217 protein-coding genes, 7 tRNA genes and 1 other RNA gene (2 of these 225 only partly in view) are annotated in these 228,247 nt (G+C 65.3%); 159 read left to right on the top strand and 66 right to left on the bottom strand.

The window, feature by feature from the left end:
- A protein-coding gene (locus ACWA1Q_RS08140; RefSeq protein ID WP_463756533.1) for an NADPH:quinone reductase crosses the window boundary here: on the bottom strand, positions 1-780 show its 5' portion. The gene continues 243 nt to the left of window position 1, outside the view; 780 of the gene's 1,023 nt are visible here — the first part of the coding sequence; it begins with the start codon at positions 778-780; its stop codon lies beyond the left edge, outside the window.
- 161 nt (positions 781-941) lie between these two features.
- Here ACWA1Q_RS08140 and ACWA1Q_RS08135 point away from each other — a divergent pair, with 161 nt between their 5' ends.
- Complete coding sequence (locus ACWA1Q_RS08135) at positions 942-1,337, top strand: YchJ family protein (protein ID WP_463756532.1); 396 nt, start codon at positions 942-944, stop codon at positions 1,335-1,337.
- Between the two features lie 5 nt (positions 1,338-1,342).
- Here ACWA1Q_RS08135 and ACWA1Q_RS08130 read toward each other — a convergent pair whose 3' ends face one another.
- Together ACWA1Q_RS08130 and ACWA1Q_RS08125 are read right to left on the bottom strand one after the other, a co-directional pair.
- Positions 1,343-1,933 carry an NADPH-dependent FMN reductase gene (locus ACWA1Q_RS08130; protein WP_463756530.1) on the bottom strand — a complete coding sequence of 197 codons (591 nt, stop codon included), beginning with the start codon at positions 1,931-1,933 and terminating at the stop codon, positions 1,343-1,345.
- 116 nt (positions 1,934-2,049) lie between these two features.
- Positions 2,050-2,772, bottom strand: a complete 723-nt coding sequence (locus ACWA1Q_RS08125) for a trimeric intracellular cation channel family protein (RefSeq protein WP_463756528.1) — start codon at positions 2,770-2,772, stop codon at positions 2,050-2,052.
- Positions 2,773-2,871: 99 nt separating this feature from the next.
- Between ACWA1Q_RS08125 and ACWA1Q_RS08120 the strand changes: the two genes are divergently transcribed.
- The 3 genes from ACWA1Q_RS08120 (at position 2,872) to ACWA1Q_RS08110 (ending at position 5,610) form a co-directional block, all read left to right on the top strand.
- Complete coding sequence (locus ACWA1Q_RS08120; protein WP_463756527.1) at positions 2,872-3,912, top strand: alcohol dehydrogenase catalytic domain-containing protein; 1,041 nt, start codon at positions 2,872-2,874, stop codon at positions 3,910-3,912.
- An 89-nt stretch (positions 3,913-4,001) separates the two neighbouring features.
- Complete coding sequence (locus ACWA1Q_RS08115; RefSeq protein ID WP_463756524.1) at positions 4,002-5,009, top strand: glycoside hydrolase family 3 N-terminal domain-containing protein; 1,008 nt, start codon at positions 4,002-4,004, stop codon at positions 5,007-5,009.
- A 40-nt stretch (positions 5,010-5,049) separates the two neighbouring features.
- Positions 5,050-5,610: a YceI family protein gene (locus ACWA1Q_RS08110; RefSeq protein WP_463756522.1), complete on the top strand. Its 561-nt coding sequence runs from the start codon at positions 5,050-5,052 to the stop codon at positions 5,608-5,610.
- Positions 5,611-5,619: 9 nt separating this feature from the next.
- On the opposite strand, the gene ACWA1Q_RS08105 is transcribed toward ACWA1Q_RS08110, so the two are convergent.
- The gene (locus tag ACWA1Q_RS08105) at positions 5,620-6,678 is read right to left on the bottom strand and encodes an FUSC family protein (RefSeq protein WP_463760814.1); all 1,059 of its coding nucleotides are present in this window, start codon (positions 6,676-6,678) and stop codon (positions 5,620-5,622) included.
- A gap of 6 nt (positions 6,679-6,684) precedes the next feature.
- Positions 6,685-7,809, bottom strand: a complete 1,125-nt coding sequence (locus tag ACWA1Q_RS08100; RefSeq protein WP_463756520.1) for a winged helix DNA-binding domain-containing protein — start codon at positions 7,807-7,809, stop codon at positions 6,685-6,687.
- A gap of 87 nt (positions 7,810-7,896) precedes the next feature.
- Between ACWA1Q_RS08100 and ACWA1Q_RS08095 the strand changes: the two genes are divergently transcribed.
- Positions 7,897-8,625: an SOS response-associated peptidase gene (locus ACWA1Q_RS08095; protein WP_463756518.1), complete on the top strand. Its 729-nt coding sequence runs from the start codon at positions 7,897-7,899 to the stop codon at positions 8,623-8,625.
- Here ACWA1Q_RS08095 and ACWA1Q_RS08090 read toward each other — a convergent pair.
- The 4 genes from ACWA1Q_RS08090 to ACWA1Q_RS08075 are packed head-to-tail and all read right to left on the bottom strand — an operon-like array spanning position 8,622 to position 11,748.
- Positions 8,622-9,668: an App1 family protein gene (locus ACWA1Q_RS08090; protein WP_463756516.1), complete on the bottom strand. Its 1,047-nt coding sequence runs from the start codon at positions 9,666-9,668 to the stop codon at positions 8,622-8,624. The genes ACWA1Q_RS08095 and ACWA1Q_RS08090 overlap by 4 nt on opposite strands.
- A 38-nt stretch (positions 9,669-9,706) precedes the next feature.
- Positions 9,707-10,381, bottom strand: a complete 675-nt coding sequence (locus tag ACWA1Q_RS08085; protein WP_463756514.1) for a DedA family protein — start codon at positions 10,379-10,381, stop codon at positions 9,707-9,709.
- A 19-nt stretch (positions 10,382-10,400) separates the two neighbouring features.
- Positions 10,401-11,339: a M56 family metallopeptidase gene (locus ACWA1Q_RS08080; protein ID WP_463760812.1), complete on the bottom strand. Its 939-nt coding sequence runs from the start codon at positions 11,337-11,339 to the stop codon at positions 10,401-10,403.
- A gap of 28 nt (positions 11,340-11,367) precedes the next feature.
- Positions 11,368-11,748 (bottom strand): BlaI/MecI/CopY family transcriptional regulator, encoded by a 381-nt coding sequence (locus tag ACWA1Q_RS08075; protein WP_463756513.1) that lies wholly within the window; start codon positions 11,746-11,748, stop codon positions 11,368-11,370.
- Between the two features lie 130 nt (positions 11,749-11,878).
- Here ACWA1Q_RS08075 and ACWA1Q_RS08070 point away from each other — a divergent pair, with 130 nt between their 5' ends.
- Genes ACWA1Q_RS08070 through cydC form a run of 4 tightly spaced genes read left to right on the top strand, consistent with a single transcriptional unit; the run spans position 11,879 to position 17,719 of the window.
- Positions 11,879-13,291 carry a cytochrome ubiquinol oxidase subunit I gene (locus ACWA1Q_RS08070; protein WP_463756511.1) on the top strand — a complete coding sequence of 471 codons (1,413 nt, stop codon included), beginning with the start codon at positions 11,879-11,881 and terminating at the stop codon, positions 13,289-13,291.
- A gap of 9 nt (positions 13,292-13,300) precedes the next feature.
- Positions 13,301-14,338: a cytochrome d ubiquinol oxidase subunit II gene (cydB, locus tag ACWA1Q_RS08065; RefSeq protein WP_463756509.1), complete on the top strand. Its 1,038-nt coding sequence runs from the start codon at positions 13,301-13,303 to the stop codon at positions 14,336-14,338.
- Between the two features lie 10 nt (positions 14,339-14,348).
- Positions 14,349-15,998, top strand: coding sequence for a thiol reductant ABC exporter subunit CydD (gene cydD / locus ACWA1Q_RS08060; protein ID WP_463756507.1), 1,650 nt, complete (start codon positions 14,349-14,351; stop codon positions 15,996-15,998).
- Positions 15,995-17,719 carry a thiol reductant ABC exporter subunit CydC gene (gene cydC / locus ACWA1Q_RS08055; protein WP_463756505.1) on the top strand — a complete coding sequence of 575 codons (1,725 nt, stop codon included), beginning with the start codon at positions 15,995-15,997 and terminating at the stop codon, positions 17,717-17,719. Before cydD ends, cydC begins: the two co-directional genes overlap by 4 nt.
- A 12-nt stretch (positions 17,720-17,731) precedes the next feature.
- On the opposite strand, the gene ACWA1Q_RS08050 is transcribed toward cydC, so the two are convergent.
- Positions 17,732-18,190 (bottom strand): nitroreductase/quinone reductase family protein, encoded by a 459-nt coding sequence (locus ACWA1Q_RS08050; RefSeq protein WP_463756503.1) that lies wholly within the window; start codon positions 18,188-18,190, stop codon positions 17,732-17,734.
- 181 nt (positions 18,191-18,371) lie between these two features.
- On the opposite strand from ACWA1Q_RS08050, the gene pabB reads away from it, so the two are divergent.
- From pabB to holA, 5 genes are all read left to right on the top strand, one after another.
- Positions 18,372-19,742 (top strand): aminodeoxychorismate synthase component I, encoded by a 1,371-nt coding sequence (gene pabB / locus ACWA1Q_RS08045; protein ID WP_463756502.1) that lies wholly within the window; start codon positions 18,372-18,374, stop codon positions 19,740-19,742.
- 69 nt (positions 19,743-19,811) lie between these two features.
- Positions 19,812-22,364, top strand: coding sequence for a leucine--tRNA ligase (gene leuS / locus ACWA1Q_RS08040; protein WP_463756500.1), 2,553 nt, complete (start codon positions 19,812-19,814; stop codon positions 22,362-22,364).
- A 101-nt stretch (positions 22,365-22,465) separates the two neighbouring features.
- Positions 22,466-23,116 carry a helix-hairpin-helix domain-containing protein gene (locus tag ACWA1Q_RS08035; RefSeq protein WP_463756498.1) on the top strand — a complete coding sequence of 217 codons (651 nt, stop codon included), beginning with the start codon at positions 22,466-22,468 and terminating at the stop codon, positions 23,114-23,116.
- Positions 23,113-25,518, top strand: a complete 2,406-nt coding sequence (locus tag ACWA1Q_RS08030; protein WP_463756496.1) for a ComEC/Rec2 family competence protein — start codon at positions 23,113-23,115, stop codon at positions 25,516-25,518. The genes ACWA1Q_RS08035 and ACWA1Q_RS08030 overlap by 4 nt, the downstream gene beginning before the upstream one ends.
- Positions 25,519-25,572: 54 nt before the next feature.
- The gene (gene holA / locus ACWA1Q_RS08025; RefSeq protein WP_463756494.1) at positions 25,573-26,601 is read left to right on the top strand and encodes a DNA polymerase III subunit delta; all 1,029 of its coding nucleotides are present in this window, start codon (positions 25,573-25,575) and stop codon (positions 26,599-26,601) included.
- Positions 26,602-26,754: 153 nt separating this feature from the next.
- On the opposite strand, the gene rpsT is transcribed toward holA, so the two are convergent.
- A complete protein-coding gene (gene rpsT / locus ACWA1Q_RS08020) occupies positions 26,755-27,015 on the bottom strand; it encodes a 30S ribosomal protein S20 (protein ID WP_121672740.1) in 261 nt (86 codons plus the stop codon).
- A 229-nt stretch (positions 27,016-27,244) separates the two neighbouring features.
- Here rpsT and lepA point away from each other — a divergent pair, with 229 nt between their 5' ends.
- Genes lepA through hemW form a run of 3 tightly spaced genes read left to right on the top strand, consistent with a single transcriptional unit; the run spans position 27,245 to position 31,007 of the window.
- The gene (gene lepA / locus ACWA1Q_RS08015; protein WP_463756492.1) at positions 27,245-29,095 is read left to right on the top strand and encodes a translation elongation factor 4; all 1,851 of its coding nucleotides are present in this window, start codon (positions 27,245-27,247) and stop codon (positions 29,093-29,095) included.
- Between the two features lie 3 nt (positions 29,096-29,098).
- The gene (locus tag ACWA1Q_RS08010; RefSeq protein ID WP_463756490.1) at positions 29,099-29,752 is read left to right on the top strand and encodes a DUF1990 family protein; all 654 of its coding nucleotides are present in this window, start codon (positions 29,099-29,101) and stop codon (positions 29,750-29,752) included.
- Positions 29,753-29,783: 31 nt separating this feature from the next.
- Complete coding sequence (hemW, locus tag ACWA1Q_RS08005; protein ID WP_463756488.1) at positions 29,784-31,007, top strand: radical SAM family heme chaperone HemW; 1,224 nt, start codon at positions 29,784-29,786, stop codon at positions 31,005-31,007.
- A gap of 29 nt (positions 31,008-31,036) precedes the next feature.
- On the opposite strand, the gene ACWA1Q_RS08000 is transcribed toward hemW, so the two are convergent.
- Complete coding sequence (locus tag ACWA1Q_RS08000; RefSeq protein ID WP_463756487.1) at positions 31,037-31,711, bottom strand: DUF4870 domain-containing protein; 675 nt, start codon at positions 31,709-31,711, stop codon at positions 31,037-31,039.
- A gap of 196 nt (positions 31,712-31,907) precedes the next feature.
- Here ACWA1Q_RS08000 and hrcA point away from each other — a divergent pair, with 196 nt between their 5' ends.
- From hrcA to ACWA1Q_RS07920, 16 genes are all read left to right on the top strand, one after another.
- The gene (gene hrcA / locus ACWA1Q_RS07995; RefSeq protein ID WP_463756486.1) at positions 31,908-32,930 is read left to right on the top strand and encodes a heat-inducible transcriptional repressor HrcA; all 1,023 of its coding nucleotides are present in this window, start codon (positions 31,908-31,910) and stop codon (positions 32,928-32,930) included.
- Between the two features lie 85 nt (positions 32,931-33,015).
- Positions 33,016-34,110, top strand: coding sequence for a molecular chaperone DnaJ (gene dnaJ / locus ACWA1Q_RS07990; protein ID WP_121672746.1), 1,095 nt, complete (start codon positions 33,016-33,018; stop codon positions 34,108-34,110).
- 1 nt (position 34,111) lies between these two features.
- Complete coding sequence (locus ACWA1Q_RS07985) at positions 34,112-34,843, top strand: 16S rRNA (uracil(1498)-N(3))-methyltransferase (RefSeq protein WP_463756484.1); 732 nt, start codon at positions 34,112-34,114, stop codon at positions 34,841-34,843.
- Between the two features lie 47 nt (positions 34,844-34,890).
- Positions 34,891-35,247 (top strand): HIT domain-containing protein, encoded by a 357-nt coding sequence (locus ACWA1Q_RS07980; RefSeq protein WP_463756483.1) that lies wholly within the window; start codon positions 34,891-34,893, stop codon positions 35,245-35,247.
- 73 nt (positions 35,248-35,320) lie between these two features.
- Positions 35,321-36,337: a PhoH family protein gene (locus tag ACWA1Q_RS07975; RefSeq protein WP_463760811.1), complete on the top strand. Its 1,017-nt coding sequence runs from the start codon at positions 35,321-35,323 to the stop codon at positions 36,335-36,337.
- The gene (ybeY, locus tag ACWA1Q_RS07970) at positions 36,334-36,798 is read left to right on the top strand and encodes an rRNA maturation RNase YbeY (protein WP_463756481.1); all 465 of its coding nucleotides are present in this window, start codon (positions 36,334-36,336) and stop codon (positions 36,796-36,798) included. The genes ACWA1Q_RS07975 and ybeY overlap by 4 nt, the downstream gene beginning before the upstream one ends.
- Positions 36,798-38,102 carry a hemolysin family protein gene (locus ACWA1Q_RS07965; RefSeq protein WP_463756480.1) on the top strand — a complete coding sequence of 435 codons (1,305 nt, stop codon included), beginning with the start codon at positions 36,798-36,800 and terminating at the stop codon, positions 38,100-38,102. Before ybeY ends, ACWA1Q_RS07965 begins: the two co-directional genes overlap by 1 nt.
- Positions 38,103-38,104: 2 nt before the next feature.
- Positions 38,105-39,121 (top strand): GTPase Era, encoded by a 1,017-nt coding sequence (gene era / locus ACWA1Q_RS07960; protein WP_463756479.1) that lies wholly within the window; start codon positions 38,105-38,107, stop codon positions 39,119-39,121.
- A 79-nt stretch (positions 39,122-39,200) separates the two neighbouring features.
- Positions 39,201-40,403, top strand: coding sequence for a sensor histidine kinase (locus tag ACWA1Q_RS07955; protein WP_463756477.1), 1,203 nt, complete (start codon positions 39,201-39,203; stop codon positions 40,401-40,403).
- Positions 40,400-41,089, top strand: coding sequence for a response regulator (locus tag ACWA1Q_RS07950; protein ID WP_463756476.1), 690 nt, complete (start codon positions 40,400-40,402; stop codon positions 41,087-41,089). The genes ACWA1Q_RS07955 and ACWA1Q_RS07950 overlap by 4 nt, the downstream gene beginning before the upstream one ends.
- Before the next feature lie 58 nt (positions 41,090-41,147).
- Positions 41,148-41,909: an ABC transporter ATP-binding protein gene (locus tag ACWA1Q_RS07945; RefSeq protein ID WP_463756475.1), complete on the top strand. Its 762-nt coding sequence runs from the start codon at positions 41,148-41,150 to the stop codon at positions 41,907-41,909.
- Positions 41,906-43,297 carry an ABC transporter permease gene (locus ACWA1Q_RS07940; RefSeq protein ID WP_463756473.1) on the top strand — a complete coding sequence of 464 codons (1,392 nt, stop codon included), beginning with the start codon at positions 41,906-41,908 and terminating at the stop codon, positions 43,295-43,297. The genes ACWA1Q_RS07945 and ACWA1Q_RS07940 overlap by 4 nt, the downstream gene beginning before the upstream one ends.
- 202 nt (positions 43,298-43,499) lie before the next feature.
- Positions 43,500-45,260 (top strand): 2-isopropylmalate synthase, encoded by a 1,761-nt coding sequence (gene leuA / locus ACWA1Q_RS07935; protein ID WP_463756472.1) that lies wholly within the window; start codon positions 43,500-43,502, stop codon positions 45,258-45,260.
- Between the two features lie 44 nt (positions 45,261-45,304).
- The gene (recO, locus tag ACWA1Q_RS07930) at positions 45,305-46,042 is read left to right on the top strand and encodes a DNA repair protein RecO (RefSeq protein ID WP_463756470.1); all 738 of its coding nucleotides are present in this window, start codon (positions 45,305-45,307) and stop codon (positions 46,040-46,042) included.
- Positions 46,039-46,845, top strand: a complete 807-nt coding sequence (locus ACWA1Q_RS07925; RefSeq protein ID WP_463756469.1) for an isoprenyl transferase — start codon at positions 46,039-46,041, stop codon at positions 46,843-46,845. Before recO ends, ACWA1Q_RS07925 begins: the two co-directional genes overlap by 4 nt.
- Positions 46,846-47,134: 289 nt before the next feature.
- Positions 47,135-47,812, top strand: a complete 678-nt coding sequence (locus ACWA1Q_RS07920) for a DsbA family oxidoreductase (protein WP_463756467.1) — start codon at positions 47,135-47,137, stop codon at positions 47,810-47,812.
- Between the two features lie 111 nt (positions 47,813-47,923).
- On the opposite strand, the gene ACWA1Q_RS07915 is transcribed toward ACWA1Q_RS07920, so the two are convergent.
- Complete coding sequence (locus ACWA1Q_RS07915; RefSeq protein WP_463756465.1) at positions 47,924-48,409, bottom strand: aminoacyl-tRNA deacylase; 486 nt, start codon at positions 48,407-48,409, stop codon at positions 47,924-47,926.
- A gap of 33 nt (positions 48,410-48,442) precedes the next feature.
- On the opposite strand from ACWA1Q_RS07915, the gene dusB reads away from it, so the two are divergent.
- The 5 genes from dusB (at position 48,443) to ACWA1Q_RS07890 (ending at position 53,779) form a co-directional block, all read left to right on the top strand.
- Complete coding sequence (gene dusB, locus ACWA1Q_RS07910; protein ID WP_463756464.1) at positions 48,443-49,603, top strand: tRNA dihydrouridine synthase DusB; 1,161 nt, start codon at positions 48,443-48,445, stop codon at positions 49,601-49,603.
- Positions 49,593-50,846: a deoxyguanosinetriphosphate triphosphohydrolase gene (locus ACWA1Q_RS07905; protein WP_463756462.1), complete on the top strand. Its 1,254-nt coding sequence runs from the start codon at positions 49,593-49,595 to the stop codon at positions 50,844-50,846. The genes dusB and ACWA1Q_RS07905 overlap by 11 nt, the downstream gene beginning before the upstream one ends.
- 57 nt (positions 50,847-50,903) lie before the next feature.
- The gene (dnaG, locus tag ACWA1Q_RS07900; RefSeq protein WP_463756460.1) at positions 50,904-52,757 is read left to right on the top strand and encodes a DNA primase; all 1,854 of its coding nucleotides are present in this window, start codon (positions 50,904-50,906) and stop codon (positions 52,755-52,757) included.
- Between the two features lie 49 nt (positions 52,758-52,806).
- Complete coding sequence (locus ACWA1Q_RS07895) at positions 52,807-53,643, top strand: ATP-binding cassette domain-containing protein (RefSeq protein WP_463756459.1); 837 nt, start codon at positions 52,807-52,809, stop codon at positions 53,641-53,643.
- A gap of 63 nt (positions 53,644-53,706) precedes the next feature.
- Positions 53,707-53,779, top strand: a tRNA-Asn gene (locus ACWA1Q_RS07890).
- A 73-nt stretch (positions 53,780-53,852) separates the two neighbouring features.
- Here the strand turns inward: ACWA1Q_RS07890 and def are convergent.
- A complete protein-coding gene (def, locus tag ACWA1Q_RS07885; protein WP_463756457.1) occupies positions 53,853-54,419 on the bottom strand; it encodes a peptide deformylase in 567 nt (188 codons plus the stop codon).
- A gap of 45 nt (positions 54,420-54,464) precedes the next feature.
- Between def and ACWA1Q_RS07880 the strand changes: the two genes are divergently transcribed.
- Positions 54,465-55,406: a DMT family transporter gene (locus tag ACWA1Q_RS07880; RefSeq protein WP_463760809.1), complete on the top strand. Its 942-nt coding sequence runs from the start codon at positions 54,465-54,467 to the stop codon at positions 55,404-55,406.
- A gap of 13 nt (positions 55,407-55,419) precedes the next feature.
- Here the strand turns inward: ACWA1Q_RS07880 and ACWA1Q_RS07875 are convergent, their stop codons facing one another.
- Together ACWA1Q_RS07875 and ACWA1Q_RS07870 are read right to left on the bottom strand one after the other, a co-directional pair.
- Positions 55,420-56,664 (bottom strand): RNA polymerase sigma factor, encoded by a 1,245-nt coding sequence (locus ACWA1Q_RS07875; protein ID WP_463756456.1) that lies wholly within the window; start codon positions 56,662-56,664, stop codon positions 55,420-55,422.
- On the bottom strand, positions 56,646-57,023 hold the full coding sequence (locus tag ACWA1Q_RS07870; RefSeq protein ID WP_463756454.1) for a YciI family protein: 378 nt from the start codon (positions 57,021-57,023) through the stop codon (positions 56,646-56,648). The genes ACWA1Q_RS07875 and ACWA1Q_RS07870 overlap by 19 nt, the downstream gene beginning before the upstream one ends.
- A 266-nt stretch (positions 57,024-57,289) precedes the next feature.
- Here ACWA1Q_RS07870 and ACWA1Q_RS07865 point away from each other — a divergent pair, with 266 nt between their 5' ends.
- The 5 genes from ACWA1Q_RS07865 to ACWA1Q_RS07845 all read left to right on the top strand — a co-directional run bounded on the left by ACWA1Q_RS07865 (position 57,290) and on the right by ACWA1Q_RS07845 (position 60,830).
- Positions 57,290-58,552, top strand: coding sequence for a glycosyltransferase (locus ACWA1Q_RS07865; protein ID WP_463756452.1), 1,263 nt, complete (start codon positions 57,290-57,292; stop codon positions 58,550-58,552).
- Between the two features lie 9 nt (positions 58,553-58,561).
- Positions 58,562-58,635 (top strand) — tRNA-Ile (locus ACWA1Q_RS07860).
- A 542-nt stretch (positions 58,636-59,177) separates the two neighbouring features.
- A complete protein-coding gene (locus ACWA1Q_RS07855; protein WP_463756450.1) occupies positions 59,178-59,549 on the top strand; it encodes a hypothetical protein in 372 nt (123 codons plus the stop codon).
- A gap of 659 nt (positions 59,550-60,208) precedes the next feature.
- Positions 60,209-60,499, top strand: a complete 291-nt coding sequence (locus ACWA1Q_RS07850; RefSeq protein WP_463756448.1) for a hypothetical protein — start codon at positions 60,209-60,211, stop codon at positions 60,497-60,499.
- A gap of 103 nt (positions 60,500-60,602) precedes the next feature.
- Positions 60,603-60,830 carry a DUF2283 domain-containing protein gene (locus ACWA1Q_RS07845; protein ID WP_463756445.1) on the top strand — a complete coding sequence of 76 codons (228 nt, stop codon included), beginning with the start codon at positions 60,603-60,605 and terminating at the stop codon, positions 60,828-60,830.
- Positions 60,831-61,041: 211 nt separating this feature from the next.
- Here ACWA1Q_RS07845 and ACWA1Q_RS07840 read toward each other — a convergent pair whose 3' ends face one another.
- Positions 61,042-61,740: a helix-turn-helix transcriptional regulator gene (locus ACWA1Q_RS07840; RefSeq protein ID WP_463756442.1), complete on the bottom strand. Its 699-nt coding sequence runs from the start codon at positions 61,738-61,740 to the stop codon at positions 61,042-61,044.
- Positions 61,741-61,813: 73 nt separating this feature from the next.
- Here ACWA1Q_RS07840 and ACWA1Q_RS07835 point away from each other — a divergent pair, with 73 nt between their 5' ends.
- The 9 genes from ACWA1Q_RS07835 (at position 61,814) to ACWA1Q_RS07795 (ending at position 68,523) form a co-directional block, all read left to right on the top strand.
- Positions 61,814-62,554: an alpha/beta fold hydrolase gene (locus tag ACWA1Q_RS07835; protein WP_463756441.1), complete on the top strand. Its 741-nt coding sequence runs from the start codon at positions 61,814-61,816 to the stop codon at positions 62,552-62,554.
- A 171-nt stretch (positions 62,555-62,725) separates the two neighbouring features.
- Positions 62,726-63,079, top strand: coding sequence for a PadR family transcriptional regulator (locus ACWA1Q_RS07830; RefSeq protein WP_463756440.1), 354 nt, complete (start codon positions 62,726-62,728; stop codon positions 63,077-63,079).
- 2 nt (positions 63,080-63,081) lie between these two features.
- Entirely contained in the window at positions 63,082-63,447 is a 366-nt protein-coding gene (locus tag ACWA1Q_RS07825; RefSeq protein WP_463756438.1) for a DUF1048 domain-containing protein, read from the top strand.
- Positions 63,447-64,256 carry an ABC transporter ATP-binding protein gene (locus ACWA1Q_RS07820; protein WP_463756437.1) on the top strand — a complete coding sequence of 270 codons (810 nt, stop codon included), beginning with the start codon at positions 63,447-63,449 and terminating at the stop codon, positions 64,254-64,256. The genes ACWA1Q_RS07825 and ACWA1Q_RS07820 overlap by 1 nt, the downstream gene beginning before the upstream one ends.
- The gene (locus tag ACWA1Q_RS07815; protein WP_463756435.1) at positions 64,253-65,017 is read left to right on the top strand and encodes an ABC transporter permease; all 765 of its coding nucleotides are present in this window, start codon (positions 64,253-64,255) and stop codon (positions 65,015-65,017) included. The genes ACWA1Q_RS07820 and ACWA1Q_RS07815 overlap by 4 nt, the downstream gene beginning before the upstream one ends.
- Before the next feature lie 158 nt (positions 65,018-65,175).
- A complete protein-coding gene (locus ACWA1Q_RS07810; RefSeq protein ID WP_463756433.1) occupies positions 65,176-65,757 on the top strand; it encodes a dihydrofolate reductase family protein in 582 nt (193 codons plus the stop codon).
- A gap of 190 nt (positions 65,758-65,947) precedes the next feature.
- Positions 65,948-66,271: a hypothetical protein gene (locus tag ACWA1Q_RS07805; protein WP_463756432.1), complete on the top strand. Its 324-nt coding sequence runs from the start codon at positions 65,948-65,950 to the stop codon at positions 66,269-66,271.
- A gap of 160 nt (positions 66,272-66,431) precedes the next feature.
- Positions 66,432-67,454 carry a DUF808 domain-containing protein gene (locus ACWA1Q_RS07800; protein ID WP_463756431.1) on the top strand — a complete coding sequence of 341 codons (1,023 nt, stop codon included), beginning with the start codon at positions 66,432-66,434 and terminating at the stop codon, positions 67,452-67,454.
- Between the two features lie 106 nt (positions 67,455-67,560).
- Positions 67,561-68,523 (top strand): alpha/beta fold hydrolase, encoded by a 963-nt coding sequence (locus ACWA1Q_RS07795; protein ID WP_463756429.1) that lies wholly within the window; start codon positions 67,561-67,563, stop codon positions 68,521-68,523.
- A gap of 450 nt (positions 68,524-68,973) precedes the next feature.
- Here ACWA1Q_RS07795 and ACWA1Q_RS07790 read toward each other — a convergent pair whose 3' ends face one another.
- The gene (locus ACWA1Q_RS07790; RefSeq protein ID WP_463756427.1) at positions 68,974-69,360 is read right to left on the bottom strand and encodes a VOC family protein; all 387 of its coding nucleotides are present in this window, start codon (positions 69,358-69,360) and stop codon (positions 68,974-68,976) included.
- Between the two features lie 120 nt (positions 69,361-69,480).
- On the opposite strand from ACWA1Q_RS07790, the gene ACWA1Q_RS07785 reads away from it, so the two are divergent.
- The 6 genes from ACWA1Q_RS07785 to ACWA1Q_RS07760 all read left to right on the top strand — a co-directional run bounded on the left by ACWA1Q_RS07785 (position 69,481) and on the right by ACWA1Q_RS07760 (position 73,274).
- Positions 69,481-69,681 (top strand): hypothetical protein, encoded by a 201-nt coding sequence (locus ACWA1Q_RS07785; RefSeq protein ID WP_463756426.1) that lies wholly within the window; start codon positions 69,481-69,483, stop codon positions 69,679-69,681.
- A gap of 95 nt (positions 69,682-69,776) precedes the next feature.
- Positions 69,777-70,163, top strand: coding sequence for a hypothetical protein (locus tag ACWA1Q_RS07780; RefSeq protein WP_463756424.1), 387 nt, complete (start codon positions 69,777-69,779; stop codon positions 70,161-70,163).
- 264 nt (positions 70,164-70,427) lie between these two features.
- Complete coding sequence (locus tag ACWA1Q_RS07775; RefSeq protein ID WP_463756422.1) at positions 70,428-70,895, top strand: hypothetical protein; 468 nt, start codon at positions 70,428-70,430, stop codon at positions 70,893-70,895.
- A gap of 64 nt (positions 70,896-70,959) precedes the next feature.
- On the top strand, positions 70,960-71,193 hold the full coding sequence (locus tag ACWA1Q_RS07770; RefSeq protein ID WP_463756421.1) for a transcriptional regulator: 234 nt from the start codon (positions 70,960-70,962) through the stop codon (positions 71,191-71,193).
- Between the two features lie 59 nt (positions 71,194-71,252).
- A complete protein-coding gene (locus tag ACWA1Q_RS07765; RefSeq protein ID WP_463756419.1) occupies positions 71,253-72,653 on the top strand; it encodes an APC family permease in 1,401 nt (466 codons plus the stop codon).
- Positions 72,654-72,911: 258 nt separating this feature from the next.
- Positions 72,912-73,274 carry a hypothetical protein gene (locus tag ACWA1Q_RS07760; protein ID WP_463756417.1) on the top strand — a complete coding sequence of 121 codons (363 nt, stop codon included), beginning with the start codon at positions 72,912-72,914 and terminating at the stop codon, positions 73,272-73,274.
- 115 nt (positions 73,275-73,389) lie between these two features.
- Here the strand turns inward: ACWA1Q_RS07760 and ACWA1Q_RS07755 are convergent, their stop codons facing one another.
- The 5 genes from ACWA1Q_RS07755 to ACWA1Q_RS07735 form a co-directional block, all read right to left on the bottom strand.
- Positions 73,390-73,845 (bottom strand): VOC family protein, encoded by a 456-nt coding sequence (locus ACWA1Q_RS07755; protein ID WP_463756415.1) that lies wholly within the window; start codon positions 73,843-73,845, stop codon positions 73,390-73,392.
- A 100-nt stretch (positions 73,846-73,945) separates the two neighbouring features.
- Positions 73,946-74,341 carry an SRPBCC family protein gene (locus ACWA1Q_RS07750; RefSeq protein ID WP_463756413.1) on the bottom strand — a complete coding sequence of 132 codons (396 nt, stop codon included), beginning with the start codon at positions 74,339-74,341 and terminating at the stop codon, positions 73,946-73,948.
- 4 nt (positions 74,342-74,345) lie between these two features.
- Entirely contained in the window at positions 74,346-74,516 is a 171-nt protein-coding gene (locus ACWA1Q_RS07745) for a hypothetical protein (RefSeq protein WP_463756411.1), read from the bottom strand.
- Positions 74,517-74,581: 65 nt separating this feature from the next.
- Positions 74,582-74,959, bottom strand: a complete 378-nt coding sequence (locus ACWA1Q_RS07740) for an alpha/beta fold hydrolase (RefSeq protein ID WP_463756409.1) — start codon at positions 74,957-74,959, stop codon at positions 74,582-74,584.
- Between the two features lie 96 nt (positions 74,960-75,055).
- The gene (locus ACWA1Q_RS07735) at positions 75,056-75,484 is read right to left on the bottom strand and encodes an alpha/beta fold hydrolase (RefSeq protein WP_463756407.1); all 429 of its coding nucleotides are present in this window, start codon (positions 75,482-75,484) and stop codon (positions 75,056-75,058) included.
- Between the two features lie 256 nt (positions 75,485-75,740).
- Between ACWA1Q_RS07735 and ACWA1Q_RS07730 the strand changes: the two genes are divergently transcribed.
- The gene (locus tag ACWA1Q_RS07730; RefSeq protein ID WP_463756406.1) at positions 75,741-76,505 is read left to right on the top strand and encodes an SRPBCC family protein; all 765 of its coding nucleotides are present in this window, start codon (positions 75,741-75,743) and stop codon (positions 76,503-76,505) included.
- Positions 76,506-76,582: 77 nt separating this feature from the next.
- Here the strand turns inward: ACWA1Q_RS07730 and ACWA1Q_RS07725 are convergent, their stop codons facing one another.
- Positions 76,583-77,614 (bottom strand): AAA family ATPase, encoded by a 1,032-nt coding sequence (locus tag ACWA1Q_RS07725; RefSeq protein ID WP_463756404.1) that lies wholly within the window; start codon positions 77,612-77,614, stop codon positions 76,583-76,585.
- A gap of 156 nt (positions 77,615-77,770) precedes the next feature.
- Here ACWA1Q_RS07725 and ACWA1Q_RS07720 point away from each other — a divergent pair, with 156 nt between their 5' ends.
- A complete protein-coding gene (locus tag ACWA1Q_RS07720; protein ID WP_463756403.1) occupies positions 77,771-78,793 on the top strand; it encodes a hypothetical protein in 1,023 nt (340 codons plus the stop codon).
- 42 nt (positions 78,794-78,835) lie between these two features.
- On the opposite strand, the gene ACWA1Q_RS07715 is transcribed toward ACWA1Q_RS07720, so the two are convergent.
- The gene (locus ACWA1Q_RS07715; protein WP_463756402.1) at positions 78,836-79,867 is read right to left on the bottom strand and encodes a LacI family DNA-binding transcriptional regulator; all 1,032 of its coding nucleotides are present in this window, start codon (positions 79,865-79,867) and stop codon (positions 78,836-78,838) included.
- A gap of 227 nt (positions 79,868-80,094) precedes the next feature.
- Between ACWA1Q_RS07715 and ACWA1Q_RS07710 the strand changes: the two genes are divergently transcribed.
- Entirely contained in the window at positions 80,095-80,793 is a 699-nt protein-coding gene (locus ACWA1Q_RS07710) for a ThuA domain-containing protein (protein ID WP_463756400.1), read from the top strand.
- Positions 80,778-81,884, top strand: a complete 1,107-nt coding sequence (locus ACWA1Q_RS07705; RefSeq protein WP_463756399.1) for a Gfo/Idh/MocA family protein — start codon at positions 80,778-80,780, stop codon at positions 81,882-81,884. The genes ACWA1Q_RS07710 and ACWA1Q_RS07705 overlap by 16 nt, the downstream gene beginning before the upstream one ends.
- Here the strand turns inward: ACWA1Q_RS07705 and ACWA1Q_RS07700 are convergent.
- From ACWA1Q_RS07700 to ACWA1Q_RS07690, 3 genes are read right to left on the bottom strand one after another with little or no spacing between them, the layout of a single operon-like run.
- Positions 81,881-82,447 carry a GIY-YIG nuclease family protein gene (locus tag ACWA1Q_RS07700; RefSeq protein WP_463756397.1) on the bottom strand — a complete coding sequence of 189 codons (567 nt, stop codon included), beginning with the start codon at positions 82,445-82,447 and terminating at the stop codon, positions 81,881-81,883. The genes ACWA1Q_RS07705 and ACWA1Q_RS07700 overlap by 4 nt on opposite strands.
- A 30-nt stretch (positions 82,448-82,477) precedes the next feature.
- A complete protein-coding gene (locus tag ACWA1Q_RS07695; RefSeq protein WP_463756395.1) occupies positions 82,478-83,323 on the bottom strand; it encodes a DNA/RNA non-specific endonuclease in 846 nt (281 codons plus the stop codon).
- 55 nt (positions 83,324-83,378) lie between these two features.
- Positions 83,379-83,963: a DUF1990 family protein gene (locus ACWA1Q_RS07690; RefSeq protein ID WP_463756393.1), complete on the bottom strand. Its 585-nt coding sequence runs from the start codon at positions 83,961-83,963 to the stop codon at positions 83,379-83,381.
- A gap of 122 nt (positions 83,964-84,085) precedes the next feature.
- Here ACWA1Q_RS07690 and ACWA1Q_RS07685 point away from each other — a divergent pair, with 122 nt between their 5' ends.
- The gene (locus ACWA1Q_RS07685) at positions 84,086-84,490 is read left to right on the top strand and encodes a four-helix bundle copper-binding protein (RefSeq protein WP_463756391.1); all 405 of its coding nucleotides are present in this window, start codon (positions 84,086-84,088) and stop codon (positions 84,488-84,490) included.
- A 5-nt stretch (positions 84,491-84,495) separates the two neighbouring features.
- Here the strand turns inward: ACWA1Q_RS07685 and ACWA1Q_RS07680 are convergent, their stop codons facing one another.
- Genes ACWA1Q_RS07680 through ACWA1Q_RS07670 form a run of 3 tightly spaced genes read right to left on the bottom strand, consistent with a single transcriptional unit; the run spans position 84,496 to position 88,102 of the window.
- Entirely contained in the window at positions 84,496-86,976 is a 2,481-nt protein-coding gene (locus ACWA1Q_RS07680) for an ATP-dependent DNA ligase (protein WP_463756389.1), read from the bottom strand.
- A 2-nt stretch (positions 86,977-86,978) separates the two neighbouring features.
- Complete coding sequence (locus ACWA1Q_RS07675) at positions 86,979-87,509, bottom strand: DUF488 domain-containing protein (RefSeq protein ID WP_463756387.1); 531 nt, start codon at positions 87,507-87,509, stop codon at positions 86,979-86,981.
- Between the two features lie 32 nt (positions 87,510-87,541).
- Positions 87,542-88,102, bottom strand: a complete 561-nt coding sequence (locus ACWA1Q_RS07670) for a PadR family transcriptional regulator (RefSeq protein WP_463756386.1) — start codon at positions 88,100-88,102, stop codon at positions 87,542-87,544.
- Positions 88,103-88,326: 224 nt separating this feature from the next.
- Here ACWA1Q_RS07670 and ACWA1Q_RS07665 point away from each other — a divergent pair, with 224 nt between their 5' ends.
- Positions 88,327-88,830, top strand: a complete 504-nt coding sequence (locus ACWA1Q_RS07665; RefSeq protein ID WP_463756384.1) for a DUF3145 domain-containing protein — start codon at positions 88,327-88,329, stop codon at positions 88,828-88,830.
- 165 nt (positions 88,831-88,995) lie between these two features.
- Here ACWA1Q_RS07665 and ACWA1Q_RS07660 read toward each other — a convergent pair whose 3' ends face one another.
- From ACWA1Q_RS07660 to aceE, 6 genes are all read right to left on the bottom strand, one after another.
- A complete protein-coding gene (locus ACWA1Q_RS07660) occupies positions 88,996-90,231 on the bottom strand; it encodes a beta-ketoacyl-[acyl-carrier-protein] synthase family protein (protein ID WP_463756382.1) in 1,236 nt (411 codons plus the stop codon).
- Positions 90,232-90,344: 113 nt separating this feature from the next.
- Positions 90,345-90,593: an acyl carrier protein gene (locus ACWA1Q_RS07655; protein WP_090711896.1), complete on the bottom strand. Its 249-nt coding sequence runs from the start codon at positions 90,591-90,593 to the stop codon at positions 90,345-90,347.
- A gap of 83 nt (positions 90,594-90,676) precedes the next feature.
- Positions 90,677-91,681 carry a beta-ketoacyl-ACP synthase III gene (locus ACWA1Q_RS07650; protein WP_463756380.1) on the bottom strand — a complete coding sequence of 335 codons (1,005 nt, stop codon included), beginning with the start codon at positions 91,679-91,681 and terminating at the stop codon, positions 90,677-90,679.
- 42 nt (positions 91,682-91,723) lie between these two features.
- Entirely contained in the window at positions 91,724-92,629 is a 906-nt protein-coding gene (locus ACWA1Q_RS07645) for an ACP S-malonyltransferase (RefSeq protein WP_463756378.1), read from the bottom strand.
- A 103-nt stretch (positions 92,630-92,732) separates the two neighbouring features.
- Positions 92,733-93,932 carry a PucR family transcriptional regulator gene (locus tag ACWA1Q_RS07640; protein WP_463756376.1) on the bottom strand — a complete coding sequence of 400 codons (1,200 nt, stop codon included), beginning with the start codon at positions 93,930-93,932 and terminating at the stop codon, positions 92,733-92,735.
- Between the two features lie 18 nt (positions 93,933-93,950).
- Positions 93,951-96,677 (bottom strand): pyruvate dehydrogenase (acetyl-transferring), homodimeric type, encoded by a 2,727-nt coding sequence (aceE, locus tag ACWA1Q_RS07635; protein WP_463756374.1) that lies wholly within the window; start codon positions 96,675-96,677, stop codon positions 93,951-93,953.
- 234 nt (positions 96,678-96,911) lie between these two features.
- Between aceE and ACWA1Q_RS07630 the strand changes: the two genes are divergently transcribed.
- Both ACWA1Q_RS07630 and ACWA1Q_RS07625 read left to right on the top strand, forming a co-directional pair.
- A complete protein-coding gene (locus tag ACWA1Q_RS07630; protein WP_463756372.1) occupies positions 96,912-97,394 on the top strand; it encodes a peroxiredoxin in 483 nt (160 codons plus the stop codon).
- Positions 97,395-97,420: 26 nt separating this feature from the next.
- Positions 97,421-97,493 (top strand) — tRNA-Val (locus ACWA1Q_RS07625).
- A 340-nt stretch (positions 97,494-97,833) separates the two neighbouring features.
- Here the strand turns inward: ACWA1Q_RS07625 and ACWA1Q_RS07620 are convergent.
- Positions 97,834-99,204, bottom strand: a complete 1,371-nt coding sequence (locus ACWA1Q_RS07620; RefSeq protein ID WP_463760807.1) for a threonine/serine exporter family protein — start codon at positions 99,202-99,204, stop codon at positions 97,834-97,836.
- A gap of 239 nt (positions 99,205-99,443) precedes the next feature.
- Between ACWA1Q_RS07620 and ACWA1Q_RS07615 the strand changes: the two genes are divergently transcribed.
- The 6 genes from ACWA1Q_RS07615 (at position 99,444) to kynU (ending at position 104,697) form a co-directional block, all read left to right on the top strand.
- Positions 99,444-100,007, top strand: a complete 564-nt coding sequence (locus tag ACWA1Q_RS07615; protein WP_463760805.1) for a hypothetical protein — start codon at positions 99,444-99,446, stop codon at positions 100,005-100,007.
- A 310-nt stretch (positions 100,008-100,317) separates the two neighbouring features.
- Positions 100,318-101,106, top strand: a complete 789-nt coding sequence (locus ACWA1Q_RS07610; RefSeq protein ID WP_463756371.1) for an aggregation-promoting factor C-terminal-like domain-containing protein — start codon at positions 100,318-100,320, stop codon at positions 101,104-101,106.
- Between the two features lie 79 nt (positions 101,107-101,185).
- Entirely contained in the window at positions 101,186-102,004 is an 819-nt protein-coding gene (locus ACWA1Q_RS07605) for a Nif3-like dinuclear metal center hexameric protein (protein WP_463756370.1), read from the top strand.
- A 39-nt stretch (positions 102,005-102,043) separates the two neighbouring features.
- Positions 102,044-102,784 (top strand): zinc ribbon domain-containing protein, encoded by a 741-nt coding sequence (locus tag ACWA1Q_RS07600; RefSeq protein ID WP_463756368.1) that lies wholly within the window; start codon positions 102,044-102,046, stop codon positions 102,782-102,784.
- A 277-nt stretch (positions 102,785-103,061) separates the two neighbouring features.
- An RNA gene (gene rnpB / locus ACWA1Q_RS07595) (RNase P RNA component class A) lies at positions 103,062-103,425 on the top strand.
- Positions 103,426-103,449: 24 nt separating this feature from the next.
- The gene (gene kynU / locus ACWA1Q_RS07590) at positions 103,450-104,697 is read left to right on the top strand and encodes a kynureninase (protein ID WP_463756367.1); all 1,248 of its coding nucleotides are present in this window, start codon (positions 103,450-103,452) and stop codon (positions 104,695-104,697) included.
- 34 nt (positions 104,698-104,731) lie between these two features.
- Here kynU and ppgK read toward each other — a convergent pair whose 3' ends face one another.
- Both ppgK and map read right to left on the bottom strand, forming a co-directional pair.
- Complete coding sequence (gene ppgK / locus ACWA1Q_RS07585) at positions 104,732-105,496, bottom strand: polyphosphate--glucose phosphotransferase (protein ID WP_463756365.1); 765 nt, start codon at positions 105,494-105,496, stop codon at positions 104,732-104,734.
- Positions 105,493-106,374: a type I methionyl aminopeptidase gene (gene map / locus ACWA1Q_RS07580; protein WP_463756363.1), complete on the bottom strand. Its 882-nt coding sequence runs from the start codon at positions 106,372-106,374 to the stop codon at positions 105,493-105,495. The genes ppgK and map overlap by 4 nt, the downstream gene beginning before the upstream one ends.
- Positions 106,375-106,410: 36 nt before the next feature.
- Here map and ACWA1Q_RS07575 point away from each other — a divergent pair, with 36 nt between their 5' ends.
- Positions 106,411-106,599: an SPOR domain-containing protein gene (locus ACWA1Q_RS07575; RefSeq protein ID WP_463756361.1), complete on the top strand. Its 189-nt coding sequence runs from the start codon at positions 106,411-106,413 to the stop codon at positions 106,597-106,599.
- On the opposite strand, the gene panB is transcribed toward ACWA1Q_RS07575, so the two are convergent.
- The gene (gene panB / locus ACWA1Q_RS07570; RefSeq protein WP_463756359.1) at positions 106,596-107,441 is read right to left on the bottom strand and encodes a 3-methyl-2-oxobutanoate hydroxymethyltransferase; all 846 of its coding nucleotides are present in this window, start codon (positions 107,439-107,441) and stop codon (positions 106,596-106,598) included. The two genes, ACWA1Q_RS07575 and panB, sit on opposite strands and share 4 nt — an antisense overlap.
- Positions 107,442-107,551: 110 nt before the next feature.
- Here panB and ACWA1Q_RS07565 point away from each other — a divergent pair, with 110 nt between their 5' ends.
- Positions 107,552-108,907 (top strand): glutamine synthetase family protein, encoded by a 1,356-nt coding sequence (locus ACWA1Q_RS07565; protein ID WP_463756357.1) that lies wholly within the window; start codon positions 107,552-107,554, stop codon positions 108,905-108,907.
- Positions 108,908-108,919: 12 nt separating this feature from the next.
- Positions 108,920-111,937, top strand: coding sequence for a bifunctional [glutamine synthetase] adenylyltransferase/[glutamine synthetase]-adenylyl-L-tyrosine phosphorylase (locus ACWA1Q_RS07560; protein ID WP_463756355.1), 3,018 nt, complete (start codon positions 108,920-108,922; stop codon positions 111,935-111,937).
- 76 nt (positions 111,938-112,013) lie between these two features.
- On the opposite strand, the gene glnA is transcribed toward ACWA1Q_RS07560, so the two are convergent.
- Positions 112,014-113,450: a type I glutamate--ammonia ligase gene (gene glnA / locus ACWA1Q_RS07555; RefSeq protein WP_463756353.1), complete on the bottom strand. Its 1,437-nt coding sequence runs from the start codon at positions 113,448-113,450 to the stop codon at positions 112,014-112,016.
- Positions 113,451-113,592: 142 nt separating this feature from the next.
- Here glnA and ACWA1Q_RS07550 point away from each other — a divergent pair, with 142 nt between their 5' ends.
- The gene (locus ACWA1Q_RS07550) at positions 113,593-114,036 is read left to right on the top strand and encodes an RDD family protein (RefSeq protein ID WP_463756351.1); all 444 of its coding nucleotides are present in this window, start codon (positions 113,593-113,595) and stop codon (positions 114,034-114,036) included.
- Between the two features lie 86 nt (positions 114,037-114,122).
- Here ACWA1Q_RS07550 and ACWA1Q_RS07545 read toward each other — a convergent pair whose 3' ends face one another.
- Positions 114,123-114,833, bottom strand: a complete 711-nt coding sequence (locus ACWA1Q_RS07545) for a DUF4191 domain-containing protein (protein ID WP_463756350.1) — start codon at positions 114,831-114,833, stop codon at positions 114,123-114,125.
- A gap of 152 nt (positions 114,834-114,985) precedes the next feature.
- Between ACWA1Q_RS07545 and ACWA1Q_RS07540 the strand changes: the two genes are divergently transcribed.
- Entirely contained in the window at positions 114,986-116,365 is a 1,380-nt protein-coding gene (locus ACWA1Q_RS07540) for a protein kinase family protein (protein ID WP_463756348.1), read from the top strand.
- On the opposite strand, the gene sucB is transcribed toward ACWA1Q_RS07540, so the two are convergent.
- The 3 genes from sucB to ACWA1Q_RS07525 all read right to left on the bottom strand — a co-directional run bounded on the left by sucB (position 116,362) and on the right by ACWA1Q_RS07525 (position 120,912).
- On the bottom strand, positions 116,362-117,867 hold the full coding sequence (gene sucB, locus ACWA1Q_RS07535) for a 2-oxoglutarate dehydrogenase, E2 component, dihydrolipoamide succinyltransferase (protein WP_463756347.1): 1,506 nt from the start codon (positions 117,865-117,867) through the stop codon (positions 116,362-116,364). The genes ACWA1Q_RS07540 and sucB overlap by 4 nt on opposite strands.
- Before the next feature lie 70 nt (positions 117,868-117,937).
- Positions 117,938-119,311 (bottom strand): dihydrolipoyl dehydrogenase, encoded by a 1,374-nt coding sequence (lpdA, locus tag ACWA1Q_RS07530; protein WP_463756345.1) that lies wholly within the window; start codon positions 119,309-119,311, stop codon positions 117,938-117,940.
- 95 nt (positions 119,312-119,406) lie between these two features.
- On the bottom strand, positions 119,407-120,912 hold the full coding sequence (locus ACWA1Q_RS07525; RefSeq protein WP_463756344.1) for a leucyl aminopeptidase: 1,506 nt from the start codon (positions 120,910-120,912) through the stop codon (positions 119,407-119,409).
- A 102-nt stretch (positions 120,913-121,014) separates the two neighbouring features.
- Here ACWA1Q_RS07525 and ACWA1Q_RS07520 point away from each other — a divergent pair, with 102 nt between their 5' ends.
- From ACWA1Q_RS07520 to ACWA1Q_RS07500, 5 genes are all read left to right on the top strand, one after another.
- Positions 121,015-121,953 (top strand): proteasome assembly chaperone family protein, encoded by a 939-nt coding sequence (locus ACWA1Q_RS07520; protein ID WP_463756343.1) that lies wholly within the window; start codon positions 121,015-121,017, stop codon positions 121,951-121,953.
- Positions 121,954-121,973: 20 nt separating this feature from the next.
- The gene (locus ACWA1Q_RS07515) at positions 121,974-123,293 is read left to right on the top strand and encodes an MFS transporter (protein WP_463756341.1); all 1,320 of its coding nucleotides are present in this window, start codon (positions 121,974-121,976) and stop codon (positions 123,291-123,293) included.
- 203 nt (positions 123,294-123,496) lie between these two features.
- Positions 123,497-124,825 carry an RNA polymerase sigma factor gene (locus tag ACWA1Q_RS07510; protein ID WP_463756339.1) on the top strand — a complete coding sequence of 443 codons (1,329 nt, stop codon included), beginning with the start codon at positions 123,497-123,499 and terminating at the stop codon, positions 124,823-124,825.
- Entirely contained in the window at positions 124,818-126,113 is a 1,296-nt protein-coding gene (locus tag ACWA1Q_RS07505; RefSeq protein ID WP_463756338.1) for a Mur ligase family protein, read from the top strand. Before ACWA1Q_RS07510 ends, ACWA1Q_RS07505 begins: the two co-directional genes overlap by 8 nt.
- Entirely contained in the window at positions 126,110-126,829 is a 720-nt protein-coding gene (locus ACWA1Q_RS07500; RefSeq protein WP_463756336.1) for a type 1 glutamine amidotransferase, read from the top strand. The genes ACWA1Q_RS07505 and ACWA1Q_RS07500 overlap by 4 nt, the downstream gene beginning before the upstream one ends.
- 67 nt (positions 126,830-126,896) lie before the next feature.
- Here ACWA1Q_RS07500 and ACWA1Q_RS07495 read toward each other — a convergent pair whose 3' ends face one another.
- Together ACWA1Q_RS07495 and ACWA1Q_RS07490 are read right to left on the bottom strand one after the other, a co-directional pair.
- Positions 126,897-127,976, bottom strand: a complete 1,080-nt coding sequence (locus ACWA1Q_RS07495; RefSeq protein ID WP_463756334.1) for a DNA polymerase IV — start codon at positions 127,974-127,976, stop codon at positions 126,897-126,899.
- Positions 127,977-128,093: 117 nt separating this feature from the next.
- On the bottom strand, positions 128,094-128,336 hold the full coding sequence (locus ACWA1Q_RS07490; RefSeq protein ID WP_463756333.1) for a DUF7455 domain-containing protein: 243 nt from the start codon (positions 128,334-128,336) through the stop codon (positions 128,094-128,096).
- Positions 128,337-128,503: 167 nt separating this feature from the next.
- Between ACWA1Q_RS07490 and ACWA1Q_RS07485 the strand changes: the two genes are divergently transcribed.
- Positions 128,504-130,591: a DNA gyrase/topoisomerase IV subunit B gene (locus ACWA1Q_RS07485; RefSeq protein ID WP_463756331.1), complete on the top strand. Its 2,088-nt coding sequence runs from the start codon at positions 128,504-128,506 to the stop codon at positions 130,589-130,591.
- A gap of 238 nt (positions 130,592-130,829) precedes the next feature.
- Here ACWA1Q_RS07485 and ACWA1Q_RS07480 read toward each other — a convergent pair whose 3' ends face one another.
- Positions 130,830-133,310 (bottom strand): DNA gyrase/topoisomerase IV subunit A, encoded by a 2,481-nt coding sequence (locus ACWA1Q_RS07480; protein ID WP_463756330.1) that lies wholly within the window; start codon positions 133,308-133,310, stop codon positions 130,830-130,832.
- 73 nt (positions 133,311-133,383) lie between these two features.
- Between ACWA1Q_RS07480 and ACWA1Q_RS07475 the strand changes: the two genes are divergently transcribed.
- On the top strand, positions 133,384-134,523 hold the full coding sequence (locus ACWA1Q_RS07475; protein ID WP_463756327.1) for an alkaline phosphatase family protein: 1,140 nt from the start codon (positions 133,384-133,386) through the stop codon (positions 134,521-134,523).
- A 116-nt stretch (positions 134,524-134,639) separates the two neighbouring features.
- Here the strand turns inward: ACWA1Q_RS07475 and sepH are convergent, their stop codons facing one another.
- Complete coding sequence (sepH, locus tag ACWA1Q_RS07470; protein WP_463756326.1) at positions 134,640-135,662, bottom strand: septation protein SepH; 1,023 nt, start codon at positions 135,660-135,662, stop codon at positions 134,640-134,642.
- 201 nt (positions 135,663-135,863) lie between these two features.
- On the opposite strand from sepH, the gene ACWA1Q_RS07465 reads away from it, so the two are divergent.
- Entirely contained in the window at positions 135,864-136,157 is a 294-nt protein-coding gene (locus ACWA1Q_RS07465; RefSeq protein WP_183084923.1) for a DUF4193 domain-containing protein, read from the top strand.
- On the opposite strand, the gene ACWA1Q_RS07460 is transcribed toward ACWA1Q_RS07465, so the two are convergent.
- A complete protein-coding gene (locus tag ACWA1Q_RS07460; RefSeq protein ID WP_463756324.1) occupies positions 136,154-136,618 on the bottom strand; it encodes a DUF3093 domain-containing protein in 465 nt (154 codons plus the stop codon). The two genes, ACWA1Q_RS07465 and ACWA1Q_RS07460, sit on opposite strands and share 4 nt — an antisense overlap.
- A 39-nt stretch (positions 136,619-136,657) precedes the next feature.
- Between ACWA1Q_RS07460 and dut the strand changes: the two genes are divergently transcribed.
- The 6 genes from dut (at position 136,658) to ACWA1Q_RS07430 (ending at position 144,805) form a co-directional block, all read left to right on the top strand.
- On the top strand, positions 136,658-137,116 hold the full coding sequence (gene dut / locus ACWA1Q_RS07455; protein WP_463756322.1) for a dUTP diphosphatase: 459 nt from the start codon (positions 136,658-136,660) through the stop codon (positions 137,114-137,116).
- Positions 137,113-137,820, top strand: a complete 708-nt coding sequence (locus ACWA1Q_RS07450) for a DUF3710 domain-containing protein (RefSeq protein ID WP_463756320.1) — start codon at positions 137,113-137,115, stop codon at positions 137,818-137,820. The genes dut and ACWA1Q_RS07450 overlap by 4 nt, the downstream gene beginning before the upstream one ends.
- Positions 137,821-137,827: 7 nt before the next feature.
- The gene (locus tag ACWA1Q_RS07445) at positions 137,828-138,571 is read left to right on the top strand and encodes a DUF3159 domain-containing protein (RefSeq protein ID WP_463756319.1); all 744 of its coding nucleotides are present in this window, start codon (positions 137,828-137,830) and stop codon (positions 138,569-138,571) included.
- Between the two features lie 156 nt (positions 138,572-138,727).
- On the top strand, positions 138,728-141,538 hold the full coding sequence (gene acnA / locus ACWA1Q_RS07440; RefSeq protein ID WP_463756318.1) for an aconitate hydratase AcnA: 2,811 nt from the start codon (positions 138,728-138,730) through the stop codon (positions 141,536-141,538).
- Between the two features lie 117 nt (positions 141,539-141,655).
- Positions 141,656-143,587: a 1-deoxy-D-xylulose-5-phosphate synthase gene (gene dxs, locus ACWA1Q_RS07435; protein ID WP_463756317.1), complete on the top strand. Its 1,932-nt coding sequence runs from the start codon at positions 141,656-141,658 to the stop codon at positions 143,585-143,587.
- A 48-nt stretch (positions 143,588-143,635) separates the two neighbouring features.
- A complete protein-coding gene (locus ACWA1Q_RS07430; RefSeq protein ID WP_463760744.1) occupies positions 143,636-144,805 on the top strand; it encodes a N(5)-(carboxyethyl)ornithine synthase in 1,170 nt (389 codons plus the stop codon).
- 64 nt (positions 144,806-144,869) lie between these two features.
- Here the strand turns inward: ACWA1Q_RS07430 and ACWA1Q_RS07425 are convergent, their stop codons facing one another.
- From ACWA1Q_RS07425 to ACWA1Q_RS07410, 4 genes are all read right to left on the bottom strand, one after another.
- Positions 144,870-147,008 (bottom strand): 3-hydroxyacyl-CoA dehydrogenase NAD-binding domain-containing protein, encoded by a 2,139-nt coding sequence (locus ACWA1Q_RS07425; protein WP_463760742.1) that lies wholly within the window; start codon positions 147,006-147,008, stop codon positions 144,870-144,872.
- A gap of 5 nt (positions 147,009-147,013) precedes the next feature.
- Positions 147,014-148,210, bottom strand: a complete 1,197-nt coding sequence (locus ACWA1Q_RS07420) for a thiolase family protein (RefSeq protein ID WP_463760741.1) — start codon at positions 148,208-148,210, stop codon at positions 147,014-147,016.
- Positions 148,211-148,284: 74 nt separating this feature from the next.
- Positions 148,285-149,484 (bottom strand): HRDC domain-containing protein, encoded by a 1,200-nt coding sequence (locus tag ACWA1Q_RS07415; RefSeq protein WP_463760740.1) that lies wholly within the window; start codon positions 149,482-149,484, stop codon positions 148,285-148,287.
- Complete coding sequence (locus ACWA1Q_RS07410) at positions 149,477-150,073, bottom strand: DUF3000 domain-containing protein (protein ID WP_463760738.1); 597 nt, start codon at positions 150,071-150,073, stop codon at positions 149,477-149,479. The genes ACWA1Q_RS07415 and ACWA1Q_RS07410 overlap by 8 nt, the downstream gene beginning before the upstream one ends.
- Before the next feature lie 25 nt (positions 150,074-150,098).
- On the opposite strand from ACWA1Q_RS07410, the gene ACWA1Q_RS07405 reads away from it, so the two are divergent.
- Complete coding sequence (locus ACWA1Q_RS07405; protein WP_463760737.1) at positions 150,099-151,286, top strand: alpha/beta hydrolase; 1,188 nt, start codon at positions 150,099-150,101, stop codon at positions 151,284-151,286.
- Positions 151,287-151,302: 16 nt separating this feature from the next.
- Here ACWA1Q_RS07405 and ACWA1Q_RS07400 read toward each other — a convergent pair whose 3' ends face one another.
- Together ACWA1Q_RS07400 and ACWA1Q_RS07395 are read right to left on the bottom strand one after the other, a co-directional pair.
- The gene (locus tag ACWA1Q_RS07400; protein WP_463760736.1) at positions 151,303-151,737 is read right to left on the bottom strand and encodes a SufE family protein; all 435 of its coding nucleotides are present in this window, start codon (positions 151,735-151,737) and stop codon (positions 151,303-151,305) included.
- Between the two features lie 41 nt (positions 151,738-151,778).
- Positions 151,779-152,675: a sulfurtransferase gene (locus ACWA1Q_RS07395; RefSeq protein ID WP_463760734.1), complete on the bottom strand. Its 897-nt coding sequence runs from the start codon at positions 152,673-152,675 to the stop codon at positions 151,779-151,781.
- A 145-nt stretch (positions 152,676-152,820) separates the two neighbouring features.
- On the opposite strand from ACWA1Q_RS07395, the gene zapE reads away from it, so the two are divergent.
- The 5 genes from zapE (at position 152,821) to ACWA1Q_RS07370 (ending at position 158,023) form a co-directional block, all read left to right on the top strand.
- Positions 152,821-153,858 carry a cell division protein ZapE gene (zapE, locus tag ACWA1Q_RS07390; RefSeq protein WP_463760733.1) on the top strand — a complete coding sequence of 346 codons (1,038 nt, stop codon included), beginning with the start codon at positions 152,821-152,823 and terminating at the stop codon, positions 153,856-153,858.
- Positions 153,859-154,023: 165 nt separating this feature from the next.
- Positions 154,024-155,256: an ammonium transporter gene (locus tag ACWA1Q_RS07385; protein ID WP_463760731.1), complete on the top strand. Its 1,233-nt coding sequence runs from the start codon at positions 154,024-154,026 to the stop codon at positions 155,254-155,256.
- A 327-nt stretch (positions 155,257-155,583) separates the two neighbouring features.
- On the top strand, positions 155,584-155,943 hold the full coding sequence (locus ACWA1Q_RS07380; RefSeq protein ID WP_463760729.1) for a type II toxin-antitoxin system PemK/MazF family toxin: 360 nt from the start codon (positions 155,584-155,586) through the stop codon (positions 155,941-155,943).
- A 61-nt stretch (positions 155,944-156,004) separates the two neighbouring features.
- A complete protein-coding gene (locus ACWA1Q_RS07375) occupies positions 156,005-156,676 on the top strand; it encodes an endonuclease/exonuclease/phosphatase family protein (protein WP_463760803.1) in 672 nt (223 codons plus the stop codon).
- A gap of 183 nt (positions 156,677-156,859) precedes the next feature.
- Positions 156,860-158,023, top strand: coding sequence for a ScyD/ScyE family protein (locus tag ACWA1Q_RS07370; protein ID WP_463760727.1), 1,164 nt, complete (start codon positions 156,860-156,862; stop codon positions 158,021-158,023).
- A 28-nt stretch (positions 158,024-158,051) separates the two neighbouring features.
- Here ACWA1Q_RS07370 and ACWA1Q_RS07365 read toward each other — a convergent pair whose 3' ends face one another.
- Both ACWA1Q_RS07365 and ACWA1Q_RS07360 read right to left on the bottom strand, forming a co-directional pair.
- Entirely contained in the window at positions 158,052-158,933 is an 882-nt protein-coding gene (locus ACWA1Q_RS07365) for an aminoglycoside phosphotransferase family protein (RefSeq protein WP_463760726.1), read from the bottom strand.
- 333 nt (positions 158,934-159,266) lie between these two features.
- Positions 159,267-159,342: transfer RNA gene (locus ACWA1Q_RS07360), tRNA-Val, on the bottom strand.
- Positions 159,343-159,525: 183 nt separating this feature from the next.
- On the opposite strand from ACWA1Q_RS07360, the gene ACWA1Q_RS07355 reads away from it, so the two are divergent.
- From ACWA1Q_RS07355 to ACWA1Q_RS07345, 3 genes are all read left to right on the top strand, one after another.
- Positions 159,526-159,597, top strand: a tRNA-Gly gene (locus ACWA1Q_RS07355).
- A 53-nt stretch (positions 159,598-159,650) separates the two neighbouring features.
- Positions 159,651-159,721: transfer RNA gene (locus ACWA1Q_RS07350), tRNA-Cys, on the top strand.
- 35 nt (positions 159,722-159,756) lie between these two features.
- Positions 159,757-159,828 (top strand) — tRNA-Val (locus tag ACWA1Q_RS07345).
- Between the two features lie 135 nt (positions 159,829-159,963).
- Here ACWA1Q_RS07345 and ACWA1Q_RS07340 read toward each other — a convergent pair.
- The gene (locus ACWA1Q_RS07340; protein WP_463760724.1) at positions 159,964-161,139 is read right to left on the bottom strand and encodes a zinc-dependent alcohol dehydrogenase; all 1,176 of its coding nucleotides are present in this window, start codon (positions 161,137-161,139) and stop codon (positions 159,964-159,966) included.
- Between the two features lie 129 nt (positions 161,140-161,268).
- Between ACWA1Q_RS07340 and ACWA1Q_RS07335 the strand changes: the two genes are divergently transcribed.
- A complete protein-coding gene (locus ACWA1Q_RS07335; RefSeq protein ID WP_463760723.1) occupies positions 161,269-162,447 on the top strand; it encodes an AI-2E family transporter in 1,179 nt (392 codons plus the stop codon).
- Here ACWA1Q_RS07335 and ACWA1Q_RS07330 read toward each other — a convergent pair.
- Both ACWA1Q_RS07330 and ACWA1Q_RS07325 read right to left on the bottom strand, forming a co-directional pair.
- Positions 162,401-163,225: an alpha/beta fold hydrolase gene (locus tag ACWA1Q_RS07330; RefSeq protein ID WP_463760721.1), complete on the bottom strand. Its 825-nt coding sequence runs from the start codon at positions 163,223-163,225 to the stop codon at positions 162,401-162,403. The two genes, ACWA1Q_RS07335 and ACWA1Q_RS07330, sit on opposite strands and share 47 nt — an antisense overlap.
- Positions 163,222-163,917, bottom strand: coding sequence for a lysoplasmalogenase (locus ACWA1Q_RS07325; protein ID WP_463760719.1), 696 nt, complete (start codon positions 163,915-163,917; stop codon positions 163,222-163,224). The genes ACWA1Q_RS07330 and ACWA1Q_RS07325 overlap by 4 nt, the downstream gene beginning before the upstream one ends.
- A 175-nt stretch (positions 163,918-164,092) precedes the next feature.
- Between ACWA1Q_RS07325 and thrS the strand changes: the two genes are divergently transcribed.
- From thrS to ACWA1Q_RS07265, 12 genes are all read left to right on the top strand, one after another.
- Positions 164,093-166,015, top strand: a complete 1,923-nt coding sequence (thrS, locus tag ACWA1Q_RS07320; RefSeq protein WP_463760802.1) for a threonine--tRNA ligase — start codon at positions 164,093-164,095, stop codon at positions 166,013-166,015.
- 35 nt (positions 166,016-166,050) lie between these two features.
- A complete protein-coding gene (locus tag ACWA1Q_RS07315) occupies positions 166,051-166,596 on the top strand; it encodes an HIT family protein (protein ID WP_463760801.1) in 546 nt (181 codons plus the stop codon).
- A 52-nt stretch (positions 166,597-166,648) separates the two neighbouring features.
- Positions 166,649-167,551: a pyridoxal 5'-phosphate synthase lyase subunit PdxS gene (gene pdxS / locus ACWA1Q_RS07310; RefSeq protein WP_463760717.1), complete on the top strand. Its 903-nt coding sequence runs from the start codon at positions 166,649-166,651 to the stop codon at positions 167,549-167,551.
- On the top strand, positions 167,541-168,146 hold the full coding sequence (pdxT, locus tag ACWA1Q_RS07305) for a pyridoxal 5'-phosphate synthase glutaminase subunit PdxT (RefSeq protein ID WP_463760716.1): 606 nt from the start codon (positions 167,541-167,543) through the stop codon (positions 168,144-168,146). Before pdxS ends, pdxT begins: the two co-directional genes overlap by 11 nt.
- Positions 168,147-168,208: 62 nt before the next feature.
- Positions 168,209-168,970, top strand: coding sequence for a YebC/PmpR family DNA-binding transcriptional regulator (locus ACWA1Q_RS07300; protein ID WP_463760714.1), 762 nt, complete (start codon positions 168,209-168,211; stop codon positions 168,968-168,970).
- Between the two features lie 3 nt (positions 168,971-168,973).
- Positions 168,974-169,540, top strand: a complete 567-nt coding sequence (ruvC, locus tag ACWA1Q_RS07295; protein ID WP_463760712.1) for a crossover junction endodeoxyribonuclease RuvC — start codon at positions 168,974-168,976, stop codon at positions 169,538-169,540.
- A 66-nt stretch (positions 169,541-169,606) separates the two neighbouring features.
- Positions 169,607-170,233: a Holliday junction branch migration protein RuvA gene (ruvA, locus tag ACWA1Q_RS07290; RefSeq protein ID WP_463760711.1), complete on the top strand. Its 627-nt coding sequence runs from the start codon at positions 169,607-169,609 to the stop codon at positions 170,231-170,233.
- Positions 170,230-171,255, top strand: coding sequence for a Holliday junction branch migration DNA helicase RuvB (ruvB, locus tag ACWA1Q_RS07285; protein ID WP_463760709.1), 1,026 nt, complete (start codon positions 170,230-170,232; stop codon positions 171,253-171,255). Before ruvA ends, ruvB begins: the two co-directional genes overlap by 4 nt.
- Positions 171,256-171,325: 70 nt before the next feature.
- Positions 171,326-171,742 carry a preprotein translocase subunit YajC gene (yajC, locus tag ACWA1Q_RS07280; protein ID WP_463760707.1) on the top strand — a complete coding sequence of 139 codons (417 nt, stop codon included), beginning with the start codon at positions 171,326-171,328 and terminating at the stop codon, positions 171,740-171,742.
- A gap of 127 nt (positions 171,743-171,869) precedes the next feature.
- Complete coding sequence (secD, locus tag ACWA1Q_RS07275) at positions 171,870-173,573, top strand: protein translocase subunit SecD (RefSeq protein ID WP_463760705.1); 1,704 nt, start codon at positions 171,870-171,872, stop codon at positions 173,571-173,573.
- Positions 173,573-174,583, top strand: a complete 1,011-nt coding sequence (secF, locus tag ACWA1Q_RS07270; RefSeq protein ID WP_463760704.1) for a protein translocase subunit SecF — start codon at positions 173,573-173,575, stop codon at positions 174,581-174,583. The genes secD and secF overlap by 1 nt, the downstream gene beginning before the upstream one ends.
- 44 nt (positions 174,584-174,627) lie before the next feature.
- Complete coding sequence (locus ACWA1Q_RS07265; protein WP_463760702.1) at positions 174,628-176,874, top strand: RelA/SpoT family protein; 2,247 nt, start codon at positions 174,628-174,630, stop codon at positions 176,872-176,874.
- Here the strand turns inward: ACWA1Q_RS07265 and ACWA1Q_RS07260 are convergent.
- The 3 genes from ACWA1Q_RS07260 to ACWA1Q_RS07250 form a co-directional block, all read right to left on the bottom strand.
- Entirely contained in the window at positions 176,853-177,416 is a 564-nt protein-coding gene (locus tag ACWA1Q_RS07260; RefSeq protein WP_463760701.1) for a type IV toxin-antitoxin system AbiEi family antitoxin, read from the bottom strand. The two genes, ACWA1Q_RS07265 and ACWA1Q_RS07260, sit on opposite strands and share 22 nt — an antisense overlap.
- A gap of 98 nt (positions 177,417-177,514) precedes the next feature.
- A complete protein-coding gene (locus ACWA1Q_RS07255; protein WP_463760700.1) occupies positions 177,515-178,744 on the bottom strand; it encodes a DUF349 domain-containing protein in 1,230 nt (409 codons plus the stop codon).
- An 87-nt stretch (positions 178,745-178,831) separates the two neighbouring features.
- Positions 178,832-179,638 carry a peptidylprolyl isomerase gene (locus ACWA1Q_RS07250; protein ID WP_463760698.1) on the bottom strand — a complete coding sequence of 269 codons (807 nt, stop codon included), beginning with the start codon at positions 179,636-179,638 and terminating at the stop codon, positions 178,832-178,834.
- Positions 179,639-179,780: 142 nt separating this feature from the next.
- Between ACWA1Q_RS07250 and ACWA1Q_RS07245 the strand changes: the two genes are divergently transcribed.
- From ACWA1Q_RS07245 to nusB, 18 genes are all read left to right on the top strand, one after another.
- Entirely contained in the window at positions 179,781-180,734 is a 954-nt protein-coding gene (locus ACWA1Q_RS07245; RefSeq protein WP_463760697.1) for a siderophore-interacting protein, read from the top strand.
- Positions 180,734-181,780, top strand: a complete 1,047-nt coding sequence (locus ACWA1Q_RS07240; RefSeq protein WP_463760695.1) for a FecCD family ABC transporter permease — start codon at positions 180,734-180,736, stop codon at positions 181,778-181,780. The genes ACWA1Q_RS07245 and ACWA1Q_RS07240 overlap by 1 nt, the downstream gene beginning before the upstream one ends.
- Complete coding sequence (locus ACWA1Q_RS07235; protein WP_463760694.1) at positions 181,777-182,832, top strand: FecCD family ABC transporter permease; 1,056 nt, start codon at positions 181,777-181,779, stop codon at positions 182,830-182,832. The genes ACWA1Q_RS07240 and ACWA1Q_RS07235 overlap by 4 nt, the downstream gene beginning before the upstream one ends.
- Complete coding sequence (locus ACWA1Q_RS07230) at positions 182,829-183,668, top strand: ABC transporter ATP-binding protein (RefSeq protein WP_463760692.1); 840 nt, start codon at positions 182,829-182,831, stop codon at positions 183,666-183,668. The genes ACWA1Q_RS07235 and ACWA1Q_RS07230 overlap by 4 nt, the downstream gene beginning before the upstream one ends.
- Positions 183,669-183,714: 46 nt before the next feature.
- Positions 183,715-184,737: an iron-siderophore ABC transporter substrate-binding protein gene (locus ACWA1Q_RS07225; protein ID WP_463760691.1), complete on the top strand. Its 1,023-nt coding sequence runs from the start codon at positions 183,715-183,717 to the stop codon at positions 184,735-184,737.
- 54 nt (positions 184,738-184,791) lie between these two features.
- The gene (locus tag ACWA1Q_RS07220; RefSeq protein ID WP_463760689.1) at positions 184,792-186,258 is read left to right on the top strand and encodes a replication-associated recombination protein A; all 1,467 of its coding nucleotides are present in this window, start codon (positions 184,792-184,794) and stop codon (positions 186,256-186,258) included.
- Positions 186,259-186,434: 176 nt separating this feature from the next.
- Positions 186,435-187,064, top strand: a complete 630-nt coding sequence (gene rpsD / locus ACWA1Q_RS07215) for a 30S ribosomal protein S4 (RefSeq protein ID WP_463760688.1) — start codon at positions 186,435-186,437, stop codon at positions 187,062-187,064.
- A gap of 135 nt (positions 187,065-187,199) precedes the next feature.
- Entirely contained in the window at positions 187,200-187,436 is a 237-nt protein-coding gene (locus tag ACWA1Q_RS07210; protein ID WP_463760686.1) for a hypothetical protein, read from the top strand.
- Positions 187,437-187,476: 40 nt separating this feature from the next.
- A complete protein-coding gene (gene alaS, locus ACWA1Q_RS07205) occupies positions 187,477-190,140 on the top strand; it encodes an alanine--tRNA ligase (protein WP_463760684.1) in 2,664 nt (887 codons plus the stop codon).
- A 5-nt stretch (positions 190,141-190,145) separates the two neighbouring features.
- Complete coding sequence (gene ruvX / locus ACWA1Q_RS07200; protein WP_463760683.1) at positions 190,146-190,616, top strand: Holliday junction resolvase RuvX; 471 nt, start codon at positions 190,146-190,148, stop codon at positions 190,614-190,616.
- 3 nt (positions 190,617-190,619) lie between these two features.
- Entirely contained in the window at positions 190,620-191,972 is a 1,353-nt protein-coding gene (gene mltG, locus ACWA1Q_RS07195; RefSeq protein WP_463760681.1) for an endolytic transglycosylase MltG, read from the top strand.
- Positions 191,972-192,835, top strand: coding sequence for a shikimate dehydrogenase (locus ACWA1Q_RS07190; protein WP_463760679.1), 864 nt, complete (start codon positions 191,972-191,974; stop codon positions 192,833-192,835). Before mltG ends, ACWA1Q_RS07190 begins: the two co-directional genes overlap by 1 nt.
- Positions 192,836-192,887: 52 nt before the next feature.
- Entirely contained in the window at positions 192,888-194,099 is a 1,212-nt protein-coding gene (aroC, locus tag ACWA1Q_RS07185) for a chorismate synthase (RefSeq protein ID WP_463760677.1), read from the top strand.
- Entirely contained in the window at positions 194,096-194,608 is a 513-nt protein-coding gene (locus ACWA1Q_RS07180; protein WP_463760676.1) for a shikimate kinase, read from the top strand. The genes aroC and ACWA1Q_RS07180 overlap by 4 nt, the downstream gene beginning before the upstream one ends.
- Entirely contained in the window at positions 194,605-195,681 is a 1,077-nt protein-coding gene (aroB, locus tag ACWA1Q_RS07175; RefSeq protein WP_463760674.1) for a 3-dehydroquinate synthase, read from the top strand. The genes ACWA1Q_RS07180 and aroB overlap by 4 nt, the downstream gene beginning before the upstream one ends.
- A 2-nt stretch (positions 195,682-195,683) precedes the next feature.
- Positions 195,684-196,121, top strand: a complete 438-nt coding sequence (locus tag ACWA1Q_RS07170) for a type II 3-dehydroquinate dehydratase (protein WP_463760672.1) — start codon at positions 195,684-195,686, stop codon at positions 196,119-196,121.
- A 106-nt stretch (positions 196,122-196,227) separates the two neighbouring features.
- A complete protein-coding gene (gene efp / locus ACWA1Q_RS07165; protein ID WP_463760671.1) occupies positions 196,228-196,791 on the top strand; it encodes an elongation factor P in 564 nt (187 codons plus the stop codon).
- Entirely contained in the window at positions 196,791-197,204 is a 414-nt protein-coding gene (gene nusB, locus ACWA1Q_RS07160; protein WP_463760670.1) for a transcription antitermination factor NusB, read from the top strand. The genes efp and nusB overlap by 1 nt, the downstream gene beginning before the upstream one ends.
- A gap of 63 nt (positions 197,205-197,267) precedes the next feature.
- On the opposite strand, the gene ACWA1Q_RS07155 is transcribed toward nusB, so the two are convergent.
- Positions 197,268-198,383, bottom strand: a complete 1,116-nt coding sequence (locus ACWA1Q_RS07155) for an FAD-dependent oxidoreductase (protein ID WP_463760668.1) — start codon at positions 198,381-198,383, stop codon at positions 197,268-197,270.
- Between the two features lie 211 nt (positions 198,384-198,594).
- Between ACWA1Q_RS07155 and pyrR the strand changes: the two genes are divergently transcribed.
- The 27 genes from pyrR to gltB all read left to right on the top strand — a co-directional run.
- Complete coding sequence (gene pyrR, locus ACWA1Q_RS07150; RefSeq protein WP_463760667.1) at positions 198,595-199,134, top strand: bifunctional pyr operon transcriptional regulator/uracil phosphoribosyltransferase PyrR; 540 nt, start codon at positions 198,595-198,597, stop codon at positions 199,132-199,134.
- Complete coding sequence (locus ACWA1Q_RS07145; protein WP_463760665.1) at positions 199,134-200,081, top strand: aspartate carbamoyltransferase catalytic subunit; 948 nt, start codon at positions 199,134-199,136, stop codon at positions 200,079-200,081. Before pyrR ends, ACWA1Q_RS07145 begins: the two co-directional genes overlap by 1 nt.
- 3 nt (positions 200,082-200,084) lie before the next feature.
- Entirely contained in the window at positions 200,085-201,422 is a 1,338-nt protein-coding gene (locus tag ACWA1Q_RS07140; protein ID WP_463760664.1) for a dihydroorotase, read from the top strand.
- Entirely contained in the window at positions 201,415-201,951 is a 537-nt protein-coding gene (locus ACWA1Q_RS07135; RefSeq protein ID WP_463760663.1) for a PH-like domain-containing protein, read from the top strand. Before ACWA1Q_RS07140 ends, ACWA1Q_RS07135 begins: the two co-directional genes overlap by 8 nt.
- Positions 201,951-203,120: a glutamine-hydrolyzing carbamoyl-phosphate synthase small subunit gene (carA, locus tag ACWA1Q_RS07130; protein WP_463760661.1), complete on the top strand. Its 1,170-nt coding sequence runs from the start codon at positions 201,951-201,953 to the stop codon at positions 203,118-203,120. The genes ACWA1Q_RS07135 and carA overlap by 1 nt, the downstream gene beginning before the upstream one ends.
- Positions 203,120-206,413 carry a carbamoyl-phosphate synthase large subunit gene (carB, locus tag ACWA1Q_RS07125; RefSeq protein ID WP_463760659.1) on the top strand — a complete coding sequence of 1,098 codons (3,294 nt, stop codon included), beginning with the start codon at positions 203,120-203,122 and terminating at the stop codon, positions 206,411-206,413. The genes carA and carB overlap by 1 nt, the downstream gene beginning before the upstream one ends.
- The gene (pyrF, locus tag ACWA1Q_RS07120) at positions 206,410-207,252 is read left to right on the top strand and encodes an orotidine-5'-phosphate decarboxylase (protein WP_463760657.1); all 843 of its coding nucleotides are present in this window, start codon (positions 206,410-206,412) and stop codon (positions 207,250-207,252) included. The genes carB and pyrF overlap by 4 nt, the downstream gene beginning before the upstream one ends.
- A complete protein-coding gene (gmk, locus tag ACWA1Q_RS07115) occupies positions 207,245-208,174 on the top strand; it encodes a guanylate kinase (protein ID WP_463760655.1) in 930 nt (309 codons plus the stop codon). The genes pyrF and gmk overlap by 8 nt, the downstream gene beginning before the upstream one ends.
- A 62-nt stretch (positions 208,175-208,236) precedes the next feature.
- Positions 208,237-208,494 carry a DNA-directed RNA polymerase subunit omega gene (gene rpoZ, locus ACWA1Q_RS07110; protein ID WP_090712805.1) on the top strand — a complete coding sequence of 86 codons (258 nt, stop codon included), beginning with the start codon at positions 208,237-208,239 and terminating at the stop codon, positions 208,492-208,494.
- A gap of 15 nt (positions 208,495-208,509) precedes the next feature.
- A complete protein-coding gene (gene coaBC, locus ACWA1Q_RS07105; RefSeq protein WP_463760653.1) occupies positions 208,510-209,730 on the top strand; it encodes a bifunctional phosphopantothenoylcysteine decarboxylase/phosphopantothenate--cysteine ligase CoaBC in 1,221 nt (406 codons plus the stop codon).
- Positions 209,731-209,873: 143 nt separating this feature from the next.
- Positions 209,874-211,067, top strand: a complete 1,194-nt coding sequence (gene metK / locus ACWA1Q_RS07100; RefSeq protein ID WP_463760651.1) for a methionine adenosyltransferase — start codon at positions 209,874-209,876, stop codon at positions 211,065-211,067.
- Positions 211,068-211,084: 17 nt separating this feature from the next.
- Complete coding sequence (locus tag ACWA1Q_RS07095; protein ID WP_463760650.1) at positions 211,085-213,097, top strand: primosomal protein N' family DNA-binding protein; 2,013 nt, start codon at positions 211,085-211,087, stop codon at positions 213,095-213,097.
- A 28-nt stretch (positions 213,098-213,125) separates the two neighbouring features.
- A complete protein-coding gene (gene fmt / locus ACWA1Q_RS07090) occupies positions 213,126-214,043 on the top strand; it encodes a methionyl-tRNA formyltransferase (RefSeq protein WP_463760648.1) in 918 nt (305 codons plus the stop codon).
- A 7-nt stretch (positions 214,044-214,050) separates the two neighbouring features.
- A complete protein-coding gene (locus ACWA1Q_RS07085; RefSeq protein WP_463760647.1) occupies positions 214,051-215,472 on the top strand; it encodes an RsmB/NOP family class I SAM-dependent RNA methyltransferase in 1,422 nt (473 codons plus the stop codon).
- 9 nt (positions 215,473-215,481) lie between these two features.
- Positions 215,482-216,165, top strand: coding sequence for a ribulose-phosphate 3-epimerase (rpe, locus tag ACWA1Q_RS07080; protein WP_463760646.1), 684 nt, complete (start codon positions 215,482-215,484; stop codon positions 216,163-216,165).
- A gap of 13 nt (positions 216,166-216,178) precedes the next feature.
- The gene (locus ACWA1Q_RS07075; protein WP_463760644.1) at positions 216,179-216,442 is read left to right on the top strand and encodes a phosphoribosyl-ATP diphosphatase; all 264 of its coding nucleotides are present in this window, start codon (positions 216,179-216,181) and stop codon (positions 216,440-216,442) included.
- Between the two features lie 54 nt (positions 216,443-216,496).
- Complete coding sequence (gene hisG, locus ACWA1Q_RS07070; RefSeq protein ID WP_463760643.1) at positions 216,497-217,336, top strand: ATP phosphoribosyltransferase; 840 nt, start codon at positions 216,497-216,499, stop codon at positions 217,334-217,336.
- Positions 217,337-217,353: 17 nt separating this feature from the next.
- Entirely contained in the window at positions 217,354-218,115 is a 762-nt protein-coding gene (gene hisF, locus ACWA1Q_RS07065) for an imidazole glycerol phosphate synthase subunit HisF (protein ID WP_463760641.1), read from the top strand.
- A complete protein-coding gene (gene hisI / locus ACWA1Q_RS07060) occupies positions 218,115-218,492 on the top strand; it encodes a phosphoribosyl-AMP cyclohydrolase (RefSeq protein WP_463760639.1) in 378 nt (125 codons plus the stop codon). The genes hisF and hisI overlap by 1 nt, the downstream gene beginning before the upstream one ends.
- Positions 218,479-220,014, top strand: coding sequence for an anthranilate synthase component I (locus ACWA1Q_RS07055; RefSeq protein ID WP_463760638.1), 1,536 nt, complete (start codon positions 218,479-218,481; stop codon positions 220,012-220,014). The genes hisI and ACWA1Q_RS07055 overlap by 14 nt, the downstream gene beginning before the upstream one ends.
- Positions 220,011-220,613, top strand: a complete 603-nt coding sequence (locus ACWA1Q_RS07050; RefSeq protein ID WP_463760637.1) for a Trp biosynthesis-associated membrane protein — start codon at positions 220,011-220,013, stop codon at positions 220,611-220,613. The genes ACWA1Q_RS07055 and ACWA1Q_RS07050 overlap by 4 nt, the downstream gene beginning before the upstream one ends.
- A gap of 82 nt (positions 220,614-220,695) precedes the next feature.
- A complete protein-coding gene (locus ACWA1Q_RS07045) occupies positions 220,696-220,926 on the top strand; it encodes a DUF6704 family protein (protein WP_463760635.1) in 231 nt (76 codons plus the stop codon).
- Between the two features lie 4 nt (positions 220,927-220,930).
- On the top strand, positions 220,931-221,701 hold the full coding sequence (gene trpC / locus ACWA1Q_RS07040) for an indole-3-glycerol phosphate synthase TrpC (RefSeq protein WP_463760633.1): 771 nt from the start codon (positions 220,931-220,933) through the stop codon (positions 221,699-221,701).
- Positions 221,702-221,705: 4 nt separating this feature from the next.
- Positions 221,706-222,917 carry a tryptophan synthase subunit beta gene (trpB, locus tag ACWA1Q_RS07035; protein WP_463760632.1) on the top strand — a complete coding sequence of 404 codons (1,212 nt, stop codon included), beginning with the start codon at positions 221,706-221,708 and terminating at the stop codon, positions 222,915-222,917.
- Positions 222,911-223,702 carry a tryptophan synthase subunit alpha gene (trpA, locus tag ACWA1Q_RS07030; protein WP_463760799.1) on the top strand — a complete coding sequence of 264 codons (792 nt, stop codon included), beginning with the start codon at positions 222,911-222,913 and terminating at the stop codon, positions 223,700-223,702. The genes trpB and trpA overlap by 7 nt, the downstream gene beginning before the upstream one ends.
- A gap of 47 nt (positions 223,703-223,749) precedes the next feature.
- Positions 223,750-224,721, top strand: coding sequence for a prolipoprotein diacylglyceryl transferase (gene lgt, locus ACWA1Q_RS07025; RefSeq protein ID WP_463760631.1), 972 nt, complete (start codon positions 223,750-223,752; stop codon positions 224,719-224,721).
- Positions 224,722-224,868: 147 nt separating this feature from the next.
- Positions 224,869-228,247: the 5' portion of a glutamate synthase large subunit gene (gltB, locus tag ACWA1Q_RS07020; protein WP_463760629.1), read on the top strand. 1,199 nt of this gene lie beyond the right edge of the window; only the first 3,379 of its 4,578 coding nucleotides appear in the window; its start codon is at positions 224,869-224,871; its stop codon lies off the right edge, out of view.

Here is a 228,247-nt window from a genome sequence, read left to right as displayed (position 1 = left end):
CATGATCGGAGCGGTGAACTCGTCGCCGTTGTTGTTCGCGTAGTACGCGATGCTCCCGTGGTTGGCGAGCACCTCTACATCGAGCGCAGCGTTCTGAGCGGGGGCAACTTCGACAATGTGGTCGACGCCGCCGGGAGCGACGGCATACACCTTGGCCGAGAGCTCGCCATCCGGGTACTGAAAAACGTGATGCGCGCCCGCTGCGCGGGCGAGTGCTGCCTTATCCTCGTTACTGACCGTGGCAATCACGGTCGCACCCGCCCATACCGCCAGTTGGATCGCGGCGTGCCCGACGGCACCTGCTCCGCCCTGCACCAGCACCACACGATCGTCGAGTGTGCCGGGTGCGAGACGCGCCGGACCGAACTCGTGGACCGTAAGGGCACGGTGGGCAGTCATCGCGGGAACGCCCAGGCTGGCGGCGACGTCGAACCCGATGCTTTGGGGCAGACGGACGACGCGGCTTGCCGGTACGACCGTGTACTCCTGCGCTGTCCCCGTCGGACGCTGGTGGGCGGCGAGGAAGAGCCATACGCGGTCGCCGATCCTCAGATCTTCGACGTCAGAGCCGACGGCATCGACTATGCCGGCGCCATCCTGGTTGGGGACAACCTCTCCGAACTCGACGGGCTTGCCCGCGCGGGACTTCCAATCCGTCGGGTTGACGCCCGACACGGCGACACGGACTCGTACCTCATCGGGGCCGGGCGCGGCGGGCTCGCGGTCGGTAAGTTCGAGGACAGACGAGGGCCCGGACCGGGAGTAGATAATGGCTCGCATGATGTGTGGAAGGTGGGAGCGGCGGCGAATATTCCCCTAACGCTTCCGCAGACAACAACGACTCAAGACAGTGCGTTCGATGCATTCCTTTTGGCAGGACGCACGAGCCCCAGACGTGGGCAGTAACCGGATCGTTCGTGCCTGCACGGAATAATGGCACCATGCCATTCGCCGAGCTCACCGATACCGATCGCTGCCCCTGTCTCAGCGGTGAGAACTATGGGCTCTGTTGCGGCGGGCTCCACCGCGGTGACGCTCAGGCACCCACCGCTGAGCGGCTCATGCGGTCGCGGTACTCGGCGTTCGTGACCGGCGACACGCGCTACCTCCTTGCGTCGTGGCATCCGCGAATCCGCCCCACGACGCTCGATCTGGACCCCGACCTGCGGTGGTATCGCCTCGACATTCTGGCCACGACCGGGGGAGGCCCGCTCGACACCGAGGGCATCGTCGAGTTCCGCGCCTTCTACCGATCTCCGGGAGGGCGCGGCGACCAGCACGAGGTCAGCACGTTCGAGCGTGATGGCCGCGCCTGGAGATACGTCGACGCGCTCTGACAGCGTCAGCGCTGGGGAACGACGGTCAGCACCCGCGTGATGAAGGTCAGGAGATCTCCCATCCAGTCCCGCAGGAACGTCTCGGTTCCCTCGTTGGTGATCTTTCCGTCCTCGGCGATGAGCCCCGGCGTGATCTGAATGTAGGCCTCCGGCGCGTTCATCTGGGGCGAGTTACAGAAGCTGAGAACGCTGCGGAGATGCTGCTGGGCAACCGCGGTACCGATCGCCCCAACCGAGCCGCCGATGACGGCAGACGGCTTGCCAGTGAAGGCGTTCTCACCGTACGGCCGGCTCGCCCAGTCGATCGCGTTCTTCAGCGCACCTGGAATGGACCGGTTGTACTCGGGCGTGACGAAGAGAACGGCGTCGACATCAGCGATCGCCTGCTTGAACGACCGCGCCACCTCCGGATAGTCATCGTCATAGTCATAGCTGTACAGCGGCAGGTCCCGGATGGGGATCTCCCTCATTTCGAGTTCGGCAGGAGCGAGCCTGATGAGCGCTCCGGCGAGCTGCCGGTTGATCGACGCCGTCGCGAGACTGCCGACGAAGTACCCAACCGAGTACGGCGGTTCGTGTTCGTGGATGGTGGGCATGGGAGTCCTTCCTTTCGGGTCACGCACCGGAAGGCCTCGAGCGGACACCCCGTCGTGACGCTCCCACGCTACGACTCACCGCGCGCAGTGTCCACGACACGAGCGGATGCTACCGGTCACGCGGGCGGCGCCTCTCCCGACTCCGCCGCATCCGTTTTGCGTCGCCGCCGCGCTTTGCGGCGGATGTCAGCGAGGAGACGTGGCCGGGGGATTCGCACTTCGGTGGGAAGGGTCCAACCGTACCGCCGGGCGAGTAACGACAGCAGGGCGCCGCTGCCCATGGCGACGGCGGATCCGAGCGTCGGCATGCCGAGCTTGCTGAGCACGACCATCTCGACGCTCGACACCAGCGCGCTTGTCGCATAGAGCGTGTTCCCGCCGAAGATGCGGGGGATGCGCAGCAGCATCACATCGCGGACGGCGCCACCACCGACGGCGGTCACGATTCCCATCGCGACCGCTGTCAGCCAGCCGAGGTCCGCGTCGAGGGCCTTTTGTGCGCCGACGGCCGCCCAGGATCCGATCGCGAGGGCATCGAGCAGCACAAGCGATCGCTGGGACCATCGACCACGGAACGGCACGAAGAACGCGATGACGGCACCGGTGATCGCGAGCGCGAGGTACGCCGGGTCGGTGAGGGCGACCGGAGGACCCTGCTGCAGCAGCGTGTCACGGATGAGACCACCACCGAGCCCGCTGAGCACGGCGAGAATGACGAAACCGACGATATCGAGCCGCGCAGAACGGGCGGCGATCCCACCGAGGATGGCATTCGCGAGCACGCCAGCCAGATCCACGAAACGGAGGATCTGGTTGAAGGTGTCTACTGTCGGGTCCATTGTCGAACCCTTCGGTTCTCGGCGGGTGCGAGACTCCGGCTCTCGCGCTTCCCAGAGTAACGGAGCGCGGCATCGCGCGGGCTGCGGGATACTGGGCTGATGCGCGCAGTCCTGTACGAGTCCTTCGGGGGAGTACCCCGGATTGTCGATGTCGAAAAGCCCGCGGCCGGGCCGGACGCCGTTGTCATCCAGGTGCTGGCCACCGGCCTGTGCCGGAGTGACGTGCACGCGTGGGCAGGACACGATCCCGGGATCACCCTTCCGCACGTCCCCGGCCACGAACTCGTCGGACGAATCAGTGAACTCGGTGCCGGCGTCTCTACCCTCCGGGTCGGCCAGCGCGTCACCGTGCCGTTCGTCTGCGCGTGCGGCAACTGCCCCGAGTGCGAGAGCGGCAACGGGCAGGTGTGCCGCAACCAGACCCAGCCCGGGTTCACGCACTGGGGCTCTTTCGCCGAGTACGTCGCGATCGAGTCGGCCGAGGTGAACGTGATCCCGATCCCGGACTCTCTCGACCCCGGTGCGGCCGCAATCCTCGGATGCCGGTTCGCAACGGCGTTCCGCGGTCTCGTCGGCCAGGCGCGGGTGCAGCCGGACGAATGGGTCGTCGTTGTCGGCTGCGGAGGCGTCGGGCTGAGCGCGGTGATGATCGCCGCAGCGGTCGGGGCCAGGGTGATCGGCGTCGATATCGCGACGGACGCGCTCGAGCTGGCCACGGCATCCGGAGCAGAGGCGGTGATCGACTCGAGTGGTCTCTCGGACGACGAGCTCGTTGCGAAGGTCCGCGAACTCACCGGTGGCGGTGCCGCCGTGTCGGTCGAGGCCCTCGGCCGGGAGAGCACGACAGCGATCGCTATCCGCTCCCTGGCCCGGCGCGGCCGTCACGTGCAGATCGGACTGTATGCCGGTGACCCCCGCATCCCGATGGGCGACGTGATCGCGGGTGAACTCACCCTGCTGGGCAGCCACGGGATGGCGGCCCGCCACTATCCGGCGATGCTCGAGATCATCGCTTCAGGAAAGCTCCGCCCCGAAGATCTCATCACCCGCCGGATCAGCCTCGACGAGGTGCCTGCCGCGATGATCGATCTCGCGAATGCGAGGAACACCGCCGGCGTGACCCTCATCGTTCCCAGCTGACCTCGACCTGTTACCCGTCGACACCGAAGGAGATCAGTATTTCCACACGAAGCCCGGCCGACACCGCCGTCGAGGCGAAGCTCGCAGGTATGACGCGCGTAGACAAGATCGCGAGTCTTCTGATGCTTCACCTGCCGGGAACGGATGCCTCAGCGCTTGCGTCGTTCATGGAGACATACCAGCCCGGCGGAATGATCCTCATGGGCGACAACGTCGCCGGAACGATCGAGGACACCGCCGCGCTGACGCGGGCGGCCACGATCGATGCCGCGTTCCCGCCGCTGATCGCCATCGACCAGGAGGGCGGTGACGTCAGGCGACTCGGTGGGGACGACTGGGCGTCTTCACTGACGCTCAAGGACGCGCCCGCGATCGAGACCGAGCAGGCCTTCAGTGCCCGCGCCGAGCTCCTCGCTCACGCGGGCGTCAACGTGAACTTCGGCATCGTCGCCGATCTCACCGCTGACCCAGGGTCCTTCATCTTCCGACGCGCGCTCGGAACGGCTCCCGAAGCAGCCGCTGAACGGGTTGCAGCCGCGGTGACCGGCGAGAAAGCATCCGTGCTCTCCACCCTCAAGCATTTCCCCGGGCACGGCGCTGCTCCCGGCGACTCACACACGAGCGTGCCAAGCACCGGTAAAACGCTCATGGAGTGGAGCGCGACGGATGCCGTGCCGTTCCGGAGCGGAATTGACGCGGGCGCCCCTCTCGTCATGTTCGGGCACCTCCAATACGACGCGGTGGACCCTGTTCCGGCGTCGCTCTCTCGGGTGTGGCAGTCCATCCTCCGCGACCGGCTGGGTTTCGACGGCATCACGATCACTGACGACATGCTGATGCTGCGGGACACAGGGCTCGCCGAGTACCAGAACACCTCGGAGAACGCGATCCGTTCTCTCGCAGCGGGTATGACGATGCTGCTGTACGTTCTCAAGGCCACGCCCGCCGATGACGGCGCTGACCCGGCGGTCCTCGTCTCCGACATTTCGGCAGCGGTGGACGCGGGGCGGATCTCCGAGCAGCAAATCGATAACGCGGCCCGGTTGCTCCTATCCAGCCGGTTCGATCTCAGTCTTGAGGTCGACCCACTACGCTGACTCCGGTGCGCGGCAGGGTTGCCGCCCGAAGGAGCGATGAATGACGACCGATACCGTGCAGATTCCCGGCTACCGAGTGGGGAGCTGGGTCATCGACCCCGCCCACACGTCGATTGGTTTCAGTGTGCGCCACATCATGATCAGCAACGTGACCGGAACCTTCGACCGGTTCTCGGCCACGTTCGAGACGGGCGAGAATCCGCTCGATTCGCGAGTGACAGCATCCGCCGAGGTTGCGTCCGTGAACACGAACGAGCCCAACCGCGACGAGCACCTGAGAACCGGGGATTTTTTCGACGCCCCGAAGTACCCCACGATCGACTTCGTCTCGACCGGCGTGCGTGCCGTCGGAACCGCGTTCGAGGTTGACGGCGATCTCAGCATCCGTGGCATCACGCGACCGGTCACCTTCGACTTCACTTTCGGCGGCTTCGGCGAAGACACAGAGGGGAACTACAAGGGCGGCGCGGTCGCTCGCACCGTGATCGACCGTGAAGACTTCGGGCTTCGCTACAACGCGATCCTCGCGAACGGTGGCGTTCTTCTCGGCGAGAAAGTCACCATCACGCTCCAGTTCCAGGCTCGGTACATCGGCGCTTAGAGGTACGCATCACTCGCCGACGATCTCCTCATGAATGCGGCGCAGATCCTCCATCAGGGACCCGATGAGGAGCCAGTGCTCCGGGTGCGGGCGGGCGATCGTGAGTTGCGACGTCAGAACCGGCAGCTCTGCCGTTGTTGGCGCCTCGGTTTCTGCCGACTGCTCGACACGGGGTGCAAGCAGGAGCAGGTCGTGGGCCGCGCGCCGCAGCTCGGTCGCGATGGAATGCATCGACGGCTCCTCAACGAGCGAATCGTCGTAGTGATCGTGAAGTGCCCGAGTCATGCCGATCACCCGGGTGACGATCGGGGTGAGCCTGTTCAGGAGTTGTGAGGTCTCCTCCAGCCGGGTGCGATGCGCGCTTTTGCGGGGGTTGAGTGTCAGCGACTCCTCGCCCAGCCGGATGGACGATGCGGCAGATTCCCTCATCGGCCGAAGGAGTCGAGCCTCGATCATCAGGCGGTCGAGTGACTGCTGGGTCTGGGGAGTGGTGAGGGCAACCGCCAGCCGCTCCAGACTCGCGGCAAGTTCGGATGTCAGCAGGCCGGTATCGCGCTCTGCCGGCGCCAGCGCGACCGGCGGCACGATGAGGACGTTCACGATCACGCCGAGTGCTGCACCGATGAGCGTCTCCAGGATCCGGTCGAGGGCATATCCGGGAGTGGTGGCACCGAGGGCGAGAACGAGCATCGCGCTGATGGGAATCTGGTTCGCCGATCCCGGCGCGAGACGGAACGCCCAGCCGAAGAAGATCGAGACGACGATCGCGAGAAGAATCACCCACGCGTGAGTGCTGAAGAACAGACCGATCAGGGTCGCGATGACGACACCGGCGATCACCCCGACGCTGCGCTCGACCGCCTTGCCGAACGATTGGTTGACGCTGGGTTGAACCACGAGGAGGGCGGCGATCGCGGCGAAGATCGGAAGCTCGGAGGGGAGCAGGAGAACGGCCAGCAGCCAGGCGAGCACGGTTGCGACGGATGTCTTGACGACCTGGAGCAGGGGAACGCGGCTGGGCGCGCGGAGGAACGTCGGCAGTCGCAGCGCGGGCAGGCGTTTCACAATTCCACGCTACCGCGCGGCAGGGGATGCTTCGGCCGTGATGGTCACCGATACCGGCTTCTCCTTGAAGCGGCTATATTCCTCAGCCGCACGCTCGACCGCGCGCACGTGCTCCTCGTCCAGAGCGCAGAACGGCATCACCGCCACGTCGATGCCCCGAGCCTTCTCGCGGCGGGACCAGATGCCTGAGATCCGGCCGCCGATCACCAGCGTCGGCTTGAACACACCGTTTCTGCCGGGGACGATGAGCTCGGAGTGTTCCGGAGCGAGTGCTGCGGAGCGGTCCGTGTAGCCGAGCAGTTGCTCGTCGAACCCGGGCATCAGGTGCACGTCGGTCGCACCCTCCCCGGGCCCGGCGGCGTCGAGAACGTCGCCGGCTCCGTAGTACGTTTTTCCATCGATCGCTCTGGATGCCATGCGGTCACCGATGGCGGCGATCGCTGCGCGAACATCGGTGAGGGTGAGGTTGGCCCACCAGGCGAAATCGGCTTCGGTGGCCGGGCCGTGGCTGAGAAAATACCGTAACGCGACCGTGGTGATTGCCTCGCCCCGGTCGGGGACTGCTCCCGTGGCTGGTGCCCAGTCGTCGAGAAGCACGAACGCCTGCTCGGTGCCGATGAACGGTCCCTGACAGATCAGCCCGGCGTGCGCCAGCGCGGAGATGAGATGGTAGCCGCGTTGCCCGGTCGTCGGCTGGTCGGCCGCCTCGAACACGTCGAGCAGCTGTTTGCGAGTGAGCGGGCCGTTTTCGAGCGCGCGCGTGCCGGCATCCGTCGCTGCGATCACGTCGTCTGGAGTGATGCCGAGCTCCCGGTGACGGCTTGCGACGGCGGTCTGCAGCCTGTGCCGGGACAGGGGAAGGATCAACCGGAGGTCGTCGGGAGTCATTGCATGAAGGGTGCCGCGCATGGGCCAGCTGCGCACCAGCTCGCGGCGGTCGAACGCCGCGCGCACGTCGGACTCCGTCGCACCCGGCGTGCGGAGCCCGATCGACCACAGGACGCCCGGCAGGTCCTGTCCCTGCATCGCCGTGAGATGTGTCACGGTCTCGCTCGGCGTCGTCGGCTGCGGCCGGTGCACCCTCTGGGAGATCAGACGCAGACGAGCGAGCTGTGCGGGTGGGAGTGAGTCCATCGGCCCAGTCTGCCGTTCGCGGGGCGGGGAGTGAACTCCTGGCCGAAAGGAGGTGCCAGTGTCGGCGGTCTCGGGCAGGATGAGAACATGTGCGGACGATTTGCGATGGACAAGGAAACCGACGACCTCATCCGGGAGTTCATGGCCGAGACCGGCAAGTCGGCGCCGGAATGGACACCGTCCTGGAACGTCGCGCCGACCGACTCGGTGCCGGTGATCCGGGAACACCACGGAACCCGCCAGCTCGAATCGGTGCGCTGGGGCATGGTGTCGCCGAACTCGCCGACCTTCGGTGGGGGTAAACCCGTCATCAACGCCCGGATCGAGACGGTCGCGACCAACGGCTTGTTCAAGGGCGCGTTCGCGTCGTCGCGATGCATCGTGAGTGCGGCCGGGTACTACGAGTGGCAGCTCACCGAGAACGGCAAGCAGCCGTTCTTCATTCACCATCCCAGCCACGACGTCGCCATGGCAGGCATCGTGAAGGCCTGGCCTGACCGGTCGAAAGCCGACGACGATCCAGGCCGCTGGCGGCTGTCGATGGCGATCATCACGCGAGACGCCCATGTCGCACCGGGCGAAGTACACGACCGGATGCCCGCCTGCCTCACTCCGGAGAGCTACGACGACTGGCTCGGCGGCGACCTGTCGCCGGACGACGCCCTGAAGCTGCTCGACACGACCTCATTCGAGGTGGCGCACGACTTCCACTACTTTCCGGTGTCCAAAGCGGTGAACAGCGTCAAGAACGACGGCCGCCACCTCGTCGACCCGATCGAATTGCCCGATCAGCCTGAGACCCTCCCGGGACTCTAAACCAGGCCGAGTTCCTCGAGCTGCTCGAGGAGCCCCGCGCCGTCGGGGGCGAAAATCCATGGTGCCGCCGTCGTGTCGCGTTCCTCGGCCTTCGACCGGCCTCCGGCGAGGACCGCCTCACCGGGAGACAGCTGGCGGATGGCGATCGCGGCGACGCGCTCCGGATACTCTTCGGCGAATTCGCCGTAGATCTCTTCATCGTGCTGCCCGTCATCGCCGACCAGGAGCCAGCGGATGTCGGGGAACTCGGCGGCGAGACGACGGAGGTTGTCGGCCTTGTGCTGGCGTCCACTCCGGAACAGCCGGTCGTGGGTCGGCCCCCAGTCGGTGAGCAGGAGAGCGCCAGACGGATACAGGTGCCGGGAGAGGAACCGCGAGAGGGTGGGGGCGACGTTCCATGCTCCCGTCGACAGGTAGATCATCGGCGCCCCGGTGTGTTTGCGCACGAGGCGCTCGAGCATCACCGCCATACCGGGAACCGGGGTCCGCGCGTGTTCGTCAAGCACGAACGTGTTCCAGGCGGCGAGGAGAGGCCGGGGGAGCAACGTGACCATGACGGTGTCGTCGATGTCGGAGATGACGCCGAGACGCACCTCCGGATTCGAGATGAAGACGTTCGAGACGACAGGCCTGGAGTCCTCGCTTCGCAGGGTGATCTGCTGCCACCCGGGTTCGAGGTCGACGGGGATCTCGGCGTCGATGACGCCGCCGCGGTCAGCCTGCACGGTGTGGGATTCGTCACCGACGTCGATCGTCACTGTCGCCGAGACGACCGGGATGCTCGTGAAACTGCGCCAACCGCGCACACGCTGGGAGGGAGCGGCCGCCGGTGTGGCATCCGGTTTGGTGAGAAGCACCCGGGCGAGAACACGCAACAGTGTCGGCGAGCCGTAGCCGGTGTACGGGATGACCGTCGCGGTGAGGCCACGTTTGCGCCCGCGCCGTGCCCGCCAGTCGAGCCACGCGTCATCGATACGGGCTGCACGGTGCAGGGTCAGGGCTGCCTTGGACGCGCCGGGGCCGGGCTGCTCGCGGTTTCGCATGCTGACAGTCTGGCATGCCGGTATTCCTCCAGCGGGATCTACGGCTTCTCGATCGTGTTGGCGTCACCGTCGCCGGCGCGGTTCATGTGGCGTTCCTGCGTCTTGTTGAGCACCTTCTTGACGATGAAGACGAGCAGCAGGAATCCGGCGATGATTCCGACGAAGATGTAGCCGGCGTAGTGCAGCCGGTCCGCGAGTTCGCGGTAGGTGCCCGCCGCTGCCGACCCGACGGAGACGTAGGCGATCGACCAGAGAATGCACGCTGGCACTGTCCACGACATGAATCGGCGGTAGGTCATCGTGCTCATGCCGACGGTGAGCGGGATGAGGGAGTGGAGCACGGGAAGGAACCGTGAGATGAAAACGGCGATTCCGCCGCGCCGGTCGAGGTAGTTCTCGGCGCGCTCCCATTGCCGCGCACCGATCTTTCGTCCGAGCCGGCTCTCGCGAATGCGCGGACCGAAGTAGCGGCCGAGGGCGAAGCCGATGCTCTCGCCGGCCAACGCTCCGAGAATGACGACGACGACGAGTGACACGAACTGCCACGGCCCGTCGACTGCTGTGCTCGCAACGATGACGACGGTGTCGCCGGGCACGATAAGGCCAATAAGAACGGATGTCTCGAGCAGGATCGCGATGCCGGCCAGGGCGGTGCGGAGGACCGGGTCGACACCCTGAACGAGGTCAAGGATCCAGCTGAGAAACTCGTTCACCCGATTGAGCCTAGGGGAATCAAACGATGACGAGAAGCAGGGGAGGAACCACGAGAAGCGCTCCGGACACGACGAGAACGAGCGTGCGTGCTCCCGTGGACAATGGGGGCTGTGGGTGCATCAAACGTTGCACCCGGCTCCCGGCTACTCCTGGTGCGCTATCGCCCGCGTGCAGGTGCTCGAGCGTCGATCCGTCCGGGCGAGATGCCCCCTCCGAAGCGACGAGGGCGATCGCCGTTGCGAGCGTGGTGTCGTCGACGACACGGCGCGCCTGGTCGTCTGCGAGCATCTCCACGAGAAGCCCGACGGCGTTCTCGGCCCGATTGGCGATGGGGAACCAGGGCAACGCGCTGTGCCAGGACTTGAAGGCGACGAGGACGAGGTGGTGCTGTTGGCGGAGGTGTGCCCGCTCATGCGCGATGACGGCCTTCAACTGGTCTGGATCCAGAAGGGTCACGATGCCCTCGGACAGCACGGTGACTGACCGGGTCACCCCGGGCAGGCAGTAGGCAACGGGCGCGGGATGATCGAGGACCCGGGTACCCGGCCGGTCCGGCATCGGCGCGCTCAGCAGGTTCACGAGGGACAGGTGGCGGTTCCGTTGGCGTTCCGTGCGGACGGCGGTGAGGATGAGGTTGAGAAGCAGATGCCCGGCCAGCAGGACGGCGAGGCAGAGGGCGAAGATGTGACCGAGGTTCGCGGCCGGCGGGAGAGTGCCGTCGAAGAAGTGGCGCTGGAGCGCCGCGAGACCGGGCAGGAGGCTCGGTCCGAACGGGATCAGCCCGTAGGTGACGAAGGCGCCGATCATCGAGAGGCCACCGGCGAGGGCGATGGCCTGCCACAGAGCGAGCACGGTGCCGGGCGCACGGGACGGCCACTGTGCCCGAGCGAGAAGGAGGGGGACCGGCCAGGCCAGCAGGACGGCCAGGCAGGCGAGCACCACGGAGGTGAAGAACATCACGCTCGGAGTTTAGTGTTCGCTGCTGCTAGTTGGACTGGCGGGAGGGAGCACCGAGCAGTTGCCGCAACGTTTCAGCCTCGGCGGGCGAGACGGAACCGATGAAACGCGCTAGCGCTGCTTCTCGGTCCGGGGCTGCTCCGAGCACCTCGTGCATGAGACCGGCGGTGTGTTCTGCCCGGCTGGTCACCGAGCGGTACAGGTGAGGTCGCATCGAGCGGTCACGCGAGACGAAGTTCTTGGCTTCGAGCCGGGAGAGCACGGTCAGAACGGTCGTGACAGCAACGTCCTTCGCACCGGCTCGCTCACTGGCGTGCAGGCGGTCGCGAAGATCGTTTGCGCTCAGTGCGTCCTCTGCGTTCCAGAGCACATCCATAACCGCTCGTTCGAGATCTCCCAGTGTTGCCATGCCTCTACGATACCGGCTCCGCCGAAAGTTTTCTACAAACAGTAGAAGTAGTTCTACGGCGCGTAGAAATGTGTTCTACACTCGGGGGAGAACGTTTCTACACGGTGTAGAAATTCGCCGTGGAGGTGAAGTGAACGAGCTACTGGACCCACTGCTGCTGTCACGCTGGCAGTTCGGGCTGACGACGATCTACCACTTTTTGTTCGTGCCACTCACCATCGGAATGGCGCTGACCGTCGCGATCTTCCAGACCGCGTGGGTGCGAACGGGCAAGGCCCACTACCTCCAGCTCACTCACTTCTTCGGCAAGATCTTCCTCATCAACTTCGCCATGGGCGTCGTGACGGGCATCGTGCAGGAGTTCCAGTTCGGCATGAACTGGTCGGACTACTCCCGCTTTGTCGGCGACGTGTTCGGCGCCCCCCTCGCATTCGAGGGGCTGCTCGCCTTCTTCCTCGAGGCGACCTTCATCGGCTTGTGGATCTTCGGCTGGGACAAGCTGCCCGAAAAACTGCACCTCGCGACCATCTGGGTGGTCTCGATCGCCAGCATCCTCTCGGCCTACTTCATCATCGCCGCGAACGCCTTCATGCAGAACCCCGTCGCGTTCCGGATCAACGAGGAGAAGGGCAGGGCCGAGCTCACCAGCATCTGGGAGCTGCTCACCAACCCCGTCGCGCTTGCCGCATTCCCGCACACGATCTTCGCCTGCTTCATGGTCTCTGCGGGTCTCATCATCACGGTCGCCGCGTGGCACCTCTCCAGGTACCAGCACCTCGAGACGATGCGCCCCGCGCTCAAGTTCGGCCTGTGGTCCATGGTGGTCTCCGGTGCGCTCACCACCCTCGCCGGCGACCAGCTCAGCCTCGCCATGGTGGCAACGCAGCCGATGAAGATGGCCGCGGCCGAGGCACTGTACGTGACGTCTACCGGCGCGGACGCCTCCTTCTCGATCTTCACCCTGGGCACTCCGGACGGCGTGCACGAGCTCTTCTCGATCCGGATCCCCTACCTGTTGTCGTTCCTCTCGACGCACACCTTCGACGGAACCGTCGAGGGCATCAACAACCTGCAGGAGCAGTACCAGACCCTCTATGGTCCCGGCGACTACGTGCCGATCGTCTGGGTCACGTACTGGTCGTTCCGCTGGATGATCGGCATGGGCCTCCTGCACATCTTCGTCGCGATGGTCGGCCTCTGGCTCACCCGCAAGGGGCGGATGCCGTCGAACACGTGGGTGTGGAAGGCTGCGGTCTGGTCGTTCCCGCTCTCGCTCGGTGCGATGATCGTCGGCTGGGTCTTCACCGAGATGGGCAGGCAACCCTGGCTCGTCTTCGGGCTCCTCGAAACAGCGGACGGCGTCTCTCCCGGCGTCACCGGACTCGAGGTCCTGCTCTCGCTGACAGCGTTCACCGTGGTCTACGGATCCCTCGCCGTCGTCGAGTTCCGCCTCATCAAGAAGGCGGCACAACAGGGGCCGGCGGATACACCGGAACCGGACGCTGAAACCGGCAAACCCCTCGTCACCACGACGGTCTACTAGGAGGACATCATGGATCTCGGAGTTCTCTGGTTCTTCATCATCGCGTTCTTCTTCGTCGGCTACTTTGTGCTCGACGGGTTCGACTTCGGAGTGGGGATGAGCCTCCCGTTCGTGTCGAAGGATGACACCGACCGGCGCGTCGTCATCAACACCATCGGCCCGGTCTGGGATCTCAACGAAACGTGGCTGATCGTGGCGGGCGCGTCACTGTTCGCGGCGTTCCCCGAGTGGTACGCGACACTGTTCAGCGGGTTCTACCTGCCATTGCTGATCATCCTCATCGCCCTCATCCTGCGGGGCGTCTCGTTCGAGTACCGCCACCAGCGACCCGAGCTCGCCTGGAAGCGGCGCTTCGACAACATGATCGTGTGGGGCTCGGCGATCCCAGCCCTGCTGTGGGGTGTCGCGTTCGCCAACATCGTCCAGGGTGTTCCCCTCGACGCCGGGCACAACTACACGGGTACCGTCTTCGACCTGCTCAACCCGTACGCCCTTCTCGGTGGCGTCACGACGCTTCTCCTCTTCTTCACGCACGGGGCGCTCTTCCTCGCCCTCAAGACCGACGGTGACATCCGGGACCGTTCGCGCGCGCTCGCGACGCGTGCCGGCATCCTGACAATCGTGGTCGCCGCAGCCTTCCTCACCTGGACGGTGCTGGCGCACGGAACACTCCCTGCGTTCTTCGCCGCGGCCGCGGCCGCGGTCACCCTCATCGCTTCCGTGCTCGCGAACGCCCGCAAGCGCGAAGGCCTCGCCTTCGGCCTCATGGCGCTCACGATCGGCCTCGCGGTGATGACCCTCTTTGCGTCGCTGTTCCCGGCGGTCATGCCCGCGAGTAACGACCCGGCCAACAGCCTCACCATCGCGAACGCATCATCCAGCCCGTACACGCTGCAGGTGATGAGCTGGACGGCGCTGTTCGCGCTGCCGTTGATCCTCGCCTACCAGGGCTGGACCTACTGGGTGTTCCGCAAGCGGGTCACCCGCACCCACATCGACGGCGGGGCGGATGCCGGCGCGCAGCCGGTTCCCGACGTGGCGCACTAACCTGATCTCCGTGCGCCCCCTCGATCCCCGGCTTCTTCGTTACGCGGTCAGCGCGAGATGGTTCCTCGTGAGCGGCGCGGCCATCGGCGTCGCCACCGCGGCGTGCATCGTCGCCTTCGCCTGGCTGGTCACCGTGTGCGTCACCGGCGCGATCGACGGCCGGTCCCTCGAGGATCTGCTGCCCGAGATCGTCGCTCTGGTGGGCGTCGCCCTGGCACGTGCTGGTCTCGTCTACGCCCAGGACCTCGTTGCCGCCCGCGGCGCTGCACGGGTGAAGAGCGAGCTCCGGCTCGGCGTGCTCGACGCTGTTCGCCGCCTCGGCCCGGCCTGGCTCGCCCTGCACAGTGGCGGGCGAATCGCGACGCTGCTGGGCCGCGGCATGGACGCGCTCGACGACTATTTCTCGAAGTACCTGCCGCAGCTCATCCTCACCGTGATCGTCACCCCGGTCATGGTGGGCGTCATCTTCCTTCAGGACTGGGTTTCGGCGATCTTCATTCTCGTGACCCTGCCGTTGATTCCGCTGTTCATGGTGCTCATCGGCTGGGCGACCCAGGCCGTGCAGCGGCGGCAGTGGAGAGTGCTCGGTGACTTGTCCACGAGTTTCGTCGACACCCTGGGCGGCCTTGCCACGCTGAAGATCTTCGGCCGGGAACGCCGGCTGGTCGACCGGATGCGCACGATCACCCGGGACTACCGCGTGCAGACCATGCGCGTGCTCCGTGTCTCGTTCCTCTCGAGCTTCGCGCTCGAGCTCGCGGCGAGCCTTTCGGTCGCCCTCGTAGCCGTGTCGATCGGCCTGCGGCTGGTAGACGGATCGCTGGCACTCTCCGTCGGACTGTTCGTTCTGCTGCTCGCCCCCGAAGCGTTCCTTCCGCTCCGGCAGGTCGGCACCAACTTCCACGCCGCCGCCGAAGGTGTGGCCGCCGCCGAGGACGCGTTCGCCATCCTCGACGATGCGGCGAAGCTCCCGACGGATGCCGCGGCTTCCGTCGACAGCGCGGTCGACGCATCCGGGTCGCTCGCCCTCCACGGTGTCTCGGTCGATTATGGCAACGGACCTGTGCTCGATCCGGTGACCGCAGAATTCCCGCGGCGATCGATTACCGTGATCGCCGGGCCGAGCGGCGCGGGCAAGTCGAGCCTGTTCGCGGCGATCCTCGGCTTTGCTCGGTCGAGCGGCACCATCACCCTCGATGGGAACCGCGTCGCTGCTGGTGGTGGCGAGCGGCCGTGGCTCGCCTGGGCCGGGCAACGGCCCGCTCTCGTGGCGGGAACCGTCGCCGAGAACGTCGCCCTCGGTTCGCCCGCCGTGGACCACGAGCTTGCCCGGCACTCGCTCGGCCTCGCTGCCGCCGCCGACATCGATCTGGGCACTACCGTCGGTGTCGCCGGGTCCGGTCTTTCCGGTGGACAAGCCCAGCGCGTCGGTATCGCCCGCGCCATCTACCGCAGCCTTGAGCGGAACTGCTCCGTCGTGCTGCTCGACGAACCGAGCTCCGCCCTCGATTCAGCGACGGAGGCGGCGCTGCTCGACGGTCTCCGGACGCTCGCCGACGGCGGCCCGGCCGTGGTCGTCATCAGTCACCGTCGCGCGGTGATCGACCGTGCCGATGCCGTCATCCCGATCGAGTCCACTCTTCTGGCGGGTGTCCGATGAGCGCCGCGACGACGACGGGACGGATCTCGCCCGAGGTGCGGGCGGTGCTCTCCACCGCACAGCCACGAACCGCCGGCTGGGTGTGGGGCGTCGTGTTCGGCATCCTCGCGGCGTTCTCCACTGTCGCGCTGCTCGCGACGAGCGCGTACCTCATCACGCGCGCCGCCGAGCAGCCACCGATCCTGTACCTGTCGATGGCTGTCGTCGGGGTGCGCGCATTCGCGCTCGGACGCGCCTTCTTCCGCTACCTGGAGCGGCTCGCCAGCCACGACGCGGCCTTCCGGCAGCTCGAAACCGTACGCGTCGACCTCCTGCGCCGGCTGATCCCGCTCGCTCCTGACGGCCTCGGCCGCACCGGCCGTGGCTCGCTGCTGTCGTCGCTCGTCTCCGACGTCGACGAACTGCAGAACCTGCCCCTGCGCGTCGTCCAGCCGCTTCTCACCTCGCTCGGCGTCGCGGGGATCGCCGTCTGGGTCGTCGCGCTGCTGTCTCCGGCCGCCGCGGTTGGGCTCGCGCTCTCCCTGGTCGTCGCCTTCGCGATCGGGATCCTCGTCGCCGGCCGCGTCGCGGCATCCGCTGAACGCAGCATCGCGCCGAAGAGAGCCGCGCTCGTCGACGCTCTGCTCGACTACCTCGGGAGCCTCGACGTTCTGCTCGCGTACGGTGCTGAGGAGGGCAGCCGGCGCACGGTCGCGACAGCGGATGCCGCCCTCACGCGCGCGCTCACCGCGCGATCGCTCGGGACCGGTATCGCCGCGGCAGCGATGTCGCTGTTCTCGGGGCTCGCCGTCGCACTCGCGCTCATCGCCGGCATCCCGTCTCTGGCGCAGACCGGCACGGGCACCCTGACCGGTCCAGGACTCGCCGTGATCGTTCTCGTGCCGCTCGCGGTCTTCGAGGTCGTGGCATCCGTTCCCCTCGCGGTGAGCGCGTGGCGGCAGGTGCGCTCGAGTGCGGGGCGGATCGCGGATGTCGCGCCGACGGTCGTGCCCGCCGAGATCCCCGTTGCTGGCGGCGTCCACGACTGGGCGCCGGATCCGGCGGCACCGATTCTCGCCCTGAGCGACGCATCGGCTCGCTGGCCAGGAGCGGGTACACCGGCGATCCGGATTCCATCGTTCACGCTCCGGCGCGGCGAACGAGTTCTGATCGAGGGTGCCAGCGGCGCCGGCAAGACGACGCTCGCGCACCTGCTCGTGCGGTTCCTCGACCATGACGGGGACTACCGCCTGGCCGGCCAGGACGTTCGCGATCTTCCGCTTGAAGCGGTGCGGGATGTCGTGGGGCTGTGCGAGCAGATCCCGTACCTCTTCGACGAGAGCCTGCGCCAGAATCTCCTGTTCGCCAGAGATGAGGCGACCGACGCCGAGCTCCTCGAGGTGCTCGACCGGGTCGGCCTCGACGACTGGGCGGCGGCGCGCGGTGGACTGGACGCGCCGATGGGCGAACGCGGTTCGCTGGTCTCCGGCGGGCAGGCCCAGCGGATCGCGCTCGCCCGGGCTCTGCTCCGGGACTTCCCGGTGATCGTGTTCGACGAACCGACCGCGAACGTCGAAGCGGATCTCGCCGCTGAACTTCTCCGGGACCTGCTCACCGCTGGGGCAGCCGAGGAGCGCAGCGTCGTGCTGATCTCACACGGCGACGTGCCGTCGGACCTGCTCGACCGGCGTTTCATCGTCGCGGGCGGTGTGCTTCAAGAGCCCGTCACTGCCGCGGAGTGAGCGCCGTTTCGTTCAGGGTCGGATGTCGCCGCTCACCTGTTCGCAGATGACCACGGGAATCTCCCGGTCGGTGCGACGCTGATAGCCGGCGTACCCGGAGTATGACTTCACGATCTCGGGCCACATCCGTCGCCTCTCGTCGCCGGTCGCGGTGCGAGCGATGAACGTGCTCGTCGTTCCGTCGACGGTGAGCTCGACTTCGGGATTCGCGGTGAGGTTCGTGTACCACTGTGGGTTCCTGTCGTCACCACCCTTCGACGCGACGAGGACGTAGGTGCCGTTACCGAAGATCGGAGCGGTGAGCATCGTCGAGCGTCTCTTGCCCGACTTGCGGCCGACAGTGTGCAGCTCGACGACGATCATCCGGCCGAACGTGCGCCCGAGTTTTCCGCCAGACACCGCCAGCAGGATCCGGTGCACCCCGTTCATCGCGCGCATGCCGAAGTCGGTCAGGGAGGTCCGGAGTGTCATCCAGGCAGTGTACGGCGCGCGCCTTCGACGGCGCTCACGGTTGCGCCGCTCGATTCTCCACGATCTGTCCCTCCATCCTGCCGCGAGTGTCAGAGTGTGGATACTCGACCGCGGCAACGGCAAAGTGCGGTGAATCGACCACCGGATCGCCGGGTTTCGCCGGACACCTAAGGTTGACGATGTGAAAAGCAGTTCGAGATTCCGGCGCCTCGCGGCCTGGATCGACCCCGACGTCGCCTTCCGCACACTGTTCGCCGAGTCACCCCGCGCGTTCTGGCTCGACAGCGGCATCGATGCGAGCGCGGGCTTCAGTTATCTCGGAGACGGAACAGACCTTCTCACCGCGTCCGTCGCCGACGCATCCGTCACCTCCTGGGCCGGAACCAACGCGACGGTCACCCCGGATGCCACGATCTTCGGCGCGCTGAGGACCAGCCTCACGGACGCACCGGATGTGCCTCGGGCGGGGGAGTTCGCACCCGGCTGGGTGGGCTGGTTCGGCTACGAAGCCGGGGCGCCCACGACCGGCACCCCGTCGCATCCGTCCCGCTACCCGGATGCCGCCTTCGTGCGGCCCGCGCGGATGCTTGTCTTCGACCACGGCGCCGGCACCATCATCGCGGTGGAGTACGGCCACCACGAGACCGCGTTCGACTGGCTGTCGGCGCTGGATGCTCCGGCCGCGGCCACCCCGGTCTCGCCAGCGGAGCCCGCGACCGCGACCTGGCGGCACGACCCTCCGGCGTACGGCGCGCTCATCGAGCGAGCGCAGGAGGAGATCCGTGCGGGCAACGCGTACCAGTTGTGCCTCACCAACGAGGTGCGGGTGCCCGGTGCCTTCGACCCGGTCGAGGTCTACCGCCGACTGCGGCGGGCGAGCCCGAGCCACCACGGCGGCCTGATCCGCGTCGACGGCACGGCCCTCGTCAGCGCATCTCCGGAGCAGTTTCTGCGGATCACGCCGGACGGCACGGTCACAACGAAACCGATCAAGGGGACGAGGCCGCGGGGGGTTACGCCCGAGCGCGACGATGCGCTCCGGGCCGAGCTGCTCGCGAGCGACAAGGAACGCGCCGAGAACCTCATGATCGTCGACCTCATGCGGAACGACCTCGGCCGGGTCGCGGCTCGCGGCAGCGTCGCGGTTCCCAGCCTGCTCGCCGTCGAGAGCTACGCCCAGGTGCACCAGCTCGTCAGCACCGTCACCGCGACGCTCGCCCCGGGGGTGAGCGCGGTGGATGCCGTCCAGTCCGCATTCCCGGCCGGGTCGATGACAGGCGCACCCAAGGTCAGCGCGATGACGATCCTCGACCGGCTCGAGTCCGGTCCACGTGGCGTCTACTCCGGCGCCTTCGGCTTTCTCGGTGCTGACGGTGCCGTGGACCTGGCCATGGTGATCCGGAGCATCGTGATCGACGCTGGCGGAGCATCCGTCGGCACGGGGGGAGGGATCACCGCGCTCTCCGTCATCGAGGAAGAAATCGAGGAAACGCGCGTGAAAGCAGCGGCTCCGCTCGCTGCCCTCGGGGTGCGACAGGAACAACTAGGCTAGATCGGTGGATCGCGCGGGAGCCGGAGAGCACCCGCGCGGGTCCGTTCCCCGGAGATGAATGAGAGTCACGTGTCGAACGACGAGCAGAACCAGGCCGGACAGAAGTACGACTTTGCCGCGATCCAGGAGAAGTGGCTCCCGGTCTGGGACCGGTTGAAGCCCTTCGCGACCGACGCCGAGGGTGACAAGCGCCCGCGCAAGTACGTTCTCGACATGTTCCCCTACCCGTCAGGCGACCTGCACATGGGCCACGCTGAAGCGTTCGGCCTCGGCGATGTCGTCGCCCGTTACTGGCGTCAGCAGGGCTTCAACGTGATGCACCCGATCGGCTGGGACTCTTTCGGCCTGCCCGCCGAGAACGCCGCCATCAAGCGCGGCGTCGACCCGCGCGGCTGGACCTACGACAACATCGCGCAGCAGAAGAAGAGCTTCCAGATCTACGCGCCGTCGTTCGACTGGGACCGCGAAATCCACACCTCAGACCCTGAGTACTACCGCTGGACCCAGTGGCTGTTCCTCCAGCTGTTCGAGAAGGGCCTCGCGTACCGTAAGGCCAGCGCCGTGAACTGGTGCCCGTTCGACCAGACGGTGCTCGCGAACGAGCAGGTCGTCGACGGCCACTGTGAGCGCTGCGGCAACGCCGTGACGAAGAAGAAGCTCACGCAGTGGTACTTCCGCATCACCGACTACGCCGACCGCCTCGTCGACGACCTCAAGCAGCTCGAGGGCGCCTGGCCGTCGAAGGTCCTCAGCATGCAGCGCAACTGGGTCGGCCGCTCGACCGGTGCCGACGTCAACTTCGTCATCGAGGGCAAGGCCGATCCCGTCGCCGTTTACACGACGCGACCGGACACCCTCTACGGCGTGACTTTCATGGTTGTTGCCGCTGATTCCGACCTCGCTGCTGAGCTCGTCGCAGACGCTCCCGCGGAGACCAAGGCGGCGTTCGAGGAGTACGTCGACCGGGTCAAGGGTGAGAGCGACATCGAGCGACTGAGCACCGAGCGTGAGAAGACCGGTGTGTTCCTCGAGCGGTACGCGATCAATCCGCTCAACGGGGAACGCCTGCCGATCTGGGCATCCGACTACGTGCTCGCCGACTACGGTCACGGCGCGATCATGGCCGTTCCGGCGCACGACCAGCGCGACCTCGACTTCGCCCGGGCGTTCGACCTGCCCGTTCGTGTCGTGGTCGACACCAACCAGCCCGTCACCGGCGCCATCCCCGTGCTCGTCGACGGAGTGCTTCCGGACGACCTGCCGCTCACCGACCCGAAGTCGACGGGTGAAGCACTCGTCGGCCCCGGCCGTCTGATCAACTCCGGTCCGTTCGACGGCCTGAGCAAGAACGCGGCGATCGCGAAGATCACCGACGCCCTCGCGGCATCCGGTCTGGGAAAGACGGCGAAGAACTACCGTCTCCGCGACTGGCTGATCTCGCGCCAGCGTTACTGGGGTGCGCCGATTCCGATCATCCATTGCGAAGCGTGTGGCGAAGTTCCCGTGCCCGAGGACCAGCTTCCGGTTGAACTGCCGCCGGCAGAGGGTCTCGACCTGCAGCCGAAGGGCACCAGCCCGCTCGGAGCGGCCGAGGACTGGATCAACGTTCCGTGCCCGCGGTGTGGCGCGCCGGCGAAGCGTGACTCAGACACGATGGACACGTTCGTCGACAGCTCCTGGTACTACCTGCGCTACCTCAACCCGCAGTCGGACACCATGGCGTTCGACCCGAAGCTCGCCGACAAGTGGGCTCCCGTCGACCAGTACGTCGGCGGTGTCGAGCACGCGATTCTCCACCTGCTGTACTCGCGGTTCATGACGAAAGTGCTCTACGACCAGGGCATCCTCACGTTCACCGAACCGTTCTCGTCGCTGCTCAACCAGGGCATGGTGCTCATGGACGGCGCAAAGATGTCGAAGAGCCGCGGTAACCTCGTCGAGTTCGCAAGTGAGCTCGCGACGTACGGTGCAGACGCGCTGCGCGTCACGCTCATCTTCGCCGGCCCTCCCGAGGACGACATCGACTGGGCGGATGTCTCGCCCGCCGGATCCGCGAAGTTCCTTGCCCGCGCGTGGCGGGTCGCGCATGACGTGTCGAGCGCGCCGGACGTGGTCTGGAAGACCGGAGACATCGCGCTCCGGCGGATCACCCACCGGTTCCTCGCCGACGCTCCGAGCCTCGTCGAGCAGTTCAAGTTCAACGTCGTCGTCGCCCGGCTGATGGAACTCGTCAACGCGACGAGGAAAGTCATCGATTCCGGTGCGGGGCCAGCGGATCCCGCGGTGCGCGAGGCTGCGGAAGTCACCGCTGTAGCGCTCAATCTTTTCGCCCCGTACACCGCCGAAGACATGTGGGAGCAGCTCGGTTACGAGCCCGCCGTCGCGACGGTGCAGTGGCGGAAGGCTGACCCGACGCTTCTCGTCGCCGAGTCTGTGACGTGTGTCGTGCAGGTCGACGGCAAGGTGCGTGACCGGCTCGAGGTGTCGCCGAAGATCGGTACCGACGAGCTCGAGAAGCTGGCGCGTGCGTCTGCCGCCGTGCAGCGCGCCATCGGCGACCGGACGATCGTGAACGTCGTGGTGCGGGCTCCGAAGATCGTGAGCCTCGCGACCAAGCCGTAACCCGGTTGCCCGTCCCTGCACAGGGGCGGGCAACCCAGGTTTTGTCCACGGCCGCTGCTGCGCTGGGCGGACGAGCGGATTCGCGGTCTTGACTGGATCGTATGGCCAGGCACGCTTTCGCGCGGTCGCCGCGCGCGGTATCCGCCCCGCCAGGACAGCTGGCGACCCGTCGGTCGACCGGCGCGAGGATCGGTGCCGGGGCGCTCGTCGTACTCCTGCTCGGCGGTCTCGTCACCGCGGTGATCGTATCGCTGCTCGGGGCGACCGGTCAGGCTCGGACTCTGCCAGCGCCGTCGCCGACGGCGGTCGTGAACAATGGTGGTGGCGCGGCGTTCTACGTCCACGTTCTCGGTGAGGTGACGACGCCGGGCGTCTATCAATTGCGCGACGGCGACCGGGTCGTTGATGCCATCGCTGCGGCGGGCGGATTCACGCCCGAGGCTGACCAGAACACGGTGAATCTCGCCCGGTTCCTCAGCGACGGCGAGCAGATCCTGGTCCTGGCGGCGGGAGCGGCGCCGCCGCCGGGGCCCGTGGCAGGGGTGCCGGGCGCACCGGGCGGGGTCGTCAATCTCAACACCGCGACGACCGTTGAACTCGAGACCCTCCCGAGGGTCGGCCCCGCCCTGGCGCAGCGCATCCTGGCGTGGAGGGACGCCAACGGGCGCTTCGGCGCCGTCGAGGACCTGCTCAACGTTCCCGGCATTGGCGACAAGACGTTCGAAGCGCTTCGGGATCTGGTGTCGGTGTGACGAGCGCCACCCGGCTGGTGCCGCCCGCCGTCGCCGCGTGGGTATCAGCGGGCGTCCTCGTCAGTGTTCCGTCGGCGGCCGTGCCTGTCGCTCTTGTAGCCCTCTTTGCCGCCTGCGGGGCGACCGGTGTTGCGGTGGCCCGCACACGGCATCCATCGTCGACCGCGCGCTCGGTGTCACCGTGGTGGGCGTGGGCGGCGCTGGCCTTGCTCGCCGTCTTTCTCGCAGCGACCGCTGTCGCCGTCCGGGCTCCGTCACGCACGCCGGATGTTCTCACCTCAGCTGCTGACACGGGTCGGCTGACGACGCTCCGTCTCGTCGTGACAGAGAAGTCCGTTCTCGATGACGAGCGGGCCTCGCCGTGGGAGCGGCAGGAGGATGCTCCGGGGAGTGCCAGCGGGGAATCCGCCGACGAGAGCGCCCAGCGGATCCGAGGTGCGGTTATTGAGGTTGACCGAGGAGACGCGCTCGTCGCCCTCTCGGCACCGGTGGTGTTGTTCGCGACGGTGGATTCGCGGCATCCGGTGTCACTCGGAGCGGTGGTCGAAGCGGATGTCACGGTGCGCGAAACCGCCCCTGGCGATTCCGCCGCGTTCCTGCTGTTCGCCCGTCAGCCAGCAACGGTCGTCGAAGGCCCGCCCTGGTATCTCGGCTGGGCCGCCGATCTCCGGACCGGCCTGGTGAACCGGGCGGCCGAACTGCCGGGGAGGGGAGGCGAGCTCCTTCCGGGGCTCTCGGTCGGCGACACCACCGCGGTGAGCGATGAGCTGGACGCGGCGATGAAGACGAGCGCGCTCAGCCACCTCACGGCGGTGTCCGGGGCGAACTGCGCGGTCATCGTCGCCGTGCTCACTCTTCTTCTCGCGGCCCTCAGCGCCCCGCGCTGGCTCCGGATCTGTGGCGCGCTGGTGGGGCTCGGGCTGTTCGTCGTGCTCGTGACGCCGGAGCCGAGTGTCATCCGGGCCGGTCTGATGGCTCTGGCGGTGCTCCTCGCGCTGGGTGTCGGGCGACCGACGGCTGGGCTTCCCGTTCTCGCCCTCGTCGTTCTCGTGATCGTGGTCAGCGACCCCTGGCTCGCCCGGAGTTTCGGCTTCGTGCTCTCGGCTCTGGCGACGGGTGGGTTGCTCCTGCTCACGCGTCCGCTGACGCGCTGGCTCTCAACGTGGCTGCCGAGGCCGCTCGCCGTTGCATTCGCCATCCCGCTCGCTGCGCAGATCGCCTGCCAGCCGGTGCTCCTCCTGCTCAACCCGACCGTTCCGCTCCTCGGGGTGCCGGCCAACCTTCTGGCAGCACCCGCGGCGCCGGTGGCGACCCTGCTCGGGCTCGCCGCCTGTCTCCTCGTGCCGGTGCTCCCCGTGCTCGCGACCGTTGCCCTGTGGCTGGGCTGGCTGCCGGCCACGTGGATCGCGGCAATCGCGGCGACGGTGGATCGGCTCCCGGTCGCGAACCTCCCGTGGCTGCCGGGGCCAGCGGGTGCCGTGGTGCTCGCTGCTCTCACCGCGGTCTCGATCGCGGGCGTCCTCGCCGCCCGGTCCGGGCGAAAAACCGTGGCGGCGCTCTGTACCGGCGTGCTCCTGATCGCCGGGGGAGCGTGGGCAGGGACGCTCGCCGGCGAACGCCTCGCCCCTGCGCTGTCCTTGCCGCGGGACTGGAGCGTCGCCGCCTGCGACGTCGGTCAGGGCGACGCGATCCTGATTCGGTCGGCCGGTGCCGTCGCCCTGATCGACACCGGTGTCGAACCGGAGCCCCTCGCTGTCTGCCTCGACACCCTCGCCATCGGTCGGCTCGACCTCGTCATCCTCACCCACTTCGACCTGGACCACGTCGGAGGTGTCGATGCCATTCGAGGCAGGACCGGCCTCGTTCTGACCGGTGCTCCTGAGAACGCGTCGGATCAACGGCTTCTCGAGGATCTGGCCGCCGGTGGAGCGACGGTGCGGCGAGCGGATGCCGGGATGTCCGGCACGCTGGGGACCGCGCACTGGCGCGTGCTCTGGCCGCCGCCGCGGGCGGGCCCACTCTGGGAGGGCAACGCCGCAAGCGTGACCGTTGTGGTGGAGCCGGCCGAGCCGGACGGCATCCGTTCGCTGTTCCTCGGCGACCTCGATGAGCGCGCGCAGGAGCGGATCCTCGCCGGGCACGGGCTGCGTGGACCGGTCGACCTGGTCAAGGTTGCTCATCACGGCTCGGCTGATCAGAGCGCGCGCCTGTACGGGGAGGCTGCTGCCAGGATCGGGCTCGTCCCGGTGGGTGCCGACAACGACTACGGGCATCCGGCGCCCGCGCTCCTCGGCATCCTCGCCGCGGTGGGAACGACGCCGTTGAGAACCGATCTGTGCGGGCTGATCGCGGTGGGCGGCACGGCGTCGGCGCCGGTGGTGTGGACGCAGAGACCCTGCTGACCGCCGCCGCTGTCCGTGGTCGCCGGTAGGCTTGCGGTGGAAGGACGGTGGACAGTGGCAGCTCCACGCAGCGGTACCGCAGCGAAGTCGGCGGCGAAGGTCGCGATCCCGCAACTCGGCTGGAACGCCGTGCGCCCCGCGCCGATCGTTCTCGTCTCCGGCACCCAGAGGTTCCTCGCGGATCGGGCCATCCGCACCCTCCGTGATTACCTCCGGGTCGAGGACCCGAGCCTCGAAGTGAACGACATCGAAGCCGACAGCTACGCACCCGGCGAGCTGCTCACACTCGCGAGCCCTTCGCTGTTCGGTGAGCCGCGGCTCATCCGCGTGACCAACGTGGAGAAGTGCTCAGACGCATTTCTCGCCGACGCCCTCGACTACCTGGGCTCACCGGCGGAGGGCGCGTACGTCGTGCTTCGTCACGCCGGGGGAGTGCGGGGCAAGAAACTTCTCGATGCCGTGCGCGCGAGCAAGGCGTTCGCGATCGAGGTCGTCTGCGCCGAACTGAAGAAAGACAGCGAGAAGCACGACTTCGCCGCCGCTGAGTTCAAGGCGGCGGGTAAGGCCATCCGCCCTGCGGCACTTCGCGCGGTTGTCGCCGCGTTCTCCGATGACCTTGCCGAACTCGCAGGCGCCTGTGCCCAGCTCATTTCCGACAGCACCGCCGAGATCACCGAAGCGACGGTGACGCAGTACTACGGCGGGCGGGTTGAAACCAATGCGTTCGCCGTCGCTGACGCGGCGATCGCCGGTCGCTACGCCGAAGCACTCGTCGGACTTCGGCACGCCCTCGACTCCGGCGCTGACCCCGTGCCGATCGTCGCCGCGTTCGCCAGCAAGCTCCGGACCATGGCGAAGGTGCAGGGCGGACGCGGGTCCTCCGCCGACCTCGCCCGGCAGTTCGGGCTCGCGCCGTGGCAGGTCGACCGGGCACGACGCGATCTCGCCGGCTGGACCGACCGCGGGCTCGGTCGCTGCATCCAGGTGCTCGCCGACACCGACGCGAGCGTGAAGGGCGCCGGGCGCGACCCGGTCTACGCCCTCGAGCGCATGGTGCACACGGTCGCGGGTCGCGGCCGCTGACCCTCCGCTGGTCACCGCCCGGCTTATCGGTCCCAAATGGCGCGTTTGAGTCGCGAAAGTGAGCATTCAGGACCAACGAAGCCGCGGGCATACGCTGCGTTAACCACCACAGGCCCCGCCGAAGCGGAGCCTGTGGTGAAAAGAGGGTGTCGCTTAGAGCGAAGCAACCTTCTTGGCGAGAGCCGACTTGCGGTTCGCAGCCTGGTTCTGGTGGATGACGCCCTTGCTCACGGCCTTGTCGAGCTTCTTCGAGGCGACCTTGAGGGAGGACTCAGCCTTCGCCTTGTCACCGGCGAGGATAGCCTCACGGGTCTGGCGGACGAGCGTCCGGAGCTGGCTCTTGACGGCCTTGTTGCGCTCGGTCGCCTTCTTGTTGGTGCCGATTCGCTTGATCTGCGACTTAATGTTTGCCACGTTTATACGCTTCCGTTGTATTTCGAATGGGATGTGCCACTGGGCGAGAGAGGGCGCTTCGCGGCTAAAATCGTGCGGGGCGACCCACACGCAAGTCAGGGAGCAACGATACCAGTTCAGGTGCCGTTACCGGTAATTCGGAGCCAATCGCGTCGAACGCAGCCCGGCACCGTTCATGGGACAATGGGGAGTTAGTCCCTTCCCGCCCATCAAGATTCCTGAGGAACGCGTGAGCCCCAAAGCTGTAAAGGCACTCGAGCCTGCCGCTACCGACCCGTCGTTCATCCGCAACTTCTGCATTATTGCGCACATCGACCACGGCAAATCGACTCTCGCCGACCGCATGCTCGGTGTCACCGGCGCCGTCGCCGATCGCGACATGCGCGCCCAGTACCTCGACCGCATGGACATCGAGCGCGAACGCGGCATCACCATCAAGAGCCAGGCGGTACGGATGCCATGGGCGCTCGACGGCCAGACCTATGCGCTCAACATGATCGACACCCCTGGGCACGTCGACTTCACCTACGAGGTTTCCCGCTCGCTCGCGGCGTGTGAAGGTGCCATCCTGCTCGTCGACGCAGCGCAGGGCATCGAAGCCCAGACGCTCGCGAACCTCTATCTCGCGATGGAGAACGACCTCGAGATCATCCCGGTCCTCAACAAGATCGACCTCCCCGCCGCCGACCCCGACAAGTATGCGAAGGAGATCGCCAACCTCATCGGCGGTTCACCCGACGACGTGCTCAAGGTATCGGGCAAGACCGGCGTCGGAGTCGAGGAACTCCTCGACCGTGTCGTCGAGCGCATTCCCCACCCGGTCGGCAACCCGGATGCTCCGGCGCGCGCCATGATCTTCGACTCCGTTTACGACACGTACCGCGGCGTCATCACCTACGTCCGGATGATCGACGGCCACCTCAGCCCGCGCGAACGCATCCAGATGATGTCGACGCGAGCCGTGCACGAACTCCTCGAGATCGGCGTCAGCTCACCGGAGCCGTCTCCGACGCAGGGACTCGGTGTCGGCGAGGTCGGCTACCTCATCACCGGCGTGAAGGACGTGCGCCAGTCCAAGGTCGGTGACACCGTCACCACGGCGCTCAAGCCATCCATCGAAGCGCTTCCCGGCTACACCGACCCGAAGCCCATGGTCTTCTCGGGCCTGTACCCGATCGACGGCAGCGACTACCCGGTTCTCCGCGACGCTCTCGACAAGCTCAAGCTCTCCGACGCCTCGCTCAACTACGAGCCGGAGACATCCGTCGCCCTCGGCTTCGGATTCCGCTGCGGCTTCCTCGGACTGCTGCACCTCGAGATCGTCACCGAACGCCTCGAGCGCGAGTTCAACCTCGACCTCATTGCGACGGCACCGAGCGTGACATACGAAGTGACGACCGACGACAAGAAGGTCGTCACCGTCACCAACCCGAGCGAGTTCCCCGGTGGCAAGATCGCCACCGTCGAGGAGCCGATGGTCAAGGTCGGTATCCTCGCCCCCAAGGACTACGTCGGAACCATCATGGAACTCTGCCAGGGCCGCCGCGGCACGCTGCTCGGCATGGAGTACTTCGGTGAAGACCGGGTCGAACTGCGCTACACGATGCCGCTCGGCGAGATCGTCTTCGACTTCTTCGACCACCTCAAGAGCCGCACCCAGGGCTACGCCTCGCTCGACTACGAACCCTCCGGATCGCAGACCGCTGACCTGGTCAAGGTCGACATCCTGCTCCAGGGCGAACAGGTCGACGCGTTCAGCGCGATCGTTCACCGCGAGAAGGCATACGCCTACGGCCTCCTGATGACGGAGCGACTCAAGAAACTCATTCCGCGCCAGCAGTTCGAAGTCCCGATCCAGGCCGCCATCGGTGCCAGGATCATCGCCCGCGAGTCCGTCCGCGCCATGCGCAAGGACGTCCTCGCCAAGTGCTACGGCGGCGACATCAGCCGTAAGCGCAAGCTGCTCGAGAAGCAGAAAGAGGGCAAGAAGCGCATGAAGATGGTCGGGCGGGTCGAAGTTCCGCAGGAAGCCTTCATTGCCGCGTTGTCCGGAGAGACCGAGACGAAAGAAAAGAAGTAGCGGATGCGCCGGAGCAACTTCGAGGACCAGCCGGTCGACTACGCGGCCGTCGGCGCTACCCAGGCGCACGACCTGCTGCAGTATCCACCGCGCGGTTTCACGCCGTTCGAGGAATCGATCCGGCTGGGAAGCGGGCAGGAACGCTTCGAAGCGGCATCCGTTTCGCTGTTCAGCTGGGACGTCCAGCGGCTGTCAGGCATCGACGTTCTCGAGGTGAAGGCTGACTCGAGTGACCGGTACGGCGGAATCCGTTACGACGAGGACGGCACGGCGCTCGAACCGATCGCCGTATCCACGGAGCAGAGGTTCGCCGCGGACGGAACGCCCTACGTCGCATCCGGTTCCACGGCACGACTCCGTGGCAAGGTCGGCGGCTTCCACATCGATGAGCGGTTCCGTGTCGTCTTCGTGATCGAGGAACCGACGCTGACCGCATTCGCCGTCGGAACCATCGGCGCCCACCGGGTCAGTGGTGAAGAGCAGTTCCGGGTCGAACGCCGAGACGACGACTCGGTCTGGTTCACGGTCCGCTCGTTTTCCCGCCCGGTCTCCCTCGTCTACCGGCTGTTCCCGCCGCTCGTAAAGATGCGCCGGAAGAAGTTCGCAACCGCATACCTGCGCGCACTGTCGCCGCTCTGGTCGGGCCCGGCATCCTGACCGTGCCCGCTCCCGTGTTCCTTTCCCGCTGATGGCCGGCCCCCAGCTCATCGCAGACCCCGCGCCCGTCGACGGTGCGCTTCCCCGCTCGGTCCTCGACGGAGCAGAAGAACGGATGCTGTCGGTCTACCTTCACGTTCCCTTCTGCCGCGTACGCTGCGGCTACTGCGACTTCAACACCTACACCGCGACGGAACTGCGCGGCGCGAAACAGTCCGACTACGCGAGCGAAGCTGCTGCCGAGGTGGCGTTCGCCGGCGATGTGCTCCGCACGACCGGTCTGCCCGAGCGGCAGGCGTCAACGGTCTTCTTCGGCGGCGGAACCCCGACCCTGCTGCCAGCGACCGACCTCATCCGGATGCTCTCCGCGGTCCGCGACTCGATCGGTCTCGCCCCCGGCGCTGAAATCACGACGGAGGCCAACCCCGACTCGGTCGACGCCGACTACCTCTCCGCCCTGGCGGATGCCGGTTTCACGCGGGTGTCGTTCGGGATGCAGTCGGCGGTCCCGCACGTCCTCGCTACTCTCGAACGCACCCATGACCCCGACCGGGTGCCGCTCGTCGTGGACTGGGCCCGGCGTGCCGGCCTCCAGGTCAGTGTGGATCTCATCTACGGCACTCCGGGGGAGTCTCTCGAGGACTGGACCCGATCGGTGGATGCCGCGCTGGCAACGGGTCCGGACCACCTGTCCGCCTATTCTCTCATCGTCGAGGCGGGAACGAAGCTCGCCAGGCAGATCAGGTCCGGTGCCGTCGCCCAGCCCGATGAAGATCTTCAGGCCGACATGTACGAGCTGGTCGACGCGAAGCTCGAGGCCGCCGGCTTCTCCTGGTACGAAGTCAGCAACTGGGCAAAAGCTCCCGAGTATCGCTCGATGCACAACCTCGCTTACTGGCGCAGCCAGGACTGGTGGGGCATCGGCCCTGGCGCACACAGCCACATCGGCGGAGTCCGCTGGTGGAACGTCAAGCATCCGGCCGCCTACGCGGGTCGGATGAGCGAAGGCCTCTCACCGGGAGCTGGCCGTGAGACTCTCTCGGACGAAACGCGGGAACTCGAGCGGATCCTGCTCCTCGCCCGCACGCGCGACGGCATCCCGATCGCGACGCTCCCATCGGAAGCCCGCGTCGCCGTCGCAGGCCTCATCGCCGATGACCTCGTTAACGCCGAAGCCGCCCTGCGCGGGAGAGTGGAACTCTCGCTGCGCGGGCGGCTTCTCGCCGATGCCGTTGTTCGCCGGCTGACCGTTTAGAGCCGGCCGGCGAACTCACGATCTGGTGGTTACTTCACCATCCGGAAGGCGAAGAAGTAGCGGTAGGCCTGGCCGTTGTTGACCTTGACGCCACCGATGATGCCGAAGATGATGCCGAGAATGCCGACGATCCCTGCGAGAGGGAAGAGGAACAGTCCGATGACCACGAGGGTCAGGATTGCGCCGAGCACGTAGAGGGCGACGACGAAGATCGTCACGGTGAGCTGGAAGTTCAGCGCCTCCTTCGCCTCCTGACGGGTGAATGGTCCGCGGTCCTTGAAGACCAGGTAGATGATGAGCGGCACGATCCAGCCGGCGGTTCCCGCTCCGAGGAACGCTCCGAGCGCTCCACCGAAGTGAGCGAACGACGCCCACTGCTTGTCTTCAGCCTGGGTCAGGGGCGCAGTGCCGGGCTGGCCCTGGTAGGCATACTGCGGCGGCTGCTGGCCGTAACCCTGCTGGCCGTAGCCTGCGGGGGGCTGCTGGCCGTAGCCCTGCTGCTGGCCGTAGCCGGGTGCGCCGGCGGGAGGCTGCTGACCGTATCCGGGAGCACCTGCAGGGGGCTGCTGCCCATACGGCTGCTGACCGTAAGGCTGTTGAGGCTGCTGTCCACCGTAGGGAGGCGGCGGTGACGCCGGGCCCTGTGGCTCCTGCGGCTGCTTTTCGTTCGGGTCAACCGGGGGTTGCGCGTTGGGGTCGGTCATGGCCAAGCCTTTCGATCGATGACGCTGTTGCTGCTGGGTCCGCTCACGCCAGAAACGGCGGCGGGCTTCAGCTAAAAGGTAGCGTTGATCAGGACGCGCGGCAATTACTCCCCGGGCGAGCCGCGCGCTAGAATTGGCACTCAGGGCAACTGAGTGCCAGCAATGTGAGTGCGATTCCAGCGGAAGAGGTGCAGCTATGGTTTCCGAACGCAGCCTCGAAGTGCTCCGCGTCATCGTCCAGGACTACGTCGCGAGCCGGGAACCCGTCGGCTCCAAAGCGATCGTCGAGCGCCACTCCTTCGGAGTCTCGGCGGCGACCATCCGCAACGACATGGCGCAACTCGAAGACGAAGAACTGATCTCGGCCCCGCACACATCCTCCGGCCGCATCCCCACCGACAAGGGGTACCGCCTCTTCGTCGACCAGCTCGCCGACCGCAAGCCGCTCTCCGAAGCGCAGCGCGAAGCGATCGAAACCTTTCTCGGCCAGTCCGTCGGGCTCGACGACGTTCTGATGCGAACGGTGAGGCTGCTGTCGCAGATCACCAACCAGGTCGCCATCGTGCAGTACCCGTCGTTCGCCCGGGCGCTCGTGCGCCACGTCGAACTGGTCTCGCTCAGCGACCGACGTGTGCTGACGGTGTTGATCACCGATACCGGCCGGGTGGAACAGCAGGTCGTCGAGCTCGAGCAGTCGGTGGAGCCCGAGCAGCTCGAGCGGCTGAAAGCCACCCTCAACAAGATGCTCGGCGGAATCAATGTCGATTCATCCGCCGCGATCCTGGAGAAAGCCCGCAGCGAGGCCGTTCCCGAGGATGAGCCGCTGATGACGCGGATCACCGATGCCCTCGCCGAAGAGTTCGCCGAGTACCGCCACGACAAGCTCGTCATGGCCGGCGCAGCGAACCTCGCTCGCACCGAGGACGACTTCTCCGGAAGCATCTACCCGGTCCTCGAAGCTCTCGAGCAGCAAGTGGTTCTGCTCCGGCTGTTCGGCGAGATGGCGGTCGACCGCGGCGGTGTCTCGGCATCGATCGGCCGTGAAAACGAGTCGTTCGGTTTGGGGGAGACCTCGATCATCTCCAGCAACTACCGTTCCTCTGCTGGCGAACTTGCCAGACTCGGCGTGCTCGGACCGACGAGAATGGATTACTCCAACAACCTCGCCGCCGTTCGAGCCGTCGCCCGTTACCTGTCCCGCCAACTCGGCGAGGGCTGACCCCGCTGCAATGCTCGGCGCTGCACAATTCCTACCCCGGTCGTCTCGCGCCGAGAGCGACGACCACCACGACGAAAGGCCATGAGTGGCTGACCATTACGAAGTTCTCGGTGTGTCCCGCGAGGCGACAACCGATGAAATCAAGAAGGCGTACCGCCGACTTGCACGCGAACTCCACCCCGATGTGAATCCCGGCGCCGAGGCATCCGAGCGCTTCAAAGAAGTGACGCACGCGTACGACGTGCTCAGCGACGCCAAACAGCGTCAGCAATACGACATGGGCGGCTCCGGCGGCATGGGCGGCCAGGGCTTCGGTGGGTTCGGCGACATCTTCGACACCTTCTTCGGCGGGCAGCAACAGCGCGGGCCGAAGTCGCGCCGCGAGCGTGGCCAGGATGCGCTGCTGCGCGTCGAGGTCGACCTCGCCGAGGTCATCTTCGGCACCCACCGCGACCTCGAGGTCGACACGGCGGTTCTTTGCCCGACCTGTTCGGGCTCCTGCTGCCAGCCGGGCACATCGCCTGTCACCTGCGACATCTGCCGCGGAACCGGATCGATCCAGCGCGCCGTTCGCTCGCTCCTCGGCAACGTCATGACCTCTGCCCCCTGTGGCACCTGCCGCGGCCACGGGACAGTCATTCCGCACCCCTGCGTCACCTGCCAGGGGCAGGGGCGCGTGCGCGACCGCCGCACGGTTCCCGTCGACATCCCCGCCGGCGTCGACACCGGCCTCCGGTTGCAGATGCCGGGCAGCGGCGAGATCGGCCCCGCCGGTGGCCCGCACGGTGACCTCTACCTCGAGATCAAGGTGCGCAGCGACGAGCGGTTCAGCCGCAACGGTGACGACCTGCTCTGCACCCTCGACGTTCCCATGACGGATGCCATTCTCGGCGTCACGACGACCATCCACGCTCTCGACGGCGACGTCGAGGTCGAACTCAAGCCGGGAGTCCAGAGTTCAGAGGTCCTCACGGTGAAGGGCAGGGGCGTGACCAAGCTCCGCGGCAACGGCCGTGGCGACCTGCGGATCGGCGTTCAGGTCGTGACGCCGACGAGGCTCGACCACCGCGAGAAGGAACTGATCAAACAGTTTGCGGCTGGGCGGGACCAGAAGCAGACCCAGCTGGGTTCGTTCCAGCAGGGCCTGTTCTCGAAACTCCGCGACCGGTTCCTCGGCTGACGTGAGCAGCCTCTACCTGCGTGAGGATCTCGGCGACACGAGCGCCGGTTCGCTCGTCGAACTCGATGGCGCCGAGGCCAAACACGCGGTGACCGTCAACCGCTCGCGGATCGGCGACGAGATCCGGGTGGGTAACGGCCGTGGGCTCGTCGCGACCGGTTCGATCGAATCGATCGAACCGGGCCGCGTGTCCGTCCGGGTCTCGGATGTCCGCGCCGAAGCCGAGCCGACGCCGCGACTGGTGCTCGTGCAGGCTCTGGCCAAAGGCGATCGCGATGAGATGGCGATCCAGGCCGCCACCGAACTCGGCGTTTCGGCGATCATCCCGTGGTCGGCCGGCCGAAGCGTCTCCCGCTGGGAAGGTGCCAAGAAGGAGAAGGGCCGGGCGCGGTGGGAAACCATCGTGCGTGAGGCCTCGAAACAGTCCATCCGGTCGTTCGTGCCCCCTGTGCATCCGATCGCGTCTACGTCTGATCTCGCCAGGCTCGCGGCATCCGCTCTTGTCGTTCTCCTCGACCCGACAGCACCGGAACCGCTCAGCGGGCTGGCCATCGCCGACGATCGTGACGTGATTCTCGTCGTCGGTCCCGAGGGCGGAATCAGCGACGCGGAACTCGACACGCTCACCGCCGCCGGCGCGGTTCGTGCACGACTCGGCGACACGATTCTGCGCACGTCGTCGGCGGGGCCGGCGGCAATCGCCGTGCTCAATGTGTCACTCGGCCGCTGGTGATCGCGATCGGCAGCCCGGCGCGCGCTCGAGCTTCGTAGGATAGGACCATGTCGACCACCGAACCCAGCATCTTCACGCGCATCATCGAACGCGAAATCCCCGCGAACATCGTCGTGGAGACCGATCGGCTGATCGCTTTTCACGACATCGCGCCCAAGGCTCCCGTGCACATTCTTGTTGTGCCGAAGACCCCGGATTATGCCAACGTCGCGGAACTTGCTGCCGGGGATCCCACGCTCCTCGCAGAGCTCATTGCCCTCGCGCAGAACATCGCCGACGACCACGGCGGCCAGTTCCGGCTCATCTTCAACACGGGCGAGAAGGCGGGACAGACCGTCTTCCACGTCCATGCCCACATTTTGATCGGCGACCTCGGAGAGGACCCACGTGCCGAATCCCACTGACCCTGAATTCAGCAGCCCGCCCACGCCCGAACCGGCAGCCGCTGAAGCGAAGCTCCACGTCGACGGCATTGCGATGGTCCGCCTCCTCGGTGCCCAGGACCGTTTGCTCTCCACCATCGAGACGCGCTACCCGGCAGTGTCTCTGCACGTGCGTGGCAACGACATCACCCTGACCGGCGATCCCGGCCAGGTCGGCGCCGCCCACGCCCTTATCGCCGAGCTCATCGACATGGTGAAACAGGGCCAGGACCTCGAACCGCTCGAAGTGGTGTCGTCGGCTCGCATCCTCGAAGACGGCTCCGGCAAACCAGCCGACCTCCTGGGGCAGGCCATCCTCACCTCCCGCGGCAAGAGCATCCGCCCGAAGACGCTCGGACAGGCGCAATACGTCGACGCGATCGACGAGAACACGATCGTGTTCGGCATCGGGCCCGCCGGTACAGGCAAGACCTACCTCGCGATGGCGAAAGCCGTCCAGGCGCTGCAGCGCAAAGAGGTTGAGCGCATCATCCTCACCCGCCCGGCTGTCGAAGCGGGGGAGCGGCTCGGATTCCTGCCCGGAACGCTCACCGACAAGATCGACCCGTACCTCCGGCCGCTCTACGACGCGCTCAACGAGATGATGGACCCCGAGCTCGTGCCTAAGCTGCTCGCGGCGGGCACCGTCGAGGTCGCCCCTCTCGCCTACATGCGCGGACGGACACTCAACAACTCCTTCATCGTGCTCGACGAGGCGCAGAACACGACGCCCGAGCAGATGAAGATGTTCCTCACCCGGCTCGGTTTCGGATCGAAGATCGTCGTCACCGGTGACATCACCCAGGTCGACCTGCCGGTCGGGTCGTCTGGGTTGCGTCTCGTGACGCGCGTGCTCGCCGACGTCGACGACATCCACTTCGCTCGTCTGACGAGCGACGATGTCGTCCGCCACAGCCTCGTCGCCCGCATCGTCGACGCGTACAGCGAATACGACCAGATCAAGCAGGCCGAGCGTTTCGAACGCGGGCAGGCGCAGGAGTTCGCCAACCGTGCCGAGCGCAGGGGCTCAACGCCCCGCGAACGGATGCCCAGGAGGGGCAAGAGTTCATGAGTATCGAGATCAACAACGAATCAGCGATCCCTGTCGACGAGGCTGCGCTTCTGCGCCTCGCCGACTTCGCGCTCGGTGCCATGCATGTGAGCCAGGAAGCCGATCTCAACATCGTCCTCGTGGACGAGGCCGCGATGGAACAGCTCCACGTCCAGTGGATGGACGAACCGGGCCCCACAGACGTTCTCAGCTTCCCCATGGACGAACTGCGCCCGGGAACCGAGGACACACCGACCCCGGCAGGACTCCTCGGCGACATCGTGCTCTGCCCCCAGGTCGCCGAAGGTCAGGCGGAGACGGCGGGGCATTCGACTCTTCAGGAGCTTCTTCTCCTCACCACGCACGGCATCCTTCACCTCCTCGGGTTCGATCACGCCGAACCGGCGGAGGAACGCGAAATGTTCGGTATTCAGCGTGACATCCTGCTCGGGTTCTCCGTGCAGGAGCGATCCACTCGCTGATGATCCTTTACTGGTTCATCGGAGTCGCCCTCGTCCTCGTCGCCTTCGGTGGCCTCATGGCCGCTGCTGATGCCGCGATCAGCGTGACCTCACGCGCGATGATGGTCGAACTCGCCGACAGCACCCGCAAGCCGCGGGCCCTGCGGGCGATCGCCGACGACCCAGGGGCGCATCTCAACGCCATCAACTTCATCCGGGTTCTCGCGGAGACGACGGCTGCCGTGCTCGTCACCCTCGCTTTCGCCTTCACCATCGACGAGCCCTGGCTCGTCCTGCTGTTCTCCGCCCTCATCATGACGGCCGTGTCATTCGTGCTCGTCGGCGCCAGCCCGCGCAGCTTCGGCCGGACTCACTCCGAGTCACTCCTGCGCCTCGTAGCACCGATCATCCGGGCGGTCCGTCTTCTCCTCGGCCCGCTGGCTAATGCGCTCGTCGCGTTCGGCAACCGGGTCACGCCGGGAGTGGCGCGTGAGGCGTCGTTCTCGTCAGAGGAACAGCTGCTCAATATGGTCGATGAGGCGACGGAACTCGAGGTGCTCGAGGAGGACGACCGGGAACTCATCCACTCGATCTTCGAATTCAACGAAACCGTCGTCCGTGAGGTGATGATCCCGCGGACCGACATGGTGACCGTCGACGCCCAGGTCACGGTACAGCAGGCGATGAGCCTCTTCCTCCGCACCGGCGTCTCCCGGGTCCCCGTGACCGACGGTGAAGTGGACGACGTCACCGGTGTGCTCTATCTCAAGGATGTCGTCCGCCTCATCCACGAGGGCGACGCCGCCGCGAACAGCGTGAGCGTCAGCGCGCTGGCTCGTCCGGCGCTCTTCGTGCCCGAATCGAAGAAGGCCGACTCGCTGCTGCAGCAGATGCAGCTCGAATCGAACCACCTCGCCATGGTGGTTGACGAATACGGTGGCATCGCCGGGCTTGTGACTCTCGAGGACCTCCTCGAAGAACTCGTCGGCGACATCTCCGACGAGTACGACACCGACACCCCCGATGTCGAGAAGCTTGGTGACGACAGATACCGGGTCAGCGCCCGGCTACCGGTCGACGAGCTCGGCGAACTGTTCCGCCTGGAACTGGACGACGACGACGTCGACACCGTCGGTGGCTTGCTGACCAAGGTTCTCGGGCGACTGCCCGTCGCCGGTTCGGTCGCCGAGACCGACGGACTCCGGCTCACCGCCGAACGGACCGAGGGCAGGCGCAAACGGGTGAGCACGGTGATCGTGACCCCGACCGCGGCCCTTCGGGACGTCCAACGATCATTTGAATCGATAGAAACAACAGAGGAGTAGTCATGCACAATGACGATCAGAACACCGACCAGCCGACTGACCCCAGCGACGCTGAAGCCACCTCGCCGGCTCAGGAGGCCGATACGAACACCGAGCCGCAGCAGCCCGAGCGCGAGGTCCAGCCCGACACCGGGTACCGCGCGGGTTTCGTCTCCTTCGTCGGCCGGCCCAACGTCGGCAAATCGACCCTGACGAACGCGCTCGTCGGCCAGAAGGTCGCGATCACGAGCTCAAAACCGCAGACGACCCGCAAGGCGATCCGCGGAATCGTCCACGACGAGACCGGCCAGCTCATCATCGTCGACACCCCGGGGATCCACCGCCCGCGAACGCTTCTCGGCCAGCGCCTCAACGACCTCGTGCAGTCGACCCTCAACGACGTCGACGTCATCGGTCTCTGCATCCCGGCGAACGAGAAGATCGGCCCCGGCGACAAGTTCATCAACGAACAGCTCGATCAGTACCCGCGGGCGAAGAAAGTCGCGATCGTCACCAAGATCGACGCAGCAGCGCGCCCGGTGACGGCCGAGCAGCTGATGGAAGTGCAGGAGCTGCGCTCGTGGGACATGATCATCCCCGTGTCGGCGACCAACAGCATCCAGCTCGACACGCTCGTGACCGAATTGATCGCGCTCATGCCGACATCGTCTGAACCGCTCTACCCAGCGGATGCCGTGACCGACGAGAACACGGAAGACCGGATCTCGGAGTACATCCGCGAAGCAGCGCTCGAGGGCGTGCACGATGAACTCCCGCACTCGCTCGCGGTGACGATCGACGACATGATCGAGCGCGAAGACAAGGATCTTCTCGAGATCTTCGCCAACGTCTTCGTCGAACGCGACAGCCAGAAGGCGATCATCATCGGCAAGGGCGGTTCCCGCCTGCGCGACGTCGGACAGCGAGCGCGGGTACCCATCGAGAAGCTCGTCGGCAAACAGGTGTTCCTGTCGATCCGGGTGAAGGTTGCCAAGGACTGGCAGCGCGACCCGAAGCTGCTCGGCCGCCTCGGTTTCTGACGTACATCTCCAGGATGATTTCGGCCGTTCGTGCCGCCGCGGCGCCTCGCGAAGCGGCGGCACGAACTACCGTTGAACCATGCTCCGTTCCCTGACGTCCACCCAGATGACCGTCGACATCGTCGTCGCGGCGCTGTTCGGGCTCGTCATCGGCGGCAGCGAACTCGCTTTCAGCGACGGACCGCTTCCCGTGATCGTCGTCATGGGGATGACTGCGGCTCTCGCCGTACGACGCATTTCGCCAGCCATCGCACTGGGACTGTCCTGGCTCGCCGTTTTCATCCAGCTGACGGGTGGTATGCCCGCGGTGCCATCGAACGTCGCGATCCTGGCCGTGCTCTACGCGACCGGATGCTACGGCGAGCGCTGGGTGCGGTGGGCGGGTCTCGCGTCTGCCGTCGTCGGGGGAATCGTCGCCGCCACGTACACGACGGCAATGTTCATTTATGGTGGCATCGATCTCACCGCGCTCAGCCAGCTGCCCTCGGTTGTGCTCACATCATTCATCGGCTCCATCGCCGCGATCTTCGTGTTCGCACTGTCGTGGGTGACGGGGCTTCTCGTGCGCACCTCCAGGAACGCGAAGGAAGAAAGCGTTCGCCGACTCCAGGCGCAGCAGGAACAGCGTGTCGCGCAGCAGAGCGTCGTGGTCGAGCAAGAGCGCAACCGGATCGCGCGGGACATGCACGACGTCGTCGCCCACTCTCTTGCCGTCGTCATCGCTCAGGCCGATGGAGCTCGTTACGCCCACAAGGGCGACCCCGAAGCAATGGACGGGACCCTCGCGACGATCGCGGACACCGCACGAAGCGCTCTGGGTGACGTGCGCCTCCTCCTCGCCGAACTGCGGCACCGGCAGGGCGAAGGCCCACAACCCCTCCTCACCGACATCGACGCCCTGTTCGAGCAGATGCGCGGCGCCGGGCTCGGTGTGCAGCACTCCATTCTCGGGAACGAAATTCCGCTCCCGGTCGGTCACCAGATTTCGATCTACCGCATCCTCCAGGAAGCACTCACCAACGCACTGCGCCACGGGAACACGAGCGAGCCGGTCCAGGTCGACCTGATCTGGCGCGACGGGGGAGTCACCGTGCGGATCGACAACGCGGTGTCCGGTACCCCGTCGCAGGAAGACGCCCTCGGGCACGGCCTGCCCGGCATGCGGGAACGCGCCGCCCTTGTCGGCGGATTCCTCACCGCAGACCGGACACCGGGTGACCGATTCGTCGTCACCGCCTTCGTCCCGGTGCCAGCCGCCATCCAGCAGGGGAGCATCCGATGACCGCCGAGACAATCCGCGTCGCACTTGTCGACGACCAGCAACTGTTCCGCGCCGGAATCCGCATGCTCATCGACTCGCAGCCGGACCTGGAGTTCGTCGGTGAGGCGGGCGACGGTCGCGCGGGCTTCGAGCTCGCTCAGACCGCGCGACCGGACGTCATGCTCATGGACGTGCGGATGCCCATCATGGACGGCATTGCCTCCACGATCGCGATCCTCGAGGCAGCGGATGCCGCGGGCAGGCCCGCTCCAAGAATCATCGTTCTCACCACCTTCGATCTCGACGAGGGTGCGGCCTCCGCCCTGCGCAAGGGCGCGAGCGGATTCCTGCTCAAGGACACCCAGCCGGACTTCCTCCTCGCCGCCATCCGCACGGTGCACTCGGGCAACGCCGTCATCGCTCCCGGCGCGACGAAGGCGTTGTTCGCCCACTTCGGTGCTCCCGCCGCCGGTCCAACCCTGCCGACGGAGTTCTCGAATCTCACCGCGAGGGAACGCAATATCTTCTCGTTCGCGGCTCGGGGAATGAGCAACTCCGAGATCGCGGCGCAGGAATTCCTCAGCGAAGCGACGGTCAAGACCCACATCTCGCGCGTGCTCGGCAAGCTCGGCCTTCGTGACCGGGTCCAGCTCGTGATCTTCGCCTACGAACACGGACTCAACACCGCGAATCATCCGGAAGGATGACCGGGTATCACCCGCCGAGCCGACGCGGGTGAGCACCCGGAGTTCCTAACGTTGGAGTATGAAAATCACTCCTACAGACCTCGGCCTCGCCGCTCGTGTCGTCCACGTCAGCAAGAGCTTCGGTGTCGGGCAGGGCTCGGTCGTCGCGTTGTCCGACGTCTCCATCGGCATCCGTCGGGGGCAGTTCACCGCCATCATGGGGCCGTCCGGCTCCGGCAAGTCGACGCTCATGCACATCATGGCCGGCCTCGACACACCGACCTCGGGCGAGGCCTGGCTCGGAGACACCCAGATCACCACACTCGACGACACAGCGCTCACCCGCCTGCGCCGACGCAGGATCGGCTTCGTCTTTCAGTCGTTCAACCTCGTTCCGACGCTGAGCGCCCGTGACAACATCCTGCTGCCTTTCGAGCTCGACGGCCGCACGCCCACCGTCGACGAGCAGGGCTGGATCAACACCCTCTGCGACACCCTCCGGATCACCGACCGTCTCAGTCATCGCCCGCACGAGTTGAGCGGCGGACAGCAGCAGCGCGTCGCGATCGCCCGGGCCCTCGCCACCCGCCCCGACCTCGTTTTCGCCGACGAACCCACCGGAAACCTGGACTCCCGCACCGGCCGCGAAGTCCTGGCGCTCCTCGCGGAGGCCTGCGGCAAGTTCGGCCAGTCCATCGCGATGGTGACCCACGACCCGGTCGCGGCGAGCTATGCCGACCGCGTGCTCATCCTCGCCGACGGCAAGGTCGTGCACGAGCTGGGCCCGTCGACCCCCGAGCAGATCAGCGGCTACATGCTGGCGATGGATCGCGCATCATGAGGATGCGGCTCCGCGACTACACGGCATCCATCCTCGTCACGATGCTCTCGTCGGCATTCGGCGTGCTCCTGCTGCAGGGTACATCGGTACTGACAACCATCATTGCCGGCGACGACATCGCCCAAAAGGAGTCGGTGCAGGTGGCGCTCGGTCTCGTCTCGGTGATCTTCTTCGCGATCGCCGTGTACGTCGGGGGAGTGGTCACGGCGAATACCGTCGGAACCGTCATCGCCGGCCGCACCCGCGTGATCGCGCTGTACCGGCTTGTCGGCGCATCAGCGTCGAGCCTGCGCCGTTCCGTCGCGACGGATGGGCTCCTTGTCGGAGTCGTCGGCTCCGTGCTCGGGTTCGCTGTCGCAAGCATCCTCACTCCAGTCAGCGTTGCGATCGGCGTGGCGACGGATGCCATCCCCGCCGCCACATACGACCTCTTCCCGGTTGTTCTCTCGGTACCCGTGCTCGCGGTCGTCCTCGTCACCTGGCTCGCGTCCTGGGTCGGGTCGCGTCGCATCCTCGAGGTGACACCGATCCAGGCGGGAGCGGCAGCCGTCGAGCCGTCGCGCGAAGACATCGCCTCGCATCCGGTGCGGAACGCCGCCGCGTTCATCCTGATCGGAATCGGTGTCCTGCTCCTCGCCGGCGGCGTCGCACTCGGCATGATCAACATGCTCGGCGTGCTCGTCGCAATGCTCGGCGGCATCCTCTCGTTCACCGGTGTTGTCCTCGGCGCACCCCTGTTTCTCCCGGCAATCCTGCGAGCGACGGGACGCATGCTCGGAAGCGGCCCGGCGGCGAAGGTCGCGGCCGCGAACGCGGTGAGGAACCCGGCCCGCAGCACCCGCGCGACCATCGGTGTCGTCATCGGCGTCACCCTCGTGACGATGTTCGCTGTCGCCTCGCAGGGCTACGTCGACATGATCGTGCGCGGGCAGGAGGCGTACCCGGAGGACTACCAGGGAGTCGATGAGACCCTCGCGCTGACCATCGGCGTCTTCGCCGTACTGTTCGGCTTCTCGGCGCTGATCGCTGCTGTCGGCATGGTGAACAACCTTTCGCTGAGTGTTCTGCAACGGACCCGGGAGATCGGCCTGCTCCGCGCACTGGGATTCACCCGCTCGCAGATCCGCCGGATGATCCTCGCCGAGAGCGTGCAGATGACTGTTGCCGCCGTTGGTTTCGGGCTCGTGCTCGGTATCCTCTACGGCTGGGCGGGCGCCCAATCGCTTCTCGGCTCAATCCTCGGCGGCGGGTTCATGCTCCCGTCGGTGCCGTGGCTCGTCGTGCTCGGGGCGATCGTCGCGGCGGCCGCGCTGTCGACGGCGGCGTCGATCGCTCCCTCACGGCGTGCAACGCGCATCTCGCCCGTCGCTGCCCTCGCCGTGGAGTAGCAAACCGCGCACTTCTCGTGAAAAGTCAGATGTGGCGAGACAAAGTGCACGCCGTCAACGCAGGAGCAGGCTATGAGCGTGTTAGCCTGTTCCTGTGTTGTTCGGCGCTCTTCTCCTTAGCTGCCGCGGCGAGGCTTCGTTCTAAGCCCTCTCGTCGCGGGGTTTGTCGTCGGCTTCCCACATTCGCGAGGAGAATAGAACCATGAGAAACAACCAGGCGGCGTCGGCGATGCCGATCCACAAGTACCGTCCGTACCACGAGCAGATCACCGTGGACCTGCCCGACCGGACCTGGCCGACCAAGCGCATCACCACCGCGCCCCGCTGGTGCGCCGTTGACCTTCGGGACGGTAACCAGGCTCTCATCGACCCGATGAGCCCCGAACGCAAGCGCATCATGTTCGACATGCTCGTGCGGATCGGCTACAAGGAGATCGAGGTCGGGTTCCCGAGCGCGAGCCAGGCCGACTTCGACTTCGTGCGCAGCCTCATCGAGGAGAACGCGATCCCGGATGACGTCACCATCCAGGTTCTGACCCAGGCCCGCGATCACCTGATCAAGCGCACCTACGAGTCCATCGCCGGTGCCAAGCAGGCCATCGTCCACCTGTACAACTCCACGAGCGTGCTGCAGCGCGACGTAGTGTTCCGCACCGACAAGCAGGGCATCATCGACATTGCGCTGCATGGCGCCCGGATCTGCCGCGAGATGGAAAGCCTCATCCCCGAGACCACCGTGTACTACGAGTACTCGCCTGAGAGCTACACCGGCACCGAACTCGAGTACGCGGTCGACGTCTGCAACCAGGTGCTCGACGTGCTCGAACCCACCCCCGAGCGCAAGGTCATCATCAACCTGCCGTCGACCGTCGAGATGGCGACGCCCAACGTCTACGCCGACTCGATCGAGTGGATGTCGCGCCACCTCAACCACCGCGAGAACGTCATCCTGTCGCTGCACCCGCACAACGACCGTGGAACGGCGATCGCCGCGGCCGAGCTCGGCTACATGGCCGGAGCCGACCGCATCGAAGGTTGCCTCTTCGGCAACGGTGAACGCACCGGCAACGTCGACCTCGTCGCGCTCGGTATCAACCTCTTCACGCAGGGCATCGACCCGCAGATCGACTTCAGTGACGTGGACGAGATCAAGCGCACTGCAGAATACTGCAACCAGCTCAAGGTGCACGAGCGCAGCCCGTGGGCCGGCGACCTCGTCTTCACCGCCTTCAGCGGCTCACATCAGGATGCCATCAAGAAGGGCTTCGAGGCCATGGCCACGGATGCCGCGACTCAGGGCCGTGACGTCGACGAGCTGGTCTGGGCCGTGCCGTATCTGCCCGTCGACCCCAAGGACCTCGGGCGCAGCTACGAGGCGGTCATCCGCGTCAATTCGCAGTCCGGCAAGGGCGGCGTCGCGTACCTCCTCAAAACCGACCACGCGTTGGATCTGCCCCGCAAGCTGCAGATCGAGTTCTCCGGGGTCGTCCAGTCGAAGACGGACGAGCAGGGCGGCGAGCTCACGAGCGACGCGATCTGGCAGATCTTCCAGGATGAATACCTGCCGTCAGTGAGCGAGTCAGACAAGTGGGGCCGGTTCGAGCTGCAGGGTACGCGCACGGCAAGCAGCCTGTCCGGATCCGTTGAGCTCACCGTGAACCTCCGCGACGGAGAGGACGTGAGCGAAGCGGCATCCACCGGGAACGGCCCGATCGCCGCGTTCCTCGGGATTCTCCGCGAACGTGGAATCGACGTGACGCTGTTCGACTACGTCGAGCACACACTCGGTGCCAGCGGAGATGCCCAGGCTGCAGCCTACGTCGAGTTGCAGGTCGCTGATCGCCGCCTCTGGGGCGTCGGCATTGACGGAGACATTTCGACGGCATCCCTCAAGGCCGTGGTTTCCGCGGTCAACCGGGCGATCCGCACGGCAGCGGTGGACCGCGCACTCGCAGCCGTCTAGGCGAGCCGTCGGGCACAGTTCAGGATCCTGCTGGATACTGGACTGTGCCCGTTTATCGTGATGAAGGCGTTGTGCTCCGCACCCACAAGCTGGGTGAAGCCGACCGGATCGTGACCCTGCTGACCCGTCAGCACGGGAAGGTTCGCGCCGTCGCGAAGGGCGTTCGCCGGACCGGATCGAAGTTCGGGGCGCGGCTCGAGCCGTTCATGGTTGCCGACCTTCAGCTCTACGAAGGCCGGTCGCTCGACGTGATCAACCAGGCGGAGACCCTCGCGTCGTACGGCGCGCTCATAGCTGCTGACTACGGCGCGTACACCGCGGCGACGGTCATGGTCGAGACGGCAGACAAGCTCACCGAGTCGGAGAGTTCGCTCCAGCAGTACCTGCTGCTCGTCGGTGCTTTACGGGCGCTGTCGCGGCACGACCACGACTCCTCGCTCACCCTCGACTCGTATCTGCTGCGCGCGTTGTCGCTCGCGGGCTGGGCACCGAGTTTCTTCGACTGCGCCCGCTGCCAGGCATCCGGGCCACACAGCCACATGGTTGTGCAACTCGGCGGAGTGGTGTGCGACCAGTGCGCCCCACCCGGCAGTCCGCGGCTGGATCCGCCCACGATCGCACTGCTCTCCTCGTTGCTCACCGGCGACTGGGACCACGCCGATGCATCCGACGACAACACGCGGTCCCGCGCCAGTGGGGTCGCCGCCGCCTATACCCAGTGGCACCTCGAGCGTGGACTGAAATCACTCGCGCACGTCTCCCGAGAAAGAACCGACAGTTGACTCCGAAACCCTTCACCCACCGGGATGCCGTCGAATACCGACCACTGGACTGGACCGGCGTGTACCCGCCGACCGTGCCGGCGAAAGCGGTACCCGAACACGTGGCGATCGTGATGGACGGCAACGGCCGCTGGGCCAACCGGCAGGGTCTTCCGCGCGTCGAGGGTCACCGTGCCGGTGAGTCCGCGCTCCTCGACGTCGTGGCCGGCGCGATCCAGATCGGCGTCAAACACCTCTCGGTGTACGCGTTCTCCACCGAGAACTGGCGCCGCTCTCCCGATGAGGTCCGGTTCCTGATGGGGTTCAACCGCGACGTGCTGCACCGCAGGCGCGATCAGCTCAACGAGTGGGGAGTGCGCGTGAGGTGGGCCGGTCGCAAGCCGCGACTCTGGGCATCCGTCATCAAGGAATTGCAGTTCGCCGAGAAGCTCACCGAGAACAACAACACCCTCACCCTGACGATGTGCGTCAACTACGGCGGCAGGACCGAAATCACGGATGCCGTCCGGCAACTGGCAGAGCAGGTCGCCGCCGGAACCCTCAAACCGTCCGGGATCACCGAGAAGTCCATCCAGCGTGCGCTCTACACTCCAGAGCTCCCCGATGTGGATCTGTTCGTGCGCAGTTCGGGCGAGCAGCGCACGAGCAACTTCCTGCTGTGGCAGAGCGCGTACGCCGAGATGGTGTTTCTCGACACGCTGTGGCCCGACTTCTCGCGCACCGACCTCTGGGAAGCGATCGGCCTCTACATCGACCGCGATCGGCGGTTCGGTGGCGCGATCGATACGCCCGGCACCGCCTGAGGTCGTTGGGCGCGGGCTTCATCGGTCCCGTATGCCGGTTTACTGCCCGCGAACCCGACATATGGGACCGATGAGCGCCCGCACGTTCGGTGGTCGCCAATGCGCGTATTAAGCGGCTTTTAGGTGCGTTAGTGACAACTGAACGGATGCGGTCGGCTCGGCGCCGGTCCGGTGGTCACCAACGCGCGTATTACGCGGTTTTTACCCGCGTTAGTGACAACCGAATGCGACCCCGCCACATCCATACCGTCTCGGGAATACCCCGCCACCCGACCCGGTTGGCCCGAGAGTGAGTGAATCCATCAAAATCGACATCTGGTCCGACATCGCCTGCCCCTGGTGTTACATCGGCAAGCGCAAATTCGAAACCGGCGCCGCTGTGTTCGCCGCGAAGGCCGGTGCTGACGCGCCAGACGTGACGATCGAGTACCACAGCTTTGAACTCGCACCGGATACCCCGGTCGACTTCGACGGCAGCGAGATCGACTTCCTCTCCACCCACAAGGGCATACCGGCCGGCCAGGTCACGGGCATGCTCGAGAACGTCACGGGCATCGCCAGGACGACGGGCCTCGACTACAACTTCGACATCCTCAAGCACACCAATACGGTCAAGGCGCACCAGCTCCTGCACTACGCGAAGGCGCACGGCAAGCAGGTCGAAGCCAAGGAGCGCCTCCTCAAGGCCTACTTCACCGAGGGCAGGCACGTCGGCCGCATCGAGGATCTCGCCGACCTCGCCGCCGAGATCGGCCTCGACCGGGCAGACGTCATCCGCTCCCTGAGCGCGGATGAGCACCTCGACGCCGTCCGCGCCGACCAGGCACTCGGCCAGGAGTACGGCATCCAGGGCGTTCCGTTCTTCGTCATCGACGGCAAGTACGGCGTCTCGGGCGCACAAGAGGCGGAAACCTTCGCCCAGGTCCTCGACCAGGTGTGGACCGAACGCGAAGCGGCACGCGCATGAGCACCGAGCGCCCCACGCTGACCCTCCTCGGCGCGGCGGATGCCGTCAGTTGCGAAGGTGACACCTGCGCGATTCCGGCGCAAGCCGCGGTTCGGACGACCGAGAAGGTTCCTACTCCGGATCGGTGATGTCGGCGACGGTTGCACCGAAGGCCTCGACGAGCGCGTCGATGTCAACGAATGCACTGTGCCCGTGTTCACCCGCGCCGAGGGCGACCCGGCGGCCCACCGCGGATTCATCCACCCAGACGGGCCAGGCGGTGCTGCTTCCGAGCGGCGTGATCGTGCCGCGGCCGTACCCGGTGGCGTCGAGCGCGACATCCGCTGACGGCAACGACAGCTTGTTCACGCCGACGAGTGCGCGCAGCTTGGGCCACGAGATCTTGCGCCCGCCGGGCACGAGCGCGAACAGGAAGTCGCCGTCGTGCCGTTTGACGACGAGCGTCTTGACGATCTCCTCTGGTTCGATCCCGAGCAGCCGGGCGGCATCCTCGAGGCTCGACGCTTCGGGCCGCGGAACCACCGACACGTCGAGGCCGCGGGCGGCAGCGGCGGCGGTCATCCGCTCCAGTCCACCGCCGATTCGCTGTTCGGTCATGGTTTCGCCAGCTTTCTGGGAGAATTGAGGGACATGTCTGCCATCCCCACGATAAGCCACGCCCCGGCACTGACGATCGGCTCTCTTGAGCTCGACGTGCCGGTCGTTCTCGCGCCCATGGCCGGGATCACGAACACCGCCTTCCGCCGACTCTGCCGAGAATTCGGCGTCGGGCTGTATGTCAGCGAAATGATCACCTCCCGTGCTCTCGTCGAGCGCAACAAAGAGACGATGCGGCTGATCAACCACCACGAATCGGAGACAACCAGGAGCATCCAGCTCTACGGGGTCGACCCGAAGACGGTGTCAGAGGCCGTGACCATCCTCGTCGCCGAGGATCGCGCCGACCACATCGACCTCAACTTCGGCTGCCCGGTCCCGAAGGTCACCCGCAAGGGCGGCGGAAGCGCGCTGCCGTGGAAGCAGGACCTGTTCCGCGACATCGTCGAGGGCGCAGTGAAGGCCGCCGGCGACGTCCCGCTCACAGTGAAGATGCGTAAGGGCATCGACTCCGACCACCTGACCTACCTCGAAGCGGGCAAGGCGGCTGAGGGCGCTGGCGTCGCCAGTATCGCGCTGCACGCGCGCACCGCGTCCGAGTTCTACTCCGGCAACGCCGACTGGTCGGCGATCACCAGACTCAAGGAGGCCGTCACCACAGTTCCCATTCTCGGCAACGGCGACATTTGGTCCGGCGAAGACGCCCTCCGGATGATGGCCGGAACCGGATGCGACGGCGTCGTCGTCGGTCGCGGCTGCCTCGGCCGGCCGTGGCTGTTTGGAGATCTCGCCGCCGCCTTCACCGGTTCAGACCAGCGGTTCACTCCGTCGCTGGGCCAGGTCGCGACCACGTTCCGACGGCACGCCGAACTCCTCGCCGAATTCTTCGAGAGCGAAGAGCGCGGATGCCGTGACATCCGCAAGCACGTCGCCTGGTACTTCAAGGGGTACCCGGTTGGCGGCGACCTCCGTGCGCGCCTGGCGACGGTGGAGTCGCTCGACCAGCTCGACGAACTCCTCGCCACCCTCGACTGGTCGCTGCCGTACCCGGGCGCGGACGCCGAAGGACAGCGCGGCCGCGCCGGCTCACCGAAGCGCACCGTGCTTCCCGATGGCTGGCTCAACTCCCGCACGATCGGCGTGACCGAGCGCGGTACCCTCACCGAAACCGAGGCGGACACCAGTGGTGGATAGCGGGCAGTACAGCGAGCATGACAACGAGCGTGCGCTGCCCGAGCACCACTCCTCACGCCGCACCGACTTCGCCCGCGACCGCGCACGGCTGCTGCATTCGAGTGCCCTCCGCCGGCTCGCCGCCAAGACCCAGGTGCTCAGCCCGGCGGCCGGACTCGACTTCGCCCGCAACCGGCTGACACACTCACTCGAGGTCGCGCAGGTCGGCCGCGAGCTCGCGACGAGCCTCGGCCTCGAGCCGGACATCGTCGACACAGCGTGCCTCGCCCACGACCTCGGCCACCCGCCATTCGGCCACAACGGTGAGCGCGCCCTAAACACCTGGGCAGAAGACATCGGCGGGTTCGAGGGCAATGCCCAGACCCTCCGGATCCTCACCAAGCTCGAGCCCAAGGTCTTCGGCGCAGACGGCCGCTCCTACGGACTCAACCTCACCCGGGCGAGCCTCGACGCGAGCTGCAAATACCCGTGGCCGGCAGCACAAGCCGTGAACGACCCCGGTGGACGCGCCAAGTTCGGCTTCTTCGACGACGACGGCGACGCGTTTCTCTGGCTCCGCCAGGGCGCTCCCGCCCGCCAGCGCTGTATCGAAGCCGAGGTCATGGACCTCTCCGACGACATCGCCTATTCGGTGCACGACTTCGAAGACGCGATCGTCAACGAATACATCGACCCCGCTTTCCTCAGCGCCCGCGCCGGTCATGACTCCCTCATCCGCGCGGTGCAGGCCTGGGCGGGCGACGGCTTCACCGTCGACGACATGAGCGCCGCCTTCGACCGGCTCGCCGACTACGACGTATGGATGACGGGCTGGGATGCTTCCCGTCGCGACCTCGCGAAGCTCAAGAACTTCACGAGCCAGATGATCGGCCACTTCTCGCAGTCGGCGACGCAGGCGACACGCGAGGCGTACCCGCAGTCGAGCCTGATCCGCTTCGGCGCGAGCGTGATCGTTCCGCACGAGGTGCAGGCCGAGATCGCCGTGCTCAAAGGTGTCGTCGCTGCGTTCGTCATGGCGAGCGACGCCCGCCAGCCGATCTACCGGCAGCAGCGTGACATCCTCACCGACCTGGCTGAAGGGCTCTTCGCGGCCGGGCCCGGGTCGCTCGACCGCGGATTCGCCGACGACTGGAACGAGGCGGCAGACGACGGCGCAAGAAAGCGTGTGATCGTCGACCAGGTTGCAAGTCTCACCGACCAGTCGGCGATGGCCTGGCACGAACGACTCGCGCTCCCGGCCTAGAGCCTCCATCCCTGTGGGGAGGGCCGTCGCCGAGGCGATCCTCGATAGGATGGGAGGATGGCCGGCCGCATTCGCTCAAGCGACATAGACGAGGTCAAGTCACGCACAAACATCGCCGACATCGTCGGTGATTTCGTCAGCCTCAAGTCCGCTGGCGTCGGCTCCCTCAAGGGCCTCTGCCCGTTCCACGACGAGCGCAGCCCGAGCTTCCACGTGCGGCCTCAGCTGGGTTTCTACCACTGTTTCGGTTGCGGCGAATCGGGCGACGTCATCTCGTTCCTCCAGAAGATGGACCACGTCACCTTCGCGGATGCCGTCGAGCGGCTGGCCGCACGTGCCGGCTTCTCGCTCACCTACGAAGACGGGGAGGGCGCGCCCGACCACGGCAACCGTGCCCGCCTCCTCGCCGCGAACGCCGCCGCCGAGGGATACTTCCGCGAGCAGCTCGCGTCGCCTGGCGCAGACCCCGGCCGCCGGTTCCTTGGCGAACGCGGATTCGACCACATCGCCGCTGAACGCTTCGGCGTTGGTTTCGCGCCGAAGAGCTGGGACTCGCTCACCAAGTTCCTCCGTGGCAAGGGATTCTCCGTCGAGGAGATCACCGCATCCGGGCTCGTCTCACAAGGCGACCGCGGCATCTACGACCGGTTCCGCGGCAGGCTGATCTGGCCGATCCGCGACGTCACCGGGCAGACCGTGGGCTTCGGGGCGCGCAAACTCCTCGACGATGACAAAGGCCCGAAATACCTCAATACGCCTGAGACCCCGGTCTACCACAAGGCGCAAGTGCTCTACGGGCTCGACCTCGCCAAGCGCGATGTCTCCCGCAGCGGGCGCGTCGTGGTCGTTGAGGGCTACACCGACGTGATGGCGTGCCACCTCGCCGGTGTCACGACGGCCGTCGCAACGTGTGGCACGTCGTTCGGCGTCGACCACATCAAGACTCTCCGCCGGGTCATGGGTGATGACAGCGGCAAGGGCGAGGTCATCTTCACCTTCGACCCGGATGCCGCGGGCCAGAAGGCCGCGATGCGCGCGTTCGCCGAAGAGCAGCGTTTCTCCGCCCAGACGTATGTCGCGGTCGCGCCGGACGGACTCGACCCATGCGACCTCCGGCTCAACCGCGGTGACGACGCCGTCCGCCGTCTCATCGAGACGAAGGAGCCGATGTTCGAGTTCGTCATCCGGCAGACCCTCGCCGCCTACGACCTCGAAACAGTGGAGGGCCGGGTCGGTGCCCTCACGGCATCCGCTCCGATCATCGCCGAGATCCGCGACCCGTCGCTCCGGCCCGGTTACACGAGAGTGCTCGCGCGTCACCTTGGAGTCGACCTCGCCGAGGTGCAAGCCGCCATCAGCCGGGCCGGTCGCGGTGGGGCCCGCTCCGCGACATCGAGGGCCGCGGGAGGTTCCGAAACGGAACCGCCCGCTGAGCGCCCTGCGTCGCTGCGCGACCTGCCCGGAGACCCGGCGACGCGCCTCGAACGCGATGCGCTGATGGCGATCCTGCAGCATCCGGACATGGCCGGACACGAGCTCGTGCAGCGCGCCGTTTTCACCGGGTTCGTGAACCCGACCCTCGCCATGGTCCGCGACGCGATCGCTGCGACGCTCGACAGCTTCGGTGCCGCGAACTGGTTCGACCGGATCATCGAGACCGTACCGACACCGATGGTGGGATTCGTGCAGCAACTCGCCGTCGCGCCGATTCCGGAGCGGGAAGAACGGGACCTGACGGCGTATGTGCGCGAAATCACCATCGCGCTCATCGACCGTGACCTGCTGCGGCAGTCCCACGACATGCTCGGCCGGCTCCAGCGCACGGACCCCAGGGAGCGCGAGAGCTATCGGGCGATTCAGGCCGACATCATGGCTCTCGAGGCGGAACGACGCAGGCTTCGCGAACGCTGACCGGCGCGGGGACTGTGGCAGCACCCCCACTGTGGGGCAGGATGGTGCCATGACTGCATCGCCAACACCGGAAGCGGCGGTGCTGGCCGACGATCTCGCCGTCGAATACCCAGCTCGCCGCCCCAGCCCGCCTCACCGTGCGCTCGACGGCGTCAGCCTCCGCCTGGGTGTCGACGAGATCATCGGAATCATCGGTGAGACCGGTTCGGGAAAGTCGACGCTCGCGCGGGTTCTGGCCGGCGATCTCGTTACCCCCAAGGGAACGGACCCGGCGCCCGTCATCGTCGGGGGAGAGGTGACAGTCCTCGGGTCGCGGTTGCGTGGCATCCGTCGCCGGGAACTGAACCGCGTGACGTTCAAAGTCGCCCACCTGCCGCAGGATGCCGCGACGCGGCTCGCCCCTGAACGCACCGTCTCGGAGATCATCGCCGAGCCGATCCTGCAGCGGGACCGGCAGTACAACCGCAAAGCCATCGGCCTGCGGGTCGCGACCATGCTCGACGCCGTTCAGTTGCCGCTCGCCGTGCTCGACAAGTTCCCGTTTGAACTGTCGAGCGGCCAGCGCCAGCGCGTCGCTATCGCGAAGTCGCTCGTCCTCGGCCCTGAGCTGTGGATTGCCGACGAACCGACCGCAGGGATCGACGTCACGGTGCGGGGAGCAATCAACGAGCTGATCGGTCGGCTTCGCGAAGAACGCGAGTTTTCAGCGGTCCTTGTCAGTCACGACCTGTCGTTGCTGCGCAGGACCACGTGCCGGGTAGCCGCCCTCGATTCCGGCCGTGTCGTCGGTCTTGGACCGATCGACGAGTTGCTTGCCGGTGGGCAGCATCCGTTCCTCAGCGGTCTCGCCGAGGCGGAACACCGTGTTGCTGCGGATGACAATTGACCGGGAGGGCCTGTCGATTTGGACTCTGCCAAACCTTTGGTAAAGTAATCACGCACGACATAATCCTCGATAGCTCAATTGGCAGAGCAATCGGCTGTTAACCGGTAGGTTCTTGGTTCGAGTCCAAGTCGAGGAGCTGAGAAGACCACAAGGGCTCCACCCCTGTGGTCTTTTCTTTTGCCACCGCGCCGTTCGCCCCGGCCACTGGCTCAGTCGTCGAGGTGGTCCACTCCGGGCATCCAGCTCACGCCGGGAACACCCCAGCCCATCTTCTTCGCGATCTTGTGGACGAGCTTGCGCTCGTGCCTGGCCAGGCGGTCGACGTAGAGGTATCCGTCCAGGTGGTCATATTCGTGCTGGAGAATACGTGCCCGCCAGCCGTCGACACGCAGCTCGACGGGATTCTGTTCCAGATCGACGCCGGTGATGATCGCTTCGTCTGCACGTCGCAACGGGAACCGCTCACCCGGAAACGAGAGGCATCCCTCTGACTCGAGTTCTTCATCGGGATCACCGGCGGGTGGGGGAGTGATCCACAGCTCCGGGTTGATGACGACACCGCGCCACGGCCCGTGCTCATCCGTGTCATATCCATAGACGAAGAGCCGGAGCGGGACACCGACCTGCGGGGCGGCGAGGCCGACGCCGGGCGCGGCATCCATCGTCTCGAACATGTCTGACACCAGCTGGCGGAGGGAGTCATCGAAGACCGTCACCGGCTCTGCGGGGGAGTGAAGTACGGGGTCGCCGGAGATGCGGATGGGAAGAATAGACATTCGTTGAGCCTAACCAAGACACGCCCGTTGTAGGCTCGCTTCGTGATGTTTGCGAGCAACGACTTTACCGACCTGACGGCTGAGTTCGTTCGCAATCCCACTCAGCTGATCGGTATCCCCTTGGCCATCGTCGGTGCCGTGTTCCTGTCGCTCGGTGCACAGTTCCAGCACCGGGGTGTCACCAAGGTCGAGGCCTCGAGCGGCGTCGACGCCCGAACGGGTCTCAACGTCGGCCAGCTGAAGCAGCTTCTGGCTCGCCCGTCGTGGGTTCTCGGCACTCTCATGCTCGGGTTCGCGATCGCTTTCCAGCTCACCGCCCTCGTGTGGTCACCGCTGATCATCGTGCAGCCGCTCGGCGCCATCGCGCTCGTGATCACCGCGATACTCAACGCCAAGATCAACAAGGTCGAGCTCAACCGGGCGTCGGTGATCGCGATCTCCGCTTGTGTGGGCGGTGTGGCGCTGTTCGTGACGGTCGCCGCCCTGGTGGCGGGGGAAAAGTCGGTCACGCGGGTTGACCTGATCACCGTGCTCATCATGCTGGCGATCGTGCTCGTGCTGTTCGCGCTCGGCTTCGTGTTCTTCCGAAAACGGTCACGGGCCCTCTTCTACATCCTTGCCGCCGGAATCATCTACGGTTTCGTTGCCACGCTCGCGAAGGTCGTCATCAACCGGATCGTCAACCAGAACTTCGACTGGCTCACCGTGCTGTGCGTCGTTTCCCTGCTCGCGGCCACCGGCATCGGCGCGTACTTCGTGCAGACGGCGTACTCGTCAGGGCCGCCGGATCTTGTCATCGCCGGTCTGACCGTCGTCGACCCGATGGTCGCTGTCGTGATCGGCATTGTCGTCCTCGACGAAGCCAGCAATGCGCCACTCTGGGCCATGATCGGCTTCGCCATCGCCGGGGCCATCGCCGTCTGGGGAGTCTTCCAGTTGGCGAGGCACCACCCGCAAGCGCAGAACCACCCGCAACCGCAGCTCTGACCGGCCGACCGGCTCAGTTGTCGGCCGCGATACGCGCAGACCGTTCCGCGAGCCACGCGCGGGTCGTCGTGTCGGTGGTCAACGAGATCGCTTTCTCGTAGGCGGACACCGCCTCGGCTGCCCGGCCCGCTCGCGCGAGCAGGTGCGCTCTCGTCGCCCACGCCGGCTGGAATCGCGCCGCGCCCGGCGAGCGGATGCCGTCGAGCGCCAGGATCCCCGCCTCAGGGCCGTGGGCCTCGCCAACGACTGCGGCCAGTGACACCTCGGCACCGAGGGTCGGAGCGACGGCGACAAGCGCCTCCGAGAGCAGGCGCAGCGCCGCGACGTCCGTTGTTCCCGTGGTGGCGCGGGCGCTGTGCACCGACTGGATGGCGGCTTCGAGCTGGAATCGGCCGATCGACCCGAGTGCGTGCGCGCGTTCGAGGTAGCGTTCCCCGCGTGCGATTGCCGCGGCATCCCATTTCGAGGTGTCCTGCTCATCGAGTCCGATCGTGCTGCCGTCGGGTGCCGTCCGCGCCGGGCCGCGGGCCGTCGACAGGCACAGGAGCGCCGCCAGCCCGAGCGCCTCGGGTTCATCGGGAAGATGGCCGGCGAGCAGCTCAGCGAGATACAGGGCCTCGGCCGCTAATGATTCGCGGAAGCTCGTGCCCGAAACGACCTGCCATTCGATCGCGTACGTGCCGTAGATGGCCTCGAGCACTGCGGCGAGACGATCCGGCATCTCCTGACGGTCGGGGAGCCGGAAGGGGATACCTGCCGCTTTGATCCGTCGTTTCGCGCGGACGAGACGCTGCGCCATCACGGGCTGGGGGAGAGCGTACGCCTGAGCGATGCGCCCGGCGTCGAGCCCGAGGACCGTCTGGAGCATGAGGGGTGTTCGCGACGCGGGGTCGATCGCCGGGTGCGCGCAGGTGAACAGGAGGGCCAGCCGCTTATCCGGGATGGCATCGGAATCGGCGTCGTCGGGCGTCGCCCAGGATGCTTCAATCACTTCGAGCGGGACGGACCTGCGCTCGGCCGCGGAGCGATGGCGGTCCCTCAGCCGGTTTCGGGCGACTGTGAAGATCCAGGCTTCGGGGTTTGCCGGCGTCCCCGTGTTAGTCCAGCGTGCCAGTGCCTCGACGAACGCGTCGGAGAGTGCGTCCTCGGCCATGGAGATATCGCCCGCGCGCTCCGCCAGCAGTGCGAGCAGTCGCCCGTGCGAGTTCCGGGCGACCTGCTCCACTGTGTCGCCGGGTGTCAGGCGGCGTTCTTCCATCGTCCGTCCGCGAAGTACACCGCTGTCGGCCTGACCTCGATGACACCGTATTGGGCAGCTGGACATTTCTCGGCCCAGGCGAGAGCAGCGTCGAGGTCGGGCACATCGAGAACAAAAACCCCGTTCAGCTTTTCGCGGGTGTCGGCGAATGGCCCGTCCTGGATCTGGAGGCTTCCGTTGCGGAGAGTCACGGTGGTGGATGCCGCGACGGGCTGGAGAATATCGACGGAAACCAGCACACCGGCATCCGACAGGGATTTGGCGTAAGCATCGAACGCCGCCCGTGCCGGTTCCATGTCTTCCTCGGTGATGCCCACGTCGGCTGGTTCCGGGTTGTTCAAGAGAAGTGCGAACCGCATGACAGTTCCTTTCCTATTGGTTCGTCAGGTTAGTGGCCGCCGATTGCGGCCGCTATAGAGATGACGAAGTCGACCGTGCGAAATCGACAGCGGTTCCGAAATCGGTCGCGGGCAGGCTCGCCGCGTCTGCCACGGCACGCGAGCCGGGTTCCCGCAAGGCAGGGTGGGCGCCGGTTAGAATAAACCGACCGATCCCGGGAGGCCAACCGCCAAGGGATGTGGCCGGTAGCTCGAGCGCCGGCCGATGACGGAGGAAAACCCCCATCTTGCCTGACGCACTGAACCACACCGACAACGGTTCGACCAGCACCGCATCCGACGGAAAACGACCTTTGCGGATCATCATCGGCGCTGACACCTTCTCGCCGGATGTGAATGGCGCGGCGCGGTTCGCCGAACGGCTCGCAGCGGGCATGGTCGGTCGGGGCCACGAGGTCCACGTCGTCGCCCCCGCTCCATCGCGCAAGCGCGGTACCTGGACGGAGACGCACGAGGGTCAGCAGATGACGGTGCACCGGCTGAGGAGCTGGCGCTGGTATCCGCACGACTGGCTGCGCTTTGCGCTGCCGTGGGCGATCAACCGGAACTCCGCCCGCATCATCGATGCGGTGAAGCCCGACGTCATCCACTCACAGTCCTACCTCAATGTAGGCCGCGGGCTTTCGAACGAGGCAGCGAAGCGTGGCATCCGGATCATCGCCACCAACCACCTCATGCCCGAGAACGCTCTCGAATTCACGCTCATGCCCGAACGCTTCCGTGAAGGGCTCGTTCGCTGGGCCTGGAAGCTCGCCCGTGGAAACCTCAGCCTCGCTGAAGCGGTCACCACGCCGACGCGTCGCGCAGCTGACTTCCTCGAAAAGTACACAGGTCTCACCGGGGTTCACGCGATTTCGTGCGGCATCGACGCCCACATGTACACGCCGAACTTCGAGCCGCGCACCGAGAACCGGATCATTTTCGTCGGGAGAGTCACCGGCGAGAAGCAGATCGACGTACTCATCAAGGCCTTCGCCACGCTCGACCCGTCGCTCGATGCGAAGCTCGAGATCGTCGGAGGCGGCGACCAGAAGCGCAATCTCGAGAACCTCGCCGCTGAGCTCGGGCTCGGCGATCGTGTGACCTTCACCGGTTATGTCAGCGACGAGGACCTGCGTGCTGCGTACACGCGCGCAACCGTGCTCGCGATGCCCTCGATTGCGGAGTTGCAGAGCATCGTGACCATGGAGGCCATGGCATCCGCTCTTCCTGTCGTGGCAGCGAACGCGATGGCGCTCCCGCACCTCGTGCACGATGACGAGAATGGCTACCTCTTCGAGCCCGGCAATGTCGAGGAACTCGCGGCGCGGCTCACGGACGTGCTCACCGCGTCGCCGGAGAAGGTCACGGCGATGAAAAAGGAGTCACTGCGCATGATCAAAGCGCACGATATCCAGCGCACGCTCTCGACTTTTGAGAGCATGTATCGTGGGGAATCGGTGACCGACCCCGTCACCGAATCGATTCCCATCCAGGTGTCTGACGACTAGACACCACAGGGGGCGGTAGCTCAGCTGGTTAGAGCAGCGGACTCATAATCCGTCGGTCACGGGTTCAAGTCCCGTCCGCCCTACAAGTACACGCATCGGCGGCCGGGGCAGTCGCTCGTGAGCGTCGTCCATGTATCGCGACTGGCCTGAGCACGCCCGACACCAGATAGCGGCCGCCGCGACTTCCGATCGGGAGCGATGACCTATTGGCCGGTGAGTAACTGCGTTGAAGTCGGTTGCGCGATCGTACTCGAACGAATCGTGTAGCGCTGGATATTCCTCCCTCGATACACTCAACTCCTCCTGAACCAGACGAAGGGGACTTCATGTCAGAGGTACATTTGAGAGACGCTGACGATCTCGTGGGCTTCATCGAGCAACGCTACGCATCGGCTGCCGAGCTGACGGTTCGGTCCCTCACCCGATCGCAACTGGAGTACCCGCATACCCTTACCGCCCACCGCGCTGGGGCAAGGGGCCCGCATGGACAACCTGCTGTCCGGCCCCGCCCGCGAGGTGTACTTCGGGCACCTTCCTCAGGACACCGCACCGGTAGCCGACGTAGCCTTCCCCCTGGTCGCCGGAACGGCCTCATAGGATGAGCGCGCCTGATTCACTGAGGGTCGTGTTCGAATCCAACTGCGGTAACGCCCCTCGACACGAGATCACCCGCCGCCTAGCTGTCGCGCTAGCGATCGGGGACGAAGTTGAACTCGAATTGCTTCTCTCACCCGCGGCTGAATGGGAGATTCTTGGGGAAACTGTGCGCAGCGGACTCGCCGCAATAGTCGATTATTCGGGGCGGACTTCGACTCCAACCGAAATGCGGGTCCTGTCGATCATCACGCACGGCCGTGAGGCGAGTATCGACGGTGAGGCGGTCGCCGCAGATGGGAAAGTTACAAGCTTCTGTCACGTGCTTCGCTTCGCAAGCACGACCAAATCCGCACTAATTACAGTCATTCGCACCTACCTTGCAGCCAAGGTTCCCGGCTGACGCGGTCTTTGCGCGCTCTCCGGCCGCGTTAGCTGGTGGGCGTGGGGCGTCAGTGTTCTGATCGCAGTTGTCGCTCCCGCTGAGGGTTCCCGTCGGGATTTCTGAGCGACATCGGATGGGGGCCAACAATGCGCGACCCTCTAGAGTCAGCACGTGAGCGAAAGTGAGCGTGAGAACTCGGTTGCCCTGACGTGGAGCGAAGTTGGGCGGCCCGTTTTAGCCGGAACCTCGCTCGTTGTCGGGGTCCTCACCGTTCTTGCTGTGTCTATTTACCAGTACTGGTACAACGTCAGGCACCGGGGCTACACATGCTCGATGAATCAGCCACCGGAAGCAACACCGCTCGAAGCGGAGATAGAGAGCAAGACGTCTTGGTTTCCTCTGGGGCTCGAATGCACCTACCGTGACGTGTCCGGGAGTCCCTTCACCACGTACCCGGGCTGGGCACTGACTATCCTCCTTGGTGCGGCCTTGCTGCTTATCGCCCTCGCTGTCATTCTCGGCGTCCGAACCCTTCGGCACACCGCTTCGTCTTCCGGCGGCGCTTTCCGACGCGCATCATCCGGTTGAAGGGGTGGCCGCTGAGGGTTCCGCTTGGCGGGAGGTAGAACGGATCGCGTGCGCTCCGTCAGAATGAGATGCCCTTGGGAGGTACAGACATGCCTGATCGCCGCACCGTCAAAGTCGCCATCGACTACGACTACCAGTGGCCCCTCGAGGAGGACGAGTGCGAGATCACACCTGAGTCCCTCGACCTGTCGCCGCAACTCACGCAGCGGCTTCGTACCTGGCTCGACTTCTGGGAATCTGACTTCCACTACGACCATGGGTGGGACTCGCCGGAGCATCAAGCGGAGTGGTGCCGCAAAGGCAAGACACTGTCGTGGGATCTTCGCCTCGAGGTTGCGGAGATTGCAGACGTTGTATTCGACGTCGACGGGTGTGGATGAGGCCGAAGCAAACATCACTAAGGGTGTGGACCGAAAGTGATACCTCTTCCCCGTGGAGCTGTCCTCTACCGCGATTGTCATTGCTCACATCTAGGCTGACGGCATGATCTCTATCGATGCGACATACGATGACGAGGCCGACGCGGCCTACATCCCATTGACGCGCGACATCTCCGACGGTGAAGCTACGCGCCAGCAAATGATTCCATTGCAAGACAGCGAACTGATCCTGGATTTCGACGAAGATGGCCATCTGCTTGGGGTCGAAATCGTCGGCGCGCGCAACTTACTGCGTCCTGGATCTCTTCGGGAAATGCGGACCCTGAGCTAGCTATTGTTGGCCCAGCTTTGTTGACGACTGGTGAGCACAGCGGGTCGGAGAAATCTGTGCCGGCGCGGAGAGCGATTCACGTCGGATGAGCGGTTGCACTGATCTCCTCGGATACGCACCCGAAGAGATCGATAAGTCGGGCGTGGATCAGGCGCCGACTCTGTCGAGCGGTCACGCCAGATGTGCTGACCGCAAGGGCTGATTGAGCGGCTCACTCGCCCCGACCGTGCACCGGTCTGGCGTTTGTGGGGGGTTCTCCAACCTCGTGGACGGTGTGGCCGCTGCAAGCCGTCTTGGTCACGCTGGCTCGCGCGATGCGTGACACGGTGAACCATCGCATCGCACCGCGCAGGTGGCACCATCCGATCAGGTACCACTGGCCGTTCGTGGACGCGAACAGCACGGGTTCGACGTCACGGCTGGTCGTGGCCCCACCTTTCGATATGTAGCGGATGCGGATCACTCGCTGCTCGGACATCCCCTCCTCGAGCGCCGACCTGATGGTGCGCGACGCAGAGGGCATGGCGTTGACCCAGACACGGCCGGCCAGTTCATCGGCTCGCGCTCGGGTTCTGGGGTCAAGAACGTCGAGGATCTTTTGGACGCCGGCGGCCGCCAGATCGGCGTACGGGGCGTCGGGTGCAGCGGACACGGCGGCCATGAGTGCCACGGCCTGCGCCGGTGGCAGGCTGACAGGCGGAAGTGACGCGCCTGCCGCCAATCCGTAGCCCCCGCCAGGACCCGGGCGCGACCATACGGGAGCGCCGCTGTTCTCAAGCGCAGCGAGGTCTCGCTTGACCGTGCGCACAGACACGCTGAACTCTCTCGCCAGCCGCTCGGCCGAGCAACCCCGCGATCCGTTACGGCGCAGCATCTCAGACAGGGCGTGGAGTCGCTCTGCTCGCTTCACCGATCAATCCGCGTCATATTCATGACAGAAATAGTGACATACACCTGCCCGGAGCACCTACCAAGCTAGGAACATGACACCAACTGCGAGCAGTCCCACCATCGTTCTCATCGCCGGCCACTGGCTGGGCGCCTGGGCGTGGGACGAAGTCCTTAAACACCTGAATGCTGACCACTCTCATGCGATCGCGATGACCCTGCCCGGTCTTGATGGAGACGATCCCGAGCGTGCGACTAAGACTCTGGACGATCAGGTTGCTGCGATCCTGGACGTCTTCGTCCGACTCGACCTCTCGGAGGATCGGCCCGCGACCATCGTCGCTCACAGTGGGGCGAATTTCCCCGTCAGTCTCGTCCTCGACCGGCACCCCGAGCTTGTTCATCGGATGGTGTGGGTCGACTCCGGTCCAGTGGCGACAGGAAGCGTCTTCGCCCCGGACCTTCCGGAGGGGGTGGGCGAACTTCCGCTGCCGTCCCTCGACGTCCTCGCGCAGCAGGCGAGCCTCGAGGGCCTGAGCACAGAAGCTCTCGAGCGTTTCCAGGCCCGGGCCGTCCCCGAGCCCGGCTCCGTGCTTCGGCAGCCCGTCGAACTCACGAACGATGCACGCCGCAAGGTCCGGACCACCCTGGTGTGTTGTTCGATGCCGAGCGCGCAAGTACTGGAATTGGCCCACGCCGGTCATGCCATGTTTGCCGAAGTAGCGAACATCGAGCACCTCGATGTCGTCGACCTGCCGACGGGTCATTGGCCCATGTGGAGCCGTCCCCGCGACCTCGCCGAGGTCATCCAAGAGGCCGCTTCTCGCACCGACTGAACTGTACGCACGACACGACGGGGTCAGCCGAATCCGGCTGGCCCTTTCCGTTTTGACGAGTCGTATGTGGAAGCCAGTTGTCTTGCTAACTAGTCTTGCTAACAACCAGTACTCATGATTACTATATACCGGTAGTCAGTGTTACTGAGAACCGACATCAGGCAAGGGGCCATGGGCAAGCAATCAACCGAGATGCTCAAAGGCACTCTCGAAGGCATCGTCCTCGCGACGCTCGCCCTGCAACCGGCATATGGATACGAGATCACGGCACGCCTTCGTGAGGAGGGGTTCACCGACATCGTCGAGGGCACGGTCTACGCGTTGCTTGTCAGGATCGAGCAGCGGGGTCTCGTCGATGTCGAGAAGGTTCCTTCCGAGAAGGGCCCGCCGCGCAAGGTCTACTCGCTGAACGCGCAGGGTGCGGAATACCTCGTGGAATTCTGGCGGACCTGGAGCTTCCTCGCAGAACGCATAGAACAGCTCCACCAAAACATCGAACGTGCGAACAACCAGAAAGAGAACTGATCATGGCTGCAAAGTGGATCGAAGCGCTTACAGGCTCACTGGAGCAGAAGAAACAGTACAAGCAATACAAGGCGCGGATCGCTGCGCTCCCGGAGCCGCACCGCAGCGTGGCGAAAGCACTCGACCGCTACTTCATGTACTACGGCGGGATCACCGATGGGGAAACGCTCGTCACCATGCTCACCGATTCCGCTGACCTGTGGGAACGCGCCGCCATCGACGGTATGTCGGTCAGCGAGCTGGTCGGTGACGATCCGGTCGAGTTCGCCGAAACCTTCGCCCAGGCCTACGGCGGAAAGCACTGGATCGATAAGGAGCGCAGCCGCCTCGTCAAGGCGATCGATGACGTCAAGAAGGAGCATCGGTAATGAGTGTCGACGCGGCGATCCGGGTCTCGGGGATCAAGAAGTCCTTCAAGGATCTACAGGTGCTTCGGGGCGTCGACTTCGACGTCAACGAGGGCAGCATCTTCGCGCTCCTCGGTTCGAACGGAGCGGGCAAGACCACCCTCGTGCGCATCCTGGCGACGCTGTTGAAGGCCGACGCTGGCACGGCAACCGTGCACGGGTTCGACGTCGCGACAAGGTCCGCCGGTGTCCGCAGTGCCATCAGCCTCACTGGCCAATTCGCGGCAGTCGATGACGTGCTCACCGGCCGCGAGAACCTGATGCTCGTCGCGAAACTGCGGCACCTGAAGGATCCGGGTGCAATCGCCGATGATCTGCTCGATAGCTTCTCGCTCGCCGAAGCCGGAGGGCGAAAAGCGGGAACATACTCGGGCGGGATGCGGCGCAGACTCGACATCGCGATGAGCCTGATCGGCCACCCACCGATCATCTTTCTCGATGAACCGACAACCGGGCTCGACCCACAAGCCCGGCTTGAGGTGTGGCAGACGGTCAAGACGCTCGCCAGGAACGGCACGACAGTGCTGCTCACCACCCAGGACCTCGATGAGGCCGAGCAGTTAGCTGACCGGATCGCGATCCTCCATAAGGGCATCATCATCCAGAACGGCACCCTTGCCGAACTCAAGCAACTTCTCCCGCCCGCACAGATCGAATACGTCGAGAAGCAGCCCTCCCTCGAAGAGATCTTCCTCGCGCTAATCGGCGAGCCCGACAAGACCGATGGCGCGGACGGGACTGACGCCACCGCAGGAAAGGAACTCCGATGACCGGCCACGTTCTCACGGACACGCGGGCATTGACGGCTCGGTCGCTTACCCATGTAGTCCGTAGCCCGGACACGATCATCACCACCGCCGTCACCCCGATTGCCCTGATGCTTCTCTTCGTTTTCGTTCTGGGCGGAGCGATCGACACCGGAACCGGCGAGACATACGTCAATTACATGCTTCCTGGCATCCTGCTGATCACGATCGCGTCAGGCGTCGCTTACACCGCTTACCGCCTGTTCCTTGATATGCAGGGCGGTATCTTCGAGCGGTTCCAATCCATGCCGATCGCGAGATCGAGCGTCCTCTGGGCGCATGTACTCACGTCACTGGTCGCGAATCTCGCGTCCGTCGCGATCGTCATCGGCGTCGCGTTCGGCTTGGGGTTTCGCACGGGAGCTTCCGTCGGTGCCTGGCTTGGCGTCGCGGGCATCCTGATCCTGTTCACACTGGCATTGACCTGGCTCGCCGTGGTCGCCGGTCTCGCAGCCAAAACTGTCGATGGCGCGAGTGCCTTCAGCTACCCGCTCATATTCTTGCCATTCGTCAGCTCGGCGTTCGTGCCCACCGACACGATGCCCGCCGCGGTTGCCTGGTTCGCCGAGAACCAGCCGGTCACCTCGATCGTCGAGTCTGTAAGAGCCCTCTTTGCGCTAGAACAAATCGGTGACGAAATCTGGATCGCCCTCGCCTGGCTCGTCGGCATCCTCGCCATCGCATACATCTGGGCCGTCGCGATCTACCGCCGCAAGCTCAGCTAAGTCAGCGCTTGAGCCCGCTCGCCGCTTCGCTGCAATTGAAAGCTCACTTCGTCCTGACCAGCACGCGGGGGAGGCCGCCACCTCGCGACCATGTCGGTGATGTCTCACCAGGAGTACGATCCGGTGAATCACGCTCTGTGCATCAAGGGAGGAACCCGATGAGACCGCTTCGTTACTCGATCAACGTCACGCTCGACGGATGCTGCCACCACGAGGCAGGGATCCCTCCCGACGAAGAGTCGATGCGCTATTGGACCGCTGAGATGCAACGAGCGGACGCCCTGCTGTTCGGCCGGGTGACCTACGGGATGATGGAATCGGCGTGGCGAAAGCCCGCCACGGGCACGTGGCCCGATTGGATGAGTGAGTGGGAGATCCCATTCGCAGAGGCCATCGACAGTACGAATAAATACGTCGTGTCGAACACGCTTAAGGAGGTCGACTGGAATGCGGAGCTGCTTCGAGGCGACCTGGAACAGGCGGTTCAGCGGCTCAAGCAGGAATCAGGGGAAGGTTTGTCGGTTGGTGGCGTGACACTTCCCCTGGCGTTGGCGGATCTGGGTTTGATCGACGAATACGAGTTCGTTGTGCAGCCCGTCCTTGCCGGACACGGGCCGACGCTGTTCGCCGGTTTGCGCGAGCGTATCCAGTTGGAACTCGTGGACCGGCAGGAGTTCCGGTCGGGTGCGGTCGCCATGCGATACCGAGCGAATCCGCGGAAGGTTCCCACTGCCGGTTAGGGAGTCTGCGTCGCTGCCATCCAGGCAGGTCGAGCCCCGCCCCGATTCAGCGCTTGCCGCGTGGTCCGGCGATAAGCCTTCAATCACCTGTGATCGTGGGTGTGAACGACCAGGACCGCGCGATGGAGAAGTTCGCGTTCTCACCCGGGGATCGATACTGTGAGGCTTCCCACAGCAGCAAGGAGCCGAAATGTCAGCTGAAGCGAATGCCACTTTCCAAACACCCGCGGATGTGACGTCAGTTGCCTCGGCGATTCAGCGTGTGATTGCCGATAACAAACACACGCTTCTGGGGCACTCCGCCGACGGCAGCCAGATTGCCTTCGTGACGCGGAAGACGATGCTGTACTGGGAACTCAAAGGTAGCGCGGTGACGACGCCAGCGCCGGGCGGATCGAACGTCGCCGTCACGCTTGACTTACAGGACGGCCGCCCCCGCGCCTTGCTCGACGGTATGAAGAACCAAAAGGCACTCGACAAACTCGTCGGCCAGATTCAGGACGCGCTCAGATAGAGGCTTCCCGGTGATCAGCGAAAGGCGCTCGTTTACACCTTCAATGCGCTCGAGAACAGACGCCCTGAGCTTTTGCCCCGCTGTCATATACTGCGATCATGCCAATCTCACGCGGCGTTCCCGCTCAGCCGTCAGAACTCGAGCAGCATGGTGGTGATCTGTGAGCGGCGGACTCGTCGCACTGCTGGATGACGTCGCAGCGCTGGCACGCATAGCGGCCGCCTCGATCGACGACGTCGCCGCAGGAGCGGCCAAAGCTGGGGTCAAGGCAGCAGGTGTCGTCATCGACGATGCTGCGGTCACGCCGCAATACGTCTCCGGGTCAGAGCCGTCGCGTGAACTGCCGATGATCAAGCGGATCTTCTGGGGATCGCTGAGAAACAAACTGTTGATCATCCTCCCGGCGTTGCTGCTCATCAGCGCCTTCATCCCGGCAGTGATTCCGTTCATCCTCATGCTCGGCGGCACCTACCTCTGTTATGAGGGTGCCGAGAAGGTCTGGCACAAGCTTCGCGGCCACCATGCGGAAGAGAAGGCGCCGGCAATCGAGAGGGGCCCCGCGGCAGAGGCAAAGGTCACCAAGGGCGCGATCACTACCGACTTCATCCTGTCCTGCGAGATCATGGTCATCTCAATGAACGAAGTGGCGGATGAGTCACTGTTGGTTCGCGCAGTCATCCTCGTCGTGGTCGCAATTGGGATCACGGTACTCGTGTATGGCGCCGTCGCTCTTATCGTCAAGATGGATGACATCGGGCTGCACCTCACTACCAAGGACTCTGCCAACACCAAGCGTTTCGGCGCAATGCTGGTCAAGGGGATGCCTGCCGTACTGGCCGCAATCACTTTCATCGGCACGATCGCCATGCTCTGGGTCGGCGGTCACATCATGCTGCAGGGAGTCTATGACCTCGGCTGGCACCTGCCTTACGACCTGGTTCACACTCTTGAGGCTCCGTTCGCAGGCATCCCCGTCGTCGGGGGCCTCCTGGTCTGGCTTGTGAACACCCTGTGTTCAGCGGTGCTCGGACTGGTGTGGGGCCTCGTCGTTATGGCTGTCCTGCACCCGCTGCTGAAGTTCTTGCCCTTCGGTAAGAAGAAAGGCGAGCATGAAGAGGGCGCCGTTCGGGCTGCCGTCGCTGGTTATCGTCCAGAGAAACACGACGTCGACTCTGCTTCCTAGATCTGTCGCGTCGTCTTCGTGCACGTCTTCATCACTATCGCCGTGGAGAACGCGTCGATTTAGGAGAGCACGATCGATCGCACCCTCTCACGTCTAGGATCGACGAATGGTCCCGACTTCCCACGAGATAACCATGAGTGACGGGACGACGATCTCGTACTTCGTCTTCGACGGCGAAGAGCCGGCGGTCGTTCTTTTGCACGGACTCGGTGGCTCCCACCGAGAGTTCTTCCGGACTGCTCAGGCTCTGCCCGGGCGCAAAATCATCCTGATTGATCAACGAGGCCACGGGCGCAGTACGAGGGTCCCCGCAGACACTGCTCGCGAGGCTTTCGTGCGCGACGCAGTGAGCGTGATCGAGGCAGAGGGTTCTGTTCCAGTCGTACTTGCGGGGCAATCGCTAGGGGGACATACCGCGATGCTTGTAACCGCTTCACGGGCCGACCTGGTGCAACGGCTGGTGATGCTCGAAGCGAATGAGGGCGGCGGGACAGCTGAGGAGCATGCCGCGGTGGGCGACTACTTCGGATCCTGGGACGTGCCTTTTGTGGACCGCCAGGCCGCGCTGGCCGCATTGGGCAACGGATCGCTGGCACTCGCCCTGGTGGACGATCTCGAGGAACGCGCCGATGGTCTCTACCCGCGATTTGATGCGGATGTCATGCAGGCAATCATTTCGGATGTCGCCACGCAGCGATGGACCGAATGGGAGAGTATCGAGATTCCCACGCTCGTTATTTACGCAGACGGCGGGATGTTCTCTGAAGACCAGAAAGCCGAGTTCATCAAACGAGGCCGGAACGTTCAGCGAGTGGACTTGATGAACGCATCGCACGACGCCCACCTCGACGCTTTTGAGCAATGGATTGAGGCGCTGACCCGGTTTGTCGCCGCAACCGGGGTGCTGCCACGCGACCCTGGAGCGCCGGATGAGAACTCGGACCTCTCCGCTCAGGCATTCGCTCTTGCAGGTAGAGAGAGGTTTGCTGCCGCCCCGGCAGAAGTCTCGTCGCTGCCTCCAGAAATGGTGGTGGGTCCGGATGCGCTGGACCGTGGCGGGTCGTGCTGAGTTGGCAGGCACCCGTCACGGGTCCTGTGGCGGCCTGCGCGCCTTCACCCTTCCGGTAACACCCACCGAACTCCTCATCGTCTCCGCAACGGTGTACGACGAAGACGCTACTTTCGCCCTCAACGGGTCGTTCCTCCGGCCAAGACGGCGCCGAACCCCAGAGAGGGGTTCAAAGTCGGCGACATCGATGCCGACGACCGGTCGGATGTACTCGAGGAGAACCGCGCAAATCTCACTGAACTCGGCAAGACACCGCGCGGGTTGATCGGTCAGCAGGGTCCAGTGCTCACGGAGGTGCTCGCTGAGGATTACGATACTCCGGACTCGCTATTCGACAGCGAACCATTCATGGCGGCGACAGAGATCACTACCCAGGTGTGTGACGATAACGGAACGCCACTCGTGATCATGGCCGAGTACGGGGGTTGAACCCATGAAGAAATTGTCCGTTCACCCTGACCGTTCATGTTCGCTGCGCAGGATGCAGAACTCGTTGCCCTCGGGGTCACCAAGCACGACCCACCCCGTTCCATCCGGCATCCGTCGGTCGTCGATCACTCGGGCTCCCAGTTCCAGCAAACGCGACAGCTCCTGATCGCGCGTGCCGTCGGCAGGCACAAGATCGAGGTGGAGCCGGTTCTTGACCTGTTTCGCATCTGGCACCTCGATGAAGAGAAGCCGCTGGGTGCGATCAGGCGAGAAGATCATGCACTCTTCGTCTCCCGGGCCGTCGGGATTGTCGATGTCCGGCGTGAAGCCGAGGACTCTGCCCCAAAATAGCGACTGAGCGTAGGCGTCGAGGGAATCGAAGGTCGTGTGCGAGATGAGAGCGGTCACGACCGCAATGCTGGCAGCATCGCGACGCACGAGCAACTGAAGACCGCGTCTGACAGGTCCTTGCTGTCAGCATCCTGCACATCACCCTTCCCGTAACGCGACCCGTCTTACCATGGGGTCATGACCTTCAAGACGGAACCGAGCACCGCCGACCGCCGTTTGCGTCTCGCGCTCTGGACAGTCGCGATCGTTCTCGCGCTCATCGGGGTCGGAGTCGCCATCGTCACCTCATCGTTGGCGCCGCTGGTCATCGTGTTCGGGCTGGCCCTGCCGATGATCCCGTTCCGTTCTCCCATGACGACGCGTCAGCGGACGCGCTGAAGCATCGACCGGAACTCGGTCCACCCGCTAGTCTCGGGGCAACGCAAGGGAGCCCGATGATTCGTGCAGTACCGCAGCGCATCGGAGTGCTGGCAGTGGTTGTCCTCGTCATAACCGGCTGTACGCCAGGCGCCGAACCGATGTATGCCGAACTGGAGAGGCCGCAGACAGACACGGACCTCTCTCTAGGTGGCCAGTCGGAGTACGTCGACGAGGATTCGATCCGAATGGTCGGCGAACTGGACGGGCGCTCCTTCTTTCTCGCTCTACCTAAGGACGACGAAATTCAAGACGGCGTCTGCATCGCCGTTTCGGGTGACAATGTCCCAGACGGCCTTGTCATCGGATGCTCCGGGCCGAACTCCTCGACCGAGTATCCGTTTGGGGATCTGATGCAAGACATCTCACGAATACCCGACTCCGCGCTCCGGGACGGCTGGGTGCGGATCTCCGACAACCTGATTTTCCGCCCGAGTGCTTGACGCGCTCGACGACGCTGTACTGAACTTCCGTCGCATCGTGGCGCGTTTGCGCGAGCAGTCCCTACCGCGTTGGGCTTCGGGTGCTGCGAGCGCGCAACACGACGACTGAGATCGCGATTGCTGCGACGTCGAAGAGAACGCCGAGAGGGATGCCAGTCGGGTTCGCGGTGAGGAGCCGCGCGGGCTGAGCGATCGCCGGACGGAAGTTTCGACTGTTGCCGAGTCGTTTTCCAAAACGGAAAGCGAACCGATATGCTTTCCAACATGGAAAACGATAACAAGAACCTGTCGCCGTCGGAAGCCGCCACCGCCTTGAACACGCTGACCGAGGACAGGGAGCGCCTTTCCTCGAATGTGCATATGCCCTGGGTGCTGCTTGCGGCCTTTGGGGGAGTAGGGGCGTGGTGGGTGTCGACCGCAACCGCCACCACGCCCGGTCAGAACTATGAACCACCGACATCCGGGTGGCTGGCGCTGGTCGGAGCTCTCATCATCGCGTACCTGGTGCGTCGAGAGACTGGCGTCCAGTTTCAGAGGATGGGCGTTCGCGCCGCGTGGGCCTTCGCCGGCATCGTCGCCGTTTGCCTCGTGCTCTTCAGTGTCTCTCTCGGCCTCGTGTCCTTCGGCCTGCACTGGGCGGTTGCACTGACCAGCATGCTCGCCTTCGCGGCGACAACGTGGCTGACCGGTGTGGCTTTTCACTCAGCAGTGGAGCAGTTGCGCCGTGGGTAGAGCGAGATTCGACGAGACCATCCACGCACCCGTCCGGTTGCGGATTTGCGGGCTTCTGCGACCCGTGGATCAACTCGACTTCGCGGTACTGCGCGACACCCTGGACGTGTCAGATGCCACGCTCTCCAAGCACCTGAAAACCCTCGTCGCCTCGGGGTATGTCTCTTCGAGCAAGGTCGCGTCGGTCGGCCGCAACGATGCACGGCGGATCACCTGGCTGGCTCTCACCAAGGCGGGAAAATCCGCGTTCGATGCACATGTGCTGGCACTTCAACAGATCGCAGGAACGCCCGCCTGAATCGAGGGTTGAGCTAGCGACGCGGATGTGATCGGCTGAGTTCAGGAGAGGGGCGCAAGATGAGTAATCCGTCCTGGACGCAGGTCGTCAAAACCGTCGAGCCGAACCAGCCGGAGCTCAGGCGAGTCCTCGGCCCCGGGTTGCTGCTTCTGTTCATCGTCGGCGACATCCTCGGCACCGGCATCTATGCGCTCACCGGCCAGGTCGCCGCCGAAGTCGGAGGGGCGGCCTGGCTGCCGTTCCTCCTCGCGTTCGCCGTGGCGACTGTCACCGCGTTCTCCTACCTCGAGCTGGTAACGAAGTTCCCCCAGGCGGCAGGAGCAGCGCTGTACGCGCACAAGGCATTCGGCATCCACTTCGTCACGTTCATCGTGTGTTTCGTGGTGATGAGCTCCGGCATCACCTCGGCGTCAACTGCCTCACGCGCCTTCGCAGCGAACTTCGCCGTCGCGTTCCGCCTCCCGGACGAGATGGTGATGACGATGCTGATTGCGCTCGGATTCATCGTGCTCATCATGATCGTCAACCTCCGCGGCGTCGCGGAGAGCGTCTGGCTCAATGTTGTCCTGACCCTCGTCGAACTGTCAGGTCTGCTCCTCGTCATCTTCATCGGCATGTGGGCGATTACCGGCGGCAACGCGGACTGGTCCCGGGTCGTTGCTTTCGAAACGCCGGAGGACAAAAACGTGCTGCTCGCCGCCAGCACCGCAACGTCGCTCGCCTTCTTCGCGATGGTCGGCTTCGAAGACTCGGTCAACATGGCGGAGGAAACGAAGGACCCGAGCCGCATCTTCCCGAAAATGATGCTGAGCGGGCTGGGCATCGCCGCGGCTATCTATGTGCTGGTGTCGATCACCGTGGTTGCCCTCGTGCCGATCGGCGATCTCGTCGGCAGCGAGACCCCGCTGGTCACAGCCGTCGAGGCGGCGGCACCGGGCTTTCCCGTCAATGATCTTCTGCCATTCATCTCCATGTTCGCGGTCGCGAATACCGCGCTGATCAACATGATGATGGCGAGTCGGCTGCTGTACGGCATGAGTCGGCAGCAGGTTCTGCCGCCGTTTCTCGCGAGAGTAGCGCCACGGCGTCGCACGCCGTGGGCCGCGATCCTCTTCACAAGCGCACTGGCTGCCGGCCTCATCGTCTATGTCTCGCTCGATGCCGAAGGTTCGATCGTCGCGCTGCTGGGCGGCACGACGTCGTTGCTGCTGCTCACTGTGTTCGCGGTCGTCAACGTGACCGTCCTGGTGCTGCGTCGGCAGCCGGTCGATCACAAGCACTTCCGCACACCCACCTTCCTTCCGGTCGTCGGTGCCATCACCTGCCTTTATCTGGTGTTGCCGTTCACCTCAGGCAGACCGGTGGGACAGTACTGGATCGCTGTCGTTCTCCTGGTGATCGGGATCGTACTGTGGCTGGTCGAGCGTCTCTACACGGCCGCTCGACGCCGCCGCGGATAAGGTTTCACGCGCGCCGGTTGGTGACCTTTATCTCTGGACTCATCGCTTTCCCGTCGGTAGCATCAGGCAACGCCTCCAGCGACCGATCGGATATACGTAATGACGTCAGCCATCCAAGTTCAGGCGACTTCACAAACGCCCCAGTTACCGGGTGCGGCCATCGTGGCACGCATTCGACGGTTGATCGTGACTGCTGCGTTTGCTGCATTGGCGTGCACCGCTTTGATGTCTGCGAGCTCGTCCTATTGTCCAGGCGGCGTGACGGCGAACGGAGATTTCATTGACGCGACGGGCTCCGTCGTCGACGTGGCACCGACGTGCGCGACTCTCACGCTGCGCCCTAACGCATTGATCTACCTTGCCATCGGAGCGATCGTGATCACCGCGCTCACGCTGGTGCTCCGCCGAGCGAGCGACGTTCCATCCGCCATCCGGATCCTCGACCGGGCGGCAGCAGTGACGGTGATTTTGGTTGTGGCCTGCATCCTCGTCGCTCAGATCTGGTTCGCCATGATCCCGATCACCGATTGGAACGGCACGGGAACATTCTTCTTCCCCTTCCCCTTCCCCTTCCCCTTCGGGTCGGTGGAGCTGACGACGGCTCCCATGACAACATCATGACCTGAAGCCAGATCCCGGCAACGGATGCTGTCGCCTCCGTTCTCGAGGCGACCGTGCCAGACTCCGAAGAAACTCGCGTTCGACACTCCGGCTCCGGCGGCAGCCAGCTAGATCGTTAGCGCAGCGGGTCCGGCTGGCTCTTCGTCAGCTCCTCCGCGAGCATGACGATAATCCCGCTGGGACCGCGAACGTAGGCGAGTTTGTAGACGTCCTGATAGGTCGCCACGCCGCGCAGCGGACGGCAACCGTGCCTCGCAGCGATCTTCAGCGCTTCGTCGATATCGTCCACCGAGAACGCAACGCGATGCATCCCGATCTCATTCGGTCGAGAGGGCTCTGTCTCGATCGCTTCCGGGTGGATGTACTCGAACAGTTCCAGGCGGCCGTGGCCGTCCGGTGTCTGCAGCATCGCAATCTTCGCGTGATTGTCGTCGAGGCCCACGGCAGTGTCGGTCCATTCGCCACTGACCGTGTCGCGGCCAACGACCGTGAGACCAAGGTCGGTGAAAAAAGAGATGGTGGCTTCGAGATCGCGAACTGCGATGCCGACGTTCTCGAGTTTGATGGACATGGGTGGCATGCTAGCGAGTCACCCGCGGCAGTTCCAGTGGGCGAGTCGCATCCGAAGTCACGTACGCCGAGCAACAGCGAAATTGCCTCGGCACGAGAAGTCAGACCATATCGCTGAAGTGGCTCGCCAGCCGGTCAAGATCCGCCGCGACGGTGTCGACGTCCGCCGAGAACTCGGCGTCATCGAGATTCATCTGGCGGACGGTGAAGACAACCTCAGCCCCCTCCGGATGCGCCACCACGCGAAAGGGATTTGAGACGACAGCGCCTGATGGCAGAGTTACGTCGTGGTCAAGAACGCCGAGCGAGTTCTCTTCCACGAAACGGATTTGGACGTGGCCCATCGGCGACTCGACAAGCAGGGTGTCACCGTCGCGAGTGACCTCGACGAGGGCGAGGCCTGTGGCCCACTTCGGCAGGTTGTCGATGTTCGACGCAAACTCGTAGACCGCCTCGGGAGTGGCGGAGATCACCCGACTCACGTGCTGACTTCTCATCGCATCACTCGGCGTGCGTGCTGTGATCCACGACGTCAGGCTCGGCCCGCAGGGCGTCCGCGATCTCTTCTTCAGGGCGTGGCGCTATGGTTTCATCGACCTCGAGGTCGGGGATGATTGGCGCGTTCCCTTCGGGGAGATGCTCGTCGGGGGAGTGCTCTTTGTGGTGGGACACGGGGAATCCTTCGGTCGGCAACATCGCCAGCGTATACCGACTGGCCGCGCGAATTCACGAGTCGGCTATATCGAATCGAGGAACGCCACGATGAGACGCACCGTCACGTCCGGCTCTTCGTCGAGAACATAGTGACCGCCGTCGTCAACGAGAGACAGCCGTGTGTCAGCGCCGAAAAAGTGAGGATCAGCGAATACCTTGCGGGTCACGTTGGGTGGGAATGCGAGGTCCTCCTTGCCGAAGATGAACAGGGACGGCATCGCGAATCGTTCCCGGCGGTACGCCCCCCGAATGATCCGCGCAAGCTCAGGAAGCACCATCCGTCGACACAGGAGACCCGCGGCTCGCGACAGTTCGGGATCGCGGAGAAGCGCCGCTGCCAGTTCGAGGACCGCAGGGTCCAGCGCGCGCGTCGAGTGGTGCTCGAAGAGATGGCGCGGCAATCGTTTCCTGCGCAGTAGAGCGGGTCCGATGCACGGGAGAGCCATCACCTCCTGATGCCAGAGGTGCCGCATTCCTGGAAGCATCTCGACCGAGAACTACATCTGTGGTGGTGGAACGGAGATCATCACCTGCGCCGAGAACCGGTCCGGAAAGTCCAGCGCGAGTTGAAAGGCCGTGATGGCACCCATGTCGTGGCTGACGAGTTTCACGCGGTCAAGCTTGAGGATATCGAGCAGCTCAATCACGTCGTGTGCTCGGCGCGTCCGGGAAATCGCGTTCGAGGACAACTCGCTCCATCCTTCGCCGCGAAGATCCGGGGCGATCGAACGATACCCGGCCGCATCGAGAGCTGCCATCACGTTGCGCCACTGCCACCACGTCTGAGCGAATCCCGGGAGGAGTAGCACGGGGTCACCGTCTCCCCGCGTCGCAACGTGAATTCGCCCGTCGGACACGTTCACGAACGTATGGTCGGTTCCGTCGACGACCGGCATCGTGGGACGCGACGTGATCGCTACAGTCATGGTGCACCTCCGAGCACTACAGAAATAGTGCTACTAGAGTACATCGGTCGAAACTACGACGGTAGTGCCCTTGAGCCTGGAAAGAGAGAGCAGGATGCGGTTCGGCGTCATGGCAGGCCTGCCCGCACGGGCGAGCGGGTCCATTCTCTGGCTCTGCCCGCCAAATGCAAGGGGGTATCCGGCTCGGATGGTGCCTACTTACAGTGAGAAATGCGTGCGCGCTCGCGTACGACCGCACTCTAAAGAAGGAGACGCCATGAGCACGAAGGTTGAAAAAAGCATCCTCGTAAACGTCCCGCTGAGCGTTGCATACAACCAGTGGACCCAGTTCGAAGAGTTCCCGCACTTCATGAGCGGCATCAAGTCCGTCACTCAACTCGGCGATGAGAACCTGAAGTGGGTCGCAGAAATCGGCGGTGTCAAGCGACAGTGGAACGCGAAGATCCTGGAGCAGGTGCCAGACAAGAAGGTCTCGTGGGCTGCAACGGACGGAGCGACCAACGCAGGGTCCGTGACCTTCGAAGACGTCGGTGGGGGACAGACGCAGGTGCACCTCGTGCTCGAGTACGAGCCCGAGGGCCTGGTGGAGAAAATCGGCGACAAGCTCAACGTTGTGGAAAACCAGGCCGAGGGCGACCTCGACCGCTTCAAGGCTTTCATCGAGGCTGAGGGATATGCGACCGGGGCGTGGCGCGGTTCGGTGGACGGCACCACTTCTGGCGAGCCCGGGGTAGAAGCTGCGTCAGGCTCGCGAGGCGACAGCGGTAAGGCGGGGATCTCAGGCAAGGTCGCCGCTGGCGTGGGAATCGCAGCAGCAGCGGCGGCAGCCGGTGTGGCCGCCAGCAAGAAAGGCGACAAAGACACGGATCTTGAGGCAGACGTCACTGTGACGCCGGCCGTTGACACTCCGGTGCACGATGTCGATCCGACGGTCGCCGGAACGACCACTGGACAATCAGAGGTCTACGTCGAAGAAGATCCGCTGCTCAACCGGGATCGTCGCGACGGCGGCACCCTGTAGTTCCCACGACCGGCCAGGTGATCGCACCGCCGGCAGTCCTCCTTCGGGATGGGCCGCCGGCGGTTCGCTGTGGCTGGTCATCCCAGAAGCCAACGTCGCCAGCGGGATTGCTCGGGCTCCTGGTCGGGCGCCGGACCTTCTCCCAGCGCACGGGCCGCCTCCTCGAGATCCTCCGCCGTCAGAGTGATCACGTCGTCGCGATCGAGGGTCTCGAGGCTTCGTGCCTCATCACGAGAGAGCCGCAGCGCCTGTCGATTGAGCGCCTGCTCGAACAGGGTGCGTGCGAAGCGAGCGTTCCCTGAGTCCTCGCCGGAGTGCAGGCCGTCAAGGATCCGACGCAGCATCACATCCGCTCCCGATGCCAGCCTGTACTCGTGGTGATCCAGCATCTGGCGGAAGATCGTCTCGAGTGCGTCGAGCGAATAGTCGGGGAAGGTGATCTCGCGGGCGAACCGTGAACGCAGTCCCGGATTCGACAGCAGGAAAGACTCCATGAGCCGCGGGTATCCGGCCACGATCACGACGAGACGATGGCGGTGATCTTCCATCCTCTTGAGCAAGACCTCGATGACTTCCGGGCCGAAGTCCATCCGGCCGTCCTCCGGGGTCAGTGCGTATGCCTCGTCGATGAAGAGAACGCCGTCCAGCGCCCGGCGGATCACCCGATCCGTCTTGATGGCGGTCGCCCCAACATACTGACCGACCAGTCCCGACCGGTCGACCTCGACGAGATGGCCCTTCTGGAGGAGCCCAACCGCGCGATACATCTCGGCGAGAAGCCGGGCAACCGTGGTCTTTCCTGTGCCCGGGTTTCCGAGAAAGACGAGGTGCTGCGACGTCGCCACTTCAGGCAGCCCGTGCTCTTTCCGCCGAGCCTGCACCTGGAGCAGAGCGACGAGCGCCCGGACCTGTTCCTTGACGGTTTCCAATCCGACCAACGAATCCAGCTCCGCCTGTACCTCTTCGAGCGGGCGAGCCGTGATAGCGCGTCCGCCTATCAGGTCGCTCCTCAGCTCATCGACTCGCTCCGAGCCCGGCAGCTTGAGTTGCTCGGCAAGGTGGGCGATCGTCTCACGCAGTTCTTCGAGTGGATTGCGTTTGCTCGACATCGGTTCCTCCTGTCGCGATCGCCACGTCTTTCCGATCAGCACCGGCGCGCCACGCGATCATCCGTCCCACGGTACTGAAGCGTGAAGAGGAGCAACAGGTGGTGGTCCCTCCGCTAGGTTCGTGCCATGACCTCGCGCGCGCCCTGCAGACGTTGGATGACTATCGGCCTCGCCGCCGCTGTGCTGGTCCTGACGGGTGGGTGCTCTTCGGTTCCCCCGGATGTCTGGCGGGTCACGCCACTTGAATACGACAACGCCGTGGAAGAGGGGCGACCGGACCGCATCGATGTCACATACCCGATGACGAACATTACCGGCGACACAGCGGGCGGGATCTGGACGGAATCTTCGGGCTCCTGGCTGCATCTCGATGCAGACGGAAAGACGCTGCGTCGCTTCAACGACGACCTGTTCATCGCGGTGCACGGGATTGCGGCTCTTTCGCCGACGGTCCTCGCTGTCTCCCGGACCGACCGGGAGAATCCGGCCGGCACCGGAACCGGCCTGTTCCTCTACGACACGGATGCCATGACGTGGGAGGCCCTGAACGTTGACGCGACGATGATCGGCGACGTCGCCGTCGATGCCGACGGGCGAGTCGTCTTCGTCGACTTCCTCTCAGATGCCGTGCCCGAGCCGATCGATACCCGTGTTGACCGGTCGGTGCCAGCGGTGTACGCCATCCGAGTGGTTGATGCTGACGGCGTCCAGGACACGGTTTTGGGACCCGACGGTGAATCTCCCGCAGCGGCAGTCGCGATCGACGTCGATTCAACAGGAGCCGTCTACGTCAGCACAAGCAGCGACACGTTCCTCGTCGCATCGGATGGGTCCCGGACACACCTTGGCACCCATTCGGCGACCCCGGTGCTCGCCGTGAGCCCGGCCGGCGATGTACTCGCTCCTGCCACGCGCGACGCAGGCGCAAACGTTGAATGGGCACTGACCCGGGGGTCCTCCGAGGCTCGAGAGATCATGACTCAGAACGGCTCGTGCGAGGCTTCAGGGGGACGCGGGCTCTCGCTCAGGCAGAGCGGCATCGAATTGCAGCTACCGTTCAGCTGCGGAATCAGAGGCGCGGCGTGGATCACCGACACCACGTTCGTGGTCTCAATCGGAACGGAGGGAGGGGCGATTCTCGCGACTGTCATGCCGCCGGAGAACTCCGGGAATGGTTGAGCCTGAACGCTTGATATCTGGCGCGCAACCCTCCTGAGTTTGCTAGGTGCGTGGCGGTGCGGTCGAGTCCCTCACCACGAGTTCAGTCGCCAACTCCGTGTGAGACGAGTCGAGCTGCTCGCCGCGCGACAGACGCAGCACTCCGCGCAGCGCGGCACGCCCCATCTCCTGCAGCGGCTGCGCCACCGACGTGAGCCGGGGGAGTGTCTGCTCCGTGAGTGGTGTTCCGTCGAACCCAACGACGCTGAGGTCATCGGGCACGCGAAGCCCGCGACTGCGTGCCACCTCCAGCACGCCAAGGGCGATGGTGTCGCTTGCCGCGAAGATCGCCGTCGGCGGTTCAGAGAGAGCAAGCACCTCCCGGCTCGCCTCCGCACCTGACTTCTGGTTGAACGCTCCGGCGAGGATGTAGTCCGGACGCGTCGCGACGCCCCTGCCCATAAGAGCGGCGAGGTAGCCGTGGAGCCGTGCGACACTGCATTCGGCCGCAGCTGGCCCTCCGAGAAACGCAATGCGTTCGTGACCCAGGTCGAGAAGATGTTCCGTCGCGGCCCTGCCGCCCGCCCAGTTGGTGGCCCCGACGCTGGCGTAACCTCCGGGTGGCGGGGGGTTGAGTGGGTCAATCACCAGTACGGCAATGTCGCGGCGCTGAAAAGCGTGTAGTTGGCCGACTGAGATTTCGGAGGTGACGAAGATGATGCCGCTGCGACCGGAATCCTTCATTCGCTCCGCCCATTCGTCATGATTCACTTCAGACAGTTTGTTCGGCGTGTAGCTGCTCACGACGACGTCGACATCGACGTCGCCCGCGAGATCGAGGATGCCGCGGAGGATCTCCATCGAGTACGCCTCATCGTGAACACCGATGACGAGGTCTACCATCGCAGGGCCGGTCATGCGAGTGCGGCGTTGCATGGGGGAGCGGTAGCCGAGTTCGTCGAGCGCGGCCTGCACGCGGAGGCGAGTGGCGTCCGCCACATCGTCGCGACCGTTGATCACTTTGGAGACGGTCGGGGCTGACACGCCCGCGAGCGCAGCGACGGTTGCGAGGACGGGTTTCAATCGCTGAGTCATAAACGAATGCCTTGGGTAGGTGAGGGTCCGAAATGTTTCGGAACTATCAGGATGCCTCATCCGCTCGACGTCCACAACACGAAGCCGTCGTGTGCGCTTGACTCTCGACGTTGTGCTGGCTAAATTGAGCGCACTCACAGAAACAATTGCGAAATCTATCGACGGTTTTACTGCCACCGAGGACAACCGCCGGCTTCAGCAAATTAACACCCAGTAAGGAACCCTGTATGACGAACGCCCGCACTGCCCTCGTTGTCCGAGGAGGTTGGGACGGCCATCAGCCCGTCGAAGCCACCAACCTCTTCCTTCCCTTCCTCGAGGCCTCCGGCTTCGACGTACGGGTCGAGGAGAGCCCGGCGGTCTACGCCGACGCGGACTACATGGCAACCGTCGACCTCATCGTGCAGTCCAACACCATGAACACGATCGAGAAAGACGAGTTCGCGGGCTTGCGCACCGCCATCGAGGCGGGCACGGGGATGGCCGGCTGGCACGGCGGCATCGCCGACTCGTACCGCAACAACTCGGACTATCTCCACCTCATCGGCGGGCAGTTCGCCTGCCACCCGGGCAAACACCCGGACGAGCGCATCGGTGACCCGTCCGACAACTACATCGACTACCGGGTCGAGATGACGGAAGCCGCGGCAAGTCACCCGATCACCGAGGGACTCTCCGATTTCGAGCTGACCACCGAGCAGTACTGGGTACTCAGCGACGACTACATCGACGTGCTCGCCACAACGACCCTTCCGGCACGGGAATGGGACGCGTGGACCCGCCCCGTCGTTTCTCCCGCGATCTGGACACGGCAGTGGGGCAAGGGCAAGATCTTCGTCGCAACGCCCGGCCACTCGGTCGAGATCCTCCAGGACGAAAACGTCCGCACCATCATCGAAAGGGGCATGCTGTGGGCGAGCCGCTGACACCACTGAACGTCGGGATCGTCGGCTGCGGCCACATCATCGGCGCGTATCTCGAGACGTTCCCGACGCTCGACGCCGTCCGGCTTGTCGCCGTCGCGGACCTCGACCGGGCGCGCGCAGACGCTGTCGCGGCGGAGCACCCCGGTGTTCGTTCGCTGAGCGTCGATGAGCTGATGGCAGACGACGAGGTCCAGCTCGTGCTGAACCTCACCATCCCCGCCGCGCACGCGCCAATCGCGCTGCAGGCCCTCGCCGCCGGCAAGATCGTTTACGGCGAGAAGCCCCTCGCCGCGAACTCCGAGCAGGCGGCCACTGTCCTCGCCGCGGCCGCTGAAGCGGGCATCACCGTCGGTTGCGCGCCTGACACCGTTCTCGGCACCGGCACCCAGACGGCTCGCCAGGCCATCGACGACGGTCTGATCGGTCGCCCGATCTCGGCAACCGCCACGATGATGACGCCGGGGCACGAGCGCTGGCACCCCAACCCGGACTTCTACTACGTGCCGGGCGGCGGCCCGCTGCTCGACATGGGTCCGTACTACGTCTCGGCGCTCGTCACACTGCTCGGCCCCGTGGCATCCGTCATCGGAGCGGCGAGCCACACGCGGACCAGCCGCACCATCGGGTCTGGCCCGCGCGAGGGCGAAGTCATTCCGGTGACAACGGACACCCATGTCACCGGCGTCCTTGTCCATGAATCTGGCGCCCTGTCGACCCTCGTCATGAGCTTCGATGCCGTCGCCACCCAGGCCGCGAACATCGAGATCCACGGCGAGACCGGTTCGCTCATCGTGCCGGACCCCAACCGGTTCGACGGCGACGTGAGGCTCCGATCACTCGGCTCGACGGACTGGGAGGTCCTTCCGATCTCAGCGGGTTACGTCGACGCGAGTCGCGGAATCGGGCTCCAGGACCTCGCTCTCACCGAGACGGATGCCGAACCGCGCGCGAGTGGGCGGCTCGCCTTCCACGCGCTCGACGTCATGGAGTCGGTGCTGAAGTCCGCTCACTCCGGGCAGTCGGTCACGATCGAGAGCACCTGCGAGCGACCGCCCGCAGTCCCGCTGACCGAGTTGAGCGTGCGGGCCTAACCGCGCAACGCCGCCTGCTGGCTGCGCCACAGCGCGTACTGCGCCCACGGATCGTCGATCCCAGCGCGCAGCACGTCGATGTGGGCGAGGATCTCCGGGTGGGGCGCGAACCACTCGGACGTGCCGAGCCGGTAGGCGGCGAACTGCAGGTGCCGCCTCCGCTCGGTGAGACGGTTGCCTGGTTCGAACGCGAGAACTTCGTCATGCCGGATGCCGGCGAACCGCCGGCGAGGGTTTGCCGACGTTCCGATTTTTATCCGGTCTCCGAACCGCAGGTAGTAGACGACGTCGAGTCGCGGGTCGACCGTTTCGCCGTCAGGCGCATCGCCGACCCGCCACTCGCACACCGCGCACAACCAGCCGGAGGGATACCGCACGCCGAGCCGCGACCCGCAGGCCGCGCACGGCGAGGGCAGCAGGTCCGTCGTGCCGGACGTCTGAGCGACCCAGTCGTGGGCGACCTCGAAGTGGGCGGCACACAGGTCGAGCGGAGCCCCCGGCTCAACAGCCTCGCCGCACGCCTCGCTGGTCGGAGAGGCTGCAACACAGCGTCGGTCGGTCATCGTGCGTCACTTCGTCCGCGCACCCGCCAGTCAGGCACGGATGTCGCCGACCGTTTCGAGCAGAACCCAGCCCTCCGCCCGCGGACGGATTCCCTGCACCCGCTCGAGGCGGTCAGCGGCGACCAACCCGCCGAAGTCGAGGCCCGTTGCCGTCTCGAGGTCTCTCACCGGCACCTGGAACGTGCGGAATGGGCCGAGGGGAGGCGGGGCATCCGTCGATCGGGCCCTGAGGCGGGCCTCGGAAAGGTCGATCTCGTCGAGTTGCGGGCTTTGGTCCAGGAGGTAGGCGGTGGAGGCGAGCGTGGGAGCGTCGCCCGGTGTTATCCACGCGGCGACCTTCCAGAACGCCTGTGGGATGCCGATGCCGCGGTAGACCGGGTCGCCCTCGCCGAGCGCGGGGCCGGTGAACACGCTGAGCCGCTGGTCGGTGGTGTCGGCGTAGCCGAGGAGGTAGTCCTCGAGGCCGAGCCAGAGCTCCTTGGACTGGTTGAACTGGGCGGCCTGCGGGGCGGCGTTGGTGTAGGCGAAAGTGTCATGGTTTGCGCGGGCTGCCTCGGTCGGTGGCCCCCACACCGGATCGCGGCGACGCACGAGGTGCCCGCGGTCGAGGTCATTCCGTCGGTAGAGCTCCGGGCCCGCCTGCTCGCCCTCGGCGACCCGGGAGTCGAGGTGCCAGTCGTCGCCACGCGGAACGTCCACGAGCAATGTCCCGTCGATATTGACCGCCGTGGCCGCTGCGAGCCTCCTGCCGGTGTCGAGCAGAACGCTGAAGTGGGTGTAGTCGAGTTCGGTGACAGCGCGGGCCGGGCGGGGGAGCGGGACCTCGATCGCGAGGAAGTCGGGGTCGTAACCCGCGGCAGACGTGGTGTTCGGCATGACCCCAGCTAAGCACCGGCGTCCGACAGCCGCACCTGCCGTGGCGACATCCTGTTCATCCGTTGCGGTCGGAATCACCCGGTATGCCGGATGAGTGCGTCCTGGACGGCGGAACAGGCGACCCGGACGGCGCGGGGACGGGTCTGTCGAGTGCCCGAAGGTTCCGGCGGAGGATGAGATGCAACGCGACGCGCCCGAACGGCCCGGCCGCACGCATCCACCAAGCTGCCGGCCGCCACACCACCCGGATGTCGAGCTGTACCGCGCCGTCATCGGCGAGCGAGACGACGTAACTCTCCCAGCCGCTCTGCGGGTGCCCGATGAGCGCGCCATGGCCGAAGCCCGTGCGCTCGGCGCCCGACACCACCTCGAACACGCAGCAGTTCACTCGCGGATGCAACGGACCGAACGGAATCTCCCAGACGGATGTCTCGCCAACGCGCACCCGGTCGGGCACGTCGATCGCGCGGAAGCCCGAACCGACGTGGACGCCCCAACGAAGTACGGCGTCGGCGGCATCAGCGTAGCGTCGATGCCCGTGCCCGAGAACGCGAGATCGGCGAGTGACGTGGTATCCCTGCGGCACCGGGCCGTCGAGACTCGGCGTTCCCGGAAAGTTGAACTCGCGCCCGGTTCCCATGGCGCCATTCTGGCATGCACGTTCGGCCCGCCGGGAAAAGGGGGTGACTTAATCCCGGCACAGCCCTAGCCTTCGAGCAGAAGCGGTCGATCGAGCCAGACGCCCGCACAGAGGGGGATGTCATGAGTTATGCGACGTCGATGCTCCGGGCAGATCCGCGCAGCAGCGAACTGGGTGATCCGTCGGCACTGGGCGACTGCATCGAGGCCTGCCTCGAGTGCTCGCAGGCCTGCACATCGTGCGCAGAATCGTGCCTGAGTGAGCCCGAGGTCTCGGCGTTGAGCGACTGCATCCGCCTCGCCCTCGATTGTGCCGACGTGAGCAGCGCCGCCGCGAAGGTACTGTCGCGTCACTCGCGCTACGACGGCAACCTCCGTCGCGCACTTCTCGCAGCTACCAGGGCAGCGAGCAGCCTCGCCGCCGAAGCCTGCGAGGCTGAGGCGGAACGCTACGCGCACTGCCGGGTCTGCGCTGAGGCCTGCCGCCGCTGCGAGGCCGCGTGCATCCGGCTCCTCGAGAGCCTCTGACGGCGCTATTCGACCCGCACGTCGTCCGGCGACTTGTCTGGCCGCCAGCCGCGCCACGAGGAATGGCGGAGCGAGCCTGCGCTCGTCCACTCCATGAAAGTGACCTCACCGACCAGCTCCGGCTCGATCCAGTGCACGTGCAGCAGCTCGTCGCGCGGGGCGTCATTTACCGGCGGGGTCTCGCGCGCCATCGACCGGAACCGTGTGACCATCGACCGCCGCTCGGCGTCAGAGAAACCCGTGCCGACGCGTCCCGCATAACGGATGCCTGCGGCATCCGGAATTCCGAGGACGAGAGACCCGATCCCACCCGCGGCGCTGCCGGCACCGGCACGCCAGCCGACGACGACCACTTCCTGCATCCGCTGGTGCTTGAGCTTGATCCAGGCGCGGGAACGCTTGCCTTCCGTGTAGCGACTGTCGCGCTCTTTCGCGATCACGCCCTCGAGACCGAGGGCTGTGCTCGAGGCCATGGCTGCTTCGATGTCGCCGTCGAACTCCTCCGGGACCTGGACCGGACCGGTGGGCTCGACACTTGCCCGCAACGCGGCCCGGCGCACGTCATACTCATCGGTGGTGATGTCGTGCCCCTCGATCTCGAGAAGGTCGAACAGCATCAGCTCGATCGTCGCCGACCGCGCCGCGGACTCGTCCTCGGTCAGACCGGCGCGGGACTGGAGGAAACCGAAGTTCGGCCGGCCTTTCCGGTCGAGTGCGACAACTTCGCCATCGAGAACAGCCGAGGTCGGCTTCACCGACTCCCTCACCGGCTTCGCCAGCTCCGGGAAGGTGGCGGTGAGGTCCTTGCCCGAGCGGCTTTTCAGCCACACATCGTCGCCGTCGACGTACACCACTGCGCGGTAGCCGTCCCACTTCATCTCGAGGGCCCAGTCCTGATCGGTGTCGAGATCGGATGCCGTTCCCGGCGCCGCGAGCATGGGGGAGCGGAGGGGACGGGAGAGAGGTGCCGCGTCGTCCGATGCGGCTGCGAGAGTGGTGGGCGCCGACGACCGTCGCTTAGGGGCCGTCTGCTTCTTCTTCCGTTCCGGATCCATGAGGTGGATCAGCCAGTTGTTCTCTGCACCGGGGCGGCTCGTGTGGATCAGGGCGTACTTGCGCGGTGTCCCGCCGAGTCCGCCATCAGGCTGGCCGGTCAGCGTAGCAATGACCTCTTTGCCCTCGCGCCACTTCTCCAGCTGGAACGTTCCCGAGTCCCAGATTGTCACATCACCGGCGCCGTATTCTCCCTTGGGGATCACGCCCTCGAACGTGCCGTACTCGAGCGGATGGTCCTCGGTCTGCACGGCGAGGTGGTTCTCGTCACTGTCGAGCGGTGGTCCTTTCGGGACCGCCCAGGAGACCAGCACGCCCTCATGCTCGAGGCGGAAGTCATAGTGCAGCCGTCGCGCATGATGTTCCTGGATCACAAAGGAGTTCCCGCTCGAGAGGGGCGCCGCAGCATCCGGAACCGGCTCAGGTGTTTTCGATCCGTCACGCATGCTGCGGTACTTCGCGAGCCGGTCGCGGGACTCCGGGGTCGCCTCGAAGCTGGCGAGGTGCTCGGGTGTCGGCTCGAGACCGGCGTCACGAGAGACGAGCAGGGGGGCAAGCAGGTCGCCCTGCTCCGCCACGCGGTCGAGCACCTCTTCGAAGTCGAGCTGCTCGAGATCCGGGTCGTCGAGTTCCTCCCACGTGCGCGGAGCCGCAACCATCGGGGTCAACCGGCCCCGCAGCGAGTAAGGGGCGATCGTGGTCTTGGCCTGGTTGTTCTGGCTCCAGTCGACGAGCACTTTCCCGGTGCGCAGTGACTTCTTCATGTCGCTGACGACGAGATCCTTGTGGTCGGCCTCGAGCGCCCGCGCCAGCTCGTGGGCGACAGCTGAGACCTGGTCAGAACTCCATCCCCCGTCGAGAGGGGCGTACAGGTGGATGCCTTTGCTCCCGCTCGTGACCGGGAGCGGTTCGAGGCCCATGTCGACGAGGATGTCGCGGGCGAGCCTGGCGACGTCGGCGCAACTCGCGAGGCTGACCCCGGGGCCGGGGTCAAGGTCGAGAACGAGCCGATCGGGTTTGCGGCGACCGCCGGTGCGTTCGAACTGCCACTGGGGAACGTGGATCTCCAGCGCAGACATCTGGGCCAGCCAGGCGAGCGTGGCCCGGTCGTTGACGAGGGGATATTCGTTCGGTCCGCTGCTGTGCTCGATCGAGCGCCGCGCCACCCAGCCCGGCGCCGACTCGTCGAGGTTCTTCTGGTAGAACACCTCTCCCGGATGCTGCGCCGTTCCGACACCGTGGACCCACCGTTTGCGCGTCGCCGGCCTGTTTGCCGTGTACGGCACCATCACGTCGGCGATCTCTGCGTAGTATCGGAGCACATCGGCCTTGGTCGTGCCCGTCTCGGGGTACATCACCTTGTCGAGGTTGGTGACGGCGATCCGCCTGCCGTCGACGTCGACCATCTGCCTGCCGTTCCCGCGGGATGCCATGGTCAGAGCGGCTCTGGGATCGGGGGATAGGTGATCGACAGACCATCGACGGAGGCGAACCGGGTGAGCGTGTGCGGCTTCTCCGAGGTGGCACTGAAGATGTCGCTGACCTCGATGCCGCGCACGAGAAGGGCATCGCCGACGAGCGAGCGATGGCAACGCCACGGCACCGCCTCCGCGCACATGATTGCAACGGTCCCTTCGTCCGCAAGCGCGAGCAGGTCGTCGATGGCGTGGGCGAAGGCATCCGTCTGCATGTAATCCGCATACCCGCGGAATGACGTGTTGCGCCAGCCCGTGTTGACAGAGTCCGCCGTGGTGTGCCGGAGTCCGCCGAGTGCTGAGAGGCGCCGGTAGCCGATGCCGAATCCGGGCAGGCTCATCGCCATCTCGTCCTCACCGAATTGAGGGTTGTGCCTGGACCTGGGAATCGTGCGGATATCCACCACCTGCGTCACACCGTGGGCCTCGAGAATTCCGGCGAATTCCTCGATCGGGTGGGTCGAGTGCCCCACGGTGAATATCCGGGTCATGCCGGGCAGCGTATCGCCGTTCCGGAACGTGCTCAAGGCGTGGACAAGCCGCTCTGGCCGGGTCGCCGACCGCGCGATGGGCGGATGCGACGCAGCGGCAACGCGGGATCGGTCTCGGTGAACACCGCCCGGGTGTCGTCGAGCCACGCCAGCGCGGCCGTTGCCCAGTGCACATGTGCTGAGGCGAGACGGTCCGATGCGGGCGCGGACTTTGCCACGGCGCACGAGTCCTGCCAGACCGACGCCTGACGCTCGAGAAGCGCGGACCAGTCGGTTCCGGGAATGCTCGAGCCGAGAAGAACCTGGTCGAGAAAGTCCGGCCATGCACGTGGGTCGGCGTCGACCGGGCGTTCCAGCCAGGCGGTAACCGCTTCTTCGCCCTCGGGCGTCAGACGATACAGGGGCAGGTTGTCGTCGGTCATTGTTCCGGTGGCGACGAGTCCGTCTCGCCGAAGGCGCTCCAGGGTGCTGTAGACCTGCCCGACATTGAGGTCGGTGCGATGCGGGGCTCGTGCTGCGATTTCGTCGCGAAGGGCGAGTCCGTAACCGGGGCCGAGAGAAAGGATCGCGAGGATGCCGTCCCGAACCGCCATGCCGTCTCCTTAGGTCACCTGCATGCACTATACCGGGTATAGGTCAACGCGGTGTGCCGGTCGCCGGCCTAAATACCACAATCGAAATCACATCGTTGTGATTTCGCGCGGGACTACGGCATAATGACTGCAACGGCATTGTGCCGACAATTTCATACGATGCCGCGAATCCGCGCATCTCCATGGTCGTTGGGGAAGACGTACCACAGGAGATGGAGGAGAACATGGTGGCATCAGTCGCACGAGGGGTGATTTTGGTTCACTCCTCACCGCGCGCGCTCTGCCCGCACGTTGAGTGGGCAGCTGGGCGCGCTCTCGGTCGTGCCGTGAACTTCGCCTGGGAGGAACAGCCGGTTCTCAAGGGCTCACAGCGCGCCGAGTTCTACTGGGAGGGCTACCAGGGAATGGGAGCCGCCCTGGCCTCGGCTTTGCACGGCTGGGAGCACCTCCGTTTCGAAGTGACCGAGGACCCGACACCCGGATCCGACGGCGGTCGCTGGCTTCACACGCCCGACCTCGGCATCTTCTTCGCCCAGACCGACACCGCTGGCAACGTCGTCATCCCTGAGGACCGGGTCAGATACGCCATGGAAGTGGCCGGCAGCAACGCGGAGGAACTTCACCGTGAACTGCGGATCGCGCTCGGTCAGGCCTGGGACGACGAACTCGAGCCGTTCCGTCACGCCTCCGACGACTCTTCTGTCATCTGGCTGCACAAGGTCGGCTGACGGGACAACTTCACAGCTGCAGGATCACGTGGGTGGCCCGAGGCGCTCCGGTTGGTGATTTCCCGGTCGGTTCGTCGGTGAAACAGCGTTGATCCTGTGAACAGAAGAACCCCCGACGGATACTCCGCCGGGGGTTCTGTTTCTGCTGTTCGGAAGCGTCCGCGCTCAGTAGCTCCGGAACGCAACAACCGCGTTGTGGCCACCGAACCCGAAGGAGTTGCTGATCGCGAGGAGGTCACCGGTGCCGAGATCCCGCGGTGACGTGACGACGTCGAGCGGAATCGCAGGATCCTGCTCGGTGAGGTTGATCGTCGGGGGAGCCGTCCGGTTGTGGAGCGCGAGGATCGTGAAGATCGCCTCGAGAGCGCCGGTGCCTCCGAGGAGGTGACCGGTGGACGCCTTCGTCGCCGACACGGCGATGTTCGGCAGGTGGTCGCCGAAAACACGGAGGAGCGCGTTGTACTCGGCGATGTCGCCGACGGGCGTGCTCGTGGCGTGCGCGTTGATGTGCTTCACATCGGTGACGCTTGCGCCAGCCGCTCCGATCGCCGCGAGCATGGCGCGGGCTGCCGCCGAACCCTCGGGGTCCGGCGCGGTGATGTGGTACGAGTCACTGGTGACCGAGCCGCCGGCGAGTTCAGCGTAGACCCGGGCGCCGCGGGCGAGCGCGTGCTCCTCGGTCTCGAGAACAACGGATGCCGCGCCCTCACCGAGCACGAAGCCGTCGCGTGAGACGTCGTAGGGGCGGGATGCCGTCTCCGGGGAGTCGTTGCGACGCGAGAGCGCCTGCATGGCTGCGAAGGACGCGATCGGGAGCGGGTGAACGACCGCCTCGGTTCCGCCGGCGATGACGACGTCGGCGAGGCCAGCCTGCAGGTGCTCGTAGGCGTTCGCGATGGCCTCGGTGCTCGAGGCGCAGGCCGAGACGTCCGTGCGGGAGAACGCGCGCGAAGGGATGGACATGCTGATCGCCGCAGACGCAGCGTTGGGCATGAGCATCGGAATCGTCATGGGGAGAACGCGACGCGGGCCTTTGGCCTTGAGCGTGTCCCAGGCATCGAGCAGGGTCCAGAGACCACCGATGCCGGTCGAGTAGTCGACACCCACGCGCAGGGGATCGACGTCTGGCGACCCGGCATCAGCCCAGGCTTCGCGCGCTGAGACGAGCGCGAACTGGCTCGACGGGTCGAGGCGCTTGACCTCCTGGCGTTCGAGAACTTCGGAGGGACGGACCTTGGCCTCACCAGCAAAGGTCACGGGAAGATTGTGTTCGGCTACCCAGTCGTGTTCGAGGGCGCGGATGCCTGACTCGCCCGCGAGCAGAGCATTCCACGATTCCGGTGCTGTTCCTCCGAGGGGAGAGCTGGCGCCGATGCCGGTGACGACGATTTTCTTGGTCATGGGGAACTCTCCTGGTGCTTGGTCAGCGATACGTAGGAAACAGTGTCCGCGATTCAGGCAAGACCGGGTCGGGCTTCGCTCGCCCCGGTCTTGCCTGCATCACTGCAAAGGGTTTAGGCCTGCGCCTTGACGATGAAGTCGACGGCGTCGCCGACGGTCTTCAGGTTCTTGACCTCTTCGTCGGGGATCTTGACGTCGAACTTCTCTTCAGCGTTGACGACGATCGTCATCATCGAGATGGAGTCGATGTCGAGGTCGTCCGTGAAGGACTTGTCGAGCTCGACGGTGTCGGCGGCGATTCCGGTCTCGTCGTTGACGAGTTCAGCCAGACCGGCGAGGACTTCTTCGGTGGACAGTGCCATGGTGTTTCTCCTTGAGTATCAATTGACCGTGCAACAGTCTATGGGGGGTGGCAGCACGAGAAACCCGCGCTGTTCGGCGGGATTTAGGGCAGAACGACGACTTGGGCGGCGAAAACGAGCCCGGCACCGAAACCGATCTGCAGCGCGAGGCCTCCGCTGAGCTCCGGGTGCTCCTCGAGCAGTCGGTGCGCGGCGAGGGGAATCGACGCGGCGGAGGTGTTCCCCGTCGTCTCGATGTCGCGTCCGATGGCGACGGTGTCCGGCAGCTTGAGCTGCTTCGCAAACTCGTCGATGATGCGCATGTTCGCTTGGTGCGGGATAAATGCGGCGAGCTGGTCGGCAGTGATGCCAGCCGCTTCAAGTGCCTGCTTGGCGACCTTGGCCATGTCCCAGACAGCCCAGCGGAACACCGTCTGTCCTTCCTGTCGCAGGGTCGGCCATTCGGCCTCGCCCCGGCGGTATTGCTGCAGGGTGGCGTTCATGCCGACGGCGCCCGCCTTCGATCCGTCCGAACCCCACACCGTCGGTGCGATGCCGGGAAAGTCGCTGGGGCCAACGACGGCCGCGCCCGCACCGTCACCAAGGAGGAATGAGATCGAACGATCGGCGGGGTCGACCACATCCGACAATTTTTCCGCGCCGACGACAAGAACGTAGCGGGCGGCACCCGAGCGGATGAGCGCGTCGGCCTGGGCGATCGCGTACGGGTAACCGGCGCAGGCGGCGTTGACGTCATACGCGGCGGCGGGGTTCGACCCGACCCGGTCGGCGACAACGGCAGCCATGGACGGGGTCTGCTGGATGTTCGAGATCGTCGCGATGATGACGGCGTCGATCTTGTCTGCATCGACGCCGGAGACACGGATCGCTTCGATCGCGGCATCCGTGGCGAGGTCAGTTGCCGAGAGTTCCTGGCTCGCGCGGGTGCGGGTGATGATGCCCGTGCGCTGGCGGATCCACTCGTCCGACGAGTCGATGGGGCCGATGAGGTCCTCGTTGGGAACGGAGAGGTCGCCTCGAGCCGCCCCGAATCCGAGGATACGGGTGAAGGCGGGGCCCTGGGACTGCCGGAGGGTGGGTGTGGTCAAGGCGTCTCTCTCGTTGCGGTGATGTGCAGGGAAAAGGAAGTGTCAGGCGGCGAGCAGATCGAGGGCGGCCTGGAGATCGGTGGGGGACTTGATGCCGACGGCGGGGATTCCCTTGAGACCGCGACGGGCCAGCCCGGTGAGCGCGCCGGCTGGTGCGAGTTCGATGATTCCAGTGACGCCGGCGTCGAGCATCCCGGTCATCGTCAGGTCCCAGCGGACCGGTGAGGCGACCTGCTGGACGAGGAGCTCGACGAAGCGGTCACCGGAGTCAATACGTGAACCGTCTGCGTTGGTCCACAGCGGGCGCGTGGGATCGGATGCCGCGACGGAGGTGGCAATCGAGGCCAGTTCCGTACGCGCTTCTTCCATGTACCGGGTGTGGAACGCACCAGCGACTTGCAGGGGGATCACCCGGGTCCCGGCGAGGGGAGTTGCGGCGAGTTCGGCGAGCGGTTCGAGCTCTCCGGCGACGACGGTCTGGCCTCCGCCGTTGAAGTTGGCGGGCTGGAGACCCAGTTCGTCGAGACGGGCGAGGAGGGCATCTGCGTCTCCGCCGAGCACAGCGCTCATGCCGGTGGGGACGGCCGCTGCCGCGGTCGCCATAGCCGTGGCGCGAGCGGCGACGAATCGCATCGCTGCCGTGTCGCTGAGAACGCCGGCACCGACGGCCGCAGTGATTTCGCCGACACTGTGGCCGGCGATTCCGACGGTGGCCGGGATGTTCCCGAGTGCCCGAAGGGTGATGAGGCCCGCAGCGACGATGAGCGGCTGCGCGACGCGGGTGTCGCGAATCGTGTCGGCGTCAGACTCCGTGCCGTGGCGGATGAGGTCCAGATCTGCCTCATCGGAGTATCGCTCAAGCAGATCCCGGTTTGCCGGGTCGTCCAGCCACGGGGAGAGGAATCCGGGCGTCTGCGACCCCTGGCCTGGGCATACGAGAACAATCACCGTACCAGTCTGCCAATCGTCGGGAAGATCAGAGTGTTGAACGTGCCACAAGAATCACAGGAACCCTTGTGCATGTCCCACATAGCTTCACGGCGGATGCCGATCAGCGGCGCCGCTTGACGGCATCCGGCTCGGCGATCGAACCGAGGATCAGCGCCGCCTGGAGGATGAGTGCTTCACGCGCCCCGGTGGCATCCCAGCCGATGACGTCGGAGACCCGTTTGAGGCGATATCTCACAGTGTTGGGGTGAACGAAAAGTTCACGCGCCGTCGCCTCGAGCGAGCGTCCGTTGTCAAGGTAGCACCACAGCGTCGTGACAAGTTCGGTGGAGTGTGCTTGTAGCGGCTTATAGATGCGCTCGATGAGGGTGGTGCGGGCAAGCGAATCGCCGGCGAGGGCGCGCTCGGGCAGGAGATCGTCCGCCTGGACCGGGCGAGGAGCATGGCGCCATGCCCTGGCGACAGCGAAGCCCGCGAGTGCTGCGCGCGCACTCTTGGATGCTTCGACGAGCGTGGGCACGGCGTGACCGAGAACGAGGTGACCGGAACCGAACCCGGGTTCGAGGTGGCTGGCGATCTCGACAAAGCTGAGAGAAGCGGCGGTGCCGATCTCTTCATCGTCGACACCGTGCGAGGTCTCCGCCCTGCCGATGACGAGGACGAGCCGGCCACCCTGCACGCCGATGAGCACGTCGGCAGCCATGTGCCTTGCTGTTCGGCGCAACTGGTCGACGTCGAGCTGGGGTGGCGTCGTCCCGACGAGGACGGCGACTTCACCGTGCCCGTGCCAGCCAAGCGCTGCGATCCTGCTGGGCAATTCGTCGTCGGCTTCACCGGACAGGATCGAGTCGACGACGAGTGCTTCAAGGCGCGCGTCCCAGAGGCCACGGGCTTCAGCAGCCCGGGCGTAGACGTCGGCTGCTGCGAACGCGATTTCTCGCGAATACAGCAGGATGCTCTCGCGCAGGTCTTCAGCGCCGCCGTCCTTGATCCTCGCTTCGACGACTTCGACGGTGACACGAATGAGCTGCAGGGTCTGCTGGAGGCTCACCGAACGCAGAAGTTCGCGCGGGGCAGCCCCGAAGACATCCGCCGCGATCCACGGCGTCGACTTGGGGTCGTCGAACCAGGCGATGAAGGAGCTGATGCCGGCCTGGGCGACGAGGCCGACAGCGGACCGCCGCCCCGGCGGCATTTCTGCGTACCAGGGCAGCGTGTCCTCGAGCTTTTTCAGCGTTGTCGTCGCGAGCTCGCCGGAGAGCCGGCGGAGCCATGCGAGCGTTTCTGCTTTGGATCGCGGCACGAGCGGGGAGCTGATGGTCTAGCTCTCGCCACCGGCGTTGCCGGTGGTCCCCGCGTTGACGTCATTCAGCTTGTACTTCTCGATCGCCTGGGCTGGTACAGAACGGTCGATCTCGCCGCGGTCGGCGAGGAGCTCGAGAGCTCTCACCACCATCGACGGCCCGTCGATCTTGAAGTAGCGGCGAGCCGCGGCCCGGGTGTCCGAGAAGCCGAAGTCATCAGCACCAAGCGACGCGAAGTCGCCGGGTACAAACTGGCGAATCGAGTCCGGCACCGCGTGCATGAAGTCGGAGACGGCAACGAACGGACCGTTCGCCCCCTGGAGCTTCGACGTGACGTACGGAACCTTTTTCTCGGCATCCGGGTTGAGGAAGTTGTGTTCCTCAGCGATGATGCCGTCGCGACGCAGCTCCGTCCAGGAGGTGACCGACCAGACATCTGCCGAGACGCCCCAGTCCTTCTCGAGAAGTTCCTGAGCTTCGAGCGCCCAGGGAACAGCGACACCGGATGCGAGCAGCTGGGCTTTGGGGCCTTCGGCCGAGGAGTCCTTGAGCTTGTAGATACCACGGACGAGTCCGTCGACGTCGAGGTTCTCCGGTTCAGCGGGCTGAACGATGGGCTCGTTGTAGACGGTGATGTAGTACATCACGTTGGGATCTTCGTGTTCGCCGCCGTACATGCGCTCGAGACCCGTGCGCATGATGTGCCCGATCTCGTAGCCGTACGCGGGGTCGTAGGTCACCGTTGCCGGGTTCGTCGACGCGAGAAGCGGCGAGTGTCCGTCGGCGTGCTGCAGGCCTTCACCGGTGAGGGTGGTGCGGCCGGCGGTCGCGCCGATGATGAATCCACGCGTCATCTGGTCGCCGGCAGCCCAGAAGGCGTCGCCGGTGCGCTGGTACCCGAACATCGAGTAGAAGACGTAAATCGGGATGAGCGGCTCACCGTGGGTGGAGTACGACGTTCCGACGTTCGTGAACGCCGCAGCACCGCCGGCCTCATTGATTCCGACGTGCAGGATCTGCCCCTGGGGGCTTTCCTTGTACGCCAAAAGCAACTCGCGGTCGACCGAGGTGTAGTGCTGGCCGTTCGGGTTGTAGATCTTCGCGGTCGGGAAGAACGCGTCGATGCCGAAGGTGCGAGCTTCGTCCGGAATGATCGGAACGATGCGGTTGCCGAAGTCCTTTGAACGGATGAGGTCCTTGAGCAGCCGGACGAACGCCATGGTCGTGGCGATCTCCTGCGTGCCGGAACCCTTCTTCGCAATCGCGTAGGTGGATGCGTCTGGCAGGTTCAGCTGCGTGTACTTCGAGCGGCGCTCAGGCACGTATCCGCCGAGCGCGCGGCGGCGTTCGTGCAGGTACTGGATCGCTTCGTCCTGGTCACCCGGGTGGTAGTAGGGCGGGAGGTACGGGTTCTCCTCGAGCTGCGCGTCTGTGAAGGGGATGCGCATTTCGTCGCGGAACGTCTTGAGGTTGTCCAGCGTCATCTTCTTCATCTGATGGGTCGCGTTGCGACCCTCGAACGACGGGCCCAGGCCGTAGCCCTTGACCGTCTTCGCCAGGATGACCGTCGGCTGTCCCTTGTGCTCGGATGCCGCTTTGAAGGCTGCGTACACCTTGCGGTAGTCGTGGCCGCCTCGTTTGAGGTTCCAGATCTGCTCGTCGGTGTAGTTCTCGACCAACTTGAGCGTGCGCTCGTCACGCCCGAAGAAGTGTTCACGCACGAACGCACCACTCTCAGCCTTGTAGGTCTGGTAGTCACCGTCCGGTGTGGCATTCATCAGGTTGAGCAGCGCGCCACTGTTGTCCTGTGCGAGAAGGTCATCCCACTCGCGTCCCCAGACGACCTTGATGACGTTCCAGCCGGCACCGCGGAAGAAGCTTTCGAGCTCTTGAATGATCTTGCCGTTGCCGCGGACAGGGCCGTCGAGGCGCTGAAGGTTGCAGTTGATGATGAAGTTGAGGTTGTCGAGGCCTTCGTTGGCTGCGACCTGCAGTTGACCGCGGCTCTCGACCTCGTCCATTTCACCATCGCCGAGGAACGCCCAGACCTGCTGGTCGCTCGCGTCCTTGATTCCGCGGTTGGTGAGGTATTTGTTGACCTGCGCCTGATAGATGGCGTTGATCGGGCCAAGACCCATCGACACCGTCGGGAACTGCCAGAAGTCCGGCATGAGGCGGGGGTGCGGGTACGACGAGATACCGCTGGGCGCGTGAGACTTCTCCTGGCGGAATCCGTCGAGCTGGTCCGTCGACATCCGTCCCTCGAGGAAGGCTCGGGCGTAGGTGCCGGGGGAGGCGTGGCCCTGGATGAAGATCTGGTCGCCGCCGCCCGGGTGGTCGTGGCCGCGGAAGAAGTGGTTGAAACCTACTTCGTAGAGTGCCGCTGAGGAAGCGTAAGTCGAGATGTGGCCGCCGACACCGATACCGGGGCGCTGGCCACGGTGCACCGTGACGGCAGCGTTCCAACGAATCCAGGCGCGGTAGCGGCGCTCGATGTCTTCGTTGCCCGGGAACTCTGGTTCGTTCTCCGGAGCAATGGTATTGATGTAGTCGGTGGTCGGAACCATCGGCACACCGAGGTGCAGTTCACGCGAGCGCTTGAGCAGGCTCAGCATGATTTCGCGCGCACGGCCGTGGCCGTGGGCTGCGACGAGCTGGTCGAGGGACTCTTGCCACTCGGCGGTCTCTTCGGGGTCCGCGTCGAAGTTGTTCACCGAGTATGGGTCCTGGTCGTTTACAGTCACCGTCGACCTTTCTGTATGGGCAGATCGTGCCTGGTTCTCACGGTGCATATCTGTCGCCGAGGTCAGGGTGTGAACTCCGCTGGCACCACTGATTAGCCTAGCGACTCGTGCGCGCGATGGGCGACATGACCGACGCTGCTCCTGTGAACCGTCGCGGCTAGCATGTGGAACTTCCGCGCGCGGCGATACTCTTTCACTCTCAACCAGGCGATCCCGCCTGAAAGGATGCATCCCATGGCCATCGAGATCGGCGCGCGTGCTCCTGAATTCACCCTGCCGAACCAGTTCGGCGAACCGATCGAACTCCGCAGACTCCGCGGCAAACGGCCGGTCGCGCTCGTCTTCTTCCCTCTGGCTTTCTCCGGCCGGTGCACGAGCGAACTGCGCGAGCTTCGCGACAATCTTGACCTGTTCAGGCATGCCGGTGTCGAGCTGGTCGGTATTTCCGTTGACTCCAAGTTCGCACTCCGCGCCTGGGCGGAGCAGGAAGGGTACGACGGTGCACTGCTCGCTGATTTCTGGCCGCACGGCGAGGTCAGTACTGACTACGGCGTGTTTTCTCCTGACAACGGTTTCGCCGATCGGGCGACCTTCATCATCGACGTCGACGGCATCGTCCGGGCGTATTTCACCACGGCACCCGGAGAGGTTCGCCCTCTCGCCGCATATCGCGCTGCACTCACCGAGCTGCAGTCGAAGCCCGTCGAAGCCGTGTAACATGAACTGCTGCCATCGGCAGTGAGGGGCCTTTAGCTCAGCTGGTAGAGCGCCACGTTTACACCGTGGATGTCATCGGTTCGATCCCGGTAGGGCCCACCCCTGAGAAACCCAGATAGATACTGGGTTCCATAAATGGTTGAATACGGCGGACACTAGCCACCCAACGCGTCATGGAGCCGAGGAATCGACTCGCCAACCCGCGCCAGCACAGGCCAAGACCCAATTCCTCCGCATAAACGAAAACCTCGGCAGAATCGGAATGATGAATCAGCCGGGACAGGTTTCGGCGTGCTCTGATTCTGCTTCAGATGCCCATCTCGAGGGCATCCAGCGCCAGATCGGCGCGCAGGCCATCCTTCAACTCACTCGGATAGTGCTTCGTCATGACCTATATCCCCTCCGGGTCATAAGCCTCCATCAAACCCGGGGCGATTCACTAACGCGCGCCCCGCGTTCGCCGTCCGGCGAGCATGGCCTGAGGATCCAGACCGAACGTTCGGCGGGCCGCGAATCCTCCGATGGTGGTCCCCGCAGCGAGTCCGATTCCCGTTGCGATCGCGACCACGGCCGCGGGGAGCGCCTCGGTCACCCCGTGCGCGGAATCGATGAATCCGTACAGCGCGCTGTACACCGCGAGACCCGGGATCAATCCGATGATGCCTGCCGTCGTCATCGCGCCCTCGGGCACCTTGAGCCAGCGGTAGGTGAGGTAGCCGATTACGCCCGCAGCCACTCCGGCCATCCCCGGCGCCAACCCTGGCTGCGCAGCGAAAGGCAATATCAACCAGTACAGGGCGAAAACGAGGCCAGCCGCGGCCGCCATGAGGGGCACCAAGCGGAGACGCACGTACGACGTAAGCGCGAATCCGACACCGATGAGCGCGGACCCGATCACTCCGGGCACCAGGCCTATTCCTTCACCCAGGGAGGTCGCAACCGTTACGGGAACACCCAGCCGCAGTGCAGCACCCAAGACGATCGATATGCCTACGGCGAGACCGAGAGTGAGCATGAGCACTTCCATGCCTCGCGCTGTTGCTGTGACGTAGTACCCGTCGATCGCGTCGCGGGCGGATGCGGTCAGCCCGACACCCGAGAGCAGCATGATGATTCCCGCAATAACGATGACGGTCGGAGAGTTCGAACCGGGCAACTCGATGCCCACCGAGCGCAACCAGAAGATGAATACCGCGATGCTCGTCGTCACCATAGCGGCGGCCATCTGGGCGAAGAAACCGGGCACCGACCATTTTCCCAGCCGGCGGGTGATGACGTCAGAGATGACCGCGGAGGCGGCGGCAACAAGCACGAGCACAAAACTCACATCGAACATCACCACAACGCCGCTCGCTAGCACGGCCTTGCCTGCGGTCACGACCCAGCGACGATATGGGTGCGGGCTTGTCAGGATCGATGCGAGCCGCTCCCGGGCGCCCTCCACATCGACTGGGCTGCCGTCGCCAGTGATCTCATCGATCAGCAGGTAGACATCCTGCAGCCTCGTGTAGTCGGTGGTGCGCACCTTCACAATGCGCATGACCGACATCGGGTCCTCGTTCATCCCGCGATGGATCGAGACCGTGATCGACGTGAAGGTGATGTCCACGTGCATGCCCAAGATCCCGTACGCATCGCTGATTCTCAACACGGTGGCAACGACGTCGGCCGCGGAAGCGCCGGTCGCGAGCATTGCCTCCCCGGCGCGCAGACACAGATCAATCACCAATCGCGCGTGCCGCTGGGGCAGCTGATCATCACCGACGACTACGGAAATAGCTTGGGTGGGAGTGGCTGTCCCCCGAATCACCCCGCCGGCGATTTCGAGGAAAGACCGACTCGCCCGCCGTCCGGGAACGCTGTGTATGTCATTTCTGCTCTCGCCCACAGCCCAAGGCTACGGGCACGCGGGTCCGATTTCACCCGCGCTTCATCGAGTTCCCGATCTGGGACGGCCTGATCATCGTTCTCGTCGTACTCGTGCCCTGCCAGATCTACCTGAGCCGTGCCGACTTCCAAGACACCGGCAAGGGTGTCGCCGTCGAACCGGTGGTCGACGGCACTGCCGTCAACCCGGAAGAAGCCGAGTCCGAATGGATCGAACTCAACCGGTGGGTGAACTGGTTACGACGAACATACGGACTCCCGGCATCCGTCGTTCCACCGTTCCGGCATAGGCACCCCGAACTCGTCTGGGAACTCTCCGCGCTGCACCTGCACTGGCTATGCCGTCGCTTAAGATGGGTCGAGATGATTACTCGACGAGAAGCCGCCCTCCGCCTCGACATTCCGCTCGAGATGGCGGTGCGCCACGGCATCCCTGGGCGACTGTCCGAAGAAGACGTGGCCGAGCTCGACGCGAACCCGCCCGCCTGGCTCGCCCAGTCGCGAGCGAACCGCACCGGCAAGAAACCGGTCTGGGTCACACTGACGTGCGACATCTGCGGCTTCAGCGAGGCGGTACGGCCGAAGAAGTGGTGGCCGGAGTTCGCGTACCTGAGCTGCGATTATCATGGCTCGGACGAACTCCCAGACCCGCAGCCCGGTCTCGCACGCACCGAAATCGACGGCATCGGCAGCCGCTTCATCGGCATCGTGGACGCTGCCTCCTAGCTGCGACCTCAACCCTTACACACCGTTTACACAGGTCCGGTGGATAGTCCTCCCAGCCCGATGCAGAAGTATGGCCGCTTCAGCCGCTCGCGCCCGGACCCGAATCCTGCGAGCGTACGGCGGGCCGGATGGGCCGCTGTGATCCCGACATCGTCCGTCACCCCATGTAGCCGCTGAGCTCGCGCAGGCTTTGCCCGCGTGCTCGCGATGGTGAGACTGTCACGCCAGTTCGAAACTCTCTGTTTTGGCGTGCCTGCACCGAGGCTTGGTTCCGTCAGCGCTGATCTGCGGAACACAGACCGGAAGACTCATGCTCAGTACTGCTCAGAAAACCACCCGTTTGTCCAAGGTCGCCGCGATCGTCGCCGGCGCAGGCATCCTCACCGCCTCCGTCTTCACTCTGCAGGCGAACTCCGCCCAGGCCGAAACTGCTTCTCAGCTGTCTGGATCGCTGAAGAAGATCGACTCGTCGCTCACTGAGACGACGGATGCCATCACTGGCGCCCACGCGGAGAAGGTGGCGGAAGAGACCCTCGCGGAAGCGCACAAGGTCGTTGCCGCCGCACAGGACAAGGTCGACACGACGCCGCTCACGGCATCTGTCGCATCGCTCGCCGGATACAAGAATCTGGAACCGGCGAGTGTCGTCACCCTCGCGTCCTACACGGACGGAACCGCTGAGAAGGTCGCTGCCGCTGTCGTCGAGGCCGACCGCATCGCCGCCGAGAAAGCGGCGGCCGCCGCTGCCGCTGCAGCCAAGGCGGAAGCAGAGAGGATCGCCGCGGGAAACACCCCGGATGGTGCTCGCGCCACCGCCGCGTCGCTCGCGTCCTCAACCTACGGCTGGGGTGCCGGCGAGTTCTCCTGCCTGAATTCGCTCTGGCAGAAGGAATCCGGCTGGTCCTACACCGCCTACAACGCGTCGAGCGGTGCCACCGGTATCCCGCAGGCGCTACCCGGCAGCAAGATGGCGTCGGCTGGTTCCGACTGGAAGACCAACGCCGCCACCCAGATTTCATGGGGACTCGGCTACATCAAGGCTGTTTACGGCAGCCCGTGTTCCGCCTGGGGTCACTCGCAGGCCGTCAACTGGTATTGAGTTCCCGTCACTGATCGGTGATCGATCGCCGCGAGCCGCCCCCGGAGAAACCCGGCAGGCGGCTCGCTAGGCTTGCGGGGTGTCTTACTCACTCGCCGACGTGTGCGCTGCCGTCGAGAAACTCTGGCCGATATCCGGTGCCGAAGGGTGGGACGCCTCCGGGCTCGTCGCTGGGCATCCCGATGACCCCGTCACCCGTATTCTGCTCGCCGTCGATGCCGTGGCATCCGTCGTCGACGAGGCGCTCGAGGCCAAAACTGACCTGCTGCTCGTGCACCATCCACTCCTGCTCCGTGGTGTCACAACCGTCGCGGCGGACCGCTACAAAGGATCGGTGCTGACGCGGCTCATCCGTGCCCGCTGCGCTCTCCTCGCCGCCCACACCAACGCCGATGTCGTCGATGAGGGAACGTCCGGGATCTTCGCCGAACGGCTGGGACTGAGCGACGTCTCTCCGATCGTCCCCAACGCCGATGGCGTCACCGGGATCGGCCGTGTCGGTCGCCTCGACCAACCCGTGACGCTCGGACATCTCGCCCACAGCATCGCGAGGATCCTGCCCGCGACGGCCACCGGCATCCGCGTTGCCGGAGACTACGACCGCGTCATCGACCGCGTTGCCCTGTGCGGGGGAGCGGGAGATTCGCTGCTCAACGACCCGGCGGTCCGGTCCGCCGATGTCTACATCACGAGCGACCTGCGTCACCACCCGGCGTCGGAGTCGGTCGAGCAGTCGCTGGTCGGCGGAGGCCCGGCGCTCATCGACGTTTCGCACTGGGCGAGTGAGTGGTTGTGGCTCGATCGGGCAGCCGAACAGCTGGCCGCATCGCTCCCGGATCTGGAGATCGCGGTGAGCGACGTCCGTACCGACCCGTGGGATTTTGTCGTTACCCAGTAATCTGGGCTGACACCCGCAGCACCACTCAGAGAGAAGTCCGTGAAATCCAGCCTCGCCGAGCAGAAGAAATTGCTCGAACTGCAGACCATCGATTCGGGCCTCGCCCGCGTCGCCCACCGCGAGCGGAGCCTTCCCGAGCTGGCCGAGTACACCAAGGTCACCGCCGAACGCACAGCGCTCAGCGGCCGGCTTGCCGCCGAACTCGGGGTGCTCGAAGACGCGAAGACCGAACTGGGTCGACTCGAATCGGATGCCACGGTCGTCGAGGCGCGGATCGCTCGCGACTCCGACCGGCTCACCCACACCTCATCGGTGAAGGATGTGACGGCGCTCGAGAGCGAGCTCGAGTCGCTGAACCGTCGCAAGTACAACCTCGAAGACATGGAACTCGTCGTCATGGAAAGGGTGGAGCAGGCCGAGGCCCAGCTCGCCGCGACCCAAGCGATCGACGAGGGACTCCAGGCTCAGCTCACCGACATCGCCGCCCGCAAGACGGCTGCCCTCGACGAGTTGTCGCAGGAGCGTGCCACGCTCTCCGCGGAGCGCCATCTGCTCGAAGACTCGGTCACGACCGATCTCCTCGCCCTCTACGAGAAACTCCGCACCCGCGGCGGCACCGGCGCTGCACTGTTCCGTGCCGGCACCTGTGGCGCGTGCACCATCACGCTCACCGGCAACGAGCTCCAGAAGATTCGTGCCGCCGAGATCGACGAAGTGCTGCAGTGCCCGGAGTGCTCGGCGATCATGGTGCGCACGGAGGAATCCGGCCTCTGGAGCTGACCGGGGGCATCCGCTCTCGGGCTTCGCCGCGTGGCGCCTCCGACTCACCACATTCTGTCGCTCAAGTGGTGTGAAAGTGACAATTCCTGGTGACTCGAGCTCTGATGCGGGGTCGATCGGTCCCATAGGGCGACTCCGCAATTCGATTGGTCCCAAAGGGTCGCTCCCGTTGCCGCTGAGTGACCCTTTCGGACCGATCGACCGCACGGATGCTCCGCACACCACCGCGGGCACGTCACGGACGCAGGAACGCCGCCCGGTAGGCTGGATGAGTGAATGGGTCGGCAAGACGGCCGCGTCGCCAGCAATGGCGCCGAGGAACGTCCGGGCTCCACAGAGCAGGGCGGTGGGTAACTCCCACCCGGGGTAACCCGCGAGACAGTGCAACAGAAAACAGACCGCCGGGCGCGCAAGCGCCAGGTAAGGGTGAAACGGTGGTGTAAGAGACCACCAGCGGCTGGGGTGACCCGGCCGGCTCGGTAAACCTCGCCCGGAGCAAGGTCAGACAGAGGACTATGGGGCTGCTCGTCCCGTCCTCGGGTAGACCGCTGGAAGGCTGCGGTAACGCAGTCTCGAGAGAGATGGTCGTCCAGGGCGCGCAAGCGCCTGAACAGAACCCGGCGTATCAGCCGGCCCATTCACCCACTGAGAACGACGGATGCCATATGAACCGCGAATCCTGCCTCGCCGCTGACCGCACTGATCCGTTGGCTGCGTTTCGGAACGAGTTCCTCCTCCCCGACGGTGTCCTCTATCTCGACGGCAACTCCCTCGGCCCCCGCCCGGTCGGAGCCCTCGAGCGTGCGACGACGGTGGTCGCTGACGAGTGGGGCTCCGGGCTGATCCGGAGCTGGAACGACGCGGACTGGTTTTCGCTGCCCTCCCGCCTGGGAAACAAGGTGTCGCGACTCATCGGGGGAGGCGACGGTGAGGCGGTCGTCACCGACACCACCACCCTCAACATCTTCAAGACGCTCGCCGCCGCTCTCGGTATCGCGGAGAAGCGTGACCCAGTTCGGCGCGTCATCCTTTCGGAACGGGACAACTTTCCGACCGACCTCTACATCGCCGAGGGACTCATCGAGTTCATCGACCGCGGCTACGAACTGCGCCTGATCGACAGCCCCGGCGGCCTGGCGGAATCGCTCACCCCGGATGTCGCCGTGGTCCTGCTCTCGCACGTGAACTACCGCACCGGCGCGATGTTCGACCTCGGCGCGTCCACACGCGACATCCACGATGCCGGCGCCCTCGTCATCTGGGATCTCGCCCACTCGGCCGGAGCCGTGCCGGTGGACCTCGTCGGTGCCGACGCCGACTTTGCGGTCGGCTGCACCTATAAATACCTCAACGGAGGGCCCGGCGCTCCGGCCTTCCTCTGGGTCCACGCTCGCCACCATGACGACTTCAGGCAGCCACTGTCCGGCTGGTGGGGTCACGCCCGGCCATTCGCCATGGAATCGTCGTACGAACCGCATGCCGGCATCCAGCGTTTCCTGTGTGGCACGCAACCGGTGGTGTCGCTCTCGCTCGTCGAATGCGGTCTCGACATCGCGTTGCGGGCGAACCCCGCCGATATCCGGCGCAAGTCGCTCGAGCTGAGCGACCTGTTCATCGCCCTCGTCGAGGAACGCTGCTCACGGCATCCGCTCACGCTGATCACGCCACGCGACCCGGCCTCGCGGGGCAGCCACGTCAGCTTCCGCCATCCGGAGGGCTACGCGGTCATGCAGGCGCTCATCGCCCGCGGCGTGATCGGTGACTTTCGCGAGCCCGAGGTCCTGCGTTTCGGCATCACACCGCTCTACCTCGGCTACACCGACGTCTGGGACGCGGTCGAGATCCTGCGCGACGTGCTCGACACCGAGGCGTGGGATACACCCGCACTCAGGGCCCGCGCAGCCGTCACCTAGACCGTCAGTGTTCGGGCCGCGCCGCCAGTACACGTCAACTGAGCGGCGGAATCGTGCGAACGGCAAGCGCAGCGGCACCGAGAATGCCTGCATTATTGCGGTGCACGGCCGGCACGATCGGCGTCGACAGGTCGAGCAACGGCAGGAACTTCGCGTGCTGCTTCGACACGCCTCCGCCGACGATGAACAGGTCGGGGGAAAGGTAGGCCTCGAGCGCCCGGTAGAAGGTCTGCAGCCGCTTGGCCCACTCCTCCCAGCTGAGGTCCTCGCGTTCCCGCGCCGAGTTTGACGCGACGGTTTCGATGTCGCGCCCACCGATCTCGAGATGACCGAACTCGGCGTTGGGGACAAGCGTTCCGTTGTGCAGGATCGCGGTACCGATCCCGGTGCCGAGCGTCGTCATCATCGCGACACCGTCGACCCCGCGCGCGGCGCCGAACGACGCTTCGGCGTAACCGGCGGCATCCGCATCGTTGACGAACGTGATGTCGCGGCCGAGCGCCTGCTCAAACAGCTTCTCTGCTTCGAGGCCGATCCACTTCTTGGAGATGTTCGCCGCTGAGAGGGTGACCCCGTGCTTGACGACGGCGGGGAAGCAGACGCCAACCGGGGCATCCGGTTCGAGTCCCCGGAGCTGGGTCACAAGTTCGACGGTCGTCTCGAGGATGCCGTCCGGCGTGCCGCCCTTCGGCGTCGGGATCTTGATCCGGTCGCTGAGCAGTTCGCCGGTTGCTAAGTCGACGACCGCGCCCTTGATGCCCGTTCCGCCGATGTCGATGCCGACCGCTGTGCCGCTCATACCGATGCTCCCGTCGGAAGGGTGAGGATGTCTGCGCCACGTTCGGTCACGACGAGGGTGTGCTCGAATTGCGCGGTGATGCTCTTGTCTTTCGTCGTCACGGTCCAGTCGTCCGGCCACATGTCCCACTCGTGGGTGCCGAGGGTGAGCATGGGCTCGATGGTGAAGACCATCCCGACTTCCATCACGGTGTCGTACTGGGGTGCGGAGTCGTAGTGGGGGATGATCAGCCCGGAGTGGAACGCTTCTCCGACGCCGTGTCCGGTGAAGTCCCGAACCACGCCGTAACCGAAGCGCTTCGCGTACGACTCGATCGCGCGGCCGATCACGTTGACCTGGCGGCCGGGAGCGACGGCCTTGATGCCGCGGCGCAGGGACTCCTCGGTACGCTCGACGAGCAGGCGTACATCTTCGGAGGGCTTCCCCGCCATAAAGGTCCGGTTGCTGTCGCCGTGCACACCGTCGACGAAGGCGGTGATGTCGATGTTGACGATGTCACCGTCGTCGAGGACGGTGTCATCGGGGATCCCGTGGCAGACGACCTCGTTCACCGAACTGCAGATCGACTTGGCGAACCCGCGGTAGCCCAGGGTCGACGGGTACGCGCCGTTCTCGATGAGGTAACGGTGACCGATGGCGTCCAGCTCGTCGGTCGTCACACCCGGGCGGACGTTCTCGCCGACGAGAGCGATGGCATCCGCGGCAATCCTTCCTGCCAGCCGAATCCGCTCGACCGCCTCAGGCGGATACACGTCCGAGCCGGTGAACGGGCGCGGTGCCGCCTTGCCGACATACTCGGGACGCGGGATGCCAGCGGGCACGTTTCGCAGGTCGGATGGCGTACCGGGAATCAGATGGCCGTTGGGGTCCTTGGGCATAGGATCAAGCTTAGCCATCCAGCGAAGGGGGAACTCATGCCCGAGGAACCATCGAAGAAGTATTGGTACAACCTCAAGACCGGCAAGGTCGAGCAGGGGTTCGAATCTCCTGTCGTCGACCGCGCCGGCCCGTTCGACACCGCGGAGGAAGCCGCTCATGCTCTCGAGCGGATGCGTGCGCGCAGCGCCGCGTGGGACGAAGAAGAAGCAGCAGAGGACCGCTAGCTGTAGCTGTGTTCCTCACCGGGGTACACGCCATCGGCGACCTCCGTGCGGAACGTCGAGACGGCATCCGTCAGTGCTCCACGCAGGTCGGCGTACTTCTTGACGAATGACGGGATCCTTCCCGTGGTGAGTCCGGCGAAGTCGGTCCAGACGAGCAGCTGACCGGAGACGTGGGGCCCAGCGCCGACGCCAATCGTAGGGATGTCGAGTTCAGCGGTGACCTTCTCCGCTGCGTCTGCTGGCACCATCTCGAGCACAACGGCGAAAGCGCCGGCATCCTGAACGGCGCGCGCGTCGCGCAGGAGCTGTTCGAGAGCGGCACCCCTGCCCTGAATGAGGTGTCCGCCGAGCCCATGTTCGCTTTGTGGGGTGAAGCCGATGTGGCCCATGACCGGGATGCCGGCGGAGACGATGCGACGGATCTGCTCGTGGCTGCGTTCGCCGCCCTCGAGCTTCACGGCCTGGCTGCCGGTCTCTTTCATGAACCGGAAGGCCGTCTTGAGCGCGTCCTCGGGCCCGTTTTCGTAGGAGCCGAAGGGCATGTCCGCGATGACGAAGGCGCGCTTCGCGGCTCCGGCGACCGCGCGGGTCAGCGGAATGAGTTCGTCGACGGTGACCGGGAGGGTCGTGTCGAAACCGAGGACGGTGTTCCCGGCGGAGTCACCGACGAGCAGGAAGTCGATCCCGGCTTCGTCGAAGATGCGGGCGGTGAGCATGTCGTAGCTCGTCAGGCCGGTGATCTTGATGCCCTGTTCCTTCGCCCGCTGGAAGTGGCGGGTACGGACACGAGCAGGGCTGGGCGTTGCAGCGGGGACGGGCGCGGGCTTCATTGGCTCAGACATGGCGCCAGTCTAGCGAGCGAGCGCCCACCGACTGCCCGCCCTGCACACCGGGCAGCCCATACCGGATAGCCTATGAACGCAGCCGCCGCCGGACACTTCGAGGGGATCAGATGGATAAGCAACGGGACTTCGTTCTTCGCACGATCGAGGAGCGGGGAGTCAAGTTCGTCCGGCTCTGGTTCACCGACGTCGTCGGCACCCTCAAGTCTGTGGCGATCGCCCCGGCCGAGGTCGAGGGCGCATTCGCGGAGGGCCTCGGTTTCGATGGCTCAGCCATCGAGGGCCTCTCGAGGTCGTACGAGTCCGACCTGCTCGCCGTTCCTGACCCGACGACCTTCCAGTTGCTGCCGTGGCGGGGCGAGATAGACCCCACCGCCCGCATGTTCTGCGACATCACGACACCAGACGGCCTGCCCGCGCTATCCGACCCGCGCAACGTGATGAAGCGCACCCTCGCGAAGGCCGCCGACCGCGGCTTCACCTTCTACACGCACCCCGAAATCGAGTTCTACCTGCTGAAGTCAGCACAGATCGGACCGGAAGGTCCCATCCCTGTCGACTCCGCCGGCTACTTCGACAACGTCCCCGGCGGCACGGCCCACGACTTCCGCCGCCGGTCGGTACGGATGCTGGAGGACCTCGGGATCTCGGTCGAATTCAGCCACCACGAGGCCGGTCCCGGACAGAACGAGATCGACCTCCGGTACGCGGACGCCCTGACCACGGCGGACAACATCATGACCTTCCGCACCGTGATCAAGGAAGTTGCGATCGAGCAGGGCGTGTACGCCACGTTCATGCCGAAGCCGCTCTCCGACAAGCCGGGCTCGGGCATGCACACCCACATGTCGCTGTTCGAGGGCGACAACAACGCGTTCTACGAGGCTGGCGCCAAATACCAGTTGTCGAAGATCGGACGCCAGTTCATCGCCGGTCTGCTCAAGCACGCACCGGAGATCACGGCTGTGACGAACCAGTTCGTCAACTCCTACAAGCGGCTGTGGGGCACCGTCGGCAACAACGGTCTCGCCGAGGCACCGAGCTTCGTGACCTGGGGCCACAACAACCGGTCTGCCCTGGTGCGTGTTCCGCTGTACAAGCCCAACAAGGGCGGGAGCGCCCGGGTCGAGTACCGTGCCCTGGACTCAGCGGCGAACCCGTACCTCGCCTACTCCCTGCTGCTCGCAGCCGGCCTCAAGGGCATCGAAGAAGGCTATGAGCTTCCTCCGGAGGCCGAGGACAACGTGTGGAGCCTCAGCGACGCCGAGCGGCGCGCCCTCGGCTATGCTGCGCTTCCCGCGAGCCTCGACCACGCCATCCAGCTGATGGAAGAGTCCGAACTCGTCGCGGAGACGCTGGGGGAGCAGGTGTTCAACTACGTTCTGCTCAACAAACGGCAGGAGTGGCAGGACTACCGCGCCCAGGTCACCCCGTTCGAGCTCTCGAAGAACATCGAGATTCTCTAGAAGCTCCGCCGGATGCGACGGGACCAGGCCACTCTCACCGAACTCGCTCGGCTCGGTTTCGCCGCGCTGAGCGGGGTTCGGTCGCAGCTCGACGAACTCGTCGCCGCTGTTCCGATCGACCTCGACGAACTTCTGCCCGGGTTCGCGCGAGCGGCTGATCCCGACGAGGCGCTCTCCGGCCTTCTCGGTCTCGCCCGGTCGCACCCGGATGCCGTCACGGCGGCTCTCGCGGACCCCGCGCATCGCGATCCCCTGATCCGCATCCTCGGGGCATCCGCTGGCCTCGCCGATTTCTTCCAGCGTCACCCGGAGGAGATCGCGGCGGTCACAGGCTGGGACGGCACGCTTCCAGACCGGGGCGCACTGGTCGACAGCCTCCTCGAATCCGTCGGCGCCGTCGACGGATTCGCTGTTGTCGGTGAAGACGAGGGGTACACCCGCCTGCGTGTCCGCTATCGCCGCTGGCTTGCCCGGATCGCCGCCCACGACCTCGCCGCCGAGGACCCGCGCGATGTTTTCGACGCTGTCGCCGTTGCACTGTCGGATGCCGCCGCTGCGGCTCTCGAGGCATCCATCGCGGTCGCCCGCACGCAACTGACAACTGCGGCGACCGGCCCGATGCGGTTCGAGGAGGACGAGGTCCGCCGGACCCGCTTCGCGGTGATCGGGATGGGCAAGGCCGGTGCAGGGGAGCTCAACTATGTAAGCGATGTCGATGTCATTTTCGTGGCCGAAGGAAACGAGGAGCACGGCCTCAGCAATGCACGCGCCGTCGACGTGGCAACGCGGATCGCCATGCTGTGCATGCGCGGCATCAGCCAGCCAGACATCGAGCCGGAACTGTGGGAGGTCGACCCGAACCTGCGCCCGGAGGGCAAACAGGGGGCGCTCGTTCGCACCCTCGACTCCCACCTCGCCTATTACGAACGCTGGGCGAAGAGCTGGGAGTTCCAGGCGCTGCTGAAGGCTCGGGCTTTCGCTGGCGACGCCGAGCTGGGGCAACGCTACGTCGACGCGATTTCACCTCTCGTGTGGTCGAGTGCCGGTCGCGAGAACTTCGTCGGTTCCGTGCAGCGGATGCGCGAGAGAGTCACCGAGAACATCCCGGCAGAAGAAGTGCACTACCAGCTGAAACTCGGGCCCGGCGGTCTGCGCGACGTCGAATTCACCGTGCAGTTGTTGCAGCTCGTCCACGGCTCAGCCGAACCCGGAGTGAGGGAACGCGGTACCATCGCGGCGCTCAACGCACTGTCGGAGCACGGTTTCATCGGCCGCGAAGAGGCAGCGGAGTTCGCCGCGGACTACCGGCTCCTGCGCGTTCTCGAGCACCGGCTCCAGCTGCACCGTCTTCGCCGTACCCACCTCATGCCTCGTGACGCTGACGCGCTGCGTGTTCTCGCCCGGGCGTCCACCTTTGCCACTACCGGGGACGCGCTCGTCACCCTCTGGGAGCGAACCAAACACGAGGTTCGTGGGCTCCATGAGCGGCTGTTCTACCGCCCCCTGCTCTCCGCAGTTGCGTCGCTGCCCGAAGAAGAGGTCCTCCTCAGCCCCGAGCAGGCCGGCGCCCGCCTCGCCGCGATCGGATTCCTCGATCCCCAGGGTGCGCTCAAGCACATCGCAGCGCTCACGTCCGGGATGAGCAGGCGAGCGATCATCCAGCGCAACCTCCTTCCGGTGATGCTGCGCTGGCTCGGCGAAGGGGCAGACCCGGATTACGGCCTGCTCGCGTTCCGCCGCCTCAGCGAGTCCCTGGGCACGACCCACTGGTTCCTCCGCATGCTCCGCGATTCGTCGAGCGTCGCGGAGAAACTGACCCGTGTGCTCAGTGGCTCTCGGTACATTGGTGAACTGCTCGACCAAATCCCCGAAGCCGTCGCCTGGCTCGAGCAGAACTCCGAACTGCGCCCCCGGTCGCTCGACGCACTCTCCGAGGAGATCTCGGCCATCCTGCGCCGGCACGACACGGACGCGCCCGCTGCAACCGCCATCCGCCGCCTGCGGCGTCGGGAGATCCTTCGCCTGGCGCTGGGGTCAGTAGCGGGTCCGCTGCCGCTCAGCGACCTCGCACAGGGCCTGACGGATGTCACGACGGCCACGATCGACGGACTGTTGCGCACCGTCCGGCGCGGCGACGGCCTCGGAACGGACTCCCTCGAGTTCGCGGTCATTGGGATGGGCAGGTACGGGGGAGCGGAACTCGGCTTCGGCTCGGACGCAGACGTCATGTACGTCTACCGGACGACGACTCTTCCGAACGAGCAGACTCACCTCGCCGCGAACCGAATCATCTCCGAGCTCAACCGACTGAGCGAGGACGCCCGTCTGCCGCTCGATCTCGATGTGAACCTGCGCCCAGAGGGCAAGAACGGCCCCGTCGCGCGCTCCCTCGAGTCCTACCGAGCGTATTACGCCCGCTGGTCGCTCACGTGGGAAGCACAGGCGCTGCTGCGTGCTCGAGGTGTTGCCGGGGACGACAGCCTCCAGCGGGACTTCGAGGAGCTCGCGGACAGCATCCGTTATCCCGCCGACATCACCGAGAACGCCGTGCGTGAAGTGCGGCGGATCAAGGCCCGTGTCGAGAACGAACGGCTCCCTCAGGGAGCAGACCCCACCCGGCACGTGAAGCTCGGCCGTGGGTCGCTCAGTGACGTGGAGTGGTTCGTCCAGCTGCTGCAATTGCAGCACGGAGCCGCCATTCCCGGGTTGAGGATCACGAGTACGCTCGATGCCCTCGCCGTCGCCGCCGAGAACGATCTCGTGGGCAAGGAGACGGCCGACCGGCTTCGAGCCGCATGGATCTTCTCCTCGCGCCTCCGCTCCGCGATGACGCTCTGGCTCAACAAGACGACGGATGTTCTCCCCAGTGACCGGATGCAACTCGACGGCATCGCGCGCGTCCTCGAGTACCCGCCGGGATCAGCGGCTCAGCTGGAGCAGGACTATCTCCAGGTCACGCGGCGTGCGCGCAGCGTGTTCGAGAAGGAGTTCTACGGTGCTCCGCAGAGGCCGGAGCCGACGGCGCGCTGACGCGGGCATCCACCGCACACGCAGAAGAGCCCGCCCCCGTTCGAAACGGGGAGCGGGCTCTCGACTGTCGTCGCGGTTACACGCCGTAGTAGAGCTCGAATTCGAACGGGTGCGGACGCTGCGCGAGAGGCTTGATCTCGTGCTCGCGCTTGTAGTCGATCCAGGTCTCGATGAGGTCGCGTGTGAACACGTTGCCCTGCAGGAGGAATTCGTGGTCGGCTTCGAGCGCCTGGAGGGCCCCCTCGAGCGTTGACGGAACCTGCGGGATGCTCTTCGCTTCTTCCGGCGGGAGCTCGTAGAGGTCCTTGTCGACGGGCTCGTGGGGCTCAATGCGGTTCTTGATTCCATCGAGGCCGGCCATGAGCTGTGCGGCGAAGGCGAGGTACGGGTTGCCCGAGGCGTCAGGCGCACGGAACTCGATGCGCTTGGCCTTCGGGTTCGTTCCCGTGATCGGGATCCGGATGGATGCCGAGCGGTTACCGGCCGAGTAGACCAGGTTGACCGGTGCTTCGAAGCCCGGCACGAGGCGGTGGTAGCTGTTGACCGTCGGGTTGGTGAACGCGAGCACGGCCGGAGCGTGCTTGAGCAGCCCACCGATGTACCAGCGAGCGACGTCGGAGAGTCCGCCGTAGCCTGCCTCGTCGTAGAACAGCGGTTCTCCACCGTTCCAGAGCGACTGGTGGACGTGCATTCCGGATCCGTTGTCACCGAACAGCGGCTTCGGCATGAAGGTCGCCGTCTTGTTCCACTGGTGAGCGGTGTTCTTGACGATGTACTTGAACTTCAGGATGTCGTCAGCCGAGTGCGTCATCGTGTCGAAGCGGTAGTTGATCTCACCCTGGCCTGCGGTGCCGACCTCGTGGTGGCTGCGCTCGAGGATCAGGCCTGCGCCGGTCAGCTTGAGGCAGATGTCATCGCGCAGGTCTGCGTGCTGGTCGACGGGGCTGACCGGGAAGTAGCCGCCCTTGTACGGGGTCTTGTTGGCGAGGTTACCGCCGACGCCGTTGACCTTCTCGTCCCTGCCGGAGTTCCAGGCACCTTCACTTGAGTCGACTGAGTAGAAGCTTGAGTGCTGGTTGACCTCGTAGCGGACGTCGTCGAAGATGTAGAACTCTGCTTCGGGGGCGAAGAACGCCGTGTCGGCGATACCGGTCGATGCCAGGTACTTTTCGGCCTTCTTGGCGACCTGGCGGGGGTCTTTCGCGTAGATCTCGCCGTTCCGCGGGTTGTAGATGTCGAAGATGATGATGAGAGTGAGTTCCTTGCGGAACGGGTCGATGTACGCGGTGGTTACATCGGGAATGAGCTGCATGTCGGATTCGTGAATGTTCGCGAAGCCCCGGATCGACGAGCCGTCGAACAGCTGGCCGACGGTGAAGAACTCCTCATCGACGGTCGAAGCGGGGATGTTGAAGTGCTGCTGGACACCGGGAAGGTCGGTGAACCGGACGTCGACGAACTTGACGTCATTGTCCTTGATGTACTTAAGCACCTCGGATGAATCGCTGAACATATGGAGAACTCCAAATTTTTAGTGTTGGTACCGAGAAGGATGCACCATGCAACCTGTAGTGAGAGTATGCACAGGGAGTTACCCCGCGGTCACACCCATGTTTCTGGCATGTTACACGTCGGGCGCCGCGTAAGATCGGTGTGTGTCGAGTGTTCCGAAGTCCGCCGCCGGATCCGGCGGAGTCACCCCGAGCGAGTATCCGGGGGAGCGCCTCGGCCTCCCCGAACACGGTCCGCGGAGCGTCGCGCGCGCCGGTCGCCGGCTAGCTGCCCTCGCCATCGACTGGACGTCGGCCCTTCTCATCGTGTGGGTGTTCTTCCCCGCAACGCTCTCCGTCGGCAACGGCTGGTCCAACAGCGTCGCTTTCGCCGTGCTGCAGATTCTCTTCGTCGCGACCGCTGGCGGCAGTGTCGGTCACCGACTTCTCGGCCTCCGCGTCGTGCCACTTGCCGGCGGATATGTCGGGCTGTGGCGACCGGTCGTCCGCGCGCTCCTGCTCACCCTCGTCCTTCCCGCAATCATCTGGGACTCGGACCAGCGCGGCTTCCACGACAAGCTGGCCGGTACCGTTCTCATCCGGGCCTGACCGCTCAGCGCAACGGCGCATCCGTCACCGGCAAGAAAAAACCCGCGGTGACTTTCGTCACCGCGGGTTTTCTGTGGCTCGGGGTATCAGCGGGCGCGCTGCGGCCGTACCTTGAACGGGTCGACGCCCTTGGGGATCGGAAGCGAGCCGGCGCTGAGCGATGCCAGGCGGTTGACGACCGCGAGGGCCTCGGGCTTGGTCAGCGTCTTCTTGACGGACTTGAACGACTTGGTCAGTTTGTAAAGCGGAACCGAATCCTCGTCCGGTCCGACGAAGAACACCGTGACGGGAACGTTGGGCACGACTCGGTTGATCTTGCGCTTCTCGTCCTCGACGAGGCGTCTGGCGCGTGATTGCGGACCTTCACCGACGAGGACGACTCCTCCGCGCCCGACGGCGCGGTACACGGCATCCTGTGTCTTTGCGTTGGCATTGATCGGCATCTCGCTGCCCTGCCACCCGCGGGGGAGTGAGCTGCGGAACACGGCGCCGACGGCGCCGGGCTGACCGGCGATCTGACCGTATGCGGCACGCTCGGCACGGCGCCCGAGAATGATCATCGCCGCGAGCACACCACCAAGCACGCCAGAGATGATCCACAGGACGAGAGCAAAAATGCTTCCCGGCGAGAAGATCAGGGCTGCGGCAACGCCGATCCCGACGCTGCCGAAGAATCCGAGAAGCATCCACCAGACGACGCTCTTGTCGTAGCGGCGGGTCATTTTGAAGACCTGCCCCATTTGCTTCATGCGGCCGGGTTCTTTCGCCGCCTTAGCGGGCTTTTCTTTGCGTGCCATGGTTCCAAGGATACCGTCATCACGGGCACCCGGCTGCGCCGATTACCTGCTCTGCTAACGGCCATTCCCTCACATCACGTTGGGGTGCTCGCTCCCTCCCCGACGAGGGCCGTTGATCGCCTGTCGGCCCCGAGATCGCGCAGCCTCTTCCCATGACAGACCCGCATGCACCCGCGATCGGACACGCTCTCTCTCCCGGCGCGGTCGTCGCGGGTTATCGGCTGATTCGCCGCGTATCGCTGGACGCCGGTGCCGCCGGGTGGCTCGCCATGCCAATTGATGGAACCGAGACGGTATCGCTCTCGCTGCATGGTGAGACGGATGCCGTGGGGCGTCGGCTGCGCGCACACGCGCTCGTTCGATCCCCTTACGTCCTCGCGCTGCACGATGTTGCAACCGATGAGGACGGGTGCATCGTGCTGGTCTGTGAACGAACCGAGTGGACGCTGGCGGCGCTGCTGTCGGCCCGCACCCGGCTGGCGGCCGGGGAAGCGGTCACCATCCTCGCTCCAGTGGTCAGCGGACTCTCGGCACTGCACCAAGCGGGTTTCGCGCATGACAGGCTCTCCGCCTCCACCGTTCTCTTCAGTCCGGAGGGGCGCCCCGTTCTCGGTGGTCTCGAGTTCCTGCGTGACGGCGATGGCGGAACGGCCGCCGACGTGACCGCCGGATACCGCGCACTCGCCTCGCTCATCGCGCTCGTCGCCGAAACCGTTGACGAACCGGCGCGAGAGGGTCTCGACGCTGTGGGCTCATGGCTTCGTGAGTGTCTTTCCGATGACACCGTGCATCCTGGTTTGCCGGGCCAGCTCGAGTGCAGGTTCTTCGCGCTCGCGCACGGACTGCCCGTTGTTCTCGGAGTGGATCGGAAATCACCACCGGCTATCGATGCCGACCCGCGTCGAACGTTCTCCGTCACTTCTGCACGACGGGCGGTGGGCGCCCTGCCCGGAATCGCCCGGATCATGGCCGCCGTGCTTCGTTCGGGAATCGGAGGATGGGCAGCGAGGGCCATCGGGGGCCGGGCTCTCGCCGTCTGCGCCGGAATCGTCGTGCTGATCGGCACGCTCGTGACCGGGCTCGCCGTCGTGCCAGAGGCGAGCCCTGCCGCGCCTGCGCCGAGACACGTGCTGCCCACGGGCTCAACGCCCGCGCCGTCCGCGTCCGAGGCATCCGCTCCCCGGAACACCGACGACATTGCGTTGGTCAGTGACGACGTTATTGCCGCGACCACCGCTCTGCTGGCTCGTCGTAGGGACTGCCTCAGCAGTGGATCGACCGGATGCGTCTCGAGCTACGCCGAAGTCGGATCCGCCCTCGCAGACGCGGATTCGCATCATGCCATCGAGGGAGGCGACGACGGCCTACTCATTGCCACTGACGCCCGGGAGCGGGTCGAGCAGCTGCAGACCTATGGGGATGCGGTACTTCTCCGTGTGCTCGGAGACGACGAGAAACGCCAGCCGGTGCTCGTCCTCGCTGTGAGAACGGACACCGGCTGGCGTCTGCGTGATGTGTTCGAGCCGGACTAGATTCCGAGGTCGGCCTCGAAGTTGCCCTCTTCCAGACGGTTCTTCACCGCGACGAGGAAGCGCGAGGCGTCAGCCCCGTCAACGATGCGGTGGTCGTACGAGAGCGCGAGGTACACCATCGAACGGATCGCGATGGCTTCCTGGCCGGCAGCCTTGACGACGACCGGGCGCTTCGTGACGATTCCCGTTCCGAGGATCGCGACCTGCGGGAGGAAGACGACCGGGGTGTCGAACAGGGCGCCACGCGAACCGGTGTTGGTCAGCGTGAATGTTCCGCCGGAGAGCTCGTCTGGCTTGAGCTTGTTGTCGCGGGTGCGCTCGGCGAGGTCGGCGATCTGCGCGGCCAGCTCGGCCAGGTTGAGGTCGCTCGCGTTGCGGACGACGGGAGTCAAGAGGCCACGCTCGGTGTCGACCGCGATGCTCATGTTCTCGTGGTCCGGGTAGACGATCGAGTCACCGTCGATCGTCGCGTTGACGACGGGGTAGGCCTTGAGAGCCTCGGCCGACGCAAGCGCAAAGAACGGCAGGAACGACAGCTTGTTTCCGGTCTTCGACTGGAAGTCGTTCTTGACCCGGTCACGCAGGGTCGCGATGTTGGTCACGTCAACCTCGACGACACTGGTCAGCTGAGCCGACGACTGCATCGAGATGACGGCACGTTCAGCGACAACCTTGCGCAGACGTGACATCGGCTGGGTGGTTCCACGCAGCGGCGAAACCTCGAGCGGAGCGGCCTTGGCCGGAGCGCTCGAAGCGGATGCCGACTGGCCGGCCTGCAGGACGTCTTCCTTGCGGATGCGACCGCCGACACCGGTTCCGGTGATGGTGGAGAGGTCGACACCCTGCTGGTTCGCGAGACGGCGAACGAGCGGAGTGACGTACCCGTTGCCGCCGAGAGCGGATCCGGACGGAGCTTCCTCTGCGGCCGGAGCAGGAGCAGCGGGCGCCGGAGCTGCCGGTGCGGGAGCAGCGGGTGCTGACGCGGCCGGTGCGGGAGCAGCAGGTGCCTCGGCAGCAGGAGCAGGCTCGGGCGCTGCCGGAGCGGGAGGAGCGGCGTCAGGCGTCGAGTCCGAAGCAGCGGGAGCTTCTGCTTCCTCCGAAACCTCGGTAGACGGCTTGACGGTGTCAGCTGCTTCTTCCTGCGCTTCGGCGGCAGGCTCTTCGCCAGCCGGCTCTTCAGCAGCGGGTGCCTCTTCCGCGGGTGCTTCAGCGGCGGGCTCCTCAGCAGCGGGCTCCTCAGCGGGAGCGTCACCGCCGGACGATGAGCCGTCGCCGATCTTCACGAGTGCCGTGCCGACCTCGACCGTCTCATCCTCCTGGACGAGAATCTCTTCGATCACCCCGGCGACGGGGGACGGGATCTCGGTGTCAACCTTGTCGGTTGAAACCTCGAGCAACGGCTCGTCGACCTCGACCCGGTCTCCAACGTTTTTCAGCCAACGGGTGACCGTGCCCTCGGTGACACTCTCACCGAGCGCCGGAAGGCTTACGGATTCTGCCATGACCTTGTCTCCTTTGAAACCAGTTCTTTACGTATGTAGCTTAGATTGATCGCGCCCGGGTGGGTGCGACCTACAGTGCGTGGAGCGGCTTGCCTGCCAGGTGAAGGAAGGCCTCGCCGAGCGCTTCGCTCTGCGTGGGGTGCGCGTGGATCAGAGGAGCCAGGTCCTCCGGGTACGCTTCCCAGTTCACCGCGAGCTGACCCTCGGTGATGAGTTCGCCGACGCGGGCGCCGATCATGTGGACGCCGATGACGGGACCGTCATTGACGCGGATGACCTTGACGTTGCCCGTGGTCCCGATGATCTCGCTCTTGCCGTTACCGGCGAGGTTGAACTCATACGAGGTGATCTTGTCTGCACCGTATTCTTCGGCAGCTTTCGCCTCGGTGAGTCCGACGGACGCGACCTCCGGGTCGCTGTATGTCACCTTGGGGATGTTGACGTCGGGGATGAGCACGGGCTTGAGCCCGGCGATCTCCTCAACGGCGAAGATGCCCTGCTGGAATCCGCGGTGCGCGAGCTGGAGCCCGGGGACGATGTCGCCGACGGCGTAGAGCCCCGGGATGTTGGTCTCGAGCCGGTCATTCGTGATGACAAAGCCGCGGTCGATGGTGACGCCAACCTCTTCATAGCCGAGGTTGGCAGTCGACGGGCCGCGTCCGACGGCGACGAGCAGAAGCTCAGCTTCGATCGTCGTGCCGTTCTCAAGCGTGATGACCACGCCATTCTCATCCTGGGTCACACCCTGGAAGCGCACGCCGAGCGAGTAGTTGATGCCACGCTTGCGGAACGCGCGTTCGAGGCCCTTGCTCATGGCCTCGTCTTCGTTGGGAACGAGGTGGGGAAGTGCTTCGATGATCGTGACGTCAGATCCGAACGACTTCCAGACACTCGCGAACTCGACGCCGATGACGCCGCCGCCGAGGACGGCAACCTTCTTCGGAACGAAGTCCAGCTGAAGAGCCTGTTCGCTCGTGATGACGCGCCCGCCGATGTCAAGACCGGGGAGTGTACGGCTGTACGAACCCGTTGCGAGGATGACGTTCTTACCGGTGACCGTCTGGTCGTCGACCTGGACGGTCGTCGGCGACGTGAGCTTGCCTTCGCCCTCGATGACGGTGATTCCGCGAGCCTTGATGAGGCCCTGCAGGCCCTTGTACTTCTTGGCGACGATCCCCTCGCGGTATGCGGTCACACCGGCGATGTCGATGCTCTCGAAGGTGGCGTTCACGCCGTACTTCGCGGAGTCCCGCGCGACGTCGGCAACCTCGGCCGAGTGCAGGAGCGCCTTGGTGGGAATACAGCCGCGGTGGAGGCAAGTGCCACCGAGCTTGTCCTTCTCTACAAGTCCGACGGTGAAGCCGAGTTCGGATGCGCGCAGTGCTGCTGCGTACCCGCCACTTCCGCCACCGAGGATTACGATGTCAAAATTCTGCTCCGACACTGAGCTTCTCCCTCGTGCATCTGGGTTCGTGCGTAAGCCGCCGACACGGGTTCGAGCTGGCGACGATTGGGGGCTGACTAGCCCCTACGACCTTACTACGGGCGACCAATCTGTTCGGCCACCTTGACGAGAGTCCGAACACCGACCCCGCTTGGGCCACCGCCAGTAAAGCCGAACGGCGCATCCGGGTTGTTCGCCGGACCGGCAATGTCAAGATGCGCCCACGGAATCGTTCCTGCGCCCTCATCGTCGCTCTGCTTGCCGATGAACTCGCGAAGGAATATCCCGGCCAGAAGCATTCCTCCAGCGGTGTTTCCGACCTTGGCGTTCGCGAGATCGGCAACATCTGAACGCAGCAGCGAGCGGAGCTCGGCGGGGAGCGGCATCGCCCACATCGGCTCTCCTGCGGACTTCGCTGCCGAGAGCACATCGGCGACCAGGTCGTCGTCTCCCATCACACCGGTGTAGCGCTTGCCGAGTGCGACGAGCGCTGCGCCGGTCAGAGTCGCAATATCGATGATGGCATCCGGGTGTTCCTCGCTCGCGGCGACGAGGCCATCGGCCATCACCAGGCGACCCTCGGCGTCAGTGTTGGTGACCTCGACCGTCTGACCGCCCTTCATGGTGAGGACGTCGTTCGGGCGGATAGCGGTACCGGACGGCATGTTCTCCGCGATGCAGAGCCACGCGGTGAGGCGTACCGGGAGCTCGAGGCGTGCGGCAGCGACGATAACTCCGAGAACGGATGCCGCTCCCGTCATGTCGTATTTCATGCCCACCATCGAGGCTGCCGGCTTGAGCGACAATCCGCCGGTATCGAACGTGATGCCCTTGCCGATGAGGGCGAGGTGCTTGGCGGCCCCGGCGGGGGAGTAGGAGAGCTTCACGAGGCGCGGACCCCGGCTCGACCCCTGGCCGACTCCGAGGATGCCGCCGAAACCGTCGGCCTCGAGCGCTTTCTCGTCCCAGGTCGTGACCTCGACAGGGAGATCGGCGACAGCGGACTCTGCGGCGGCGGCCAGGGTGGCCGGGTACAGGTCTCCGGGGGGAGTGTTCACCAGGTCCTTGACCTGGGCGATCGCGTCGGCGAGAACTCCGGCACGGGTGACAGCGGTGTCGAAGGAGTTCTCATCGCCCAGAGCGCCGTCGAGGTGCACCGTGACGGATTCCACGCCCTGCTTCGTCGAATCGAGCGAGCTGTTCCGGTACGCGGTGAAGGTGTATCCGCCGAGAGCGGCGCCCTCGAGGATCGCGTCAACATCGGCGGCGGATGCCGTCGGGAACGCGAATGCGACCGATCCGGCGCCCGCGAGCTGACGCACAGCGGAACCGGCGGCATTCCGCAGACTGTCGGCATCGGCATCCGAGCCGACACCGATGATCGCGATGCTCTTCGCCGCCCCGATCGTGGCGGGAATCCGCACGAGCTGGTCGGCGCTGCCGCTGACACCGATGGCGTCGAGGATCTCACCGAGCGCCGAGAAGTCTCCAACCGCGTGGAGGGAGGCCGATGATCCGGAGCTCAGGGCTCCGACGACGAGAACGTCAACGGAAGACTCGACGGCGGGGGAGGTGGACACGGAAAGCACGGGAACAGACATGCCCTTCATGCTAGACGCTGCCCCGCCGGCACCCCGGTCCGTGTTCGCTGAGCGCGTCGCGCGTCACGGTTCCCGGTCAGGCGCGCCGATTAGAGTGGAAGCATGAGTTTTCCCGGAGAACTGTTCGAGTTGACGGCCTCTGCCGCCGACGTGCCCGACGGGCTCGACCTCGTCGTCGCGCTGACGGGATTCTCCGACGCCGGCGGTGCCGCCGGGCAATTCAATGACTATTCGCGTGGGGCTTTCGAGAGTGAGCCGGTCGCGGTTTTCGACAACGACCTGTTGCTCGACTACCGGGCGAGACGCCCGATCATCTACTTCGACCAGGATCACCTGACCGAGTATTCGCCGCCGAAGCTGCAACTCTCCCTCGCCTACGACGACCTGCGTCATCCGTTCCTGCTTCTCACAGGCTACGAACCCGACTTCCTCTGGGAACGGTTTGTCCGTGACGTGATCGGCCTCATCGATCATTTCCGGGTTGCCCGAACCACGTGGGTTCACGCGATCCCGATGCCCGTCCCACACACCCGACCGATCGGTGTGACGGTGAGCGGTACGCGCGAGGAGCTGATCGAGTCCATGAGCGTGTGGCGCCCGCACACCCAGGTCCCGTCGAATGTGCTTCACCTGCTCGAGTACCGCCTCACCGAGCGGGGCTCAGGGGTCGCCGGATTCGCGCTCCTCATTCCCCACTACCTCGCTGACACGGAGTTCCCGACCGCGGCCATCGCGGCGATCGACAGCATCAGCGCCGCGACCGGACTCATCCTCCCGACCGATGAGCTGCGGGAGGAAGGTCGCGAATTCGTGTCACGTATCGACGAACAGGTCGGCGGCAACGAAGAGCTCAAGCGGCTCGTCGGCACGCTCGAGGAGCGGTACGACATCTACATGGAGGGAAGCGCCCTCAAATCGCCGCTCATGGACTCCGACGGCACGCTTCCGTCTGCCGACGAGATTGCAGCGGAACTGGAGAAGTTCCTCGCGGGCCGCAAGGGCCCTGACGACAGCAGTTCCCCGCCGAGTTCGGGAGAATAGCGCCCCTCTAAACTGAGAGCATGAATTCCGCGAAGTCCTGGCTCGTGTTCTGGGTCGGGGTCCTCGCCTACGTTGCGGCCGTCATGCAGCGATCGACACTCGGCGTCGCCGGCGTCAGCGCTGTCGATCGGTTCGACGCAACGGCATCCGCGTTATCGACACTCGCCGTGCTGCAACTGGTCGTCTACGCGGCAATGCAGGTCCCTGTCGGTGTTCTCATCGACAGGCTCGGTCCTCGCGTCCTGATTGCCGGTGGGCTCGCCTTGCTCGTTGCCGGGCAACTCGTGCTTGCCTTTGCCCCATCGATCTCGATCGCCGTCCTCGGACGAATTCTCGTCGGCGCCGGCGATGCCGCGATCTTCGTCTCGGTGATGCGACTGGTCACATCCTGGTTCTCCGGCCCCGTCGTCCCCCAGCTGTCGCAATGGATGGGAAACCTCGGCCAGGCCGGTCAAATCCTTTCGGCGATTCCCTTCGCGTGGCTCCTGAGTGCGCTTGGCTGGACGCCCGCCTTTGTCGCTGCTGCGTCGTTCGTCGCTCTTGCCCTCGTGCTCGCTCTCGCCGTCATCCGGGACCATCCGGCAGGGACTGCCGGTGCCGATCGCGCCGAGAGCTTCGGTGAGGCGCTCGGCTCACTCAAGGCCAGCTTTCGACGGCCGGGCACCCGGCTCGGTTTCTGGTCGCACTATGTGACGCAGTCATCCGGGACCGTGTTCGCTCTTCTGTGGGGCTATCCCTTCATGGTTTATGCGCTGGGATTGTCGGAGACGACAGCGGCGTCCATGCTCCTCGTCATCGTCGCATCGGGTGTTGTCATCGGGCCGCTCCTCGGGATTCTTTCCGCGCGCTATCCGTACCGCAGGAGCAATCTCGTGCTCGGGATCGTTGCCGCGATCGGAGCGGCGTGGACGCTGCTGCTCCTCTGGCCGGGTACGCCGCCGTTCTGGGTGCTCGTGCTGCTGCTCGTCGTGCTCGGTGCAGGCGGGCCCGGCTCGCTCATCGGATTCGACTTCGCGCGAACGTTCAATCCCGTTCGGGTTCTCGGATCGGCTAATGGTGTGGTGAATGTCGGCGGGTTCCTCGCCAGTTTCGTGATGATGTTCCTCATCGGTCTCATCCTCGACTCCCAGGCACCGGCGGGAACCGCACCGGCAGAGCTGTACACCCTGGAGTCGTTCCGGGTGGCCTTCCTTGTGCAGTACCTCGTGATCGGATTCGGCGTGGTGATGCTCATGATCGCCCGGCGCCGGACCCGCAGGCGTATCGTCGAGGAAGAGGGAATACAGGTGGGTCCCCTCTGGGTTGCAGCTCTCGAGGCAATTCGACGCCGTCGCCGCTGACGGCGAATGGGCGAATGGAAAGATCTCCCAGCAAACCGTGACATAATGTGGACTAAGGACCCGTTCAAGTCCGTGCAGGCCGTGTCTTCCGACGCGTTCCAAGCGCCAGGGCTTGACATGGGTCTTAGTAATGTCCGAAAACAATCTGGGCCCACGAGCGGGTGTCCGTGACAAACACGCTCCCGGGACTGAAAGGTGCTCCTATGGCCAGCAAGGCCGCACAAACTTCGGCAACGGAAGACAAGAAGACGGCAACGAAGGCCGCAACAGAAACAGCGGTCGCGGAGAAGGCTCCGGCGACCACGACCAAGGCTCCGGCCAAGAAGGCGCCAGCGAAGACCGCGGCGGCGAAGACGAAGACGGCAGCAGCGAAGAAGGCTGAAGCAGCCGCAAAGGCTCCAGCCGCGAAGGCGCCCGCCAAGCGCGCCGCGGCCAAGAAGAAGACGGACGAGCCCGAAGAGGTTCACGTCGACCAGACCGACGCCGAGCGCGAAGAGGCTGAGGAAGCCCGCAAGAAGAAGGCGGCGGAGGTCGAAGCCCTTCCCCAGGGCGCGCTCGTGCTCTCGCTCGTCGACGACGAGGACGAAGTCCCCGTCTACTCCTCTGCGATCACCGGCGCGACCGCCGACCCCGTCAAGGACTACCTCAAGCAGATCGGAAAGGTCGCGCTGCTCAACGCGGCCGAAGAGGTCGAACTCGCGATGCGCATCGAGGCCGGCCTGTTCGCCGAAGACAAGCTCTCGCAGATGGACGACACCGAGAAGCGCACGCAGCTCGGCCGCGAACTCCAGTGGGTCGCGAAGGACGGTGCACGGGCGAAGAGCCACCTGCTCGGCGCCAACCTCCGACTCGTCGTGTCGCTCGCGAAGCGGTACACCGGCCGCGGAATGCAGTTCCTCGACCTGATTCAGGAGGGAAACCTCGGTCTTATCCGTGCGGTCGAGAAGTTCGACTACACCAAGGGCTTCAAGTTCTCCACGTATGCAACCTGGTGGATCCGTCAGGCGATCACGCGCGCAATGGCCGACCAGGCCCGCACCATCCGCATCCCGGTGCACATGGTCGAGGTCATCAACAAGCTTGCCCGCGTCCAGCGGCAGATGCTCCAGGACCTCGGCCGCGAGCCGACGCCCGAGGAGCTCAGCCGTGAACTCGACATGACCCCTGAGAAGGTCATCGAGGTCCAGAAGTACGGACGCGAGCCGATCTCCCTGCACACACCTCTCGGCGAAGACGGAGACAGCGAGTTCGGTGACCTCATCGAGGACACCGAGGCTGTTGTTCCCGCCGACGCTGTCGGGTTCACGATGCTGCAGAAGCAACTCGAGAGCCTGCTCGACTCGCTCAGTGAGCGCGAAGCCGGCGTCATCCGGATGCGCTTCGGCCTTGGCGACGGCATGCCGAAGACCCTCGACCAGATCGGTGACACGTTCGGCGTGACGCGAGAGCGCATCCGCCAGATCGAGTCGAAGACGATGGCGAAGCTTCGTCACCCGTCACGGTCGCAGTCGCTCCGGGACTACCTTGAGTAAATCGACCGGCCTGCACTATGTCCTCCCGATTCTCGCTGGCCGCCTGACGCGTTTCGCGACGCGTCTGCGCGGCGGCGGGAGCGCACTGCCAGGGGTGGTCGTACAGAAGCTTGCTCCGAACGTGATGCGCGATGTCGCGTCGCAGCTTCCGTACGGCGTCGTCTTCGTTCTCGGCTCCAATGGAAAGTCCACGACGACGAACCTGCTCTCCGCTGTCATGCGCGAGCACGGGCTCAAGGTGTTCACGAACCCGTCCGGTGCCAACATGCCGCAGGGCATCGCTTCGGCGATCCTCGCGGAGACGTCGCTCACCGGCCGGATGGATGCCGACATCGCGATCCTCGAAATCGATGAAGGCTACGGTGCCGTCATTGCCCGGCAGCTCAAGCCGGAGACCGCGGTCATCCTCAACCTCCTCGTCGACCAGATCTACCGTTTCGGCGAACCAGACAAGGTTGCTGCGATGTTCCGGGGGATCGCGGCCGAGATCGGCTCGTCGATCGTGCTGAACCGCGACGACAACTTCCTCGGAACGCTGGGAACCGAACTCGAAGCCGAGGGCAGGCTTGCCGTCGAATACTTCGGTGTCACTCCCGAAGTCCAGGCATCAGCACCCCACGGGCAGGTATCGGCTCGCGACTTTTCGGGAGCCGCGGCCACAGCGCTCCGACCCGCGGTCGCCGAGGTCGTGCAGGCTGACGGATACGACGCGAAAATCAGCTTCGGTGGAACCGTCCACGATGTGCGGATGCCGTCACGCGGCATCCATTACGCCGTCGACATCGCCGCCGCGTTCACGCTTGCCGCACGCAATCTCGGGGACCGATTCGACATCGCGAAGGCAGTATCCGCCGTCCAGACGACGAAAACCGTCTACGGCCGCGGCGAGATCCTGCACGTCAACGGGCGCGAGATCGAGATCCTCATGCTCAAGAACCTCGCGAGCCTGCAGCTCAACCTCGACTACCTCGAGGGAACGCCGGATTCGGTGCTCTTCGCCTATGACGAGTCGAGCAAGGACCCGTCCTGGCTGTACGCAGCCGACCTCAGCAAGCTCGACCACGTCGACGTCATCTCCGGGCCGAAGGGTGCGTTCGTCGCGCTGCGCCTCGCCTACGAGGGCAAGGACTTCGGAGTCATCGAACCCGACGTCACGAAGGCGGTTCAGAAAATGCTCGATGGCCCGCGGCCCGAGAGCGGCAAGCACACGTTCTTCCTCGACTACGACCAGATGATGGCCACTCGCCGTTACCTCGGCTACAAGGACCTGGAAGCGGGTGCGGCATGAGTGTTCGTGTTCTCGAACTGTACCCGGCAGACCTGTCGCTCAACGGCGATGTCGGTAACCGCACCGCGCTCGTGCGCCGGATGCGTCTTGCCGGTCTCGAAATCGAGGAGCTCAGCTACTCGGCCGGAGATGAGCTCCCCGAAACGGCAGACATCGTCCTGATCGGCACGGGCTCGTCGAGCGCTGTTCGATCGATCGCCGCAGACGTCGACCGGATCGCTCCGAGCCTCCGGGCCTGGTCCGAATCGGGCGTCGTGATCGTCGGTGCTGGAGCGGGCTTCCATCTCCTCTCCACGTCTGTGCGGCTCAGCGCGACCGAAGTGATCCCCGGCGCCGGTGTGTTTGCCGGTTCCGTCGACAACAGCTCGAAGCGGATCATCACCGAAGCCTTCGCGCTCGACAGCGACTTCGGACTGATCATCGGCACCGAGAACCACACGTCGGTGTACACCGGGCGGCCGGACCAGAAGGCCCTTGGACGGGTCCGCAACGGTTTCGGCAATGGTGACGGTACCGACGGGGCACGCGTGCACAACAGCATCGGCACGCACTGTCACGGACCGTTCCTCGTTCTGAACCCGACGGTCGCCGACGCGCTGATCACCATCGCAGCCGAGCGAGCCGGACTGTCCTACCAGCCGGGACCTGCGCACGCAGATCTCGACCAGGTCGTCGACCTCGCGCGCAACATCCTCATCGCGAAGCTTCCGTCCTGACCGAAGCCCCCGTGCGAAAGAAGCCGCCTCCCGGTTCCGGGTGGCGGCTTCTTCGTCGGTGCCGACCTCACCAGCCGCTGCGGGTCGGCGTGTGTCCTCCGCGTGCGTCATCGGGCATCGCCATCTCGGCGCGGAAGCCCAGCAGACGGATCGGCCGGTCCTCCTCGATTCTGCCGACGAGTTCCAGAGCCCACTTGAGGACGACACCGGCATCCGTGGTTTCCGGGATTTTCTTCGTGAAGACCTTGGTCGTGAACGGGGCGTACCGGACCTTGAGCGTCAGGCCGACCACCGCCCGGGCTTCGGCATCGACGTCTCCCTGGACCCTGGCGACGAGTTCGCGCACCGCTTCTTCGACCTCAGCGGATGTCACGAGGTCGGTCTGGTACGTCGTCTCCCGACTGTGTCCGCGAGCCACCCACGGGGTGTCATCGACCTCCCGCGCGCCGTCGCCCCGCCCGAGCTGGCCGTACCACGGCCCCATCTTGGGTCCGAACTCGGCGGTCAGGGGCTCGACGTCCGCTGCCGCGAGTTCGGCCACCGTCGTGATCCCGAGGCTGGCAAGGCGCCGGGATACTTTGGAGCCCACACCCCAGAGATCGATCGTCGGTTTGTCGCCCATGACCTCGATCCAGTTCGCCTCGGTCAGCCGGAACACGCCACGGGGTTTACCGAATCCTGTGGCCACCTTGGCGCGAACGAGGGTGTCGCCGATGCCCACGCTGCAGTGCAGCCGGGTGTGTTCGAGAACCGCTCGCTGGATGCCTCTCGCGTATGCCTCGGGGTCGTCCGTGTCGATTCCGACGAAAGCCTCGTCCCAGCCGAGCACCTGCACGATCGCACCCGGCTGTTCCTTCAGGGTTGCCATCACGTCGTGCGATGCTGCGGTGTACGTCTCCGCGTCGACCGGGAGCAGGACGGCATCCGGTACTTTCCTCGCGGCGATGCGCAACGGCATCCCGGATCCGACGCCGAAGGCGCGAGCCTCGTATGACGCAGTGGACACGACGGCACGTTCGGTTGGGTCACCCCGCCCGCCGACGATGATGGGCTTGCCGGCGAGTTCGGGGCGTCGAAGCACTTCGACGGCCGCGATGAACTGGTCGAGGTCGACATGCAACACCCATGGATCGCGCGCTGAGTTCACGCGACCAGTCTGGCCGCCGATCGTTGGTTTGCCTAGAAGGTCGATGTCGAGCGCACGAAAAAACCGCCACCCGAACATTCAGGTGGCGGTTTAGAGTTTTGGCTGGTGCCGGAGGAGTCAGCGGGGGTCGTTGAGGAGTCGGCTCGACTCGTCGTGCCAGCTGTGCGCGATGGCCGACAGCTTCTCCTCGTACTTCTTGCCGTGGTGTGCGCAGAACAACAGTTCGCCGCTCTTCACCACAACGCGAATGTAAGCCTGTGCTCCGCAGCTGTCGCAGCGGTCTGCGGCGGTCAGCTGTGGCTCGAGGGTGTCGACACTACCGTTCGTGACTCGTCCGGTACCGTGTTCTCCTGTTGACATGAGCTCCTCCTGACCTTGGTGTTCGAGCATGTGCTGTCACACAATGAAACCACGCGTGGCTGGATATCTTCCCATCCCGCCTGCCGTTTCGCTCAGCGCGTACGGCGACCGGGTTGGAATCGTGTCACTTCCGGCCCTTTCCCGCTTCCTCGGTAGGCTTGGATACTGTGAGTTCCGACTATTCCGCACGCCATCTTTCCGTTCTCGAAGGCCTCGAGGCGGTCCGCAAGCGCCCCGGAATGTACATCGGCTCCACCGACTCCCGCGGACTCATGCACTGTCTCTGGGAGATCATCGACAACTCGGTCGATGAGGCACTCGGCGGTCACGGCGACCGGATCGAGGTCGTGCTCCACGAAGACGGAAGCGTCGAAGTACGCGACCGGGCCCGCGGCATCCCCGTCGACATCGAACCGAAGACCGGGCTCAGCGGCGTCGAAGTGGTGTTCACGAAGCTGCACGCCGGTGGAAAATTCGGCTCGGGTTCGTATGCGGCGTCCGGTGGACTCCACGGCGTGGGAGCATCCGTCGTCAACGCTTTGAGCGAGCGGCTCGACGTCGAGGTCGACCGCAACGGCAAGACCTGGGCGATGTCGTTCCACCGCGGTGAGCCAGGAATCTTCACCGACACGGGCGAGCCCAGCCCGGATGCTCCGTTCACCCCGTTCGAATTCGGCAGTGAACTCCGCGTGGTCGGCAAGGTCAAGAAGGGCGTCACCGGTTCACGGGTGCGTTACTGGGCTGACCGCCAGATTTTCACGAAGGGCGCGGCGTTCCAGCTGGAGGACCTCGTCTCGCGAGCGCGTCAGACCGCTTTCCTCATCCCGGGGCTCGCGCTCACGATCGAAGACCGGCGTGCCGGCGAGGCTGCGGATGCTGACACCCACCTCTTCGAATACGAGGGCGGCATCTCGGAATTCGTCGAGCACCTCGCGACCGACACTCCGGTCACAGACATCTGGCGCCTCACCGGCAGCGGCACGTTCACCGAGACGGTGCCCGTGCTGAGCGAGTCGGGTGCGATGCTCGCGACGGAACTCGAGCGGACCTGTGAGGTCGACATTGCGTTGCGATGGGGGACCGGGTACGACACCATCACGAAGAGCTTCGTGAACATCATCGCAACGCCGAAGGGTGGAACCCACCAGCTCGGCTTCGAGCAGGCACTCCTCAAGCACCTGCGGCAGCAGGTGGAGCAGAACGCCCGCCGGCTCAAGGCGGGGTCGGACAAGCTCGAGAAGGACGACGTGCTTGCCGGCCTGACCGCCGTGCTGACGGTGCGGCTGCCCGAGCCGCAGTTCGAGGGGCAGACCAAGGAGATCCTCGGAACCCCGGCGGCGCGCAGCATCGTCGCGAGTGTGGTGACGAAGGCTCTCAAGGAGCGCTTCAGCTCGAGTAAGCGCGACGACAAGGCTCAAACCTCGCTCGTGCTCGACAAGGTCGTCTCCGAGATGAAGTCCCGCATCTCGGCCCGTGCCCATAAGGAAACCCAGCGGCGCAAGAACGCGCTCGAGAGCTCATCCCTCCCCGCGAAGCTCGTCGACTGCCGCAGCAACGATGTCGCCAACAGTGAGCTCATGATCGTCGAGGGGGACTCGGCGCTCGGCACGGCGAAGAACGCGCGCGACAGCGAGTTCCAGGCGCTGCTGCCGATTCGCGGCAAGATTCTCAACGTGCAGAAGGCATCCGTCTCCGACATGCTCTCGAACGCGGAGTGCGCGGCCATCATCCAGGTGATCGGGGCAGGCTCGGGCCGCAGTTTCGACATTTCAACGGCGCGTTATGGCAAGGTCATCATCATGAGCGATGCGGATGTCGACGGCGCCCACATCCGGACCCTGCTGCTGACCCTGTTCTTCCGCTACATGAGGCCGATGATCACCGAGGGTCGCGTGTTCGCCGCTGTGCCGCCGCTGCACCGGGTGGTCGTGATCAACAACGGTTCGAAGCCGAACGAGACGATCTACACGTACTCCGAGCTGGAGCTTTCGGCGCTTCTCGCGAAGCTCAAGAAGTCGAACAAGCGCTACAAGGAACCGATCCAGCGATACAAGGGGCTCGGAGAGATGGATGCCGACCAGCTCGCGACCACGACGATGGACCGCAGACACCGCACGCTTCGGCGCGTGCAGATGAATGACGCCGAGCAGGCGGCCCAGGTGTTCGAGTTGCTCATGGGCAATGAAGTCGCACCGCGCAAGGAGTTCATCGTCGACAGCTCGGACCGCCTGAACCGCGACCGCATCGACGCCTGACCCGACGCGGGGCGTGCCTGTGGCATCCGCGGTTCGTCTGCCGTCCGCCGCACCTGCCGCGGCATTCAGTTGTCACAAACGCAGGTAAAACCGCGGTTTGCGGTGCGTTAGCGACCACCGAAGCGCACTGTCGTGGCGCGTGGGGTGTTCATCGGTCCCGAATGTCGGGTTCTTTCGCTCCGGCCCGATATTCGGGCCGGATGAGTCCGGCGGCCGCGACCGATTGCGGGTCCGCAGATCAGGCGGTCGTGATCTCGCGGCCGAACGAACCGATCACGGAGTCGATCGCTGTTCCGGAGCCATCGCGTTTCGCTCCCGCGTCGGGGAGGACCCGCGAGGACCCGTCAGGACCGACAGCGTGCACAGGTGCCGGGCCTGCCCAGGCGAGAGACAGCCCGTCCTCGCCCTTCAGGAACGAGTGGGCGCGAACGCCGCCGGTCGCCCGCCCCTTGGCAGGGAATTCCGAGAAGAACGAGACCTTGACGCGACCGGGATCCGTGCCGGGCAGGGCGGCGGATGTCACCGACACCGTAGCGACGACGTTCTCGGCATCCGGGTCAATTGCTCCGAAGAAGAGAATGTGGGCGCCTGAGGGGAGGTTCATTCCGGCGACACCACCCGCTGCGCGGCCCTGCGGCCGAACAGCTGACGCGGGGAAGTGCAGCAACTGCGCCGCCGAGCTGATGAAGACGAGTTCGGTGCTGTCGGGAGCCTGGGCTGCACCGATCACTTCGTCGGACGGCTTGAGTCCGATGAGCTCGAAGTCCGGCTTGTTCGGCCAGTCACCGGGAGTGACCCGCTTGACGGTGCCGAGCTTCGTGCCGAGTGCGATGGGTTCCGCGCTTTCCAGTGAGACGAGAGCGAGGATGCGTTCCGCCTTGTTGGGGAGCGCCAGGTAGTCCGCGATCCGGGTGCCGGCGGCGAGCTGCAGTGAGTTCGCGGGAACAACGGGCAGGTCAACGGCGGTGAACCGGACGAGCCGCCCGAGGGATGTGACGGCACCGATCTCGGTGCGTGCCGTCGTGTCGAGGAATGACCGCACAGCGTCGTGCTTGCTGCGCCGCCGCGCCCGGGGTTGAGCATCTGCTGCGGCAACGGCTTCGGCATCGCTGAGGTCGATCCGCACGGCACGACCCGTCGTGCTCAGGAACACGCGACACGGGGTGTCCGCAACCTCGAGCTGAGCGGCCTGACGCTTCGACGACGCCGTCGCGATGCTCGGCCGCGCCTCGGTGAGGAGGGTGCGCCGCGGAGTACCGAAACGCTCGGCGACGTCGGCGAGCTCGTCACCGACCTGCTTGCGGATGAGGGCCTGGCTGCCGAGGAGCCGTTCGAGATCGGCGATCTCGGCGATGAGCTTGTCGCGCTCGCTCTCGAGTTCGACGCGCGAGAACTTGGTGAGCCGGCGCAATCGGAGTTCGAGGATGTACTCCGCCTGGAGCTGCGACAGGTCGAAGACCTCCATGAGCTTGGTGCGGGCCTGGTCGCTGTCGTCGCTGGCGCGGATGACCTGGATGACTTCGTCGATGTCGAGGATCGCGACGAGCAGCCCCTCCACGAGGTGCAGCCGTTCCTTGCGGCGCGCGAGCCGGTAGGCCGAGCGACGGGTGACGACCTCGATGCGATGGTCGACGTACACCTGCAGAAGTTCGCGCAGCCCGAGGGTCTGCGGTCCGCCACCGACGAGGGCGACGTTGTTGATACTGAACCCGTCCTCGAGCGGCGTGTAGCGGTAGAGCTGCTCGAGCACTGCCTGCGGGCTGAACCCGGTCTTTATTCCGATCACAAGCCGGAGCCCGTGTTTGCGGTCGGTGAGGTCCGTGACATCCGAGATGCCGCTGAGCTTTTTGTTGGTGACGCCGTCCTTGATCTTCTCGATCACGCGTTCCGGCCCGACGAGGTACGGCAACTCGGTGACGACGAGCCCGGTCTTGCGAGCGGTCAGGCTTTCGATGCTGACCTTGGCACGGGTCTTGAAGCTGCCGCGCCCCGTCGCGTACGCGTCCTTGATGCCGTCGAGGCCGACGATCGTTCCGCCGGTCGGCAGATCGGGTCCTGGAACGTATTCCATGAGCTCATCGAGTGTCGCGTTCGGGTGTGACAGCAGATGCCGGGCTGCGCCGACGACCTCGATGAGGTTGTGCGGCGCCATGTTCGTCGCCATGCCGACGGCGATACCGCTCGCGCCGTTGACGAGGAGGTTCGGGAACGCGGCAGGAAGAACGTCGGGCTGGGTGAGCTGGTTGTCGTAGTTGGGAACGAAGTCGACGACGTCCTCGTCGAGTCCCTCGGTCATCGCGAGCGACGCCGCGTCGAGCCGCGCCTCGGTGTACCTCGCGGCAGCGGGGCCGTCGTCGAGGGAACCGAAATTGCCGTGACCGTCGATGAGCGGCACACGGAGGGTGAACGGCTGGGCGAGCCGCACGAGGGTGTCGTAGATCGCCGAGTCGCCGTGCGGGTGCAGTTTTCCCATCACTTCGCCGACGACACGGGCGGATTTGACGTGGCCGCGTTCCGGGCGGAGACCCATCTCGCTCATCATGTACAGGATGCGACGCTGCACCGGCTTGAGGCCGTCCCGGGCATCGGGGAGGGCCCGCGAGTAAATCACCGAGTAGGCGTACTCCAGGAACGAACCCTGCATCTCGACGGAGACATCGACATCCTCGATGCGTTCGGTGAAGTCATCGGCCGGGGGAGGGGTGTGTGTGCGGGACATCCGGGATTTCTGGGGAAGGGGCAGGAGACCGGGCGATCGGCGGCCGCGTCGCGGTTATGCCAGAATTGCCCGGATGGCCACCATGCTACCCACCGAGAAACCCGGCGCCCGGAGCCTTGCCGATGTTCTGCCGAATTCGGTGAGCGCACTGGCAGGCGAATCCAACACTCTCGACCTGCCGCCCGCGCGCTCCGTCGTCGTCATCGTCGTCGACGGGCTCGGGCGATCGCAGCTGTCAGCGCGTGCCGGGCACGCCCGGTACCTCGCCGTACGCCCCCGCGACCCGATCACATCGGTATTCCCGACGACGACGGCGGCGGCTCTCGCAACCCTCACCACGGGCGTTCCGCCCGGCCAGCACGGCCTCGTCGGCTATCGCACGCTCGACGCGGCCAACGACCGCCTCGTCAATCAGCTCACCGGGTGGGACGACAGGATGGTCCCCGAACTGTGGCAGCAGGAACCGACCGTGTTCGAGCGGGCCGCGGCAGGCGGCATCCGCAGTTTCGCTGTCGGGCCGGCGAAGTTCCGGTCATCCGGTTTCACGAAGGCCGTGCTGCGCGGAGCGGACTACCGCAGCGCCAACAGCCTGAGCGACAGGTTCGCAGCAACAACCAAGATCCTGGCGACGGGTGAACCGTCGCTGACCTACCTCTACATTCCCGAACTCGACAAGGCGTCGCACCAGTACGGCTGGGAGTCCGATCAGTGGCTGGGCGCCCTAGAGGCCGTCGACGCCGAGGTCCAGTCCTTCGCCAAAACGCTCCCGCCGCGCGTCGGCGTGCTCGTCACCGCCGATCACGGCTCCGTCGACGTGCCGCAGCATTCGCAGGTCCTGTTCGACCAGGCTCCCGAACTCGTTCACGGAGTGCGTCACGTCGGGGGAGAACCGCGCTGCCTGCACCTCTACCTCGAACCGGGAGCAACGGATGCCGACAGGCTCGCACTGGCGACGGTATGGGAGCAGAGCGAGGGTGAGCGGGCGTGGGTGGCGTCACGGCAGGATGCTGTCGCCAACGGCCTGTTCGGAACCGTGCGTCCCGAGGTCCTGTCCCGCATCGGTGACGTGATCGTCGCCGCGCGCAAGCGCATCGTCTACTACGACTCGCGGCCGGCGGATCAGACCGCCCGTAACATGATCGGGCAGCACGGGTCTCTCACCGCCGACGAGCGCATTGTCCCGCTCGTGCGCCTCGGGGCATTCGAACGCTGACACGATCGAGATCCCAGTAGTGGCCCCAAAAAGCCCGGTTTTTGGGCCACTACTGGGATCTCGACAAGCTCGATCAACGTAGACAAGCTCGATCAGCGCATCAGCGCATCAGCGGATCAGTCGTCCTCGGACTTGGCGCCGAACACGATCTCGTCCCATGACGGCATCGCTGCACGGCCACGCTTGGGCCTGGTAACCGATGACGGTTCGATCGGAGCGGGAGTGGGCAGGTCGTCACCGATGCCATCGATCTCCAGCGGCACGTCAACGAGCCGTGGAGCCGATCGGGACTCCTCATCGGGGCGGTGAGCTGACTCGCGTTCTCCACGGCGTTTGCGAAGCGCCTCGAGCAGGTCGGCGGTCTGGTTGGACTGCCCGCCTGCGTCCTCGGCGCGGTTGATCGCCGCAGCAGCAGCCGCCTTCGACGACGACTGAGGACGCGTCAGGATCTCGATGTGCGGGGCAACATCACCACTGTCGTCCGTGGTGCGGAAGTTGAACGCACCGCTGTCGAACCGGCTCTCGTCGGGGTGTGCGTCGTCGCGCTCGACCGCACGGAGGCGGGGGATGAGCGCCGTTGGCAACTCGCCCTGCTTCGACAGCGTGACGGCTTCGCCATTGAGCGGGGCGAGGGCCTGCTTCTTGGGTTCGAAGCTCCAGCGGGCGTCATGGTCGACGTTCGCTGCGGTGAAGGACAGCTTGACCGTCCAGCCGCCGCCTGCTTCCTTCCAGCTGGTCCAGCGTTCTTCGCTGGCACCGAGCGACTCGAGTCGCGCACGGATTGCTGCTCCGAAGGTGGAGTCGTCCTCGTCACTCGCCGGTTCGATCGCCGTGAGGACGTGGACACTCAGGGCTGCGCCGACGATGTGTTCGCGTTCGGCGAGCACCGGCCCCTCGAAACGCTGGATGTACTCCAGATCAGCGCCGGTGAGGCTCGCGACCTCTTCGGCGGACAGGCCGGAGCGGATGTGTGCCTGTACCTCGCGCGGGCTCGGTTTCGGACCGTTCGTCGGCTCCTGGCGGCTGCGACGCACGTGCGACTGCAGCACGTCGTCGATGAGGAGCCGGAAACGCTCTCCATTTTCCGTCGCCGCGATAAGCGCGCCGTCCTCGACGCCAATGACTTTCAAGTCGTGCATGATCAACTGCCTCTCAGGCTGTGATTTGTTCCTCAAATCGTGCCACGGCTTGCCCGAATTGGTGGGAATACCGTGGGCGTGCCGTGGGTTCTGCTTTGCGGAACCTCGAGCGAACCAGTTCCGGTTTGCTATTCAGGTGGGAATCATGCAAACTGTCGCCGCCGCACAGCGAGCGGCTGACAACATTAGAAGTGGATGGACATGGCAACGGACTACGACGCCCCCCGCAAGACCGACGATGATTCAGAGTCGATCGAGGCCCTCAAGGAGCGCGTGCCGGACAAACTGTCCGGATCCGTCGACGCCGAAGACGCCGACAACCCCGGTGGTTTCGACCTCCCGGGAGCTGACCTCTCGGATCTCGACCTCGACGTCGTTGTGCTGCCGCCGCAGGCTGACGAGTTCACCTGTGTGAGCTGCTTCCTCGTGAAGCACCGGTCGCAGATCGACCACGAATCGAAGCTTGGCCCCGTGTGCGCGGAGTGCGCAGCTTAACGATTCCCTGAAGCATCAGCTGGCCGTCGTGATCCCTGGATCGCGGCGGCCAGTTCTGTTGGGTGCCGCGTCGAAACCAGCCAGTATGGCGTCGGATCAGCCGGGTCGTTCAGCTCCACCCGCACGACGCCGTCGATGGATCCGCGAATCATCAGCCATGCCCGAGCGTCGAGCCGGGGGCCGCGTTCCTGCCGCGCCTCCTCGCCGGTAAACGCCTGGGAGGATCCGATCAGATCGAGCGAGATGCGTGCGCGACCCGCGCGGAGCATCCGCTCGTCGACCTCGATCGTGGGAGCGCCGAGAACGAACAGGGCGATACAACCGCCATACAGGATGACGGCCGTGACGATACCGGCGAACACCGAGATCGGGGCAAGCACCAGCATGCTCGCCGGGATCACGAGCGCCGCAGCGATCAGGAGCCAGGGTGCAGGCCACAAACGTTCGCGATATCGGGTCATGGGCTCATCTCATTCATACTTCTGCACTACCCTCGACACGTGATCGAAAGCGTTGACGTACTCATTATCGCCCCCGAGCTGCCCGTGTACTCCCACCCCGGCGACGCTGGAGCTGACCTCATCTCGACGGATGCCGTCACTCTCGCTCCCGGGGAACGTGCCGTGATCGGCACCGGCGTCTCGATCGCGCTCCCGGACGGCTATGTCGCCTTCGTCGTCCCACGGTCGGGTCTCGCTGCCAAGCACGGGATCACCGTTGTGAACGCGCCAGGCACAGTTGACGCGGGATACCGGGGCGAGATCAAGGTCACACTCCTCAACACCGATAAGTCGAACCCGTACGAGATCGCACCGGGCGACCGGATCGCCCAGATGATCGTGATGCCGGTCAGCAAGGCACGATTCGTGCCGGTCGAGACCCTGCCGGGCAGCCTCCGCGGCGAGGGCGGCTTCGGCTCCACCGGCTACACCACTTCGAAGACAGGACCCCAGACATGAGCAGAAAGAGCAAGCAGAAGAAGCAGGACGAGATCGACCTCGCCGAGTCGGCCGCCAAGACCGACATCGAGGCTGTCGATTCCGACGCCGAGCTCGACACGGTCGAGCCGGAAGAGCTGGGCACCGACCTGTCCAAGTCAGCCCCAGAGGACCGCGAGACCGAAGGCCCGCTCGATGAGGCCGAGGCTAACTCCGTCCGCCCGTACATCGACCTCGGCGGGGTCAAGATCCTGCCGCGTGAGGGGCTCAACCTCCGTCTCGAGATCGAGGAGAGCACCAAACGCATCGTCGCCGTCGGTCTCGACTACGCCGGCTCCACACTGCAGGTCCAGCCGTTCGCGGCTCCTCGCAGCACCGGCCTCTGGAACGAAACGCGCGTCCAGATCCAGGAACAGATCGCCAAGCAGGGCGGAACCGCCACCGAGCGGGAGGGCGTCTTCGGACCCGAACTCGTCGCAGAAGTTCCCGTCGTGCAGGGAACGGACGGCGCCGCGGGAACGCGCATCGCTCGGTTCGTCGGAGTCGACGGCCCCCGCTGGTTCCTCCGCGGTGTCATCGCGGGTGAGGGAGCAACGAATTCTGAAGCCGCAGCCAAGGTGGAGGATCTCTTCCGTAGCATCGTCGTGGTGCGCGGAACCTCTCCCATGCCTCCCCGCGACCTGATTCCGCTGAAGATGCCTGCATCCGCGACTCCCACCGCCTGATCGCGCGATGAGCGCACCCAGCGAACCAGAGAACACCAGCGAACCAGAGAACACCAGCGAGCCTGAGACGGCGGACGCGATCGCGCAGGCGCTCGGAAGCGCAGCTGCACGGTCGGGGCTCGGTGCTCTCGCCCAGGCGGACCAGCCCAACGGGAAGGTCCTGCTCGAGGCAATGGGCGGCATCCGGGGAATATTTGAAGCGGTCCTTCCCGGCCTTCTCTTCCTGGTTGTCTACACGATCGACCAGAATCTTCCGCTCGCGCTCGGAATCTCGGTGGGCGTCGCCGCGGTCTTCACCGTCCTTCGACTCATACAGAAGACCCCGGTGTCGTCTGCTCTCGGCGGACTCATCGCGGCAGGAGCATCAGCCGCTCTTGCCCTGCTGACCAACCGGCCCGAAGACAACTTCGTGCTTGGTTTCGTCACGAACGGTGTGTATGCCGCAGCCCTCCTGATCTCGATCGCCGTTCGCTGGCCGGTCGTGGGGTTGATCGCCGGCTACCTGATGAACGAGGGAACGGCCTGGAAGCGCAACGCGACCAAGCGCCGCGTGTTCGCGATCCTCACCCTCTGCTGGGCGGGCATGTTCCTCCTGCGGCTCGCGGTGCAGCTTCCGCTTTACCTCGCCGGAAACGTCGAATGGCTCGCGGCGACCAAGCTGATCATGGGCATCCCGCTGTACGCGCCGCTGTTGATCCTGACCTGGCTCGTCGTCCGCGCGGTCTACAGGAAGATCCCCGCCGAGGCCTGATAGAGTTATCTCGACATCAAGATAAATCGGGTCGGTTTCCCCGGCGGATGCGACGTGGCTGGTTAGGTTCGCCTTGCTAGCCATGCACGGGGTCGGGAAACCACTATTGACCTATGGCAGGCGTGTTAGTGCCTGTGCCAACGAAGGAGAAGGCCAGTGTCTACCGTAAACAGCTTTGGGGCGAAACAAACACTCTCGGTCGGGGGCACCGACTACGAGATCTTCCGGCTTGACGCCGTCGAAGGCTCCGCGAAACTCCCATTCAGCCTCAAGGTGCTGCTCGAGAACCTCCTGCGCACCGAAGATGGCAAGAACGTCACGGCTGAGCAGATCCAGAAGCTCGCCGGCTGGGTTCCCAGCGCAGACCCCGACACGGAGATCCAGTTCACTCCCGCGCGCGTGGTCATGCAGGACTTCACCGGCGTGCCCTGCATCGTCGACCTCGCCACCATGCGCGAGGCCGTCGCCGAGCTTGGGGGAGACCCGACCAAGATCAACCCGCTCGCTCCGGCTGAGCTCGTGATCGACCACTCGGTCATCGCCGACCTCTTCGGCACCGAGGACGCCCTGCAGCGCAACGTCGAGATCGAATACGAGCGCAACGGTGAGCGCTACCAGTTCCTCCGCTGGGGCCAGACCGCGTTCGAGGACTTCAAGGTCGTCCCGCCGGGAACCGGCATCGTGCACCAGGTCAACATCGAGTACCTGGCCCGCGTCACCTACACGCGTACCGTGAACGGCGCCCTCCAGGCCTACCCGGACACCCTGGTCGGAACCGACTCCCACACCACGATGGTCAACGGCCTCGGTGTGCTCGGTTGGGGCGTCGGCGGAATCGAGGCCGAGGCTGCCATGCTCGGCCAGCCCGTCTCCATGCTCATTCCGAAGGTCGTCGGCTTCAAGCTCTCCGGCTCCATCCCGACCGGCGTCACGGCAACCGACGTCGTTCTCACCATTACCCAGAAGCTGCGTCAGCACGGTGTCGTGGGCAAGTTCGTCGAGTTCTACGGTGAGGGCGTCGCCGAGGTTCCCCTCGCGAACCGCGCCACCATCGGAAACATGAGCCCCGAGTTCGGCTCCACCGCCGCCATGTTCCCCATCGACGACGTCACCCTTGGGTACCTCCGGCTCACCGGCCGCAGCGAAGAGCAGGTCAAGCTCGTCGAGGAGTACTCGAAGACTCAGGGGCTCTGGCACGACCCGGCCGTCGAGCCGAACTTCAGCGAGTACCTCGAGCTCGACCTGTCGACCGTCGTCCCGTCGATCGCCGGCCCGAAGCGTCCGCAGGACCGCATCGAGCTGACCCTCGCGAAGAGCCAGTTCGAGTCGGACCTCGTCAACTACGCCACGGTCGAGCACGACCTCGTCGACCTCGAGACCTCCGAGTCGTTCCCGGCTTCGGACCCGCCCGGAAACACCCCGGAGAGCGAGCACAACAGCCACACGCACTCCCACAGGAGCCACGCGCCCGAGGCTGTCTCCAAGCCGACCGAGGTCACGCTTGAAGACGGCCAGAGGTTCACACTCGACCACGGCGCTGTGACCATCGCGGCGATCACGTCGTGCACCAACACGTCGAACCCGTCTGTCATGCTCGCTGCCGGCCTGCTCGCCCGTAACGCCGCGAAGAAGGGCCTGACCTCGAAGCCGTGGGTTAAGACCACTCTCGCTCCCGGGTCGAAGGTTGTCACCGACTACTACGCGAAGGCCGGCCTCACCGACGACCTCGAGTCGCTCGGCTTCCACACCGTCGGCTACGGCTGCACCACCTGCATCGGTAACTCCGGTCCGCTGATCGAAGAAGTGTCGACGGCGATCAATGAGAACGACCTCGCCGTCACGGCGGTTCTCTCTGGAAACCGTAACTTCGAGGGCCGGATCAACCCGGACGTCAAGATGAACTACCTTGCGAGCCCGCCGCTCGTCATCGCATACGCCCTCGCCGGGTCGATGAACTTCGACTTCGAGACGGATGCCCTGGGCAAGGACCAGGACGGCAACGACGTGTTCCTCAAGGACATCTGGCCGGATGCTGCAGAGGTGCAGGACACCATCGACACCTCCATCGACACCGAGATGTTCACGCACGAGTATGCATCGGTCTTCGAAGGCGACGAGCGCTGGCGTTCACTCCCGACCCCGGCAGGCAACACGTTCGACTGGGATCCTGAGTCGACCTACGTGCGGAAGCCCCCGTACTTCGAGGGCATGACGATGGAGACCACTCCCGTGGCGAACATCACCGGTGCCCGCGTCCTCGCGAAGCTCGGCGATTCCGTCACCACCGACCACATCAGCCCGGCAGGTTCCATCAAGGCCGACAGCCCGGCAGGCCACTACCTGACCGACCACGGCATCGACCGCAAGGACTTCAACTCCTACGGCTCACGCCGCGGAAACCACGAAGTCATGATCCGCGGCACGTTCGCGAACATCCGTCTGAAGAACCAGCTGCTCGATGGCGTCGAGGGTGGCTACACCCGCGACTTCACCCAGCCGGATGCTCCGCAGTCGTTCATCTACGACGCCTCGCAGAACTACCAGGCGCAGGGAACACCGCTGGTGATCCTCGGCGGCAAGGAGTACGGCTCCGGTTCGTCGCGTGACTGGGCGGCGAAGGGCACGAGCCTCCTCGGAGTGAAGGCCGTTATCACCGAGAGCTTCGAGCGGATCCACCGCTCGAACCTCATCGGAATGGGAGTCGTGCCGCTGCAGTTCCCCGCAGGAGAGAGCTGGGAGAGCCTCGGCCTCGACGGCAGCGAGTTCATCAGCATCACCGGACTCGACGCGCTCAACGAGGGCACAGCGCCGAAGACGGTCCACGTCGTCGCCGAACCGACCGAGCACTCGGCAGAGGGCAAGGCCACCGTGGAGTTCGACGCGGTCGTCCGCATCGACACCCCCGGTGAAGCGGACTACTACCGCAACGGCGGCATCCTGCAGTACGTCCTGCGGAGCCTCGTCTAACCAGCATTATCACAACGGCACCCCTCCGCGATTCACCAGGAATCGCGGAGGGGTGCCGCGTAGAGTGGCAGAGTCGGCACTCGCCGGTTACAGAATCCAAACAGGGAGTTGTACGCGATGGGTCTTCTTGAGACGATCAGAGATCCGCGGGACCTCGACGCCCTCTCAAGAGCACAGCTGATCCAGCTGGCAGCAGAGATTCGCACGTTCCTCGTCAGCGAGGTCTCCCGCACCGGCGGGCACCTCGGTCCGAACCTCGGGGTCATCGAGCTCACCCTCGCCATCCACCGCGTGTTCCACTCACCGACCGACGCCATCGTGTTCGACACGGGCCACCAGTCCTACGTCCACAAGCTTCTGACCGGTCGCCAGGACTTCAGCAAGCTGCGTGAGCGCGGGGGACTGGCCGGCTACCCGCAGCGAAACGAATCCCCCCACGACATCGTCGAAAGTTCCCACGCGTCGAGCTCGCTGAGCTGGGCTGACGGCATTTCCCGCGCGTTCGAGATGACCGGGCAGACCGACCGTCACGTCGTCGCCGTCGTCGGTGACGGGGCACTCACGGGTGGCATGACGTGGGAAGCACTCAACAACATCAGCGACGACAACACCCGCAACCTCGTCATCGTCGTCAACGACAACGGTCGCTCATACGCTCCAACGATCGGCGGCATGGCGCGGTTCCTCAACACGGTACGCACCCGCAGAACGTACCGGGAACTTTACGTCACCAGCCAGAAGGCGTTCGATCGCCTCGGTGCCCCTGGCCGCGCCGTCTACCGTGGGGTTCGCGGCGGGATGCACGGTTTCCTCAGCCGTCTCACCAACAACGAAGCGCTGTACTCCAACCTCGACATCAAGTACCTCGGCCCGATCGACGGCCACGATGTCGAGGCGATGGAAGAGGCACTGACTCAGGCGAGGAACTACGGGGCACCCGTCATCGTGCACGCGATCACCCAGAAGGGCAAGGGCTACGCGCCCGCCGTCGACGACGAAGCGGACCAGTTCCACGCCGTCGGCAAGATCGACCCCGTGACCGGGGAACCGATCTCCACGAGCACGACCCCGACCTGGACCGGTGTCTTCAGCGACAAGCTCGTGCATCTCGCCGAGCACAATCCCCGGATCGTCGGAATCACGGCCGCGATGCTCCGCCCCACCGGTCTCAACAAACTCGCGGAGCGATTCCCTGACCGCGTGCACGACGTCGGAATCGCCGAACAGCACGCCGCGACGTCTGCAGCTGGTCTCGCGTTCGGAGGCTTGCACCCGGTTGTCGCGATCTATGCGACCTTCATCAACCGCGCCTTCGACCAGATCCTCATGGACATCGCCCTGCACAAGGCAGGTGTGACCTTTGTTCTCGACCGCGCCGGTGTCACCGGGCCGGACGGACCGTCCCATCACGGCATCTGGGACCTGTCGATCCTTCAGGTCGTTCCAGGAATTCGCCTCGCCGCTCCGCGCGACGCAGCTCGCCTCGAAGAAGAACTCGCCGAAGCCGTTGCGATCGACGACGCTCCCACTGTCATCCGTTTCCCGAAGGGCAGCGTCAGCACGGAGCTCCCTGCTCTTCGCCGGACGCCCGACGGCGTTGACGTGCTCCACGAAGACGGGTCGAAAGACGTTCTCCTCGTCACCGTCGGCCCGATGGCCGAACTCGGCCTCGACGTCGCGCGCCGGCTCTCTGCCGCCGGTGTCGGATGCACCGTCGTCGATCCACGCTGGGTCGTCCCCGTCGCGAACAGCATCGTGGAACTTGCCGACGCCCACCGCCTCGTGATCACGATCGAAGACGGTCTCCGGGTCGGCGGGATCGGCACCCGCATCCGTCAGGATCTACGTGCGGCCGGTGTCGACACCGGCGTCGACGAGCTCGGGCTCCCCGACGAGTTCCTGCAGCACGCTACCCGTGAACAAATTCTCGAGGATGCCGGTCTCACCGGAGAACGCATTGCCGGCGATATCCTCGCCCAGATCTCCGGGGAGCGCATCCCCGTTGCGCGGCCTGCAACGGCACCGATTTCCAGCGCCAAGCAGAGCTGATCCACCGCCGGTTGCTCTTCGTGGCCGGTCCATCTCGAGGGAGTACCGATGACCGCCACTTCGCCACCAGCATCCGATCGAGAACACAGGCTCGGGGTGCTTGCGAGCTCGAGGAAGAAGCACGAGCGTCGCCTTCCGATCCATCCGCTTCACCTCAACCGGATCGAACCGAAACTCCGTGATCGGATGATTCTCGAGACCGGGTACGGGGAGCGGTTCGGGGTCTCCGATGAACAGCTTTCCCCGCTCGTCGGCCGGATCGCTGACCGCGACGAACTGATCCGGGACAGCGACATCATCCTGCTGCCCAAGCCGCAGACCGAGGATCTCGCCGAACTTCGCGACGGACAGATGCTGTGGGGCTGGCCGCACTGCGTTCAGGATCATGAACTGACCCAGACTGCGATCGACAAGCGTCTCACCCTGATTGCCTTTGAGGTCATGAACCACTGGAGCCCCGAGGGTGGCTTCGCGCTCCACGTCTTTCACAAGAACAACGAACTGGCCGGGTACGCCTCGGTGTTGCACGCCCTCGAACTGATTGGATCCACGGGTGACTACGGCCGCCGCCTCAGTGCCGTGGTCATCGGATTCGGAGCGACAGCGCGTGGCGCTGTGACATCGCTCAACGCACTTGGCGTTCACGACGTCACTGTGCTGACCAGCCGGGGTCGCGCTGCGGTGGGCTCACCGATCCATTCGGCAACGATCGTCCAGTTCGATCAGGACGAGAACGGCCCTTTCCTCGCCAACGACATCGCTGAAGACGGTCGTAAGCCACTCGCACCGTTCCTCGCCGAACACGACATCGTCGTGAACTGCACCCTTCAGGATCCCAATGACCCGATCATCTACGTGAACACGGCCGACCTGGAGCTGTTCCGACCCGGGAGCCTGATCGTCGACGTTTCGTGTGACGAGGGCATGGGCTTCGAATGGGCGCGTCCGACGACGTTCGACGACCCGATGTTCGAAGTGGGCGACCACGTCCGGTACTACGCGGTCGATCACACTCCGTCACATCTCTGGGATTCGGCAACGTGGGAGATCAGCGAAGCGCTACTGCCGTTCCTCGAAACCGTCATGGACGGCGTCACCGACGACGACCGCAACGAGACGATTCGCCGGGCGATTGAGATCCAGGACGGCGTCATTCAGAACCCGGCCATCCTCACGTTCCAGAACCGGTCGCCGGAGTATCCGCACCCCGTCCTGTAACCCGGGGCAAAAACGAATGGGGTGCGAGGCTCACAAGCCTCGCACCCCATTCGCCATTTTCGCGTCAGTCGCGGATGCCGCGGATCTGCGGGTCGTGGAACGTCCCGCCGAACACACGTTGGCTCGCGCCCTCACGATCGAGGTACGGCGTCACCCCGCCCATGTGGAACGGCCAGCCGGCGCCGAGGATCATGCAGAGGTCGATGTCCTCAGGACCTTCGACGACGGAATCCTCGAGCATACGGTGGATCTCGTCGGCGAGGCCGTCGACGAGACGCACGAGGATGGCATCCGCCGTCAGCGGCTCCTTTCCTCCGGAGACGATCTTGAGCGCTCCCTTGTCGAAGCCCTTGACCTTGCCCTTGGAGTCCTTCTCGAGGAGCGTGCCGTACTCGGCGAGCTTGTGCAGGTTGTCGCTGCGGTAGAACCGGTCGGGGAACGCGTTGTGGTGAGTATCCAGCACGTGCGCGCCGATCTTGAGGCCAACCAGATCGAGAAGCTGCGATGGCGGCATCGGCAGACCCAGGGGAGCCATGGCCTGGTCGACGACCTCGAACGAAGTTCCGTGGTCGACGGCGTACATCGCTTCACCGAGGAGCTTTGCGAGCACCCTGTTGACGACGAACCCGGGGGTGTCGCGCGTGATCACCGCGTTCTTGCGGAGCTTGGCCGCCGTGGCCATCGCCGTAGCGAGAGCCTCGGGCGTGGTCTGCGGGGTTTTGACCACTTCGATCAGCGGCATGACTGCCACCGGGTTGAAAAAGTGGAAACCGACGAGCCGCTCGGGGTGTGCGAGCTTCTCGCCGATCTGCTCGACCGAGAGTGACGACGTGTTGGTCGCGAGGATCGTCGTGTCCGAGATGTACTGCTCGACATCGGCGAACACGTCCTGCTTCACTCCGAGTTCTTCGAAGACCGCCTCGATGACGAAGTCACAGTTGCCGAAGTCCTTCTTGTCGGTGGTGCCGGAGACGAGAGCGTTCAGCCGGTTGGCCTCATCGGGGGAGATGCGCTTCTTCGACAGGAGCGCGTCGATCTCGCTCCGGATGTAGCCGAGTCCCTTGTCGACACGGGCCTGGTCGAGGTCCGTGATGACAACGGGCACCTGCAGCCGGCGCACGAAGAGCAGGGCGAACTGGCTGGCCATGAGTCCGGCACCGATCACACCGACCTTGGTGACCTTTTGCGCGAGCGCCTTGTCCGGTGCTCCCGCGGGGCGCTTCGCACGCTTCTGCACGAGGTTGAACGCGTAGACGCTGGCCTGGAACTGGTCGCCGGTGGCGAGTCGCGCGAGCGCCTCGTCCTCGCGTTCGAACCCTTCCGCCTTCGTTCCGCTCTTCGCAGCCTTGAGCAGGTCAAGGGCGAGGTACGGAGCAACAGGAACGGTACCGATCTTCGACTCGAGCATCTTGCGGGCGATGCCGATGGCGACATCCCACTTGACGAGCCGCTCGACCTTGCCCGGCGTGTTCTTGCGGTCGACCTTGGCCTTTCCGGCGAGGACCTTGCCCGCCCAGGCGAGCGAGTCCTCGAGGAAGGATGCGGCCGGGAAGATCGCGTCGGCGATCCCGAGCTCGAACGCCTCGCGGCCCTTCAGCATCCGGTTCATCTTCAACGGGTTTTCGATGACCACCTTGAGGGCGTTCTCGATGCCGATGATGTTCGGCAGCAGGTACGCGCCGCCCCAGCCGGGAATGAGGCCGAGGAAAACCTCGGGGAGAGCAATACCGGGAGCGGATGCGTCGACGGTGCGGTAGTTCGCGTTGAGCGCTATCTCCAGGCCGCCGCCGAGGGCGAGGCCGTTGATGAAGACGAACGACGGAACACCGAGGGTGTCGAGCTTGCCGTAGACGTGGTGACCGAGCTGCCCGAGGAGCACGGCCGACTCGCGCGAGTCGACCTCACTCACCTTGCTGAGGTCTGCGCCGGCGGCGAGGATGAACGGCTTGCCGGTGATGGCAACTGCCGCGATCTCCTTCTTCGACGCACGCTCACGCTGTGCGTCGAGGACTTCGCCAAGCTCGAGGAGCGTGACCGGGCCGAGCGTGTTCGGGCGGGTGTGGTCCCGGCCGTTGTCGAGGGTGATGAGGGCGATCACCGTGCCGTCTGGCAGGGTGACGTCACGCACGAACGAGTGGGTGACGACCTCGTCCTTCGCGTGGGCGAGGAGCGGGCTGAAGTCGATGGTGGAGTAGTCGGTCATGTCGATTACTTCTTGCCCTTCCAGTTCGGGTTCTCCCAGATGACGCTGCCGCCCTGACCAAGGCCGACACACATGGCGGTGAGGCCGTACCGTACGTCAGGTCGCTCGGCGAACTGGGCTGCCAGCTGAGTCATCAGGCGAACGCCGGATGCTGCGAGGGGGTGACCGACGGCGATGGCGCCGCCCCACTGGTTGACGCGGGGGTCATCGTCGTCGATACCGAAGTGGTCGAGCAACGAGAGCACCTGGATGGCGAACGCTTCGTTGAGCTCGAACAGCCCGATGTCGTCAATGGTCAGTCCGGCCTTTCGCAGGGCTTTCTCCGTCGACGGGACCGGGCCGATGCCCATGATCTCGGGCTCGACGCCGGCGAACGCAAAGCTCACCATGCGCATCTTCGGCTTGAGCTTGAATTCCTTGACCGCGGCACCTCCGGCGAGCAGGCTCACCGTTGCACCGTCGGTCAGGGGCGAAGCGGTACCGGCGGTGACGCGACCGTGGGGACGGAACGGCGTCTTGAGATTCGCCAGTCCTTCCATCGTGGTCTCCGGGCGGGTGCCCTCGTCACGCGTGGCGAGTCCCCAGCCTGATTCGCTCTTGATCGCGACCGGAATCAGGTCCGGCTGGATCTTGCCTGCGTCGTATGCGGCCTGCAGTTTCTGCTGGCTGCGCATTCCGAAACGGTCGGCGCGTTCCTTCGTCAGGTGCGGAAAGCGGTCGTGGATGCGCTCCGCCGTCTTTCCCATGTCGAGTGCGTCAGCGGAGACGAGCTTCTCCGAGAGGAACCGGGGGTTCGGGTCGGCGTCTGCTCCAAGCGGGTGACGGCCCATGTGCTCGACACCACCGGCGATCGCGAAGTCATACGCGCCGAAGGCGATAGCGCTACCAACCTGGGTGACTGCGGTCATCGCGCCGGCACACATGCGGTCGATGGCGTAGCCGGGGACAGACTGCGGAAGACCGGCAAGGAGCGCGGTCGTGCGGCCGAGGGTCAGGCCCTGGTCACCCTGCTGTGTTGTCGCTGCGATGGCGACTTCGTCAATTCGGTCCTTCGGAACGTCCGGGTTTCGCTCGAGAAGTCCAATCATCGCCTTGACGGCGAGGTCATCTGCACGAGTGTTCCAGTACTGGCCTTTTTCTCCGGCGCGACCAAACGGGGTCCGCACACCATCAACAAAAAAGACGTCGGCTATTTCGGCCACTTTGCCTCCCAATCATCGGATACACAACGATCCTAGGAGAGGCGCGATTTTGCCCCGGAATCCTTTGATTCTTCCTACGAATCGGCTTTCTGCGGCTCACTCACCGTTTGGCGGGAGTCTACAAAAGCGGAGGCGATTGACTGTGCAGTAGCTTCAATCTGCCATGGGCGCGCGGAGAGTGATTCCAGGGCTGTCGCGATCGACTCAGGAGTCGCCGGTTCTGGTGGATTCCATGCGACCCGTCGCAGGATCTCGGGGGTGAGGAGATTCTCGACCGGGATCGCAAGCTCCTCAGAGATGACGGTGATGGCCTGCCGCGCCGCCTTGAGGCGGGCATCCGCTTCTGGATTGCGTTCTGACCAGCTGCGCGGGGGAGGAAGAGCATCCGTCGACGACGCCCGGACGGGAGGAAGTTCCTCGGTCGTGCGGCCCCGTTCGATCGCTGCCCACCAGCGCGGAAGTTCGCTGCGCGATGCCCTGCCCTTGAATTCCCGCAGCGCCGCGAGGGCAGCGCGGGTTCGTGGTTCCGCTCTAACAGCGGCGACGAGGGAGGAATCGGGGACGAGGCGGCCGGGAGCGGTGTCGACTTCGCGAGCGAGTGCATCCCTCTCGATCCACAGTTCACGGGCGATGGCGAGGTTGCGTGCCCCACGGACCGTGTTGAGGCCAGAGAGCCTGCGCCACGGATCCGCGCGCTGAACCTTCGGCTGCCGTGCGAGGGTCGCCTGGAATTCCTGAGCGGCGATCTCACGCTTGCCGCTCTCATCGAGCAGGGCCGCGAGCTTGTCGCGCACGTCGACGAGCAGCTCAACGTCGAGGGCTGCGTACTCAAGCCAGGTTTCGGGAAGCGGCCGGGTGGACCAGTCGGCCGCGGAATGCTCTTTGGCGAGGTGGATGCCGAGGAGTTCCTCGACGACGGTGCCGAGCCCGACGCGCGGCATACCGAGGAGGCGTGCCGCCAGTTCGGTGTCGAAGATGCGCTGCGGATCGAGGCCCACTTCGCGCAGGCACGCAAGGTCCTGGCTCGCGGCGTGGAGAACCCACTCCGCCGGGACGATCGCTTCGTTCAGTTCATCGAACCGCCCGACCGCTGGAGGATCGAAAAGGAAGAGCCCGGCGCCGCGGCGATAGAGCTGGATGAGGTAAGCGCGCTGTGAGTACCGGTAACCGGATGCTCGTTCGGCGTCGACCGCGATGGGGCCGCTGCCGGCCGCGATGATCTTTACGGCGTCGAGATATTCGTCCCTCGACTCGATGACGTGGCGTTCAGTCACGCGCCGTCCTGCGACTAGACAACAGAGTGACACCTTCAGTTGTTGGTGGAAGCCCGGCGAGCATGCAGAGCAATTCACCCCAGCCTTCCACATGTGACGAGATGTCGTCCTCACGCGGGGTCCACGACGCCCGTAGTTCGATCTGTGCGCCATCGCCCTGGGCAGCCAGCTCGCCGAACCCGGTCGAGAGGATCTTCGTCGCCGTGCCGGACGCGGAGTCGTACTTGGCCGATCGAGCGTTGAGGGCATCGACGAGCCAGGACCAGGCGACCTCGGCGAGGAACGGATCCAGGCCGATCTCGGTTTCGAGCGGAGCCTGGGCGAAACACACGATACGGAAGGCGCCGCCCCACGCTTCGGGCTCAGCCGGGTCGTGCAGGAGAATGAAACGGCCGGTGCCGAGTTCGGAGTCGGCTCCGTGCCTCGTGGGAGTCACGTCGGCCGACAGTGCAACGCTGTACGGCGCGAGGTTGCCTGGGGCAGGGATTTCGGTCACCGCAAGCTCGGGTCGCGCAGAGGCACGGCGCACCGAGTCCAGTGCTCGCTGGAACTCTGCCGGCACGTCAGTACCTATCGGGATATCAGCCACGTTTGCAGACTAGAGTTACTTGCCAATGAAACGTCACAGCCACGCCGACCAGCCCGCCCCCCGCTCGTCGGTCCGACGGAGGCGCATCGCCATCACTCTCGGTGGCATTCTTCTCACCCTCACCGGCAGTGCGATCCTCGCTGTCGGAACCGTGGCCAGGCGCGTCGTCACTCCGGCACGCACACGGTTCAGGGAGAGCGACGTGCTCGCCATCGATTCTGCGAACGGCACCATCACCCTCGCGAAGAACCCGGACACCGTTCTGCCTGGCAGGTACGGGCTGTTCTTCGGCGACCCCGAGAGCTACCTGCGGCTCGGCAGGCTTCTTGAATCGAACGACGCCACCGTCACCCGCGAACTCGAGACACCGACAGACGGGCTGCCCGAGCGCGGGCCCGCGACCTTCAGCGGCTGGTACTACTCCCGACCGGACGAACTCGGGATCGACTACCGCGACATCGCCATTCCGACGCCCGCAGGGGATGCCCCCGCCTGGTTCTTCCCCGCGGCGAACGACACCGGCCGCTGGGTTCTCATCGTGCACGGGCGAGGCACGACGCGAAGTGAATGTCTCCGCGCGGTTCCGGTCTGGCGTGAGGCCGGGTACTCATCACTCCTCGTCTCCTACCGCAACGACGGAGACGCACCCCGCAGTTCTGACGGACTCTACGGCCTCGGCGACACCGAATGGCAGGACGTGGATGCTGCCATCGCCGTCGCCGCAGAGCACGGGGCCACCGAGATCGTCCTCATGGGCTGGTCGATGGGGGGAACCATCGTCGTGCAGGCGGCGCTGCGAACGAGCCGCCCGGAACTCCTCCGCGGCATCGTCCTCGAATCGCCGGTTCTTGACTGGGGGCGCGTCCTGGAATTCCAGGCGGACGCCACGCGCATCCCGGTTCCTCTCAGGCTCGCCGCCATCGGGGCGATCTCCAATCCGTGGGGACGTGCCCTCACCGGGCTCGATGCAGCGGTCGACTTCCCGGGTCTCGATGTGGTGAGCCGCGCAGACGAGCTCCACCTGCCGATGCTCGTCCTGCACAGCGATGACGACGGCTTCGTGCCGTCGTCAGGCTCTCACGAGCTTGCCGCAGCGCGGCCGGACATCGTGACGTTCGAGCGGTTCACCGTCGCGAGGCACACCAAACTCTGGAACTATGACGAGGAGCGCTGGACCGGCGCCATCCGCGATTGGGCCGCGACGCTCGACTGACGGTTCTCGATTGAGGTCAGACCGCGGTTCGGGCAGCGAGCTGTCTTTTGGCGCGCTGGAGCATTCCGTTCATCCCGTTGAGACGCAGAGGTGAGACAGCTTTGCCTAGCCCGAGCATCTGGGGGAAGTCGGAGGGAATCGCAAGGACCTCGTCGACGCTCAATCCGTCGATCGCCTGCGCCAGAATGCTCGCGAACCCACGGGTCGTCGGAGCTTCCTCCGGTGCCGTGGCGTGAAGGTGAACGCCATCGTCAGCGACCTCGACAAAGATGAAGATGGGGGACTGGCACTCCACAACGCGTTCGAGCAGGTCAGGGTGATCGGCGTAACGCTGGGGGAGCGCAGGCAATTCCCGGGAGAATTCGAGCAGGAGCTGAAGCCTCGTTCGTTCGTCGACGGCGAGGAACTCGTCGCGGATCTCGGCGAGCTGGTTCGGAAGAGTCTCAGTCATGATGTCCCTATTCTCCCACGACAGGATGCCGCGCAGCCGGGTCAGCGGCGGAGCTCGCCCGGCTCGGTTCCCATCGCGATCGGGACGCGCACAGCGCTGCCCCACTCGGTCCACGATCCGTCATAGTTGCGCACGTTCTCGAAACCGAGCAGGTAGGACAGCACGAACCAGGTGTGGCTGGACCGCTCACCGATCCGGCAGTATGCGACGACCTCGTCGCCGTCGCTGAGCCCGGCTCCGTCGCGGTAGATCGAGTCGAGATCGGCGACCGGCCGGAACGTTCCGTCATCGGCCACGGCCTTCGACCATGGCACGCTCCTCGCTGTGGGAATGTGGCCGGAGCGCAGGGCGCCTTCCTCCGGGTACGCCGGGGCCGTGTTGCGCTCACCGCTGTACTCCTCGGGGGAGCGCACATCAATGAGCGGCTTGCCGAGGTGCGCGAGGACATCTTCTTTATACGCACGGATCGCGGAGTCGTCGCGCTCGACAACGGGATAGTCCGTGCGTGGCCGCTCCGGAGCATCCGTTGTCATTGGTCGACCTTCGGCGATCCACTTGTCGCGCCCGCCATCGAGGAGACGGACGTCGCTGTGGCCGAACAGGGTGAAGACCCAGAGCGTGTACGCCGCCCACCAGTTGCTCTTGTCGCCGTAGAGAACGATGGTGTCGTCGCGGGAGATGCCGCGGCTGGAGAGGAGCTCGGCGAAAGCGGTGCCATCGATGTAGTCGCGTTCGACCGGGTCGTTGAGGTCGGTGTGCCAGTCGATCTTCACCGCGCCCGGGATGTGCCCGATCTCGTAGAGCAGGACGTCCTCGTCGGATTCGACAACGACGAGCCCGTCAGTACCGAGCCGCTCCTCGAGCCAGGCGGTGCTGACGAGGCGTTCCGGGTGGGCGAAATCGGCGAATGCTGGAGAGTTGTCGGTTTCGATGGGCATGCTCTACCTCCGGAGTTGGCCGCTTGGCGGCACGGCTGGGGCGTCGAAAAGGCTTAGGCTGGGGACCGTTCTTTCCTGCGAAATCCGACGCTGTCCCGACTTCTGGGACGGCGCCGGAGAACTTCGACACACGAGGTATTCTCCCATGAGCCAGACCGCTGAGACGGCCCGCACCCGCATCTCCGACCGATCGCCGTCGATCACCGGAGAGGAGATCGCCGCCAGCCTCGTCCCTCCGCGCCAGTTCACGGATGCCAGCTTCGCCAGCTACCGGCCGGACCCCGACTTCGCGTCGCAGCAGGAGGCCGTCGAACTGCTCGAGGCGTTCTCGACCGGGTGGTCCCCAGCGAAGTCATCCGGGTTCTTCGGTCGCAAGAAGAAGGAACCGGAGGTGAAGCCCGGCGTGTACCTCGACGGCGGCTTCGGCGTCGGAAAGACTCATTTACTCGCCGCGTTGTGGCACGCCGCTCCCGGCCCCCGCAAGTACTTCGGCACCTTTATCGAATACACCGCCCTCGTCGGCGCGCTCGGCTACGCCAAGGCCGTTGAAGCGCTCACCGGCTCCACCCTGCTGTGCATCGACGAGTTCGAGCTCGACGACCCGGGTGACACGATGATGATGACCCGGCTGCTCACCGATCTCGTCGGTAAGGGCACCCGGGTTGCCGCGACCTCGAACACCCCGCCCAATGCGCTCGGCGAGGGCCGGTTCGCCGCCCAGGACTTTCTTCGCGAGATCCATGCCATGTCGAGCAACTTCACCACGCTGCGTATCGACGGCAACGACTTCCGCCGGCGCTCGATGGAGGGTAACGCAGGCACCGTCGATGCCACCGGTTACGCCGCGATGCTCGCGTCCGCCGAGGCAGCGGGGGAGCGGATGTCGGATGACACCTTCGATGACCTCATCGCCCACCTCGCAACCGTTCACCCGTCGAAGTACATCAAGCTCATCGACGGACTCGACCGGATCGGCCTGCGCGACGTTCACGAGCTGCACTCGCAGACCGAGGCGCTCCGGCTCGTGGCGTTCATCGACCGGGTTTACGACGCGCAGATCCCGATCACCGCGACGGGCGTCCCGCTCGACCAGGTCTTCGCTGGCGACATGCTCTCGGGCGGCTACCGCAAGAAGTACCTGCGATCGATGTCGCGGATGATCGCCCTCACCGAAACGTCCTAGTCCCGCGAAACGTGCTTTTTACACAAGCGCGTCCGGTGTAACCAACCCGAAACATCGGGCGCACCGCTCTCGAAACGTCTGGCATCCAAGCTGGCTTCACACCGACAGGCACCTTGTGTTCCTCGTCGGCAGCCCGATGCACTTCGAGAGAACTAAGGACACGATATGGACACCGGCAGCATTGCCTGGGGAATCACAGCAACCGCACTCGTGCTGTTGATGACCCCTGGCGTCGCATTCTTCTACGGCGGCCTTGTGAAGGCCAAGAGCGTCATCAGCATGATGATGATGAGCTTCGGCGCACTGGGCCTCATCACCGTGCTGTGGATTCTCTACGGCTTCAACATGAGCGCCGTCGCCAGCCCCACCGACTTCGCCGGAAACCCGTTCGCGGACTTCGGGCTGACCGCTCTCGCACAGGGAGAGGATGCCAACACCAACCTCCTCGGGGCAACCTACGGTGCCACCTTCGCCATCATCACGATCGCCCTGATCTCCGGCGCGATCGCCGACCGTGCGAAGTTCGGCTCCTGGATGCTCTTCGCCGGTATCTTCGCGACCATCGGATACTTCCCCATCGCAGCATGGGTGTGGGGTGGCGGCTGGATCATGAACCTCGGCACGACGCTCTTCGGCGAAGAGTCAGGCATCGCCGTCATCGACTACGCCGGTGGTACCGCCGTTCACATCAACGCAGGCGCAGCAGCCCTCGCACTCGCCCTAGTCCTGGGCAAGCGGGTCGGATTCCAGAAGGGCATCCAGAAGCCCCACAACGTGCCGCTCACTCTCCTCGGCGCCTCGATCCTCTGGTTCGGCTGGTTCGGTTTCAACGCCGGAGCGGAATGGCTCAACGGCCTGGCGAACACCGGCCTCATCGTCATCAACACCCTCGGTGCGACCGCGGCAGCGATCATCGGCTGGCTGATCATCGAGAAGCTCAAGGACGGCAAGGCAACCTCCGTCGGAGCAGCATCGGGTGCTGTCGCCGGTCTCGTCGCCATCACACCGGCCTGCGCGAACCTCACCCCTGGCTGGGCCCTTCTCCTCGGTGTCATCACCGGTGCGGTCTGCGCCCTCGCGGTCGAGCTCAAGTTCAAGCTCGGGTTCGATGACTCTCTCGACGTCGTCGGCATCCACCTCGTCGGTGGCCTCGTCGGAACGGTCTACCTCGGCTTCTTCGCCACCGGCACCGGCCTCTTCCTCGGTGGCGGATTCGAACAGCTCGCCGTCCAGGTCATCGCCGCAGCGGCCGTCCTCATCTACGCCTTCCTCATCGCGGGGATCATCGGCTTCGCAATCCAGAAGACGCTCGGCTTCCGGGTGAAGAACGAAGACGAGATCGCCGGCGTCGACACCTCGGTTCACGGCGAAGAGGGTTACGCCCTCGAGGTCGTCTGACCCGAAAGATCACCCACGGAACGGGATGTCGCCTTCGGGCGGCATCCCGCTCCGTCGTTCCCCCGTGCGCAGCGTCGAAGGTTAGAATGAGCGGCGTCCGACCGCGTGGGTGATGACGCACCTCCCCTTGGAGAAAGAGGCGACTCCATGGCATCCGTCGGAAGGTTTGTCCGGACAGTCCTGCGCTCGCTGACACGACCAGCAGAAACACCAGCGCCGCCACGTCGGAATCCACAAAATTCCAGGACCGCGAGCGACTCCGAGCCAGGTCGGTCCGGCTCCCACGCAACCGTGGAGGTCGACCCGGGCGCTGTCGGCAGGATCCGGATGTCGTACGTCCCGTCGACCGATGGGAACCCGGATCCTGGCGAGATCGTCTGGACCTGGGTGCCTTACGAGGAGAGAGACGGGAGAGGGAAGGACCGCCCGGTGCTCGTTGTCGCCTCCCGCCCGGATGGGACGGTCGCGGCCGTTCAGCTGACGAGCAAACCGCGCGGGACCGAAGACGTGAATTACGTCTCCATCGGCAGCGGCAACTGGGACCTGCAGGGCCGCCCAAGCTGGGTCGGCATCGATCGTGTTTTCGTCGTGCATCCCGACGGCATGCGCCGTGAGGCTGCCGCCCTCGGTGAAGCACAATTCGCGCGCGTCGCCCACGCTCTCCGACGTCGGCATGGCTGGCGCTGAAGCAAAGCAGCGCGCCGCGGCGTTAGAATTTCTCCATCGACTGTTCGGACGGGGAGTCCTCATCAGAATCATCAGCTACAACCTCCGCAAACACGCGGCAAGCGCCGAACTCACCGGTCTGGAAACGCTCTACGAGGCCGACGTCCTGTGCCTCCAGGAGGCCGACAGTGAGCTCCTGCCTGATGTCGTGGGGAACCTGCGACTGGCCGACTCGACTCGCGCCAACCGGCTGGGCCTCGCGATCTATTACAACCAGGACCGGTTCGACGCCATCACGACAACAGCGTTCGAGCTGAAGAAGTCGATGCACGACATGCTGTTCGCACCGGCGAACGAACGACTCATCGCGACGAAACTGTTCGACAAGGAGGCGGGGCGAGAAATGCTCGTCGCGTCGTTCCATGCCGCACCCCTGACGGCGCTCAACTCCCTGCGACGCAAGCAGATCAAGACGGCGCACAGCGAGCTGCACAGCCTCGCGGAGGGAATCCCCACGGTCATGGTCGGCGACTTCAATTACCCGATCTTCAAGAACAACCTGCGACGCAGGATCACCGAGATGGGCTATGAACTCTCGCTGAGCAATGAGCGCACGTACTCGAGATACAAGATCTTCCGGGGCCACTTCGATTTCGTTACGAGCGTCAACATGGGCATCGACGATGTCAAAACGCTTCCGCGCGGTGCTTCCGATCACCGGGCCATTCTCGTCACTACGACCTACATCGCCTGACGCCTCCGCTCATACGTGGGGGCCGGGGCTCGACAGGTCGGCGATTCCTGAGTAGCGTGCTGCAAATCTGAGGAATCCTCATGCTTGGTCCACGGGAAATCTTTCTTGCGGCGGAATGGGCCGCTCGGCGCGGCGACGGCATCCTGACTCCTCTGTTCAATTCATCTGACAAAGGAGTACAGAGTGAAAAGCACGACCCTGTCGGTGGCTGTGTGCGCAGCCCTGATCGCGACCGTCGCGATCGCAGCCCCGGCATCCGCCCACGGTGGAAAACCACCGGTCAGCATCAGCGAACGAGTGATCGCAGACGGGCTGCTCAGCCCTCTGTCGCTCGACGTCGATCACCGCGGGAACACCTACGTGACCCAAAACTTCCCCGGCGTCCTCACCAAAGTGCCTCCGCGCGGCGAGCCCACAACCGTCGTCGCCAGCGGAAACGGTGACGAAATCGGTGCGGTGACCACCCGTGGAGACACTGTCTACTATGTCCAGGCATCACAGGATGAGGCCCACTCGCGTGCGACATTGATGAGGATCACCAAACGTGGCGCTCCGGAAGCGGTGGCCGATCTCCGGGCGTTCGAAGACCGGGTAAACCCGGACGGCGTCAATACGTATGGCTTCACAGATCTGCCCGAGTCGTGCGCGTCGCAGTTCGACCCTGAGGGACCATTTGGCGCTGCACGCTATACGGGCATCCTCGACACGCACGCGTACACGTCCCTGGCACTCAGGGACGGCGTTTACATCGCGGATGCCGGCATGAACGCCATCATCAAGGTCGGGTACAAGGGCAGGATCTCGACGGTCGCCGTGCTTCCGCCGATGCCGCCCATCACGATCAGCGCTGAACTCGCTCAGCAGGCCGGATTCCCCGAGTGCGCCGTCGGGTACGGCTACCGGTTTGAGCCGGTACCGACGGATGTCGAGGTCGGGCCGGGGGGATGGCTGTACGTCACCACGCTTCCCGGCGGCCCTGAGGATGCGAGCCTCGGCGCGCGCGGCATGGTCCACAAGGTCAACCCATGGAACGGCAAGGTCGTGACGCATGCAACCGGGTTCGTCGGCGCGACGGGTCTCGCTGTCTCCCAGAAGACCGGCGCCGTGTTCGTCGCGGAGATGTTCGGCGGCCCCAACGGCACCGGTCAGGTATCCGTCGTCATGCCATGGAGCAAGCGCGTCGTGGCATCGTTCCCGGTAAACTCGCCCGCGGCTATCGAGCTGGCGGGCAGGTCGATCTACCTGACCAAGGACGCCTTCGTGATGGGCCCAGAGGGCCCGCAGGCGATCGGCAAGGTCGTGAATGTCAGCCTGAAGGGCAAGTGGATGAGGTCCTACCTGGGCTGACCCCAGCGCTACAACCAGGGAGGTCCTGTCAGGCGAGCTCGTCGGACAGGATCTCCCGAACTGTGCGCTCCGCCAAGGTGACGAACGCGGGGTTCGACGTCTTGTAGTACGGCATGATCATCGCCGCCTGGTGCAGCGCGTACCCGCGTGCCCGCCGCCACGTTTCGCCGTCCACATCGAGGGCCCCACGGAAAACGCGCCTGCCCTGCGGACCGAAGACGCTCCATGCGGCGATGACGTCTGCCGCCGGATCGCCAACCCCCGCACCGCCCCAGTCGATCACCGCCGCCAGCCGTCCGTCGTGCACCAGAATGTTTGGGCGGAGCAGGTCGGTATGGATCCACACCGGTACACCCGCCCATGGCCGGGTCGCCAGCGCGTCGTCCCATGCCCGCATCGCACGATCGGCGTCGATGGACTCCGCGGACTGTGTGATCGCTCGCCGTGTCATGCCGTCGAGCACCCGGAGCGGCTTGCGTCCGGCCGGGGGAGCGCCCGAAGAGTCCGCCTGCCGGAGCTCCGCGACGAATGCGGCGAGGTCCTCGGCAGCCTGGGCCTCATCGTCGACACCGGTGCCGTCGTAGGTGGTGCCTTCGATCCACTCGAAGACCGCCCAAGGCAGGGCGTAATACCCGGTGGGCACTCCGGTGAAGACCGGCCGCGGAATGCGGAGCCTCAGGCCGGGAGCCAGCACCGGGAGCCACTGCAGCTCTCTCAGGAGGTCCGGAGCCCATCCCTTCACCCGCGGCAACCGGGCGAGGAGATTCTCGCCGATCCGGAACACGGCATTCACCGTGCCCATCGAATGAAGCTGCCGGACCGGGAGGTGGGCGATCTCAGGATACTGTTCCGCGATCAGGCGCGCGACGATGGCCACACTCGTGGCGACCTCGTCGTCATGCATAGTCATCGGCATCCGTTTCGTCGAGGATCATTCTGCTCGGTCTAGCGGCGAGGGACCTCCCTTTTGGCGCGGATAGGCTCTGTCACCATGACCGAAACCTCTCGGACGGACTCGACGGGCTTCTCGTGACCACCTCCGGTGTGTCTGGCAGATCAAGCGGATCCGCAACAATCACACCGTAGAGCTTTCCCCGTGCGATGCCCGGGGAAAGGTCGAGGCGGATGCGACGACGACCAGGGGGAGCGCCGTCGTGCTGACGGATGCCGACAGCCGGGTCGTGATCGACGCCCGCGACGAGCCCGGCAACGGGAAAGGCCCGCAGTTGCCTGCGGGCCTACATGGTGGGCGATACCGGACTCGAACCGATGACCTCTTCCGTGTGAAGGAAGCGCGCTACCAACTGCGCCAATCGCCCATTTGTGCTGAACCGAAACGGTTCGTAACGACGTCTCATCGTACCGGAACCGGAAGCCCGCGCGAACCACGTCGCATCCGTTTTCGCGTCTTTCCGGCGATGAATGACACGGCGGTAACTCGATTTTGTTTCTCAGCAGTTCATCAAGTAGAGTCTTTCAAGCACGCAGGAATGCGAGCAAATGCGGATGTGGCGCAGTGGTAGCGCATCACCTTGCCAAGGTGAGGGTCGCGAGTTCGAATCTCGTCATCCGCTCGAGTGTTGGGGTTAGCCTTAGGGTTGACCACGGCATGTGGGCAACCACACGCGGTGGCGTGGCCGAGAGGCGAGGCAGCGGCCTGCAAAGCCGTCCACACGGGTTCGAATCCCGTCGCCACCTCACACTCAAAACTGAATTAACATGACACGTAGCATGAGCGATTGGCGCAGCGGTAGCGCGCTTCCCTGACACGGAAGAGGTCGCTGGTTCGATCCCAGTATCGCTCACACAAAGAAGCCCGGACAGAAATGTCCGGGCTTCTGTCGTTAAGCGCCCTTCACCCTGACGGATTCACTTACTGCAGTCGGATTCACCCGGCAAACCGGGTGAATCCGACCGCACTGGATGAAAACGCGGCCAGGCTACGGCTTGAGCACGACCTTGATGCAGCCGTTCTCCTTTTTCTGGAACAGCTCGTACATCTCCGGCGCCTTCTCGAGCGGCACCCGGTGGGAGACGAGGTCTTCCACGCCGAGCGGGTCGGACGGATCCTCGACGAGGGGGAGTAGCTCATCACGCCAGTGCTGGACGTTGCACTGCCCCATCCGGATCGATATCTGCTTGTCGAACAGGGACTTCATGGGGATCGGATCTGCTTCACCGGCGTAGACCCCGCTCAGTGACACCGTGCCGCCACGACGAACCGAGTCGAACGAGTTGTACAGCGCCTCGAGACGGTCGACACCCGCAGTGTTCATGAGCTTCTTCGCGATACCGTCCGGCAGGAGCCCGACGGCATCCTGAGCTACCTTCGCGCCGGGGCTGCCGTGGGCTTCCATGCCGACCGCTTCGACGACTGAGTCCGCTCCGCGCCCATCGGTTGCGTCCCGCAGCCGCTCGACGACGTCGTCCGTGAGATCGAATGTTTCGATGCCGTAGCGCTCAGCCATGGCACGGCGCTCGGGAACCGGCTCGACGGCAAGCACTCGGTGGCCGAGGTGCCGGCCGATCCGGCTCGCGAACTGGCCGACCGGACCGAGACCCATCACGACAAGGGTTCCATCGTCGGGCAGGTCGGCGTACTTCACGCCCTGCCAGGCGGTCGGCAGGATGTCGCTGAGGAACAGGTACCGATCGTCGGGCAGCTCGTGTCCGACCTTTGTTGCGTTGAAGTCGGCGAGAGGAACCCTCATGCGTTCGGCCTGACCGCCTGGAACAGAGCCGTACAGTTCGCTGAAGCCGTAGAGCGTCGCTCCGGTTCCCTGGTCGGTGTTCTGGGTCGTCTCGCACTGGGAGTGCAGGCCTCGCGAACACATATAGCAGTTTCCGCAGGCGATGACGAAGGGAATGACGACCCGGTCGCCGGGGGAGAGGCGGGTGACCTGCGAGCCGACTTCTTCGACGACCCCCATCGTCTCGTGGCCGAGCACGTCACCCTTGTCGAGGAACGGGCCAAGCGTTTCATAGAGGTGGAGGTCAGACCCGCAAATTGCCGCAGAGGTCACGCGGATGACGACATCCGTGGGCTTCTCGATCTTCGGGTCGGGGACGGTGTTGACGGAGACGGAGCGTTTTCCTTGCCAGGTGAGTGCTTTCATGTGCCTTGTCTACGCGCTCCGCCGAGTTGCCGTCGACGGCCTTGACGCTCAAGCGGACGACAAGTACCGTGCGTTGCAATCGACCGCAACCATCCATCCGCGAATCGTCGAAGAAACTAGGCTGAGCGCATGAGCGCCGACATCGAGCCACACCACGACACCGAGAAACCGACACCACGACAGCTGTGGGCAGACAGAATCGGCTATCTGGGAACCCGGAGCATCCAGCTTCTGGTGATCATCATTCTCGCCGCTGTTGTCATCTACGGGATGGTCCAGCTGAAGCTCGTCGTCATCCCCGTGCTCATCGCACTCATCGTCGCGTCCGCCGCAGCCCCGGTCATCCGCTGGCTTCGCCGGTTCATGCCGAACATCGCCGCAGCCTGGGTCGCTCTCCTCGGCGGAGCTGCCCTTTTCGCCGGGATCGTCACGCTCATCGTTTTCGCCGTGCGGGACCAGTGGGACGAGCTCGCAAGTTCGGCTCTCGAAGGACTCGACCAGTTGATCGCCTGGCTACAGGACGGGCCGCTGCCGATCGACTCCGAGCAGATTCAGGAAGCGACGGATGCCGCGGTCGACTTCCTCACGAGCAGCCAGTTCGGTTCAGGTGCTGTCGCGGGAATCTCCGCAGCCGCGAGTGTCGTCACGGGTGGCGTACTCACCCTCGTCATCCTGTTCTTCTTCCTCAAGGACGGCGACGCGATCTGGAACTTCTTCCTCAAGCCGTTCCGGGGAGGACGGCTCGAGCGCGGACGCCGCATCGGCAAGACCGCGGTTCGCGTGTTCGGCGGCTACATCCGCGGCACAGCACTCATCGCATTCGTCGACGCATTCTTCATCGGGCTCGGTTTGTTCATCCTCAACGTTCCGCTTGCTCTTCCGCTCGCCGTGATCGTCTTCCTCGGTGGATTCATCCCGATCGTCGGTGCGACGCTCGCGAGCGTCCTTGCGGCGCTCGTGGCCCTTGTTGGCACCGAGAACGGGCCGATCGTCGCGCTCATCGTCATTGCGATCGCCGTCGGTGTGAACCAGCTCGAGGGCAACTTCCTCCAGCCGATCGTCATGGCGCAGTCGCTCAAGCTCCACCCGCTCGTCATCCTCGTCGCACTGACGGCGGGCACCATCCTCGGCGGCATCACCGGAGCGGTGCTCGCCGTGCCGATCGCGGCTGTTGCATGGGCGATCATCAAGGTCTGGAACGGTCCAGACCTGCCGCTGAACGCGCCGCAGACCCGCAAGGCGAAGCGCAAGGCCGTACCCGTTAAGAGTGCCGAGACTGCTGCGCCGGAGGCGTCGACTCCGGCGTGATGCTTTCGGGTCCTGTCGCGCGTTGCACGTCGCGGGCGAACGCCGCCAGAATGGATGCCGTCTGCTCCGGCTCCACATGCTGGACGACGTGAGCGGCGCCATCCACCTCGACCATCCGGCCGTCGCGAGCCGTCCGGGCGAGGCGCGCGGCCCAGCCGTGCGGCGCGATGGGGTCCCTGCTGCCGCGAAGAACGAGCACAGGGACTGAGACGAGCGGGAGCCGCTCTTCGGTGCGGTATCCGAGCATGACCGGCAATTCGGTGAGGTACCAGCGGATGCCGCTGCGCAGGTAATCCGTCGCAACGATCCAGTTCGCGGTCGGCGACTCCCGCAACATGTCACGGCTCAACCGCATCCCCTGCTGCCAGGGCATCGGCGCCCGCTCATCGACGACGGGACCGGCGAGCACCACTCCCGCGAGCCGGTTGGGGTGCACAGCGGCGAGTTCGACGACGAATTGGGTGCCCATTGAATGGCCGACGAGAACAGTACCCTCGAGGCCCTCCGCGCGCAGGAACTCGGCGAGCAGCGCCGCTCCCTCTTCGATGGTCAGCTGGCGCCGAGGGCGAGGAGCGGAACCGAAGCCAGGGAGGTCGACGGCAATCACGGTTCCATGAGCTCTGAGCTCGCCAGCCAGCCGCTCGAAGTATCGCGAGGAGACGCCAATGCCGTGAACGAGGACGAACGTATCGGTCGCGCTTCCCGCTGCTCTCTCCCAGCGGCGGACGAGCATCGTGAGGTCACCGGAGATAAACCGGCTCGGAGCGGGCAGCGTCATCGCTTCTCGCTCCCGACAGCGACGGGCTCCGAAAGCCGCGAAGAGCCGAGCAGTCGCACGACTCCGATCGCGATGAGGCACTGGCCGGAGAGGTACGTGAGCATGACGAGGAAACCGGCAAATGGGATATTTGCATCGTCGACGAATGCGTTCACGGCGAGGATGGAATCGGACAGCAGGAAGAGGGCCGCACCCAGGCTCACGACCCAGCCGCACCGGGTAGCGAGGGCGGCCATGGTGCAGATCACGAGGCCGTAACCGACGACGGGCGGAAGCATCCCACCGAGGTGTGGGACGAGCACGACGAGGAGCAGCGCGAACCACGCCGCGTACCCGATGCTCCACAGCCGCGGCCTGCCGGAACCGACGCGGGACGCGAACAGCGCGACGTACCCGAGGTGCGCGATGAGGAAGCATCCGAGTCCGGCCAGGAACCAGGTATCTCCCTCCCCGAGAAGCGCGAGATCGCCGAGCCAGCTGAAGAACAGGGCGGCCAGCAGAAGGACGATGCTCCGCGACCTGCGGCCCTGCGTGAGCCAGAGGACAGCGCCGGCGAGGAGGGGGATGAGCAACGATTTCGTTGCCATCGTCAGCGGCTGGAGCGCGACAAGATGACCCGCGAGGTGCACCGCGCTCACGATCAGGAACGGGATCAGCGCTGGCAGGGGGGAACGGTTCTCGGAAGCGGGCACGTCCTCTGTCCTCTCGCATTTTCGGGTGCCTTCACTCTAGGGGTGCCCACGTTCGGCGCAGCGGCGGCACGGGCGGGTGGCCCGACGGCGCTAAAGTTGAAGAGTCTTTCCAACAAGAGGAGCAAACCAGGTGTCTGACGGATTCGAACGATTCTCTGACCGTTCCGTTGTCGCGATGCGCGTCAACGGCGAACTGAAGGATCTCGCGACGACGCTCACCGACACCGACGAGGTCGAGGCGGTGACGATCGACTCCGCTGACGGACTCGACATCCTCCGCCACTCCGCTGCCCACGTCCTCGCGCAGGCGGTGCAGAAGGTCAACCCGGACGCGAGGCTCGGTATCGGCCCTCCTGTCACCGACGGTTTCTACTACGACTTCGACGTGCCCGAGTCGTTCACGCCCGAGGACCTCAAGGCGCTGTCCAAAGAAATGGACCGGATCATCCGTTCGGGCCAGCGTTTCGTGCGCCGCGTCGTCACGGACGCCGAAGCGCGTGAAGAACTCGCGAACGAGCCGTTCAAGCTCGAACTCATCGGTCTCAAGGGCGGATCAGCCGACGGCCAGGACAACGAGAACGTCGAGGTCGGCGGCGCCGAACTCACCATCTACGACAACGTCAACCCGAAGACGGGCGAGACGGAATGGAAGGATCTGTGCCGCGGACCGCACCTGCCGAACACCCGCATGATCGGCAACGGCTACGCGCTGACCCGCGTTGCCGCAGCATACTGGCGCGGCTCGGAGAGAAACCCGCAGTTGCAGCGTATCTACGGAACGGCGTGGCCGACCAAGGACGAACTGCGCGCCTACCAGTCACGCCTCGAAGAGGCCGCCAAGCGCGACCACCGCAAACTCGGTGCTGAGCTCGACCTGTTCAGCTTCCCCGACGAAATCGGTTCCGGCCTCGCCGTGTTCCACCCCAAGGGCGGGATCATCCGCTCCGAGATCGAAAACTACCTCCGCGAGCAACTGATCGAGAACGACTACGAACTCGTCAACACGCCGCACATCACCAAGGCGCAGCTTTTCGAAACAAGCGGGCACCTCAACTGGTATCGCGACGGCATGTTCCCGGCCATGCACCTCGATGAAGAGACGGATGCCGATGGCAACGTCACGAGGCAGGGTCAGGATTACTACCTCAAGCCGATGAACTGCCCGATGCACAACCTGATCTTCCGTGCGCGGGGACGCAGCTACCGTGAGCTGCCGCTCCGCCTCGCCGAGTTCGGAACCGTGTACCGGTACGAGAAGAGCGGAACGCTCTCCGGCCTCACCCGGGTGCGCGGCCTCACGCAGGACGACGCCCACATCTACGTCACCCAGGACCAGATCAAGGACGAGGTGGGGCGCCAGCTCCAGTTCGTCCTCGAAACGCTCCGCGGTTACGGCCTCAACGACTTCTACCTCGAATTGTCGACGAAGGACCCGGTGAAGTTCGTCGGAAGCGATGAGATCTGGGAGAGCGCCACGCAAACGTTGCGCGACGTCGCGCTCGACTCCGGACTCGAGCTCGTCGACGACCCGGGTGGAGCCGCGTTCTACGGCCCGAAGATCTCGGTGCAGGCACGCGACGCGATCGGTCGGACCTGGCAGCTCTCGACCGTGCAGCTCGACTTCAACCAGCCGGAGCTGTTCGAACTCGAATACACGGCAGCGGATGGCACCCGGCAGCGCCCCGCGATGATCCACCGTGCACTTCTCGGCTCGGTCGAGCGGTTCTTCGCGATCCTGCTCGAGCACTACGCTGGCGCCTTCCCGGTCTGGCTCTCCCCGATCCAGGCCATCGGCATCCCCGTCGCTGACGAGTACGCTCCCTATCTCGACGAGATCGCCGCGAGGCTCAAGGCCCGAGGGGTCCGGGTCCAGGTCGACCACAGCGACGACCGGATGCCGAAGAAGATCCGCACGCACACCAAGGCGAAGATTCCGTTCCAGCTCATCGCCGGTGAGGACGACCGAGCCAACGGTGCGGTGAGCTTCCGGTTCCGGGACGGAACCCAGCTCAACGGCATCCCCGTCGACGACGCGATTGAGAAGATCGTCGACACGATTTCGTCACACGCACAGGTATCGACCGCATGGCTCGACTAGGCCTCGACGACCACCAGAAACCGAACGAAGAGGGCATGCCGGTGGAGGATTCGATGCAGTCCGCCGCCCATCTCGCCGGGGTGCCCGACGAGTTCCAGCGGCTGTGGACGCCTCACCGGCTGGTCTACATCCAGCACGGTCAGCAGCCGCACCAGGATGATTGTCCGTTCTGCCATGCCCCGCGGATGAGCGACGAAGACGGCCTCATCGTCGCTCGGGGCACGCACGCTTATGTGCTGCTGAACCTGTTCCCGTACAACAGCGGTCACCTGCTGGTCTGCCCGTACCGTCACATCCCGACCTACGACCAGGCAACCCCGGAAGAGGTGGCCGAAATCGGTGAACTCACCCAGACCGCCATGCGCGTCGTCCGGAGTGTGTCGAAAAATGACGGCTTCAACATCGGAATGAACCAGGGCATCGTCGCGGGCGCCGGGATCGCGGGCCACCTGCACCAGCACATCGTGCCGCGGTGGGCGCAGGACTCCAACTTCCTGCCGATCATCGCAAAGACGAAAGCGCTTCCGCAGCTGCTCGGGGATGTCCGCACAGCCATTGCTGACGCCTGGCCCGCCTCCTGAACTCCAGCGCCCGTCCGGCGCGTCCTCCAGTAACGACCTAAGATTGAGAACTATGACTAACAGCACCAACACCGCCGAACAGGGTTCCAACCGCGTCAAGCGCGGTCTGGCAGAAATGCTCAAGGGTGGCGTCATCATGGACGTCGTCACAGCCGAGCAGGCGCGCATCGCTGAGGACGCCGGAGCGGTGGCCGTCATGGCCCTCGAGCGGGTCCCCGCCGACATCCGTTCACAGGGTGGCGTCGCTCGCATGAGCGACCCCGACCTGATCGAGTCGATCATCGCCGAGGTCTCCATTCCCGTGATGGCCAAGGCACGCATCGGACACTTCGTCGAAGCGCAGGTGCTCCAGGCGCTCAAGGTGGACTACATCGACGAGTCCGAGGTGCTCAGCCCGGCCGACTACGTCAACCACATCGACAAGTGGAACTATGACGTGCCCTTCGTCTGCGGTGCCACCAACCTCGGTGAAGCACTTCGCCGGATCACCGAAGGCGCTGCCATGATCCGCTCGAAGGGCGAGGCCGGAACCGGCGACGTCTCCGAAGCGACCAAGCACATCCGCAAGATCAAGAGCGAGATCGCGTCCCTGTCGTCGATGTCGAAGGACGAGCTGTACGTCGCCGCCAAGGAACTGCAGGCACCGTACGAACTCGTCGCCGAAATCGCCGAAACCGGCAAGCTCCCCGTTGTCCTGTTCACCGCCGGTGGCGTCGCCACCCCGGCGGACGCCGCGATGATGATGCAGCTCGGTGCAGACGGTGTCTTCGTCGGCTCAGGCATCTTCAAGTCGGGAAACCCCGAGAAGCGTGCCGCCGCCGTGGTCAAGGCAACCACCTTCTTCGACGACCCGCAGGTCATCGCCGAGGTGTCCCGCGGACTCGGTGAAGCGATGGTCGGCATCAACGTGTCTGACCTTGCTGCACCGCACCGCCTTGCCGAGCGTGGCTGGTAACCGCAGGCCTCAGGTCGGCGTTCTCGCCCTCCAGGGCGATTTCCGGGAACACGCAGCGGTCCTTCGCGGGCTCGGCGCAGATGTGATCTCCGTCCGCAGGCCGGAGGAACTTGCGCAGGTGGATGGCATCGTCCTTCCCGGGGGAGAGTCGAGCGTGCAGGACAAACTGTCGCGCACCTTCGGGATGGCCGATCCGCTCAAGCACGCGATCGCCGACGGACTGCCCGTTTACGGAACGTGCGCCGGACTGATTCTGCTCGCCGACAGCATCCTCGACGGTATTGCGGGGCAGCAGACGCTCGGCGGTCTCGACGTGGTGGTGCGAAGGAACGCTTTCGGTTCGCAGCTCGATTCCTTCGAGACCGACATCGACATCCCGGAGCTCGGGGAGGAGCCGATGCACGCGGTCTTCATTCGCGCGCCTATCGTCGAAAGCGTCGGCCAGAAGGCATCCGCGATCGCGTCACTCGATGACGGGCGGGTCGTCGCCGTCGAACAGGGGAACCTGCTCGGCACCTCGTTCCACCCCGAGATGACCGGCGATATCCGGTTCCACGCCTACTTCCTCGATAAGGTTCGGGCACACGCGAGCTGAACCGGCCCGATCAACGCCCGGTGAATTAGACTGGCGCGGTTAGACATCCAGTAAGGGAGCACATGTCCGGACACTCCAAGTGGGCGACGACGAAGCACAAGAAGGCGATTACCGACTCGCGCCGTGCCAAAGCGTTCGCAAAGCTCATCAAGAACATCGAAGTCGCCGCGAAGATGGGCGGTGCAGACCTCTCGGGTAACCCGACCCTCGTCGACGCCATCCAGAAGGCCAAGAAGACGTCGGTCCCGAACGACAACATCGACCGCGCCGTCAAGCGTGGAGCGGGACTCTCCGGCGAATCGGTCAGCTACACGACCATCATGTACGAGGGCTACGCCCAGCACGGTGTCGCCTTGCTGATCGAATGTCTCACCGACAACAAGAACCGTGCAGCCGCCGACGTGCGCACCATCATGAGCCGCAACGGCGGAGCCATGGGTGACCCCGGCAGCGTCGCGTACAACTTCGCCCGCAAGGGAATCGTCGTCGTTCCGGCCGCAGGAATCACCGAAGACGACATCCTCGCGGCCGTGCTCGACGCCGGCGCCGAAGAGGTTGTCAACGAGGGTGAGACCTTCGAGATCATCACTGAGCCGTCCGACCTCGTTGCCGCGCGTCAGGCACTGCAGGATGCCGGGATCGACTACGACTCCGCTGACGCCGCTTTCGTCCCCAACCTCAAGGTCGAAGTCGACGCCGAAACCGCGCGCAAGATCTTCAAGCTCATCGATGCCCTCGAGGACTCCGATGACGTGCAAAACATCTACAGCAACTACGACCTGTCGCCTGAGGTCCAGGCCGAGCTGCACGCGCAGGACGACTAAACGGTGACACTGCGGGTGCTCGGCGTCGACCCCGGCCTGACCCGCTGTGGGATCGGGATCGTCGACGTCGAGCCCAACCGCAAGGCCCGACTGGTCCACTACACGGTAGTCCGGAGTCCGATCGACGCAACGATCGACCAGCGGCTTCTCGTGATCGGACGTGGGCTCGACGAAGCACTCGACGAGTTCCTGCCCCAGGCGGTCGCCGTTGAGCGAGTCTTCGCCCAGCACAACCTCCGCACGGTGATGGGCACCGCCCAGGTGTCCGGCCTTGCCCTGCACGCCGCGGCGAAGCGCGAGCTCCGGGTTGGACTGCATACCCCGTCCGAGGTGAAGGCTGCGGTCACCGGCTATGGTTCCGCCGATAAGAAGCAAGTGGCGACAATGGTCGCTCGTGTTCTGGGTCTCGCGGAACCGCCGCAGCCGGCGGATGCCGCTGACGCACTCGCCCTCGCCATCTGCCATGCCTGGCGAGGCGGGATCCCGGCCGCCGGGGGAGAAACATCCGCTCTGACTCCGGCACAGCGGGCATGGGCGAACGCCGAGCGGGCTGCACGAGGCGGCAGGTAATTCCCGCAATCCCCGCAGACAGCGTGGCTCCACCGAACTGTCGGATGCCCCACGTAGGCTGGCCGGGTGATCTCAAGCGTACGTGGAACAGTGCTCTCAGCCGTGGGCGGGAACATCGTCATCGAGGTCGGCGGGATCGGCTACGCCATCCAGGTCACCCCCGAGCATGCCCTCGCACTGCGGGTCGGTGATACGGCATTCGTGCACACCGCGTTCATCGTCCGCGAAGACACCATGAGCCTCTTCGGTTTCGAAACCCGCGAACAACTTGCCGTCTTCGAACTGCTGACCGGGGTCACGGGCGTTGGTCCGAAGTCCGCCCTTGGCGTGCTCTCCGTTCTCGGCCCCGGCCAGATCGCCACGGCGGTCGCTGCCGAAGACGATGCCGCGTTCCGCAAGGTGTCCGGCATCGGGCCCAAGACAGCCAAACTCATCGTCGTCTCGCTCGCCGGCAAGCTCATCGCCCACGCTGAACCTGCCGCTCGCCCTGCCGCGACACCGACGGGCGACCAGGTCGTCGTCGCACTCGTGGGTCTCGGCTGGTCTGAGAAGATCGCCGCGTCGGCCGTCGAGGGTGTGGTTGCAGCCAATCCGGATGCCGCGGCGTTCCCGGTCCAGACGCTTCTCCGACTCGCCCTTGCCCAGCTCGGGCCCGCCCAGCACAGCGCTGTCTCGACAGGGGCCGGTTCATGATCGATGTCGACCTGACCGACCCGGAACCCCAGTCGGACTCGGAGCTCGTCTTCGAGGGAGCGCTCCGTCCACAGAGCCTCGACGAATTCGTCGGGCAAACGAAGGTCCGCGGGCAACTCGAACTGCTGCTCAAGGCTGCGGCCATCCAGGGGCGCACCGCCGACCACATCCTGCTCTCCGGTCCTCCCGGTCTCGGCAAGACCACCCTCGCCATGATTGTCGCCCACGAGAGCGATAAGCCTCTCCGGATGTCGAGTGGCCCAGCGATTCAGCATGCCGGCGACCTCGCCGCCGTCCTCTCCAGCCTTGTTCCCGGTGAGGTCCTCTTCATCGATGAGATTCACCGGATGGCCCGCTCGGCCGAAGAGATGCTGTACCTCGCCATGGAGGACTTCCGCATCGACATCATGGTGGGCAAGGGCCAGGGCGCCACCTCCGTTCCGCTCGACCTCGCACCGTTCACGCTCGTCGGCGCGACGACGAGATCCGGGATGCTCCCCAACCCGCTTCGGGACCGGTTCGGCTTCACGGCACACCTCGAGTTCTACGACGCGCCCGAACTCGAGCAAGTACTGCAACGTGCAGCCCGGATGCTCAACTTCCCCATCGCCGACGACGCCCTCGCTGAGATCGCCGGCCGATGCCGAGGCACACCCCGGATCGCGAACCGGCTGCTGCGCCGGGTGCGTGACTACGTACTGGTGCATCAGACAGACGCAGACAAAGCATCCGTTCGCGCCGCGCTCAAGCTCTACGACGTCGATGAACTCGGACTGGACCGGCTCGACCGCGCGGTCATGGAGATCATGCTCACCCGGTTCGGGGGAGGGCCGGTCGGACTCAACACCCTGGCAGTTTCGGTCGGCGAGGAAGCAGAAACCGTCGAGAGCGTCGTCGAACCGTTCCTCGTGCGAATCGGACTCATCACGCGGACTCCACGCGGTAGGGTTGCGACACCTCAGGCGTTTGCCCACTTCGGGGTACCCCACGCTCAGGGTTCCCTGCTGCCCGATGTTCTATAATTTGAACCTGGCCTCTCGGCCTACCCCCTAACCTTGCGGTGAGATCACCGCGGAAGGCTTCACAAAACTCATGATTCTTGATCCACTCAGCATCGGCATGCTTGCCATTCTCGCCGTCCTCATCTTCTTCATGTTCCGCAACGGACAGAAGCGCAAGAAGGACATCGAGGAAAAGCAGACGAAGATCGTTCCTGGTGCAGAGGTGATGACGAACTTCGGTGTTTTCGGCACCATCCTCAGCGTCAACGAAGAAAAGGTCCAGGTCGAAACCAGCCCGGGCAACGTCCTCACCGTGCACAAGCAGACCATCGTGCGCTTCCTCGATGAGGAAGTCACTCCCGAGGTCGAGGAAGACATCGTCGCAGACGACGAGCAGATCAACGAGGACCACCCGTCGTTCACGACGGAGCCTGAGTTCGGCGACGTCGTTGACGGCACGGACACCAAGCCTGCCTCCGATTCACGTGAGAAGAACTCAGACCAGTAGTCTTCCTGAGGGGCGCGGCCGACACGTGCCGCTCCCTTCCTCTGCAACACCCTCGTAGCGCCCGTCCCACCGTCCTGTGGAGCGAGCGGTCATTAGAAAGCTGAGTACGTCGTTGGCACAGTCGAGAATGACGCCCACCCGCATGGCGGGGCGTTCCCTGACCTGGCTCGGTGTGATCACCCTTGCCCTCCTCGGCATTCTTGTCGGAGGCATCATTTGGTCCAGCGCGAGCTGGGCACCGAAGCTTGCCCTCGACCTCGAGGGCGGCACGCAAATGATCCTCAAACCGAACCTCGAGGGTGGTGAGCAGGCGACACCCGAGCAGCTCGCTCAGGCCGTTTCCATCATCCGCCAGCGCGTCGATGCGTCCGGTGTGTCGGAGGCAGAGGTCAACACCGAGGGCAACAACGTCGTCGTCTCCATTCCGGGTGAAGCCGACGAGGAGACCAGGAAGCGGATCGAGGCATCGGCGAAGCTCGAGTTCCGCGCTGTGCTCGTGGCCGGCCAGCCGTCGAACACGTTCGTCGGGGAAGACGGCACGGAGACCCCGTACCCGAGCCCTGACCCGGCGCTCCCGAACACGCCGACAGCGGAGCCGACAAGCCCAAGCGACCTCAGCCAGATCACTCCGGCTCTCGAGGCCCAGTTCCAGGCATTCGACTGCAACGAACCCGTCGAGCCCGGTGTCGTCCAGCCAGCGAACGAACCGATCATCGCGTGTGAGACCGACGGCAGCGTGAAGTACATCCTCGGACCGGTCGAGGTCGAGGGAACGCAGATCACCGACGCCACCAACGGGATGAGGACCACCCAGACCGGCGCGACGACCGGCGAGTGGGCGGTGAACCTCGTCTTCAACGGGCAGGGAACCGACCAGTTCGCAGAGGTCACCAGCCGGCTGAACGGCCTCGAAAGCCCGCAGAACCAGTTCGCGATCGTCCTCGACAACCAGGTGATCTCTGCCCCGCAGACTCTCGCGGTGATCAGCGACGGCAAGCCGGAGATCTCTGGCAACTTCACGCAGGAATCGTCGAAGACCCTCGCCGACCAGTTGAAATACGGCGCGCTCCCGATCAGCTTCGTCGTGCAGAGCTCAGACCAGATCTCGGCGACCCTCGGCTCCAGCCAACTCGAGATCGGCATCATCGCCGGACTCATCGGGCTCGCGCTCGTCGCTGTCTACACGCTCTTCCAGTACCGGCTCCTCGGAACCGTGACCCTCGCTTCCCTCGTCGTCGCAGCGGTCCTCACCTACCTGGTGATCGCGATCCTCTCCTGGCGAAACGGGTACCGGCTGTCCCTCGCCGGTGTCGCCGGTTTGATCGTCGCGATCGGATTCACGGCGGACTCGTTCATCGTGTACTTCGAACGAATCCGGGATGAGCTCCGTGACGGCCGCGGACTGGAGTCAGCGGTTGAAGCCGGCTGGAAGCGTGCAAAGCGAACGATCTACGCGTCGAAGGGCGTGAACCTCCTCGCCGCCATCGTGCTCTACGTCCTCGCCGTCGGCAACGTCAAGGGCTTCGCATTCACCCTCGGCGTGACGACCGTCATCGACGTCATCGTCGTGCTGATCTTCACCCACCCGACGCTCCAGCTGCTCGCACGGACGAAATTCTTCTCGAGCGGCCACCCGCTCTCTGGCCTCGACCCCCACGCACTCGGTGCGGTCTACCGTGGCCGGGCCCAGTTCCGGCAGCCGGTCGAGGTGTCGAAGATCAAGGCAGCAAAATCCAGCCGTGAGGCGACAAAGCGCCAGACCATCGCGGAACGTAAGCAGGCCGAGCTCATCGCCGCTGGCGGTAGCAAGAGCCAGGAGAAGGATTCCTAATGGCAAGCCTGACCACTTTCGGTAACGACCTCTACACGGGGAAGCGTTCCTTCAACTTCGTGGCCAACCGCAGGGTCTGGTTCACCGTCGCCATCCTCCTCGTTCTGGCATCGATCCTGGTGCCCGTCGTCAAGGGCGGGTTCAACCTGAGCTTCGAGTTCACCGGCGGCTCGCAGTTCACTGTGTCGCCAGTGGCCTCCGCCGACCAGGACCGGGCGACGGAAGCCGTTGCCAGCGTCGTTCCTGAGGCTGTGTCCAAGGTCACCACCGTTGGAAACGACTCGGTCCGGGTCCAGACCAACCAGCTCACGAGCGATGAGACGAACGATGTGACCGCGGCTCTCGCCGAGGCATTCGACGTTCAAGAGAATGCTGTGGCGACGTCCTTCATTGGCGCGTCCTGGGGTCAGGATGTCACCAGGCAGGCGCTCACCGGCCTCGTCATCTTCCTCGCCCTCGCCTTCATCACCATGGCGCTGTACTTCCGCACGTGGAAGATGTCCGCAGCGGCAATGCTCGGGCTCCTGGACGTTCTCATCATTTCACTCGGCGTGTACGCGCTCAGTGGGTTCGAGGTCAGCCCCGCGGCCGTGATCGGCTTCCTCACCATCCTCGGTTACTCGCTCTACGACACCGTGGTGGTCTTCGACAAGATCCGGGAGAACACGACCGAAGACGGCGATAATTCGCCGAGGACCTTCGCGGAGTCGGTGAACCTCGCGGTCAACCAGACACTCGTGCGGTCGATCAACACGTCCGTCGTCGCCGCGCTGCCCGTCGCATCCATTCTCGTCATCGGAAACTTCGTTCTCGGGGCCGAGACGCTCCGGGACATCTCGCTCTCTCTCTTCGTCGGTATTCTCATCGCTACCTACTCCACGATCTTCGTTGCCGCGCCGCTGTACGCGCTGTTCCGTCAGAACGAGCCGGAGATCAAGAAGCGTGACGAGAGGGTCCTCGAGGCACGCAAGCGCTCGACGGAATCGTCCGTCGTCGCTCCAGCGGTCTGAACCGCGTCGTTTCCGCGGGATAATGGGAAGAGGGAGGTTATCCGATGACTGAAACGCAATCGTCGAGCGCCTCCCTGCGACGCCTCGTTCCCCGCATCTTCTCCAAGGCGCAGCCGGTCGGTGCAGTCGAGCGTCTGATCCGCACGGCGCGGATGCACCACCCCAAGTCGGACCTCTCGATCATCGAGCGTGCGTATACCGTCGCCGAGAAGGCGCACAGCGGGCAGAAGCGTCAGAGCGGCGAGCCGTACATCACGCACCCTGTCGCTGTTGCGCAGATACTCGCCGACCTCGGTATCGGGCCGAAGACACTCGCCGCAGCCCTCCTCCACGACACCGTCGAGGACACGGGATATCCGCTCGACGAACTGCGCGCCGAATTCGGTGACGAAGTTGCGATGCTCGTCGACGGCGTGACCAAGCTCGACAAGGTCAAGTACGGCGAAAGCGCCCAGGCGGAGACCGTCCGCAAGATGATCGTCGCGATGTCGAAGGACATCCGCGTGCTCGTCATCAAGCTGGCCGACCGGCTGCACAACGCGAGGACGTGGGGCTTCGTCCCCCCGGAGAAGGCAGCTCGCAAGGCCACCGAAACGCTCGAGATCTATACCCCTCTCGCGCACCGCCTCGGTATTCAGACCATCAAGTGGGAGCTCGAAGACCTCTCCTTCGCTGTGCTGTACCCGAAGCTGTACGCCGAGATCGAGAGCCTGGTCAAGCAGCGGACGCCGCAGCGTGAAGAGCTCGTGCACCAGGTCATCGATTCGGTGAACGAAGACCTCAAGGCCGCGAAGATCCGGGGCAAGGTCGTCGGCCGGCCGAAGCAGTACTACTCGATCTACCAGAAGATGATCGTGCGCGGCCGGGACTTCGACGAGATCTACGATCTCATCGGCATCAGGATCCTCGTGAACTCCGTTCGCGACTGTTATGCCGTGCTCGGTGCCATCCACGCGCGCTGGACGCCGATTCCCGGGCGGTTCAAGGATTACATCGCGACCCCGAAGTTCAACCTGTATCAGTCGCTCCACACCACGGTGATCGGACCGGGTGGCAAGAGCGTCGAAATCCAGATCCGCACCCACGAGATGCACCAGCACGCCGAATACGGTGTTGCCGCGCACTGGAAGTACAAGGAAAACGTCAACGGCAAGAGTGCCGGCGCGAAGGCCAACGAGAACGACATGGTCTGGCTCGCCCACATCTCCGATTGGCAGGCGGAGACCGCTGACCCCGGCGAGTTCCTCGACTCGCTCCGGTTCGAGATCGGTGCCAAAGAGGTCTACGTGTTCACCCCCAAGGGCCGCGTCATCGGGCTGCCCGCCGGTGCTACTCCCGTCGACTTCGCGTACGCCGTCCACACCGAGGTGGGTCACCGCACGATGGGCGCCAAGGTCAACGGCCGGCTCGTCCCGCTCGAGACCGAGCTCAACAGTGGCGAAGTCGTCGAGGTGTTCACCTCGAAGAACCCGGACTCGGGACCGAGCCAGGACTGGCTCAGTTTCGTCAAGAGCACTCGCGCGCGAAACAAGATCCGGCAGTGGTTCACCAAGGAACGACGCGACGAAGCGATCGAGCAGGGCAAGGATGCGATTGCGCGTGCGATGCGCAAACAGAACCTGCCGCTGCAGAAGCTCATGAGCCAGGACTCGTTCGCCGAGGTCGCCTCACAGATGCGGTACGAAGACGTCTCAGCGCTCTATGCAGCGGTCGGTGAAGGCCACGTATCCACACAGTCGGTGCTCGAGAAGGTTGCCGCTCTGCTTCAGGGCGACAGCGAGGCTGAAGCCGAAGCCATCGACTTCCCGGTGCGTGGACGCACCCGCAAGCTGCCGCACAGCGACTCCGGCGTGCTCGTCCGCGGTGCTCCGGACATTCTGGTGAAGATGTCGAAGTGCTGCACCCCTGTTCCCGGTGACGACATCGTCGGTTTCGTCACCCGCGGTTCGGGCGTCTCCGTGCACCGCAGCGACTGCCACAACGTGCAGGAGCTCCTCAAGGAACCCGAGCGGATGATCGACGTCGAGTGGGCGCCGACATCGAAGAGCGTCTTCCTGGTCAACATCCAGGTCGAGGCTCTTGACCGCGCAGGGCTTCTCAGTGACGTCACCCGGGTGCTCAGCGAACACCACGTCAATATCCTCTCCGCCACGGTGTCGACCTCGACCAACCGTCTCGCCATCAGCAGGTTCGTCTTCGAGATGGGCGACACCACGCACCTCGATCGTGTGCTCAATGCCGTCCGACGAATCGACGCGGTCTACGACGTCTACCGGGTCAACGGCGGCTGATTCCACAGCGACTCGATCCGTTCGACCGCGAGCCCCGCTCCTGGCAACGTCGCACGGATGCTGTCCGTCGCGTCGGCAGGACGGATTCCGTGATCGCGCACGAGCGCTGCGAGTGCACCGCTTTCCCGTGCCGACAGCGTCGTGCGCCGTGCCAGGTCGAACACGGTGCGCACGGGCGTCGTCACCCGGAGGGTGCCGATGCGCTCGATATCTGCGTCGGCGAGAAGAAGTTCGCGCAGCACGAACCTTCGTGTGAGCCTCGGGGTCGAGCGTTCGCCGAGCCGGGAGCAGATCTCGTGACGCAACGGCGGAGCATCCGTCGCCTCGTGCAGCCACGCGGCGCTGAGTCCCATCACGATGAGGCGATCAGCGGATGGCGGGAGCAGACGATTCACCGCCTCCGCCCTGGTTTCGCGGCGATCACATTCATCGGCGCAGATCCAGCACTCGTCGAGGGCGAACAGGTCGCCGTCGAGTCTGGCTGCGGAGAGTTCCGCCAGAGGGAGAATACCGGGGGCCATCACCGGGGGAATCCGAAACACGGGCTTCAGCCTGCCCGGGTCGGTCCACGCGCAACCGGCGCCCTACCCTGCTGTGCAGAGTCGGGCGCCGGTTGCGACGGTGTGGAGAAGCTCAGTTCTCAGGAGAGAGCGTTGAGCCAGAGCTTGCGTGCCTCGAGCGCTTCGGTCGCCTCAGCGATGCGCGACTCGTCTCCGGATGCCTTCGCGTCGTCGAGTTCCTTCTCGAGCTTCGCGATGGCGGCGTTCAGTTGACCGGCGAGGCCCTCGGTACGTGCCTTGGTCTCCGGGTTGTTCCGCTTCCAGTGATCATCGTCGAGAGCGCGCAGGTGCTGTTCGACCTTGCGAAGCCGGTCTTCGACGTTCTTGACCTGGTCCCGGGGAACCTTCCCGATCTCGTCCCAGCGTCGCTGGATGTCGGCGAGCGACGAGCGCAGCTTGTCGCGATCCTTCTCAGCGAGGAGAGGCTCCGCTTCGGCGAGGAGAGCCAGCTTGAGCTCGAGATTGCCGGAGAATTCGGCGTTGTCGCGGGCGTCGACCTCGGACTTCGCGGCGTAGATCGCATCGCCTGCCGCCTTGAACCGGGCCCACAGGGCATCGTCGTGGCGTTTGCCTGCACGCCCGGACTGCTTCCACTCGTCGAGGAGCGCGCGGTATCCGGGGATGCCGTCGACTCCCTTCTCAATGAGCGCTTCAGCCTTTTGGATGAGCGCCTGCTTGCGGCTCTTGGCGTCACGGTGCACGGAGTCGAGCTCGGCGAAGAACGCACGCCGGTTCTGCTCGATCGAGGACTTGGCTGTGCGGAATCGCTTCCACAGGTCGTTGGCTTCGCCCTTGGGAAGCTTCGGACCTTCCTGCTGGTGGGTCTGCCATTGGGCGAACAGAGCGTTGATCTGCTCGGTGGTGTTCTTCCACTGCGCTTTCGCGGGGTCCTGTGCGGCCAGCTTCTCGGCTTCTTCGACGATCGCCGTCCGGGCCGCGAGCGCCTCGGCGACTGCCGCCTTGGCCTCTTCGCCCTGCTGCTCGGTGAGCTCGCCGACGGTGGAGTCGAGCGCGGCGACACGGGCCTTCAGGCTCTCGAGGTCTCCAACGGCGTTGGCTCCCTCAAGATTTTTCGCCAGTCGAGCGACGGCGGTTGCGACATCCGCGGCGGGTGCACCGCGCTTCACGCGCTGCTCGAGCAACGTCACCTGACCGGCGAGGTCGACGAACTTGCGCTGGAAGTACGCCAGGGCTTCTTCCGGCGTACCGTCGGGGTACTGGCCAACCTCGCGCCAGTCCTCACCCTCTCGGACGAAGACGGCGCCGGAATCGCCGACGCGACCCCATGGTTGCTGCTCTGAATTGGACACGTGCCTCACCTTGCTGTGGGTGCCGCACTACTGTGCGACCGGAAACTCTGCTCAAGCCTATTACGTCGGCGCTTGCGCGCGGCAAGGCTACTCGACGGTGACGCCCGTTATCGCGACGGGGACGGCTGGCGGACCGTCTGTGACCCCGCCCTCGATGCCCTGGTCTGTGACCTGTGCCTTCAGCTCGTCGAGTCCGCTTGTGACGGAACCGAGCACGGTGTAGCCGCCGGCGGCATCCGAGGGGATCGTGGTGTCCTCGTAGACGATGAAGAACTGGCTGCCGTTGCTGAACGCGTCGCCGCCCTGCCGCGCCATGGCGATCGTGCCTGCCGGGTATACGTCGTCTTCTGGGGCATTCTCGATCGGTCCGTAGCTGTAGCCGGGGCCACCGCTTCCGTCGCCCTCGGGGTCTCCGCACTGGAGCACAAAGAATCCGCCGGTGGTCAGGCGGTGGCAGGAGACATCGGTGTAGAAGCCTCCCTGAGAAAGAGAGACAAAGGATGCCACGCCCTGCGGGGCCGTCGCGCCATCGAGTTCGATAGCAAGAGGCACGTCATTGATCGACAGCGTTCCGGTCCAGGTGCGGCCTTCAGCGAGAGCCGGATCGGGGACGTCGCCGACGTTCTCACCCTCGGCGTTCTCGCCCTCGGCGGGCGCGGTCTCGGTCGGTTCCGGCTCCGCAGTTGCGGCCGGCTTGCCGGGGCCGGCGGAGAAATATGCCAGCTGCGCGAAGGTGGCACCGATGGCGACGACGATGATCGCGAGAACGGCGATCCAGTTGTCACGCTTTCTGCGGCGGATCCGGAAGGCGTGCATCGCCTGTCGGGCCTTGTATCCCTTGAGCCGCTCGCGGTTCGCGCGAGCTGCGCGGTCTTCGATCTTGCTGGGTGCCACGTGGATCCTCCATGGGTGCCTGTGCGCAGTCGCGCCGGGGGAGTGGCCTGCGGCTTCCTCACCCCGTGAAACCTTACGGTCCCGTGATAGCGGGAACCAAATGCCCAGGTGCGATTTAGGTTAGCCATGCCATACTTAGGTAATGCTTACTCTGAGCCCCGTCGTCATCAAGGACTCGCGTCCCGCGTATCGCCCGTACACGGCAATGGTGACCGAGGTGCGCAGGCTGAGTCCCCATTTCGTCCGGGTCACCTTCACCGGTGAGGACCTCGACGGCTTCGGCGTGGACCGCCTTGACCAGCGGCTGAAGATTGTGTTCCCGCTCGAGGGAACCGGAATGTCGGAATTCGGGGCCACGGATCCTGCGACTATTTCGGACGGCAGCTGGTACACCCGGTGGCGCGCCCTGCCTGACGCCGTGCGCAATCCCTTCCGTACCTACACGGTGCGCGCTGTCCGCCCGCTCGATCGGGAGGTCGACGTCGACATGGTCGCGCACGGAGACGGTGGACCCGCCTCGCGCTGGCTCAACCGCGCCGAGCCCGGCGACGAAGTCGTGCTCATCGGTCCTGACGCGGCGAGCGTGAATTCGGCCATCGGAATCGACTGGCACCCCGGCGACGCGCGTTGCGTGTTGCTCGTCGGTGACGAGACCGCGGCGCCCGCGATCTGCAGCGTGATCGAATCCCTGCCAGCGTGGCGCAAGGCTCGGGCGTTCATCGAGATCCCCAGCGCAGCTGACATTTTGCCCCTCGATGTGCCAGCCGGTTCCGAAGTGACCTGGCTTCCCCGTGGAGAATTGCAGCCGGGCGGCGTCCTTGACCCCGCTGTCCGCGCGTGGGTCGCCGACAACCGACCGATGTATCGCGCGGCTCTCGCGCGCTCGGTCCAGCTCGTCGAGGACGTGGATGTCGACTCCGAACTTCTCTGGGATTCTCCCGAGGCCCAGCACAACGGTGACTTTTACGCGTGGCTCGCGGGGGAGGCAGGGGTGATCAAAACGCTCCGCCGGTTCCTCGTCAGCGAGACAGGCATCGACCGCAAGCGGATCGCCTTCATGGGATATTGGCGCACAGGGAAAGCCGAAGCGCAGTAATGTCCGCTGGCCTCATCGAGGCGACGGCGACGGCGACACCGAATGCGTCGCGCACGCGACGACGACTGGGATTGTTCGCCGCTGTGGGCTTGCTCCTCGTTGTTGTGGCGCTCAGCCTGACCCTTGGAACCCGTGCCACGTCGATCGATACGGTGTTCACCGCTCTTTTCAGCCCGGTCACCGGAAACACCGACCACTCGGTCGTCCGCGACCTGCGTGTTCCGCGCACCGTCATCGGCCTCGTCGTCGGGTCGGCCCTCGCACTCGCCGGCACCATCATGCAGGGGATCACCCGGAATCCCCTCGCTGATCCCGGGCTCCTCGGCGTCAACGCGGGCGCCTCTCTCTTCGTCGTTGTGGCGATCACCTTCTTCGGGGTCACAAGTCCCACGGGGTACGTCTGGTTCGCCTTCGCCGGTGCTGCAATTGCGGCCGTTATTGTCTACCTCGTTGGAACGCTGGGCAGGGACGGTGCCACGCCGGTCACCCTCGCCCTCGCCGGCACCGCTCTGACCGCCGGCCTCACGTCGATCATCACGCTGCTCCTCATCACCGACATCGACACGTTGAGCAACTACCGGTTCTGGTCGGTCGGTTCGCTCGTGAACCGGGATCTCGGCGCCGTCGTGTCGCTCCTGCCTTTCCTGCTCGCAGGGGGAGTGCTCGCATTCACCATCGGTTCGACGCTCAACGTGCTGTCACTCGGCGATGACCTCGCCAAAGGCCTCGGACAGGGCGTCGGCATGTCACGGGCGATTGCCGCAATCTCCATCGTTCTCCTGTGCGGTGCGGCGACCGCTCTTGCCGGTCCGATCGTCTTCGTCGGCCTTGTCATCCCGCACCTCGTGCGGCCGTTCACCGGTCCGGACTACCGCTGGATCCTCGCGTACTCAGCCGTTCTCGGCCCCGTCCTCGTGCTCGCAGCCGACACACTCGGGCGGCTTCTCGCATACCCGGGTGAGATCGAGGCCGGCCTGCTCGTCGCTCTTCTCGGAGCGCCCGTGCTCATCGTCATCGTCCGCCGCTCACGGGTGGCGGGGCTATGACGGCTCTGAAAGACACGGATGCCGCGAGCCGGCCCGCTCGCGCACCGTCGGCCCACAGACACCCGCGACAGCGCACCGTCATCGCGTTGCTCGGCATCCTCGTCGTTGTCCTCGCGATGCTGAGCGTGTCGGTCGGCGCATACACCCTCTCTCCGTCCGACCTCGCGCTCACCCTGATCGGGCAGGGCACGGGGAGCGACAGCGTCATCGTCTTCCGGTTACGGCTTCCGCGGGTCGTGCTCGGGATTCTCGCCGGTGCCGCTTTCGCCATCGCAGGCGCGCTGTTCCAGACTCTCCTCCGCAATGACCTCGCGAGCCCGGACATCATCGGCATCTCCGGGGGCGCGAGCGTCTCCGCCGCGACCGCCATCCTCGTCTTCGGAGCGAGCGGCGCGGTCGTCTCGCTCAGCGCATTCGCGGGTGCCCTCATCGTTGCAGCTGCCATCTACCTCCTGTCCTGGCGCGACGGGGTGAGCGGATACCGGTTCGTCCTCATCGGTGTTGGCGTCGCCTTCCTGATCCAGTCGGCGCTCGGCTACCTCCTCACGCGCGGCGAGGTGAAGGAAGTGTCACAGGCCCTCGTCTGGATGGTCGGGGGAGTCGGCGGGGCGCGGTGGTCCGATATCGCCGTACTCGCGGCAACGCTCGTGGCCCTCCTGCCTCTGGTCGCCGCCCTGGCTCCCCGCCTGCGCATGCTCCAACTCGGTGATGACACCGCCGGCGGACTCGGGGTGCCCGTCGAGTGGACCCGGCTGCTGCTCCTCGGGCTGGCGGTCGCGCTCTGCGCGACAGCGACGGCGTTCGTCGGCCCCATCGCGTTCGTCGCCTTCGTCTCTGGTCCCATCGCCCGCCGCGTTGTGCGCGGCGGCTCGCTGGCCCTCGTGCCCAGTGCTCTCGTCGGCGCTGCCCTCGTCATCGGTGCCGACTTCCTCGCCCAGCATGCCCTTCCCGGCGACGTTCAGGTCCCGGCCGGGATTCTCACGGGCATCCTCGGAGCCCCGTACCTGCTGTGGCTGCTCGCCACCACCAACAAAGGAGGCCGCAGCGCATGAGCGGAGACCGACCACCCGGCACGAAGCCCGCCCACACCCTCGCGGCGGACGGGCTCAGCCTGTCCTACGACGGCAGGGAAGTGATTGGCAACCTCGACCTCACCGTTCCCGACGGCGACATCACCGTCATCGTCGGGGCGAACGCGTGCGGCAAGTCGACGTTGTTACGGGGCATCGCGCGGTTGCTCCGGCCGTCCGCCGGTGTCGTGCGGCTGGATGACCGGCAGATCTCAACCTACCCGGCGAAGGAATTCGCCCGGGTCGTCGGCATCCTGCCCCAGTCGCCGATCGCGCCGGACGGAATCACCGTCGCCGACCTCGTGGGGAGGGGACGGCATCCGCACCAGGGGCTCTTCCGTTCGTGGTCCAGTGCTGATGACGCCATCGTGGCCGACGCGATGGCCGCCACGTCGACCACCGAACTCGCGAGCAGGCGGGTGGGGGAGCTCTCCGGAGGTCAGCGGCAACGGGTGTGGATCGCCATGGCGCTCGCCCAGGACACAGACATCCTGCTGCTCGACGAGCCCACCACTTTCCTCGACGTGACCCACCAGATCGAGTTGCTCGATCTTCTCGCCGAACTCAACCACACCCGCCAGACAACGATCGTGATGGTCCTGCACGACCTCAACCTCGCCGCGCGATACGCCCATCACCTCGTCGTGATGGCTCACGGTGAAGTCGTCGCCACCGGGTCTCCGGCAGAGGTGCTCACGTCCGAGCTGGTGCAGCGCGCATTCGGCCTGGAGTCGCAGATCATCCCTGACCCGGTGTGCGGCTCGCCGATGGTGATTCCCATCGGTCGTTTTCACCGACCCGCCCCGATTTCGTATTAGGATAGGCTCACCTAACATCCCCTCCGAAACGAAACCTGGAGTACCTGTGTCACCTCGACCCCGACTCGCTTTGATCGCGACCGCCGCCGTCGCCCTGCTTGCGCTCAGCGGCTGCGCCCCGACGGCAGCAGACAAAGCTGCTCCCGCCGATAACTCGAGCTCAGACTCGTTCCCCGTCTCGATCGAGCACGCGTTCGGCTCGACCGACATCGAAGGGGCACCCGAGCGCGTCGTCACGCTCGGCTGGGGTTCGACGGATGCCGCGATCGCCGTCGGCGTCGTCCCGGTCGGCATGGAAGCTCAGAGCTACGGCGGCGATGAGGATGGCGTCCTGCCCTGGGTTGCCGAAGCCCTCGAGGACCTCGACGCCGACACCCCCGCGATCATCCCCTCGACGGTGGAAGAGCCCGCCTACGAGGACATCGCCGAGCAGGCCCCCGACCTGATCCTCGCTGTGTACTCCGGAATCACCGAAGAACAGTACGACCTCCTGAGCGAAATCGCGCCGACCGTCGCGTACCCGGACGCACCATGGTCGACGCCGTGGACCGAGGTCGTCACGACCGTCGGCGAAGCGCTCGGCAAGACTGCCGAAGCCGAGACCGTGCTCAGCGACATCGCGGCAATCACCGCCGAACAGGCGGAGGCCCACCCCGAGCTCGCCGGCAAGACCGTCGCAGCGGTCGCCGATTCCGGCGGAACCTTCTACGTCTACAAGGGGGCAGACTCCCGCGTCGACTTCCTCTTCGACCTCGGCCTCGTCGACGCGCCAGCCGTCGAGGAGCTCGCGAACGGCGACTCGAGCTTCTACTACGAACTGAGCTACGAAGAGGTCGACAAACTCGAGAGCGACATTCTCGTCAGCTACTCGGACACGGAAGAGGCAGCATCCACCTTCCTGTCGTCGAGCTACGCGAAGACGATCCCCGCTGTCGCCAACGGTGCCGTGGCATCTGTCGTCGGGGTCGAACTGATCGCCGCCGTGTCGCCGCCGAGCGCACTGTCGCTGACGTGGGGCATCGAGGACTACGTCGCGATCCTGTCCGAGGCCGCATCAGCCGTCGAATAGCACTCCCGGCCGCACCCGCCCGCGATTGTCGGCGGGTGCGGCTAGCCTTGCATCATGGCAAACACGACAGCGGCGCTGCACTCAGGTAGCGTCCCGCTCGCCGTGCGCATGCGACCCAAAAGCCTCGACGAGGTGGCCGGCCAGAAACACCTGCTTAAACCCGGGTCGCCCCTCGTCAGCCTCGCCACCAGCAAGTCCGGCGACAAAGGCTCGGTGTCCGTGATCCTCTGGGGCCCACCAGGAACAGGCAAAACAACCATCGCCCAGTCGATCGCTCACAGTTCCGGCCGCCGGTTCGTCGAGCTGTCCGCCGTCTCCGCTGGTGTCAAAGACGTCCGACAGGTCATGGACGAGGCGATGACGAGCAGGGATCTCTACGGCCTGTCGACGGTTCTCTTCCTCGACGAGATCCACCGCTTCACCAAGGCACAACAGGATGCCCTCCTGCCGGGTGTCGAGAACGGCTGGGTCATCCTCGTCGCCGCGACGACGGAGAACCCCTCGTTCTCCGTCATCTCGCCCTTGCTCTCACGATCTCTCCTCCTCACCCTCGAGCAACTCACCGACGACGACCTCCGCATTGTTCTCGACCGCGCGATCGAAGATCCCCGTGGCCTCGGGGGCCGGTTCGAGGTCACCGACGACGCCCGCGACACCATCATCCGTCTCGCGTCGGGCGACGCACGGCGAGCACTGACAGCGCTCGAGGCGGCATCCGTCAGCGCTGATTCGCTCGACGCAGGGGAGCCGGCCGCCGACGACCGGCACGCCGCTGATGTCGACCGCGACGAAGCCGATGAAGACGATGACGACGATGACGACGGCGACAGCGACAGCGAGGATCAGCGTTCCGCGGCGAAGACCGCAGCGCCGTCGCGACCGGTGATAACCGCCGATGTGGTCTCCTCGGCTGTCGATCGGGCACTGCTCCGCTACGACAGGAACGGAGACGAGCACTACGACGTCATCAGTGCGTTCATCAAGTCCATCCGGGGTTCAGACGTCGATGCGGCCCTGCACTACCTGGCGCGCATGATCGAGGCGGGGGAGGACCCGCGATTCATCTCCCGCCGCATCATCGTGTCGGCGGCAGAAGATATCGGGATGGCCGACCCGAACGCGCTCGTCATCGCCGTCGCCGCGGCCGACTCGGTGCAGTTCATCGGAATGCCAGAGGGACGCATCCCGCTCGCAGAGGCCGTCGTCTATCTCGCGACGGCAGCGAAGTCCAACGCCTCATACGTTGCGATCGACCGCGCCATCGCCGACGTTCGCGCCGGAAACTTCGGACGCGTTCCGAAACCGATGCGCGATGCGCATTACGCCGGCGCCAAACGGCTCGGCCACGGCAAGGGCTACCGCTATCCCCATGACGCCGACGTGGGTGTCGTCGAGCAGCAGTATCTCCCCGACGAATTGCGTGGAGTGCGCTACTACCAACCGACCCAGCACGGCAACGAGCGGGATGTGTCGTCACGACTGGCGAAGCTTCTCCGCATTGTGCGCGGCGGGCGCGTCTGATGCGACCATCGTGTTAGGATTACTGCTGGCCTAGGCCCGGTTAACTGTATGGCTGCACTGAACCGGGTTGACGGACATGTTCTTTAGCCGAACTGTTCCGGCTCACCCCTCTAACTTTCTGGTTCGCCTTCGCGCGCACCGGCACATCCAGTTTGAGATTCCATCGAAAGGAAACCGTGTCTACTAAGTCACGTACACGTAGCAAGACCCGCCTCTCGCGGGCACTGGGCATTGCCCTCACCCCCAAGGCAGCAAAGTACCTCGAGAAGCGTCCGTACGCTCCGGGTGAGCACGGCCGCACCAAGCGCAAGACCGACTCCGACTACGCTGTGCGTCTCCGCGAGAAGCAGCGCTTGCGCGCCCAGTACGGCATCCGCGAGAAGCAGCTGAAGATCGCCTTCGAAGAGGCTCGCCGCATCAAGGGACTGACCGGTGAGAACCTCGTCGAGATCCTCGAGACCCGTCTCGATGCTCTCCTCGTTCGTTCGGCGATCGCCCGCACCACGGCGCAGGCTCGTCAGATGGTTGTGCACCGTCACATCATGGTTGACGGCCAGCTCGTCGACCGCCCGTCCTTCCGCGTGAAGCCGGGCCAGCTCATCCACGTCAAGGCGAAGAGCGAAGGCACCGAGCCTTTCCAGGTTGCAGCGGCCGGCGGACACGTCGACGTTCTTCCGAAGCTCCCGCCGTACCTCGAGGTCGAACTCGACAAGCTCCAGGCCCGCCTCGTGCGCGCCCCGAAGCGTGCCGAAGTTCCCGTGACCTGTGAAGTACAGTTCGTCGTGGAGTACTACGCAGCTCGCTAGTACATCCTCACGTTCTTCGAACGGGGTCGCGGCATTTGCCGCGGCCCCGTTCTTCGTTGCATCGGCGGGACGACAGGCTCCGCCCGATAGGATGAATAGCTTGGAAGCATCCGCCCCACCGTTATGGAGGCCCCTATGAAGAACCTGCTCTGGCTGATCACAGGTATCGGCGCGGGTTTCGTCGTCGCCCACGAGATCAACAAGACCCAGCGCGGCAAGGAATTCTTTGCCGACCTGGACCTCAAGCTCAAGGAGTTCAGCGACACGGTCGCAGACGCATACAAGGAGCGCGAGGCCGAGCTTCGCGACGCCATCGACGACATCGCACGGAACGCTGAAGACACCCTCGGCGACCTCAACAACAAGAACTGATCAGCGCCACCTGGCGCACCCGAATCCCTCGAACGGACCCATGAAGACCGCTGATATCCGCCAGCGCTGGCTAGATTTTTTCGCCGAGCGTGGCCACACCGTCGTCCCCTCCGCCTCACTGGTCTCCGACGACCCGTCACTGCTCTTCACCGTGGCCGGAATGGTGCCGTTCGTTCCGTACCTCACCGGGCTCGTTCCCGCGCCGTACCCGCGCGCAACGAGCGTGCAGAAGTGCATCCGCACCAATGACATCGAAGAAGTGGGCAAGACCCCGCGTCACGGCACCTTCTTCCAGATGAACGGCAACTTCTCGTTCGGCGACTACTTCAAAGAGGGAGCGATCACGTACGCGTGGGAGTTGCTCACCACGCCGGAGAACGCAGGCGGATACGGTTTCGACGAGAAGGACCTCTGGGTCACCGTCTACAAGGACGACGACGAAGCCATTGCGCTGTGGAAGAAGATCGCGGGGTTGCCGGACGAGCGGATCCAGCGCCTCGGCGAAGACACCAACTACTGGCACACCGGGCAGCCGGGACCAGCAGGCCCCTGCTCGGAGATCTTCTTCGACCGCGGACCGGCGTACGGCGCAGACGGTGGTCCGGCGACGGACGACGACAGATACGTCGAGATCTGGAACCTCGTCTTCATGCAGTACCTCATCGGGGACGTCCGCTCGAAGACAGACTTCCAGATCGTGAGCGACCTGCCCAGGCAAAACATCGACACCGGCATGGGACTCGAGCGGGTTGCGTTCCTCAAGCAGGGCGTCGAGAACATGTACGAGATCGACCAGATCCGTCCGGTCCTCGACCGGGCAGCTGACCTCTCGGGACGTCGCTACGGGGCCGACCACACCGACGATGTACGCATGCGCGTCATCGCCGACCACGTGCGCAGCTCGCTCATGCTCATGAGCGACGGAGTCACGCCCTCCAACGAAGGGCGCGGGTACATCCTGCGCCGCCTGATGCGTCGCACCGTCCGTGCCATGCGCCTGCTCGGCGTCGACGCACCCTCATTCCCCGAACTCTTCGCCGCGTCGCGCGACGCCATGAGCTCGTCGTACCCCGAGGTCGAGCACGACTACGGACGGATCTCGCAGGCCGCATTCGGTGAGGAAGAGACGTTCCTCCGCACGCTCGCCGGCGGCACCACCATCCTCGACCTCGCTGTCGCCAAGTCGAAGGACACCGGAAGCTCTCGCCTGCCCGGTGACACGGCGTTCCTCCTGCACGACACATACGGCTTCCCGATCGACCTCACCCTCGAGATCGCTGAAGAAGCCGGCCTCTCGGTCGACCGCACCGCATTCGACACACTGATGACAAAGCAGCGCACCATGGCGAAGGCGGACGCCAAAGCGAAGAAGACCACCCTCGCCGACCTGTCGGTCTACAGCGCGTTCCGCGCACACGGCGAGACGGTGTTCACCGGCTACACCGAACTCGAAACCGAGTCGCGCATTCTCGGGCTCATCGTCGGAGGGCACTCGGTGACCACCGCCGTCGCCGGTGACATCGCCGAAGTAATCCTCGCCGAAACGTCGCTCTACGCCGAATCCGGCGGCCAGGAAGCCGACCAGGGACTCATCGTGGGGAACGGGTTCGAACTCGAGGTCCTCGACGTGCAGAAGCCGGTCAAAGGGCTCATCAGCCACAAGGTCCAGGTCGCGCGCGGAGAAGTCGGCGTGGGAAACCTGGCACGCAGCGTCGTCGACGCCGATTACCGTCGCGGGGCGAAGCAGGCCCACTCGGGCACGCACATCATTCACGCTGCGCTGCGCCAGATCCTCGGCCCGAACGCTCACCAGTCCGGCTCGTACAACAAGGCCGGTTACCTGCGCCTCGACTTCACCTGGAACTCCGGCCTGTCAGCCGAAACCCGGTCAGAGATCGAAGAGGTATCGAACAACGCCATCCGGAACAATCTCGAGGTCGTGACCCGCGAGCTCCCGCTCGACGAAGCGAAATCACTCGGCGCCATGGCTTTGTTCGGTGAGAAATACGGCGACGTCGTCCGTGTCGTCGACATCGGCGGGCCGTGGTCGCGGGAGCTGTGCGCCGGTACCCACGTGGCATCCAGCGCCGAGATCGGCATGATCAACCTCGTCAGCGAATCGAGCGTCGGCTCGACGAACCGTCGGGTCGAATCACTCGTCGGCCTCGAAGCCTTCCGTGAGCTCGCCGCTGAGCGCGCCATCGTGTCGCAACTGACGTCGTCGCTGAAGACACCCAGGGAACAGCTGCCCGAGCGAATCGCAGAACTGGTCGCCAGCCTCAAGCAGGCTGAGAAGAAGATCCAGTCCTTCGAGGCCCGTCAGTTGAGCGAACGGATCCCGTCGCTCGTATCGAGCGCTCGCGACGGCGGCGCGTACCGCATCGTGGCCGAAAACCTCGGCACCCTCGCATCGGCAGACGACCTCCGCCAGCTGGTGACCGGTGTACGGGAGCGACTCGGCTCGGACGCATCCGTTGTCGCCCTCGCCGCCACGGTCAAGGACCGGCCGATCGTCATCGTCGGAACCAATGATTCCGCGCGCAAACTCGGAGCGAAAGCCGGTCAGCTTGCCCGTATCGCAGCGGGCATCCTCGGCGGAGGCGGAGGCGGCAAGGATGACCTCGCCCAGGGCGGCGGCTCCGATGCGACTGCTGTTCAGGCAGCGTTGTCCGCCGTCGTCGACGCGGTCGCCCGCGAGGCGTGACCGGAATGCGTACGGGAGTCCGGCTCGGCATCGATGTGGGTAAAGCCCGCATCGGTGTCGCGAGGTCGGACTTTCACGCGATGCTCGCGACACCGGTCGAGACGGTGCCCCGCGCCGCGACAGGAGACGCCGACATTCGGCGGATCCTCGGCATCGCGGCCGAGCTCGACCCGGTCGAAATCGTCGTCGGTCTTCCTCTGGCTCTGTCCGGTGGGAACACAGCGTCAACAGCGGATGCCGTCGCGTTCGCGGACGCGCTGGCCGCGGCATCCACCATCCCGGTCCGGCTCGTCGACGAACGTCTCTCGACGGTGTCCGCGCATTCTGCGCTCCGGACCTCCGGGCGGAAGCAAAAAGGGTCGAGGAACATTGTCGACCAGATCGCAGCCGTCATAATCTTGCAACATGCCCTTGACGCCGAGCGCGGCAGCGCGCTGCCTCCCGGCAGGCTCGTCGGCACGAACGAAGGACTTTAGGACGTGACTGACCAGACGCCGCGCGATGACGCATTCGACGCCATCTTCGGATCCGAGCCCGGAACACCCGAACAGGGCACGCCCCCCTCTACCGGAACCGAGCCAGGACCGGCACCCTCCTCCCGGCGCGAAGCGCGCCAGCGTGCAGCAGAAGCCGCGGGCGAACATGCCGACGTTCCGGCACAGGAGATCCCGGCTGAATCCTCGGGTCCAGAAGATGCCGAACCATCCGCGAAGCCGAGCCGAGCCGCCCGACGAGCCGCTGCAGCGGATTACCCACCCCGTGAGAAGCGCAAAAAGACGGGCTGGATCGCCGCACTCGTCGTCCTCGTGCTCGTCGGAGGCATCGGCGGCGGCGGGTTTTACGTCTGGAAGACGTTCGAACCGCAAATCCGCTCTGTGATGGGGTGGCAGGAACCCATCGACTACGAGGGGGACGGCTCGGGCGAAGCACTCGTGTCGATCTCCGAGGGCGACACCGGGACGGATATCGCACGGACGCTCAAGAACAGCGGAGTGACGAAAACCACCGAGGCATTCTATGAGTTGCTCATCACTCAGCCGTCGGAACCGGTCTTCCACCCTGGCGTGTATCAACTGGCGAAGAAGATGAGCGCCCAATCCGCCCTCGACGCTTTGCTCGACCCCGAGAACAAAATCGAACGCACCGTTTTGCTCCGGGAGGGCATCACCGGTCCCGAGATCCTCGCCGAGCTCTCGGCGGGCACAGAGATCCCGGTGGAAGAATTCCAGGCTGCGGTCGCGGACCCGACGATCTACGGCGTACCCGCCGAGGCCGTGTCGATCGAGGGCTGGCTGTTCCCCGCGCTCTACACCTTCGATCCCGGGTTGAGCGCCCAGCAGGTGATCCAGATTCTCGTCGACCGCACCATCACGTCATTGGACGACGCAGGCGTGCCTCCCGCTGATCGCGAACGTGTCCTCATCATCGCGTCGATCATCGAACGCGAAGCCAGGCTCGAGGATGACTTCTACAAGGTCAGCCGGGTCATTCAGAACCGACTCGACATCGACATGAAGCTCGAAATGGACTCGACGGCGCAATACACCGACACCGCCAAGTCCGGCTCGGTGTGGTCGTCGAAGGAAGCTCTGGAGTCCGACAACCCCTGGAACACCTACCAGAGGACGGGACTACCGGTCGGTCCGATCGCGAGCCCCGGCGACACCGCGATCGACGCCGCCATGTCACCGGCCGATGGACCATGGCTGTTCTTCGTCACGGTCAATCTCGACACGGGTGAAACCGTCTTCACGACGACGCGCAGCGAACACGAAGCCGCGGTGAAGCAATTGCGGGCCTGGTGCGCGGAGAACCCAGACAAGGGCTGCTGATGACCGATCGTCTCGCGGTCTTCGGTTCGCCGATCGCGCATTCGAAATCCCCGGTGCTTCACCGCACCGCGTACCGGATGCTTGGTTTCGACTGGGAGTACGGATCCCGCGACGTCGGCGCGAACGAGCTTCCCGGCATCATCCCCGAGCTGGGGAATGACTGGCGCGGCCTGTCCCTGACGATGCCGCTGAAGTCGGTGGCGTGGGAGCTGGCCGACAGCCGGGATGCCATGGCCGAACTGACCGGCGCCGTCAACACGCTGCGGTTCGTGGGCAGCGGTGACGATCGCATCCTGTTCGGTTACAACACCGACGTGGCCGGAATCACTCGCGCCCTCGCTGCCATCGGCGTCACCGAAGCGGCACATGTGCACATCCTCGGCGGGGGTGCGACCGCAGCCAGCGCGCTCGTCGCTGCTGCCGAACTCGGTGCACTGTCCGTCACGATCCTCGCGCGCAGTCCCGAAAAATCAGCAGCGTTGACGGATCTCGGCCACCGGGCCGGCCTCGTCGTCGAGCTGGCGCCCTTTGACCGTGTCGACAGCCGCCCGACGCCCGAGCTCGTCATCAGCACCCTTCCCGGCGGTTCGGCCGCCCCGGTCGTCTACCCCGCCGGCACCCTGGCAACGTCGGCACTGCTCGACGTCGCCTACGACCCGTGGCCGAGCGACCTCGCGACGAGATGGGCGGATGCCGGTGGTCCGGTCGCCAACGGGCTCTCGATGCTCGTGCACCAGGCACTCATCCAGATCCGGATCTTCGCCGCCAACGACCCGCTCGCTCCCCTCGATGGCGAAGACGCGATCCTCGCGGCGATGCTGGCATCCGTCGGTCTTGACGACAGCGGCCGGCCCGCCGTCTGACACAAACCGCTCGCCGTCCGAGCAGGGCCGAGCCCTGTGGAAGGATAGAGCCATGCTTCGTTGGCTCACTGCCGGAGAGTCTCACGGCCCGGAACTCATTGCAATCGTCGAGGGTCTTCCCGCCGGCGTCCCTGTCTCGCTCGACGCCATTCGCGCCGACCTCGCCCGCCGAAAGCTCGGCTATGGCCGGGGTTCGCGGATGAAGTTCGAGCAGGACGAGCTGAACATCTCCGGCGGTGTGCGCCACGGCTACAGCCTGGGAAGCCCCGTGGCGGTGCGCATCGGCAACACGGAGTGGCCCAAGTGGGTCGAGGTGATGAACCCCGAGCCCGTCGAAGAGACAGAGAAGTCACGCGGTCGGAGCGCTCCGCTGACCCGTCCGCGCCCCGGACACGCCGACCTCGTCGGCATGCAGAAGTACAACTTCGACGAGGCCCGCCCGATCCTCGAACGGGCCAGCGCCCGTGAGACCGCGGCACGAGTGGCCCTCGGCGCCGTCGCACGTGGGTTCCTCGCCGAACTCGGCATCACTCTCGTCAGCCACACGCTTTCGATCGGACCGGTCCGCGTTCCAGAGGATGCCGCTCTTCCCACGCCGGCCGACGTCGACATCCTGGACGCCGACCCATTGCGGTGCTTCGATCCGGCCACCTCCGAACGCATGGTCGCTGAAGTCGACGCAGCGAAGAAGGACGGCGACACTCTCGGCGGCATCGTCGAGGTCCTCGCTTACGGCCTGCCCCCTGGGCTCGGTTCCCACGTGCACTGGGACCGCCGCCTCGACGGGCAGCTCGCACAGGCCCTCATGGGCATCCAGGCGATCAAGGGCGTCGAAGTCGGTGACGGGTTCCTCACCACGACCCGCCGTGGTTCGGCCGCCCACGACGAACTCTTCGCGATCGACGACGAAATCGTGCGCTCGAGCGACAAAGCCGGAGGCACCGAGGGCGGCATGAGCACCGGAACCGTCCTGCGGGTCCGTGCAGGCATGAAGCCGATCGCGACGGTTCCGCATTCCCTGCGCACGATCGACGTGGCCACCGGCGAAGCAGCAGGTGCGCATCACCAGCGTTCCGATGTCTGCGCTGTGCCAGCCGCTGGAGTCGTCGCCGAAGCGATGGTCGCCCTCGTGCTCGCGAACAGCGTGCTGGAGAAGTTCGGTGGAGATGCCGTCGGGGAGACCCGTCGCAACCTCCAGTCGTACCTCGCCGCCATTCCCGCCGGCCTCAAGAGCGCGACCGAATCGACGTCGCAGTTCTCGTGAGCACTCCCGCCTTGCCGCTTCCCCTCGTCCTGATCGGGCCGATGGGTGCAGGCAAAACCAAAATCGGGCGCCGGGTCGCCCGATCGCTCAACGTGCCGTTCGTCGACACCGACAAACGGATCGTCGCTGAGCACGGGCCGATCACCGGCATCTTCGCTGAACACGGCGAACCGGCGTTTCGTCAGCTCGAGCGCGACGCCGTCCAGACGGCCCTCGCTGAGGACGCCGTCGTGTCGCTCGGGGGAGGTGCCGTGCTTCACCCGGATACCCAGGGCGACCTGGCCGGCCGCACCGTCATCCTGCTGACCGTCACCGCGGCTGCCGTCGCTGCACGGATCCGCACCGACAAGCGACCGCTGCTCGCCAACGGCACGGGAGACTGGCAGCGTATCTACGACGAACGCCGCCCGATCTACGAACGCCTGGCCACCGTCACCTTCGACACCTCGAGCGAGCCGATCGAACGCATCGCCGAACGAATCGCCGACTGGGCGAGAGGACACTCATGACTTCCATCACCACCGTCCACGTCACCGGAACCGACGCCTACGACGTCGAGATCGGCCGAGGCATCCTCGACCGGGTTCCGGTGATGCTCGGCGACGACGCCGCCAAGATTCTGCTTGTCCACCCGCCGACGCTCGGTGAGCAGGCAGAGAAGCTCCGCGAAAGCCTTGCCGACCGGTACCAGGTGCTCCTCGCCGAAATCCCCGACGCCGAAACCGGCAAGCGGGTCGAGGTTGCCGCGTTCTGCTGGCAAATCATGGGGCAAGCCGATTTCACCCGGACGGATGCCGTGATCGGCTTCGGTGGCGGAGCAACGACCGACGTCGCCGGTTTCGTCGCAGCGACATGGCTCCGGGGTGTTCGCCTCGTTCAGGTGCCGACCTCCGTCGCCGGGATGGTCGATGCGGCGGTCGGCGGCAAGACCGGCATCAACACCAACGAGGGCAAGAACCTCGTCGGCGCGTTCTACGCCCCCTCCGGCGTCCTCGTCGATCTCGAGCTTCTCGACACCCTGCCGAGAAACGAGATCCTCGCGGGGTTCGCCGAGATCGTGAAGTGTGGCTTCATCGCAGAGCCGGAGATCCTCGACCTCATCGAAGCCGATGTCGACGCGGTCACCGACCCGACGACGGATGCCTTCCGCCGGGTCGTCGAGCTGTCGATCGCCCTCAAGGCGCGCGTGGTCAGTGAAGACTTCAAGGAGGGTGGCATCCGTGAAATCCTCAACTACGGACACACCCTCGGCCACGCCATCGAACACGCGGAGCGGTACCAGTGGCGTCACGGCGCTGCCGTCGCCGTCGGCATGATGTTCGCCGCCGAACTGTCACGACTGGCCGGACGACTGCCGGACGAGGTCGCCGACCGTCACCGGAGCATCCTCGATTCACTCAACCTGCCCACCGAGTACCCGGTCGGCCGCTGGAACACCCTGCTGGCAACGATGCAGCGCGACAAGAAGGCGAGAGCGGGGATGCTGCGCTTCATCGTTCTCGATGACATCGCCAAGCCGACGGTTCTCGCCGGCCCCGAAACCGCGCTGCTGTTCGCGGCGTACCAGGAGATCGGCTCATAATCATGGCAACAGTCCTCGTCCTCAACGGTCCCAATCTCGGCAGACTCGGTTCGCGTGAACCCGATGTCTACGGGAGCGGCACCCTCGATGACCTCCGCAGCACCCTCGACGCCGACGCTCCCGACGGAACCACGATCGACCTGCGCCAGACCAACGACGAAGCCGAACTGATCTCGTGGCTCTATGAAGCCGTGGATTCCGGAACACCGGTGATCCTCAACCCCGCAGCCTTCACCCACTACAGTTACGCGCTCCGGGATGCCGCAGCGCTCGTTCCGAAGGCGGGCCTCGCCCTCATCGAGGTGCACATCTCGAACCCCCACGCACGCGAGGTATTCCGGCACACGAGCGTCATCTCCGGCGTCGCCACCGGCGTCATCGCCGGCTTCGGATTCGATTCCTACCGGCTTGCGCTGACCGCGATCACACGCCTCGGCTGACTCCCCGGAACCCCGCGCCTTTGGTGAGGGCTCGTGCGGCAGGTAAACTCTCTCCGATGGCCCCGTCGGGCCAACCCTCTTCCCACTGAAATGGAACCCCCTCTTCATGGCATCTACCGCCGACATCCGAAACGGAATTGTTCTCAACATCGACGGCCAGCTCTGGAACGTCATCGAATTCCAGCACGTCAAGCCGGGCAAGGGCGGCGCGTTCGTTCGCACCAAGCTGAAGAACGTCGTCTCGGGCAAGACCGTTGACCGCACCTACAACGCGGGAACGAAGATCGACATCGAAAACGTCGACCGCCGCGACTTCACCTACCTCTACAACGACGGTGACTCGTTCGTGTTCATGGATGTCGCCGACTACGACCAGCTCACCGTTCCCGGCACGATCGTCGGCGACGCCGCGAACTTCATGCTCGAGAACCAGGCCGTGACGATCGCGCTCAACAACGGCAACCCGCTGTACGTCGAGCTGCCGGCATCCGTTGTTCTCGAGATCACGTATACCGAGCCCGGCCTCCAGGGCGACCGCTCGACCGGTGGCACCAAGCCCGCGACCGTCGAGACCGGCTATGAGATCCAGGTTCCGCTGTTCCTCGAGCAGGGCACCAGGGTCAAGGTCGACACCCGCACCGGTGACTACATGGGCCGCGTCAACGACTAGTGAGCGCCCGCAGCAAAGCTCGTAAACGGGCTCTCGACATCCTTTATGGTGCCGACCTTCGTGACCTCTCCCTGCGCGAGGCCCTGACCGTCGAAGCGCAGCGCGCATCGAGCGAACCGCAGCGTGAGGCATCCTGGCTCTACGCCCGTGACATCGTCGACGGCATCATCGACAATGCCGAAGAGATCGACGAGCAGATCGAGACCTACGCGCAGGGCTGGACCCTCGCGCGGATGCCTGCCGTCGACCGGGCGATTCTCCGGATCGGTGTGTGGGAGGTCCTGTTCAACGACGAGATCCCCGCGGCCGTCGCCATCGATGAGGCCGTTGAATCCGCCAAGACGCTGTCGACGGATGACTCGGCCGGTTTCGTCAACGGACTCCTCGGCAAGATCGCGCAGGCGAACGGCTGACGAGCTTTCGATTGTGAAACGCCCGCTGATGCACCCTCCGGTGCCTGCGGGCGTTTTCGCGTCTTAGGCGTCCAGCAGCCGGAGGATGCCGGCGACCGCCGCGCGCCCCGCCCGGTTCGCGCCGATCGTCGATGACGACGGGCCGTATCCGACGAGGTGCACCCGTGGCTCCGCAGCGACAGCGGTTCCGTCCATGGCGATGCCGCCGCCGGGGGAGCGCAGGTGTAGCGGAGCGAGGTGGTCGAGCGCCGCGCGGAACCCGGTCGCCCAGAGGATTACGTCGGCAGGCACGAAGGCGCCGTCGGCGAGGCGCACACCGCGCGGCTCGATCGCCGTGAACATCGGATGCCGATCCAGCACACCGCGTTCCGCTGCGGCTCGAAGGGCGGGCGTCCAGATCAGCCCCGTGACGGAGACGACACTTTGCGGCGGGAGCCCGGTGCGGACCCTCTCCTCGACGAGCGCGACGGCGGCGGAACCCGCCTTGCCATCGAACTCGGCATCCCGCCAGACCGGTTCCCTGCGGGTGAACCAGGTCGTGGTGGTTACCTGTGAGATTTCGTCGAGCAGTTGCACGGCGGAGATCCCGCCCCCGACGACGATCACGTGTTTGTCCCGGAACTCGTCGGCCGAGACGTAGTCGGCGACGTGTAGCTGCCGGCCGGTGAACGTCGACTGCCCGGGGTACAGCGGCCAGAACGGCCGGGTCCAGGTGCCGGTGGCATTGACGGCCGCGCGGGTGGACCAGCTGCCGGCGTTCGATTCCACCAGCAGGCGCCCGACCGGGTTCTCGTCTTCGCGGCGAACGGTCCTCACGCGCACGGGCCGGACAATCGCGAGGTCGAGCTCGCGCTCGTAGTCGCCGAAGTATCCGGTGAGGAATTCGGAACTCGGTTGTGCCGGATCCACCTCCGGCTTGGGGATGCCGGGCAGGTCGCTGATGCCGTTCACCGTCGACATCACGAGACTCTTCCAGCGATGCCGCCACGCCCCTCCAGGTCCGTCCTCGGCATCGAGGACGACGTAGGTACGGGCATCCGTTCGCGCTCCCGAGACCGGCTCGAAGCCCCTGCGCTGCAGGTGGTATGCGGCCGACAGTCCGGCCTGGCCCGCTCCGATCACCACGACGTCCACCTCGACGGCCGGCGAGGACGTCGGGGCAGCGGAGTCGGAGGTCACACCGCACTGTAACGCGGCGTACGTCGAAGTCCTTCCCGCAGTTGGCCGGCGCGGGTCTTCCGGCGTCGCGCGGATGCTTTTACACCCGCGCAACGCCACACCACCCGCGCGGGCGATGATTCGCTCCGCATAACGACGATCGGCCGACTGGTAGGCTCGAACGAATCGACAACCTTTAACGCCGTCCAGAGAGACGGAGAAGGGAGTCAGCATGAGTACGCGAGTCGTACTTCAGCAGGCTGATATCGCCAGAGCGCTGACCCGCATTTCCCACGAGATCCTTGAATCCAACCGGGGTGCTGAGAACCTCGTTCTCCTGGGCATTCCCACCCGCGGCGTCATTCTCGCCGACCGCATCGCCGCGATCATCTCCGGCATCGCCGAGACCCCGATCGAAGCGGGATCGCTCGACGTGACGATGTACCGCGACGACCTCGCGAAGCATCCGACTCGCACCCCGTCGCCGACGCGGATTCCCGCCTCCGGGGTGGACGGCAAGACGGTCGTCCTCGTCGATGACGTTCTGTACTCGGGTCGAACCATCCGCGCCGCCCTTGACGCGATCGGCGACTTCGGTCGCCCCCGTGCCGTCCGGCTCGCCGCCCTCGTCGACCGGGGTCACCGGGAACTCCCGATCCGCCCCGACTTCGTCGGCAAGAACCTGCCAAGCGCTCAGACCGAACGCATCAACGTCCGGCTCGCGGAGCTTGACGGGGCCGACCTCGTCTCGATCGATTCGGCGGCCAGCTGATGCGTCACCTGCTCTCCACCCGCGACCTCGGCAGGGATGCCGCCGTCCGGCTTCTCGACGTCGCCGAAGACATGGCAGACACGCAGCAGCGTGAGGTCAAGAAGCTCCCGACACTGCGCGGAAAGACCGTCGTCAACCTGTTCTTCGAGGACTCCACCCGCACGCGGATCTCGTTCGAGGCGGCAGCGAAGCGGCTCTCCGCCGACGTCATCAACTTCAGCGCGAAGGGCTCGAGCGTTTCCAAGGGCGAGAGCCTCAAGGACACGGCACAGACCCTCCAGGCGATGGGGGCGGATGCCGTCGTCATCCGCCACCCCGGGTCCGGCGCTCCGCAGACCCTCGCCACGAGCGGCTGGATCGACGCCGGAATCCTCAACGCCGGCGACGGAACCCACGAACATCCGACGCAGGCGCTCCTCGACGCGTTCACCATCCGCAAGCGCGTCCACGGCGACGCGTCGCGGGGCCGCGACCTCGACTCTCTGTCGGTGACCATCGTCGGAGACATCCTGCACTCGCGAGTCGCCCGCTCGAATGTGTGGCTCCTGACCTCGCTCGGCGCCTCCGTCACCCTCGTCGCGCCGCCGACACTCGTCCCCGTCGACACGCGCCCCTGGCCGGTGACCGTTGGATACGACCTCGACGATGCGCTCGCTGAACGACCCGACGTGGTCATGATGCTGCGGATCCAGGGGGAGCGGATGCACGATGCCTTCTTCCCGAACACCCGGGAATACGCCAGGCGCTGGGGGCTCGGTGACGGGCGACTCGCGCGTCTGGAGCCGACTACCATTGTTATGCACCCCGGACCCATGAACCGGGGCCTCGAAATCTCTGCTGCTGCCGCCGATTCGCCCATGTCAACCGTGCGCGAACAGGTCACCAACGGAGTTTCCGTGCGGATGGCCGCACTGTACCTGCTGCTTTCCGGCGATCGGGAGAACTGAGAAATGTCCACGACCACCTACCTGATCTCAGGTGCCGCGCTTCCCGATGGCAGCCGCACAGACATCCTGCTGAAAGACGGCCTCATCGCCGAACTCGGCACGGGTCTGTCCTCCGCAGGCGCCGAGCGAATCGACGCTGATGGCCTCGTCGCGCTTCCCGGGCTCGTCGACCTGCACACCCACCTGCGTGAACCCGGCTACGAGCAGAGCGAGACCGTCCTCAGCGGAACCCGCGCGGCCGCCGCGGGAGGATTCACCGCCGTCTTCGCGATGGCGAACACCTCCCCGGTGGCTGACACCGCCGGCGTCGTCGAGCAGGTGCTCTCCCTCGGTGAACAAGCCGGATACGCCACCGTGCAGCCGATCGGCGCCGTCACCGTCGGACTCGGCGGCGAACGGCTCGCCGAACTCGGCGCCATGGCGTCCTCCCGTGCCCGCGTCCGCGTTTTCTCCGACGACGGCTCCTGCGTCTGGGACCCGGTGCTCATGCGCCGCGCGCTCGAATACGTCAAGTCGTTCGACGGCGTCATCGCCCAGCACGCGCAGGAACCCCGCCTCACCGTCGGCGCCCAGATGAACGAGGGTGCCGTCTCTGGTGAGCTGGGACTCACCGGGTGGCCGGCCGTCGCCGAAGAGTCGATCATCGCGCGCGACGTGCTCCTCGCCGAGCACGTCGGCAGCAGCCTGCACATTTGCCACGTCTCGACCGCCGGCTCCGTCGACGTCCTGCGCTGGGCGAAGGCCCGCGGCATCCGCGTCACCGCCGAGGTCACCCCCCACCACCTGCTCCTCGACGAGGAACTCGTCCGCAGCTTCGACGCGAGGTACAAGGTCAACCCGCCGCTCCGGCGCCGGGAGGATGTCCTCGCCCTCCGCGAGGCCCTCGCCGACGGAACCATCGACATCGTCGCTACCGACCACGCTCCTCACCCGGTCGAGAGCAAGGACTGCGAATGGGATGCCGCAGCCAACGGCATGGTCGGCCTCGAATCAGCGCTCAGCGTCGTCCACGCCTCCGTCGTTGACACCGGCCAGCTCGACTGGGCGGACGTCGCGCGAGTTCTGTCGAGCGCACCCGCGCGAATCGGCCGGATCTCGAGTCACGGCCAGGGAATCGTCGCCGGCGCACGTGCCCAGGTCACCCTCTACGACCCGAACGCGACCCGCGACTTCAGCACGGCCGACCTCGCCGGTCAGGGCATCAACTCGCCCTACCTCGGCCGCACCCTGCCCGGCCGTGTACTCGCCACCTTCCACCACGGTGCAGCAACGGTCCTCGACGGGATGCTCCGCCCCGCTGACGAGGTCGGGCCAGCGTCGCAGAAAGCAGCACATGTCTGATCGGCTGATTCCCACGGCGGTTGTCCTGACAATCCTCGTACTCGCGTTGCTCGGCATGTGGCTCGCCTGGCGCGCCCGTGCGAAACGCGACGCCGGAACCGCTGGCGCCCCTCTCCCCGCCGACGGGATTCACCCCAGCCTCACGACGGGCGTTCTGTACGTCGCGACGACACGCGCCGGTCAGCCGCTCGAACGCCTCGCCATCCGCGGCCTCGCGTTCCGTGCGAACGCCGATCTGACGGTCGCCGAGGAAGGCGTCGTGCTCGCGCTCCCGAGCGAAGAGCCGGTGTTCCTTCCGGCCGAGCGCCTCCGATCCGCGTCCACGGCAACCTGGACCATCGACCGCGTCGTGGAATCCGACGGCCTCATCGCCCTGCACTGGCGCTGGGGCGACACCGATGTCGACAGCTACTTCCGTGTCATCGACCCCACCATGCACAGGCCGGTTCTCACCGCCCTGACCTCCCTGACAGCCCCGGCTCCTGCCGGGCACTCCGACTCCACCACGTCCACTGAGAGTGAGAAATAATGAGCAGCTCGACGTTTGGCGACGCGACCCCAGCGGTCCTCGTCCTCGAAGACGGAAGCCGATACCGCGGCCGCGCGTACGGGGCCACCGGCAGGACCCTCGGTGAGGCAGTGTTCTCCACCGGAATGACCGGATACCAGGAGACTCTCACCGACCCGTCATACGCCGGTCAGATTGTGCTGATGACGGCGCCGCACATCGGAAACACCGGCGTCAACGCCGAAGACATGGAATCGAAGAAGATCTGGGTCGCCGGATTCGTCGTGCGCGACCCTTCCCGAGTGGTGTCGAACTTCCGCGCCGAGGACAGCCTCGACAATGACCTCACCACCGCAGGGATCGTCGGGATCAGCAACATCGACACGCGCGCCGTCACCCGGCACATCCGGTCGAAGGGTGCCATGCGCGCCGGCATCTTCTCCGGCGAGTTCTTCGACCTCTCCGACGGCGACCAGCTCGACCAGGTCCGTCAGGGAGAAGGGATGACGGGCAGGAACCTCTCGCACGACGTCTCCACCATCGACCCGTACGAGGTACCCGCCCAGGGCGAACGAATCGGCCGCGTCGCGGTCCTCGACCTCGGCATCAAAACCTCGACGGTGAAATACCTCTCCGAGCGTGGCTTCGACGTACTTGTCCTTCCGCAGAACGTCACTGCCGAGCACGTGCTCTCGCTCAACCCGGACGCCCTGTTCTTCTCGAACGGTCCCGGCGACCCCGCGGCATCCGATGCTCACGTCACCCTCCTCCGCGAAGCGCTCCGAGCCGACCTCCCGTACTTCGGAATCTGCTTCGGAAACCAGCTGCTCGGCCGCGCTCTCGGGTTCGGCACCTACAAGCTGCCCTTCGGCCACCGCGGCATCAACCAGCCCGTGCTCGAGAAGGCGACGGGCAGGGTGGAGATCACCTCCCAGAACCATGGATTCGCCGTCGACCTGCCGATCGAGGGCGACCACGAGTCGCCCGAGGGATTCGGGCGGGTCACCGTCAGCCACTACAGCCTCAACGACCAGGTCGTCGAGGGCCTCGCATGCCTCGACATCCCCGCATTCAGCGTGCAGTACCACCCGGAGTCGGCCGCAGGCCCGAACGACGCCAACCACCTCTTCGATCGCTTCCGCGACCTGGTGATTTCGAACAAGGCCAACCGAGCAGGAGACAACAACTAATGCCAAAGCGCGACGACATCCAGAGCGTCCTTGTCATCGGCTCAGGCCCGATCGTCATCGGCCAGGCGGCTGAATTCGACTACTCGGGCACGCAGGCCTGCCGTGTTCTCCGCGAAGAGGGCGTCCGCGTCATCCTCGTGAACTCGAACCCGGCGACGATCATGACCGACCCCGACTTCGCCGACGCCACCTATATCGAACCGATCACGTGGAAAGTCCTCGAGACGATCATCGCCAAGGAGAAGCCGGATGCCATCCTGCCCACTTTGGGTGGGCAGACGGCCCTGAACGCAGCGATCGAGCTGCACGAGCACGGGATCCTCGAGAAGTACGACGTCGAGTTGATCGGCGCGAACTTCGAAGCGATCAATAAGGGTGAAGACCGCCAGATCTTCAAGGAACTCGTTCTCGAGTGCGGCGCAGACGTTGCCAAATCCTTCATCGCCCACACCGTCGATGAGGCCATCGACTTCGCCGAGCAGCTGGGTTACCCGCTCGTCATCCGGCCGTCGTTCACCATGGGTGGTCTCGGCTCCGGTTTCGCGTACACACGCGAGGAGCTCATCCGCATGGTCAGCGATGGCCTGCACCAGAGCCCGACGACCGAGGTCCTCCTCGAGGAGTCGATCACCGGCTGGAAAGAGTACGAACTCGAACTGATGCGCGACACCGCCGACAACACTGTCGTCGTCTGTTCCATCGAGAACGTCGACCCCGTCGGAGTACACACGGGCGACTCGATCACCGTCGCCCCCGCCCTGACCCTCACCGACCGCGAGTACCAGAAACTCCGCGACATCGGAATCGACATCATCCGCGCAGTCGGCGTCGACACCGGTGGCTGCAACATCCAGTTCGCCATCGACCCGGCCAATGGCCGCATCATCGTCATCGAGATGAACCCGCGGGTGTCGCGCTCGAGCGCACTCGCATCGAAGGCGACAGGGTTCCCGATCGCGAAGATCGCCGCCAAGCTCGCCATCGGCTACCACCTCGACGAGATCCCCAACGACATCACCAAGGTCACACCGGCGAGCTTCGAACCGACGCTCGACTACGTCGTCGTCAAGGTTCCCCGGTTCGCCTTCGAGAAGTTCCCGGCAGCGGATGCCACGCTCACGACCACGATGAAATCGGTCGGCGAGGCGATGGCCATCGGCCGTAATTTTTCGACCGCCCTCCAGAAGGCGTTGCGCTCACTCGAGAAGCGCGGGTCGAGCTTCCACTGGGGAGAAGAGACCCGCTCCGTCGACGAACTCCTCGCGATCGCCGCGGTTCCCACCGACGGCCGCATCGTCGTCGTCCAGCAGGCGCTGCGCCTCGGCGCGACCCCGGAGCAGCTGTTCGAAGCCACCAAGATCGACCCGTGGTTCCTCGACCAGATCGTCCTCATCAACGAGGTCGCCGAATACATCCGCGACGCCGACCGCCTCGACACCGACGTGCTCACGACAGCGAAGAACCACGGCTTCTCCGACGTCCAGATCGGGCAGCTGCGCGGCTTCGGTGAGGCTGAAGTGCGCGAGGTGCGCCACATCCTCGACGTGCGACCGGTCTTCAAGACCGTCGACACGTGCGCGGGGGAGTTCCCCGCCCTCACGCCGTACCACTACTCGAGCTACGACGACGAGACCGAGGTCGTCCCATCCGACCGCAGGAAGGTCGTCATCCTCGGGTCAGGACCGAACCGGATCGGCCAGGGAATCGAGTTCGACTACTCCTGCGTGCATGCGTCATTCGCACTGCGCGATGCCGGGTTCGAGACCATCATGATCAACTGCAACCCGGAGACGGTCTCGACCGACTACGACACGAGCGACCGGTTGTACTTCGAGCCGCTCACGCTCGAGGACGTTCTCGAGGTCATCCACGCGGAAAGCCAGGCGGGTGAACTCGTCGGCGTCGTCGTCCAGCTCGGCGGCCAGACCGCTCTCGGGCTCGCCGCAGGCCTCAAGGCCGCCGGTATCCCGATCCTCGGCACCAGTCCTGAGGCGATCAACCTCGCCGAGGAGAGGGGCGAGTTCTCACAGATCCTCGACAACGCCGGCCTGCTCGCCCCGAAGAACGGCACGGCAACTGAAGTCACCGGCGCCGTGACGATCGCCGAGAACATCGGCTACCCGGTCCTCGTCCGCCCGAGCTTCGTGCTCGGTGGCCGCGGCATGGAGATCGTCTACGACAGCTCGTCTCTGCGCGACTACTTCGACCGGATGGCCGGACAGGGCATCATCGGCCCCCAGCACCCGCTCCTCGTCGACCGGTTCCTCGACGACGCGATCGAGATCGACGTCGACGCGCTCTACGATGGCACGGAGCTCTACATCGGCGGAGTGATGGAACACATCGAAGAGGCCGGAATTCACTCAGGAGACTCGAGCTGCACCCTCCCGCCGATCTCCCTCGGCCGGGCGCAGATCGACCGGGTCCGTGAGGCCACGCTCGCAATCGCCCAGGGCATCGGCGTGCAGGGGCTGCTCAACGTGCAGTTCGCGATCGGTGCAGGCATCCTGTACGTGCTCGAAGCGAACCCGCGGGCATCCCGCACCGTTCCCTTCGTCTCGAAGGCCCTCGGAATCCCGCTCGCGAAGGCGGCAGCGCTCGTCATGACCGGCTCCACGATTGCCGAACTCAAGGATTCCGGACTGCTTCCGCCCGTCGATGGATCACGAGTGCCGATGGACTCACCGGTCTCCGTCAAGGAGGCCGTGCTGCCGTTCAAGCGGTTCCGAACCAAGGACGGCCGCATCGTCGACTCGATCCTCGGCCCGGAGATGCGCTCCACCGGAGAAGTGATGGGAATCGACCAGGACTTCCCCCGCGCCTTCGCGAAGAGCCAGACCGCCGCATACGGTGGCATCCCGCAGACGGGCACCGTCTTCGTCTCGGTCTCCGACCGCGACAAACGCTCGATCGTGCTTCCGATCCTGCGTTTCCAGGAACTCGGGTACGACATCCTCGCGACGGAGGGAACGGCGGAGATCCTCAACAGGAACGGAATCTCCGCGCGAACCGTGCGCAAGTTCAGCGAGGGCAATGAGACCGAACTCGGCGAGCCGTCGATCGTCGAGCTGATCAACCGCCACGAAGTCGACATCGTCATCAACACGCCCTCCGGCCGCTCCGGCCGGGCCGATGGTTACGAGATCCGTGCTGCAGCCGTTGCGGAAGACAAACCGCTGTTCACGACCATTGCCGAACTCACCGCAGCCGTCGCGTCGATCGAGGCCGTCCGCAATGGGTTCACTGTGCGCTCACTCCAGGAGTACGCCGGGGACCGGGCGCTGCGGGCATGACGGCCAGCTTCGCCGAGCAGCTGGCCGCGGTCTTTGCAGGCCCCGGCCGGCTGTGCGTCGGTATCGACCCCCATGCGTGGCTGCTGAACGAGTGGGAACTCGACGACACCGCCGCCGGAGCTCGCGAGTTCGGTCTCCGCGTCGTCGACGCTGCGACGGGACTGGCGGGGATCGTCAAACCGCAGGTCGCGTTCTTCGAGCGGTTCGGGTCGCGCGGGTTCGACGCACTCGAAACGGTTATCCGTTCCGCTCGTCAAGCGGGCATCCTTGTCATCGCCGATGCGAAACGCGGAGACGTCGGATCGAGCGTTGACGCGTACGGGGAAACCTGGCTGGGGGAGGGCTCGCCGCTCGAATCGGATGCCGTCACCCTCAATCCGTTCCAGGGCGTCGGAGCGCTGGCCGGTCCGATGGAACTCGCTCACCGCACCGGAAAAGGGATCTTCGTTCTCGCCGCAACATCGAACCCGGAAGGCATCGCCGGTCAGCGGGCAAAATTGGCCTCCGGCGCCACCCTGGCGCGGAGTATCCTCGACGACGTGACCACGTGGAATTCAGCGCACACGGACGGCCCGCTCGGGAGCGTCGGCGTCGTCCTCGGGGCCACCCTTGACCTCGACGAATTTGACCTCGGTCCCGTCCCCGTTCCTGCCCCTCCCGTGCTCGCTCCCGGTTTCGGCCACCAGGGAGCGTCTATCGACGACCTCGCACGGATCTACGGGAGCCTCGCCGCTGGCGTGATCGTCTCGGAGTCACGCGCGATCCTCGCCACCGGGCCCGACGGCATCCGCCAGGCCATCACCGCCCGAGCAGAAGAAGTGAGACGGGCCAGTGCCTGAACCAACCGACCGCACACCTCCAGATGTCGACCGCGTCGCCGCGTCTCGTGCAGCCGTTGAAGCCCGCCGGGCACGCGCGGCTTTGAAGAACGCCATCGCCGCCGGGTCCGTGACCGCGCTCTCCGTTCTCGATGACGGACTCGAACACCCCGATGGCGTCGCCGGCAGGATGCGCGTGACCGACTTCCTGTTGAGCGTCCCCGCCATCGGGCGCACGAAGCTTGCCCGGATCCTCGAGGACCTCGGCATTTCGCCTGCGAAGCGTATCGGCGGCCTCGGCCACAACCAGCGCGTGCGGCTGCGCAGCTTCATCATTGAACGCGAGGCACGCAACCGCGGCCGGCGCAAGAGCCGGCTCGTCGTACTCGCCGGCCCGACCGCCGTCGGCAAGGGAACCGTCGCCACCTACATTCGCGAGAATTACCCGGACGTGCTGCTCTCAGTGTCCGCGACCACCCGTAAGCCACGGCCGGGCGAGGTCGAAGGCGTCAACTACTACTTCGTCGACGACGCCGAATTCGATCGACTCATCGAGGCGAACGAACTGCTCGAACACGCCACCGTACACAATGCCTACCGCTACGGGACTCCGCGCAAACCGATCGACGAGGCCCTCCGCAGCGGGCACAGCGTTCTTCTCGAGATCGACATCCAGGGTGCCAGACAGGTGCGTCAGGTCATGCCCGAGGCAACTCTCGTGTTTCTGCTGCCCCCGACCTGGGACGAACTCGTCCGCCGTCTCGTCGGGCGGGGGACCGAAGATGAGGAGGAGCGCGAGCGGCGCCTGCGCACCGCAAAGCTCGAATTAGCGGCCCAGAATGAGTTCGATTACCGGGTGGTTAACGGCTCCGTGGCTGAAGCCGCCCGGGAGGTCGTAGACTTGATGCAGACTCGTGGCCCGTCAGACGCCGTTCAGGCGTAACGTACGGCCGCAAACAGACCTCTATTCTCCAATCCGCAACACACGAGGAGTGTGACTTCAGTATGGCTGAGAAGCCCAAGGGAATCATTGACCCGCCCATCGACGACCTGCTTTCCAAGGTCGACTCCAAGTACGCCCTGGTGATCTTCGCGTCCAAGCGTGCCCGCCAGATCAACGACTACTACTCCGACCTGCACGAGGGAAGCCTCTTCGACAACGTCGGCCCGCTGGTCGACTCACACGTCGAAGACAAGCCGCTCTCCGTCGCACTCCACGAAATCAACGAGGACAAGCTCGTCCTGCGTCCCATCGTCGAGTAACACTCCACCTTCCCGATGACAGGTTCTCTGAATGTCGTTGTCGGCATAACGGGTGGCATCGCCGCGTACAAAGCGGTCGGTGTCATCCGTTCTTTCGTTCTCGCGGGGCATTCCGTCCAGGTGGTCGCCACCGCCGGCGCCCTGCGGTTCGTCGGCCGGCCGACCCTCGAAGCGATCTCACGCAACCCGGTGCACACCGAACTGTACGAGGGTGTCGCTGAAGTCCGCCACGTCGCCATCGGGCAGGCCGCCGACCTCATCGTCATCGCGCCGGCGACCGCCAACACGATCGCCAAAATCGCCGGTGGGCTCGCCGACGATCTGCTCGGCAACACCGTCCTCGCGAGCACGGCACCCGTCGTCATCGCCCCGGCCATGCACACCGAGATGTGGCAGAACCCGGCGACACAAGCGAATATCGCCACCCTCATCTCCCGCGGCGTGACCGTCGTCGGTCCTGCGAGCGGTCAGCTCACCGGAGCGGACTCCGGGCCGGGCAGGATGGAAGAGCCTGACACCATCGCAACGGCAGCCCTGGCCGCGTACGACGCCTCGTCGACCCCGGGCGACCTGGACGGCGTCCGCATCGTGGTCACCGCTGGCGGCACCCGCGAACCCCTCGATCCCGTCCGGTTCATCGGTAATCGCTCGAGCGGCAAGCAGGGGGTCGCGCTCGCGACCGCCGCCCTCAATCGCGGCGCAGCCGTCACCCTCATCGCCTCCCACCTCGACGTTCCGGTTCCAGCCGGCATCGCGGTCATCGATGCGCCGAGTGCAACCGAGCTCCAGAGCGCGGTGACGGATGCCGCGGAGCACGCCGACGTTGTCATCATGGCGGCAGCGGTCTCCGACTATCGGCCCGCAGACGTGCAGGACGCCAAGATCAAGAAAGAAGACGTGGGCGACGAGCTCACCCTTCGGCTCGTCAAGAACCCCGACATCCTGGCCAGGCTGGCAAAAACAGCGCGGGATGGACAGGTCATCGTCGGCTTCGCCGCCGAGACCGCCCAGGGCGACGACGAACTTCTCAGCATCGGCCGGGCCAAGCTCGAACGCAAAGGCTGTGACTTCCTCGTGGTCAACCGCGTCGGCTGGACAAAGGGCTTCGCGCTCGACACGAACAGTGTGCTGGTGCTGGAACGCGGCGGAAACGTGACCGCTGAGGCATCCGGGAACAAGCTCGCCGTCGCCGACCGCATCCTCGATGCCGTCACCGCGTCGACCCGCGCTTCCTGACGTCCCTTCCAGGCCGGGCAAGCCACCCGGCGATATAGTGGTCACGGCTCTAGCGTCGTCGCCTGTCGGTGGTCCCACCGATATTTGACCACGGGCGGCCCACTCGAACCCCCTGTTTTTCGCCCCGCACCTTTGGAGTTGGTATGACGCATCTGCGCCTGTTTACCTCGGAATCCGTGACCGAAGGGCACCCGGACAAAGTCTGTGACCAGATCTCGGACAGCATCCTGGACGCCATGCTCGAACAGGATCCTGAAAGCCGCGTCGCCGTTGAGACCCTCGTCACCACGGGACTCGTCCACGTCGCCGGCGAAGTTACGACCGAGGCCTATGTCGAGATTCCTGCTCTGATCCGTGATCTCGTCACCTCGATCGGATACAACCACTCCGACGTCGGCTTCGACGGCGCATCCTGTGGAGTGTCCGTCTCCATCGGCCAGCAGTCCCCGGACATCGCGCAGGGCGTCGACGACGCCTTCGAAGCCCGTGAGCAGTCCAGCGCCGACGCGCTCGACTCCCAGGGGGCCGGCGACCAGGGCATCATGTTCGGCTTCGCCACCACCGAGACGCCCCAGCTCATGCCCGTACCCGGCTGGATCGCCCACCGGCTGGCCGAGCGCCTCTCCGAGGTGCGCAAATCGGGCGAACTCGATTACCTGCGCCCCGACGGCAAGACCCAGGTCACGATCGGCTACGACGGCAACACCCCTCGGACCGTTGAGACGGTCGTTCTGTCCACCCAGCACGAGGACGGCATCACCCTCGAACGACTCCGCAAGGATGTTGGTGAGCTCGTCATCCGGCCCATCCTCGACGGCGTCGACCTCGACACCTCCGACGTCAACTTCCTGATCAACCCGACCGGCCGCTTCGTGATCGGCGGTCCAGCCGGCGACGCCGGCCTCACCGGACGCAAGATCATCATCGACACCTATGGTGGAGCAGCCCGCCACGGCGGAGGAGCATTCAGTGGCAAGGATCCGTCGAAGGTCGACCGTTCCGCTGCCTACGCCATGCGCTGGGTCGCCAAGAATGCCGTCGCGGCGGGATTCGCTGAGAAGCTCGAAGTCCAGGTGGCCTACGCCATCGGCAAGGCCGCACCGGTCGGCCTGTACGTCGAGACGTTCGGTACCGCGAAGGTCTCCGAGGAGACCATCGTCGACGCCATTCGTGAGGTGTTCGATCTTCGCCCGGCGGCGATCGTTCGCGACCTCGACCTCAAGCGCCCGATCTACGCGGCGACCGCGGCATACGGTCACTTCGGCCGTGAGCTTCCGGACTTCACGTGGGAGCGACTCGACAAGGTCGCCGACCTGCAAAGCGCCGCCGGCCTCTGAGCCGCGAGAGCACGGCCATGACCCAGGACGATGTTCCGGACCGGGCCGCACAGCCCGGTTCGCCCGAGCGGCGCGCCACAACAGCACGGGTCGTGCTCGATTCGCCCCTGCCGCAGCTCGATCACCTCTTCGACTACCGGATCCCGCCGGAACTCACCGAATCGGCAACCAGAGGGGTGCGGGTGACGGTCCCGCTCCGTTCCGCAGGGCGTGTTGCCCGCGGCTACATCGTGGAGACCGTCGACGAGGCCGACGGGTTCGAGGGTGAACTGAGCCCGCTCCACTCCGTCGTCTCGCCCGTGCCCGTGCTCACTCCCGAACTGTGGGCGCTCGCCCGACGGGCTGCTGACCGTGCTGCCGGAGGTGCCTCGGACATTCTCCGGCTTGCGATTCCCGGCAGGCAGGTGCGTATCGAGAAGGCCTGGCAGGCGGGGCAAGCAACCAGGAACGCCCCTGACCCGGTAGATGCCCCCGCGATCGCCGGCTATCCGGACGAGTTCGCCGAGCGTCTCACGGCGCACGAACGGATCGCTCTGGATGCCATCCCCTCTGTCGTCCCGATCGGACCTGACGGCTGGGTGGGCGCCTGGGCGCTCACTTTCGCGCAGATCGCCGCCCGCACAGTCGCAGCGGGCGAGAGCGCGATCCTCGTCGTCCCGACCTACCGGGACGTCGACCAGCTTCTCGCCGCTCTCGCGGGAATTCTTCCCTCCGACCGGATCACGCGCGTCGACGCGTCCCAGCCCAACGCGGAGCGCTACCGCGGTTTTCTCGACTGCCTGACCGATGTTCCGCGCGTCATTGTCGGCAATCGGTCCGCCGCGTACGCTCCGTCGTCGAATCTCGGCCTGATCGCTGTGTTCGACGACGGCGACCCGCTCTACTCCGAACCGCTTACCCCGTACGTGCACGCTCGCGACGCCGCACTCATCCGACAGGAACAATCAGGGGCCGCGCTCGTTCTCGCCGGTCACACGCGGAGCGTCGACACGCAGCGCCTCGTCGACATCGGCTGGATCACCGCGATCGGCCCGGAGCGCGCCGCGAGCCCCCGGGTCCTCGTCACCGCGAAAGCCGACCACGACGACGCAGCCGCGACCGCGCGGATCCCCTCGATGGCCTGGCGCCAGGCCAAGGAAGCCATCGCAACCGGCCCTGTGCTCGTTCAGGTCGCCCGCCCCGGGTACGCTCCCGTGACCGCGTGCGCCACCTGTTCGTCTGCCGCGAGGTGTACCGTCTGCGCCGGCCCCCTGGGCATCGCTCGCGCAGGCGCCGCGCCGTCGTGCACCCTGTGCGGCGCCATCGCCGCCGCCTGGACCTGCCCCACCTGCGAGGGCACGAAGTTGCGCCTGGTTACCCGCGGAACCGGACGAACGGCAGAAGAGCTCGGCCGGGCGTTCCCCGGCGTCCCGGTGATCATCGCGGACGGCGAACGACAGGTCACCGCGGTCGATGCGAGACCGGCCCTCGTCATCGCAACCCGGGGAGCCGAACCGATCGCCGCCGGTGGTTACGCCGCCGTTCTCCTCCTCGACGGTGACAGGATGCTCGCTGCCGAACACCTCCGGATCGGCGAGGACTGCCTGCGCTGGTGGTCGAATGCCGCAGCTCTCGCCCGGCGGGGCGCTCCCGTCGTGCTCACAGGCGTCACCGGGGACCTCGCCCGCGCACTCGCCACCTGGACGCAGCCGGCATTCGCTTCAGCCGAACTTCTCGACCGCCGCGCGCTGCGGTTTCCACCCGCCGTCCGCGCGGCATCCGTCTTCGGCGATGCCACCGCCGTGGCTGATGCGATCAACGAGGTCCGGGACTTGCCAGGGGCGAGCATTCTCGGCCCGACACCCGCCGAGGAGGGCGTCCGTGCCATCCTCCGGATCGACTATGCCCACGCCGGTGACGCAGCCCGGTTACTGCGTGGCGCCGTGATCCGCAACGCGACGAAACGCCGCAAGGCCCCACCGGGAAAAGCCGGTTACCGGCCGCCACCTACACTGAAAGTCCGCTTCGACGACCCGGAGATTCTGTCATGACCGCCACTTTTTCGCGACTCGAACGCGCATGAGGCTACTTTTCGCCGGTACCCCCGAGGTTGCCGTACCGAGTCTCGAACTGCTCCTGTCGGGAAAGCACGACGTCGTTGCCGTCCTCACCCGGGAGGATGCCCCTCTCGGCCGCAAACGTGTGCTCACCCCGTCGCCCGTCGCGCTGGCCGCCGAGAAGGCCGGAATCCCGGTGATCAAGGCGAACCGATTGACCGCGGAGGTCAGCCAGGCGATCACGGAGCTCGACGCCGACCTCGGTGTGATCGTCGCGTACGGGGGACTCCTGCGGGAACCCCTGCTGTCGGCACCACGACACGGTTGGATCAACCTGCATTTCTCCCGGCTCCCGGAGTGGCGCGGCGCTGCACCGGTGCAACACGCCCTCATCGCGGGCGACACGGTCGCAGGGGCGAGTGTCTTCCAGCTCGTGCGGGAACTCGACGCCGGCGACGTGTTCGGCATCCTCGAACGCCCGATCGACGCGGACGCAACCGCCGGAACCCTCCTCACCGAGCTGGCGACGAGCGGCGCAGGTTTTCTCGCAGGCATCGTCGATGACATCGATTCGGGGACAGCGCGTGCCGTTCCCCAATCCGGCGGGGTCACCCTCGCGCCGAAGCTGACCATCGACGATGGTCGCCTGGACTGGCAGGCTCCAGCGGAACAGGTCTACAACCGGTTCCGCGGGGTCACGCCCGAACCCGGAGCCCACACGAGAATCGGCGGAACCCGTTTCAAGGTCCTCGAGGCACGACCCGCCACCGGGCATACGCTTCGCCCCGGGTTGGTCGACCGCGTCGATGGCCTTGTGCTCATCGGCACAGGCACGACCGCGATCGAGCTCGTTCGGGTTCAGCCGTCAGGAAAACCGGCGATGGCCGCATCCGACTGGTGGCGAGGACTTCATCACGACCAGCCCATCCGGGCAGAGTAGGTTTCTCATGACCGCAGCACCTTCACGCACCCCGTCGACCGTTCAGCCTGCCAGGCGAATCGCCTACGACGTTCTCTCAGCGGTGAGCACGGACGACGCCTATGCGAATCTTCTCCTGCCGACGCTGATCGCCCGGGCGTCTCTCAACTCCGCTGACGCCGGGCTCGCCACCGAACTCACCTACGGCACCCTGAGGCTCCGTGGCTACTACGATCGCGTGATCGCTCTCGCCGCGGGCCGCGACATTCGCGACATCGACCCGGCCATCCTCGATGTCCTCAGGCTCGGCGCGCACCAACTCCTCGCCACCCGCGTCGCGCAGCATGCGGCGGTGAACGAATCCGTCGTCCTCGCCCGCATGGTCGGGTCCCGCTCAGCGGTCGGCTTCACCAACGGCGTTCTTCGGACCATCTCCCGGTCGACCCCGGACGAGTGGCGGGAACGCGTGCTCGCCGGCGCGAAAAACGCCGACGACAGACTCGCGGCCGACTCCGCCCACCCGGCGTGGATCCTGCGTGCGTTCCGGCAGGCGCTGGCAGCGGAGGGCAGGGCAGACGAACTCGAAGCACTCCTCGCCGCAGACAACCAGGCGCCGCGCGTCAACCTCGTCGCTCTGCCCGGCCTCACCGACGTCCCGGAGGGGGCAGACAGCAACCGGTATTCCCCGTTCGGCTTCACCCTCACGGGCGGAGACCCGGATGCCGCGATCCGGCACGAAAACGGACGACTCCGCGTGCAGGACGAGGGCTCCCAACTCGCAGCCCTCGCCCTCAGCCGGGCACGGCCAGTGCAGGCGGGGGAGCGCTGGCTCGACCTCTGTGCCGGCCCCGGCGGGAAGACAGCGATGCTCGGCGCTGAAGCAGCCATCGGCGCCGCACACGTCACCGCCAACGAGATCGTCCCCGCCAGAGCGCAACTGGTACGCCGCGCGGTCGCGCCCGTCCCAGGCGACATCCGCGTCACCGAACTCGACGGCACCGACATCGGAGACCTTCAGCCCGAAGCGTGGGACCGGATCCTCGTTGACGCGCCCTGCACCGGACTCGGTGCCCTCCGACGGCGTCCCGAAGCTCGCTGGCGCAAAACAGCGAAAGACGTCGCCGACCTGACCATCCTGCAGCAGAAGCTGCTCCTCTCGGCCTTCGATGCGCTGAAGCCAGGGGGAGTCGTCGCCTATGTGACCTGCTCGCCACACGTCGCAGAAACCCGTGGTGTCGTCGCTGATGCGCTCCGCCGGCTCGGCGACGCCGCGGAACTGCTCGATACCAGGAGCGTGCTGCAATCCATCGTTCTCGACCCCCTCGATCTCCCCGAGGCGAGCCCAGGCGAAACCGAGGCAGGCAGCACGGTACAACTGTGGCCACACCGTCACGGAACGGACGCCATGTTCATCGCCCTGATCGCCAAATCGCCGTCGGCGACTCGTTAGGCTGATCGGATGTCGATCCGAATCTCCCCGAGCATCCTGGCCGCCGATTTCGTGAACATGGAGCGAGACCTCGGCCGGATCGGCACCGCCGACCTCGTCCACGTCGACGTGATGGACAACCATTTCGTGCCGAACCTGACCTTTGGCCCGCAAATGGTCGACCGGATCCAGCAGGTTTCCTCCCTGCCTCTCGACGTGCACCTGATGATCGACGACCCGGACCGCTGGGCTCCCGGGTATGCCGAACTCGGCGCATACAGCGTCACCTTCCACGCGGAAGCGACGGCGGAACCCGTCGCTCTCGCCAGGCGGCTGCGGCAGATCGGCTCCAGGGCCGGCATCGCCCTCAAACCAGGGACCCCCGTCGAGCCGTATCTCGACCTTCTCGTCGAGTTCGACCAGGTCCTCATCATGACCGTCGAACCCGGTTTCGGCGGTCAGTCGTTCATGTCGGAGACGATGCCGAAGCTCACGGCGCTTCGTCAGACCCTGTCAAGGACAGGAGGAGACGTCTGGCTCCAGGTCGACGGCGGCATCAACGAGGACACCATCAGCATCGCGGCCGAAGCGGGAGCTGACACGTTCGTCGCCGGCTCGAGCGTATTCGGCTCCGACAATCCTGAACTCAGGATTCGTGCGCTGCGCGAGGCAGCAGCATCCGGTCACGCGCACGGGGCGTTCGCCGGGAACTAGTACCCTGATACCTGTGAAGACATTCGACGATCTGTTCGCGGAACTCAGCCTCAAAGCCGCCGAACGCCCCGAGGGCAGCGGCACGGTTCGCGAACTCGACGCCGGCGTGCACGCCATCGGCAAGAAAATCGTCGAAGAAGCCGCAGAAGTGTGGATGGCGGCCGAATACCAGAGCGACATCGAAACCGCCGAAGAGATCTCACAGCTGATCTACCACCTGCAGGTCCTCATGCTCGCGAAGGGCCTCTCGCCGGAGGATGTCTATCGACATCTGTGACGCCCGCGTCACCCTGTCGACTCCTCCGATTTACCCACCAAGAGAGACTTTCGCATGTTGAGAATTGCAGTGCCCAACAAGGGTTCATTGAGCGAAACAGCCGCACAGATGCTGTCAGAGGCCGGATACGCCGGTCGCCGCGACCCGAAGGAACTCCACCTTCTCGACGCCCCGAACGGCGTCGAGTTCTTCTTCCTCCGCCCCCGTGACATCGCCACGTACGTCGGCTCAGGCGCACTGGACGTCGGCGTCACCGGTCGCGACCTCCTTCTCGATTCCGGCTCGGAGGCATCCGAAATCGAGAGCCTCGGCTTCGGTGACTCCACCTTCCGCTTCGCCGGGCCCACCGGCCGCTTTCGTGAGCTCGCCGATCTCGCGGGCCACCGCGTCGCCACCAGCTACCCCGGCCTCGTCGGCCGCTTCCTCGCCGAGCACGACGTCGACGTGACCCTCGTGTCGCTCGACGGCGCGGTGGAGTCCGCCGTGCAGCTCGGTGTCGCGGATGCCGTCGCCGACGTCGTCTCCACCGGCACGACACTCAAGAAGGCCGGACTCGACATCTTCGGCCCCGTCATCCTCGAATCCACCGCAGTGCTGATCGGCTCACCCGAGGAGAAGCCGGGACTTGCGACGCTGCGCCGCCGGCTCCAGGGTGTTCTCGTCGCCCGTCGTTTCGTGATCATGGACTACGACCTCCCTGCCCACCTGCTCGATGAGGCAACGGCCATCGCCGGAGGCATCGAATCACCGACCGTTTCGCCGCTGCGCGACAAGGATTGGGTCGCCGTCCGGGTAATGGTCCCGCGGGAACGCACGAACCAGATCATGGATTCGCTCTATGAGATCGGCGCTCGCGCGATCCTGGTCAGCGCCATCCACGCGGCGAGACTCTAATCGGGAGCAGCGAAATCATGTCCGTTGCGTGCCGTGTCATTCCCTGCCTCGACGTCGCCGCCGGCCGCGTCGTCAAAGGCATCAATTTCCAGAACCTTCGTGACGCTGGCGACCCCGTTGAACTGGCGCGCCGATACTACGAACAGGGCGCAGACGAACTCACCTTCCTCGACGTCACCGCGACCGTCGACAACCGGGAGACCACATACGATGTCGTGACTCGCACGGCGGAACAGGTCTTCATTCCGCTCACCGTCGGTGGTGGAGTGCGCAGCGTCAACGATGTTGCACGGCTGCTGGGAAGCGGGGCAGACAAGGTCGGAGTCAACAGCGCCGCGATCGCGCGACCAGCCCTGCTCGGCGAGATCGCCGACCGCTTCGGCGCGCAGGTGCTCGTGCTGTCGCTTGACGTCAAGCGTGGCGGCAACACGGCATCCGGTTTCGTCGTCACAACCCACGGCGGCCGGACAGAGACATCCATCGACGCGCTCGAGTGGGCACGTGAAGCGATCGAACGCGGCGCCGGTGAGCTCCTCGTGAACTCGATCGACGCCGACGGCACGAAAGAGGGCTTCGACACCGAGCTCATTTCGCTCATGCGCCAGGTCAGCAGCGTGCCGGTCATCGCATCGGGTGGAGCAGGAAAAGTGACGGACTTCCCGCCGGCGATCGCAGCTGGAGCGGATGCCGTTCTCGCCGCAAGTGTCTTCCACTCCGGCGCCCTGACCATCGGTGATGTCAAGAGAGAACTGATCCACGAAGGGGTACTGGTGCGCTGATGAGTGTTTCCTCGACCATCGAGCAAATTCAGTTCGACGGGAACGGCCTCGTTCCCGCGATCGTCCAGCAGTGGGACACCGGTGAGGTGCTCATGCTCGGCTACATGAACGACGAGGCTGTGCGCCGAACGCTCACCGAGGGCCGCGTCACGTTCTGGTCGCGGTCACGTCAGGAGTACTGGCGCAAGGGCGACACCTCCGGGAACGCGCAGTACGTCAAGGGCGCCTCGCTCGACTGCGACGCCGATACGCTCCTGCTTCAGGTTGAACAGGTCGGAGTCGCCTGCCACACCGGCACGAGGACCTGCTTCGATGCGCACGTGCTCAGCCCAACCATCGGCGACCAGCCCGACGGGGACACCGATGTCACAGAGTGAAAACGGCGGCACGACAAGCCGCACCGAATTCAGCGCCCTCACTCGCGAGCACCGCGTCATTCCCGTGCTCCGCGAGCTTTTCGCCGACGGTGAAACACCCGTGGGGATCTACCGCAAGCTCGCCATCGGAAAGCCGGGGAGCTTCCTCCTCGAGTCAGCCGAGCAGGGCGGGATCTGGTCCCGTTTCTCCTTCGTTGGGGTGTCCTCATTCGGGGTCCTGACGCAGTCGAACGACTCGGTGCAGTGGATCGACTACGGCCTGAGCCGTCAGCGGGCCCTCGGGGACGTTTCCGGGCTCCGGCCCCTGCCGGCCATCGCCGAACTGCACCGCCGCTGGGAAACACCGCACATCCCCGGGCATCCGCCGCTCACCGGCGGCCTTGTTGGCTTCATCGGCTGGGAAGCGATTCGCCAGATCGAGAAGCTGCCCAACCGGCCGCCGAAAGAATTCGATGTGCCGGGGCAGGCGATGTGTTTCGTCGCCGACCTCGTCGTGCTCGATCACCGTCGCGGCACCGTCCAGCTCATCGCCAACGTGCTGAACGACGGGCTCGACGACGAAGCAACCCTGTGGCGGTCCGCCCAGGACCGGCTCGATGCCATGCAATCACGACTCGCCCAGCCGGGAGAGGCCTGGCTCGCGGACGTCGACCTGGCGACCCCGCCCTCGCCTCGGAACCGGACCGAGAAGGCGGACTTCCTCGACGCCGTCGTGACGGCGAAGGAGCGGATCCGCGACGGCGACATCTTTCAGGTCGTCGTCTCCCAGCGTTTCGACCAGGAGTGCACAGCAGAGCCGATCGACGTGTACCGGATCCTGCGGAGCCTCAACCCGAGCCCGTACATGTACCTGCTCAAGCTCCACGACGTCGACGGTATGCCGTACTCGATCGTCGGTTCGAGCCCGGAAGCGCTCGTCAAGGTTCAGGACAAACGGGTGCTCACGCACCCGATCGCCGGGTCGAAACCCCGCGGAGACACCCCCGAGCACGACATCGAACTCGCCACAGAGCTCGTCGGCGACCAGAAGGAACGCGCCGAGCACCTCATGCTCGTCGACCTCGCGCGCAACGATCTGCTGAAGGTGTGCACCGCGGGCAGCGTCGAGGTCACGGAGTTCATGCGGGTCGAGCGGTTCAGCCACATCATGCACCTCGTGTCGACGGTCGAGGGAACGCTCAGCGACTCCGCCAGCCCGATCGACGTCTTCACCGCGACATTCCCCGCTGGCACCCTCTCTGGCGCACCCAAACCGCGGGCGCTCGAGATCATCGATGAACTCGAACCGGCGCAGCGCGGCGTGTACGGGGGAGTGGTGGGATACTTCGCCTTCTCCGGCGATATCGACCTCGCTATCGCGATCCGGACCGCCACCATCGTGAACGGCATCGCCCACGTACAGGCCGGCGGCGGGCTCGTCGCCGATTCCGACCCGGAGAGCGAATACCGTGAGTCCCAGAACAAGGCAGCGGCGCCCCTCCGCGCCGTCGCCGTCGCCAACGCGATGAAACGGGTGCGATGACATCCGATTCGGGTGCCAAGCGCACCAAGTACGTGCTCATCCTCGCGTCTCTCGCGCTCAGCGGTCTTGCCTTGATCGCATGGACACAGACCTGGTTGACCGTCGAACTGCAGCCGGGCGCTCCGACGACGTCGGTCCCCGTCGACGGCACCATTGCTGCTCCGGCACTGGCCGCCCTCGCTCTCGCCGGGCTCGCCCTCGCCGCGGCTCTCGCGATCGCCGGTCTTCTGTTCCGGATTCTGCTCGGCGTCCTCAACGTGGTTCTTGGCGTGTGCATCGTCTTGTCGTCCGTGCTCGCGCTGACAGCTCCCGTCGGCGCCAGCGAAGCCGCCGTCACCGAGGCCACCGGGGTCGCCGGCTCGAACTCCATCGCCGAAATCGTGATCGCGAGCTCGCTCACCGTCTGGCCCGTCATCGCGCTTCTCACCGGCGTCCTGCTCGCGATCGCCGGAATCGTGATCGTCATCAGTGCCAAAAGCTGGCCGTCGTCATCACGAAAGTACTCAGCCGTCCGTCTCGAACCGGTCGACGGCGGCGTCTCGCCCGATTCCGTCGACAGCTGGGACGATCTCACCCGCGGCGACGACCCGACCCGCTGAACCGCCGTACCCCGTTCCGCCGCCGAGAGTCCGTCGTGACAACCGATAGACTGAGGCCGCACTGAATTACTGGAGGAAACCCATGAGCGCAGAGTCGACAGAACTAGGACACGGCCACTCACCGGCCGCCTGGACGGCGGTAACGGTGATGCTGATCGCGTTCCTCATCGGAACGATCGCATTCTGGCTGGACTGGGCCTGGCTCGTCTGGGCTGCTGCGGGGTTGCTCGTCGTCGGCGCACTTCTCGGCTGGATCCTCAAGAAGGTCGGTTACGGCGTCAACGGCCCCAAGTCCGCTCCGAAGGAGCACTAGCGCTGTGCTCGCCGACCTCACCGCTGGCGCACTTTCCGATGCCCGCCAGCGAGAGATCCTGCGCCCACTCGCGCAGGTCGAAGCCGCCGCGACGGATGCCGCGCCTCCCCTCGACGCTCTCTCGGCACTGTCCCCAGCCGACCGGGTGAAGATCATTGCCGAGGTTAAACGGGCCAGCCCGTCGCGCGGTGACCTCGCAGACATCCCTGACCCGGCCCAGCTCGCCGTGTCATACGAGCGCGGCGGGGCGAGCGCCATCAGTGTGCTCACCGAGGAACGCAAATTCAAAGGCTCACTCGACGATCTCGTGAATGTCCGCGAATCCGTCGGAATCCCGGTTCTCCGCAAAGACTTCATCTCGACCCCGTACCAGGTGTTCGAGGCGCGTGCGGCGGGAGCAGACCTCGCTCTCCTCATCGTCGCTGCGCTCGATACGAAGACCCTCACCGAGCTGTACCGTCTCATCACCGAGCTCGGGATGACGGCCCTCGTGGAAACCCACAGTGCCGACGAGCTCGAACGCGCACTCGACCTCGGCGCCAGCCTCATCGGCGTCAACGCCCGCAACCTCTCGACGTTCGAACTCGACCGCGACCTCTTCGGCCGGCTCGCGCCCCAGATCCCGTCCGGAGTCATCCGTGTCGCGGAATCTGCGGTCCTTGCCCCGGCCGACGTGGCGCACTACCGCGAAGCCGGTGCCGACGTCGTCCTCATCGGCGAAGCACTCGTGACGAGCGATCCCATACTCACCCTCGGCGAATTCCTGGCGGTCTAAAACCATGGCACTACGCGACGAAACCGGTCCATACTTCGGAGACTTCGGCGGGCGTTTCGTCCCGGAATCCCTCATCGCCGCCCTCGACGAGCTCTCAGAGGCGTGGGAACTGGCAAAGCAGGACCCCGGGTACGCGGCCGAGCTCACCGAGCTCCACGCGACCTACACCGGCAGGCCGTCCATCATCACCGAGGTGCCACGGTTCGCCGAGCACGCCGGGGGAGCCAGGATCATCCTCAAACGCGAGGACCTCAACCACACCGGATCGCACAAGATCAACAACGTTCTCGGGCAGGCGCTGCTCACCAAACGCATCGGCAAGACCCGCGTGATCGCTGAAACCGGCGCCGGGCAGCACGGCGTCGCAACCGCAACAGCGGCGGCTCTGTTCGGCCTCGACTGCGTCATCTACATGGGCGAGGTCGACACCGAGCGCCAGGCGCTCAACGTGGCACGGATGCGGCTCCTCGGCGCCGAGGTCATCGCCGTGAAGACGGGCTCCCGCACGCTCAAGGACGCGATCAACGACGCCATGCGCGACTGGGTCACCAACGTCGAGACCACCAACTACATCTTCGGAACCGTCGCTGGTCCCCACCCGTTCCCCGCCATGGTCCGTGACCTCCAGAAGATCATCGGAGAAGAAGCACGCCAGCAGGTCCTCGACCTCACCGGCAGACTTCCGGATGCCGTCACCGCATGTGTCGGAGGCGGATCGAACGCGATGGGCATCTTCCACGCCTTCCTCGACGACACGGATGTCGCCCTGTACGGTTTCGAGGCGGCGGGTGAAGGCATCGACACGCCCCGCCACGCCGCGACCATCTCGAAGGGACGCCCCGGCGTGCTCCACGGCGCGAAGAGCTTCCTGCTGCAGGACGACGACGGCCAGACCATCGAGTCGCACTCGATCTCGGCCGGCCTCGACTATCCCGGCGTCGGTCCGGAGCACTCCTGGTTGTCGAGCATCGGCCGTGCAACCTACCGGCCGGTGACGGATGCCCAGGCGATGAGCGCGCTCCGCCTGCTCAGCAGGACCGAGGGCATCATCCCGGCTATCGAGAGCGCCCACGCCCTCGCCGGCGCGCTCGAGCTCGGCAAGGAACTCGGCAAGGATGCGACGATTCTCATCAACCTCTCCGGCCGCGGCGACAAGGACATGGAGACAGCCGGTCGATACTTCGACCTGATCGATCAGGGAGCAGAACAATCGTGAGCACTGTGGCATCCGTCCTCGCCGAACGGAAGAAAGCGGGAAGCGGTGCCCTGATCGGTTACCTCCCGGTCGGGTTCCCCACGTTCGACGAGAGCGTCGACGCCGCCGTGGCGATCGCTGAGAACGGCGTCGACATCATCGAACTCGGCCTGCCATACTCCGACCCCGTCATGGACGGCCCCGTCATTCAGAAGGCGACACAGCACGCCCTCGCGAACGGGTTCAAGCTGAGCCACGGCTTCGACGCGGTTCGCGCCATCACCGCGCGGGTCGACGTTCCCGTCCTCCTCATGACGTACTGGAACCCGGTCGTGCAGTACGGCGTGGAGCGCTTCGCCGACGACCTCGCCGCTGCCGGCGGCGCAGGCCTCATCACTCCAGACCTCATCCCCGATGAAGGAGCAGATTGGCTCGCGGCCTCCGAACGTTCCGGCCTCGACCGGGTCTTCCTCGCTGCACCGTCGTCGAGTGACGCCCGGCTCCGGCTGGCTGTCGACGCCAGCAGGGGATTCGTCTACGCCGTGTCCACCATGGGCATCACCGGCGCCCGTGGCGACGTCGACAAGGCCGCCCAGATTCTCGTCTCCCGGCTCCGTGAGGCGGGGTGTGAGAACGCATGCGTCGGCCTCGGCATCTCGACCTCCGACCAGGTGCGCGAAATCCTGGCATACGCTGACGGCGCCATCGTCGGTTCAGCGCTCGTGAAAGCCCTCGCCGACGGGGGAGTGGACCGCGTCGCCGCTGTCGCCCGCGAATTGGCGCAGGGAACGGCCCGCGCGAACTAGAGTTAACCGCGCACCTCGACAGCAACCCCAGAAAGGCATGGAACCACGTGTCCATCCACCTGAGCATTCCGAGCCCGGAGATCAACTCCATCCAACTCGGTAACTTCACGATCTACTTCTATGCCATCTGCATTCTGGTAGGCATCGTTGCTGCCGCGTTCCTTACGAACGCCCGGCTGACCCGTCGCGGCGCCGAACCGGGCATCGTGCTCGACATCATTCTCTGGGCCGTTCCGCTCGGGATCATCGGCGCCCGGGTCTTCCACGTGCTGACCCACCCGAACGACTACTTCTACCCCGGCGCTGACCTGCTTCGGACCCTGTATGTCTGGGAGGGTGGCATCGCGATCTTCGGCGCGCTGATCGGTGGAGCCGTCGGTGCGTGGATCGGTTGCCGGATGACCGGCATCCGGTTCTGGACCTTCGCGGATGCTGTCGCGCCCGCTCTTCTTCTCGCCCAGGCATTCGGACGCTTCGGTAACTGGTTCAACCAGGAGCTCTTCGGGATCCCCACCACCCTGCCGTGGGGCCTCGAGATCGAGCAGTCGAACCCGGCCTGGCCCGTCGGTCTGCCCGCCGGCACGCTGTTCCACCCGACGTTCCTCTACGAAGTGATCTGGAACCTCGTCGGCGTCGCCGTGCTCCTCATCCTCGAGCGCCGGTTCCGGTTGCAGTGGGGCAAGGTCCTCGGCCTCTACCTGATCTGGTACGGCATCGGCCGCACGGTCTGGGAATCAATCCGGATCGACCCGAGCGAGGTCTTCCTCGGTCTGCGCGTCAACGTCTGGGCCGCGCTCCTTGCCATTCTGGTCGGGCTCGTCATCCTCGCTGTCCAGTCCCGCAGGCACACCGGGTTCGAGCCGAGCCCGTACGTCGCAGGGCGCGAGTGGAATGAGTCCGGCGCTGGGGTACACTCGTCACACACCGATTCGGACTACGTGGATCTCGGCGAGCCCGAGGAAACACCATCCGAATCAGGGGATGCCCTCGCCACAAGCGACACAGCCCCCAAATCCTAGGTCTGCCTGAACCGTACGGCTTCAACTGACCACTCCCTTCGCCTCGTGTGCCACGCCACACAGTCCGCTGACGGGCGGCGAAAACTTCTCACCTCCCGGGCCATCGATGTCCCACCGCCCAGATTCTTCCGTAAGGACGGTTTTCTGATGGAGCCTCGACCCACATTTTCCCAGTTCAGCCTCGTTCCAGAGGCGCAAGGACTGTACAACCCAGCGCGCGAAAAGGATGCCTGCGGTCTGGCCATGGTTGCCACCCTTCGCGGTACGGCCGGGCACGACATCATCGTCTCCGCCCTCGACGCTCTGCGGAACCTCGAACACCGCGGCGCGATCGGATCCGACGCGGGAACGGGTGACGGCGCAGGCATCCTCACCCAGATCCCCGATGAGTTCCTCCGCGCCGTCAGCGGCTTCGATCTGCCCGCCGCCGGGCAGTACGCGGTCGGAATGGCATTCCTGCCACACGATGAAGCCGAACGCGCCGAGCTCAAGGCCGGCATCGAACGGCTGGCAGACGACGAAGACCTCGCCGTGATCGGCTGGCGCGACGTACCCACCGACGACGAGCACCTTGGTCGCCTCGCGAGGAACGCCATGCCCGCATTCGAGCAGTTGTTCGTCTCGAGCACTCTCACAACGGATGCCGATGAGCCCGTCTCCGGGATCGTCCTCGACCGGCAGGCATTCCGCTTCCGCAAGCGCGTCGAACGCGAGCTCAACGGTTACTTCATCTCGTTCTCGAGCCGGACCCTCGTTTACAAGGGGATGGTCACGACGCTGCAGCTCGAACCGTTCTACCCCGACCTCAGCGACGAACGGTTCGCATCGAAGCTCGCGATCGTTCACTCGCGGTACTCGACCAACACCTTCCCGTCCTGGCCTCTGGCTCAGCCGCTTCGCATGATGGCCCACAACGGCGAGATCAACACCGTCGAAGGAAACCGCAACTGGATGCGCGCCCGCCAGTCGCAGCTCGAATCCGAACTGCTCGGTGACATCCGGCCTTTGCTTCCGATCATCACCCCCGGCGCGAGCGACTCTGCGTCGTTCGACGAAGTGCTCGAGCTGCTCACGCTCACCGGCAGGACCCTGCCGCACGCGATGATGATGATGGTGCCCGAAGCCTGGGAGAAGCAGACCGGACTGCCGCAGGAGCTCCGGGACTTTTACGAGTTCAACTCGATGCAGATGGAGCCGTGGGACGGCCCCGCCGCCCTGACCTTCACCGACGGCACCCTCGTCGGAGCGACGCTTGACCGCAACGGGCTCCGCCCTGGCCGCTGGCTCGAGACGACAGACGGCCTCATCGTGCTCGGCAGCGAAATCGGGGTGCTCGACATCGCCCCCGAGCGCGTGAAGCGCAAGGGCCGGCTGCGCCCAGGCAAGATGTTCCTCGTCGACACCGAAGGCCAGCGGCTCATCGAAGACGATGAGATCAAGGCAGAACTCGCGGCATCCCGGCCGTGGGGCGAGTGGCTCGAGGCAGGCAGGATCAACCTCTCCGACCTCCCTGAGCGCGAACACATCGTCCATACGCCGGCATCGGTGACGCGCCGTCAGCGCACCTTCGGCTACACCGAAGAAGAAGTGCGTATTCTCCTGCGTCCGATGGGCCAGACGGGCGCGGAACCTCTCGGTGCGATGGGTTCCGACACACCGATCGCTGCCCTGTCCAAGCGGCCCCGTCTGCTCTTCGACTACTTCACCCAGCAGTTCGCCCAGGTCACGAACCCGCCGCTCGACTCGATCCGCGAAGAGGTCGTGACGTCGCTCAAGCTCGGACTCGGCCCCGAGCGGAACCTGCTCAGCTCCGGACCGGAGCACGCCAGGCAGGTCGTCCTCGATTTCCCCGTCATCGACAACGACGAGCTCGCGAAGATCCAGCACATCGACCCGACCCACGGCTCGAAGACCACGACAACCATCCGCGGCCTGTACCGATTCGACGAGGGCCCTGACGCGTTGCGCAACCGTCTCACCGCAATCTGTTCCGAAGTCGACGACGCCATCGAGGCCGGCGCCCACTTCATCGTGCTGAGTGACCGGGACTCGAACAAGGACCTGGCGCCCATTCCGTCGCTGTTGCTCGTCGCCACCGTTCACCACCACCTGATCCGGGCACAGAACCGGCTCAAGGTCGGACTCGTGGTCGAGGCCGGAGACGTCCGCGAGGTTCACCACGTCGCAACCCTCATCGGGTACGGTGCTTCGGCAATCAACCCCTACCTCGCGATGGAAACCTGCGAAGACCTCGTTCGCAGCGGCGTCATCGAGGGAGTGAGCGCTGAAAAGGCTGTTCGCAATGTGATCTACGCCCTCGGCAAGGGCGTGCTCAAGATCATGTCCAAAATGGGAATCTCGACGGTCTCCTCCTACGCTGGCGCCCAGTGTTTTGAAGCCGTCGGGCTCAGCCAGGAGTTCGTCGACGAGTTCTTCACCGGGACCGAGTCGAAGCTCGGCGGGGTCGGCATCGACGTCATCCAGACCGAGAATCTTAAGCGCCACCAGTCCGCGTTCCCGCTCAACACCGCCGAGGTCGCCCACGAACGGCTTGAGACCGGAGGCGAGTACTCGTGGCGTCGCGACGGGTCCCCGCACCTGTTCAACCCCGACACGGTGTTCCGCCTGCAGCACTCCACCCGCAACCGCCGGTATGACATCTTCCGTGAGTACACGCGCCTCGTCGATGACCAGGCCGAGAACCTGATGACCCTCCGGGGGTTGTTCACACTCAAAACGGCCGAGCGCGAGAGCATCCCGATCGATGAGGTCGAATCTGTCGCGTCAATCGTCAAGCGCTTCTCGACCGGCGCAATGAGTTACGGCTCGATCTCGCAGGAGGCACACGAAACCCTCGCCATCGCGATGAACCGCCTCGGCGCGAAGTCGAACACCGGTGAAGGCGGTGAGGATACCGACCGTCTGCTCGACCCGGAGCGTCGCAGTTCCATCAAGCAGGTGGCGTCCGGCCGTTTCGGTGTCACGAGTATGTACCTCACGCACGCCGATGACATCCAGATCAAGCTCGCACAGGGAGCAAAGCCGGGCGAGGGCGGCCAGCTGCCGCCGACGAAGGTGTACCCGTGGGTGGCCAGGACCCGCCACGCAACGGCGGGCGTCGGGCTTATCTCCCCACCGCCACACCACGACATCTACTCGATTGAAGACCTCAAGCAACTGATCTTCGACCTCAAGCGCGCGAACCCCTCCGCTCGCATCCACACCAAGCTGGTCAGCCAGTCCGGTATCGGTGCTGTCGCCGCCGGTGTGGCCAAGGCGCTCTCCGACGTCATTCTCGTTTCCGGCCACGACGGCGGGACCGGGGCGAGCCCACTGAACTCACTCAAACACGCGGGCACACCGTGGGAACTCGGACTCGCCGAGACGCAGCAGACGCTCATGCTCAACGGGATGCGCGATCGCGTCGTGGTGCAGGTCGACGGTCAGCTCAAAACCGGTCGGGATGTCATCATCGGCGCTCTCCTCGGCGCCGAAGAGTTCGGGTTCGCCACGGCACCACTCGTCG

It is taken from the genome of Mycetocola sp. TRD_SC_2, assembly GCF_055361225.1.
The sequence above is the reverse complement of the archived record's forward strand: the minus strand, read 5'-3'. Positions and strand labels throughout refer to the sequence as shown.

Coding starts and splice junctions, on each gene's coding strand:
- alaS (WP_463760684.1), top strand. CDS start 187,477: ATGAAGACCGCTGATATCCGCCAGCGCTGGCTAGATTTTTTCGCCGAG.
- ACWA1Q_RS07895 (WP_463756459.1), top strand. CDS start 52,807: ATGACTGCATCGCCAACACCGGAAGCGGCGGTGCTGGCCGACGATCTC.
- dusB (WP_463756464.1), top strand. CDS start 48,443: ATGTCTGCCATCCCCACGATAAGCCACGCCCCGGCACTGACGATCGGC.
- ACWA1Q_RS07245 (WP_463760697.1), top strand. CDS start 179,781: ATGCTTACTCTGAGCCCCGTCGTCATCAAGGACTCGCGTCCCGCGTAT.
- ppgK (WP_463756365.1), bottom strand. CDS start 105,496: ATGAGCGGCACAGCGGTCGGCATCGACATCGGCGGAACGGGCATCAAG.
- secD (WP_463760705.1), top strand. CDS start 171,870: ATGACGCCCACCCGCATGGCGGGGCGTTCCCTGACCTGGCTCGGTGTG.
- ACWA1Q_RS07385 (WP_463760731.1), top strand. CDS start 154,024: ATGGACACCGGCAGCATTGCCTGGGGAATCACAGCAACCGCACTCGTG.
- rpe (WP_463760646.1), top strand. CDS start 215,482: ATGTCGATCCGAATCTCCCCGAGCATCCTGGCCGCCGATTTCGTGAAC.
- hisG (WP_463760643.1), top strand. CDS start 216,497: ATGTTGAGAATTGCAGTGCCCAACAAGGGTTCATTGAGCGAAACAGCC.
- ACWA1Q_RS07330 (WP_463760721.1), bottom strand. CDS start 163,225: ATGACGCTGCCCGCTCCGAGCCGGTTTATCTCCGGTGACCTCACGATG.
- cydC (WP_463756505.1), top strand. CDS start 15,995: ATGAGCGCCGCGACGACGACGGGACGGATCTCGCCCGAGGTGCGGGCG.
- pdxS (WP_463760717.1), top strand. CDS start 166,649: ATGACTAACAGCACCAACACCGCCGAACAGGGTTCCAACCGCGTCAAG.
- ACWA1Q_RS07690 (WP_463756393.1), bottom strand. CDS start 83,963: ATGGGAACCGGGCGCGAGTTCAACTTTCCGGGAACGCCGAGTCTCGAC.
- hisF (WP_463760641.1), top strand. CDS start 217,354: ATGTCCGTTGCGTGCCGTGTCATTCCCTGCCTCGACGTCGCCGCCGGC.
- pyrR (WP_463760667.1), top strand. CDS start 198,595: ATGAGTACGCGAGTCGTACTTCAGCAGGCTGATATCGCCAGAGCGCTG.
- ybeY (WP_463756481.1), top strand. CDS start 36,334: ATGAGTATCGAGATCAACAACGAATCAGCGATCCCTGTCGACGAGGCT.
- ACWA1Q_RS07315 (WP_463760801.1), top strand. CDS start 166,051: ATGCCGGTGGAGGATTCGATGCAGTCCGCCGCCCATCTCGCCGGGGTG.
- ACWA1Q_RS07850 (WP_463756448.1), top strand. CDS start 60,209: ATGCCTGATCGCCGCACCGTCAAAGTCGCCATCGACTACGACTACCAG.
- ACWA1Q_RS07140 (WP_463760664.1), top strand. CDS start 200,085: ATGTCCACGACCACCTACCTGATCTCAGGTGCCGCGCTTCCCGATGGC.
- ACWA1Q_RS08095 (WP_463756518.1), top strand. CDS start 7,897: ATGTGCGGACGATTTGCGATGGACAAGGAAACCGACGACCTCATCCGG.
- ruvX (WP_463760683.1), top strand. CDS start 190,146: ATGCGTACGGGAGTCCGGCTCGGCATCGATGTGGGTAAAGCCCGCATC.
- ACWA1Q_RS08090 (WP_463756516.1), bottom strand. CDS start 9,668: ATGCGAAACCGCGAGCAGCCCGGCCCCGGCGCGTCCAAGGCAGCCCTG.
- ACWA1Q_RS08100 (WP_463756520.1), bottom strand. CDS start 7,809: ATGGACTCACTCCCACCCGCACAGCTCGCTCGTCTGCGTCTGATCTCC.
- ACWA1Q_RS07265 (WP_463760702.1), top strand. CDS start 174,628: ATGACTGAAACGCAATCGTCGAGCGCCTCCCTGCGACGCCTCGTTCCC.
- thrS (WP_463760802.1), top strand. CDS start 164,093: ATGCGCGTCAACGGCGAACTGAAGGATCTCGCGACGACGCTCACCGAC.
- ACWA1Q_RS07695 (WP_463756395.1), bottom strand. CDS start 83,323: ATGCCGAACACCACGTCTGCCGCGGGTTACGACCCCGACTTCCTCGCG.
- ACWA1Q_RS07545 (WP_463756350.1), bottom strand. CDS start 114,833: ATGGCACGCAAAGAAAAGCCCGCTAAGGCGGCGAAAGAACCCGGCCGC.
- ACWA1Q_RS07965 (WP_463756480.1), top strand. CDS start 36,798: ATGATCCTTTACTGGTTCATCGGAGTCGCCCTCGTCCTCGTCGCCTTC.
- ACWA1Q_RS07725 (WP_463756404.1), bottom strand. CDS start 77,614: ATGTCGAGCAAACGCAATCCACTCGAAGAACTGCGTGAGACGATCGCC.
- ACWA1Q_RS07400 (WP_463760736.1), bottom strand. CDS start 151,737: ATGACTGAGACTCTTCCGAACCAGCTCGCCGAGATCCGCGACGAGTTC.
- ACWA1Q_RS07465 (WP_183084923.1), top strand. CDS start 135,864: ATGGCAACGGACTACGACGCCCCCCGCAAGACCGACGATGATTCAGAG.
- ACWA1Q_RS08010 (WP_463756490.1), top strand. CDS start 29,099: ATGCGCCGGAGCAACTTCGAGGACCAGCCGGTCGACTACGCGGCCGTC.
- ACWA1Q_RS07675 (WP_463756387.1), bottom strand. CDS start 87,509: ATGACCCGGATATTCACCGTGGGGCACTCGACCCACCCGATCGAGGAA.
- ACWA1Q_RS07240 (WP_463760695.1), top strand. CDS start 180,734: ATGTCCGCTGGCCTCATCGAGGCGACGGCGACGGCGACACCGAATGCG.
- ACWA1Q_RS07515 (WP_463756341.1), top strand. CDS start 121,974: ATGAATTCCGCGAAGTCCTGGCTCGTGTTCTGGGTCGGGGTCCTCGCC.
- aroB (WP_463760674.1), top strand. CDS start 194,605: ATGACTTCCATCACCACCGTCCACGTCACCGGAACCGACGCCTACGAC.
- ACWA1Q_RS07630 (WP_463756372.1), top strand. CDS start 96,912: ATGGCCATCGAGATCGGCGCGCGTGCTCCTGAATTCACCCTGCCGAAC.
- ACWA1Q_RS07540 (WP_463756348.1), top strand. CDS start 114,986: ATGACAGACCCGCATGCACCCGCGATCGGACACGCTCTCTCTCCCGGC.
- ACWA1Q_RS07475 (WP_463756327.1), top strand. CDS start 133,384: ATGGCCACCATGCTACCCACCGAGAAACCCGGCGCCCGGAGCCTTGCC.
- ACWA1Q_RS07380 (WP_463760729.1), top strand. CDS start 155,584: ATGTCGTACGTCCCGTCGACCGATGGGAACCCGGATCCTGGCGAGATC.
- zapE (WP_463760733.1), top strand. CDS start 152,821: ATGAGCCAGACCGCTGAGACGGCCCGCACCCGCATCTCCGACCGATCG.
- ACWA1Q_RS07660 (WP_463756382.1), bottom strand. CDS start 90,231: ATGACCAAGAAAATCGTCGTCACCGGCATCGGCGCCAGCTCTCCCCTC.
- hisI (WP_463760639.1), top strand. CDS start 218,115: ATGAGTGTTTCCTCGACCATCGAGCAAATTCAGTTCGACGGGAACGGC.
- ACWA1Q_RS08115 (WP_463756524.1), top strand. CDS start 4,002: ATGACGCGCGTAGACAAGATCGCGAGTCTTCTGATGCTTCACCTGCCG.
- coaBC (WP_463760653.1), top strand. CDS start 208,510: ATGACAGGTTCTCTGAATGTCGTTGTCGGCATAACGGGTGGCATCGCC.
- ACWA1Q_RS07945 (WP_463756475.1), top strand. CDS start 41,148: ATGAAAATCACTCCTACAGACCTCGGCCTCGCCGCTCGTGTCGTCCAC.
- map (WP_463756363.1), bottom strand. CDS start 106,374: ATGCCCAAGGACCCCAACGGCCATCTGATTCCCGGTACGCCATCCGAC.
- ACWA1Q_RS07445 (WP_463756319.1), top strand. CDS start 137,828: ATGAGCGCACCCAGCGAACCAGAGAACACCAGCGAACCAGAGAACACC.
- ACWA1Q_RS07955 (WP_463756477.1), top strand. CDS start 39,201: ATGCTCCGTTCCCTGACGTCCACCCAGATGACCGTCGACATCGTCGTC.
- ACWA1Q_RS07670 (WP_463756386.1), bottom strand. CDS start 88,102: ATGGCGGTTCGGGACGGCATCCTCGCGATCCTTTCTCTCGGCCCCGGT.
- ACWA1Q_RS07755 (WP_463756415.1), bottom strand. CDS start 73,845: ATGTCCATCAAACTCGAGAACGTCGGCATCGCAGTTCGCGATCTCGAA.
- ACWA1Q_RS07500 (WP_463756336.1), top strand. CDS start 126,110: ATGAGTGTTCGTGTTCTCGAACTGTACCCGGCAGACCTGTCGCTCAAC.
- ACWA1Q_RS07710 (WP_463756400.1), top strand. CDS start 80,095: ATGACGAACGCCCGCACTGCCCTCGTTGTCCGAGGAGGTTGGGACGGC.
- ACWA1Q_RS07395 (WP_463760734.1), bottom strand. CDS start 152,675: ATGCCCATCGAAACCGACAACTCTCCAGCATTCGCCGATTTCGCCCAC.
- ACWA1Q_RS07480 (WP_463756330.1), bottom strand. CDS start 133,310: ATGTCCCGCACACACACCCCTCCCCCGGCCGATGACTTCACCGAACGC.
- leuA (WP_463756472.1), top strand. CDS start 43,500: ATGAGAAACAACCAGGCGGCGTCGGCGATGCCGATCCACAAGTACCGT.
- ruvB (WP_463760709.1), top strand. CDS start 170,230: ATGATCGATGTCGACCTGACCGACCCGGAACCCCAGTCGGACTCGGAG.
- ACWA1Q_RS08120 (WP_463756527.1), top strand. CDS start 2,872: ATGCGCGCAGTCCTGTACGAGTCCTTCGGGGGAGTACCCCGGATTGTC.
- ACWA1Q_RS07680 (WP_463756389.1), bottom strand. CDS start 86,976: ATGGCATCCCGCGGGAACGGCAGGCAGATGGTCGACGTCGACGGCAGG.
- ACWA1Q_RS07775 (WP_463756422.1), top strand. CDS start 70,428: ATGGAAAACGATAACAAGAACCTGTCGCCGTCGGAAGCCGCCACCGCC.
- metK (WP_463760651.1), top strand. CDS start 209,874: ATGACGCATCTGCGCCTGTTTACCTCGGAATCCGTGACCGAAGGGCAC.
- rpoZ (WP_090712805.1), top strand. CDS start 208,237: ATGGCTGAGAAGCCCAAGGGAATCATTGACCCGCCCATCGACGACCTG.
- ACWA1Q_RS07830 (WP_463756440.1), top strand. CDS start 62,726: ATGGGCAAGCAATCAACCGAGATGCTCAAAGGCACTCTCGAAGGCATC.
- ACWA1Q_RS07045 (WP_463760635.1), top strand. CDS start 220,696: ATGAGCGCAGAGTCGACAGAACTAGGACACGGCCACTCACCGGCCGCC.
- ACWA1Q_RS07825 (WP_463756438.1), top strand. CDS start 63,082: ATGGCTGCAAAGTGGATCGAAGCGCTTACAGGCTCACTGGAGCAGAAG.
- dxs (WP_463756317.1), top strand. CDS start 141,656: ATGGGTCTTCTTGAGACGATCAGAGATCCGCGGGACCTCGACGCCCTC.
- ACWA1Q_RS07170 (WP_463760672.1), top strand. CDS start 195,684: ATGGCAACAGTCCTCGTCCTCAACGGTCCCAATCTCGGCAGACTCGGT.
- def (WP_463756457.1), bottom strand. CDS start 54,419: ATGTCTATTCTTCCCATCCGCATCTCCGGCGACCCCGTACTTCACTCC.
- ACWA1Q_RS07460 (WP_463756324.1), bottom strand. CDS start 136,618: ATGACCCGATATCGCGAACGTTTGTGGCCTGCACCCTGGCTCCTGATC.
- ACWA1Q_RS08050 (WP_463756503.1), bottom strand. CDS start 18,190: ATGACACTCCGGACCTCCCTGACCGACTTCGGCATGCGCGCGATGAAC.
- ACWA1Q_RS07050 (WP_463760637.1), top strand. CDS start 220,011: ATGACATCCGATTCGGGTGCCAAGCGCACCAAGTACGTGCTCATCCTC.
- ACWA1Q_RS07300 (WP_463760714.1), top strand. CDS start 168,209: ATGTCCGGACACTCCAAGTGGGCGACGACGAAGCACAAGAAGGCGATT.
- ACWA1Q_RS07365 (WP_463760726.1), bottom strand. CDS start 158,933: ATGACTATGCATGACGACGAGGTCGCCACGAGTGTGGCCATCGTCGCG.
- aroC (WP_463760677.1), top strand. CDS start 192,888: ATGCTTCGTTGGCTCACTGCCGGAGAGTCTCACGGCCCGGAACTCATT.
- ACWA1Q_RS07765 (WP_463756419.1), top strand. CDS start 71,253: ATGAGTAATCCGTCCTGGACGCAGGTCGTCAAAACCGTCGAGCCGAAC.
- ACWA1Q_RS07145 (WP_463760665.1), top strand. CDS start 199,134: ATGCGTCACCTGCTCTCCACCCGCGACCTCGGCAGGGATGCCGCCGTC.
- ACWA1Q_RS07815 (WP_463756435.1), top strand. CDS start 64,253: ATGACCGGCCACGTTCTCACGGACACGCGGGCATTGACGGCTCGGTCG.
- ACWA1Q_RS07750 (WP_463756413.1), bottom strand. CDS start 74,341: ATGAGAAGTCAGCACGTGAGTCGGGTGATCTCCGCCACTCCCGAGGCG.
- pyrF (WP_463760657.1), top strand. CDS start 206,410: ATGACGGCCAGCTTCGCCGAGCAGCTGGCCGCGGTCTTTGCAGGCCCC.
- ACWA1Q_RS07835 (WP_463756441.1), top strand. CDS start 61,814: ATGACACCAACTGCGAGCAGTCCCACCATCGTTCTCATCGCCGGCCAC.
- ACWA1Q_RS08080 (WP_463760812.1), bottom strand. CDS start 11,339: ATGTTCTTCACCTCCGTGGTGCTCGCCTGCCTGGCCGTCCTGCTGGCC.
- cydB (WP_463756509.1), top strand. CDS start 13,301: ATGGATCTCGGAGTTCTCTGGTTCTTCATCATCGCGTTCTTCTTCGTC.
- ACWA1Q_RS07085 (WP_463760647.1), top strand. CDS start 214,051: ATGACCGCAGCACCTTCACGCACCCCGTCGACCGTTCAGCCTGCCAGG.
- era (WP_463756479.1), top strand. CDS start 38,105: ATGCACAATGACGATCAGAACACCGACCAGCCGACTGACCCCAGCGAC.
- ACWA1Q_RS07810 (WP_463756433.1), top strand. CDS start 65,176: ATGAGACCGCTTCGTTACTCGATCAACGTCACGCTCGACGGATGCTGC.
- ACWA1Q_RS07610 (WP_463756371.1), top strand. CDS start 100,318: ATGCTCAGTACTGCTCAGAAAACCACCCGTTTGTCCAAGGTCGCCGCG.
- ACWA1Q_RS07870 (WP_463756454.1), bottom strand. CDS start 57,023: ATGCGGTTCGCACTTCTCTTGAACAACCCGGAACCAGCCGACGTGGGC.
- hemW (WP_463756488.1), top strand. CDS start 29,784: ATGGCCGGCCCCCAGCTCATCGCAGACCCCGCGCCCGTCGACGGTGCG.
- ACWA1Q_RS07525 (WP_463756344.1), bottom strand. CDS start 120,912: ATGTCTGTTCCCGTGCTTTCCGTGTCCACCTCCCCCGCCGTCGAGTCT.
- ACWA1Q_RS07735 (WP_463756407.1), bottom strand. CDS start 75,484: ATGACTGTAGCGATCACGTCGCGTCCCACGATGCCGGTCGTCGACGGA.
- ACWA1Q_RS07820 (WP_463756437.1), top strand. CDS start 63,447: ATGAGTGTCGACGCGGCGATCCGGGTCTCGGGGATCAAGAAGTCCTTC.
- sepH (WP_463756326.1), bottom strand. CDS start 135,662: ATGCACGACTTGAAAGTCATTGGCGTCGAGGACGGCGCGCTTATCGCG.
- ACWA1Q_RS07975 (WP_463760811.1), top strand. CDS start 35,321: ATGGTCCGCCTCCTCGGTGCCCAGGACCGTTTGCTCTCCACCATCGAG.
- ACWA1Q_RS07575 (WP_463756361.1), top strand. CDS start 106,411: ATGCCCGAGGAACCATCGAAGAAGTATTGGTACAACCTCAAGACCGGC.
- ACWA1Q_RS07685 (WP_463756391.1), top strand. CDS start 84,086: ATGAGTTATGCGACGTCGATGCTCCGGGCAGATCCGCGCAGCAGCGAA.
- ACWA1Q_RS08035 (WP_463756498.1), top strand. CDS start 22,466: ATGGCCAGGCACGCTTTCGCGCGGTCGCCGCGCGCGGTATCCGCCCCG.
- glnA (WP_463756353.1), bottom strand. CDS start 113,450: ATGTTCAGCGATTCATCCGAGGTGCTTAAGTACATCAAGGACAATGAC.
- ACWA1Q_RS07875 (WP_463756456.1), bottom strand. CDS start 56,664: ATGGAAGAACGCCGCCTGACACCCGGCGACACAGTGGAGCAGGTCGCC.
- ACWA1Q_RS07190 (WP_463760679.1), top strand. CDS start 191,972: ATGACCGATCGTCTCGCGGTCTTCGGTTCGCCGATCGCGCATTCGAAA.
- ACWA1Q_RS07520 (WP_463756343.1), top strand. CDS start 121,015: ATGAGTTTTCCCGGAGAACTGTTCGAGTTGACGGCCTCTGCCGCCGAC.
- ACWA1Q_RS07950 (WP_463756476.1), top strand. CDS start 40,400: ATGACCGCCGAGACAATCCGCGTCGCACTTGTCGACGACCAGCAACTG.
- ACWA1Q_RS07450 (WP_463756320.1), top strand. CDS start 137,113: ATGAGCAGAAAGAGCAAGCAGAAGAAGCAGGACGAGATCGACCTCGCC.
- ACWA1Q_RS07785 (WP_463756426.1), top strand. CDS start 69,481: ATGACCTTCAAGACGGAACCGAGCACCGCCGACCGCCGTTTGCGTCTC.
- fmt (WP_463760648.1), top strand. CDS start 213,126: ATGAGGCTACTTTTCGCCGGTACCCCCGAGGTTGCCGTACCGAGTCTC.
- panB (WP_463756359.1), bottom strand. CDS start 107,441: ATGTCTGAGCCAATGAAGCCCGCGCCCGTCCCCGCTGCAACGCCCAGC.
- ACWA1Q_RS07700 (WP_463756397.1), bottom strand. CDS start 82,447: ATGACCGACCGACGCTGTGTTGCAGCCTCTCCGACCAGCGAGGCGTGC.
- ACWA1Q_RS07795 (WP_463756429.1), top strand. CDS start 67,561: ATGGTCCCGACTTCCCACGAGATAACCATGAGTGACGGGACGACGATC.
- ACWA1Q_RS08110 (WP_463756522.1), top strand. CDS start 5,050: ATGACGACCGATACCGTGCAGATTCCCGGCTACCGAGTGGGGAGCTGG.
- carA (WP_463760661.1), top strand. CDS start 201,951: ATGAGCAGCTCGACGTTTGGCGACGCGACCCCAGCGGTCCTCGTCCTC.
- ACWA1Q_RS07980 (WP_463756483.1), top strand. CDS start 34,891: ATGTCGACCACCGAACCCAGCATCTTCACGCGCATCATCGAACGCGAA.
- hrcA (WP_463756486.1), top strand. CDS start 31,908: ATGGTTTCCGAACGCAGCCTCGAAGTGCTCCGCGTCATCGTCCAGGAC.
- ACWA1Q_RS07405 (WP_463760737.1), top strand. CDS start 150,099: ATGAAACGTCACAGCCACGCCGACCAGCCCGCCCCCCGCTCGTCGGTC.
- ACWA1Q_RS07560 (WP_463756355.1), top strand. CDS start 108,920: ATGCGACGGGACCAGGCCACTCTCACCGAACTCGCTCGGCTCGGTTTC.
- efp (WP_463760671.1), top strand. CDS start 196,228: ATGGCATCTACCGCCGACATCCGAAACGGAATTGTTCTCAACATCGAC.
- ACWA1Q_RS07135 (WP_463760663.1), top strand. CDS start 201,415: ATGTCTGATCGGCTGATTCCCACGGCGGTTGTCCTGACAATCCTCGTA.
- ACWA1Q_RS07565 (WP_463756357.1), top strand. CDS start 107,552: ATGGATAAGCAACGGGACTTCGTTCTTCGCACGATCGAGGAGCGGGGA.
- ACWA1Q_RS07430 (WP_463760744.1), top strand. CDS start 143,636: ATGACCGCCACTTCGCCACCAGCATCCGATCGAGAACACAGGCTCGGG.
- ACWA1Q_RS07880 (WP_463760809.1), top strand. CDS start 54,465: ATGTTTGCGAGCAACGACTTTACCGACCTGACGGCTGAGTTCGTTCGC.
- ACWA1Q_RS07095 (WP_463760650.1), top strand. CDS start 211,085: ATGACCCAGGACGATGTTCCGGACCGGGCCGCACAGCCCGGTTCGCCC.
- ACWA1Q_RS08135 (WP_463756532.1), top strand. CDS start 942: ATGCCATTCGCCGAGCTCACCGATACCGATCGCTGCCCCTGTCTCAGC.
- ACWA1Q_RS08125 (WP_463756528.1), bottom strand. CDS start 2,772: ATGGACCCGACAGTAGACACCTTCAACCAGATCCTCCGTTTCGTGGAT.
- ACWA1Q_RS07730 (WP_463756406.1), top strand. CDS start 75,741: ATGAGCACGAAGGTTGAAAAAAGCATCCTCGTAAACGTCCCGCTGAGC.
- ACWA1Q_RS07230 (WP_463760692.1), top strand. CDS start 182,829: ATGAGCGGAGACCGACCACCCGGCACGAAGCCCGCCCACACCCTCGCG.
- kynU (WP_463756367.1), top strand. CDS start 103,450: ATGAACCGCGAATCCTGCCTCGCCGCTGACCGCACTGATCCGTTGGCT.
- dnaG (WP_463756460.1), top strand. CDS start 50,904: ATGGCCGGCCGCATTCGCTCAAGCGACATAGACGAGGTCAAGTCACGC.
- ACWA1Q_RS07425 (WP_463760742.1), bottom strand. CDS start 147,008: ATGACCGACTACTCCACCATCGACTTCAGCCCGCTCCTCGCCCACGCG.
- ACWA1Q_RS08130 (WP_463756530.1), bottom strand. CDS start 1,933: ATGCCCACCATCCACGAACACGAACCGCCGTACTCGGTTGGGTACTTC.
- ACWA1Q_RS07235 (WP_463760694.1), top strand. CDS start 181,777: ATGACGGCTCTGAAAGACACGGATGCCGCGAGCCGGCCCGCTCGCGCA.
- ACWA1Q_RS07715 (WP_463756402.1), bottom strand. CDS start 79,867: ATGACTCAGCGATTGAAACCCGTCCTCGCAACCGTCGCTGCGCTCGCG.
- carB (WP_463760659.1), top strand. CDS start 203,120: ATGCCAAAGCGCGACGACATCCAGAGCGTCCTTGTCATCGGCTCAGGC.
- ACWA1Q_RS07720 (WP_463756403.1), top strand. CDS start 77,771: ATGACTATCGGCCTCGCCGCCGCTGTGCTGGTCCTGACGGGTGGGTGC.
- sucB (WP_463756347.1), bottom strand. CDS start 117,867: ATGGCAGAATCCGTAAGCCTTCCGGCGCTCGGTGAGAGTGTCACCGAG.
- ACWA1Q_RS07055 (WP_463760638.1), top strand. CDS start 218,479: ATGTCACAGAGTGAAAACGGCGGCACGACAAGCCGCACCGAATTCAGC.
- ACWA1Q_RS07915 (WP_463756465.1), bottom strand. CDS start 48,409: ATGACCGAACAGCGAATCGGCGGTGGACTGGAGCGGATGACCGCCGCC.
- ACWA1Q_RS07845 (WP_463756445.1), top strand. CDS start 60,603: ATGATCTCTATCGATGCGACATACGATGACGAGGCCGACGCGGCCTAC.
- ACWA1Q_RS07335 (WP_463760723.1), top strand. CDS start 161,269: ATGAGCGCCGACATCGAGCCACACCACGACACCGAGAAACCGACACCA.
- ACWA1Q_RS08075 (WP_463756513.1), bottom strand. CDS start 11,748: ATGGCAACACTGGGAGATCTCGAACGAGCGGTTATGGATGTGCTCTGG.
- ACWA1Q_RS07510 (WP_463756339.1), top strand. CDS start 123,497: ATGGCCAGCAAGGCCGCACAAACTTCGGCAACGGAAGACAAGAAGACG.
- ACWA1Q_RS07220 (WP_463760689.1), top strand. CDS start 184,792: ATGGCAAACACGACAGCGGCGCTGCACTCAGGTAGCGTCCCGCTCGCC.
- ACWA1Q_RS07940 (WP_463756473.1), top strand. CDS start 41,906: ATGAGGATGCGGCTCCGCGACTACACGGCATCCATCCTCGTCACGATG.
- ACWA1Q_RS07805 (WP_463756432.1), top strand. CDS start 65,948: ATGTCAGCTGAAGCGAATGCCACTTTCCAAACACCCGCGGATGTGACG.
- yajC (WP_463760707.1), top strand. CDS start 171,326: ATGATTCTTGATCCACTCAGCATCGGCATGCTTGCCATTCTCGCCGTC.
- ACWA1Q_RS07340 (WP_463760724.1), bottom strand. CDS start 161,139: ATGAAAGCACTCACCTGGCAAGGAAAACGCTCCGTCTCCGTCAACACC.
- ACWA1Q_RS07665 (WP_463756384.1), top strand. CDS start 88,327: ATGGTGGCATCAGTCGCACGAGGGGTGATTTTGGTTCACTCCTCACCG.
- ACWA1Q_RS08000 (WP_463756487.1), bottom strand. CDS start 31,711: ATGACCGACCCCAACGCGCAACCCCCGGTTGACCCGAACGAAAAGCAG.
- ACWA1Q_RS07655 (WP_090711896.1), bottom strand. CDS start 90,593: ATGGCACTGTCCACCGAAGAAGTCCTCGCCGGTCTGGCTGAACTCGTC.
- ACWA1Q_RS07490 (WP_463756333.1), bottom strand. CDS start 128,336: ATGTCAACAGGAGAACACGGTACCGGACGAGTCACGAACGGTAGTGTC.
- secF (WP_463760704.1), top strand. CDS start 173,573: ATGGCAAGCCTGACCACTTTCGGTAACGACCTCTACACGGGGAAGCGT.
- trpB (WP_463760632.1), top strand. CDS start 221,706: ATGGCACTACGCGACGAAACCGGTCCATACTTCGGAGACTTCGGCGGG.
- ACWA1Q_RS07210 (WP_463760686.1), top strand. CDS start 187,200: ATGAAGAACCTGCTCTGGCTGATCACAGGTATCGGCGCGGGTTTCGTC.